Source organism: Saccharothrix xinjiangensis (assembly GCF_039527585.1).
GTDB lineage: Bacteria > Actinomycetota > Actinomycetes > Mycobacteriales > Pseudonocardiaceae > Actinosynnema > Actinosynnema xinjiangensis.
Map to the genome: position 1 here is coordinate 1 of NZ_BAAAKE010000009.1, position 230,686 is coordinate 230,686.

202 protein-coding genes, 1 rRNA gene and 2 pseudogenes are annotated in these 230,686 nt (G+C 73.1%); 126 read left to right on the plus strand and 79 right to left on the minus strand.

Annotated elements, in window-relative coordinates:
- The first annotated feature begins 155 nt into the window (after positions 1–155).
- From rrf to ABD223_RS19945, 3 genes are all read left to right on the plus strand, one after another.
- Positions 156–272 (plus strand): 5S ribosomal RNA (rrf, locus tag ABD223_RS19935).
- Positions 273–422: 150 nt separating this feature from the next.
- On the plus strand, positions 423–1,985 hold the full coding sequence (locus tag ABD223_RS19940; RefSeq protein ID WP_344037815.1) for a deoxyguanosinetriphosphate triphosphohydrolase family protein: 1,563 nt from the start codon (positions 423–425) through the stop codon (positions 1,983–1,985).
- A 145-nt stretch (positions 1,986–2,130) separates the two neighbouring features.
- Complete coding sequence (locus ABD223_RS19945) at positions 2,131–4,926, plus strand: S8 family serine peptidase (protein ID WP_344037816.1); 2,796 nt, start codon at positions 2,131–2,133, stop codon at positions 4,924–4,926.
- 51 nt (positions 4,927–4,977) lie between these two features.
- Here the strand turns inward: ABD223_RS19945 and ABD223_RS19950 are convergent, their stop codons facing one another.
- Complete coding sequence (locus tag ABD223_RS19950; RefSeq protein WP_344037817.1) at positions 4,978–5,955, minus strand: helix-turn-helix transcriptional regulator; 978 nt, start codon at positions 5,953–5,955, stop codon at positions 4,978–4,980.
- 292 nt (positions 5,956–6,247) lie between these two features.
- On the opposite strand from ABD223_RS19950, the gene ABD223_RS19955 reads away from it, so the two are divergent.
- The 5 genes from ABD223_RS19955 (at position 6,248) to ABD223_RS19975 (ending at position 9,131) form a co-directional block, all read left to right on the plus strand.
- Positions 6,248–6,823 (plus strand): hypothetical protein, encoded by a 576-nt coding sequence (locus ABD223_RS19955; RefSeq protein WP_344037818.1) that lies wholly within the window; start codon positions 6,248–6,250, stop codon positions 6,821–6,823.
- Positions 6,820–7,650, plus strand: a complete 831-nt coding sequence (locus ABD223_RS19960; RefSeq protein WP_344037819.1) for an acVLRF1 family peptidyl-tRNA hydrolase — start codon at positions 6,820–6,822, stop codon at positions 7,648–7,650. Before ABD223_RS19955 ends, ABD223_RS19960 begins: the two co-directional genes overlap by 4 nt.
- A gap of 81 nt (positions 7,651–7,731) precedes the next feature.
- Complete coding sequence (locus ABD223_RS19965) at positions 7,732–8,142, plus strand: hypothetical protein (protein ID WP_344037820.1); 411 nt, start codon at positions 7,732–7,734, stop codon at positions 8,140–8,142.
- A gap of 4 nt (positions 8,143–8,146) precedes the next feature.
- A complete protein-coding gene (locus tag ABD223_RS19970; RefSeq protein WP_344037821.1) occupies positions 8,147–8,659 on the plus strand; it encodes a SigE family RNA polymerase sigma factor in 513 nt (170 codons plus the stop codon).
- Positions 8,652–9,131, plus strand: a complete 480-nt coding sequence (locus ABD223_RS19975) for a hypothetical protein (protein ID WP_344037822.1) — start codon at positions 8,652–8,654, stop codon at positions 9,129–9,131. Before ABD223_RS19970 ends, ABD223_RS19975 begins: the two co-directional genes overlap by 8 nt.
- Positions 9,132–9,495: 364 nt before the next feature.
- On the opposite strand, the gene ABD223_RS19980 is transcribed toward ABD223_RS19975, so the two are convergent.
- Positions 9,496–10,269 (minus strand): SDR family oxidoreductase, encoded by a 774-nt coding sequence (locus ABD223_RS19980; protein WP_344037823.1) that lies wholly within the window; start codon positions 10,267–10,269, stop codon positions 9,496–9,498.
- Between the two features lie 143 nt (positions 10,270–10,412).
- Between ABD223_RS19980 and ABD223_RS19985 the strand changes: the two genes are divergently transcribed.
- From ABD223_RS19985 to ABD223_RS20000, 4 genes are all read left to right on the plus strand, one after another.
- The gene (locus ABD223_RS19985; protein WP_344037824.1) at positions 10,413–12,041 is read left to right on the plus strand and encodes an ABC-F family ATP-binding cassette domain-containing protein; all 1,629 of its coding nucleotides are present in this window, start codon (positions 10,413–10,415) and stop codon (positions 12,039–12,041) included.
- Between the two features lie 179 nt (positions 12,042–12,220).
- The gene (locus ABD223_RS19990) at positions 12,221–12,430 is read left to right on the plus strand and encodes a helix-turn-helix domain-containing protein (RefSeq protein WP_015103570.1); all 210 of its coding nucleotides are present in this window, start codon (positions 12,221–12,223) and stop codon (positions 12,428–12,430) included.
- 66 nt (positions 12,431–12,496) lie between these two features.
- Complete coding sequence (locus ABD223_RS19995) at positions 12,497–13,312, plus strand: enoyl-CoA hydratase/isomerase family protein (RefSeq protein ID WP_344037825.1); 816 nt, start codon at positions 12,497–12,499, stop codon at positions 13,310–13,312.
- 524 nt (positions 13,313–13,836) lie between these two features.
- Positions 13,837–15,702 (plus strand): ABC transporter ATP-binding protein, encoded by a 1,866-nt coding sequence (locus ABD223_RS20000; RefSeq protein WP_344037826.1) that lies wholly within the window; start codon positions 13,837–13,839, stop codon positions 15,700–15,702.
- Here ABD223_RS20000 and ABD223_RS20005 read toward each other — a convergent pair.
- Entirely contained in the window at positions 15,699–17,273 is a 1,575-nt protein-coding gene (locus tag ABD223_RS20005) for a penicillin-binding transpeptidase domain-containing protein (protein WP_344037827.1), read from the minus strand. The two genes, ABD223_RS20000 and ABD223_RS20005, sit on opposite strands and share 4 nt — an antisense overlap.
- A gap of 80 nt (positions 17,274–17,353) precedes the next feature.
- A complete protein-coding gene (locus tag ABD223_RS20010) occupies positions 17,354–18,094 on the minus strand; it encodes an SIS domain-containing protein (RefSeq protein WP_344037828.1) in 741 nt (246 codons plus the stop codon).
- 112 nt (positions 18,095–18,206) lie between these two features.
- Between ABD223_RS20010 and ABD223_RS20015 the strand changes: the two genes are divergently transcribed.
- The gene (locus ABD223_RS20015; protein ID WP_344037829.1) at positions 18,207–18,962 is read left to right on the plus strand and encodes a DeoR/GlpR family DNA-binding transcription regulator; all 756 of its coding nucleotides are present in this window, start codon (positions 18,207–18,209) and stop codon (positions 18,960–18,962) included.
- Positions 18,963–19,547: 585 nt separating this feature from the next.
- On the opposite strand, the gene ABD223_RS20020 is transcribed toward ABD223_RS20015, so the two are convergent.
- Positions 19,548–21,680, minus strand: coding sequence for a transglycosylase domain-containing protein (locus ABD223_RS20020; protein WP_344037830.1), 2,133 nt, complete (start codon positions 21,678–21,680; stop codon positions 19,548–19,550).
- A 109-nt stretch (positions 21,681–21,789) separates the two neighbouring features.
- Positions 21,790–22,164 (minus strand): hypothetical protein, encoded by a 375-nt coding sequence (locus ABD223_RS20025; RefSeq protein WP_344037831.1) that lies wholly within the window; start codon positions 22,162–22,164, stop codon positions 21,790–21,792.
- Positions 22,165–22,446: 282 nt separating this feature from the next.
- On the opposite strand from ABD223_RS20025, the gene ABD223_RS20030 reads away from it, so the two are divergent.
- Together ABD223_RS20030 and ABD223_RS20035 are read left to right on the plus strand one after the other, a co-directional pair.
- Positions 22,447–23,298, plus strand: coding sequence for a lysozyme (locus ABD223_RS20030; RefSeq protein WP_344037832.1), 852 nt, complete (start codon positions 22,447–22,449; stop codon positions 23,296–23,298).
- 29 nt (positions 23,299–23,327) lie between these two features.
- A complete protein-coding gene (locus ABD223_RS20035; protein ID WP_344037833.1) occupies positions 23,328–23,891 on the plus strand; it encodes a hypothetical protein in 564 nt (187 codons plus the stop codon).
- Here ABD223_RS20035 and ABD223_RS20040 read toward each other — a convergent pair.
- From ABD223_RS20040 to ABD223_RS20055, 4 genes and pseudogenes are all read right to left on the minus strand, one after another.
- Complete coding sequence (locus ABD223_RS20040; protein WP_344037834.1) at positions 23,885–24,523, minus strand: hypothetical protein; 639 nt, start codon at positions 24,521–24,523, stop codon at positions 23,885–23,887. The two genes, ABD223_RS20035 and ABD223_RS20040, sit on opposite strands and share 7 nt — an antisense overlap.
- Positions 24,524–24,578: 55 nt before the next feature.
- Entirely contained in the window at positions 24,579–25,133 is a 555-nt protein-coding gene (locus tag ABD223_RS20045) for a nucleotidyltransferase family protein (RefSeq protein ID WP_344037835.1), read from the minus strand.
- A gap of 4 nt (positions 25,134–25,137) precedes the next feature.
- A pseudogene (locus ABD223_RS20050) lies at positions 25,138–25,314 on the minus strand (response regulator transcription factor); the annotation flags it as partial.
- 49 nt (positions 25,315–25,363) lie between these two features.
- A complete protein-coding gene (locus ABD223_RS20055) occupies positions 25,364–26,188 on the minus strand; it encodes an alpha/beta fold hydrolase (protein ID WP_344037837.1) in 825 nt (274 codons plus the stop codon).
- A gap of 325 nt (positions 26,189–26,513) precedes the next feature.
- Between ABD223_RS20055 and shbA the strand changes: the two genes are divergently transcribed.
- From shbA to treZ, 11 genes are all read left to right on the plus strand, one after another.
- Positions 26,514–27,200: an RNA polymerase sigma factor ShbA gene (gene shbA, locus ABD223_RS20060; protein WP_344037838.1), complete on the plus strand. Its 687-nt coding sequence runs from the start codon at positions 26,514–26,516 to the stop codon at positions 27,198–27,200.
- 21 nt (positions 27,201–27,221) lie between these two features.
- Entirely contained in the window at positions 27,222–28,262 is a 1,041-nt protein-coding gene (locus ABD223_RS20065; RefSeq protein WP_344037839.1) for a carbohydrate kinase family protein, read from the plus strand.
- A gap of 346 nt (positions 28,263–28,608) precedes the next feature.
- A complete protein-coding gene (locus ABD223_RS20070) occupies positions 28,609–30,678 on the plus strand; it encodes a transglycosylase domain-containing protein (protein WP_344037840.1) in 2,070 nt (689 codons plus the stop codon).
- Positions 30,679–31,737: 1,059 nt separating this feature from the next.
- Positions 31,738–32,445 (plus strand): M23 family metallopeptidase, encoded by a 708-nt coding sequence (locus tag ABD223_RS20075; protein ID WP_344037841.1) that lies wholly within the window; start codon positions 31,738–31,740, stop codon positions 32,443–32,445.
- Between the two features lie 308 nt (positions 32,446–32,753).
- Positions 32,754–33,707: an LLM class F420-dependent oxidoreductase gene (locus ABD223_RS20080; protein ID WP_344037842.1), complete on the plus strand. Its 954-nt coding sequence runs from the start codon at positions 32,754–32,756 to the stop codon at positions 33,705–33,707.
- A 334-nt stretch (positions 33,708–34,041) separates the two neighbouring features.
- Positions 34,042–34,971, plus strand: coding sequence for a LacI family DNA-binding transcriptional regulator (locus ABD223_RS20085; protein ID WP_344037843.1), 930 nt, complete (start codon positions 34,042–34,044; stop codon positions 34,969–34,971).
- 107 nt (positions 34,972–35,078) lie between these two features.
- Positions 35,079–36,947, plus strand: coding sequence for a 4-alpha-glucanotransferase (locus ABD223_RS20090; RefSeq protein ID WP_344037845.1), 1,869 nt, complete (start codon positions 35,079–35,081; stop codon positions 36,945–36,947).
- Between the two features lie 89 nt (positions 36,948–37,036).
- Complete coding sequence (locus tag ABD223_RS20095; protein ID WP_344037847.1) at positions 37,037–37,393, plus strand: hypothetical protein; 357 nt, start codon at positions 37,037–37,039, stop codon at positions 37,391–37,393.
- Positions 37,394–37,446: 53 nt separating this feature from the next.
- On the plus strand, positions 37,447–39,573 hold the full coding sequence (gene glgX, locus ABD223_RS20100) for a glycogen debranching protein GlgX (protein ID WP_344037848.1): 2,127 nt from the start codon (positions 37,447–37,449) through the stop codon (positions 39,571–39,573).
- Positions 39,570–41,726: a malto-oligosyltrehalose synthase gene (treY, locus tag ABD223_RS20105; RefSeq protein WP_344037849.1), complete on the plus strand. Its 2,157-nt coding sequence runs from the start codon at positions 39,570–39,572 to the stop codon at positions 41,724–41,726. Before glgX ends, treY begins: the two co-directional genes overlap by 4 nt.
- Entirely contained in the window at positions 41,723–43,444 is a 1,722-nt protein-coding gene (treZ, locus tag ABD223_RS20110) for a malto-oligosyltrehalose trehalohydrolase (protein ID WP_344037850.1), read from the plus strand. The genes treY and treZ overlap by 4 nt, the downstream gene beginning before the upstream one ends.
- Here the strand turns inward: treZ and ABD223_RS20115 are convergent.
- The gene (locus ABD223_RS20115) at positions 43,413–43,907 is read right to left on the minus strand and encodes an ANTAR domain-containing protein (protein WP_344037851.1); all 495 of its coding nucleotides are present in this window, start codon (positions 43,905–43,907) and stop codon (positions 43,413–43,415) included. The two genes, treZ and ABD223_RS20115, sit on opposite strands and share 32 nt — an antisense overlap.
- A gap of 210 nt (positions 43,908–44,117) precedes the next feature.
- The gene (locus ABD223_RS20120; RefSeq protein WP_344037852.1) at positions 44,118–44,477 is read right to left on the minus strand and encodes a VOC family protein; all 360 of its coding nucleotides are present in this window, start codon (positions 44,475–44,477) and stop codon (positions 44,118–44,120) included.
- Between the two features lie 73 nt (positions 44,478–44,550).
- Here ABD223_RS20120 and ABD223_RS20125 point away from each other — a divergent pair, with 73 nt between their 5' ends.
- The 3 genes from ABD223_RS20125 (at position 44,551) to ABD223_RS20135 (ending at position 46,440) form a co-directional block, all read left to right on the plus strand.
- Positions 44,551–44,730 (plus strand): CsbD family protein, encoded by a 180-nt coding sequence (locus ABD223_RS20125; RefSeq protein WP_344037854.1) that lies wholly within the window; start codon positions 44,551–44,553, stop codon positions 44,728–44,730.
- Positions 44,717–45,352 carry a UdgX family uracil-DNA binding protein gene (locus tag ABD223_RS20130; RefSeq protein ID WP_344037855.1) on the plus strand — a complete coding sequence of 212 codons (636 nt, stop codon included), beginning with the start codon at positions 44,717–44,719 and terminating at the stop codon, positions 45,350–45,352. Before ABD223_RS20125 ends, ABD223_RS20130 begins: the two co-directional genes overlap by 14 nt.
- 359 nt (positions 45,353–45,711) lie before the next feature.
- Positions 45,712–46,440 (plus strand): SDR family oxidoreductase, encoded by a 729-nt coding sequence (locus ABD223_RS20135; RefSeq protein WP_344037857.1) that lies wholly within the window; start codon positions 45,712–45,714, stop codon positions 46,438–46,440.
- Between the two features lie 42 nt (positions 46,441–46,482).
- Here ABD223_RS20135 and ABD223_RS20140 read toward each other — a convergent pair whose 3' ends face one another.
- The 5 genes from ABD223_RS20140 to gabT form a co-directional block, all read right to left on the minus strand.
- Complete coding sequence (locus ABD223_RS20140; RefSeq protein WP_344037858.1) at positions 46,483–46,998, minus strand: lytic polysaccharide monooxygenase auxiliary activity family 9 protein; 516 nt, start codon at positions 46,996–46,998, stop codon at positions 46,483–46,485.
- Between the two features lie 136 nt (positions 46,999–47,134).
- Positions 47,135–48,028 (minus strand): DUF4231 domain-containing protein, encoded by an 894-nt coding sequence (locus tag ABD223_RS20145; protein WP_344037859.1) that lies wholly within the window; start codon positions 48,026–48,028, stop codon positions 47,135–47,137.
- On the minus strand, positions 48,025–48,648 hold the full coding sequence (locus ABD223_RS20150; protein WP_344037860.1) for a hypothetical protein: 624 nt from the start codon (positions 48,646–48,648) through the stop codon (positions 48,025–48,027). The genes ABD223_RS20145 and ABD223_RS20150 overlap by 4 nt, the downstream gene beginning before the upstream one ends.
- Before the next feature lie 225 nt (positions 48,649–48,873).
- Entirely contained in the window at positions 48,874–50,301 is a 1,428-nt protein-coding gene (locus ABD223_RS20155; RefSeq protein ID WP_380645781.1) for an aldehyde dehydrogenase family protein, read from the minus strand.
- Positions 50,302–50,327: 26 nt separating this feature from the next.
- On the minus strand, positions 50,328–51,581 hold the full coding sequence (gabT, locus tag ABD223_RS20160) for a 4-aminobutyrate--2-oxoglutarate transaminase (RefSeq protein ID WP_344037861.1): 1,254 nt from the start codon (positions 51,579–51,581) through the stop codon (positions 50,328–50,330).
- A 71-nt stretch (positions 51,582–51,652) separates the two neighbouring features.
- Here gabT and ABD223_RS20165 point away from each other — a divergent pair, with 71 nt between their 5' ends.
- From ABD223_RS20165 to ABD223_RS20175, 3 genes are all read left to right on the plus strand, one after another.
- Entirely contained in the window at positions 51,653–52,924 is a 1,272-nt protein-coding gene (locus ABD223_RS20165; protein WP_344037862.1) for a PucR family transcriptional regulator, read from the plus strand.
- A 47-nt stretch (positions 52,925–52,971) separates the two neighbouring features.
- Complete coding sequence (locus ABD223_RS20170) at positions 52,972–53,451, plus strand: hypothetical protein (protein ID WP_344037863.1); 480 nt, start codon at positions 52,972–52,974, stop codon at positions 53,449–53,451.
- Positions 53,452–53,636: 185 nt separating this feature from the next.
- The gene (locus ABD223_RS20175; RefSeq protein WP_344037865.1) at positions 53,637–54,989 is read left to right on the plus strand and encodes a serine/threonine-protein kinase; all 1,353 of its coding nucleotides are present in this window, start codon (positions 53,637–53,639) and stop codon (positions 54,987–54,989) included.
- Between the two features lie 49 nt (positions 54,990–55,038).
- On the opposite strand, the gene ABD223_RS20180 is transcribed toward ABD223_RS20175, so the two are convergent.
- Genes ABD223_RS20180 through ABD223_RS20190 form a run of 3 tightly spaced genes read right to left on the minus strand, consistent with a single transcriptional unit; the run spans position 55,039 to position 57,434 of the window.
- Positions 55,039–56,001 (minus strand): LLM class F420-dependent oxidoreductase, encoded by a 963-nt coding sequence (locus ABD223_RS20180; protein WP_344037866.1) that lies wholly within the window; start codon positions 55,999–56,001, stop codon positions 55,039–55,041.
- 10 nt (positions 56,002–56,011) lie between these two features.
- On the minus strand, positions 56,012–56,662 hold the full coding sequence (locus tag ABD223_RS20185) for an HAD family hydrolase (protein WP_344037867.1): 651 nt from the start codon (positions 56,660–56,662) through the stop codon (positions 56,012–56,014).
- A gap of 43 nt (positions 56,663–56,705) precedes the next feature.
- Positions 56,706–57,434, minus strand: coding sequence for an alpha/beta fold hydrolase (locus tag ABD223_RS20190; RefSeq protein WP_344037868.1), 729 nt, complete (start codon positions 57,432–57,434; stop codon positions 56,706–56,708).
- 329 nt (positions 57,435–57,763) lie between these two features.
- Here ABD223_RS20190 and ABD223_RS20195 point away from each other — a divergent pair, with 329 nt between their 5' ends.
- The 4 genes from ABD223_RS20195 to ABD223_RS20210 are packed head-to-tail and all read left to right on the plus strand — an operon-like array spanning position 57,764 to position 61,276.
- The gene (locus ABD223_RS20195) at positions 57,764–58,672 is read left to right on the plus strand and encodes an ABC transporter ATP-binding protein (protein WP_344037869.1); all 909 of its coding nucleotides are present in this window, start codon (positions 57,764–57,766) and stop codon (positions 58,670–58,672) included.
- A 5-nt stretch (positions 58,673–58,677) separates the two neighbouring features.
- The gene (locus tag ABD223_RS20200; protein WP_344037870.1) at positions 58,678–59,403 is read left to right on the plus strand and encodes an ABC transporter permease; all 726 of its coding nucleotides are present in this window, start codon (positions 58,678–58,680) and stop codon (positions 59,401–59,403) included.
- A gap of 2 nt (positions 59,404–59,405) precedes the next feature.
- Complete coding sequence (locus ABD223_RS20205; RefSeq protein WP_344037871.1) at positions 59,406–60,662, plus strand: sensor histidine kinase; 1,257 nt, start codon at positions 59,406–59,408, stop codon at positions 60,660–60,662.
- Complete coding sequence (locus ABD223_RS20210) at positions 60,659–61,276, plus strand: response regulator (RefSeq protein WP_344037872.1); 618 nt, start codon at positions 60,659–60,661, stop codon at positions 61,274–61,276. Before ABD223_RS20205 ends, ABD223_RS20210 begins: the two co-directional genes overlap by 4 nt.
- Here the strand turns inward: ABD223_RS20210 and ABD223_RS20215 are convergent.
- Positions 61,273–61,896, minus strand: a complete 624-nt coding sequence (locus ABD223_RS20215; RefSeq protein ID WP_344037873.1) for a TetR/AcrR family transcriptional regulator — start codon at positions 61,894–61,896, stop codon at positions 61,273–61,275. The genes ABD223_RS20210 and ABD223_RS20215 overlap by 4 nt on opposite strands.
- 44 nt (positions 61,897–61,940) lie before the next feature.
- Between ABD223_RS20215 and ABD223_RS20220 the strand changes: the two genes are divergently transcribed.
- A complete protein-coding gene (locus ABD223_RS20220) occupies positions 61,941–62,741 on the plus strand; it encodes a CPBP family intramembrane glutamic endopeptidase (protein WP_344037874.1) in 801 nt (266 codons plus the stop codon).
- 250 nt (positions 62,742–62,991) lie between these two features.
- Here ABD223_RS20220 and ABD223_RS20225 read toward each other — a convergent pair whose 3' ends face one another.
- The 5 genes from ABD223_RS20225 to ABD223_RS20245 all read right to left on the minus strand — a co-directional run bounded on the left by ABD223_RS20225 (position 62,992) and on the right by ABD223_RS20245 (position 68,901).
- A complete protein-coding gene (locus ABD223_RS20225) occupies positions 62,992–63,474 on the minus strand; it encodes a nucleoside deaminase (protein WP_344037875.1) in 483 nt (160 codons plus the stop codon).
- A 126-nt stretch (positions 63,475–63,600) separates the two neighbouring features.
- Positions 63,601–65,826, minus strand: a complete 2,226-nt coding sequence (locus tag ABD223_RS20230) for a molybdopterin cofactor-binding domain-containing protein (protein WP_380645751.1) — start codon at positions 65,824–65,826, stop codon at positions 63,601–63,603.
- A 350-nt stretch (positions 65,827–66,176) separates the two neighbouring features.
- A complete protein-coding gene (locus ABD223_RS20235) occupies positions 66,177–67,535 on the minus strand; it encodes an 8-oxoguanine deaminase (protein ID WP_344037877.1) in 1,359 nt (452 codons plus the stop codon).
- Positions 67,532–68,026: a (2Fe-2S)-binding protein gene (locus ABD223_RS20240; protein WP_344037878.1), complete on the minus strand. Its 495-nt coding sequence runs from the start codon at positions 68,024–68,026 to the stop codon at positions 67,532–67,534. The genes ABD223_RS20235 and ABD223_RS20240 overlap by 4 nt, the downstream gene beginning before the upstream one ends.
- A 2-nt stretch (positions 68,027–68,028) precedes the next feature.
- Entirely contained in the window at positions 68,029–68,901 is an 873-nt protein-coding gene (locus ABD223_RS20245; RefSeq protein ID WP_344037879.1) for an FAD binding domain-containing protein, read from the minus strand.
- Positions 68,902–69,155: 254 nt separating this feature from the next.
- Here ABD223_RS20245 and ABD223_RS20250 point away from each other — a divergent pair, with 254 nt between their 5' ends.
- A complete protein-coding gene (locus ABD223_RS20250) occupies positions 69,156–70,778 on the plus strand; it encodes a PucR family transcriptional regulator (RefSeq protein ID WP_344037880.1) in 1,623 nt (540 codons plus the stop codon).
- A gap of 13 nt (positions 70,779–70,791) precedes the next feature.
- Here ABD223_RS20250 and ABD223_RS20255 read toward each other — a convergent pair whose 3' ends face one another.
- A complete protein-coding gene (locus ABD223_RS20255) occupies positions 70,792–71,004 on the minus strand; it encodes a hypothetical protein (RefSeq protein ID WP_344037882.1) in 213 nt (70 codons plus the stop codon).
- A gap of 566 nt (positions 71,005–71,570) precedes the next feature.
- Between ABD223_RS20255 and ABD223_RS20260 the strand changes: the two genes are divergently transcribed.
- The 5 genes from ABD223_RS20260 to ABD223_RS20280 all read left to right on the plus strand — a co-directional run bounded on the left by ABD223_RS20260 (position 71,571) and on the right by ABD223_RS20280 (position 76,605).
- Positions 71,571–72,500: an SMP-30/gluconolactonase/LRE family protein gene (locus ABD223_RS20260; RefSeq protein ID WP_344037883.1), complete on the plus strand. Its 930-nt coding sequence runs from the start codon at positions 71,571–71,573 to the stop codon at positions 72,498–72,500.
- 215 nt (positions 72,501–72,715) lie between these two features.
- On the plus strand, positions 72,716–75,178 hold the full coding sequence (locus ABD223_RS20265) for a sensor histidine kinase (protein ID WP_344037884.1): 2,463 nt from the start codon (positions 72,716–72,718) through the stop codon (positions 75,176–75,178).
- Between the two features lie 44 nt (positions 75,179–75,222).
- Positions 75,223–75,660, plus strand: coding sequence for a roadblock/LC7 domain-containing protein (locus ABD223_RS20270; protein ID WP_380645755.1), 438 nt, complete (start codon positions 75,223–75,225; stop codon positions 75,658–75,660).
- Positions 75,660–76,031 (plus strand): DUF742 domain-containing protein, encoded by a 372-nt coding sequence (locus tag ABD223_RS20275; RefSeq protein WP_033431917.1) that lies wholly within the window; start codon positions 75,660–75,662, stop codon positions 76,029–76,031. Before ABD223_RS20270 ends, ABD223_RS20275 begins: the two co-directional genes overlap by 1 nt.
- Positions 76,012–76,605 carry a GTP-binding protein gene (locus ABD223_RS20280; RefSeq protein ID WP_344037885.1) on the plus strand — a complete coding sequence of 198 codons (594 nt, stop codon included), beginning with the start codon at positions 76,012–76,014 and terminating at the stop codon, positions 76,603–76,605. The genes ABD223_RS20275 and ABD223_RS20280 overlap by 20 nt, the downstream gene beginning before the upstream one ends.
- Before the next feature lie 276 nt (positions 76,606–76,881).
- Here the strand turns inward: ABD223_RS20280 and ABD223_RS20285 are convergent, their stop codons facing one another.
- From ABD223_RS20285 to ABD223_RS20295, 3 genes are all read right to left on the minus strand, one after another.
- Positions 76,882–78,240 carry a tryptophanase gene (locus ABD223_RS20285; RefSeq protein WP_344038108.1) on the minus strand — a complete coding sequence of 453 codons (1,359 nt, stop codon included), beginning with the start codon at positions 78,238–78,240 and terminating at the stop codon, positions 76,882–76,884.
- 17 nt (positions 78,241–78,257) lie between these two features.
- Positions 78,258–79,283, minus strand: coding sequence for a tryptophan dimethylallyltransferase family protein (locus tag ABD223_RS20290; protein WP_344037886.1), 1,026 nt, complete (start codon positions 79,281–79,283; stop codon positions 78,258–78,260).
- 489 nt (positions 79,284–79,772) lie between these two features.
- A complete protein-coding gene (locus tag ABD223_RS20295) occupies positions 79,773–80,636 on the minus strand; it encodes a 3-hydroxybutyryl-CoA dehydrogenase (RefSeq protein ID WP_344037887.1) in 864 nt (287 codons plus the stop codon).
- 59 nt (positions 80,637–80,695) lie between these two features.
- On the opposite strand from ABD223_RS20295, the gene ABD223_RS20300 reads away from it, so the two are divergent.
- Entirely contained in the window at positions 80,696–83,848 is a 3,153-nt protein-coding gene (locus ABD223_RS20300) for an NACHT domain-containing protein (RefSeq protein WP_344037888.1), read from the plus strand.
- Positions 83,849–83,891: 43 nt separating this feature from the next.
- Here the strand turns inward: ABD223_RS20300 and ABD223_RS20305 are convergent, their stop codons facing one another.
- Positions 83,892–84,326, minus strand: a complete 435-nt coding sequence (locus tag ABD223_RS20305; protein ID WP_344037889.1) for a CAP domain-containing protein — start codon at positions 84,324–84,326, stop codon at positions 83,892–83,894.
- A gap of 147 nt (positions 84,327–84,473) precedes the next feature.
- Positions 84,474–85,895 (minus strand): ethanolamine permease, encoded by a 1,422-nt coding sequence (gene eat / locus ABD223_RS20310; RefSeq protein WP_344037890.1) that lies wholly within the window; start codon positions 85,893–85,895, stop codon positions 84,474–84,476.
- Positions 85,896–86,077: 182 nt separating this feature from the next.
- Here eat and ABD223_RS20315 point away from each other — a divergent pair, with 182 nt between their 5' ends.
- From ABD223_RS20315 to ABD223_RS20335, 5 genes are read left to right on the plus strand one after another with little or no spacing between them, the layout of a single operon-like run.
- The gene (locus tag ABD223_RS20315; protein WP_344037891.1) at positions 86,078–87,418 is read left to right on the plus strand and encodes a glutamine synthetase family protein; all 1,341 of its coding nucleotides are present in this window, start codon (positions 86,078–86,080) and stop codon (positions 87,416–87,418) included.
- Positions 87,399–88,103: a gamma-glutamyl-gamma-aminobutyrate hydrolase family protein gene (locus ABD223_RS20320; RefSeq protein ID WP_344037893.1), complete on the plus strand. Its 705-nt coding sequence runs from the start codon at positions 87,399–87,401 to the stop codon at positions 88,101–88,103. The genes ABD223_RS20315 and ABD223_RS20320 overlap by 20 nt, the downstream gene beginning before the upstream one ends.
- Positions 88,100–89,458 carry an aldehyde dehydrogenase family protein gene (locus ABD223_RS20325; protein ID WP_344037894.1) on the plus strand — a complete coding sequence of 453 codons (1,359 nt, stop codon included), beginning with the start codon at positions 88,100–88,102 and terminating at the stop codon, positions 89,456–89,458. Before ABD223_RS20320 ends, ABD223_RS20325 begins: the two co-directional genes overlap by 4 nt.
- A gap of 11 nt (positions 89,459–89,469) precedes the next feature.
- A complete protein-coding gene (locus tag ABD223_RS20330; protein WP_344037895.1) occupies positions 89,470–90,237 on the plus strand; it encodes a 3-oxoacyl-ACP reductase in 768 nt (255 codons plus the stop codon).
- On the plus strand, positions 90,234–90,935 hold the full coding sequence (locus tag ABD223_RS20335; RefSeq protein ID WP_344037896.1) for a FadR/GntR family transcriptional regulator: 702 nt from the start codon (positions 90,234–90,236) through the stop codon (positions 90,933–90,935). The genes ABD223_RS20330 and ABD223_RS20335 overlap by 4 nt, the downstream gene beginning before the upstream one ends.
- A gap of 37 nt (positions 90,936–90,972) precedes the next feature.
- On the opposite strand, the gene ABD223_RS20340 is transcribed toward ABD223_RS20335, so the two are convergent.
- Complete coding sequence (locus tag ABD223_RS20340; protein WP_344037897.1) at positions 90,973–91,356, minus strand: hypothetical protein; 384 nt, start codon at positions 91,354–91,356, stop codon at positions 90,973–90,975.
- Between the two features lie 167 nt (positions 91,357–91,523).
- Here ABD223_RS20340 and ABD223_RS20345 point away from each other — a divergent pair, with 167 nt between their 5' ends.
- The 9 genes from ABD223_RS20345 (at position 91,524) to ABD223_RS20385 (ending at position 100,036) form a co-directional block, all read left to right on the plus strand.
- A complete protein-coding gene (locus tag ABD223_RS20345; RefSeq protein WP_344037898.1) occupies positions 91,524–91,736 on the plus strand; it encodes a helix-turn-helix domain-containing protein in 213 nt (70 codons plus the stop codon).
- 4 nt (positions 91,737–91,740) lie between these two features.
- Positions 91,741–92,400 carry a Clp protease N-terminal domain-containing protein gene (locus ABD223_RS20350; RefSeq protein ID WP_344037899.1) on the plus strand — a complete coding sequence of 220 codons (660 nt, stop codon included), beginning with the start codon at positions 91,741–91,743 and terminating at the stop codon, positions 92,398–92,400.
- Between the two features lie 230 nt (positions 92,401–92,630).
- Positions 92,631–94,646, plus strand: coding sequence for a threonine--tRNA ligase (gene thrS / locus ABD223_RS20355; protein WP_344037900.1), 2,016 nt, complete (start codon positions 92,631–92,633; stop codon positions 94,644–94,646).
- A complete protein-coding gene (locus ABD223_RS20360) occupies positions 94,643–95,188 on the plus strand; it encodes an HIT family protein (protein WP_344037901.1) in 546 nt (181 codons plus the stop codon). Before thrS ends, ABD223_RS20360 begins: the two co-directional genes overlap by 4 nt.
- A 315-nt stretch (positions 95,189–95,503) precedes the next feature.
- The gene (locus tag ABD223_RS20365) at positions 95,504–96,343 is read left to right on the plus strand and encodes a helix-turn-helix domain-containing protein (protein ID WP_344037902.1); all 840 of its coding nucleotides are present in this window, start codon (positions 95,504–95,506) and stop codon (positions 96,341–96,343) included.
- Positions 96,344–96,403: 60 nt separating this feature from the next.
- Entirely contained in the window at positions 96,404–97,012 is a 609-nt protein-coding gene (gene pgsA, locus ABD223_RS20370) for a phosphatidylinositol phosphate synthase (RefSeq protein WP_344037903.1), read from the plus strand.
- Positions 97,009–97,941, plus strand: a complete 933-nt coding sequence (locus ABD223_RS20375) for a phosphatidylinositol mannoside acyltransferase (RefSeq protein WP_344037904.1) — start codon at positions 97,009–97,011, stop codon at positions 97,939–97,941. Before pgsA ends, ABD223_RS20375 begins: the two co-directional genes overlap by 4 nt.
- The gene (locus ABD223_RS20380) at positions 97,938–99,059 is read left to right on the plus strand and encodes a glycosyltransferase family 4 protein (RefSeq protein WP_344037905.1); all 1,122 of its coding nucleotides are present in this window, start codon (positions 97,938–97,940) and stop codon (positions 99,057–99,059) included. The genes ABD223_RS20375 and ABD223_RS20380 overlap by 4 nt, the downstream gene beginning before the upstream one ends.
- Positions 99,056–100,036, plus strand: a complete 981-nt coding sequence (locus tag ABD223_RS20385; RefSeq protein ID WP_344037906.1) for an NUDIX hydrolase — start codon at positions 99,056–99,058, stop codon at positions 100,034–100,036. Before ABD223_RS20380 ends, ABD223_RS20385 begins: the two co-directional genes overlap by 4 nt.
- Positions 100,037–100,073: 37 nt before the next feature.
- Here the strand turns inward: ABD223_RS20385 and ABD223_RS20390 are convergent, their stop codons facing one another.
- Complete coding sequence (locus ABD223_RS20390) at positions 100,074–100,649, minus strand: DinB family protein (protein WP_344038109.1); 576 nt, start codon at positions 100,647–100,649, stop codon at positions 100,074–100,076.
- A 711-nt stretch (positions 100,650–101,360) separates the two neighbouring features.
- On the opposite strand from ABD223_RS20390, the gene ABD223_RS20395 reads away from it, so the two are divergent.
- On the plus strand, positions 101,361–101,648 hold the full coding sequence (locus ABD223_RS20395; protein WP_344037907.1) for a hypothetical protein: 288 nt from the start codon (positions 101,361–101,363) through the stop codon (positions 101,646–101,648).
- Positions 101,649–101,691: 43 nt separating this feature from the next.
- Here the strand turns inward: ABD223_RS20395 and ABD223_RS20400 are convergent, their stop codons facing one another.
- The 5 genes from ABD223_RS20400 to ABD223_RS20420 form a co-directional block, all read right to left on the minus strand.
- Positions 101,692–101,826, minus strand: coding sequence for a hypothetical protein (locus tag ABD223_RS20400; RefSeq protein ID WP_344037908.1), 135 nt, complete (start codon positions 101,824–101,826; stop codon positions 101,692–101,694).
- A 438-nt stretch (positions 101,827–102,264) separates the two neighbouring features.
- Positions 102,265–102,504 (minus strand): hypothetical protein, encoded by a 240-nt coding sequence (locus tag ABD223_RS20405; RefSeq protein ID WP_344037909.1) that lies wholly within the window; start codon positions 102,502–102,504, stop codon positions 102,265–102,267.
- Positions 102,505–103,018: 514 nt separating this feature from the next.
- Positions 103,019–103,393: a PH domain-containing protein gene (locus ABD223_RS20410; RefSeq protein WP_344037910.1), complete on the minus strand. Its 375-nt coding sequence runs from the start codon at positions 103,391–103,393 to the stop codon at positions 103,019–103,021.
- Positions 103,390–103,929: a DUF4240 domain-containing protein gene (locus ABD223_RS20415; protein ID WP_344037911.1), complete on the minus strand. Its 540-nt coding sequence runs from the start codon at positions 103,927–103,929 to the stop codon at positions 103,390–103,392. The genes ABD223_RS20410 and ABD223_RS20415 overlap by 4 nt, the downstream gene beginning before the upstream one ends.
- 36 nt (positions 103,930–103,965) lie before the next feature.
- Entirely contained in the window at positions 103,966–104,937 is a 972-nt protein-coding gene (locus ABD223_RS20420; RefSeq protein WP_344037912.1) for an alpha/beta hydrolase family protein, read from the minus strand.
- Between the two features lie 407 nt (positions 104,938–105,344).
- Here ABD223_RS20420 and ABD223_RS20425 point away from each other — a divergent pair, with 407 nt between their 5' ends.
- From ABD223_RS20425 to ABD223_RS20435, 3 genes are all read left to right on the plus strand, one after another.
- Positions 105,345–105,815, plus strand: coding sequence for a hypothetical protein (locus ABD223_RS20425; RefSeq protein ID WP_344037913.1), 471 nt, complete (start codon positions 105,345–105,347; stop codon positions 105,813–105,815).
- Between the two features lie 141 nt (positions 105,816–105,956).
- Positions 105,957–106,814 carry a helix-turn-helix domain-containing protein gene (locus tag ABD223_RS20430; RefSeq protein ID WP_344037914.1) on the plus strand — a complete coding sequence of 286 codons (858 nt, stop codon included), beginning with the start codon at positions 105,957–105,959 and terminating at the stop codon, positions 106,812–106,814.
- Positions 106,786–106,968, plus strand: a complete 183-nt coding sequence (locus ABD223_RS20435) for a DUF397 domain-containing protein (protein WP_344037915.1) — start codon at positions 106,786–106,788, stop codon at positions 106,966–106,968. The genes ABD223_RS20430 and ABD223_RS20435 overlap by 29 nt, the downstream gene beginning before the upstream one ends.
- 44 nt (positions 106,969–107,012) lie before the next feature.
- On the opposite strand, the gene ABD223_RS20440 is transcribed toward ABD223_RS20435, so the two are convergent.
- The 4 genes from ABD223_RS20440 to ABD223_RS20455 are packed head-to-tail and all read right to left on the minus strand — an operon-like array spanning position 107,013 to position 111,739.
- Complete coding sequence (locus tag ABD223_RS20440; RefSeq protein WP_344037916.1) at positions 107,013–108,005, minus strand: TIGR03842 family LLM class F420-dependent oxidoreductase; 993 nt, start codon at positions 108,003–108,005, stop codon at positions 107,013–107,015.
- Between the two features lie 10 nt (positions 108,006–108,015).
- Positions 108,016–109,401: a dihydropyrimidinase gene (gene hydA, locus ABD223_RS20445; protein WP_344037917.1), complete on the minus strand. Its 1,386-nt coding sequence runs from the start codon at positions 109,399–109,401 to the stop codon at positions 108,016–108,018.
- Positions 109,398–110,240: a nitrilase-related carbon-nitrogen hydrolase gene (locus ABD223_RS20450; RefSeq protein WP_344037918.1), complete on the minus strand. Its 843-nt coding sequence runs from the start codon at positions 110,238–110,240 to the stop codon at positions 109,398–109,400. The genes hydA and ABD223_RS20450 overlap by 4 nt, the downstream gene beginning before the upstream one ends.
- Positions 110,237–111,739, minus strand: a complete 1,503-nt coding sequence (locus tag ABD223_RS20455; RefSeq protein WP_344037919.1) for an NCS1 family nucleobase:cation symporter-1 — start codon at positions 111,737–111,739, stop codon at positions 110,237–110,239. Before ABD223_RS20455 ends, ABD223_RS20450 begins: the two co-directional genes overlap by 4 nt.
- A gap of 335 nt (positions 111,740–112,074) precedes the next feature.
- Here ABD223_RS20455 and ABD223_RS20460 point away from each other — a divergent pair, with 335 nt between their 5' ends.
- Positions 112,075–113,049, plus strand: a complete 975-nt coding sequence (locus ABD223_RS20460; protein WP_344037920.1) for a LysR family transcriptional regulator — start codon at positions 112,075–112,077, stop codon at positions 113,047–113,049.
- Positions 113,050–113,169: 120 nt separating this feature from the next.
- Positions 113,170–114,600 carry a S1 family peptidase gene (locus ABD223_RS20465; protein WP_344037921.1) on the plus strand — a complete coding sequence of 477 codons (1,431 nt, stop codon included), beginning with the start codon at positions 113,170–113,172 and terminating at the stop codon, positions 114,598–114,600.
- On the opposite strand, the gene ABD223_RS20470 is transcribed toward ABD223_RS20465, so the two are convergent.
- Complete coding sequence (locus ABD223_RS20470) at positions 114,597–115,619, minus strand: hypothetical protein (protein ID WP_344037922.1); 1,023 nt, start codon at positions 115,617–115,619, stop codon at positions 114,597–114,599. The two genes, ABD223_RS20465 and ABD223_RS20470, sit on opposite strands and share 4 nt — an antisense overlap.
- A gap of 256 nt (positions 115,620–115,875) precedes the next feature.
- On the opposite strand from ABD223_RS20470, the gene ABD223_RS20475 reads away from it, so the two are divergent.
- On the plus strand, positions 115,876–116,298 hold the full coding sequence (locus ABD223_RS20475) for a hypothetical protein (protein WP_344037923.1): 423 nt from the start codon (positions 115,876–115,878) through the stop codon (positions 116,296–116,298).
- Between the two features lie 241 nt (positions 116,299–116,539).
- On the opposite strand, the gene ABD223_RS20480 is transcribed toward ABD223_RS20475, so the two are convergent.
- A complete protein-coding gene (locus ABD223_RS20480) occupies positions 116,540–118,189 on the minus strand; it encodes a PucR family transcriptional regulator (RefSeq protein WP_344037924.1) in 1,650 nt (549 codons plus the stop codon).
- A gap of 104 nt (positions 118,190–118,293) precedes the next feature.
- On the opposite strand from ABD223_RS20480, the gene ABD223_RS20485 reads away from it, so the two are divergent.
- Both ABD223_RS20485 and ABD223_RS20490 read left to right on the plus strand, forming a co-directional pair.
- On the plus strand, positions 118,294–119,568 hold the full coding sequence (locus ABD223_RS20485) for an aspartate aminotransferase family protein (RefSeq protein ID WP_344037925.1): 1,275 nt from the start codon (positions 118,294–118,296) through the stop codon (positions 119,566–119,568).
- Positions 119,565–121,064, plus strand: a complete 1,500-nt coding sequence (locus ABD223_RS20490; protein ID WP_344037926.1) for a CoA-acylating methylmalonate-semialdehyde dehydrogenase — start codon at positions 119,565–119,567, stop codon at positions 121,062–121,064. Before ABD223_RS20485 ends, ABD223_RS20490 begins: the two co-directional genes overlap by 4 nt.
- A gap of 61 nt (positions 121,065–121,125) precedes the next feature.
- Here the strand turns inward: ABD223_RS20490 and ABD223_RS20495 are convergent, their stop codons facing one another.
- Positions 121,126–123,186, minus strand: a complete 2,061-nt coding sequence (locus tag ABD223_RS20495) for an elongation factor G-like protein EF-G2 (protein ID WP_344037928.1) — start codon at positions 123,184–123,186, stop codon at positions 121,126–121,128.
- A 257-nt stretch (positions 123,187–123,443) separates the two neighbouring features.
- On the opposite strand from ABD223_RS20495, the gene pdxS reads away from it, so the two are divergent.
- Positions 123,444–124,352, plus strand: coding sequence for a pyridoxal 5'-phosphate synthase lyase subunit PdxS (gene pdxS, locus ABD223_RS20500; RefSeq protein WP_380645767.1), 909 nt, complete (start codon positions 123,444–123,446; stop codon positions 124,350–124,352).
- Positions 124,353–124,608: 256 nt separating this feature from the next.
- Here pdxS and ABD223_RS20505 read toward each other — a convergent pair whose 3' ends face one another.
- Positions 124,609–125,166 carry a helix-turn-helix domain-containing protein gene (locus ABD223_RS20505; protein ID WP_344037931.1) on the minus strand — a complete coding sequence of 186 codons (558 nt, stop codon included), beginning with the start codon at positions 125,164–125,166 and terminating at the stop codon, positions 124,609–124,611.
- A gap of 56 nt (positions 125,167–125,222) precedes the next feature.
- On the opposite strand from ABD223_RS20505, the gene ABD223_RS20510 reads away from it, so the two are divergent.
- Positions 125,223–125,909: an AzlC family ABC transporter permease gene (locus ABD223_RS20510; protein ID WP_344037932.1), complete on the plus strand. Its 687-nt coding sequence runs from the start codon at positions 125,223–125,225 to the stop codon at positions 125,907–125,909.
- Positions 125,906–126,214 (plus strand): AzlD domain-containing protein, encoded by a 309-nt coding sequence (locus tag ABD223_RS20515; protein ID WP_344037933.1) that lies wholly within the window; start codon positions 125,906–125,908, stop codon positions 126,212–126,214. Before ABD223_RS20510 ends, ABD223_RS20515 begins: the two co-directional genes overlap by 4 nt.
- Positions 126,215–126,322: 108 nt before the next feature.
- Here the strand turns inward: ABD223_RS20515 and ABD223_RS20520 are convergent, their stop codons facing one another.
- The 3 genes from ABD223_RS20520 to ABD223_RS20530 form a co-directional block, all read right to left on the minus strand.
- Positions 126,323–126,712 (minus strand): DUF6292 family protein, encoded by a 390-nt coding sequence (locus tag ABD223_RS20520; RefSeq protein WP_344037934.1) that lies wholly within the window; start codon positions 126,710–126,712, stop codon positions 126,323–126,325.
- A 10-nt stretch (positions 126,713–126,722) separates the two neighbouring features.
- The gene (locus ABD223_RS20525; protein WP_380645782.1) at positions 126,723–128,582 is read right to left on the minus strand and encodes an acyl-CoA dehydrogenase family protein; all 1,860 of its coding nucleotides are present in this window, start codon (positions 128,580–128,582) and stop codon (positions 126,723–126,725) included.
- A gap of 70 nt (positions 128,583–128,652) precedes the next feature.
- Positions 128,653–129,108 (minus strand): Lrp/AsnC family transcriptional regulator, encoded by a 456-nt coding sequence (locus ABD223_RS20530; RefSeq protein ID WP_344038110.1) that lies wholly within the window; start codon positions 129,106–129,108, stop codon positions 128,653–128,655.
- A gap of 77 nt (positions 129,109–129,185) precedes the next feature.
- Here ABD223_RS20530 and ABD223_RS20535 point away from each other — a divergent pair, with 77 nt between their 5' ends.
- The 4 genes from ABD223_RS20535 to ABD223_RS20550 all read left to right on the plus strand — a co-directional run bounded on the left by ABD223_RS20535 (position 129,186) and on the right by ABD223_RS20550 (position 132,584).
- The gene (locus ABD223_RS20535) at positions 129,186–130,409 is read left to right on the plus strand and encodes a trans-sulfuration enzyme family protein (RefSeq protein WP_344037936.1); all 1,224 of its coding nucleotides are present in this window, start codon (positions 129,186–129,188) and stop codon (positions 130,407–130,409) included.
- 176 nt (positions 130,410–130,585) lie between these two features.
- Positions 130,586–131,221 carry a pyridoxal 5'-phosphate synthase glutaminase subunit PdxT gene (gene pdxT, locus ABD223_RS20540; protein ID WP_344037937.1) on the plus strand — a complete coding sequence of 212 codons (636 nt, stop codon included), beginning with the start codon at positions 130,586–130,588 and terminating at the stop codon, positions 131,219–131,221.
- An 18-nt stretch (positions 131,222–131,239) separates the two neighbouring features.
- Complete coding sequence (locus ABD223_RS20545) at positions 131,240–131,989, plus strand: YebC/PmpR family DNA-binding transcriptional regulator (protein ID WP_344037938.1); 750 nt, start codon at positions 131,240–131,242, stop codon at positions 131,987–131,989.
- An 88-nt stretch (positions 131,990–132,077) separates the two neighbouring features.
- Positions 132,078–132,584, plus strand: coding sequence for a DUF4262 domain-containing protein (locus tag ABD223_RS20550; protein ID WP_344037939.1), 507 nt, complete (start codon positions 132,078–132,080; stop codon positions 132,582–132,584).
- Between the two features lie 219 nt (positions 132,585–132,803).
- Here ABD223_RS20550 and ABD223_RS20555 read toward each other — a convergent pair whose 3' ends face one another.
- Positions 132,804–133,337 (minus strand): TIGR03086 family metal-binding protein, encoded by a 534-nt coding sequence (locus ABD223_RS20555; RefSeq protein ID WP_344037940.1) that lies wholly within the window; start codon positions 133,335–133,337, stop codon positions 132,804–132,806.
- Positions 133,338–133,515: 178 nt separating this feature from the next.
- Here ABD223_RS20555 and ABD223_RS20560 point away from each other — a divergent pair, with 178 nt between their 5' ends.
- Positions 133,516–134,991: a peptide MFS transporter gene (locus tag ABD223_RS20560; RefSeq protein WP_344037941.1), complete on the plus strand. Its 1,476-nt coding sequence runs from the start codon at positions 133,516–133,518 to the stop codon at positions 134,989–134,991.
- A gap of 100 nt (positions 134,992–135,091) precedes the next feature.
- Here ABD223_RS20560 and ABD223_RS20565 read toward each other — a convergent pair whose 3' ends face one another.
- Both ABD223_RS20565 and ABD223_RS20570 read right to left on the minus strand, forming a co-directional pair.
- Positions 135,092–136,387, minus strand: a complete 1,296-nt coding sequence (locus tag ABD223_RS20565) for a cytochrome P450 (RefSeq protein ID WP_344037942.1) — start codon at positions 136,385–136,387, stop codon at positions 135,092–135,094.
- 127 nt (positions 136,388–136,514) lie between these two features.
- Positions 136,515–137,684: a cytochrome P450 family protein gene (locus tag ABD223_RS20570; protein WP_344037943.1), complete on the minus strand. Its 1,170-nt coding sequence runs from the start codon at positions 137,682–137,684 to the stop codon at positions 136,515–136,517.
- A gap of 89 nt (positions 137,685–137,773) precedes the next feature.
- On the opposite strand from ABD223_RS20570, the gene ABD223_RS20575 reads away from it, so the two are divergent.
- The gene (locus ABD223_RS20575) at positions 137,774–138,853 is read left to right on the plus strand and encodes a TetR family transcriptional regulator (protein ID WP_344037944.1); all 1,080 of its coding nucleotides are present in this window, start codon (positions 137,774–137,776) and stop codon (positions 138,851–138,853) included.
- 115 nt (positions 138,854–138,968) lie between these two features.
- Here the strand turns inward: ABD223_RS20575 and ABD223_RS20580 are convergent, their stop codons facing one another.
- From ABD223_RS20580 to ABD223_RS20590, 3 genes are read right to left on the minus strand one after another with little or no spacing between them, the layout of a single operon-like run.
- Positions 138,969–139,460 (minus strand): acyl-CoA thioesterase, encoded by a 492-nt coding sequence (locus tag ABD223_RS20580; RefSeq protein ID WP_344037945.1) that lies wholly within the window; start codon positions 139,458–139,460, stop codon positions 138,969–138,971.
- 10 nt (positions 139,461–139,470) lie between these two features.
- Positions 139,471–140,643, minus strand: a complete 1,173-nt coding sequence (locus ABD223_RS20585; RefSeq protein WP_344037946.1) for an MFS transporter — start codon at positions 140,641–140,643, stop codon at positions 139,471–139,473.
- A 6-nt stretch (positions 140,644–140,649) separates the two neighbouring features.
- Positions 140,650–141,246 carry a TetR/AcrR family transcriptional regulator gene (locus ABD223_RS20590; protein WP_344037947.1) on the minus strand — a complete coding sequence of 199 codons (597 nt, stop codon included), beginning with the start codon at positions 141,244–141,246 and terminating at the stop codon, positions 140,650–140,652.
- A 127-nt stretch (positions 141,247–141,373) separates the two neighbouring features.
- Here ABD223_RS20590 and ABD223_RS20595 point away from each other — a divergent pair, with 127 nt between their 5' ends.
- From ABD223_RS20595 to egtD, 5 genes are all read left to right on the plus strand, one after another.
- Positions 141,374–142,054, plus strand: coding sequence for a Scr1 family TA system antitoxin-like transcriptional regulator (locus tag ABD223_RS20595; protein WP_344037948.1), 681 nt, complete (start codon positions 141,374–141,376; stop codon positions 142,052–142,054).
- A 295-nt stretch (positions 142,055–142,349) separates the two neighbouring features.
- Entirely contained in the window at positions 142,350–143,597 is a 1,248-nt protein-coding gene (locus ABD223_RS20600) for a glutamate-cysteine ligase family protein (RefSeq protein ID WP_380645772.1), read from the plus strand.
- Complete coding sequence (egtB, locus tag ABD223_RS20605) at positions 143,594–144,967, plus strand: ergothioneine biosynthesis protein EgtB (RefSeq protein ID WP_344037950.1); 1,374 nt, start codon at positions 143,594–143,596, stop codon at positions 144,965–144,967. The genes ABD223_RS20600 and egtB overlap by 4 nt, the downstream gene beginning before the upstream one ends.
- A gap of 2 nt (positions 144,968–144,969) precedes the next feature.
- Complete coding sequence (gene egtC / locus ABD223_RS20610) at positions 144,970–145,719, plus strand: ergothioneine biosynthesis protein EgtC (protein ID WP_344037952.1); 750 nt, start codon at positions 144,970–144,972, stop codon at positions 145,717–145,719.
- Positions 145,716–146,690: an L-histidine N(alpha)-methyltransferase gene (egtD, locus tag ABD223_RS20615; RefSeq protein ID WP_344037953.1), complete on the plus strand. Its 975-nt coding sequence runs from the start codon at positions 145,716–145,718 to the stop codon at positions 146,688–146,690. Before egtC ends, egtD begins: the two co-directional genes overlap by 4 nt.
- A 57-nt stretch (positions 146,691–146,747) precedes the next feature.
- Here egtD and ABD223_RS20620 read toward each other — a convergent pair whose 3' ends face one another.
- Positions 146,748–147,833 carry a DUF4037 domain-containing protein gene (locus ABD223_RS20620; RefSeq protein ID WP_344037954.1) on the minus strand — a complete coding sequence of 362 codons (1,086 nt, stop codon included), beginning with the start codon at positions 147,831–147,833 and terminating at the stop codon, positions 146,748–146,750.
- A gap of 112 nt (positions 147,834–147,945) precedes the next feature.
- Between ABD223_RS20620 and ABD223_RS20625 the strand changes: the two genes are divergently transcribed.
- Positions 147,946–149,541 carry an alpha/beta hydrolase gene (locus ABD223_RS20625; protein WP_344037956.1) on the plus strand — a complete coding sequence of 532 codons (1,596 nt, stop codon included), beginning with the start codon at positions 147,946–147,948 and terminating at the stop codon, positions 149,539–149,541.
- A 161-nt stretch (positions 149,542–149,702) separates the two neighbouring features.
- Positions 149,703–152,411, plus strand: coding sequence for a TIM-barrel domain-containing protein (locus ABD223_RS20630; RefSeq protein ID WP_344037957.1), 2,709 nt, complete (start codon positions 149,703–149,705; stop codon positions 152,409–152,411).
- 45 nt (positions 152,412–152,456) lie between these two features.
- Here the strand turns inward: ABD223_RS20630 and ABD223_RS20635 are convergent, their stop codons facing one another.
- Together ABD223_RS20635 and ABD223_RS20640 are read right to left on the minus strand one after the other, a co-directional pair.
- Positions 152,457–154,655, minus strand: coding sequence for a pectate lyase family protein (locus tag ABD223_RS20635; protein WP_344037958.1), 2,199 nt, complete (start codon positions 154,653–154,655; stop codon positions 152,457–152,459).
- Positions 154,656–155,023: 368 nt separating this feature from the next.
- Positions 155,024–157,852 carry an aconitate hydratase gene (locus ABD223_RS20640; RefSeq protein WP_344037959.1) on the minus strand — a complete coding sequence of 943 codons (2,829 nt, stop codon included), beginning with the start codon at positions 157,850–157,852 and terminating at the stop codon, positions 155,024–155,026.
- 155 nt (positions 157,853–158,007) lie between these two features.
- Between ABD223_RS20640 and ABD223_RS20645 the strand changes: the two genes are divergently transcribed.
- Both ABD223_RS20645 and ABD223_RS20650 read left to right on the plus strand, forming a co-directional pair.
- Positions 158,008–158,754 (plus strand): ABC transporter ATP-binding protein, encoded by a 747-nt coding sequence (locus ABD223_RS20645; RefSeq protein WP_344037960.1) that lies wholly within the window; start codon positions 158,008–158,010, stop codon positions 158,752–158,754.
- Positions 158,751–159,398: a hypothetical protein gene (locus ABD223_RS20650; RefSeq protein ID WP_344037961.1), complete on the plus strand. Its 648-nt coding sequence runs from the start codon at positions 158,751–158,753 to the stop codon at positions 159,396–159,398. Before ABD223_RS20645 ends, ABD223_RS20650 begins: the two co-directional genes overlap by 4 nt.
- An 81-nt stretch (positions 159,399–159,479) precedes the next feature.
- On the opposite strand, the gene ABD223_RS20655 is transcribed toward ABD223_RS20650, so the two are convergent.
- A complete protein-coding gene (locus ABD223_RS20655) occupies positions 159,480–161,018 on the minus strand; it encodes a proline-rich domain-containing protein (RefSeq protein ID WP_344037962.1) in 1,539 nt (512 codons plus the stop codon).
- Positions 161,015–161,476 carry a hypothetical protein gene (locus ABD223_RS20660; RefSeq protein ID WP_344037963.1) on the minus strand — a complete coding sequence of 154 codons (462 nt, stop codon included), beginning with the start codon at positions 161,474–161,476 and terminating at the stop codon, positions 161,015–161,017. The genes ABD223_RS20655 and ABD223_RS20660 overlap by 4 nt, the downstream gene beginning before the upstream one ends.
- Before the next feature lie 30 nt (positions 161,477–161,506).
- On the opposite strand from ABD223_RS20660, the gene ABD223_RS20665 reads away from it, so the two are divergent.
- The 4 genes from ABD223_RS20665 to ABD223_RS20680 all read left to right on the plus strand — a co-directional run bounded on the left by ABD223_RS20665 (position 161,507) and on the right by ABD223_RS20680 (position 165,921).
- Positions 161,507–162,241 carry an SIR2 family NAD-dependent protein deacylase gene (locus ABD223_RS20665; RefSeq protein WP_344037964.1) on the plus strand — a complete coding sequence of 245 codons (735 nt, stop codon included), beginning with the start codon at positions 161,507–161,509 and terminating at the stop codon, positions 162,239–162,241.
- 61 nt (positions 162,242–162,302) lie between these two features.
- Positions 162,303–162,872, plus strand: a complete 570-nt coding sequence (locus ABD223_RS20670; protein WP_344037965.1) for a carbonic anhydrase family protein — start codon at positions 162,303–162,305, stop codon at positions 162,870–162,872.
- 22 nt (positions 162,873–162,894) lie between these two features.
- Complete coding sequence (locus ABD223_RS20675) at positions 162,895–164,424, plus strand: AMP-binding protein (protein ID WP_344037967.1); 1,530 nt, start codon at positions 162,895–162,897, stop codon at positions 164,422–164,424.
- A 174-nt stretch (positions 164,425–164,598) separates the two neighbouring features.
- On the plus strand, positions 164,599–165,921 hold the full coding sequence (locus ABD223_RS20680; protein ID WP_344037968.1) for an NlpC/P60 family protein: 1,323 nt from the start codon (positions 164,599–164,601) through the stop codon (positions 165,919–165,921).
- Here the strand turns inward: ABD223_RS20680 and ABD223_RS20685 are convergent.
- From ABD223_RS20685 to ABD223_RS20705, 5 genes are all read right to left on the minus strand, one after another.
- Positions 165,905–167,449: an FAD-dependent monooxygenase gene (locus ABD223_RS20685; RefSeq protein WP_344037969.1), complete on the minus strand. Its 1,545-nt coding sequence runs from the start codon at positions 167,447–167,449 to the stop codon at positions 165,905–165,907. The genes ABD223_RS20680 and ABD223_RS20685 overlap by 17 nt on opposite strands.
- A complete protein-coding gene (locus ABD223_RS20690) occupies positions 167,446–168,177 on the minus strand; it encodes a PadR family transcriptional regulator (protein WP_344037970.1) in 732 nt (243 codons plus the stop codon). Before ABD223_RS20690 ends, ABD223_RS20685 begins: the two co-directional genes overlap by 4 nt.
- 124 nt (positions 168,178–168,301) lie before the next feature.
- On the minus strand, positions 168,302–169,078 hold the full coding sequence (locus tag ABD223_RS20695) for an ion transporter (protein ID WP_344037971.1): 777 nt from the start codon (positions 169,076–169,078) through the stop codon (positions 168,302–168,304).
- Between the two features lie 161 nt (positions 169,079–169,239).
- A complete protein-coding gene (locus tag ABD223_RS20700) occupies positions 169,240–169,569 on the minus strand; it encodes a hypothetical protein (RefSeq protein ID WP_344037972.1) in 330 nt (109 codons plus the stop codon).
- A 49-nt stretch (positions 169,570–169,618) separates the two neighbouring features.
- Positions 169,619–170,365, minus strand: a complete 747-nt coding sequence (locus tag ABD223_RS20705; protein ID WP_344037973.1) for an SAM-dependent methyltransferase — start codon at positions 170,363–170,365, stop codon at positions 169,619–169,621.
- Between the two features lie 330 nt (positions 170,366–170,695).
- On the opposite strand from ABD223_RS20705, the gene ABD223_RS20710 reads away from it, so the two are divergent.
- Positions 170,696–172,117: a sensor domain-containing diguanylate cyclase gene (locus ABD223_RS20710; protein WP_344037974.1), complete on the plus strand. Its 1,422-nt coding sequence runs from the start codon at positions 170,696–170,698 to the stop codon at positions 172,115–172,117.
- 326 nt (positions 172,118–172,443) lie between these two features.
- Here the strand turns inward: ABD223_RS20710 and ABD223_RS20715 are convergent, their stop codons facing one another.
- Positions 172,444–173,340 carry a MerR family transcriptional regulator gene (locus ABD223_RS20715; protein WP_344037975.1) on the minus strand — a complete coding sequence of 299 codons (897 nt, stop codon included), beginning with the start codon at positions 173,338–173,340 and terminating at the stop codon, positions 172,444–172,446.
- A gap of 45 nt (positions 173,341–173,385) precedes the next feature.
- On the opposite strand from ABD223_RS20715, the gene ABD223_RS20720 reads away from it, so the two are divergent.
- The 6 genes from ABD223_RS20720 (at position 173,386) to ABD223_RS20745 (ending at position 178,622) form a co-directional block, all read left to right on the plus strand.
- Complete coding sequence (locus tag ABD223_RS20720) at positions 173,386–173,985, plus strand: maleylpyruvate isomerase family mycothiol-dependent enzyme (RefSeq protein ID WP_344037976.1); 600 nt, start codon at positions 173,386–173,388, stop codon at positions 173,983–173,985.
- A gap of 109 nt (positions 173,986–174,094) precedes the next feature.
- The gene (locus tag ABD223_RS20725; RefSeq protein ID WP_344037978.1) at positions 174,095–174,844 is read left to right on the plus strand and encodes an MHYT domain-containing protein; all 750 of its coding nucleotides are present in this window, start codon (positions 174,095–174,097) and stop codon (positions 174,842–174,844) included.
- A gap of 205 nt (positions 174,845–175,049) precedes the next feature.
- The gene (mobA, locus tag ABD223_RS20730) at positions 175,050–175,586 is read left to right on the plus strand and encodes a molybdenum cofactor guanylyltransferase (RefSeq protein WP_344037979.1); all 537 of its coding nucleotides are present in this window, start codon (positions 175,050–175,052) and stop codon (positions 175,584–175,586) included.
- 74 nt (positions 175,587–175,660) lie between these two features.
- Positions 175,661–176,692: an AAA family ATPase gene (locus ABD223_RS20735; protein WP_344037980.1), complete on the plus strand. Its 1,032-nt coding sequence runs from the start codon at positions 175,661–175,663 to the stop codon at positions 176,690–176,692.
- The gene (locus tag ABD223_RS20740) at positions 176,689–177,657 is read left to right on the plus strand and encodes a DUF58 domain-containing protein (protein WP_344037981.1); all 969 of its coding nucleotides are present in this window, start codon (positions 176,689–176,691) and stop codon (positions 177,655–177,657) included. Before ABD223_RS20735 ends, ABD223_RS20740 begins: the two co-directional genes overlap by 4 nt.
- A complete protein-coding gene (locus ABD223_RS20745; protein ID WP_344037982.1) occupies positions 177,657–178,622 on the plus strand; it encodes a VWA domain-containing protein in 966 nt (321 codons plus the stop codon). The genes ABD223_RS20740 and ABD223_RS20745 overlap by 1 nt, the downstream gene beginning before the upstream one ends.
- A 49-nt stretch (positions 178,623–178,671) precedes the next feature.
- Here the strand turns inward: ABD223_RS20745 and ABD223_RS20750 are convergent, their stop codons facing one another.
- The 3 genes from ABD223_RS20750 to ABD223_RS20760 are packed head-to-tail and all read right to left on the minus strand — an operon-like array spanning position 178,672 to position 181,604.
- Positions 178,672–179,583, minus strand: coding sequence for a TAXI family TRAP transporter solute-binding subunit (locus ABD223_RS20750; protein ID WP_344037983.1), 912 nt, complete (start codon positions 179,581–179,583; stop codon positions 178,672–178,674).
- Complete coding sequence (locus ABD223_RS20755; protein WP_344037984.1) at positions 179,580–180,935, minus strand: sensor histidine kinase; 1,356 nt, start codon at positions 180,933–180,935, stop codon at positions 179,580–179,582. The genes ABD223_RS20750 and ABD223_RS20755 overlap by 4 nt, the downstream gene beginning before the upstream one ends.
- The gene (locus ABD223_RS20760; protein ID WP_344038111.1) at positions 180,936–181,604 is read right to left on the minus strand and encodes a response regulator transcription factor; all 669 of its coding nucleotides are present in this window, start codon (positions 181,602–181,604) and stop codon (positions 180,936–180,938) included. It lies immediately after the preceding gene.
- A 51-nt stretch (positions 181,605–181,655) separates the two neighbouring features.
- Between ABD223_RS20760 and ABD223_RS20765 the strand changes: the two genes are divergently transcribed.
- The gene (locus ABD223_RS20765; RefSeq protein WP_344037985.1) at positions 181,656–182,390 is read left to right on the plus strand and encodes an ANTAR domain-containing protein; all 735 of its coding nucleotides are present in this window, start codon (positions 181,656–181,658) and stop codon (positions 182,388–182,390) included.
- Positions 182,391–182,522: 132 nt separating this feature from the next.
- Positions 182,523–183,227: a hypothetical protein gene (locus tag ABD223_RS20770; RefSeq protein ID WP_344037986.1), complete on the plus strand. Its 705-nt coding sequence runs from the start codon at positions 182,523–182,525 to the stop codon at positions 183,225–183,227.
- A gap of 87 nt (positions 183,228–183,314) precedes the next feature.
- On the opposite strand, the gene ABD223_RS20775 is transcribed toward ABD223_RS20770, so the two are convergent.
- Together ABD223_RS20775 and ABD223_RS20780 are read right to left on the minus strand one after the other, a co-directional pair.
- Complete coding sequence (locus tag ABD223_RS20775; RefSeq protein ID WP_344037987.1) at positions 183,315–184,253, minus strand: DUF6801 domain-containing protein; 939 nt, start codon at positions 184,251–184,253, stop codon at positions 183,315–183,317.
- Positions 184,254–185,057: 804 nt separating this feature from the next.
- Positions 185,058–186,395 carry a PucR family transcriptional regulator gene (locus tag ABD223_RS20780; protein WP_344037988.1) on the minus strand — a complete coding sequence of 446 codons (1,338 nt, stop codon included), beginning with the start codon at positions 186,393–186,395 and terminating at the stop codon, positions 185,058–185,060.
- Between the two features lie 254 nt (positions 186,396–186,649).
- Here ABD223_RS20780 and ABD223_RS20785 point away from each other — a divergent pair, with 254 nt between their 5' ends.
- The 6 genes from ABD223_RS20785 to ABD223_RS20810 are packed head-to-tail and all read left to right on the plus strand — an operon-like array spanning position 186,650 to position 192,761.
- The gene (locus tag ABD223_RS20785; RefSeq protein ID WP_344037989.1) at positions 186,650–187,723 is read left to right on the plus strand and encodes an MCE family protein; all 1,074 of its coding nucleotides are present in this window, start codon (positions 186,650–186,652) and stop codon (positions 187,721–187,723) included.
- A complete protein-coding gene (locus ABD223_RS20790; RefSeq protein ID WP_344037990.1) occupies positions 187,720–188,736 on the plus strand; it encodes an MCE family protein in 1,017 nt (338 codons plus the stop codon). Before ABD223_RS20785 ends, ABD223_RS20790 begins: the two co-directional genes overlap by 4 nt.
- Positions 188,733–189,701 (plus strand): MCE family protein, encoded by a 969-nt coding sequence (locus ABD223_RS20795; protein ID WP_344037991.1) that lies wholly within the window; start codon positions 188,733–188,735, stop codon positions 189,699–189,701. The genes ABD223_RS20790 and ABD223_RS20795 overlap by 4 nt, the downstream gene beginning before the upstream one ends.
- Complete coding sequence (locus tag ABD223_RS20800; protein WP_344037992.1) at positions 189,701–190,708, plus strand: MCE family protein; 1,008 nt, start codon at positions 189,701–189,703, stop codon at positions 190,706–190,708. Before ABD223_RS20795 ends, ABD223_RS20800 begins: the two co-directional genes overlap by 1 nt.
- Positions 190,705–191,667 carry an MCE family protein gene (locus tag ABD223_RS20805; protein WP_344037994.1) on the plus strand — a complete coding sequence of 321 codons (963 nt, stop codon included), beginning with the start codon at positions 190,705–190,707 and terminating at the stop codon, positions 191,665–191,667. Before ABD223_RS20800 ends, ABD223_RS20805 begins: the two co-directional genes overlap by 4 nt.
- Positions 191,667–192,761: an MCE family protein gene (locus ABD223_RS20810; RefSeq protein ID WP_344037995.1), complete on the plus strand. Its 1,095-nt coding sequence runs from the start codon at positions 191,667–191,669 to the stop codon at positions 192,759–192,761. The genes ABD223_RS20805 and ABD223_RS20810 overlap by 1 nt, the downstream gene beginning before the upstream one ends.
- Positions 192,762–192,990: 229 nt before the next feature.
- Here the strand turns inward: ABD223_RS20810 and ABD223_RS20815 are convergent, their stop codons facing one another.
- The 3 genes from ABD223_RS20815 to ABD223_RS20825 form a co-directional block, all read right to left on the minus strand.
- Complete coding sequence (locus tag ABD223_RS20815; RefSeq protein ID WP_344037996.1) at positions 192,991–193,431, minus strand: YchJ family protein; 441 nt, start codon at positions 193,429–193,431, stop codon at positions 192,991–192,993.
- Entirely contained in the window at positions 193,428–193,706 is a 279-nt protein-coding gene (locus ABD223_RS20820) for a hypothetical protein (protein ID WP_344037997.1), read from the minus strand. The genes ABD223_RS20815 and ABD223_RS20820 overlap by 4 nt, the downstream gene beginning before the upstream one ends.
- Before the next feature lie 85 nt (positions 193,707–193,791).
- Positions 193,792–195,267, minus strand: coding sequence for a glycoside hydrolase family 6 protein (locus ABD223_RS20825; protein ID WP_344037998.1), 1,476 nt, complete (start codon positions 195,265–195,267; stop codon positions 193,792–193,794).
- A gap of 412 nt (positions 195,268–195,679) precedes the next feature.
- On the opposite strand from ABD223_RS20825, the pseudogene ABD223_RS20830 reads away from it, so the two are divergent.
- The 12 genes and pseudogenes from ABD223_RS20830 to ABD223_RS20885 all read left to right on the plus strand — a co-directional run.
- Positions 195,680–197,503: pseudogene (locus tag ABD223_RS20830) on the plus strand (glycoside hydrolase family 3 protein); the annotation flags it as partial.
- Positions 197,495–197,890, plus strand: a complete 396-nt coding sequence (locus tag ABD223_RS20835) for a cellulose binding domain-containing protein (protein WP_344038112.1) — start codon at positions 197,495–197,497, stop codon at positions 197,888–197,890. The pseudogene ABD223_RS20830 and the gene ABD223_RS20835, both read left to right, overlap by 9 nt.
- A 198-nt stretch (positions 197,891–198,088) precedes the next feature.
- Entirely contained in the window at positions 198,089–200,764 is a 2,676-nt protein-coding gene (locus ABD223_RS20840) for a glycoside hydrolase family 9 protein (RefSeq protein ID WP_344037999.1), read from the plus strand.
- Between the two features lie 237 nt (positions 200,765–201,001).
- On the plus strand, positions 201,002–203,851 hold the full coding sequence (locus ABD223_RS20845) for a glycoside hydrolase family 48 protein (protein ID WP_344038000.1): 2,850 nt from the start codon (positions 201,002–201,004) through the stop codon (positions 203,849–203,851).
- A gap of 265 nt (positions 203,852–204,116) precedes the next feature.
- Positions 204,117–206,642 carry a beta-glucosidase family protein gene (locus ABD223_RS20850; RefSeq protein WP_344038002.1) on the plus strand — a complete coding sequence of 842 codons (2,526 nt, stop codon included), beginning with the start codon at positions 204,117–204,119 and terminating at the stop codon, positions 206,640–206,642.
- A 1-nt stretch (position 206,643) separates the two neighbouring features.
- A complete protein-coding gene (locus ABD223_RS20855) occupies positions 206,644–207,642 on the plus strand; it encodes a LacI family DNA-binding transcriptional regulator (RefSeq protein ID WP_344038003.1) in 999 nt (332 codons plus the stop codon).
- A 72-nt stretch (positions 207,643–207,714) separates the two neighbouring features.
- On the plus strand, positions 207,715–208,215 hold the full coding sequence (locus ABD223_RS20860; RefSeq protein WP_344038004.1) for a hypothetical protein: 501 nt from the start codon (positions 207,715–207,717) through the stop codon (positions 208,213–208,215).
- Complete coding sequence (locus ABD223_RS20865; protein ID WP_344038005.1) at positions 208,212–209,831, plus strand: extracellular solute-binding protein; 1,620 nt, start codon at positions 208,212–208,214, stop codon at positions 209,829–209,831. The genes ABD223_RS20860 and ABD223_RS20865 overlap by 4 nt, the downstream gene beginning before the upstream one ends.
- A complete protein-coding gene (locus ABD223_RS20870; RefSeq protein ID WP_344038006.1) occupies positions 209,818–210,792 on the plus strand; it encodes an ABC transporter permease in 975 nt (324 codons plus the stop codon). Before ABD223_RS20865 ends, ABD223_RS20870 begins: the two co-directional genes overlap by 14 nt.
- A complete protein-coding gene (locus ABD223_RS20875; protein ID WP_344038007.1) occupies positions 210,789–211,724 on the plus strand; it encodes a carbohydrate ABC transporter permease in 936 nt (311 codons plus the stop codon). Before ABD223_RS20870 ends, ABD223_RS20875 begins: the two co-directional genes overlap by 4 nt.
- Positions 211,721–213,694, plus strand: coding sequence for a beta-galactosidase (locus tag ABD223_RS20880; RefSeq protein ID WP_344038008.1), 1,974 nt, complete (start codon positions 211,721–211,723; stop codon positions 213,692–213,694). The genes ABD223_RS20875 and ABD223_RS20880 overlap by 4 nt, the downstream gene beginning before the upstream one ends.
- Entirely contained in the window at positions 213,663–215,597 is a 1,935-nt protein-coding gene (locus ABD223_RS20885) for a glycosyl hydrolase family 95 catalytic domain-containing protein (protein ID WP_344038009.1), read from the plus strand. Before ABD223_RS20880 ends, ABD223_RS20885 begins: the two co-directional genes overlap by 32 nt.
- A gap of 69 nt (positions 215,598–215,666) precedes the next feature.
- Here ABD223_RS20885 and ABD223_RS20890 read toward each other — a convergent pair whose 3' ends face one another.
- Together ABD223_RS20890 and ABD223_RS20895 are read right to left on the minus strand one after the other, a co-directional pair.
- A complete protein-coding gene (locus ABD223_RS20890) occupies positions 215,667–215,975 on the minus strand; it encodes a winged helix-turn-helix domain-containing protein (RefSeq protein ID WP_344038010.1) in 309 nt (102 codons plus the stop codon).
- Complete coding sequence (locus tag ABD223_RS20895) at positions 215,972–216,886, minus strand: hypothetical protein (RefSeq protein ID WP_344038011.1); 915 nt, start codon at positions 216,884–216,886, stop codon at positions 215,972–215,974. Before ABD223_RS20895 ends, ABD223_RS20890 begins: the two co-directional genes overlap by 4 nt.
- 152 nt (positions 216,887–217,038) lie before the next feature.
- Between ABD223_RS20895 and ABD223_RS20900 the strand changes: the two genes are divergently transcribed.
- Positions 217,039–218,547: an amidase gene (locus ABD223_RS20900; protein WP_344038013.1), complete on the plus strand. Its 1,509-nt coding sequence runs from the start codon at positions 217,039–217,041 to the stop codon at positions 218,545–218,547.
- Complete coding sequence (cutA, locus tag ABD223_RS20905) at positions 218,544–218,870, plus strand: divalent-cation tolerance protein CutA (RefSeq protein WP_344038014.1); 327 nt, start codon at positions 218,544–218,546, stop codon at positions 218,868–218,870. The genes ABD223_RS20900 and cutA overlap by 4 nt, the downstream gene beginning before the upstream one ends.
- On the opposite strand, the gene ABD223_RS20910 is transcribed toward cutA, so the two are convergent.
- Complete coding sequence (locus ABD223_RS20910; RefSeq protein ID WP_344038015.1) at positions 218,867–221,515, minus strand: FAD-binding and (Fe-S)-binding domain-containing protein; 2,649 nt, start codon at positions 221,513–221,515, stop codon at positions 218,867–218,869. The genes cutA and ABD223_RS20910 overlap by 4 nt on opposite strands.
- 94 nt (positions 221,516–221,609) lie before the next feature.
- Here ABD223_RS20910 and fabG point away from each other — a divergent pair, with 94 nt between their 5' ends.
- The 8 genes from fabG to ABD223_RS20950 all read left to right on the plus strand — a co-directional run bounded on the left by fabG (position 221,610) and on the right by ABD223_RS20950 (position 229,297).
- Positions 221,610–222,314, plus strand: coding sequence for a 3-oxoacyl-[acyl-carrier-protein] reductase (gene fabG, locus ABD223_RS20915; protein ID WP_344038016.1), 705 nt, complete (start codon positions 221,610–221,612; stop codon positions 222,312–222,314).
- Positions 222,315–222,366: 52 nt separating this feature from the next.
- Positions 222,367–223,134 (plus strand): enoyl-ACP reductase FabI, encoded by a 768-nt coding sequence (fabI, locus tag ABD223_RS20920; RefSeq protein WP_344038017.1) that lies wholly within the window; start codon positions 222,367–222,369, stop codon positions 223,132–223,134.
- 85 nt (positions 223,135–223,219) lie between these two features.
- The gene (locus ABD223_RS20925) at positions 223,220–224,239 is read left to right on the plus strand and encodes a ferrochelatase (protein WP_344038018.1); all 1,020 of its coding nucleotides are present in this window, start codon (positions 223,220–223,222) and stop codon (positions 224,237–224,239) included.
- Positions 224,236–224,709: a YcxB family protein gene (locus ABD223_RS20930; RefSeq protein WP_344038020.1), complete on the plus strand. Its 474-nt coding sequence runs from the start codon at positions 224,236–224,238 to the stop codon at positions 224,707–224,709. The genes ABD223_RS20925 and ABD223_RS20930 overlap by 4 nt, the downstream gene beginning before the upstream one ends.
- A 32-nt stretch (positions 224,710–224,741) precedes the next feature.
- On the plus strand, positions 224,742–225,539 hold the full coding sequence (locus ABD223_RS20935) for a hypothetical protein (RefSeq protein ID WP_344038021.1): 798 nt from the start codon (positions 224,742–224,744) through the stop codon (positions 225,537–225,539).
- A gap of 432 nt (positions 225,540–225,971) precedes the next feature.
- Positions 225,972–227,795, plus strand: coding sequence for a glycoside hydrolase family 6 protein (locus ABD223_RS20940; RefSeq protein ID WP_344038022.1), 1,824 nt, complete (start codon positions 225,972–225,974; stop codon positions 227,793–227,795).
- 115 nt (positions 227,796–227,910) lie between these two features.
- On the plus strand, positions 227,911–228,756 hold the full coding sequence (locus ABD223_RS20945; RefSeq protein WP_344038023.1) for an aminoglycoside phosphotransferase family protein: 846 nt from the start codon (positions 227,911–227,913) through the stop codon (positions 228,754–228,756).
- Between the two features lie 79 nt (positions 228,757–228,835).
- Complete coding sequence (locus ABD223_RS20950) at positions 228,836–229,297, plus strand: hypothetical protein (RefSeq protein ID WP_344038024.1); 462 nt, start codon at positions 228,836–228,838, stop codon at positions 229,295–229,297.
- Positions 229,298–229,414: 117 nt separating this feature from the next.
- Here ABD223_RS20950 and ABD223_RS20955 read toward each other — a convergent pair whose 3' ends face one another.
- Positions 229,415–230,386, minus strand: a complete 972-nt coding sequence (locus ABD223_RS20955; protein ID WP_344038025.1) for a hypothetical protein — start codon at positions 230,384–230,386, stop codon at positions 229,415–229,417.
- Positions 230,387–230,686: the final 300 nt, after the last annotated feature.

A 230,686-nucleotide genomic window follows, 5' to 3' on the forward strand; every position in this document is an offset into this window, starting at 1 on the left:
GAGTTGACCGGTACTAATAGGCCGAGGACTTGCTACGAAGACGCTACGCATCCACTGTGCGGTTCTGAAAGAACCGACCGGACCACCCGTGTCCACCATGCACCCGCGGGGGTGTTGGTGGGTGGGGTGCCTACGGTGCGGTAATTTCATAGTGTTTCGGTGGTCATTGCGGTTGGGGAACACCCGGTCCCATTCCGAACCCGGTAGTTAAGCCTTCCAGCGCCGATGGTACTGCACTCGTGAGGGTGTGGGAGAGTAGGACGCCGCCGAACATTCTTTCCCTCAGGGGCACCCGCGAGCCGGGTGCCCCTGAGGGCTTTTTGCGTTCAAGTGCTTCCGAATCGGGTCCGGACATCCCACCGCGCGGCGGTCACGGCGACGCCGCGCGGGCACCCCGCCGTGGCGGCGACTAGGTTTTCCCCATGCACAGCGAGGACCCCCGCACCCAGCGCCGCGCCGGCGGTGACGCCGCCGTCCAGGCCGACCTCGCCACCAGCCCGTTCCGCGTGGACCGGGACCGGGTGGCCGGCTCGCCGTTCTTCTCGCGACTGGGCGGCGTCACGCAGGTCGTCAGCTCCACGGGCTCCGGTCTGCTGGTGCACAACCGACTGACGCACAGCCTGAAGGTCGCGCAGGCGGCCCGCGCGATCGCCGAGCGGCTCAACACGCGTCCCGAGGTGGCGAACCTGCTGGAGAAGCTGGGCGGCTGCGACCCGGACGTGGTGGAGGCGGCGGCCCTCGGACACGACCTGGGGCACCCACCGTTCGGGCACCTCGGCGAGCAGGTGCTCGACCGCCTGGCGCGGCACCGGTTCGGCCTGGCCGACGGGTTCGAGGGCAACGCCCAGTCGTTCCGCATCGTCACCACCACGGACGTGCGGGGTCCGTCGGCGGTGGGGCTGGACCTGACGGTCGCGGTGCGGGCGGCGATGCTGAAGTACCCGTGGACTCGGCTGTCGCACCCGACGCCGCACCCCCGGGACCTGCCGGAACCGCCGCGCGGCGCGGCCGAGCCGCCTGACGCGCCGGGCACCGGTTCGGCCAAGTTCTCCGCCTACGTCACCGAGCTGGACGACGTGCTCCAGTCCCGCGCCTACTACGGGGGCCGCCTGGAGCCGTGGCAGCAGACGGTCGAGGCGTCGGTGATGGACACGGCGGACGACATCGCCTACGCGATCCACGACGTGGACGACTTCTACCGGGTGGGTGTGCTCCAGCACGCCACGGTGTCGGCGGAGTTGAACGCGTGGCTCGGCCACGCCGTGGAGCTGGCGGGTCTGACCGCCGGCGAGCTGGACGACCAGCGCCGCCGTCCCGGCCGGTCGCTGGAGGCGCTGCGCCGCCGCCTGCACGCCAAGGACTCGTGGGCGGTGGACGACGACGCGTTCGCGCACGCCGTGGCGAAGGTGCGGGCGGAGCTGGTGGACGGCCTGCTGGCGATCCCGTTCGACGGTTCGGTGGAGGCCGAGCAGGCGGTGGCCGGGTTCTCCGCCCGGTGGACTCGCCGCCTGGTGGACGCGGTCGGGGTGGTGGAGGAGCCGACGACGCGGTCGGGGCACGTGGTGCTGGCGGTGCAGCAGTGGCACGAGGTGCAGGTGTTGAAGTTCGTGCACCGCAGGTTCGTGCTGCTCCGCCCGGACCTGGCGCTGCACCAGCGGGGTCAGGCGCGGTTGCTGACCGCGCTGGTGGAGGCGCTGGAGCAGTGGGTGACCGACCGGCACGAGGCGAACCGGCTGCCGCGCCGCCTGCACGACCTGGTCGAACTGGCCGGCGGCGAGTACGCCAGGATCGCCCGGACCGACCCGTCCGTGCTGGTGGGGGCCACCGGTGACGCGCCGTCGGGACCGGATGCGGTGCGGGCGCTGGCGCGTGGCCGGGCGGTGGTCGACTTCGTCGCCTCGCTCACCGACAACCAGGCCGCCGCGCTGCTCGACGGGCTGTCCGGGCGGACCGGGCAGCTGTGGACGGATGCTTTCGTACTGTGAAATGTGATGGTTATTCCACGTCGCGAAGTAGGCCGAACGGTGGCAGACGGTACTTGGGTGAGCGCAATACGTTGACCCCTCGATCGGGGACACCCGATCGATGGTCGCGTGCGTCGGGGGCACGCTCAACGTGGGGGAGACGCCTGTGCGTTCACAGCTACGCCGGTCTCGAAGAACCGCCCTGATCGCAGCCGGCGCCGCGGCGCTGCTGGCACTGGGCGTCGTGTCACCCGCTTCCGCCGATCCGGCCCGGGCGTCCAAGGGCGTCGAGGAGAAGCTCGCCGCGCAGATCGCCGCGCTCCAGGAGATCAAGAAGTCGCTCTCCGGCGCGGAGTCCAAGATGGACAGCGCGCTCGTCGTGGAGCAGCGCCGCCGCGCGAACGCCGGCACGTTGAGCCGGACCCCGTCCGTGCAGACCGGGGTCAAGGTGCAGGGCGGGAACACCGTGCTGGTGGACATCCGCGCCCACGAGGTCACCGACGACCTGGTCAACGCCGTCAGCGCCGCGGGCGGCGGCATCCGCGCGGTCTCGACCGAGGGCAGGACGGTGCGCGCCCAGGTCCCCCTCGGTTCGCTCGCCGCGCTCTCCGCCCGCGGTGACGTCCGGAGGGTCGAGACGGCCGTGGAGGCTAAGACCTTCCGCGAGCAGGACCCCAAGAACGCGACCGCCGCGCCCTCCAAGGAGGCCAAGGCGAAGGACGTCGAGAAGCGCACCCGCGAGGCGCTGGCCTCGGTGCGGGCGGCGGCCACGACCGGTGAGGGCGACCGGGCGCACGCGGCGGACACGGCGCGTGACGAGTTCCGGGTCACCGGCACCGGCGTGAAGCTGTGCGCGCTGTCCGACGGCGTCGACTCCCTGGCGGCCTCGAAGGCGGCGGGCGAGCTGCCCGCGAACGTCGAGGTGCTGCCCGGCCAGGAGGGCGCGGGCGACGAGGGCACCGCGATGCTGGAGATCCTGCACGACATCGCGCCCAACGCCAGCCTGGGCTTCGCCACCGCGTTCAACGGTGACGCGAGCTTCGCCGACAACATCCGCGGCCTGCGCTTCGAGCTGGGCTGCGACATCATCGTCGACGACGTGCTGTACTTCAACGAGTCGCCGTTCCAGGACGGCATCATCGCCCGCGCGGTGGACGCGGTCGCCGCGGACGGCGCCCTGTTCTTCTCCTCCGCCGGCAACGAGGGCAACGTCGTCGACGGCACCTCCGGCCACTGGGAGGGGCAGTTCGTCGACTCCGGCGTCGGCATCGGCAAGTTCGCGGGCACGGCCCACGACTTCGACCCCTCGCCGGGCGCCAAGCAGGTGGTCAACCCGCTGTCGGAGAGCTCCGGCGGCGTGCCGGTGACGCTGTTCTGGTCCGACCCGCTGGGCTCGTCGTCCAACGACTACGACCTGTACCTGGTGAACGCGCAGGGCGGCGTGGTCGCGTTCAGCCAGGGCGTCCAGGACGGCACCCAGGACCCCTACGAGCGGCTCAACACGCCCGCCGGCTCCGCGGGCCTGCGTTTGGCCGTGGTCAAGTTCCGCGGTGACGACCAGTACCTGTCGCTGTCCGCGCTCGGCGGTCGCTTCAAGGACGCCGCGGGCGCCAAGGGCTTCGCCACGCCGGGCGTGACCCGCGGCCACTCGGCGGCCAAGGGCGCGATCAGCGTCGCCGCCGCCCCGGCGGCCGAGCCGCTGCCGTTCGACCTGGAGCCGGGCGACCCGGCCAACCCGCGCGGCCCGTTCCCGGGCGCCTTCGACGGCTCCCAGAAGCCGGAGCGGTTCACCTCGGACGGCCCGCGTCGCGTGTTCTTCGCGCCCAACGGCAGCGCGGCGCCCGAGGTCAGGCAGAAGCCCGACCTGACCGCGGCGGACGGCGTGTCCACCAGCGTGCCCGGGTTCGACCCGTTCTTCGGCACGTCGGCGGCGGCGCCGAACGCGGCGGCCATCGCGGGCCTGATCCTGTCCGGCAACCCCGGCCTGTCCACGGCCGAGGTGAAGGCGGCGCTGACCGCCACCGCGATCGACATCGCCGAGCCCGGGGTGGACAACCGCACCGGCGCCGGCATCGTCCGCGCCGACCTGGCGCTGGCCTACACCGGGGCCTCGCCGCAGCCGCTGGCCAGGGCGCAGCGCCCGACCGTGGTCAACGACTCGGACGGCAGCCAGTACCTCAAGCCGGGCACCACGTCGACGGTCACCGTGCCGGTGGTCAACAACGGCGACGGCACGGCGGCCTCCACGAGCCTGGTGCTCACCTCGCCCACCGCGGGCGTGACGATCGCGCCGCGCTCGAAGTACTACGGCAACATCGAGGTCGGCCAGACGGTGACCAACACCTTCAAGGTGACCGTCCCGCCGTCGGTCGTGGTCGGCACGGGCGTCAAGCTGGAGGCCCGGGTCACCTACGCCGGTTCGACGTCGCCGACGACCGCCTCGTTCACGCTCAACGTGGGCCAGCCGTCGAGCGAGGTGCGGACCTTCTCGTACACCGGTCCGGTGGTGGCGATCCCGGACAACAACCCGCTCGGCGCCACGGTGCCGATCGAGGTCACCGGTGTCGGCCGCGCGTCCAAGGTCGTGCTGTCCATCGACGGCTCCCAGTGCACGCCGAACACGGACGGTTCCACCACGGTGGGCATCGACCACACGTTCGTGGGTGACCTGGTGGGCACGCTGACCGCGCCCAGCGGCACCAGCGCGACGGTGTTCCAGCGCAACGGCTCGACCGGCTCGAACCTGTGCCAGGTCGTGTTCGACGACTCGGCCGAGCGGGCGTTCTCCTCGGTGACCAGCGCGAACGCGCCGTTCACCGGCACCTGGAGGCCGACCTCGCCGCTGAGCGCCCTGCTGGAGCAGCCGGCGGACGGCGTGTGGACGTTCAAGGCCGTGGACACGGCGACGGCCGACCGCGGTTCGATCCGCGCGGTCTCGCTGAAGGTCAACGGTTACGTCTGAGTTGCGAGAAGGGGCCCCGGGACTCGTCCCGGGGCCCCTTCTTTACACCTGTTACTTGGGCCACTCCCAGCGGATGCCGAACACGCCGGGCCCGAAACCGAGCGCCACCGCGTGCACGCCGCCCGCGCCGTCCAGGGCCAGGTTGCGGCGCCGCGACGGGGTGTCGTCACCGGCGGGCACGCTGTACTGCTGGCACCGCGCCGGCAGGTACGACGGGTCGAACCGCACCTCGATCACGTACTCCCGCACCGGCAGCCGGAACTTGCGGGCGAAGGTGTTCTTGCCCGCGGGGTAGTGGCCCTCCGCGAACAGCAGCTCGTACTCCATGATGATCGTCTCGCCGCGGCTCAGCGGCCGGTCGAACATCATCTCCGCGGCCATGATGTTGACCTCGGTGTCCTCGACGACCCGCCCGAGGTGGCAGTTGCGCAGGTTCACCACCTGCGGCAGCACGTCGGACTCCTCGGTCTCGAACACCAGCGCCCAGCGGTCCGGGCCGTCCTGCTCCGCGCGCAGGATCTGCCGCACCCACACCGACCGCTGACCGCCGTCCGCGGCGATCTCGATGCGGTCGTGCTGGCTGATGCGGCCCAGCTTCACGTCCGAGGTGGTGTCCACCTTCGTGAGCAGGTCGGCGACCCGCTCGCGGCGCTCCCACAGGGCGTCGATCGGCATCATCGTGGTCGGCCGCGACCGCCTGCCGCGCGGGCGCGGCGGTCCCAGGAGCGCCGAGAGACCCGCCTGGGGCACGCCCAGCACGGTCTCCAGGTGGCGCAGCGCCTCCAGCGATTCCGGCCGCTCGGGACGGCGACGACCGGACTGCCAGTAGCTCAGCGTGGCGACGCTGATCGTGACCCCGCGCAGGGCGAGCCGGTGCTGGATGCGGTCCAGGCTCAGCCTGCTGGCCTTGATGGCGGCTCTCAACGCCTCCGGGAACGGCCCGGTGGTGAGAAGCTGCGCAAGACTGCCGTGGCCCGTCGGGTCGAGTTCGTCGACGGACAGGTTGGGTCGACCGGCAGCGTTGGTCATTGTGACTCCCCGCTGTCATGAGATCACGCCCCAGTGACCCTACCCGCCAACGCAGTGCGTTGGTGCCTTCCGAGCGGAGTCAATGATTGGGCCGAACGGGTTACGAGTTCACTGGGGTGGACATCGTTCTGTCAAGTGGTGAACGCTACTGCTCCATCCTTTGTAAACCCGTCGGTAACGTTGTGCAACGGGATGCCGCCGATGTGGTGGAAATCCCTTCGGGGCTGGTGGGGGCCGGCGCGGTCCCGGCTGCGTTGGCGGCACGCGATCGGGTGCGCCTACTGTGTTCCCGGTGACCGCCGCCCAGGACCTCGTGCCGCTGCCGGAGGACCCCCTGACGGAGGTCGCCGCCGCCGTGCTCGGCGACGGCCCGCGCTCGGTGCTCGACCTGCTGGACGTGGCCCGCCACCACGGCGGGCCGCCGGTCGACGTGGTGCGCGCGAGCGACGACCTGCTGCCCAGGCTGGCGCACGAGAACGCGCTGTCGCCGGCGTTGCTGCTGGCCAGGCAGGCGCTGCGGCCGGGTGGCCTGTTCGTGGCGGCCGTGCCGGAGCTGGACAAGCTCGGCAGGCTGCGGCCCACCGCGCCGCCGCCGAAGGTGACCGGGCGGGGCGGCGACCGGCAGGTGACCGTCCAGCTGTGGGACTGGTCGCCCGACGGCGAGTCCTACGCCCTGGAGGTCGTGCGGCTGGTGCGCGCCGAGGGCGCGTGGCAGGTGGCGAACACCGTGTCCACGCGGCACCGGGTGCTGTCGTCGGAGCAGGTCTCCGCCGAGCTGGCGGCGGCCGGGTTCGCGGCGGTCCAGCGGCTCACGCCCGCGGAGTGCGGGCACCCGCTGCCCGTGTGGGTCGCGGTCGCGCCGGCATGAGCCGGGTGCGGCCCGTCGCCGGCGGCGGGCGCGCGGTCGAGGTCGAGCCCGAGCGGTTGACCGGGTGGTTCGAGCGGTTCGCGGCCGGGCACGGAGGGGTGGCGACGACCGCGGTCGCCGGGCGCGGGTTCGTGGTGACGGCGGTGGACGGGACGACGGCCTCGGTGTTGGCGGCCTTCGGTGAATTCACCCTGACGGGTGACCCCGATGGAGTGTCATCCGATAGTGGGGTGGCCGATGAGCCGACCTCCGCCGGTCCGGTGTCCGCCGGTCCGGAGTTCGCCGGCTCGACGATCGCCGGTTCGACGTCCGATGACCGGTGGCCGGGCGGCCGAGGGCCCGAGGGGCGGGTGTTCGGGGGTTTGGTGCTCGCCCCGCTGCTGGCCAACGCCCTCACCCCGCGCCGGATCGGGCTGCTGCTGGTCCGGCTCGGCGGGCACAGCACCGGCGTGGCGTTCGACGGCCGGGTCCTGGTGTCGACCACGGACAGTCACCTCGTGCACGGCCGCAACAAAGCGGGCGGCTGGTCGCAGCAGCGGTTCGCGCGCCGGCGGGAGGGGCAGGCGAGGGTCGCCCTCCGCGCCGCGGCCGACGACGCCGCCCGGGTCCTGGCCCCGCGGGTGGGCGAGCTGGACGCGGTGGTCCTCGGCGGCGACCGGCAGGCGTTGGACGCGCTGCGCGCCGACCCCCGGTTGAGCGCCGTGTTCGCCCTGGCGTCGCCGCGGGTGCTGGACGTGTCCGAGCCCCGGCGCGCCGTGCTGGACGAGGCGGCGGCGCGGGCCAGGGCGGTCGAGGTCACCGTCCGGGAACCCTCCCGGAATCCGTGACAACCTCCCGCCCGGCCCACCGCATTCATAGGGGTGGAGAGGGCGCCGACCCCGGCGCTCCCGCTACCCCGAGGAGCAGCTGTGCCGCGCAAACGACTCGTGCTGGCGGTCGGAGCCGTCGTGGTGGGCGGCCTGGCGGTGGCCGTGCCCGCCCTGGCGTTCGGTTCGGACCCCCGGCCGGCGCCGACCACCAGCGCGCCGGCCACCACGGTCCCGGCCACGACAGTTCCGGCCACGACAGTTCCGGGCACCACGGTCCCGGCCACCACCGTCCCGGGCGCCACGACGGGGGCGCCCACCTCGCCGCGCCCCACGACGCTGCCCCCGACCAGCCCGCGCCCGACCACCACCCCGCCGCAGCCGATCGAGACGTCGCCGAGGCCCACCACCGCCCCGCCGGTCACCACCAGGCCGGTGGAGACCTCGCCGCGCCCCACCGCCACCACACGGCCCGTCCCCACCACGACGGAACCGCCGGCCGCGGAGCGCTGAGCACGTGAGCTGGGACGCGGAGTTCACCCGCCACTTCGACCGGTGCGCCGACTCGATGCGCTTCACCGCGTTCTTGTTGTGCGGCAACCACCACGAGGCCGAAGACCTGGTGCAGTCCGCGTTCCTCAAGCTCTACCTGGCGGGGCCGAGGATGGCGCACCGGGACGGTCTGGACGCCTACCTCAGGCAGATCGTGGTGCGCACCTTCCTGGCCGAGCGCCGCCGGGTGCGCTGGAAACGGGAGAAGCTCACCGACACCCCGCCGGAGGCGCCGTCGGCGGGGGTGTTGAGCGAGGACAGGCTGGTGGTGTGGCAGGCACTCGCGGCGGTGCCCGCGAAGCAGCGGGCGGCGCTCGTGCTGCGCTACTGGCACGACCTGGGCGTGGAGGAGACGGCCGCCGCCCTCGGGTGCTCGGTCGGGACGGTGAAGAGCAACACCAACCGGGGGCTCAAGGCGTTGCGGCAGAGACTGGGACCGGAGTTCGGCTCGCTGTGGGAGGTGTCGCGGGGTGCTTGAGGACGAGTTGAAGAAGATGTTCGAGGAGCTGAACGTCGAGTCCCCGCCGCGCACGTTCGGCGCCCTCGACATCGTCCACCTGGGCGTCGGCGTCAAACGCCGCCGCCGCACCGCCGCCGTGGCCGCGACGGGCGCCGGCACCACGGCGCTGGTGGCGGTGGTCGTCGCCTTCGCCCTCAACCAGGGCCCCGACCCGACCGAGAACACCCCGGCCGACCCGCCCGCCTCGAACACCACCTACCCCACCTCGCCGGCCACCTCGTCACCGCAGACGATCGAGACGTCACCGACGACAACGGACGAAGCGCCGAAACCCACCACCGCACCGCCCGCCACCACCGCACCGCCCGCCACCACCGCCCGCCCGACCCGGACGAGCACCACCAACACCACCCGGCCCTCGCCGGGGCGCACGGCCGTCACCACGACAGCACCGGTCCCGATCTCCACGACCGCGCCACCTCCCCGCTAGCGCCACCACCCCCTCAACCCCACCCCCGCACTCGTCCGTCCGCCCCCACCCTGTCCACCTCGCCCCGCGAGGACCGTGAGCCGACCGAGGGCGCTGAGCCGGTGCCCGTCGCCAACCGCGAGCGAGGCCCGGCCGACGACCGCGCCCACCGCCTCGCCGCCCGCCTCGCCCGGTCCTGGCACTCCAGCCGCCGCGGCGCGGAAGGCCTGGACCTGCCGCGCCGCGCGGTCGAGGCGCACCAAGGCGAGCGGATAGCAGCACAGGCGCGGCTGCTGGTCGGCTCGGCCCTGGTCGCGGACACCGCCCCGTCCCGCGCCGAGGACCGCGCCGCCGCGCCCAACCCGCCGTCGCGCCTCCCGAAGGCCTACCCCAGCGTGCCGGTGGCGAGCAGCCCGCCGTCCACGCGCACCGTCTCCCCGGTGATCCACTCGGCCGCGTCCGACGCCAGGAACGCCACCAGCCGCGCCACGTCCTCCGGCGTCCCGAGCCGCTTCATCGGGTAGGCGGCGGCCGCCTCCTCCTCGCGCCCCGTGTAGAGGGCCTCGGCGAACCGCGTCTTCACCACCGCCGGCGCCACCGCGTTCACCCGGACACCCGGCCCCAGCTGCCACGCCAGCTCCTCGGTCAGCCGGATCAGCGCCGCCTTGCTCGCCCCGTACGCGCCGATCGCCCCGGTGGACCGCAGACCGCCCACCGACGCGATGTTCACCACCGCGCCGCCGTGCTCCCGCATCCACGCCCGCCACGCCAGCTGCACGAACCCCAGCGCCGCCACCACGTTCGTGTTGAAGATCTTCTGCACCGCGTCCAGGTCGGCGTCCACCAGGGGACCGAACACGGGGTTGATGCCGGTGTTGTTCACCAGCACGTCCAGCCGCCCGAACCGCTCCACCACCAGCCGCACGGCCTCCGCGCGGTCGTCGGCGTCGCCCGCGTTGCCCGTCACCGCCAGCACGCGGTCCGGTGACGCGCCCGCGGTCTCGGCCAGCCCGGCCGCCGCCTCGGCCAGCGCCTCCGGTTTGCGGCCGGTGATCGCCACCGACGCCCCCCGCGTGAGCAGTTCCAGCGCGATCCCGAGGCCGATGCCCCGGCTCGCGCCCGTGACCAGGGCGACCTTGCCCGCGAAGTCGGAAGTCATGGGCGCAATCTATGCGCCTGCACACACGGCGGAAATGCGGTGGCGCTCACCCAGTAGACTGGGCACGTGGTCATCTTGATCGAGTAGGTCCCGCGCGAGCTGCGCCGTTGACCCCGCACGACCACACACCGGAGTTCTCACCTGTGATCACCGCAACCGACCTGGAGCTGCGCGCCGGCTCGCGCATCCTGCTCTCCGACGCCACCCTGCGCGTCCAAGCCGGCGACCGCATCGGCCTCGTCGGCCGCAACGGCGCCGGCAAGACCACGTCGCTGCGCGTCCTGGCCGGCGAGGGCCAGCCCTACGCGGGCGAGGTGCGCCGCAGCGGCGAGCTGGGCTACCTGCCCCAGGACCCGCGCGAGGGCGACCTGTCCGTGATCGCCAAGGACCGCGTGCTCTCCGCCCGAGGCCTGGACCAGCTGCTCCGCGACATGGAGAAGATGCAGACCGCCATGGCGGAGCTGGCCGACGACACCCAGCTCCAGGACGCCGTGCGCAAGTATGGCCGACTGGAGGAGCGGTTCGCCGCCCTCGGCGGTTACGCCGCCGAGAGCGAGGCCGCCCGCATCTGCTCCAACCTCGGCCTGGCCGACCGCGTGCTCGCCCAGCCGCTGCGCACCCTGTCCGGCGGTCAGCGCCGCCGCGTCGAGCTGGCCCGCATCCTGTTCGCCGCCTCCGAGGGCGGCGTCGGCGGCAAGTCCAGCACCATCCTGCTCATCGACGAGCCCACCAACCACCTCGACGCCGACTCCATCGCGTGGCTGAGAGGGTTCCTCAAGTCCCACGAAGGCGGCCTCGTCGTGATCAGCCACGACGTCGAGCTGCTCGACGACGTGGTCAACAAGGTGTGGTTCCTCGACGCCACCCGCGGCGAGGTCGACATCTACAACATGGGCTGGAAGAAGTACCTCGAAGCCCGCTCCGCCGACGAGAAGCGCCGCCGCCGCGAACGCGCCAACGCCGAGAAGAAGGCCGGCGCGCTGATGGCGCAGGCCGACAAGATGCGCGCCAAGGCCACCAAGGCCGTCGCCGCGCAGAACATGGCCCGCCGCGCCGAGAAGCTGCTGGCCGGCCTGGAGGACACCCGCCAGGCCGACAAGGTCGCCAAGATCCGCTTCCCGCAGCCCTCGCCGTGCGGCAGGACGCCCCTCACCGCCGAGGGCCTGAGCAAGTCCTACGGCTCGCTGGAGGTGTTCACCGGCGTCGACCTCGCCATCGACCGCGGCTCGCGCGTGGTGATCCTGGGCCTCAACGGCGCCGGCAAGACCACGCTGCTGCGGCTGATCGGCTCCATGGAGCGCCCCGACAGCGGCGAGGTGCTGAAGGGGCACGGGCTCAAGCTCGGCTACTTCGCGCAGGAGCACGAGACGCTCGACCACCAGGCCTCCGTGTGGCAGAACATCCGCCACGCCGCGCCCGACGTGCCCGAGCAGCAGCTGCGGTCGCTGCTGGGCACGTTCCTGTTCAGCGGCGAGCAGCTCGACCAGCCTGCGGGCACCCTCTCCGGCGGCGAGAAGACCCGGCTCGCGCTCGCCGGTCTCGTGTCGAGCGCGGCCAACGTGCTGCTGCTCGACGAGCCGACCAACAACCTCGACCCGGCCAGCCGCGAGCAGGTGCTCGACGCGCTGCGCCGCTACGAGGGCGCGGTGGTGCTCGTCACCCACGACCCGGGCGCCGTCGAAGCCCTTGAGCCCGAGCGGGTGATCCTGCTGCCCGACGGGAGCGAGGACCACTGGTCCGAGGAGTACCTCGAACTCGTGCAGTTGGCGTGAGGGCAAGGGTTTCCCCCTCCCAAACCCCTGAAGTGAGTGATGATCGACTCTCCGTGACCGAACGACCGCTCGCCGATCATTTCGCTTGATCACCTGGCGTTCTTGGTCTTCGTGTTCGATCATTGCGACGACAGGGGCTTACGAAGGCCCGACCTGCTGTCTACGGAAGGCGGGACAAGGTGGCTGACCTGAAGAAGGGCGCCCGGATCACCGGCGCCACGCGGGACAAGCTGGCCGCTGACCTGAAGAAGAAGTACGAAAAGGGCGCGAGCATCCGGGCGTTGGCCGAATCGACCGGGCGCTCCTACGGCTTCGTGCACCGGGTGCTCAGCGAATCCGGTGTGCAGCTGCGCGGTCGCGGTGGCGCCACCCGCACGAAGAAGAAGTAAGCTACCCTCCGGTAACCCCGAGGCGCCGAGGAGAGACGGCGCCCACCCGACACCGGAGGTTCAAGCATGTCGGCACCGACCACCATCGACGCCGACCTGCTGGAACGCGGGGGCGTGCGGTTCGAGGTCGACGGGGCGCGCGCCACGATCACCCTCGACCGTCCCGACGTGCTCAACGCACAGACGCCGTCCACCTGGGTGGCGTTGCGGACGATCGGCGAACAGCTGGACCCGGACGTCCGCGTGGTGGTCGTCCGGGGTTCCGGTCGCGCCTTCTCAGCGGGCCTCGACCGGCGCATGTTCACCGGCGAGGGGATCGCGGGCGAAACGGGCTTCGCGGAGATCACCGCGCGGAGCCCCGAAGCCGGCGCCGCGCTGATCGCGGAATTCCAAGAGGGCTTCCGCTGGCTGCGCGACCCGGCGAGGGTGACGATCGCCGCGGTGCGGGGCCACGCGATCGGCGCGGGCTTCCAACTGGCCCTGGCCTGCGACTTCCGCGTCGCCGCCGACGACGCCCGGTTCAGCATGGCCGAAACGTCCCTAGGTCTGGTCCCGGACCTGGGCGGCACCCTGCCGCTGGTGCGCCTGGTCGGCTACTCGCGGGCGGCCGAGATCTGCCTCACCGCCCGGCGGGTCGGCGCGGAGGAGGCGCTGCGCATCGGCCTGGTGACCAGCGTCGTGCCGGGAGCGGAACTGGACGCGGCGGTGGAAGACCTGACCGCCCAAGTCCTCCGCCCGCTGCCGGGCGCGGTGCGCGAAACCCTGTCCCTCCTGTCCTCAGCCGCCGACGGCGCGACGGAGGAGGAGCAGCTGCTGGCCGAGCGCACCGCCCAGCTGCGGAGGCTCGCGGAGCTGGCTACCCTGGTCAACAAGCAGCCCTGACCAGGCCTTCGAGGGAGGTGCCCGCCTTACACGATCGGGTGATCATCGCCCGAAAATGTACGGAAACAGCGTTCTGGATCATCGGTTAAGAAAATTCGGAGCGCCGAAACCACCCGGCACGCCACCACCCGACCAGCCGCCCGCCGACCTCACCAACCCCGCCGATCGGCTACCTGCCGACCAACAGCGGGCAGATCAGCCGCCAGCAGACCAGCCGCCCACTGCACCCGTCGCCCACTGCACCCGTCGCCCACTGCACCCGTCGCCCACTGCACCCGTCGCCCACTGCACCCGTCGCCCACTGCACCCGCCGCCCACTGCACCCGCCGCCCACTGCACCCACCGCCCAGCAGCCCGCTGACCAGCAGCCCGCCGACCAACCGCTCACCAACCCGCCCGCCTCGCCTGTCTACCCGCCTCGCCTGTCTGTCCGCCCCGCCTGCCCCGCTCCATCCACCCGCCTGTGCAGCTACTCGCGACAGGATTCGGGAAGCTCGCGGACCCCACCCGCGTTCCTGTCTGTCGTGGATGGTTCCTGGGCCTTGATGCGCAGCGCGATGCGAACGACGGACGCACCCAGCGGGGTGCGACCCGGCACGTTCCGCCGGGTGCTGGGCTTCGCCCGCCCGCACCGGGCGAAACTGGTGGTGTTCCTGCTGCTCACGGTCGTGTCGGCGGTCCTGGCGGTGAGCACGCCCGTGCTCGCCGGGCAGGTGGTCAACGCGATCGTCGACGACCGCGACGCGTCGATCGTGGTGTGGCTGGCGGTGGTGATCGCCGGCATCGCGATCGTGGAAGCGGGCCTCGGCCTGGTCGAGCGGTGGCAGTCGGCGCGCATCGGGGAAGGGTTGATCTACGACCTGCGGCGCGCGGTGTTCGAGCACGTCCAGCGCATGCCGGTCGCGTTCTTCACCCGCACCCGCACCGGCGCGCTGGTCAGCCGCCTGAACAACGACGTCATCGGCGCGCAGCGGGCGTTCACGTCGACCCTGTCGGGCGTGGTCACCAACGTCATCCAGCTGGGGCTCTCCCTGGGCGTGATGTTCACCCTTTCGTGGCAAGTCACGGCGTTGGCGCTCGTCCTGCTGCCCGTGTTCGTGCTGCCGGCGCGCCGCATGGGCACCCGGATGGCGGACCTCCAGCGCGAGGCCGCGACCCTCAACGCGGGCATGACCACCCAGATGACCGAGCGGTTCTCCGCCCCCGGCGCGACGCTCGTCAAGCTCTTCGGCCACCCCCGCGCCGAGGTCGACGAGTTCGCCGACCAGGCCGCTCGCGTCCGGGACATCGGCGTCCGCACCGCCATGGCCACCCGCTGGTTCCTGACCGGCCTGACCCTGGTGTCCGCGCTCGCCCAGGCCCTCGTCTACGGCCTCGGCGGCTACCTCGCCCTGACCGGCCACCTCGACGCGGGCACCGTGGTGTCGCTGGCGCTGCTCCTGACCCGCCTCTACACGCCGCTGACGGCCCTGGCCAACGCCCGGGTCGACGTGATGACCGCGCTGGTCTCCTTCGAGCGGGTCTTCGAGGTGCTCGACCTGCGGCCGATGATCACCGACAGGGACGACGCCCGCCCGGTCCCGGAGGGGCCCGTCCGCGTCGAGTTCGACGACGTGCGCTTCGCCTACCCCTCGGCCGACAAGGTCTCCCTCGCCTCACTGGAAAACGTGTCCACTTTGGACGCGCGCGGCGGCGAAGAAGTCCTGCACGGCATCACCTTCACCGCGGAGCCGGGTCAATTGATCGCCCTGGTCGGGTCGTCCGGCGCGGGCAAGTCGACCATCGCCTCGCTCCTGCCCCGGCTCTACGACGTCGACGCGGGCGCCATCCGACTGTCCGATGTGGACGTGCGCGACCTGTCCTCGGAATCGATCCGCCGGACCGTCGGCGTCGTCACCCAGGACGGCCACCTCTTCCACGACACCATCCGCGCCAACCTCTCCTACCCGCGCCCCGAGGCCACCGAGGGGGAACTCCTCGACGCCCTGCGCCGCGCCCGCCTCGACCACCTCGTCGAATCCCTGCCCGACGGACTCGACACGATCGTGGGAGAACGCGGCTACCGCCTCTCCGGCGGCGAACGCCAACGCCTCACCATCGCCCGACTGCTGCTCGCCCAACCGCGGGTCGTGATCCTGGACGAGGCCACCGCCCACCTGGACTCCGAATCCGAAGCCGCCGTGCAGGTCGCGCTCACCGAAGCGCTCACCGGCCGCACCGCGCTCGTCATCGCCCACCGCCTGTCCACGATCCGCGCGGCCGACCAGATCCTGGTAGTCGAGGACGGGCGCATCGTCGAACGCGGCAGCCACACCGAACTCCTCAACGCCGAAGGGCGCTACGCCGAGCTCTACCGCACGCAGTTCGACGAAGCGCCCACCCCGGCCTAGAGCCCGCTCAGGAACGACGCGGTCGTCGACACCGCCACCTTCGACGACCCGCCACCCACCACCAGCACGGCGAACGCCAGGTCACCCCGGTAACCGACGAACCACCCGTGGGCCCGCGCGCCATCGCCGAACTGCGCCGTGCCGGTCTTGCCGCGCACACCCCCGAACCCCGCCAACTCTTGCGCCGTGCCGCTGGTCACGACCTCGCCCATCATCGAGCGCAACGCCGACGTGATCCCGCCCGGCAACGCGGCGGGCGCCTGCCCCTCGGTCGGGATCCCGCGGATCAGCTGCGGCACCGGCGTGCGACCGTTCGCCACGGTCGCCGCCACCAGAGCCATGCCGAACGGCGTGGCCAGCACGTCACCCTGCCCGATGCCGGCCTCGACGCGCTCCGCCACCGACTCCGCCGGCACCACCTTGCCCGTGTTCGTCGTGATGCCCGCGACGGTGAAGTCCGACATCAGCCCGAAGTACGCGGCGGCGTTCGGCAGCGCGTCCGCCGGCAGGTCGGCCGCCAACCGGCTGAAGCTCGTGTTGCACGACGCCGCGAACGCCCGGTGCAGCGGCACGGTGCCGAGGTCGAACGAGTCGTCGTTGGTGATCTGCCGCGTGCCGATGGTGGCCTTCCCCGGGCACGCCACCGGCGTGTCCACCCGCGCGGAACCGCCGGCCAGCGCCGCCGCCGCGGTCACCACCTTGAACGTCGAACCGGGCTCGAACCAGTTCTCCAACGCGATCCGCCCGACCCCGTCGGCGGGGGCGTTCTGCGCCACCGCGAGCACCTCGCCGTCCTTCTGGAGCGCCACCACCGCGGCCGCCTGCCCGACCTGGTCGACCGCGGCCTGCGCGGCGGCCTGGACCTTCGGGTCCAGGGTGACCGTCATCGACCGCGCGACCTGCGGTTCCTGCTCCTGGAGCACCGACACCGGCGCACCCGCCGCGTCGACCACGGCGACCCGCCAGCCGGGCGTGCCGGTGAGCGGGCCCACGGCCTGCCGCACGGTGCCCATCACCAGCGGCGCGAAGTCCGCCGCCACGGGCGCGCCGGTGCGGTCGAGCAACGCCCCGTCACCGGACGTGGCCGAGTAGGCCAGGCCCTGCCCCTCGGTGAGCCGCGGGTGGAGCAGCGCCGGCGACCAGTGCACGCGCCACCGGTCGCCCACCAGGCGCACCTCCACCTCCACCGGGTACGCGAACGGCGCGCCACCGGGCAGCGTCCACGTGACGTCCGCGTCGATCGTCGCCGTCGTCGCACCCTCGGCGACGCCCGGCGCGGGACCGAGCCGGGCGTGGTAGGTCGCACCCGGCATGCCCTGCTGCGTCTTGGCGATCGCCGCCCCCGCCACCCCGACCGCGTCGGTCACCGAGGCCGCCTGCCCCGCCTGACCGGCCGCGATCGCGGTCACGAACTGCTGCGCCACGGCGCTCGGCGGAACCCGCCGCTCCGGCTCGGCCCCGACGGGCGCCGCCCCGGTGCCCGACCACAGCACCACCGCGCCCGCCACGACCACCGCGATCGTGGCGGCGCCTCCACCTGCAAGAATCCAGCGTTTCCTGCTCTTGTCCACGTCAAACCCCCCTTACGAGTGGGAGGTTAACGCGGACGTGTGAAGGATTCGTGGACAACGGACCAGCCGTGGACGACGGACTAGCCGAGCTGGGGCACCCGCGTCTGGTACTTGCGCAGCAGGTCGGCGTTGGCCTGGTCGCCGCCCTCGACGTTCGCGCTGCGCCACAGCGGCAGGGCCACGCCGGCTTCGGCCGCCTTGTCGAACAGGCGCACCATCAGCAGGTTCCACAGGAAGGTCGTGGCCAGCGTGGACACCGCGGCGGTCACCGGGTTGCCGACCGGGTAGGTCGCGTCACCCGGCGGGACGAGGTTGTCCAGCACCACGGTCGCGTTCTCCGCCAACGTCGTGCCCGCCCGGCGCGGCGCCGACGCGCTCGCGGCCACCGACGTCACCGCCACGACCGGGCACCCGGCGTCCGCGGCGCGCATCGCCAGCTCGACCGGGTAAGGGTTCACACCAGAGGTGGAGAAGACGAACAACACGTCGTGAGGAGCGAGCCCCGACTCCCGCAGCACCTCGGCGGCCAACCCGGACCGCCGCTCGGCGGCCGTGCTGCTCACCGCGCCGTGCATCGGCAGCAGCTCGGGGTGGTAGATCGGGCGCACGCACGCCAGGCCGCCCGCCCGGTAGAAGGTCTCGGCGACCGCGGCCAACGAGTGACCCGCACCCGCCGCGAGCACCAGGCCGTCCGCGCGGACGCCGGCCAGCACGAGTTCGGCCACGTCGTCCAGCGCGCTCGCGTTCTGCTGCTCCACCCTGGTCAGGTGGTTGCGCACGACGTCACCGTAGTCGGATCCGGTCACGGTCTCGGTCGCCATGCGGTCGCCTCCAATGGTCTACACCAAATACTGCCCGCCAGTCCTACCGGATCGTCCCACCACCCGCCAGAGTGATTGACCACCGAACAACCCCCGTGTTCAATCGAACGCAATGGACGTCATCTGGCGGCAAGAGACGATCCTCGAACGCCTGCGCGGGGGCGAACGGGTGGCCGTCGGCGCGCTGGCGGAGCTGGTCGGGGCCTCCGAGATGACCGTGCGGCGTGACCTTGACGTGCTCGAACGCGACGGGCTGGTGCGTCGCGTGCGCGGCGCGGCGGTCGGCATGCTCACGGGGGAGGAGACGCCCTACGCGGCCCGGTCGCGCCAACGGCTGGACGCCAAGCGCCGCATCGCCGCGGCCGTCGCGAGCCTCCTCGACGACGGCGAGACCGTCGTGCTCGACAGCGGCAGCACCGCGGCCGAGGTGGCGCGCGAGCTCGTGGACCGCCGGATGACCGTGCTCCCGCTGTCCCTGCACGCGGCCGACGTCCTGCGACGCGCCGACCACGTGCGGCTCGTCCTGCCGGGCGGCGACGTGCGACCGGGCGAACTGGCGTTCGTCGGCCCGCTGGCCGAGCACGCCTTCCGCGTGATGCGCTTCGACACCATCGTGCTGGGCAGCTGCGGCCTGAGCGCGCGCAACGGCGTGTCGGCCCACGACCTGGCCGAGGGCGCGGTGAAGCAGGCGGCGATCGAGGCGTCGGCGCGGGTGGTCGCGGCGATCGACAGCTCGAAGTTCGGGCGAACCGCTTTCGGCCGGGTGTGCCCGGCGGAGTCGATCGACGTGCTGGTCACCGACACGAGCGCGCCGGCTGGCGAACTGGGCCGCTTGCGAGACGCCGGGGTGGAAGTGCGCGTCGTCTGACGCGGGGTCCCGAGCTGTTCGAGGTCCGCGCGTGCCACCGAGCCCGCGCCGACCGAGCCCGCGCCGACCGAGCCCGCGCCGACCGAGCCCGCGCCGACCGAGCCCGCGCCGACCGAGCCCGCGCCGACCGAGCCTGCGCGTCAACCGGGCCCGCGTCAACCGGGTCCGCGGGTCAGGCCGGTATTCCTGGGGCCGGTGCTCGCCGGGCTGGGTGGCTCCAGGCTCGCGATACCCCCAGCCCCGACGCCCCCGGCGTGTCAGGCCAGCCGGTCGGCTGGTGGTCGGCAGAGGGCTGGTGGCAGAGCTGGTGGCCGGTGGGTCTGGTGGTCGGGGGCTCGTGGTTCGCCAGGCTGCTGGTCTGCGGGGTGGGCCGTAGGCAAGGCCGTGCCGCGAGTAGGGCCGTGGGTGGGGCCGTGCCCCATGAGTGGAGCCGTGCCGTGAGGCGGGCCGTGTTGCGGGGTGGGCTGTGGTCGCTCGCGGGTTCCTCATGCTCAACCGATGATCGGTGACACTGTTTCCGTACATTTCCCGGCGATGATCACCCGATCGTGTGAGGCACCCCCGAGCAGGGCCCGAGCCTCGTGATCAAGGTAGCCGATACCGCGGCTCCACGGGGGGCAGGGGCTTCTCCGGCAGGTTCTCGTGCGCCTTCGTCATGAACTCGAACCACGTCCGCGCGGGCAGGGTCCCTCCGTAGATGTCACCCTGCCCGCACAACCGCGGCGGCCCGGCGTTGACGCAGATGCCCCTCGGCGTGGTGCCGTCGTTGAAGACCTGCACCGCGCCCGCGTAGTCGAACGTCGCCCCGATGAACGCCGCCGACTTGTACTCCTCCGTCGTCCCCGTCTTGCCCAGCGCGGGCCGCTTCCAGTTGTACTGCTTGGCCGCCGCCGCGGCGGTTCCCCGGTCCTGGTCGTCCTCGCTCAGCCCGACCGCCAGCGCGTTCGCCAGCCCCTCCTCCACCACCTGCTCGCACGGCGGCTCCTTGACCTCCACCTCCTCGCCGTGGCGGTCGAAGATCTTCCGGATCGGCGTGGGGCGGCACCACGTGCCCGCCGACGCGATGGTTGCGGCCACGTTGGCCAGTTCCAGGGTGCTCGTCGGCGCGGGCCCGAGCGTGAACGACGCGTTGCCCGCCGACTTGTAGAAGTCCGCCTGCGACACCTGGAGGTCCTTGCGGTCCGCCGACGGGTCCGGGGCGACGCCCGCGATGTTGGTCGCCATCGTCTCGCGCATCCCCAGCCGGGACGCCATGTCGACCACCGCGTCCAGCCCGACCTTCTCCTCCAGGATCACGAACGCGGTGTTCGGCGACGTCGCCAGCGCCTGCTTCAACGTCATCTGCGGCGGGTAGGAGTCGTCGTGGTTGGACAGGCAGTACCAGTACGTCGCCTGCTCGCCGGTCGACGGGCACGACGGGGCGCCGCCGCGGAACACGCGTGACACGTACGAGTTGGGCGACGCGATCATCGTCTCGATGCCGGTGCCCTTCTCCAGCGCGGCCGCCGCGGTGAACACCTTGTAGATCGACCCGGCGCCGAACTTGTTCTCCACCGCCGACGGCAGGTCGAACTGGGTCTGGAACTCCTCCTTCTTCAACCCGTAGTCGCGGCTGGCGACGAGCGCGACCACCTCGTGCCGCTCGCGGCCCGGCTTGACCACCGCCGCCGTGTTGGCGATGCCCGGCGTCGTCTTCGGCACCTGCGCCTCGGCGGCCCGCTTGGCGTGCTGCGTGAGCGTCCGGTCGAGGGTCGTCTCGATCCGGTAGCCGCCGCTCTTCAGCTCGTTCAGGTCGAACCCGTTGGCGGTCAGGTGGTTGACCACGTAAGAGCAGAAGAACCCGGTCTCCGGGCCCGCGCCGACGCACCCGGTCGGCAGCGGCCGCACCGGGGTGGCCAGGCCCAGCGGCGCCCGCTTCGCCGCCTCGGTCTGCTCGGGGGACAGCTTGTTGTTGGCGGCCATCAGGTCGATCACCATGTTGCGCCGGTCGGTCGCCTTGTCCGGCCGGGCCTCGGGGTCGAGGAACGTGGGGCTGTTGACCATCCCGGCGAGCATCGCGGCCTGCGGCACGGTCAGCTGCTCCGGCGTGGTGTCGAAGTACGCCTGCGACGCCGCGGCGATGCCGAAGATGGTGCCGCCGAACGGCACGACGTCCAGGTAGCGGGTCAGGATCTCGTCCTTGGTCAGCTGCGACTCGACGTGCATCGCGATCCGCGCCTCGCGCAGCTTGCGGGCGATGGTCTGCTCCTGCGCCTTGACCTGCCCGCCCTTGTCGTCGCGCTCCAGCACGTGCACGAGGTGGTTCTTCACGTACTGCTGCGTGATCGTGGACGCGCCCTGGGACACGGAGCCCTCGGACTGGTTGCGCATCGCGGCCCGGATGGTGGCCAGCCAGTCGACGCCGTTGTGCTCGTAGAAGCGCCGGTCCTCGATGGCGATCAGCGCGTCCTTCATGACCTGCGCGACCTCGTCCGGCGGGGTGAGCACCCGGTACTGGTCGTACAGGTAGGCGAACGGTTGGCCGTCCTTGTCGGTGATGGTCGTCATCAGCGGCGGCGGCGTGTCGATCAGCCGGACCGACGTCAGCGCCACCTGGTCGCCCATGCGGTTGGACACCAGGCCCGCCGCGCCGACGACCGGCAGCGCGAGCCCGGCGAGCAGGAGTCCGGCGACCAGGCACAGGCCGGCGAGTTTCGCGACGCAATCAGCCCTACGCATACCGTCGAGGTGGGCCTTGGCGGGGTTCGGAAAACTTCCCAGACCGCAGGTTCACACCATGGCGTTCAGTTTTCCGCCCGGTCGGTGCTCACCCGACAGCGAAATGCGTTCACGCCGCGTCGCGCCGCGTGGTCGCGGCGCTCGCCAGGTCCGCGGCGTGGCGCATCGCGGCGGCGTGCAGCGCGGTCAGCGACAACGCGTCGGCCTGCGCCGCCGGGTCGCCCTCGGTGGGTTCCAGACGGGTGTCCGCGGTTTCGTAGACCACGCACTCCGCGGCCGTGCTCAACCGCCGCGCGAGGAACGCCACCGCCCGCATCAGCCGCTCGGCCTCGTCCCGGGTGATCGGCACGACCCGCGGCGACTCGTCCCCGACCGCGTGGAGCTCCGCCTGCCGGGCCCGGCAGGCCAGGGCGCGGTCCCACAGGCCCGCGGCCTCGTGCAGCGACTCGATGAACGGCTCCCAGTCGACTCCGGTCGTGGTCATGGTTCCTCACCTTCCGTGCGTCACCCAGGTATCGAGTGCCCTCGTCAGTGGCACTTCATACCTTTGCCTCTCCATCGGGTGAAGAAATGAACGACTCTCCGACGTTGACGATCGCATCGGGTGCCAGGAAAGTGCGCTCCTTTCATTCGAAAGAGTGGTACTTGATTTTTCGTGTTGCGAAGACCTCAACTGGTGGTAGCCGATTCCCGCAGATGTCCTCCGACGCCGGGGAACCACGCCGGGGACGCAGGGAGTCGTGCTCAACCAGGGGAGGAATGTTCAATGGCCACGCCATCGCAGACACGGCCCCGGACGTGGACGGCCCGCGTCACCGCGGCCGCCCTCGTGCTGGGGAGCCTGGTGGTACCGCACGCCGAGGTCACCGCGGCCCCGGCGGACGCCCGCGCCGCGGGCAGCCGGGCCGCCGAGGAGGGCGACCACGCCGCCGGGTCGCAGATCGCCCTGCACGAACCCGGACAGCCCGTCGACGCCGCGCAGTTGGGCGTCACCGGGACCACCGTCCCCGGCATGGACGTGAGCAGCCACCAGGGCAACGTGGACTGGGGGCACTGGTGGGCGCAGGGCATGCGGTTCGCCTACGTCAAGGTCACCGAGGGCACCGGCTACACCAACCCCTACTTCAGCGGGCAGTACGGCGGCTCCTACAACATCGGCATGATCCGCGGCGCCTACCACTTCGCGCTGCCCGACCGGTCCGACGGCGTCGAGCAGGCCGACTACTTCGTCGACCACGGCGGCGGCTGGTCCGCCGACGGCCGCACCCTGCCCGGCACCCTGGACATCGAGTACAACCCGTACGGCGGGCAGACCTGCTACGGCCTGGCCCCGGACCAGATGGTCACGTGGGTCCGGCAGTTCAGCGAGACCTACCAGAGCCGCACCGGCCGCTGGCCGATGATCTACACCTCCACGCTGTGGTGGGACGAGTGCACCGGCCGCGCGGGCGACTTCACCGCCACGAACCCCGTGTGGGTCGCCCGGTACGCGGCCGAGATCGGGCCGCTGCCGCACCGCTGGGAGGTGCACTCGATCTGGCAGTACAGCTCCACGCCGATCGACCAGAACGCGTTCAACGGCACCATGGACGACCTCGTGGCGCTCGCCAGGGGCTGAACCCGGTCCGTCTGAGAAGGGCGGCAGCCATGCACATCGACGAGTTCCGCGACGCGTTCCCCATCCGCTGGCGCGGCTACGACCGGCAGGAGGTGCGCGCCGAGCTGACCAGGATGCGGCAGGAGTCCGAGGTGCTCCGGGTGGACCGGGACGCCGCCCTCGCCACCGCCGACGACCTGACCCGCGAACTGGAGGACGCGCGCAGCGAACTCGCCGAGTACCGGGTGCTGCACGCCGGCTACTCCAAGGACAACGCCGTCTCCGGCTGCATCCGCTACCTCATGCACGTGGCACGGCAGAAGGCGGACGCCTTCGAGAGCGACGCGCGGGAGCGCAGCGAGCAGATGCTCCGGCAGGCCGAGGAGGTGGCGCGCAGGCAGTCGGTGCTGCTCGACGAGACCGAGCAGGAGACGCAGCGCCGCCTCGCCGACGCCGAGCAGCGCGCCCGGGAGATCATCGCGGCGGCCGAGGCGGCGGCCGCGGCGACGGTCGCGGGCGCGCCGGCGCTGTGGCCCACGGACCTGCCCGGACCGCGGACCACCTCCGGGCCGCTGCCGATCGTGCGCCCGGAGGCCGAACCGCGGGGTCAGTGAGACGACGGCTCGTGGCAGGTGCCCTCACGGGTGGTGCCGTCGACCCTGATCAGCACCTCGCCGGGCCGCAGGCTGCCGATCACGCACGCCCGGTCGCCCAGGTGGATGCCGTAGACGACGCCGGGCGTGGGTTCGGCGAGCGGCGGGTCGAACGGCCACGCGTACACCTCGTCGGCGGCGCGGCCCGTGCCGGTCAACGCGCTGAGCGTGCTCTCCCGCGCGAAGTCGCCGCTGCCGCACAGCCGCTCCAGCACCGGCCGCAACCGCTCCGCCACGGCCACCGCCGCCGCGTGAGGTCCCAGCGGCAGCGGCGCGCGGTGCTTCCACCGGTTGTTGTCCACGTGGTTGGGCGGCGCGTCGGCCGGGACCCGCACCCTCCCGGAGGTCGGCGGCGCGGGCGTCGCCTCGGCTGCCTCGGCTGCTTCGGCCACCTCGAACCGGGTCTGGCAGGGGCCGTTCGGCGGCACGAAGGTCGGCGGCGGGGTCGTCGGTGTCGTGGTGGGGAAAGCCGTGGTCAGAGGCGCGCGTGGCAACGACGCCCCCGCCTCGTCCACGCGGGCCGCGCAGCCCGTCGCCACAACCCCCGCCAACACCACCGCGCCCGCGAGCGCCCCACCCCTGAGCAGCGTCATGATCCGAGACTGGCACACCGCCCGGCCGCGCGGACCCGTTTGCGCGAACGCGGTTTCAGGGGTCCTCGGGCCGGTCCACGTCCGCGCCGCCGGCGACGTCCTCGCACGGCACCGCCACCGCGCCCCGCGCCCGCAGGTAGTCGCGCGCGCCCGTGTCACCGGTCGCCGCCGCCGACACGCCCGCCCAGTGGTCCGCGCCGATCAGCACGGGGTGCCCCGGCACGCCCGCGTAGGAGGCGCGCGCCAGCGCCGCGGGGGACGCGAGCGCCACGAAGCGCCCGACGGCCGCCGTGGTGACGCCCGGCGTGTCCACCGGCAGCACCACCACCGCGTCCACGCCGGCCAGCGCGGCCAGGCCGACGCGCAGCGAGGAGCCCATGCCGGTCGCCCAGTCGGGGTTGTCCACCACGACGCGGCCCGCCAGCGGCACCTCGGCGCGCACGGTCGCCGCGGCCGCCCCGAGCACCACGACGACGGGCGAGCACCCGGCGTCGCCCAGCACCGCCGCGGCGTGCTCGACCCAGCGCACACCGCCGCGCGACACCAGCGCCTTGGGCCCGCCGAACCTGCGCCCGGCGCCCGCGGCGAGCACCAACCCCGCGACCCGCACGGGGTCAGACTAGGGCGCGGTGTCCTTTCAAGTCGGTCCGGCCGGCCACCGACAGCTTGCGGTAGACCCTGGTCAGGTGCTGTTCGACCGTGCTCACGGTGATGTGCAGGCGCGTCGCGATGGCCCGGTTGCTGTGGCCCAACGCGGCGAGGGTCGCGACCCTGCGCTCCGAGTAGGTCAACTCCGTCATACGCGAGAACACGTGCGGGGGACCGGCAGCGGTTCAACCCTCAGCGCAGATGCTCCACGAGAAGTGAGGTGAGCACCTCCGGCGCCTCCTCCGGCACCCAGTGCGACACGTCCTCCAGCATCTCGAACCGGTACGGGCCGGTGACCCAGTCGCCGGTGGCCAGCGCCGCGGTCGAGCCGAACGCCACGTCCTCGGTGCTCCACACGTACATCGTCGGCGTCGACACCTTCCCGGCCTTCCCGCCCGGCCGGCTCGCGCGGTACCAGTTCAGCGCCGCGGTCAGCGCGCCCGGCTCGGACAGCCGCCGCACGTACTCGTCCACCCGGCTCGGCGGCACCCGCCACTCGAAGAACCGCCGCAGCGCCGCCCCGTCGTCGGCCAGCATCCGCTTCTCGGTGCCGCTGTTGCGCCAGTCGGTCATGTACCCGGAGCGCAGGTTCTGGTCCTCGTCGGCGCGCAGCGCGTCGGCGAACGCGCCGGGGTGCGGCGTGGACACCACGGCGAGCTTGCGCACCCGCTCGGGGTGCTCGGCCGCGGTCCACCACGCGACCGCGCCGCCCCAGTCGTGGCCGACCAGGTCGAACGCCTGCCAGCCGAGCGAGTCCGCCACCGCCAGCACGTCGCCGACCAGCGCCTCGACCCCGTAGTCGGCGGCCCGCTCGGGCCGCACGCCGGGCGAGTAGCCGCGCTGGTCGAACGCCACCGCCCGGAAGCCCGCGCGGCCGAGCACCGCAACCTGGTGCTCCCACGCGATCGCCGCCTCCGGGAAGCCGTGCAGGAACAACACCGGGCGGCCGTCCTCCGGGCCCGCCGCGATCGCGTCGAAGACACCCTCGCCCGTCGGCACGTCGATATGCTCGATCACTGGATCCAGACCCCGTCCCTCACCCGGTCACCCGCTGCGCCGTCATTCTGGCCCGCGCCCCCGACAACGGCGGCGGCCCGGGGGTCTGCTCCGAACCGCCGCCCCGGCTGCGGCGCCCGGACCGGCGGCGGTTGCTCAGGATGAACCAACGCGGGCGCGATTGGGCCGTTCGGCTCATATCCTCCCTCGGGCGGGTGCTCTTCCCTCCGGGCGGTCCCGGATCGTGGTCAGCTTTTCCGGATCCCGTATCAGGAGGCGTGCTGCGCGCTCCTCATCAGTGAACCGGGGTGGGCCGGGAGGCAGAGCAGCGTGAGGAGGTCGCCGGATGGTGCATCACGCATCCGTGCGGGCCGACGTCGAGTTCGGGTCCGGCGCGGGGGCGCCCGGCCGTCCCGGGGTCCGGCTGGTGGCGGGCGGCGCCCAGGACGAGCGCACCGCCCGGTGGCTCGCCGAGGCCGAGCTGTCCGACCTGGTGGACGTGGCGCTGCTGGGCGACCAGCGCGCGGTCGAGCAGTTGCTCAAGCGCATCCAGCCGCTGGTGCTGCGGTACTGCCGGGCGCGCGTCGGCACGCGCGAGCGCACCCTCGTCTCGGCCGACGACATCGCCCAGGAGGTGTGCCTGGCGGTCGTCTCGGCGCTGGGCAAGTACCAGTACGAGCCCGGGTCGTTCCTGGCGTTCGTCTACGGCATCGCCGCGCACAAGGTCGCCGACGCCCGAAGACGCGCCGTGCGCAGCCGGTCCGAGGTCGTGCCCGAGCTGCCCGACACGCCCGCGCTGGAGGACGGGCCCGAGCAGCGCGCCGTGAACGGCGAGATGATCGGCCACGTCACCGAGCTGCTGCGCAAGCTGCCCGACCGGCAGCGGGAGATCCTGGTGCTGCGGGTCGCGGTGGGCCTGTCGGCCGAGGAGACCGCGGCGGCCGTCGGCTCGACGCCGGGCGCGGTCCGCGTCGCCCAGCACCGCGCGCTCGCCCGGATGCGCGAGATGTTCGCCGCCGCTGTCGGCGGTTGATCGGCCTGGCATCGTGGGGGGATGGCACCGCCGTCGCCCACCGAACCACAGTTCGACGTGCTGCTGTCCGGGACGGTGTTCCTGGACATCATCTTCACCGGCCTGCCCCGGCCGCCCGCGCCGGGCACCGAGGTGTGGGCCGAGGGCCTGGGCTCGTGCCCGGGTGGCATCGCCAACCTCGCCGTCGCCCTGAGCCGGCTCGGGCTGCGCACGGCGCTGTCTGCCGCCTTCGGCGAGGACGCCTACGGCGACTTCTGCTGGGAGGTCCTGTCCGACCAGGAGGGCGTCGACCTGTCCCACTGCCGCCGGTTCTACGGCTGGCACTCGCCGGTCACCGTGTCCATGGCCATGGACCACGACCGCTCCATGGTGACCCACGGTCACCGGGCGCCCGTGTCCGGTGACGAGCTGCTGTCGCCGCCGCCGTGCACCAGGGCGTGCTTCGTGCACATCGGGCCGGACGACGAGCGGTGGGTGTCGCTGGCCAAGGAGCGGGGCGCGCTGCTGTTCGCCGACATCGGGTGGGACCGGACCGAGGCGTGGGCTCCCGACCTGCTGCGGCGGCTCGACGGCTACGACGTGTTCCTGCCCAACGAGGTCGAGGCCCGGCACTACACGCGGTGCGACACCGCGCGGGACGCCGCGGTCGCGCTGGCCGAGCACGTGCCCGTGGTGGTGGTGACCAGGGGCGGCGGGGGAGCGGTCGCGGTCGACTCGACCACCGGCGAGGTCGTCGAGGTGCCGGGCCTGAACGTCGCCGCGCTCGACTCCACCGGGGCGGGCGACGTGTTCGGCGCCGGGTTCGTGGCGGGGACGCTGTCCGGGTGGCCGCTGGCGCACCGGGTGCGGTTCGCGAACCTGTGCGCGGCGCTGTCGGTGCAGCACTTCGGCGGGTCGCTGTCGGCGCCGGGGTGGGTGGACATCGCCACCTGGTGGCGGACGGTGTCCCGGCGCCTGGACGACGACCTGGGGCAGTACGGGTTCCTGGAGGACGTGCTGCCGCCGCAGGCTCGCACGGAGGTGCGGCGGGCGAGCGCCACGATCCGGCTGAACACCCGATGATCACCCGATCGTGATCTTGCCTCCGGTCGAACGCCTGTTCGATCATTGAGCCCGTGAACGACAACCGCCCCCGCTTCCGGGCGGGTGAGGTCGATCACCTCGTTGCGCCTGGAGGCCTCGGCCTTCCGGCCCAACGGGGTTTCACCAGGGGCTACAGGGGGCAGGAGTAAGTTCGACAGCTGTCGTCGAGATCGCTCTCGAATTTCCTGCTCGCCGGTGAGCAACCTGCGGCGGTCGTCGTGCGACTTACTCGATGAGGGTTTCCCGCGGGGCTTCGAAAGGGGTTGCAGGTTCAGTGTTCGCCGCGCGCGCGACAGGTCTGGTCAAGTTGGTGGGGTTGTGCCTCATGGCGGGCGTGCTCGTCGCGGCGGTGCTCTTCCCCGTGGTCGGTGGTCTCGGTCTGGCCTCCAACCGCGCCGCCGACACCGTGGACCAGACCTCCGGTGAGCTGACCAAGGCGGAGCTGCCGCTGGTGTCGACCGTGCTGGACATGCACGGCCAGCCCATCGCGTACTTGTACGACCAGTACCGGATCCCGGTGCCGTCCGATCAGATCTCCGACACCATGAAGGCCGCGATCATCGGGATCGAGGACAAGCGGTTCTTCGAGCACAAGGGCGTCGACTGGCAGGGCATCGCCCGCGCCGCCGCCAAGGCGGGCGTGGACGGCGGCGCCTCGCAGGGCGCCTCGACGCTCACCCAGCAGTACGTGAAGAACTACCTGGCGTTCGTCGTCGGCAAGGGCTCGGAGGAGGCGTACGAGAAGGCCACCGAGGTGACCTTGGGCCGCAAGATCAGCGAGGCCCGCATCGCCACCCAGCTCGAACAGAAGATGACCAAGGACGAGATCCTCACCGCCTACCTGAACGTCGTCCCCTTCGGCAACCAGACCTACGGCGTCGGCGCGGCGGCCCGCGCCTACTTCGACACCACGCCCGCCGAGCTGACCGTGCCGCAGGCCGCGATGCTCGCCGGCCTGGTCAACGAGCCGAGCCGGCTCAACCCGGGCGCCGACGTGGACGCCGCGATCAAGCGCCGCAACACCGTGATCGACAAGATGCGCGAGAACGGCGCGTTCGGGGCCGACCCGGCGGTCGCCGAGGAGAAGGCCAACGAGTACAAGGCCGCCGACATCGGCGTGGTGCCTGACCTGAAGCTGCTGCCCAACGGGTGCGTCGGCGCCGGCGACGGCCCGATCTACGGCTTCTTCTGCCGCTACCTGATCGACTACCTGGAGCGCGCCGGCCTGCCGCTGGACGACGTCCTCCGCGGCGGCTACACGATCACCACCACCATGGACCCGGAGGCCACCAGGGCCGCCAAGCAGTCCGCCATGAACCAGGTCCCGAAGACCCAGCCGGGCATCGCCAACGCGATGGCCGTCGTCGAGCCGGGCGCGGACAAGCACCGGGTGCGCGCGCTGGCCGCCAACCGCGACTTCGGCAACAACGCCGACGCCGGGCAGAGCGCCTACTCGATCCCCGCCGAGGTGACCAAGTTCGGCGCGGGCTCCATCTACAAGGTGTTCACCGCCGCGTCGGCGCTGGAGCGCGGGATCACCGGCATCGACCGGCAGATCGACGTCCCCAAGACCTACACCTCGTCGGTCTACAAGGACGGCAACAAGGGCTACACGGTCAAGAACGACGGCGACTACGGCGGCAAGATGACCTTGACCGACGCGCTCGCGAAGTCGCCGAACACCGCGTTCATCATCCTGGAGGAGAAGGCGGGCCTGAACAACGTCGTGGACATGGCCCACCGGCTGGGCCTGCGCGAGTCCATGCAGGGCGTGAACGAGGAGGGCATCCCGCTCAAGGCCGACGGCTCCAACGGCCCGTCGCAGGGCGACGTCTACAAGCGGGACAACAGCGGCTCGTTCACCCTCGGCGCCGGCCCGACCAGCGTCCTGGAGCTGTCCAACGTCGCGGCCACCATCATGAGCGCCGGCAAGTGGTGCCCGCCGACGCCGGTGGAGAAGATCGTCGACCGCAACGGCCGGCCGGTGCAGCTCAACGAGGCGCCGTGCGAGCAGGCGGTCGAGCCCGGCGTGGCGAACGCCCTGGCCAGCGGCATGGGCGCGGACATCAAGAGCGGCGGCACGGCGGCCATAGCGGCGGGCAACGCCGGCTGGAACCGGCCGATGATCGGCAAGACCGGCACCACCGAGCACCACATGTCGGTCGCGTTCATGGGCGCCACCCCGCAGTACGCCGGCGCGGTGATGACCTACGCCGACGGCTCGACCCCGCAGGCCATCTGCCCCGGCAACCCGCCCTACCTGTGCGGCCGGGTCAACTCGGGCGGCGTCTACGGCGGCCAGGTGGCCGCGCCCACGTGGTTCAACGCGATGAACGTCATCCACCAGAACAAGCCCGTGGAGCCCCTGCCGCCGGTGGAACAGCGCTACCGGTAGGGCCTGTCCTCGAAGCGGGCGCGGCTGATCCCGCTCGGCACGCCGCCGACGACCGCCGCACGAGCACGAACCGCCGCACGAGCACGACCGCCGTCCACGTGAGAGGTGGTCGTGCTCGTCCGGCGGACGCGATGAGCCGGGTGATCGCGGACAAGGGCCGCGTCGGCCGCTCCGGCCGCGCCCACCTGCGACAACACCGCATCCCAGCCGCCATCACCGAACGCCGTGACCAGCAGGACGATCGTCTGCGCCGAGGCGGGCCGGTACTCCCGGAGCCGTCGCCCGGTCGGCGACGACCTGCCCGGTCCGGTTCGGGTGCCGGGAGTGCCGGATCCGGTTCCGCGGGTGCCGGGTTGAGGGCTGGGAGCGCCGGGTCGGGGGTTGGGAGCGCCGGGTCGATGACCCGGATCGGCTGTCCGGTGATCGCCCGTGGCGGTCCGGCCGGCCGGGCCCTTGCCATCTTTCCTTGATCGTCATGCATCTCATCGGTGTGGTCCTCGTCACGCCGTCTCGGTGGGTTGACCCCTGTTCGAGGCCTGGATGAGCGGCCTGAGGGGGCTGGTTCGTCACCCGGTCCGCGCCCCGCCGCAGCCCGTGGACCAGCAGGTTTGTAACGAGCCGATGCGGAACTTTCGGGTATCTGAACACGGTGAGTGATAATCGGTGCGTCAACTCACGAAAAACCCGCAGCACTCACCCGAAGGCTTGCCCTTCCTGGCTACGTCGGGTTACTTTTTCGGCCGCACATCACGGTTCGGTCACCAGATGGACACGGCGTCGCTCCCCGAAAGCGGCGGCACCTGGATCCCCCGCCAGGCGTCCCGACCGGGCTCCCCGATGCAGGAAGGCACAACCTTGGCACGGCATTCGATCGCCAGTGGCCGCCGCGCGTTCAGCGCGTCCCCGAGGGTCACCGGCTCGCGTGGTTGCCACCGCGCTGAGTGCGACAAAGCCCCCGTCAGCGGTCGGGTCGCGGCCGTCGTGGTCGCGGCGGGCACGCTCGTCACGAGCGTCGGCGCGGCCAGCGGCCTCGGTTCCGGTGACAGCCGGATCCTCCCCGTGGCAGCGGGCGCGGACTTCGCGGCGGCCCTCGTGGCCAACACGACCACCTCGACCCCGCCGGCCGCCTCGGTGCGCACCGTGCACGCGGTCGAGCCCGGTCTTGAGGCCGCGAAGCTCATGCGGTCCGAGGCGCTCTTCGCCCGCCAGCACGTCGACCAGGCCATCAAGCACGCCTCGGACGGCTACAACGCGCGCCAGGCCGAGCTGAAGCGCCAGCAGGAGGCCGAGCAGGCGCGCATCGCCGCCGAAGAGGCCGAGAAGGCCCGCGTCGCGGCCGAGGAGGCGGCGAAGGCGGCGGCGAAGGCGGCGGCGCAGCGCCCGAAGGCGGCCAAGCCGGCCGAGGGCGCCTTCACCTCGGGCTACGGCGCGCGGTGGGGCACGACGCACTACGGCGTCGACATCGCCAACGCCATCGGCACCCCGATCCTGTCCGCCATGGACGGCGTGGTCGTCGAAGCGGGCCCGGCCTCGGGCTTCGGCCTGTGGGTCCGCGTCCAGCACGGCGACGGCACGATCACCATCTACGGGCACGTCAACGAGATCCTCGTGTCCCAGGGGCAGCAGGTCCAGGCGGGCCAGCAGATCGCCACCATGGGCAACCGCGGTCAGTCCACCGGTCCCCACCTGCACTTCGAGGTCTGGATCGGCGGCTCGCAGAAGATCGACCCGATCGGCTGGCTGGGCGAGCGCGGCATCAACCTCTGACGCGACCCACCCCCCGACGTCCGGCTCTCCCGCCCTGTCACCCCGCTCAGACGCAGGGGTGACAGGGCGGACGGCTGTGTGGAGGTGGGGGGAGTGGTCGGGGCGGCGCTCGACGACGCTGCGGCTCCTCCGCGGCTCCTCCGCGGCTCCTTGTGTCTCTCTTCCACGCCTCCTCTGCCTCTCTCGAACGCCTCTTCTGTATCTCTTCCGTGGCTGCTCGGTGCTCGCCGGCATAGTGAGAGAAGTCGGGCATACCGACTGGTCGGTACCTGCGGTACGGTGGCGGCCGGACGCTCAGGGAGGCGATCGTGGCCCGTTGGGGAATCACCCTGCCGTTGACCGGTGTGCCGGTGCTCGACCACCGCGACCTGGTGGCCGAGCTGGCCGACCTCGGCTACACCGACGTGTGGTCGGCCGAGACCGCGGGCACGGACGCCTTCACCCCGCTCGCCCTGGCCTCGCAGTGGTCGGACCGGGTCCGGCTGGGCACCGCCATCGTCCCCTCCTACACGCGCGGCCCGGCCACTTTGGCCATGTCGGCCGCCACCCTGGCCGAGGTCTCCGGCGGGCGGTTCGTGCTGGGCATCGGGTCGTCCTCGCCGGTGATCGTGCAGCGGTGGAACGGCGTGGAGTTCCGCGAGCCGTTCAAGCGCACGCGCGACACCCTCCGCTTCCTCAAGGCCGCGCTGAGCGGCGAGAAGGTGACCGAGGACTACGAGACGTTCTCGGTGCGCGGGTTCCGGCTGGAGCGGGTGCCCGCCGAAGTGCCGCCGATCATGCTGGCCGCCTTGCGGCCCGGGATGCTCCGGCTGGCCGGTCGCGAGGCGGACGGCGCGATCACCAACTGGCTCGGTGCGGGCGACGTGCCCAAGGTGCGCGCGGAGCTGGGTGACGGGTCCGAGCTGGCCGCCCGCATCTTCGTCTGCCCGACCGAGGACGCGGACGCGGCCCGCGCCCTCGGGCGCATGTTGATCAGCACCTACCTCACCGTGCCCGCTTACGCGGCCTTCCACGAGTGGCTGGGGCGCGGCGAGGACCTGCGGCCGATGCACGAGGCGTGGGCGGCGGGCGACCGGCGCGGCGCGGGCGCGCTGATCCCCGACCGGGTCGTGGACGACCTGATCGTGCACGGCAGCGCGGCCGAGTGCCGCCGCAAGGTGGCCGAGTACGCGGCCAACGGGGTGGACACCCCGGTCATCGCCGTCCTGCCCACCGGCGCCGACCAGCTCGACCTGGTGCGCGCCCTCGCCCCGAACGCCTGACCTCGCGCTGGACCCAGGTCGGCTGCTCCCGCGCCGCCCGGGTCCGCGCTGCCTGGTCCCGCGCTGGCTGACCCTGTGCTGGCTGGGTCCGCGCCGGCTGGTTTCGCGCCGGCTGGTCCTGCGCCTCCGACCCTCGCGCTGGACGGCCCTGCGCTGGACGGCCCTGGGCTGAACAACCCCGCGCCGAGCCGCGCGGAGCCGCGTTCTCGCTGCTCAACGCTATGCCGCACATCCGCTGAACCCCCTCCGGCCACGGCGGCGGCGCTCGCGCAACCAGACCACCACTCGCTTCTGGCTAGGCTCGTACCAGGCCGGGAGGTGGAAGTTGACGAGCATGTCCGACGTCGCGCGGGCGGCCGGGGTGTCCGCGGCGACGGTGTCGCGGGCGCTGCGCGGTGAGCCCGGGGTCTCGGAGGCGACCCGCCGGTACGTCACGGAGGTCGCCAAGCGGATGCGGTACGCGATCGCCCGCGACGCGTCGAGCCTGGCGGGCGGGCGGCGGTACGCGATCGCGGTGCTGACCGCCGACGTGGGGCGGGGCGAGCTGCTGGCGGGGGCCGAGGGCGCCCTGCGGCAGGCGGGCTACGACGTGCTCCTCTACGTGCTCAAGGAGCCGGAGGCGCGGTCCCGGTTCTTCGAGGAGCTGCCGCTGGCGCGCCGGGTCGACGGCGTGCTCGCGCTGTCGGTCGACCTCGGCGAGGCCGAGGGGGTGGCGCTGGCCGGCCTGGGCGTGCCGGTGGTGGAGGTGCGCGACGACGACCCGCGCGAGGCGCTGCGGCTGGCCGTGGGGCACCTGGTCGGGCTGGGTCACCGGGACGTCGCGTTCGTGGTGACCGGCGACGTCGTCGGTGACGTCGACGAGTCCTGTGACGAGCTGCTGGCCGAAGGCGGGCTCCGGGTGCGCCCCGAGTGGACCCTGTGGTCCTCGCCGACCGTCGCGGGCGGTGAGCAGGTGGTGGACGCGCTGCTGGACGCCGAGCGGCTGCCGACGGCGGTCATCAGCTCCAGCGGCGAGGTGGCGCTCGGCGTCTTCCTGCGGCTGCGCCGCGACGGGCGGGCGGTGCCCGGCGACGTGTCGATCATCAGCCTGGAGGGCGCCGACCTGACCCGCGCGGTGGGCATCACCGCGGTCGAGGTCGCCTGGCGGGAGCGCGGCGAGCACGCCGTCGACGCGCTGCTGGCCGGCCTGCGCGGCGAGCCCGCCGACCGCGAGCCGCCCGCCGTGCGACTGGTCGTCAGGGATTCGTCCGGACCGCGGGTTTGAACCCCCGTCGAGCAGGCCATTAACCCGGAAGAACTTCCTGCAACCTTCGGGTGACCAGGCCTGCCCGGCCTGGCTTCGGCCGACCAGAGGAGACGAAGCTGTCCGGCGTGGACGACGAGCTCGCGGCACTGGCCGAGGCCCACGGCGTGGCCACCCACTACGAGGACGCCAACCAACGCCGCGCGGACGTCGACGCCGACGTCGTGGTGGCCGTCCTGGCGCAGTTGGACGTGGACGCCTCCAGCCCGGAGGCGATCCGCCGCGCCCTGGCGGCGCCGAAACCCCCACCGCGCACGATCGTGCTGCGCGAGGGCGACGTGCTCGACGAGACCGGCACCGCCCTCCTGGAGGGTGGTGGCGAGGTGGAGCTGCCCGCGGCGCTGCCGCTGGGCTACCACCGGCTGGGCGACCGCACGGTGATCGTGGCGCCGCGCCACCTGGAACCGGTGCCGCGCGCGTGGGGCTGGATGCTCCAGCTCTACGCGATGCGCTCGGCCGAGTCGTGGGGCATGGGCGACTACGGCGACCTCGCCACCCTGGCCCGGCGCAGCGCCGAGGAGCTGGGCGCGGGCGTGCTGCTGGTCAACCCCGTGCAGGCGATCAGCCCGACCGAGCCGGTGGAGCGGTCGCCGTACTCGCCGTCGAGCCGCCGCTACGCCAACCCCCTCTACCTGCGCGTCACCGACGTCCCGGCGTACCGGCGGGCCGACGAGCGGACCCGCGCCGAGGTCGACGCGCTGCGCCCGCCCGAGGACACCGGGCTGATCGACTACGACGCGGTGTGGCGGGCCAAGTCCCGGGCCCTGGAGCTGCTGTGGCGGCACGAGGAGCACCGCGAGCCGGAGGGCGACCTGCTGGAGTTCGCCAGGTTCTGCGCGCTGGCCGAGGAGCACGGTCCCGATTGGCGTTCCTGGCCACCTGAACAGCGGAATCCGGCGACCGCCACACCCTCACACGAACGAGTGATGTTCCACGCTTGGCTGCAAGAATTGTGCGAGCAGCAACTGGATCGGGCCCGGAGCGCGGCGCACGATTCGGGTATGCCAGTCGGCGTCGTGCACGACCTCCCCGTCGGGGTGCACCCCGGTGGCGCCGACACGTGGGCCTGGCGCGACGCCTTCGCGCCCGCGGTCACCGTGGGCGCGCCGCCGGACGCGTTCAGCCAGCTCGGCCAGGACTGGAACCTGCCGCCGTGGCGGCCCGACCGGCTCGCCGAGCAGGGCTACGAGCCGTTCCGGGCGGTGGTGCGCAGCGTGCTCCGGCACGCCGACGGCATCCGCATCGACCACGTCGCCGGCCTGTGGCGGCTGTGGTGGATCCCGCCGGGCGAGCCGCCCAAGCGCGGCACGTACGTGCACTACGACGCGGACGCGATGCTGGCCGTGCTGACGCTGGAGGCGCGGCGCGCGGGCGCCGTCGTGGTCGGCGAGGACCTCGGCACGGTGGAGCCGAAGGTCACCGAGTCGCTGCACGAGCACGGCATGCTCAGCTCGGCGGTGCTGTGGTTCCAGCGCGACTACGACCTGCCCGGCCACCCGCTGGTGCCGCCGGAGAAGTGGCGCGAGTCGGCCATGGCGAGCATCTCCACCCACGACCTGCCCACCGTGGCCGGGTTCCTGGCCGCGGAACACGTTCGGGTGCGAGCCGAACTGGGGCAGTTTGAAGGACCCCCGGAAGGGGAATACGAGGCAGCCGCGCGCGAGCGGGGAGAGTTGGTCGAACTGCTCGAGCAGGAGGGGGTACCGGCCGATGACCTGGTTACCGCGTTCCACGCCCTGCTGGCGAAAGCCCGTTCCGTGCTGGTGCTGACCTCGCCCCAGGACGCGCTGGGCGAGGTCCGCCAGCCCAACCTGCCCGGCACCACCGACCAGTACCCGAACTGGCGGATACCGCTGCCGGTCGCGCTCGCGGAACTGTTCGACCACCCGCGCGTGCGCGAAGTGGCCGCCGCGCTCGCCGCCGGGCGCGGCCGATGAGCCGCAACACGCACGCAACCGCAGGCCGCCCACCTGCGGAGTATGGTCAAGCCCGTCACCCGCGCCATGGTTGGAGGTGGCATTCACCCGTGAACACCGAGTTGGTCTCCCGCACCGGGTTGTTGCCCGAGCTGCCCGCACAGACCGCCCCCGTCACGACCGCCGTCCCGAGTCCCGCCGACGTCCTCGAAGCGGCCGTCGAACGGGTGCTCACGTCCGTGCGGCCGTCCAACCTCGCCGACCCGCTGTCCGGCGCCCACCACGCCGAGGAGTCCCTGCGGGACGCCCTGCGGCGCGCCGACATCGGGTCGAACCCGGCGCTGGGCCAGGCCGTCGCCTGCGCCGAGGCCGCCGCCGAGCACCTCCGCTACTCGGAGTTGCAGGAAGCACGCCTGCTGTTGGTTGCAGCACGTGGGCAGCTCGCCAGGTCGCACGCGAGCAGGTAGTGATTTAGAACGGTAGGGGTTAGGAACGTCTTAAGCTCGTCGGAGGAAACCCTGTGCGGCCCTGGCCCGGTACTCCCTACCCGCTCGGCGCTAGCTACGACGGCGTCGGCACGAACTTCACCCTCTTCTCGGAGGTCGCCGACTACGTCGAGCTGTGCCTGTTCGACGACGACGGGACCGAGACGCGCGTGAGGCTGCCGGAGGTGGACGGCTTCGTCCACCACGGCTACCTCCTCGGCATCGGTCCCGGCCAGAAGTACGGCTACCGCGTGCACGGTCCCCACGACCCCGGGCGCGGTCTGCGGTGCAACCCCAACAAGCTGCTGATCGACCCGTACGCGAAGGCGATCACCGGCGAGGTGAAGTGGCACGAGTCGCTGTTCGGCTACCCGTTCGGGGCGCCGGACGAGCGCAACGACCAGGACTCGGCCGGCCACGTGCCGCTGTCGGTCGTGGTCAACCCGTTCTTCGACTGGGCCAACGACCGCCCGCCGAAGACGCCCTACAACGAGAGCGTCATCTACGAGGCCCACGTCAAGGGCCTGACCATGCTGCACCCGGAGATCCCGCAGCGCCTGCGGGGCACCTACGCGGGCCTGGCCCACCCGGCGGTGATCGACCACCTGAAGGGCCTGGGCGTGACCGCGATCGAGCTGATGCCGGTGCACCAGTTCATCAGCGACCACGGCCTGGAGCAGAAGGGCCTGAGGAACTACTGGGGCTACAACACGATCGGGTTCTTCGCACCGCACGAGGGCTACGCGGCGCTGCCGGACAACGCGGGCCAGGTGCAGGAGTTCAAGGGCATGGTGCGCGCCCTGCACGAGGCGAACATCGAGGTCATCCTCGACGTGGTCTACAACCACACCGCCGAGGGCAACCACCTGGGCCCCACGCTGTCCATGCGCGGCATCGACAACCAGGCCTACTACCGGCTGGTCGACGACGAGCAGAAGTTCTACATGGACTACACCGGCACCGGGAACTCGCTGAACGTGCGCAGCCCGCACACGCTCCAGCTGATCATGGACTCGCTGCGCTACTGGGTCACCGAGATGCGGGTGGACGGGTTCCGCTTCGACCTCGCCGCCACCCTGGCGCGGGAGTTCTACGACGTGGACCGGCTGTCCACGTTCTTCGACCTGGTCCAGCAGGACCCGGTGGTCAGCCAGGTCAAGCTCATCGCCGAGCCCTGGGACGTCGGCCCCGGCGGCTACCAGGTGGGCAACTTCCCGCCGCTGTGGACCGAGTGGAACGGCAAGTACCGCGACACGGTGCGCGACTTCTGGCGCGGCGAGCCGGCCACGCTCGGCGAGTTCGCCTCCCGCATCACGGGCTCGTCGGACCTCTACAAGGACGACGGCCGGCGGCCGTACGCCTCGATCAACTTCGTCACCGCCCACGACGGCTTCACCCTCAACGACCTGGTCTCCTACAACGACAAGCACAACGCGGCCAACGGCGAGGACGGCCGCGACGGCGCCGACGACAACCGGTCGTGGAACTGCGGCGTCGAGGGCCCCACCGACGACCCCGAGGTCAACGAGCTGCGGGTGCGGCAGCAGCGCAACATGCTGGCCACCCTGCTGCTGTCGCAGGGCGTGCCGATGCTGCTGCACGGCGACGAGCTGGCCCGCACCCAGCAGGGCAACAACAACGCCTACTGCCAGGACACCGAGCTGTCGTGGGTCGACTGGTCGCTGGTGGAGAAGAACCGCGACCTGGTCGAGTTCACCTCGGCGCTCACCGAGTTCCGCAAGCAGCACCCGGTGCTGCGCCGCCGCCGGTTCTTCCAGGGCAAACCCATCCGCAAGGGCGACGAGTTGCGCGACATCGCGTGGTTCACCCCGGCGGGCGAGGAGATGCAGGAGCAGAACTGGGGCGACGGCTTCGGCCGGTGCATCGTCGTGTTCCTCAACGGCGAGGGCATCCCGGACCTCGACCAGCGCGGCATGCGCGTGCTCGACGACTCGTTCCTGCTCGCCTTCAACGCCCACCACGAGGACATCGAGGTCACCCTGCCCGAGCCCGGCTACGGCCCCCAGTGGACCGTGGTCGTCGACACCGCGACCGGCGCCGTGGTCACGCCCGAGCTGGGCGACGACCCCATCCCGGCCGGCGGCACGTTCACCGTCACCAGCCGATCCCTGGTCGTGCTCCAGCGGACGGGCGTGGAATGAGCGGGCCCTCCTCCACCTACCGGCTCCAGTTCACCCCCGACTTCACCTTCGCCGACGCGGAGGCCGTGGTCGACTACCTGGACGCGCTCGGGGCGGGCGCCCTGTACGCGTCGCCGCTGCTGGAGGCCGTGCCCGGCTCCACGCACGGCTACGACGTGACCGACCCGACGAAGGCCCGCGACGAGCTGGGCGGCGAGTCGGGCCGGGTGGCGCTGAGCAAGGCGCTGAGGAACGCGGGCCTCGGGTTCGTGCTCGACATCGTGCCCAACCACATGGCCGTCGACCACGACGACGCCAACCCCTGGTGGTGGGACGTCCTGCACCACGGCCGCGAGTCGCGGTACGCGGAGTACTTCGACGTCGACTGGGACTCCGGCAAGCTCCTGCTGCCCTTCGCCGCCGACGAGGACTCGGAGGAGGAGCACGAGCACTACCGGCTGGCGTTCTGGCGGCGCGGCAACACCGAGCTGAACTACCGGCGGTTCTTCGACATCACCACGCTGGCCGGCGTGCGCGTCGAGGACCCGGCGGTGTTCGAGGCCACGCACGGCGAGGTGCTGCGATGGGTGGCCGCGGGCGAGGTGACGGGCCTGCGCGTGGACCACCCGGACGGCCTGGCCGACCCCGGCGGCTACGTGCGGCGGCTCAAGGAGCGCTCGGGCGCGTGGCTGGTCGTGGAGAAGATCCTCGGCGTGGACGAGGACCTGCCCGCGAGCTGGCCGGTCGAGGGCACCACGGGCTACGACGCGCTGCGCGAGGTGTGCGGGCTGTTCGTCGACCCGGGGGGCGAGGAGGGCATCACCGCGCTGGCCCGCGAGCTGGGCGTGCCCGTCGACTTCGCCGCCGTCGAGCACGAGAGCCGCGAGCTGGTCGCGAACACCATCCTGCGCGCCGAGGTGCGCCGGATCGCCGCGCTGCTGCGGCACCCGGACCGGGAGCAGGCCGAGCGGGCCGTGGCCGAGGTCATGGTCAACTTCCCGGTCTACCGCTCCTACCTGCCCGAGGGGTGGGACGCGTGGGAGGCGGCGGTGGCCAAGGCCGGCTCGCCGGCCGCGCGGGCGCTGGACGAGCAGGTCCGCGCCGACCCGCGCGGCGAGCTGGCCACCCGCCTCCAGCAGACCTCCGGCATGGTGGTCGCCAAGGGCACCGAGGACACCGCGTTCTACCGGTACACCCGGTTCGTCGCGCTCAACGAGGTCGGCGGCGCGCCCGACCGGTTCGGCGTGCCGCCCGCCGAGTTCCACCGGCGGGCGGCCCTGCGCGAGGCGGGCGCGCCGCACACCATGACCGCGCTGTCCACGCACGACACCAAGCGGTCCGAGGACGTGCGGGCCAGGCTCGCGGTGCTGGCCGAGATGCCGGGCGAGTTCGCCGACCACGTGCGCCGGTGGACCGCCGAGCACCCGATCGACGAGCCGTCGCTCAACGCCCTGGCCTGGCAGTCGCTGGTCGGCGCGTGGCCGATCACCGCCGACCGGATGCGCGCCTACCTGGACAAGGCGGCCAAGGAGTCGAAGGTCCGCACCACCTGGACCGACCACGACGAGGAGTTCGAGGCGGCCGTCGCCGCGTGGCCCGACCGGGTGCTCGACGGGCCGGTGGCGGCCGACGTGGCGGAGTTCGTCGACCGGGTCGTGGCGCACGGCTGGTCCAACGCGCTGGGCCAGAAGCTGGTCCAGCTCACCGCGCCCGGCGTGCCCGACGTCTACCAGGGCACCGAGCTGTGGGACCTGTCGCTGGTCGACCCCGACAACCGCCGCCCGGTCGACTACGGCGTGCGGCGCAAGCTGCTGCGGCGCATCGAGGAGGGCTGGCTGCCGGACGTCGACGACTCGGGCGCGGCCAAGCTGCTCGTGGTGCACCGCGCCCTGCGGCTGCGCCGGGAGCGGCCCGAGCTGTTCCGCGGCTACCGGCCGCTGCCCGCCTCCGGTCCGGCCGCACCGCACGCAGTCGCGTTCGAGCGGACCGGTGTGGTTGCGGTCGCCACCCGACTTCCGGTGGGGTTGGCGAACGCGGGCGGGTGGGGCGACACGGTGCTGCCGCTGCCGCCGGGGGAGTGGACCGACGTGCTCACCTCCCGGCCTGCCCCACCCCGCCTGGCCGAACTGCTGGACCGCTACCCGGTGGCGCTGCTGGTGCGAGGAGACCTGTGACTTTCTCGGTGTGGGCCCCGGCGCACGAACGCGTCCTGGTCCGGGTCGACGGGCGCGACCACGACATGGTCGCCGGGCGGGACGGGTGGTGGCACGCCGACGTGCCCCGGGAGGCGGGCGCGGACTACGCGTTCGTGCTCGACGGCGACGCCCTGCCCGACCCGCGGTCGCTGTGGCAGCCGAACGGGGTGCACGCCGCGTCGCGGGTGTACGACCACTCGGCGTTCCGCTGGACCGACTCGGCGTGGACCGGGCGCGGCCTGCCCGGCGCGGTGATCTACGAGCTGCACATCGGCACGTTCACCTCATCCGGCACATTTGATGGCGCGATCGAGCGACTCGACTACCTGGTGTCACTGGGTATCACCCACGTCGAGGTGATGCCGGTCAACTCCTTCGACGGAACCGCCGGGTGGGGTTACGACGGTGTGCTGTGGGGCGCGGTGCACGAGCCCTACGGCGGGCCCGACGGGTTCAAGCGGTTCGTCGACGCCTGCCACGCGCGCGGGCTGGCCGTGCTGCTCGACGTGGTCTACAACCACCTCGGGCCCTCCGGCGCGTACCTCGACCGGTTCGGGCCGTACTTCGCGGGCAGCAACGACTGGGGCCCCGGCCTCAACCTCGACGGCGAGGGCGCGGACGAGGTGCGCCGGTACGTGGTCGACAACGCGCTGGGCTGGCTGCGCGACTTCCACGTCGACGGGCTGCGGCTCGACGCCGTGCACGCGCTGGTGGACCGGAGCGCGGTGCACGTGCTGGAGCAGCTGGCCGTCGAGGTGGACGCGCTGTCCGCGGGGCTGGGCCGGCCGCTGACCCTGGTCGCCGAGTCCGACCTCAACGACGCCCGCCTGGTCACCGCGCGCGAGGCGGGCGGCCACGGCCTGCACGCCCAGTGGGCCGACGACCTGCACCACGCGCTGCACGTGGCGCTCAGCGGCGAGACGTTCGGCTACTACCCGGACTTCGAGGGGCAGCTCGGCAAGACCCTGCGCGAGGTGTTCCTCCACGCGAACACCTGGTCGTCGTTCCGGGGCCGGCGCCACGGCCGCCCGGTCGACCCGGGGCTGCCCGGCTACCGGTTCCTGGCCTACCTCCAGAACCACGACCAGGTCGGCAACCGGGCCACCGGCGACCGGCTGTCGGCGCGGGTGCCGACGCGCCGCCTCGCCGTGGGCGCCGCGATCGTGCTGTGCTCCCCGTACACGCCGATGATCTTCATGGGCGAGGAGTGGGCGGCGAGCACGCCCTGGCAGTTCTTCGCCTCGTTCCCCGACCCCGAGCTGGCCGAGGCGGTGCGCACCGGCCGCCGGCGCGAGTTCGGCAGGCACGGGTGGGACGAGCAGGAGGTGCCCGACCCGGTGGACCCGGAGACGGTGCGCCGCTCGGTGCTCCGCTGGGACGAGGTGGCCGAGGACGGCCACCGGGAGCTGCTGGAGACCTACCGGGCGCTGATCGCGCTGCGCCGGAGCAGGCCCGAGCTGGCCGACCCGCGGCTGGACCGGTTCGACGTGCGCGAGCAGGGCCAGGTCCTGGTGCTGCACCGGGGCGGGTCGCGCGTGGTGTGCAACCTCGGCCCGGACACCGAGGTGCGGCTCGACACCGGGCCGCTCGACGTGCTGCTCGCCTCGCCGGGGGTGGAGGTCGCCGGACAGGTCGTGCACCTGCCCGGCGACTCGTTCGCCGTGCTCAGTCCCCCGGCAGCCAACCCACCTCGGTGAGCTTCTCCGCGAGCAGCTGGCCGGCCAGGGTCACCTGGTCGGCCAGCTGTCTTCGCACCTCGGGCCGCTCGTCCTCGGCGCCTTCCTGCGCCGCGTCGTAGGCCGCGACCAGCCGCCTGGCCGCGTGGACCACGTCGACCCCGGGCCACTCGGACGCGGCGACCCGGCCGTTCGGCTCGGCGGACAGGTGCACGGCCCGCACCGCCTGGCGCGGCCCCAGTTCGGCCGACAGGTCGAGCAGCTTCAGCGCTATTGTGTGCAGCTTCACGTTGTGGTGCTGCGACATGCGCACGAGCAGCTGGAACCCCTCCTGCGGCGTGCAGCCCTGCACCGCCGAGATCAGGCCCGTGGCCTGCCCGATCACGGTGCGCGTCTGCACGGCTTTGCGCAGTCCCATCACCTCGGCCTCGAGGCTGGCGATCCGCGCGGTCAGCGAATCGTCATGGCCGTTGTCCCCGACCACGGTCGGGCTCCTCTCTCGCACTTCGGTACCGGTCAGCCAGGCCAGCAGTGCAAGAGCTCCAAAGGACACGCGGGTATCCGACCCAGGCAAGCCCACAGCTCTCGCTGACCCTGGTGCCCTTTCGGGCGCGGGTGGCTTGCGGCTGGCTTTTCAACCGCGTAGACGATCACCGTAGTCGAGGGTGGGTGGCCGGGTGCAACTGGACCGCCCTCAGCGTGGCGGGAGGACGCAGAACTCGTTGTCCGCCGGGTCGGCGAGCACCACCCACGGCAACCCCTCGTCACCACCCACCCGCCGGGCGCCCAGCCCGACCAGCCGCTCCACCTCGGCGTCCTGGTCCCGCTCGGCCGCGATGTCGAGGTGCAGGCGGTTCTTGGTGGTCTTGGGGTCCTCGACGGGCTGGAGCAGCAGCATCGGCCCGGCACCGCTCAGCTCGGTGTAGGTCAGCCCGCGGGAGTCCTGCCACGTGCGGTGCACCCGGTACCCCAGTGCCGCGCACCAGAACCCGGAGAGGGCGTTGACCTGCGCGGGAGGGCAGTCGACCGCGACGGCGACGATGTGTGACGTCATGCGCGTCGGTTTCCCGGACAGGTGACCGGGTATCCACCTGATGAGATCGCAGTCGTGAGGAAGGAACCGGCTCATGGGTGCCGAGGAGAAGTTCGACAACAAGGCCGAGGAGCTCAAGGGCCGCGCCAAGCGGGCCGTCGGCGACGCCACCGACAACGAGCAGTGGCAGGCCGAGGGCCGCGCCGAGCAGGCCAAGGGTTCCCTCAAGCAGGCCGCGGAGAAGGTGAAGGACGCCTTCGGTGGCAACCGCTAGCCGCACGAAGCCCAGCGCCGCCTCGTTCGTGCCGGAAGGCGCGGACCTGGCGGCGCTTCGCCGTGCGGCAGCCGGTTGCCGGGGGTGCCACCTCTACGAGGACGCCACTCGAACGGTGTTCGGCGAGGGTCCCGAGGACGCCCGCGTGCTCTTGGTGGGCGAGCAGCCCGGCGACGTCGAGGACCGGCGCGGCGAGCCGTTCGTGGGTCCCGCCGGCAGGCTGCTGGACAAGGCGCTGGCAGAGGCCGGCCTGGACCGCGCGGAGGCCTACCTGACCAACGCGGTCAAGCACTTCAAGTTCACCCTGGACGCCCGCGGCAAGCGGCGCATCCACAAGTCGCCGGCGCGCGGCGAGGTCACGGCCTGCCTGCCGTGGCTGCACGCCGAACTGGCGCGGGTCGAACCCGACCTCGTCGTGTGCCTGGGCGCGGTCGCCGCCAAGGCCGTGCTCGGCAACGACTTCAAGGTCACCGAGCGCCGCGGGCGGGTCGAGCGGCACGAGGGCCGCGACGTCATCGCCACGATCCACCCGTCCGCGGTCCTGCGCGCGCCCGACCGCGACGAGGCGTACCAGGGCTTCCTGGCGGACCTCCGCGTCGTGCGCGAGCACCTGGAGCGGTGACCCGGTTAACCCGGAATGGTGAAACGGCCCCCGGACCGCTTCCCGCGCGGGAGCACGGGCCGAGCTGGACTGGGCTCGGGGTCACGGGGGCCGGGTGGCTGCCTGGGATTCGCCCAGACCACACCTGGGAAAGGCCGGTCCTAGCGGACAGCCACCTCACGACGAGTCCTGTAGCTATACAACTTGGGACCACCTCCTTCCTCGTGTACGACCGAACCTATGCGAGGGTCGCGGCACTTCGCAACGGGAATTCCTGCTACCCGCGACACACCCGGGCGGGGCGCCCGGACGAGGGCCGGCGCACCACCCGGTCCGATTCCCGCCGGACGGCGACGCGTTGCCCCGGCAGCATTCCCGGCATGGAATTCGAGGGCAGGGTCGCGCTGGTCACCGGCGGCGGCAGGGGGATCGGGGCCGCGATCGCGGTGCGGCTGGCGGAAGAGGGGGCCGACGTGGCGGTGACGTGCCGCGGTTCGGCGGACGACGTGGTCGAGCGGGTGGAGGCGCTCGGTCGACGGGTGCGGGTGATCAGGGCCGACAGCGGCGACGCGGGCGCGGTGGCCGCGGCCGTCGACGAGGTCGTGGACGTGCTGGGGCGGTTGGACGTGCTGGTCAACAACGCGGGCGAGTTCACCGTGGGGCCGGTGGAGGACCTCGGCGTCGAGGACTTCGACCGGATCTTCGCGGTGAACGTGCGGGCGGTGTTCGCGGCGGTGAAGGCCGCGCTGCCGCACCTCGGCGACGGTGGCCGGGTCATCTGCATCGGCAGCAACGTCGCGGAGCGCGCGGTGTTCCCCGGCCTGTCGCTCTACTCGGCGAGCAAGTCGGCGCTGGAGGGGATGACGAAGGCGTTGGCGCGGGAGCTGGGCCCGCGCGGCATCACGGTGAACCTGGTGCACCCCGGCGCGACCGACACCGACATGAACCCGGCCGACGGGCCGCAGGCCGACGTGATCCGCGGGTTCACCGCGCTCGGCCGGTACGCCGAGCCCGAGGAGATCGCCGCCGCGGTGGCGTTCCTGGCGTCGGACGCGGCCCGGTACGTGACGGGGGCCCGGTTGCACGTCGACGGCGGTTTCACGGCGTAGTGGGGTGGGTGGGGCGCGCCGGGCGGCGCGCCCCACCCGTGATCAGCTCGCGTTCACGTCCACGCAGGAGTAGAACGCGTTCGCGGTGTCGCCGATGTTCCAGATGGCGAGCACCGTCTGCCTGCCGGAGGCGGGCAGGGTCACCGTGTGCGACACGGTGGCCGGCGGCTGCTGGTTGTTGCCGCTGATGTTGGCGATGCGCTGGCCGCCCACGTAGTACTCGTAGTTGGCCGTGCGGTGCCGCGCGGTGAAGACCCAGTTGAACGTGACCGTGCGGCCGGTGCTGCTGACCCGCCAGCCCTTGTTGTTGTCGTTCAACTCGGAGAAGTGCGCGACGCCGCCGTTGCAGCTGCGCAGGCCCTTCGGGCCCTCGACGCTCTGCGGCTCCCACTGGATGGCGCCGCAGGACACCGTCTTGGCGGCGCACTGGGCCTGGCGGCTGGGCGGGGACGAGATGTAGCCGTGCGCGAAGGCGGGTGCCGACGGCAGGGCGACGGAGACGAGCGGCGCGGCGAGAACGCCTGCCGCCACCGCTGCGATCCTACGGCGGAGTGACATGGGGACTCCTCTGTTCGGATGGGCGGAAACGCTTGTGGCGAACGCCAACCCGATAGCGCGTTGGGTGGTGTGCAGGGCGTTCACCCAAACGCGGCGGCCGGTCTAGACCATACTCTGTGTGATTGCCCGGTGACAACTACTGGCTCGAAGGTCGGGTCCGGGAAGCCCGCCACATGGTGTGCTCCCGGCTCACCGCCTCCTCCGCGTCCGCGACCTCGCCCGCCCACCCGGCCTCGTCCTCGACCAGCTCCAACCGGCCGCGCACGATCGCCAGCTCGTTGGCCGCGAACGTGTAGGCGCGCGCCAGCGTCGACAACTGCCTCAAGCTCACCCAGGCCGTGCCGGCCGCGATCACCGCCGCCACCACGCCCGCCAGGTCGAACCGCACCAGGCCCAGAGCCTTGGCCAGCGCCGCGCAGATGCCCGCCACCTCGATGGACAGCAGGCCGGCCCGCCACCACCCGGCGTTCCGCTCGTTGCGCGCCGCCCGCGCCGCGTACCAGCGCTGCTGGTCGGCGATGCGCGACTCCAGGTAGGCGGCCTTGCGGGCGGCCAGCGGCGCCGCCCGCAGCGCCCGCATCGCCTCGGTCACCACCGGCCGCCCCGAGGGGCGGATGCTCGTCTTCGGCGCGTCCTCCAGCAGCTTGTGCATCTGCTCGATGAACCGGCGCTCGGTCGCCTGCTCGTCGCCCGTCCTGGCGAACGGCTTGCCGCCCGCGCTGAACTTCCACGCCAGGCTCTTCGCCGACTCCGCCAACGCGCGCCCGTCGTACCAGCGGTCCTCCGGCCGCGCGGACTTCAGGTTCAGCTCGGTGACGGTCACCGCGGCCAGCGCGACCGCCGTGCCGATCGCGGCCACGTCGAACCGGCCGAAGGGCAGCTGCACCGCCCCCGTCGCCGCGGCCGCCACGGCGAGCAGCAACCGCAGCCGCACCGTCCGGACGTAGTGCCGCTGGCCGTCCAGCGACGCGCCGTCCGCGGCCTCGAACAGGCCGGGCAGGTCCTCGTCCCGTAAACCCCTCGCGGTCATCCGGCGAACACCCCTTCGACGTGCGCGCGCAGGTCACCCGGGTCGATGACGGTGGTCAGCGCCGAACCGGACAGGGCGGAGGCCCGCTCGCCCTCGCCCGCCGCTATCTCGTCGGCCGTGCGCCCGGTGCCGCGCAGCACCACCAGCGGCCGGTCGCGGCGCACGCTGTGCTCGGCGTCCTCCCACGCCACCGCGCCGCCGTTGGCCAGCAAGGTCAGCGACGGCGCGGCGCCCGCGACCACCCCGGCCAGGTCCGCCAACCACGGCGCCTCGTCGCCCCACCGGTTGCCCGGCACCAGCACCAGCCGCGTGTGGTTCGGCTCCGGCGCGGCCGAACCGGCCAGCTCCTCGACGACCACGCCGACCAGCGGGAACCGCCCACCCGCCGCCGCCCGCGCCCGCCCGACGGCCCGCATCACGCCGCTGTCCGTGCCGCCGTCCAGGACGACCGCGCCGCACGCGTCCAGCACCGGCACGAGGTCGCGCAGCACCCGCTCCAGCTCCGCCACGCCCGATCGGCCCATGCGGTCCGCGCCGCCCACCACCACCAGCACCGGCCGCCCCGACGGCAGGCCGACCCCGCCTAGCTCCGACCTCGACGAGACCCGCGTCGTCTCCATGATCGACGACCGTACCGGCGCGCGCCCGGCCGCGAGCCGGTACGGGAACTCCGACTCGGGAACTCCGATTCGGGGAAGCCACCGGGGTGAACCTGTTGGCCGGCACCGGAATGGCAATCCTGCGGACGACGCAGTGAGGTCGGCCGGGGTCGTGCCCACGGCGGCCACCACCACGCCCCCGGCACGGGGGCGCGGTGGCACGTGGTCATCGCCGTGAGGCGGGTCCTAGAACTCCAGGCCGGTCAGCACCAGCACCCGCTGCTCGGTCAGGTCCTCCATCGCCGCGCGCACGCCCTCGCGGCCGGTGCCGGACTCCTTGACCCCTCCGTAGGGCATCTGGTCGGCGCGGAAGCTGGGCACGTCGCCGACGACCACCCCGCCCACCGCCAGGCGGGCCGAGGCCCGGAACGCCAGGCGCACGTCGTGGGTGAACACCCCGGCCTGCAACCCGAAGCGCGAGGCGTTGACCCGGTCGAACGCCTCCTCGGTCGAGTCCACCGGCTCCAGCACCACCACGGGCCCGAAGACCTCCTCGTCCACGACGCGGCACCCCGGCGGCACGTCGGCCAGCACCGTGGGCTCGAACGCGGTCCCGTCGCGGTGGCCGCCGGTCAGCACCCTCGCCCCGGCCGCCACCGCCTCGTCCACCCACTCCTGCACCCGGCGCGCGGCGGCCTCATTGATCAGCGGCCCCACGTCGGTGGCCGGGTCGGCGGGGTCGCCCACGCCGAGCTCGCGCACGCGCGCCACCACGGCCCGCTCCAACGCCGGGTAGACCTCCCGGTGGGCGTACACGCGCTGCACCGAGATGCACGACTGCCCGCCCTGGTACATCGCGAACGTGGCGATCCGCGAGGCGGCGAAGCCCAGGTCGGTCCAGTCCGGGCACACCACGGCCGCCGCGTTGCCGCCCAGCTCCAGCACCACGTGCTTGCGCGGCGCCCGTTCCTGGATCGAGTACCCCACCGGACCCGAACCGGTGAACGACACCACCGGCAGCCGGGGGTCCTCGACCAGCGCGCCCGCCACCTCGTTGGGCACCGGCAGCACCGACCACGACCCGGCCGGCAGGTCGGTCTCCGCCAGCAGCCCGCCGAGCAGCAGCGCCACCAGCGGCGTCGCGGGCGCGGGCTTGACCACGATCGGCGCGCCGACCGCCAACGCCGGCGCGACCTTGTGCGCCACCAGGTTGAGCGGGAAGTTGAACGGCGCGATGCCCAGCACCGGACCGCGCGGCGCCCGCCGCACCAGCGCCAACCTGCCCGAGGCCGCCGGGTCGGTGTCCAGCCGCTGCAACTCGCCCGAGAACCGCCGCGCCTCCTCGGCCGCCCACCGGAACACCGACACCGCCCGCGACGCCTCGACCCGCGCCCACTTCGCCGGCTTGCCCGACTCGGCGGTGATCAGCGCCGCCACCTCGTCGGCCCGCTCGGCCAACCGGCGCGACACGTGGTCCAGCGCCGCGGCGCGGGCGTGCGCGGGCAGCACGGCGAACTCGCCCGCCACCGCGTGCGCGGCGGCCACCGCCCGTTCGACGTCCTGCGCCGAGGCGTTCGTCGTCACCCCGGCCAACCCGTTGTCGTGCGGGGTGCGGACCTCCACCCGGTCCTCGCCCGTCGCGGGCTGCCCCGCGACCCAGTAAGGCACGGTCACTGCGCGGTCGGTCACTGCGCGGTCGTTCACTCCACGGCTCCTTCCAGCACGTCCAGTCCCTCGGCCAACAGCTCGTCCGGGATGGTCAGCGGCGGCAGCAGGCGGATCACGTTCCCGCGCGTGCCGCAGGTCAGCACCACCACGCCGGCCGCGTGGCAGCGCGCCGCGACCCGACCGGCGACCTCGGCCGAGGCCAGCTCGACGGCCAGCATCGCGCCCCGGCCCCGGGCCTGCACGGCCCCGGGCAGCGCGGCCAGCCGGGGCAGCGCCACGGCCTCGACCCGCCGGGCGGCGGCGTTGAGGTCCAGCTCGCGCATGGTGTCGACGGCGCCCAGCGCGGCCGCGCAGGCGACGGGGTTGCCGCCGTAGGTGCCGCCCAACCCGCCCGCGTGCACGGCGTCCATGACCTCGGCGCGCCCGGTGACGGCCGACAGGGGCAGGCCGCCGGCGATGCCCTTCGCCGTGGTCACCAGGTCCGGCACCACGCCCTCGTGGTCGCACGCGAACCACGAGCCGGTGCGGCAGAACCCGGTCTGGACCTCGTCGGCCACCAGCAGCACCCCGTGCGCCCGGCACCACGCCGCCAGCTCCGGCAGGAACCCCGGCGCGGGCACGATGAACCCGCCCTCGCCCTGGACCGGCTCGACCACCACGCACGCCACCTCGTCGGGGCGCCCGACCGCCGCCACCGCGCGCCGCGCCGCCTCCGCACCGCCCAACCCGTCGTGCAGCGGGTAGGAGCCGGGCACCCGCCGCACCTCCGGCGCGAACGGCCCGAAACCCCGCTTGTAAGGCATTTCCTTGGCCGTCAACGCCATCGTCAGGTTCGTGCGCCCGTGATAGGCGTGGTCCAGCGCCACCACCCCCGGCCGGCCGGTCGCGCACCGGGCGATCTTCACGGCGTTCTCGACCGCCTCCGCGCCCGAGTTCAGCAGCACCGAGCGCTTGTCGTGCGAGCCCGGCGTCAACTCCGCCAACCGCTCGCACACCTCCACGTACCCCTCGTACGGGGTGACCATGAAACACGTGTGGGTGAACCGGTCCACCTGCTCATGCACCACCGCCGCCACCCGCGGCGCGGGGTTGCCCACCCCGGTCACCGCGATGCCGGAGGCCAGGTCGATCAACCGGTTGCCGTCCACGTCGACCAGCAGGCCGGGCTCGGCGTGGTCGACGAACACCGGCAGCGTCGAACCCACCCCCGCCGCCACGGCCGCCTCGCGGCGCTCGCCCAGCTCGCGCGAGCGAGGACCGGGGATCTCGGTGCGCAGTCGTGCCATGGCTCCAGGATCGTTCTCCCGGCGCGAGGACAACAGTGGCCCGAGTGGCCAACGCGCTGTACACAGTGTCCATGCCGTTGACGGTGGGGGCGCTGGCCCGCAAGGTCGGCCTGCCGGTCCTGGTCGACGCCGGGCTGGACCGCGTGGTGGCGTGGGTGCACAGCACCGAGCTGACCGACCCGACGCCGTTCCTGGAGGGCGGCGAGCTGCTGCTGACCACCGGCATCGCCCTCGGACCCCACCGGGACTACGTGCGCCGGCTCGTCGCGGCGGGCGTGGCCGGCCTGGGGTTCGGCACCGGGTTGAGCCACGACGAGGCGCCTCCCGACCTGGTCACGGCGGCGGTCGAGGCGGGGCTGGCGCTGCTGGAGGTGCCCAGGGCGACGCCGTTCATCGCGATCACCAAGGCGGTGGCCGCCGACGCGCACGCCGCCCTCACCCGGACCAACGAGGCGCAGCACGCGCTGACCCGCGCCGCCGTCACGGGGGGAGCCGCGGGCGTGGTGCGGCGGCTCGCCCGGCTGCTCGACGGCGCCGCGGTCCTGCTGGACGAGGCGGGCGCGACCGTCCACGCCGCCGGCGACCCCGCCGTGCCCGACCTCGCCGCGCGGGCACGGCTGCTGGGCGCGTCCGGCGGACCGGCGGGCGCGGCGTGGCAGGTGGGGGAGCGGCACGCCGCGATGCAGGTGCTCGGGCGGCGCGGCTTCCTGGCCGTGCTGGCGCCGCGGCCGCTGGAGGCGGCGGTGGTCAACACCGCCGCGTCGCTGCTCACCCTGGCGCTGGCGCGGTCCGACGAGGTGGACCGGGCGCACCGGGAGCTGCGCGCCGAGCGGTTCCGGCTGCTGCTGGCGGGCGAGGAGGTGGCCGGGCTGCCCGAAGCGCCGTTCCGGGTGTTCCTGCCGTCGGCGCGGGTGCCCGACCCGCCCGGGTTCTGGGCCGAGGTCGACGGGCGGCTGGTGGTGCTCGCCCACGACCTCGACGTCCCGGCCGCCGCGTCGAGCCCGGTGGACGCGGCGGGCGTCGCGCGCGGCTACCGGGAGGCGCTGCGGGCGCTGGAGGAGGGCGTGGCCCGGTTCGAGGACGTGGCCGCCGCGAGGCTGCTCGCGCCCGACGCGGCCGAGCACGCCGAAGCGCTGCTGGCCCCGCTGGACGACGCGCAGCGCGAGACGTTGCGGGTGTGGCTGTCGTGCCACGGCCAGTTCGACCCGGCCGCCGCGAGGCTGGGGGTGCACCGGCACACCGTGCGCAACCGCTTGCGGCGCGTCGAGGAACTGCTCGGGCGCTCGCTGGAACCCGCAGGGACGCGTGCGGAACTCTGGTTGGCCCTGCACGCCGGGAACTAGGCTCGGCCGACACCGCCACGACCATCCCTGACGAAGAGGGGGATACATTGGCGCGCTCCCGTCTGCTCGCACACGCGGCCGGTGCCCTGGTCACCACCGCCGTCCTGCTCACCGCCGTGTTCACCGGTCCGGCCGGCGCCTGCAGCTGCGTGCCCAGCACCGAGGGCGAGCGGTTCCATCGCGCGACCCACGTGTTCACCGGCACGGTGGTCGCCTCCGCGGTCGAGGAGAACGACCCGTCCACCGTCGGCGACGACAGGTACCGCTACCGCGTCCAGGTCGGCGTGGAGCACAAGGGCGACGTGCCGCCCATGGTGGACGTGCTGACCTCGATCCACGGCGGCACCTGCGGCATCACCCTGTCCGCGAACGCCGAGTACCTGGTGTTCGCGTCGGGGGACTCCGCCGACGCGCGCGTCGAGACCGGCTATTGCGGCGGCACCCGCCTGGCCTCCGGCGGCCCGCCGGTGACCACCCTCCCGACCGGGTCCACCACCACGACGCCCTGCGCGACACCCGTGCCGTGAGGCGTCCTCACGAGGGGCCGACGTCACTCGATCGGCCCTTCGAAATTCCGAAGAACAGGTGGTTTGTGACAGGAAAATTGCGGGTAGGTGTCGCCGACAATGCACATGAGGTGACCACCGCGGCGTGAGACCGGGTACCTTCCGGCGTCCGGCGGCCACGTCAACGCAGCGGAGGGGCGACCTGGATGTGGGAAGGTGACCTGACCGGAGAGGTCGTCGGCAGCAGGTACGCCCTGGGCGACCTCTACGGCTCGGGCGGCATGGCCGAGGTGTACCGGGCTTTCGACACGCGGCTCGACCGCAAGGTCGCGATCAAGTTCTTCCAGGGCGAGGCCACCCCCGAGGACCGCATCCGGCTCGAACGCGAGGCGGAGGTGCTGGGCGCGCTGCGCTGCCCGGGTCTCGTGGAGGTCTACGACACCGGCGTCCACCAGGGGCGGCCCTACTTCGTGATGCAGCCGGTCGAGGGCGGCACGCTGCGCCGCCGGATGCGCGAGCCGCTGGCGCCCGCGGTGGTGGCCCACCTGGGCGCGCAGGTCGCCGAGGTGCTGGCCCACGTGCACGCCAACGGCGTGGTGCACCGCGACGTCAAGCCCTCCAACATCCTGCTCGACACCGCGGGCAGGCGCGCCTACCTCGCCGACTTCGGCCTGGCCCTCCAGGCGCAGGTCACCCGCGTCACCCGCTCGGGAGTCCTGGTCGGCACCGCCGGCTACCTGTCACCCGAGCAGGTCCGCGGCGCGGACGTGTCGCCCGCCGCCGACGTCTACGCCCTGGGCCTGGTCCTGGTCGAGTGCCTCACCGGCAGGCCCGAGTACCCCGGCGGGGACACCGAGGCCGCCCTCGCCCGCCTGCACCGCGAACCCCGCGTGCCGACCGACCTGCCCGGCGGGTTCACCGCCGCGCTGACCGCCATGACCGCCACCGACCCCGGGCGGCGGCCCTCCGCCGCCGAGTGCGCCCGGCTGCTCACCGCCGCCGAACGCGCCGCGGCCGGCCTGCCGCCACTGGCCGAGGCGGCGGTGGAGGTCGCGCCGCCGCCCGCCCCGGCGCGCCGGCCCGGTGTCGCCGTGCTGCTGGGTGGGGTGGCGGTGGCCGCGGCGTCGCTGGTCCTGCTGACCCTGCTCAACCCGGGCGACCCGCCGACCGGCTCCGACGGGAACCCCGACCGGCCCGCCACCGCGACGCCGTCCGACGCGCCGCCCGCCACCGGCGTCAGGCCGGTCGTCGACGTCACCACCACCGAGGCGCCGCCCGCGGGGCGTGCCACGGTGACGGTGTCGCGGGAGGCCGCGGCCTCGTCGGTGCAGCAGGACCAGCCGCAACAAGACCAACCGCAGCAGGACCAGCCGCAGCAGGACCAGCCCCAGCAGGACCAGTCGCAACAGCAGCCGTCGCCCGCACAGCCGTCGCAGCCCCAGCAGGGACAACCGTCGCCGGCGCAGCCGCAACAGGGCCAGCCCCAGCAGGGACACCCGCAACAGGGGCAGCCGCAGCAGCCCGCCGACCCGACCAGGGGCAGGAGCGGGAACGGCTGACCGGTGGTCGGCGCGGGGTGGTCGGCGCGGGGTGGTCGGCGCGGGGTGCTCAGCGCAGGGCGGGCAGCAGCTCGCCCTTGGCGAAGTCGAGGAACTCCCGCTGGTGGTCGCCGCCGATCTGGACCAGCGCCAGGTCGGTGAACCCGGCGTCGCGGAACTTCGCCACCGCCTCCGCGATCGGCCCCACCTCCGGGCCGCACGGGATCTGCTCGGCCACGTCCTCCGGCCGCACGAACCGCGTGGCGCCCGCGAACCCGGCCGGGCCCGGCAGCTCGGAGTTGACCTTCCAGCCGCCCGCGAACCAGCGGAACTGCTCGTGCGCCCGCTCGACGGCCCGGTCCCGGTCGGTGTCCCAGCACACCGGCAGCTGCCCGATCTTCCGCGACGAGGCGCCGCCGCCCTGGAAGACGTCCCACTCCCGGCACAGCGCCGACTCCGGCTCGGTGGACACCATCGCGTCGGCCAGCGGCGCGAACGTGCGCACCGACTGGTTGCCCGACACCGCCACCGCGATCGGCACCCGCTGCTCGGGCAGGTCCCACAGCTTCGCCGAGTCCACCCGGAAGTGTTCGCCCGAGTAGTTCACGTACCCGCCGTCGAACAGCAGCGAGATGATCTCCACGGCTTCCTTCAGCAGCTCGTGCCGCACGTTCACCGGCGGCCAGCCGCGGCCCACCACGTGCTCGTTGAGGTTCTCGCCCGCGCCCAGCCCCAGCGTGAACCGGCCGCCCGACAGCAGTTGCACGGTCGCGGCCTTCTGCGCCACCACGGCCGGGTGGTAGCGCACGGTCGGGCAGGTCACGTAGGTCATCAGCTCCACCTGCCGGGTGGCCTGGGTGACCGCGCCCAGCACGCTCCACGCGTAAGGCGCGTGCCCCTGCTCGTCCAGCCACGGCGAGTAGTGGTCGCTCATGACCTCGAAGTCGAACCCGGCCTCCTCCGCGAGCGCCGCGTGCTCGACCAGCTCTCGTGGTCCGGCCTGCTCGGTCATCAGGGTGTAGCCGATCCGCACGGTCGTCCTCCTACGCCATCGGCAGGTCGGTGAGGTCCGCCCGCAACTGGTCGAGTTCCTCGTAGACTGCCGACGCGCCGCGTTCCCGCAACTCGACCTCGCCGAAACCGCCCGTGCGGAGGCACACCACCGGCAGCCCCGCGCGCAGGGCGGCGTCGCAGTCCCACACGGAGTCGCCGATCACCACGGCCCGGCCACCGTCGCGGTCCACCTGCTCCAGCGCGACCTCGACGAGGTCCGGCGCGGGCTTGCTCTCCTCCACGTCGTCGGACGACGTGGAGGGCACGTCCACCGCGTCGATGAGCTTCAGGTAGTGGTCCACGTGGTGGCGCTTGCCGGAGCTGGCCAGCACCACCGCGAAGTCCTGCTCCAACGCCGCCGCCACCAGCCGGTGCGCGCCCTCCAGCGGTCGGACCTCGGCGAGCATCGGCTCGAACGCCGCCTCCCACGCGGCGCGCAGGTCGTCGCCGTGGTCGCGCTCGACGTGCTCGCCGGCCACGGCGGCGACCAGCTTGTCGCCGCCCATGCCGATGGCGCGGTGCAGCCGCCAGGTCGGCACGGTGATGTCGAAGCGGCGGAAGGCGCGGAACCAGGCCACGGCGTGGTGGTAGTTGGTGTCCACCAGCGTGCCGTCCACGTCGAGGACGAGCGTGTTGGTCATGGGCCGTGGTTAGCCCGACCGGACGATCGGCAAACCGCTCCGATCAGCCCAGGAACTCCTCGATCAGCCTGGCCCACTCGCGGGGCGCCTCCAGCGCCGGCGCGTGGCCGCTGTCCAGTTCCGCCCACCGCGCGCCGGGGACCAGGTCGGCCAGCGCGCGGGTGGAGCTCGGCGAGATCAGCCGGTCGTGCTTGGTGCCGACGACCAGGGTGGGCACGTGCACGCGCGGCAGCTCGTCGGTCAGGTCGGTGCGCAGCACCAGGTCGACCTGCTCGGGGCTGCCGGGCGGGATGGTCATGGCGACCAGCTCCAGGAACCCGGACTCCTGCTCGGCGGTCATCCGCCGGTGGAACGGCTCGCCGAGCACGGTCGACATGAGGTAGCGGGCCAGCGCGGTGCGGTCGCCCGCGCCCAGGAGCCTGGACCACTCCTGCAGGCGGGCCCGGGTCTCGTCGTCGGCGCGCGCGAACCCGGCGGTGAGCACGAGGGCCGTGACGCGTTCGGGGTACCGCAGCGCGGCGCGCACCGCGACCGCGCACCCCAGGGAGAAGCCGACGATCGCGAACCGCTCGTCGCCCTCGGCGGAGGCCACGAGCTGGTCGGCCAGGTCGTCGAGCTCCAGCGGCCCGGTGGCCCGGGGTGTGCTGCCGGAACCGGGGAAGTCCACCGCGTGCACCTTGTGCTTGCGGGACAGCTGGGGGATGAGCGGGCTGAAGTTCGCGCGGACGGCGCCGCCGGCGCCGTGGGCCAACAGGAGCGAGGGGGGAGTCACGCCCCCGATTCTGCCGGTCGACGCCCACTCGTCGCCGCCGATCCCACCATCCCCGTCTCAACAACCCCGCGTGTCCTCCACTCCGACACCGCGTGTCCTCCATTCCGACACCGCGAGTCGTACGTTCCGGCCGCGCGAGTCGTACGCCCAGAACGCGCGAGTCGAACGCTCAGGACCCCCGAGTTCAACGTTCAGGACCCCTGAGCCCGGCCCCGGGCAACCCCGGGACCGGGCTCAGGGGTGGTCTACGGGGCATCAACCGATCGGTTGACCAGGAGTCCGACCCGCCGTGTGATCCGCCGGGCGGTCCGGTCGACGAGCCTGGGGGCATGGCGATCATCGAGGTGGTCGACCTCGTCAAGAGGTACGACCGGAAAGTCGCGGTGGACGGCGTGTCGTTCACCGTCGACGAGGGGGAGATCTTCGGGATCCTCGGTCCCAACGGGGCCGGGAAGACCACGACCGTCGAGTGCGTCGAGGGGTTGCGCTCGCCGGACGGCGGCACCATCAGGGTGGACGGGCTCGACCCCCGGCGCGACCGGGCCGAGCTGCGCACCAGGCTGGGCGTGCAGCTCCAGCAGAGCGAACTGCCCGACCGCATCCGGGTCGGCGAGGCGCTGGACCTGTACTCGTCGTTCTACCGGGACCCGGCCGACTGGCGGGAGCTGCTGGAACGCCTCGGCCTCGGCGACCGCGCCCGCACCGAGTACCGCCACCTCTCCGGCGGCCAGAAGCAGCGCGTCTCCATCGCGCTCGCGCTGATCGGGAGGCCGCGGGTGGCCGTGCTCGACGAGCTGACCACCGGCCTGGACCCGCAGGCCCGCCGCGACACGTGGAGCCTGGTCGAGCAGGTCCGGGACTCCGGCGTCACGGTCGTGCTGGTCACGCACTTCATGGAGGAGGCCGAGCGGCTCTGCGACCGGCTGGCCCTGATCGACGCGGGCCGGCTCGTCGCCGTGGACAGCCCGGCGGGCCTGGTGTCCCGCGTGAGCGACGAGCAGACGGTCCGGTTCCGGCCGGCCGGCCCGCTGGACCTCGACCTGCTGCGGGAGCTGCCCGAGGTGTCCCACGTCGAGCAGCACGGCCCGCGGGTCGTCGTCACCGGCAAGGGCAACCTGCTGCACGCCGTCACGTCGGTCCTCGCCCGCAACCACGTCGTCGCCGCCGACCTGCGCATCGAGCAGGCGGGCCTGGACGACGCCTTCATCCGCCTCACCGGCCGCGCGCTCACGGAGTGAACGAGATGCTGAAGATCGTCAAGATCGAGTGGAAGCTGTTCCTGCGCGAGCCGGTCTCGGTCGCGTTCGCCATCTTCTTCCCGTCCCTCCTGCTGCTGGTCCTGGGCGCGCTCCCGGCGCTGCGGACCCCCGACCCCCAGTTCGGCGACCTCAGGTTCATCGACGCCTACGTGTCCACGCTGGTGGTGATCGCGCTGGCGTTCCTGGGCCTGAACAAGCTGCCCGCCACCGTCGCCACCTACCGCGAGAAGGGCGTGCTGCGCCGCTTCTCCACCACGCCCGTCAGCCCGGCCCGCCTGCTGCTCGCCCAGCTGGCGGTCAACCTGATCGCGGGCGCGCTGTCGATCACGCTGCTCATGGTCGTGTGCCGGGTCGTGTTCGACATCGACCTGCCGCACCACCCGCTCGGCTTCCTGGTGACGTGCCTGCTCGGCATGCTCTCGCTGTCCGCGCTGGGCCTGCTGGTGGCCGCGTGGTCGCCGACGGCCCGGTCCGCGGGCGGTTGGGCGACCGTGGCGTTCATGCTGGTCATGTTCTTCGGCGGGGCCTACCTGCCGCGGTTCCTCATGCCCGACTTCCTGGCGCGCGTCGGCGAGTACCTGCCGCCCGGCGTCGTCGCGTTGCAGGAGTCGTGGCTGGGCGCCGCGCCGGACCCGGTGCACCTCGGCGTCCTGGCCCTGATCACGGTGGTGGCGGGTACCGTCGCGGCGAAGTCCTTCCGCTGGGAGTAGCGATGACCGACAAGCTCGACGTGTGGGAGCGCCGCCTGCACGCGGCGGACCACGCCATCCCGTACCTCGTGCTTGCGCTGCCGACCCTCGTGTACGTGCTGATCATCCCGGACCCGCCGGCGACGCGGGCGGTGAACATCGGCATCGCGGCCGCCACGGCCCTGTGGATGCTCTGGTGGTACACGCTGCACCCGGGGTGGCGCGGTCGGCGCGGCCTGATGGCGGTGTTCTACATCGGCATCCTGGTGGCCTACGCCGTGCTGGGGCTGCGGCACTCCATCTTCGGGTTCTTCTCGTTCGCCGGCTACATCTACGCGTTCTCCGTCCTGCCGGGCCGCTGGAAGCTCGGGGGCGTGGTGACCACCGGCGTCCTGGCCGCCACCTCGCTGCACGGCGGCCTGCCCGCGCCGGACCCGGTGTCCATCGGCGTGTACCTGGCGATCGTGTTCATCATCGTCACGATCGCGGGCACCTTCACCCTGATCGGGCACTTCACCGACGAGCAGTCCCGGCGCCGCAAGGAGATGGTCGCCGAGATGGCGGCGATGATGGAGGAGAACGCGGGCCTGCACGCCCAGCTGCTCATCCAGGCCCACGAGGCGGGCGTGCTGGACGAGCGGCAGCGGCTGGCGCGGGAGATCCACGACACCCTCGCCCAGGGGTTCGCCGGCATCATCACCCAGCTCCAGGCCGACGAGGACCCGCCCCGGCACGTCGAGACGGCGTTGCGGCTGGCCAGGGAGAACCTGGCCGAGGCGCGCCGTTCCGTGCACGCCCTGCGTCCGCCCGCGCTGGTGGACGCGAGCCTGCCCGACGCGTTGTCGGAGGTCGTGACCGGGTGGACCGACCAGACCGGTGTCGCGGCCTCCGTCGCCACGACGGGGCGGGCGCGGCCCCTGCACCCGGAGGTGGAGGTGACGTTGCTGCGCGCCGCGCAGGAGGCGCTGTCCAACGTCGCCAAGCACGCGGGCGCGTCGCGGGTCGGCCTGACCCTGTCGTACATGGAGGACGTGGTGACGCTGGACGTGCGGGACGACGGAGCCGGGTTCGACCCCGCCGGCGCGACGGACGGCTTCGGCCTGGTCGGGATGCGCCAGCGCGTGTCCCGCCTGGCGGGAGCGCTGGTGGTGGAGTCCGAGCCGGGCGGCGGCACGGCGGTGTCGGCGTCGGTGCCGGCCATCCCGGCGTCGGTGTCCGCGGCCCCGGTTCCGGCCCCGGCACTGGTGCCGGCCTCGGTTCGCGCGGAGGTGGCCCGGTGATCCGCGTGGTGGTGGTGGACGACCACCCGGTGGTGCGGGACGGGCTGCGCGGCATGCTCGCCACCGCCGGGGACGTCGAGGTGGTCGGCGAGGCGGCGGACGGCGCGGAGGCGGTGGCCGTGGTGCGCGCCGTGCGGCCGGACGTGGTCCTGATGGACCTGCGGATGCCCGGCGTGGACGGCGTGACCGCGATAGAACGGCTGCGGGGCTCTTCGGCGCGCGTGCTGGTGCTCACCACCTATGACACGGACAGCGACGTGCTGCCCGCGATCAAGGCGGGCGCGACGGGTTACCTGCTCAAGGACACGCCGCGCGACGAGTTGTTCCGGGCGGTGCGCTCGGCGGCGCGGGGCGAGGCGGTGCTGTCGCCGTCGGTCGCGACCCGGCTGGTGGGCCAGGTGCGGCAGCCCGCGGCGGAGCCGTTGAGCGACCGCGAGGTCGAGGTGCTGGGCCTGATCGCGCGCGGCTGCACCAACCGGGAGGCGGCGGTGAAGCTGTTCATCAGCGAGGCGACCGTGAAGACGCACCTGGTGCACGTCTACGCCAAGCTGGGGGTGAAGGACCGCGCCGCCGCGGTCGCCGTCGCCTACGAGCGGGGTCTGCTGGGCGCTTAGCGGTCGGCGGGATCCGTTGCGGTGCGGTCGAGTTCGGCGCGCAGGACCTCGCGCAGCTCGTCCACCGGGAACCGGTCGGGGAACATCGCGGTCTGCAACGTGAGCCCGTCCACGACGACGTGCAGCCGGCGGGCGTGCCGCTCCAGCCGTTCGTCCAGCTCGTCGCCGATGGCCGTCGGGGGCGCCCCGCCCCGGCAGAGCGCGACCGCGAGGCGGCAGAGGTGGCGTTCGCCCGCCCACGCGGCGTGGCGCAGCTCGTCCATCGCGCCGTCGACGCGAGCCCGCGCCAGGCAGGCCAGCCACACGTCGACCTCCACCCGCCGGTCGGCGTCCAGGGGCAGCAGCTCCTCCAGGACCAGCCGCGCCCGTTCCGGGCCGGGCAGGTCGCCGTCGAGGTGCGCCGCGACGCGCGGACCCACCGCGCTCGCCACCTCCGCGGCCGCGAAGCGCAGAAGTCCCTGGTGGCTGTCGAAGTAGTGGCGCAGCCCGCCGATCGAGACGCCCGCCTCCTCGGCGACGCGCCGGACCGTGGCGCCCTCGATCCCGTGGCGGCCGATGACCCGCCACACCACGCGGGCCAGCTCGGCGCGTCGTCGGTCGTGGTCCACGAGCTTCGGCACATCTTTTTATAGCACACTTGTGCGGTATCGGTTACCGTACAAGTGTGCGAAATAAACTCCTGCTCGTCGCCGGGTTGACGACCATCGCGGGTTCGGCGCTGTTCCTGCTGGTCACCGGCAACACCGGCATCCGGTACTCCGCCGACCACACCGGCACCACCCCGATGTGGCTGCGGTGGATCCCCGCGCTGGTGGGGATCGTGCTGGTCCGCCTGGTGCCATCGCCGTCGCCTGGGTCGGAGCTTGAGCCGGACCGGTCCGGGCGACGGCGCGCGGAGGCCGTGGTCCTCCTGGTGCTCGCCGTGCTCTTCGCCGTGTCGCTGCGGCTGCTCGGCGGCGGCGAACCGGCGCACACCGCCCTCAAGTCGGCGATCCTGCTGGTGGCCCTCGTGGTGTTGCGGCGCAACAGGATCACGGCGCGACCGGGTCTCGCGCCCGTTCCGGCGGTGGTCGCCTGGGTGGTCCTGATCGTGCTCCTCACGCCGGCCAGCGACTACGCGGACACCGTCGGCCCGGTCACGCTGCTCGCCACGATCGTGGTGGTCTTCCTGGTCAACGCCCTGCTGGAGGAGGTGTTCTACCGGCGTTGGCTCCAGACGCGGTGGGAGGCGACCACGGGCCGTTGGGCCGGCATCGTGCTCACGTCACTGGTGTGGGCCGCGTGGCACGTGGGCATCCAGGGCACCGACCGGCTCGCGGTCGACCTCGCTTCGGCGTTCGTCAACCAGGGCGTGCAGGGCCTGTTCCTGGGCTACCTGTGGAGCCGGTACCGCGCGATGTGGCCGCCGCTGGTCGTCCACGGCGCGATGAACGCCGCTCCGGTGCTGGTCGGGGCGGTCACCTGACCGCACGTCTCCGACCTGCCCCGCGCGGTGCCCTGCTCGGCTCCACCTGGGCGCTCTCGAAGTTGTCCACAGCCCCGCCACTCGAACGGGGGACGTTTCGAGCCCTTCACCGGGCACCCCGCCCGACTTGTCCACAGCCCCACCGGAAGTCGTTGCACCACACCGCCACCCGGCCCAGCCTTGCCCCATGGACACCGCTCCCCCCACCACCCGCTTCCCGCACCGCGGCCCCGTCGACGTGCGCCCGCGATCAGTAGTCGACGCGGTCCACCCGGGACAGCCACGCCCTGAACGGCGCGTCGTCCGAGCCCGTGGAGACCTGGCGCACCGGCAGGTCCCAGGAGTCGCGCGGCCTCGCGAACAGCTCGTGGAACTCGCGGTCGTCGAACCCGGCCGCGGCGGCGTCGTGCCGGTCCGCGGCGTAGACGACCCGGTCCACCCGCGCCCACAGGGCGGCCGAGAGGCACAGCGGGCACGGCTCGCACGAGGACACCAGCACGCAGCCCGTGAGCCGGAAGTCGCCGATCGCCCGGCAGGCCGCGCGGATCGCCACCACCTCGGCGTGGGCGGTCGGGTCGAGCGAGGTCGTCACCTGGTTGGTCCCGGTGGCGACCACGGCGCCGCCGCGGACGACCACCGCGCCGAACGGGCCGCCGCCCGCCGCGACGTTGCGGGTGGCCAGCTCGACGGATTCGCGCAGCCAGGCCTGGTCGGGGGAGGTGGTCGTGGTCATGGCGCCTCCCAGCGCGGACGGGTTCGCCGCGGGTCGGTGGGTCGGGTGGTGCGCCCGGCCTGCTGGCGTCGCCTGGGCGACCTGGTCCGGGGCTTGCTCGGGGCGTGCGCGTCGCGGCGCGGGTGGTCAGGTGCCGGTGATGTGCTCCGGTCGCACGGGCACGCGGGGCAGGTCCCGGCCGGTGGCCGCGCGGACGGCGGCGACGATGGCCGGGGTGGAGGAGATCGTGGGCGGCTCGCCGACGCCGCGCACGCCGTAGGGCGCGTGGGGATCGGCCAGCTCCAGCACGTCGATGGTCATCGGCGGCATGTCCAGCACGGTCGGGATGAGGTAGTCGGTGAACGACGGGTTGCGCACCCGGCCGTCCTCGGTCTGGATCTCCTCCATCACCGCCAGCCCGAGGCCCTGCGCCGAGCCGCCCTGGATCTGGCCCAGGACGGCCTGCGGGTTGAGCGCCCGGCCCACGTCCTGGGCGCAGGCCAGCTCGACCACCTTGACCAGGCCCAGCTCGGTGTCGACGTCGACCACGGCCCGGTGGGCCGCGAACCCGTACTGCACGTGCGCGTTGCCCTGCCCGGTCACCGGGTCGATCGGCTCGGTGGCCCGGTGCCGCCACTCCGCGGTCTCCTCGACCACCTCGTCGCCGAGCAGCGCGGCCAGGTCGAGCGCGTCCGGGTCGCGGCCGCCGGCCAGCTGGACCAGCCTCACCCGCACCGCCGCGCAGGCCGCCTTCACCGCGCCGCCGGTCACGTAGGTCTGCCGGGACGCCGAGGTGGAGCCGCCGTTGCCGATGCCGGTGTCCATGGGCAGGATCGTCACCCGCTCCACGCCCAGCTCGGTGCGCACGATCTGCTGCACGATCGTCACCAGGCCCTGACCGACCTCGACCGCGGCGGTGTGCGCCAGCGCGACGGGTTCGCCGTTGATCACCTGGAGCCGGACGCGCGCGGTGGAGTAGTCGTCGAAGCCCTCGGAGAAGCAGATGTTCTTGATGCCGACCGCGTAGCCGACACCGCGCACCACACCCTCGCCGTGCGTGGTGTTGGAGACGCCGCCGGGCATGTCGCGCAGGTCGAGCGCGGCGGACTTCGAGGGCAGCGGCTTGTCCCTGACCAGCTCCAGCAGCCGCGCCACCGGTGCGGCGGAGTCGACCACCTGGCCGGTCGGCATCACCGAGCCCTCGCTCATCGCGTTGGCGATCCGCAGGTCCACCGGGTCCACGCCCAGGGCCGCGGCGAGCTTGTCCATCTGGGACTCGTAGGCGAAACCGGCCTGCACCGCGCCGAACCCGCGCATCGCGCCGCACGGCGGGTTGTTGGTGTAGACGCCCCAGCAGTCCACGGTCACGTTGGGCACCTCGTACGGCCCGATGCCGAGCGTCGCCGCGTTGGCCACCACGGCGCCGGTGCTGGACGCGTACGCGCCGCCGTCGAGGTGGATCCGCGCCTTGACGTACACCAGCTTGCCGGTGCGGTCCGCGCCGTGCTCGTAGTGCAGGACCGCGGGGTGCCGGTGCACGTGCCCGTAGAACGACTCCTCCCGGTTGTAGACCATCTTGGTGGGCTTGCCGGTGTGCAGCGCGAGGAGGCACGCGTGCACCTGCATCGACAGGTCCTCGCGCCCGCCGAACGCGCCGCCGACACCGGAGAGGGTCAGCCGCACCTTCTCCAGCGGCAGGCCGAGCGCGGCGGCGACCTGGGCCTGGTCGACGTGCAGCCACTGGGTGGCGACGTAGAGGTCGACGCCGCCGTCCTCGGCGGGCACCGCCAAGCCCGACTCGGGGCCGAGGAACGCCTGGTCCTGCATGCCGACCTCGTAGCGACCGGTGACCACGACCTCGGCGCGCGCGTCCTGGTCGCCGCGCCGGATCGGCACGTGCCGCACGAGGTTGCCGCCGGGGTGCAGCGGGGTGTCGTCGACCGCGGTCTCCATGTCCACGACGGGCTTCAGGACCTCGTAGTCGACCTCGATGCGCTCCATGGCGCGCCGGGCGGTCTCGGGGTGGTCGGCGCCCACGAGCGCGACCGGCTCACCCTGGTAGCGCACGACGTCCTCGGCCAGCACCGGCTGGTCCTTGTGCTCCAGGCCGCACAGGTTCAGCCCCGGCACGTCCCGGTGCGTGAGCACGGCGTACACGCCGGGCACCCGCAGCGCCTCGGTGAGGTCGACCGACCGGATCCTGGCGTACGGGTGAGGGCTGCGCAGGGTCGCACCCCAGATCATGTCCTCGTGCCACAGGTCCGAGGCGTAGGCGAACTCGCCGCGAACCTTGAGGTTGCCATCGGGCCGCTGAGGGCTGGCCCCGATGCCACCGGCCACGGAAGAGGTCAGTTCGGTGGGCATCAGGCTCATCGCGTCCTACCGTCCTTCCGAGCACGTACCGGCAGCCTCATCCTCGCCCTCCACCACTCCTACCGCTCCACGCGACCCAGCACAGCACCGCGCCCGTCCCACCAACACCCCCGCAGCCGCGGGCGCTCCGAGCACGCCCCCCAAAGCGCCCTCCCACCCACGTGCGACCACCTCACCGGACCGCAGGCGCTGCCGTGTGGCGGGTCGGCGCACAGCGGGTTGGGGCACAGCAGGCTGCCACGTAACCGGTCGCCTCATAGCGGGTTGGCTGCGAGTGCCGAACCGTCGCGTGACCAGCCCCAGCGTGACCAGCCCCAGCGTGACCAGCCCCAGCGTGACCAGCCGCCCCATCACCGGGCAGCCGCCTTCAACCGCCCAGCGGCAGCCCGCAGGTCACGCGCGAGTTCGGTCTCCGAGGCGGTGCGCAGCTCCCCGTCGTCCACGACGGTCCGGCCGCCCACGAGCAGGAGCCTGAGCTTCGGCAACGGCCCCAGGACGAGGGCGGCGACCGGGTCGTCGATGCCCGCGTGGTCGAGGCCGTCGAGCCGCCACACGGCGAGGTCGGCGAGCTTGCCGGGCTCGATCGAGCCGATCTCGTCGTCCCGGCCGAGGCACCGAGCACCGCCCGCGGTGCCCAGCCACAACGCCTCGCGGGCGTCCAGCGCACGCGGGCCGCCGCGCTGGCGGGCTTGCAGGAGCGCCTGGTGCAGTTCCTCGACCATGCCGCAGGACTCGTTGGACGCGGCGCCGTCCACGCCGAGGCCGACCGGCGCGCCGGCGTCGAGCAGGTCGCGGACGGGGGCGATGCCGGCGCCCAGGCGGCCGTTGGAGGTGGGGCAGTGCGCCGAGCCGGTGCCGGTGGCGCCCAGTCGCTTCACCGCGTCGGGCGACAGGTGCACGGTGTGCGCGAGCCACACGTCGTCGCCGAGCCAGCCGAGGCGTTCGGCGTACTCGGTGGGCGTGCAGCCGAACTCGGCCAGGCACTGCTCTTCCTCGTCGGTGGTCTCGGCGAGGTGGGTGTGCAGGCGGACGCCCTTGGCGCGGGCCAGTTCGGCGGCGCCGGTCATCAGCTCCCGGCTGACCGAGAACGGCGAGCACGGGCCGACCGCGACGCGGACCAGCGCGTCGGGTGCGGGGTCGTGGTGGTCGTTGACGGCGCGCTCGGTGGCGATGAGCGCGGCCTCGGTGTCCTCGACCAGGTTGTCCGGCGGCAGGCCGCCCTGAGACCGGCCCCGGTCCATCGAGCCGCGCACGGCGTGCAGGCGGACGCCGACGCGGCGGGCGGCGGTCACCAGCGCCTCGAACTGGTCACCGCCCTCGCGGGGGAAGACGTAGTGGTGGTCGGCGGCGGTCGTGCAGCCGGTGATCGCGAGCTTGGCCAGACCCGCCGCCGCCGCGGCGTGCGTGATGCCGGCGTCCAGGCCGCGCCACACCGGGTACAGCGCGGTCAACCACTCGAACAGCGTGGCGTCCTGGGCGATGCCGCGCGTGGCCCACTGGTAGAGGTGGTGGTGCGTGTTGACCAGACCTGGGGTGACCAGGCAGCCGCTGCCGTCGACCCACGTGTGGGGTCCGGCGGGCTTGGGCGCCTGGCCGGGGCCGACGGCGGTGATCCGGCCGTCCTCGACCACGACGTGGCCGAAGGCGTGCTCGGTGCCGGCGGCGTCCACGGTGGCCACCGCGGCGCCGTCGATGATCGTCGGGGTCATGGGCGCCCACCCTCCCGGGTGGAGGCCGCCAGCCGCACCGCGTCCAGGATCTTCTCGTAGCCGGTGCAGCGGCAGAGGTTCCCGGCCAAGGCCTCGCGGATCTCCGGGTCGCTGGGCCGCGGGACGCGGTTGAGCAGGTCGTGCGTGGCGATGATGAGACCGGGGGTGCAGAAACCGCACTGCACCGCGCCCGTCTCGACGAACGCCTCCTGCACGGGGTCGAGCGCGTCGGCGCGTCCGGCGAGGTCGCCCTTGGCGAGCCCTTCGACCGTGCGCACCTCGCGGTCCTGCGCCTGGCCCGCGGCGACCAGGCACGCGCACACCGGCACGTCGTCCAGGTACACCGTGCACGAGCCGCACTCGCCCTGCTCGCACGCGTTCTTGGAGCCGGGCAGCCCCAGCCGCTCGCGCAGCAGGAACAGCAGGCTCTCGCCCTCCCACACGTCGTCGGCGCGCCGCCGCTCGCCGTTCACCGTCACGTCCACGCGCATGGTCAGGCCGCCTTCCCGGAGTAGTCCTGCCAGGCCCAGCCGAGGGCGCGGCGGGCCAGCACGGACAGGGCGTGCTTGCGGTACGCGGCCGTGCCGCGCACGTCGTCGATGGGGCTCGCGGCCTCGGCGACCAGCTCGCCGAACCGCCGCTTCACCGAGTCGAGCAGCGGTCGGGGCGACTCCCACTGACCAGAGGAGGCGAGTTCACCGGACAGGAAGTCCTCGGCCGCCGGCGCGCGGCGCGGGGTGGGTGCGGCCGAGCCGACGGCGGCGCCCACGCCGCCCCGCGCCGGGTGCAGGGCCAGCGCGAACGAGCACACGGCGATGACCATGGCGTTGCGCGTGCCGACCTTGGCGAACTGCTGGGGCGCCCCCGTGACGGGCACGCGCACCGCGGCGATCAGCTCGTCGGGTTCCAGCGCGTTGCGCTTCACGCCCAGGTAGAACGCGGTGGCCGGGATGAGCCGGGTGCCGCGGGTCGAGGCGACCTCCACGGTCGCGCCCGAGGCCAGCAACACCGGGTGCGCGTCACCCGCCGGGGAGGCCGCGCCGAGGTTGCCGCCGACCGTGCCCCGGTTGCGGATCTGCGGCGAGCCCACCGTGCGGGAGGCCATGGCCAGGCCGGGCAGCCGGTCGCCCAGCTCCTCGATGATCCGCGTGTACGGCACGCCCGCACCGATCCGCACCGACCCGTCGACCTGGTCCCACTCGCTCAGCTCGGCGATCCGGGTCAGGTCGAGCAGGGCGGCGGGCCTGCGGTGGTCGAAGTTCAGCTCGACCATCACGTCCGTGCCGCCCGCGATGGGCACGGCGTCCGGGCGTTGGGCCTTGAGGCTCAGCGCCTCGGCCAGGGTGGCTGGGCGAAGGAAGTCCATCGGCTACCTCGGCGGTCGGCTGGTCGGCTGGGCGGTGCGGTCGGTAGGGGCAGTCCGGGTCGGTGCAGGTCAGTCCAGGTCGATGTGGGTCAGTACACAGACCGGTGCGCATGGTCGGCTACGGCGGCGGTGCATGAACCACAGGCTCCTACAGCGAAGTGTTTTGTGCTTTCCTACAAACACGATCGGACGGCGGCGAAGCGCGGAGATGTCCCCGGTGCAACGATCTGCTCGGCCGAGGCGAGGAGGGCGCGGTGCGGATCCGGGACCTGGTGGGGATGCCTGATCTGCGGCTGCGCCCGGTCGTGGGCGGCGACCTGCTCGACCGGCCGGTGACCAGGCTCTACGGCACCGAGCTGCCGGAACCGGCGCGGTACCTGTCCGGTGGCGAGCTGGTGCTGTCCGGGCTCCTGTGGCACCGCACCGCCGGGGACTGCGAGCGGTTCGTCTCCTCGCTGGCCGGGTGCGGTGTCGCCGCGCTGGCGGCCAGCCCGCCCGAAGCCGAGGAGCTGCCCGCCGCGCTGGTCGAGGCGTGCGAGCGGCACGGGGTGCCGCTGCTGGAGGTGCCGGTCGACCTGTCGTTCGCGACCATCACCGAGCGGGTGGTGCTGGAGCTCGCGGCCGAGCGGGTCGGCGACGCGGGCGCGCAGCTGGGCAGGCACCGGCGGCTGCTGACCGTGGTCGCCGAGGGCGGCGGGCTGTCGGAGCTGGTCGAGGCCGGCGCCGCGGAACTGGGGGCGCCGTGCTGGGTGCTCGCGTGCACCGGGCACGTGGTCGCCGGCCCCGACCTGCCGGGAGCGGCTGACCTGGTGCGGGAGTTCCTGGTGGCGGACCGGCTGCCGCGGGCGGTGCGCGGGGTGACGCTGCTGCCGGTGACCGCGCGCGGCGGCGAGCGGCTGACCGCGTGGATCCTGGTCGTCTCCGGCGACCGCGCCGACGACGAGGCGGCCGTCGAACTGGCCAGCCTGGTCGGGGTGGAGCGGGCGCGGGTCGTGCAGGGGCGTCGGATCGAGAACCGGGCCGCCGGGCCCCTGCTGCGCCAAGTCCTGGCCGGCGGTGACGTGGCGGCCCGGATCGCGGCCGTCGGCTGGGACCCGGGCGCGCCGCTGCGGGTGGTGGCGGCCTCGGCGTCGGACGGGCGGGTCGACCGGGTCGAGGCGCTGCTGGAGGAGTCGCTGGCGGCGGTCGCGCCCGGGTTCCTGCTGACGAGCGTCGAGGACGAGGTGTACGCGCTGGCGCCGGCCGGGCCGTGGGTCGAGGAGGTGCGGTCGGCGCTGCGCGTCGCGGAGCCGGGACTGGGCGCCACGCGGGTGCTGGTGGGCATCTCGTCCCCGGTGGGGCACAACGGCCTGCGCGGCGCGGCCGAGGAGGCCTCCCACGCGCGGCGGCTGGGCGAGCGGCGCTTGGAGGAGCAACGGCTGGGCGAGCGGCGACAGGGCGAGTGGCGACGGGGCGAGCGGCAGCCGGAGGAGCGGCGACTGGCTGATCGGGGACCGGGCGAGCGGCGATTGGGGGAGCGGCTGGGCGATCGGCGATCGGGCGATCGGGACGGGGGCCTGACGTGCGTGGTGGCGGGCGAGGAGATCGCGCTGCACCAACTGCTCCTCGCCGGTGTGCCGGAGGACCTGCGCGGGTCGCTGCGCCGCCGACTGCTGGGCCCGGTGCTGGACTACGACGCCGCGCACGGCTCGAACCTGATCGGCACGCTGAGGGTCTTCCTCGACTGCTCGGGCTCCTGGACCGCGGCCGCCGCCCGCCTGCACGTCCACGTGAACACCCTGCGCTACCGCGTGGGCCGGGCCGAGGAGCTGCTCGGCGCGGACCTGTCGAACTTCACCGAGCGCGTGGACCTCTACCTCGCCCTGCAAGCGGGGTAGAGGTCCACGCGGGTCAACCGCGGCGATCTTCCTCGATGACGTGGGTGGCGCCCCTGCGACTGAACGCGGCCCAGAGGTTGAACCCCACCACCCCGAGGCCCACGGCCATCCACAGGTAGAGGAAACCGCTGTCCTTGGGCATGTTCACGAAGCCGAACACCAGGATCGCCAGACCCACCACGGCACCGAACAACGCCATCGGCTTGGACGGACGGATGCGTGCCACGACAACCTCCCAGGATCGGTTCCCGGGATACCTCATGACCCACTGCGAAAAACCCGTCGAACACCCACTCCCGACACCGACGGCCGGAGTTCCCGCACTGGACCAAGCGGTCCATGCTCTCCCACGGCATGACGGACGGCGTTGCTGACGAAGTCCGGGTCGCCCGCGCCACGGAGCGTTCCGCGGCGTGCAGGTGCTGCGCGCCGTCGCGAACACCCGGCTGGCGCCGGCACCGCGACCTCACCCATTACCGAAAATGTCGGGAAGCCGGTGATCCGGTGACGGGTGGAACACGGGATCGTCCGGCGCCGGTACTCCGCCCGGTGCGGGACGCTCGCGACCAGGCGGTTCAGGCGGGGCGCCGCCGCCACCACGTGCGGCACCAGGACCAGCACCCTCGACCCGTCTGCCCGGTGACCCGGCGGGACGCCCCCGTGCCGATCGGGCCGTTGATCCACTGGCCGTCACCCGTCGGCTCTCTGCCTGTCGGTTCGCTGTGAGGCCTTCTCCCGGCCCTCCGGAGCGCGGAACACTCCCACGACGGACTCGAACCGCAAGGAGCGCTCATGTCTCGCACCCCCGGTGCGCTGGCCGCCGTGGTGTTGGGGGTTTCCCTCGTCACCGCCGCGCCCGCCGCCGCCGCGCACGCGCACCCGTTCCCGACCGGGTTCCCCCTGCCCGACGGCTTCCTGCCCGAGGGCATCGCGATCGGCTCGGCGCCCACCGCCTACTTCGGCTCGCGCGCCGACGGCGACCTGTTCCGCGTCGACCTGCGGACCGGGCGCGGCGAGGTGTTCAGCCAGGGGCCGGGGACCGCGTCGGTCGGGTTGAAGGTCGACCGGCGCAAGAGGTTGTTCGTCGCCGGTGGCGCGGGGGGTGACGGGCGCGTTGTCGATGCGCGAACAGGAAAGATCCTCAAGTCCTATCGGTTCGCGGAAGACGCGGACACGTTCGTCAACGATGTGGTGATCACCGATGGCGCCGCCTACTTCACCGACTCGCGCAAGGCGGTGCTCTACAAGATCCCGTTCGGCCGGCACGGCGACTTGCCGGAGTCGCACACCGCCATTCCGCTGGGCGGTGACTTCGTCCTGACACCCGGTGTCAACAACGCCAACGGCATCGCGGAGACGCCCGACGGCAAAGCGCTGCTGATCGTGCAGAGCAACACCGGTCGGCTCCACCGGGTCGACGGGCGCTCCGGCGTGACCCGCGCGGTCGACCTGGGCGGCGAGGTGCTGACCAACGGTGACGGCCTGCTGGTCGAGGGCCGCACCCTCTACGTGGTGCAGAACCGGCTCAACACGGTGGCCGTCTTCACGCTGGCCAGGGACGGCGCCCGCGGCGAGCTGGTGACCAAGATCACTGACCCGCGGTTCGACGTGCCGACGACGGTGGCCTCGTTCGGTCACCGGTTGTACCTGCCGAACGCCCGCTTCACGACCCCTCCCACGCCCACGACGACGTACGACGCGGTTTCCGTTCCGGAGGCGTGAAAGTCAGGGGGCCGATCAAGGGAAGTTCACATCGGCCCCCTGTTCGGGGTGTCACTCGACTAGGTAACCTCATCGTCGCGTCGCGCGAGTGATCGCTGTCTCTTCGTAATGATGATCTTCTAGTGTTACCGTTCCGTGGCCGGATCGGGTGAACGAAGAGACAGCGCCCCTAGTGCTGCGCCTGACCTGGTACCTGGACGAGGCTGCGGAGTGCTGTGAAGCAGAAGAGCACCACGGAGACGAACTACAAGACGATCCGCTCGCGACTCACCGGTGTCGTCGTCGTCCCCAGCATCGTCCTGCTCATCATGTGGGCCCTGTTCTCCTCTTACACCGTCTTCGACGGCTTCTACCTGCGCGCGGTGGCGCAAGGCGTGCGGGACGCCTCGATCCCGGCCGTCCAGACGTTCGCCGCGATCCAGAAGGAGCGCGAGCTGACCATGACGGCGCTGGCGCTGCCGGACGCCGGCACCAGCGACCTGGAGGCCCAGCAGCGGGACAGCGACCGGGCGGTCGAGGAGATGCGGGCCGCGTTCACCGAGCTGGCCTCGCAGGCGCCGCCGGAGATCGTCGAGCGGATCAACGCGCTCAACGTGCTGCTGGACCAGCTGCCGCAGCGCCGCACCGCGCTGGAGGCCGGCCGCGCGTCGAAGGCCGAGATCTACACGTACTACAACAGCGTGCTCGACGCCGGTGACGCGCTGTTCAGCGTGCAGGCGCGCGTGGTGCCCGACGCCGAGTCGATGAAGGGCGCCATCACCGCCTCCGAGTACTTCAAGGCCTCCGACTGGATGTCCCGGGCCACCTCGCTGGCCTCGGGCGCGCTGGCCGCCGGGCGGTTCACGCCCGAGGAGCACGTCGAGTTCGCCAGCCTGGTCGGCGCCTACCACTCCTCCTTCGAGTCCAACGAGCCCCACGCGCGCCCCGAGGTGCGCGAGCACTACCGGTTCATGGTCGAGGGCGACGAGTGGAAGCGCCTGATCGAGTTCGAGGGCAGGCTGGTCCAGAACGGCGACCGGCCCCTGGAGGCGGGTTCGCTCCAGGAGTGGCAGAACGTCAGCGGCCCGATCTCGGCCGAGCTGACCGCGCTGGTCAGCGAGCAGGCCGCCAGCGCCGTCAGCGTCACCATGTCGCGCGGCGAGAGCAAGTTCCGGACCGTGATCGTCGGCAGCCTCATCGCGCTGCTCGCCGTCATCATCGGCATCCTGATCGCCATCCGCACGTCGAACCGCCTGGTCAACAAGGCCCTGATCACGCGACTGGCGTCGCTGAAGAAGGACTCGCTGACCCTGGCCCACGAGCGCCTGCCCGACATCGTCGACCGGCTGCGCGAGGGCAAGCACGTGGACGTCGAGGTCGAGGTGCCGCCGCTGGACTACGGCAGCGACGAGATCGGCCAGGTGGCCGACGCGTTCAACGCCGCCCAGTACACCGCCGTGGCCGCGGCGGTCAAGGAGAGCCAGGCCCGCGAGGGCGTGAACCGGGTCTTCCTCGACATCGCGCACCGCAACCAGGGCCTGGTGCACCGCCAGCTGAAGATCCTGGACAAGCTGGAGCGCGAGGAGGAGAACCCCGAGCAGCTCGACGCCCTGTTCCAGCTCGACCACCTGGCCACCCGCGCCCGCCGCAACGCCGAGAACCTGATCATCCTGGCGGGCGAGCAGCCGGGCAGGCAGTGGCGCAAGCCGGTGCGGCTGCTCGACGTGCTGCGCGCCGGCGTGGCCGAGACCGAGCAGTACGTCCGGGTCAAGGTCAACCCGGTGCCGGACACCGCGCTGGTGGGCGCGGCCGTCGCCGACACCATCCACCTGATCGCCGAGCTGGTGGACAACGCCACCGCGTTCTCCTCGCCCCGGTCCCAGGTGCAGGTCCACGCCAGCGAGGTGCCGCAGGGCATCGTGGTGGAGATCGAGGACCACGGCCTCGGCATCAACCCGGAGGACCGCGACCAGCACAACGCGATGCTGGCCGACCCGCCGGAGTTCGACGCCATGCGCCTGCGCGGCGAGTCCCGCCTCGGCCTGTTCGTGGTCGCCAGGCTGGCCGCCCGCCGCGGCATCCACGTCGAGCTGCGCGAGTCGCCCTACGGCGGCACGCTGGCGCTCGTGCTCATCCCGTCCGCGATCGTCGCGGGCCCCAGCACGGTGACCGAGCCCGCCGAGACGCGGCAACTGCCCCGCCGCCCCTTCCACGACATCCCGGAGCAGGGCGACGACCCAGTGCGAGACGCCGGCTTTCCCGACACCTCCCGAGACCTCGAAGGCTTCTGGGCCCAGGCGGAGGCCGCGGCCAACGCCGGTGCCACGACCAACAACAACCACGTCAACACCGCGCCGCCCGCCCCGGATCCCCTCCCCGAGGTCGAGCGGATGAGCGGCGGGCTCGACCTGTCGCAGCGCAGTGGCGAGCTGGAGCTGCCGCAGCGCAACCGGGTCGAGGCGTGGCCCGACGCCGAACCGAAGTCGACCGCCGGTGCCGCCGGTCGGCCCGAACTGCCCCGCAGGCGCAGGCAGCAGAACCTCGCGCCGCAGCTGGTGCGCAACGATTTCCACCCTTCGCCCGAACCGCTCGCCGAGGTCGATCCCGAGAAGTCCGCAGACCGGGTCCGCAAGGGCCTGTCGGCGTTCCAACGGGGCACGCGCGACGCCCGTCGCACAGGTGAGGAGCTCGAACCCTGACCAGCAGCAGTGGCCGGACGACTGGAAACCGGAAAGGCATACCGATGAACGACATGGCCAGCCAGCACAACGAACTGAACTGGTTGTTGGAGGACCTGGTCACACGCGTGGTCGGAGCACGGCACGCCGTGGTCCTCTCGGCGGACGGTCTGCTGCTGGGCCGCTCGGCGGGTCTGTCGAAGGACGACTCGGACCACCTGTCGGCCATGGCCTCGGCGTTCCAGAGCCTCGCCCGCGGCACCGGGCGGCACTTCGGCGGCGGCGCGGTGCGTCAGACCATCGTCGAGATGGAGCACGCCTACCTCTTCGTCACCGCGGCGGGGCACGGCGCGTGCCTGGCCGTGCTCGGCGAGGAGGACTCCGACATGGGCATGATCGCCTATGAGATGAACATGCTGGTCAAGCGGGTCGGCACGTACCTGTCGTCCGCGCCGCGCGGCACCGCCGCCGCGAGCCTGCCCGCTGCCCGAAGGTCGTCCTGATGAACGGCCGCGAGGACTGGTGGTACGACGAGGCGGCCGGCCCGCTGGTCCGGCCGTACGCGATGGTGCGCGGCCGAACCCGGCCGCTGCGCCCGGAGCTGCACCTGGTCACCCAGGTGCGGGCGATGCCCTCGCCGTCCGACCCGGACTCGTTGTCGGTCGAGCACCTCGAAATCATGGAGCTGTGCCGGCGGCCGCTGTCCGTGGCGGAGGTCGCCGCCTACCTCGACGTGCCCCTGGTGGTCGTCAAGGTGCTGTTGAGCGACCTCATCCAGCGCGGTGACGTCGTGATCCGAGACCCCTCCCGAGCTCCGGTGGTACCGGACCGGAACCTGTTGCAGGCAGTGCTGGATGGTGTCCGTGGAATCTGAGCGGCCGGGCGGGGAACTGCTGGTCCCCACCCCTGTCAAGATCGTCATCGCCGGTGGTTTCGGCACCGGCAAGACGACGCTGGTCAACTCGGTCAGCGAAATCCCGCCGCTGCACACCGAGGAGCTGCTCACCGAGGCCGGTGTCGGCGTCGACGACGTCGTCGGCCTGGAGAACAAGGAGACCACCACGGTCGCCCTGGACTTCGGGCGCATCACGATCAACCCCGAGGTGGTGCTGTACCTGTTCGGCACGCCGGGCCAGAACCGCTTCTGGTTCATGTGGGACGAGCTGGCCTACGGCGCGATCGGCGCGGTGATCCTCGTGGACACCCGCCGGCTGGACAGCAGCTTCCCGTCGATCGACTTCTTCGAGCGGCGCGGCATCCCGTTCATCATCGCGGTGAACTGCTTCGAGGGCGCGCACCAGTACGGGGCGGAGGAGGTCCGGCGGGCGCTGGACGTCGACGACGCCATCCCGCTGGTGCTGTGCGACGCGCGCGACCGCGAGTCGTCGAAGACCGTGCTGGTCAGCTTGATCCAGCACACGATGGACCGGCTCGACGCGATGGCCTGAGAGGACCGACGGGCGCTCCGGGCCGCACCGCGGCGCCCGTCAGCGGAACTCGTGGACGACCTCGATCGTGCCGACGAGGTGCGCGTTGAACTCGTCCGGCTCCTGGGCACCCCGCCCGGGGGACCCCTGATCTTCACTTCACCGGCGGGGACCGGTGAGCCGGCACCCCGTGAGCGCCGTCTGTGGACAACCGCGGCGGCCGTTCGGGTGGGGGAACGGCGCCCGGTCGGAAGGAGATCGGGCCCGCGACCCCCGAGGGGACCGCGGGCCCGACGCTCACACCACCGGTTCCAGGCGGCAGTTGAAGTGCCGCAACAGCTTCGGCGCGTGGGTCAGCCGGTAGCCGGGCACGCGCTCCGGTTCCTTCGCGATCTCCGCCAGCGTCTCGCCGACGTACTCCAGGTGGCTCTTCGTGTACACCCGGCGCGGGATGGCGAGGCGCACCAGCTCGTACGGGGCGGCCTTGAGCAGCTCACCCGCGTCGTCCAGCTCGCCCAGGTACAGCGAACCCAGTTCGGCGCACCGGATGCCGCCCGCCAGGTACAGCTCGGTGGCCAGCGCGAAGCCCGGGAACAGGCTCGGCGGCAGGTGCGGCAGCAGCCGTCCCGCGTTGAGGTACACCGCGTGCACGCCGGTCGGCCGCACGCTGTCCACACCGGCCGCGGCGGCCAGGTCGGCGACGTGGGCGGTGGCCTCGGCCCGCGCCCGCAGGTACTCGGGCTCGGTCACCTCCACCAGGCCCTGGGCGAGCATTTCCAGGTCGCGGCCCGCCAGCCCGCCGTACGTGCGGAAGCCCTCGGTGGCGATCAGCAGCAGCTCGCACTTCTGCGCCAGCTCGGGGTCGCGGATCGCGAGCAACCCGCCCATGTGGACGATGGCGTCCTTCTTCAGGCTCGCCACGCACCCGTCGGCCAGGCGGAACGCCTCCCGGGCGACCTCGCGGGGCGTGCGGCCCGCGTACTCCGGCTCCCGCTGGGTGACCAGCCACGCGTTCTCGGCGAAGCGCGCGGCGTCCAGGAAGAACGGCACGCCGTGCTTGCGCGCCAGTTCGGCCGCGGCCTTGATGTTGGCCATGGACACCGGTTGCCCGCCACCGCCGTTGTTGGTGATGGTGATCAGCACGATCGCGACGTCCCGCGATCCGGACAGCACCGCTTCCAGCGCGTCCAGGTCGATGTCGCCCTTGAAGGGCGCGTCGTCGTCGAGGTCCTTCGCGGCCTGGCACGGCAGGTCGACCGCCTCGCCGCCGAGGATCTCGACGTTCGCGCGCGTGGTGTCGAAGTGGGTGTTGCTCACGCTCAGCTGACCGGGCTTGAGCAGGGCGGTGAACAGGATCCGCTCGGCCGCGCGCCCCTGGTGGACGGGGAAGGCGTGCGGGTACCCGGTCAGCTCCTCGACCACGTCGCGGAACCGGTAGTAGGAGCGCGCGCCCGCGTAGGACTCGTCGCCGCGCAGGCCGGCCGCCTGCTGCTCGGCGGACAGGGCGTTGGTGCCCGAGTCGCTGAGCAGGTCGATCGTCACGTCGGCGGCGGCGAGGTTGAAGGGGTTGTACCCGGCGGCGGCCAGCGCCCGCTCGCGGTGCGCGCGGGTGGTGATCGGGATGGGCTCCACGACCTTGATGCGGTACGGCTCCATGATCGGCACGGGGACTCCTAGACAGCCAGGCTGACCGAGCGCGGCGCGGACACGTCGTACGCCTCGGACGACAGGTATGCGGTGATGCCGGGACGCGGCCGGCCCATGCGCAGCGACACGTGCGCGATGAGGCCGACGCCCTCGTCGAGCGGCCGCCGGGCGACGGCGTTGAGGGCGCGTTCGAACGGGGTGGGGTCCAGGTCGTACTTCGCCATCACCGCGAGCACCCGGCGCCGGGCTTCCTCGTCGTCGGCCACGTAGTCCCGGATGGGCACGTACAGCGAATAGCCGCTGGGCGCCTGCGCGTCGCCGTCCAGGAACGTGTAGCTGGAAATCAGGGGCCGTTTGTCGAACGTCGCCGTGCCGCCGGTGAGCAGGCAGAAATCGGGGACCCGGTCCACGTCCACCCCCCGCGCGGCCTGCGCGGCGCGGATGACGTCGTGGACTTCAGCGGCGTGGTGGGAGACGTACACCTTGGTGCGCGCGCGGCGTTGTTCGGCCAGGTCGAGCGCGAAGAAGGAATACCGGTCCAAACCGGGACGGGTCAGCGCGCGGTCGCGCAGGACCGGGAAACCGGCGGCGAAACCGGTCCGGCCCAGCGCCTCGCGCACCAACTCCTCCGCGGCGGCCTCGCCGCGCACCTCCGGGTTGAGGTAGACCTTCACCATCGGCCGTTCGCCCGCCCGGAACACCAGGGAATACCAGAAGGTGAAATCCCGTTCGGCGTCGGCGGGCAGGAACAGGTCGCGGACCGCGTCGAAGCTGGTGGTGTCGACGTCGCCCCGCTTCCGCATCCGGTCGAGCGCGGCGAGCGCCGCGGACGTGTTGGCCTGGCGGGAAGGCCTGACGGCGGAGGTTTCGACGATCATCCGAACGACCGGGGACTCGTTCGGGCCGAACGCCGTCGAGAACTCGACCGGGGTGTGGTCGTCGGCCACGTCGGAAGGCCATGCGGGGTTGGTGGAAATCGGCCGCAGACCACCGGGGCCAAGGGCGTCGGCAAGCAGGCCAACTGATCCCGGGACATTTTCGGTAATGCCCACGGAATGCAGCAGGGCGCTCAGCTGGCGACCCGTGAAATCACGTATGGAGATATTTTTGGGTTCCAAGGCGGGGGTCTCCTTGTGGGGTGCGAACCGAAAGTTACGCTACGCGAAGCAAACTTGTCCACCAGGCGGCGGTAGCGTGACGTAGGGCACTCTAGGGCCAGGTCACAGCTCCTGTCGATCAGTGCGCACGCGGTTGAGAACGGTAACCAACACTACTCCGAATGGCCTATTGACTAGACCTCTGTCAGTCTTTCGCACCAATGCGCCGACGATCTTCGATGACGGATCGTGGCATTTTGCCCCCGGCGCGGGCCGGTGTACGGTCGAATGTTCGGCAGGCATTGCCCGTCAACCATTCAAGACAGTTCTGTTAATTGTTCCACAGTGAACTCGCCGTGACTTCCGGCGCGCATCTGTGGTAAGCGCCCCGACATGGCGGAGGGGCCGCCGACCGGTCGGTCGACGGCCCCTCCGGCGTGCGGATCAGGAGGTGTAGTCGTAGAACCCGCGCCCGCTCTTCTTGCCGAACAGGCCCGCGTCGACCATGCGCAGCAGCAGCGGGGGCGGCGAGTAGAGGGGCTCCTTGAACTCCTCGTACATCGACTCGGCGATCGCCTTGGTGGTGTCCAGGCCGATCAGGTCGGTCAGGCGCAGCGGCCCCATCGGGTGCGCGCAGCCGAGCACCATGCCGTTGTCGATGTCCTCGGCGCTGGCGAAGCCGGACTCCATCATCCGGATCGCGGACAGCAGGTAGGGGATGAGCAGGGCGTTCACCACGAACCCGGCCCGGTCCTGCGAGCGGATGACCTCCTTGCCCAGCACTCCGGTGACGAACGCCTCGGCGCGTGACCGGGTCTGCTCGCCGGTCAGCAGCGACGGCACCAGCTCGACCAGCTTCAGCACCGGCACCGGGTTGAAGAAGTGCACGCCGATGACCTGCTCCGGCCGGCCGGTGGCCATGCCGAGCTTCATGATCGGGATGGACGAGGTGTTCGACGCGAAGATCGCGTGCGGGTCCTCCACGACCTTGTCCAGCGCCGTGAACACCTCGGTCTTGACCTGCTCGTTCTCCGCGACCGCCTCCACGACCAGGTTCCGGTCGGCGAGGTCGCCCAGGTCGGTGGTGAACCGGAGGCGCCCCAGTGCGGCGTCCCGGTCCTCGGCGGACAGCTTCCCGCTGCGCACCCCGCGGCCGAGCGACGAGGCGATCCGCCCGCGCGCGACCTCCGCGGCGTCCGGGCTGACCTCGGACACCAGCACGTCCAGGCCCGCGCGTGCGCAGACCTCGGCGATGCCGGAGCCCATCAGGCCCGATCCCACCACTCCAACACGTTGAATGTCACTCACGCCCCGATCCTGCCAGGGCGTTCGGCGGGAGGCACGTCTCGTGCGGCACGATGGGCGGCATGGGCGTCGAAGCCGTGCTGATCCCGCTGGGCGCGTCGGTGGTGCGGAGCGCGCTCAAGCTCTGGCTGGGTGACAAGTCGATCACCGCAGCGGCCGGCGGCACGGGCGTCGACCTGCTCGAACGGCGGCTGACCGACACGATCCACCGGCGCAAGGCGCTGCGGGTGGAGGACCGGTTCGTCGAGGCCGTCGTCGAGCGGGTGCAGCCCATCGTGGAGGTCGAGCACCGCCGATTACCCGAGCACGAGCGCTTGGCCGCCGTCCGAGCGGTGAAGGACACCTTCGACGGCGCGGCGCTGGATGACGACGACCTGTTCGCGGTGGACCTGGACGCGCCCCGGCTCGACCGCCACCTGCGGTCGCGCGTCCCCGACGCCACCGACGGGTTGTCCCAGGACGCCGTCGAGCTGTACGGCCTGCTGCTCCGCGAGAGCGCCGGGTACGTGATCGACATGGCGCGCACCCTGCCGATGTTCGGCCCCACCGCGCTCACCGAGGTGCTGCGACGCGAGAGCGAGATCGTCGACGAGGTCCGCGAGGTGCTGAGCCGGCTGCCGCAGCGCCGCGACCGCAACGACTTCTCGCACGACTACCGCCAGCTCGTCGTCGGCACGCTCGACCACGTCGAGGTGTTCGGCGCGACCCTGTCCGAGGCGAGCCGCCGCTACCCGCTGTCGGTGGCCTACATCAGCCTCACCGCGGACAGCTCCGACCGGTTCACCCCCGGTCGCCGGGTGGAGGACCTGCTGGCCGCGCACAACCGCCTGTTCATCCGCGGCGAGGCGGGTCTGGGCAAGACGACGCTGCTGCGGTGGATCGCGGTGCGCAGCGCCCGGCACGACTTCGCGGAACCCCTGACCGCCTGGAACGGCACGGTGCCGTTCCTCGTCCCGCTGCGCCGCTACGCGGACCGCGAGCTGCCCGCCGCCGGGCAGTTCCTGGACGAGGTGGGTCGGCACATCGCGGACGAGATGCCGGCCGGGTGGGTGCAGCAGCAGCTGCGGTCCGGACTGGCGGTCGTCCTGGTGGACGGCGTCGACGAACTGGCGGTGGAGCGCCGCGGCGAGGCGCGGGCGTGGTTGCGGTCGCTGGTCCTGTCCTTCCCCGAGGCGCGGTTCGTGGTGACCTCGCGGCCGAGCGCGGTCGACCCGGACTGGCTCGCCGCCGACGGGTTCGCCGTGACCTCGCTGCGCCCGATGACCCACACCGACGTCCGGGTCTTCGTGGACCGCTGGCACGCCGCGCTGGCCGCGCAGGTGGCCGACGAGGCCGCGAAGGACGAGCTGGAAGCGCACCGGGAGCGCTTGACCGGGCACTTCGCCGAGCGGCACCACCTGCGCAGGCTCGCCGGGTACCCGCTCCTGTGCGCGCTGCTGTGCGCCCTGCACCGGGACCGGCGCGGCGACCTGCCCGGCAACCGCATGGAGCTGTACGACACCGCGTTGCAGATGTTGCTGGAGCGGAGGGACGCGGAACGGCGCCTGGACCCCGTGGCGGGCCTGAGCCGCACGCGCAAGACGCTCCTGCTGAGCGACCTGGCCTACTGGTTCATCCGCAACGACCTGACCGACGCGCCGGCGGAGCGCGTGGTGGCGCAGATCGACCGCCGGCTGCCCGCGATGCCCGAGGTCGCGGCGTCGGGCGAGGAGGTCTACCGGCACCTGCTGGAGCGCAGCGGCCTGCTGCGCGAGCCGGTGCACGGGCGCGTCGACTTCGTCCACCGCACCTTCCAGGAGTACCTGGCGGCCAAGGCGGCGATCGACGACGGGGACGTGGGCACGCTGGTGTCGAACGCCCACCGGGACCAGTGGCACGAGGTGGTGGTGATGGCCGTCGGCCACGCGTCGCGCGCCCAGCGCGACGCCCTGCTGGGCCGGCTGGTGGAGAACGGCGACCGCGAACCGGGGTCGCGGCCCACGCTGCACCTGCTCGCGGTGGCCTGCCTGGAGACCGCGCCGGAGTTGGAGCCGTCGATCCGCGAGGCGGTCCAGACCCGGGCGGAGCGACTGCTGCCACCCCGTTCGCTGGCGGCGGCGGAGTCCTTCTCCTCCGCAGGTCCGTTCGTGCTCGACCTGCTCGCCGCGGCCGAGCCCCGCGACGAGGTCGAGGCGGCGGCGACCGTCAGGGCGGCCGGCGGGACCGGCCTGGAGGAGGCGTTGCCGCTGTTGGCGGCGTACGGGCGGGACGACCGGGCGGCGGTCCAGCGCGAACTCCTGCTGGCGTGGTGGAACTTCGACCCGGACGACTACGCCGCGACCGTGCTGGCGGACCTCGCGCTTCCCGAGGTGGAGGTCACCGACCCCGCCATGGCTCGCGGCCTGCGACACCTGGGACGGGTCGAGCGCATCACCTGCAACGCGCCACCCGGGCCGCTGGACTTCATCCCCTCCCAGGTGACCGCGCTCACCGTGGTCCTGCCGGGCAGGGCGGACCTGGACACCCTGCGCACCCCGGGGCTCCGCGACCTCGTGCTCACGGCCGCGGGCGACCTGGACGTGACCCGGCTGGGGAAGTTCGCCGACCTGCGTTCGGCGCGGGTTCGGGCATACCGGACCACGGGCCTGGCCGCGCTGCGGAAGCTGCCGGAACTCCGATCACTGGCCCTGCGGGGAGGAGTTCTCCTGGACGACCTGGCGGGCGTCCGGGCGGGGTGGCCGTTGAGGTCGTTGGAGCTGTCGGCCCTCCCGGGCGTCGCCGACCTCGACCCGTTCGGCTGCCTCTCCGGCCCGGAGGAGCTGAGCGTCTCGGATTGCCGGGCCCTGTTCGACATCGGGGTGGTGGAGCGCTGGGCCGGCGCGCTGGAGCGCTTGCGCCTGCGCGATTGCGGCAACCTGGACCTCCGGCCGGTCGCCGCCCTCGACCACCTGCGGGAGCTGGACCTCGCCGGCACCACCGTGATCGACCTCCGACCGCTGGCCCGACTGCCGCGCCTGGAGGCGCTGGTCCTCAGCGGCACCCGGGACGCGCGGTTCCTGGAGCCGATCGCCGAACTGCCCGGCCTCAGGGAGATCCGCTTCACCGGCGAAGCCCCGGTCAACCTCAGCGCCCTGGCCGGCGCGTCGGACCTCCGGGTGCGGGTGCGGGGTGCGTTGCGCAACGTGATCGGTGCGGAATCGCTCGGCGGGGGCGTCCGCGTCGAGCCGATCGGCTGAGGGCGGCGCCGGGCGGGGCGCCGCCCCGCGTCACTGCCCCGCGTCACTGCCTGACGCCGAACTCCTGGGTCCAATAAGCACGTCCGCCCCCGTCCACCGCGTGCGCCACCCCCAGGTCGCGCAGCTCGCAGTTGAGGATGTTGGCCCGGTGCCCCTCGCTGTTCATCCAGTCGCGCACCACCTCGTGCGGCGTGCCCTGCCCGGCGGCGATGTTCTCGGCCGTGACCCGGTACGGGTAGCCCGATTCGGAGACGCGCTGGGCGGCGGTGCTGCCGTCGACACCCGTGTGGCTGAAGTTGCCCGTCCTGGCCATCTCGTCGTTGTGGCGCCTGGCCGCCGCCGCCAGCTGGTCGTTGACCGCCAGTGCCGGGCAGCCGGCCGCGGCGCGGTGCTGGTTGGTCAGGGAGAGCACCGAGTCGTGGTAGGTCGGCGCGGCGGTGGCCGTGCCGGTGGTGACGATCAGTGCAGCAATGGCCATGCTTGCCGCAACCTTCTTGGGTGTCATGGTTCAACCTCCTTCTCGGTGGCACCCGATGAAGGAGGTATTCCCCTCGCAGAGCGGAACTTGATTCCACGATTGGGGGAAACCGGTCCGGGTGATGGGAAACCACCCGGACCGGTGGTGTCAGTCCTTCAGCTCCTCTTCGGCGCGGGCGATCGCGGCGAACTCCTCCTCGGGCGCGGACGCCACGAGGTGGTGCCTGCTGTAGAACCAGAAGTACGCCAGCGCCACCACGACGATGCCCGCCGTGATGCCCGCGGCCAGTTCGTCGACGAAGAACGTCGCCACCACGGCCGCCACCGCGAGCACCAGCGCCACGCCCGTGGTCACCACGCCGCCCGGCGTCCGGTACGGCCGCTCCAGCTCCGGCTCGCGCACGCGCAGCACGATGTGCGACACCATCATCAGCACGTACGACAGCGCCGCGCCGAACACCGCGATGTTGATCAGCTGCGCGCCGTCCCGGGTGATCGACGCCAGCGCGAACCCGATCACGCCCGGCACGGCCAGCGCCAGGTACGGCGTCTTGCGCCGGCCGGTCCGCGACAGCCACCGCGGCAGGTACCCGGCCCGCGACAGCGCGAACAGCTGCCGCGAGTAGGCGAAGATCAGCGAGAAGAAGCTCGCCACGAGCCCGGCCAGGCCGACGTAGTTCACCACCTGCGCCAGCACGCTGCCGTCGCCGTAGGCCGCGCGCGCCGCCGCCGGCAGCGGGTTGTCCGACGTCTTCAGCGCTTCCGAGCCCGCGCCGCCCGGCGCCAGCACCAGGATGGCGCCCGCGAACACCAGCAGCACGAGCATCGCGCCGATGATCCCGCGCGGCATGTCCCGCTGGGGGTCGCGCGCCTCCTCGGCGGCCACCGGCACGCCCTCCACGCCGAGGAAGAACCAGATGGCGTACACCAGCGCGCCCAGCGCGCCCGCCACGCCGAACGGCAGGAACCCGCCCTCGCCGCCCACCACGTCGAACAGCTTGTCCGAGTCGAACGCGGGCACCATGCCGATCACGAACACGACCAGCGCCACCACGGCCACGCCGGTGATCACGAACATCAGCCGCAGGGCCTCGCCGACGCCGTACAGGTGCACGCCGATGAACACCACGAAGCACACCAGGTACACGGGCCAGGAGTTGGTCAGCCCGAACAGGCCCAGCGTCTCCACGTACCCGCCGATGAACACCGCGATGGCCGCGGGCGCCATCGCGTACTCGATCAGGATCGCGATGCCGGTGGCGAACCCGCCGAGCGGGCCGAGCGCGCGCCGGGCGAACCCGTACCCGCCGCCGGCCACCGGCAGGGCGGAGGCCAGCTCCGCCAGCCCGAACACCATGCACGTGTACATGGCGCCCATCAGGACCGTCGCGACGAGCAGCCCGCCCCAGCCGCCCTGCTCCAGCCCGAAGTTCCACCCGGCGAAGTCGCCGGAGATGACGTAGGAGACCCCGAGCCCGGCCAGCAGCACCCACCCCGCCGCGCCGCGCTTGAGCTGCCGGTGCTCCAGGTAGTCGCTGCCCACCTTCTCGTACTCGACGTGCTTGGCCATGTGCGCTCCCTCTAATGGGTCAGTCGCGCTCCATTGCTGCGAGCGTCGAGCGTGGCGCGAGTCGCCTGATGGTGTCAACGGCGTCTTGGGTGGACCGGCCTTCGGTGGTGGCGTGCCGTCACCCCGTGGTGCCAAGATGAGGCGTCCAATGGCTCGCTGTCATACCTTTGGAGGTGGTGCGGATGCTCGCCGTGGAGGAGTTGCGCGTGCTCGTGGACGCGGGGGAAGTGGACACGGTGCTCGTCGCCGTGGTCGACATGCAGGGCCGCCTCCAGGGCAAGCGCTGCGACGCCCGCTACTTCCTCGACGAGGTGCTGGAGCACGCCGCCGAGGGGTGCGACTACCTGCTCGCCGTGGACGTGGAGATGAACACCGTCTCGGGCTACGCCAACTCGTCCTGGGACCAGGGCTACGGCGACCTGGTGATGCGGCCGGACCTGGCCACGCTGCGCCGCGTCCCGTGGCACGAGGGCACCGCCATGGTCCTGTGCGACGTCGTGGACCACCACGGCGAACCGATGCCCGTGTCACCGCGGCAGGTCCTCAAGCGCCAGCTCGACCGCCTCGCCGAGCGCGGCCTGCTCGCGTTCGCGGGCACGGAGCTGGAGTTCATCGTCTTCAACGACACCTACGAGCAGGCGTGGGACCGCGGCTACCGCGACCTCACCCCGGCCAACCAGTACAACGTGGACTACTCGCTGCTCGGCACCGGGCGCGTCGAGCCGCTGCTGCGCGCCATCCGCAACCACATGACGGGCGCGGGCATGGTGGTCGAGTCCGCCAAGGGCGAGTGCAACCCCGGCCAGCACGAGATCGCGTTCCGCTACACCGACGCGCTGGTCACGTGCGACAACCACAGCCTCTACAAGACCGGGGCCAAGGAGATCGCGTCGCAGCACGGCAAGTCCCTGACGTTCATGGCCAAGTACAACGAGCGCGAGGGCAGCTCCTGCCACATCCACCTGAGCCTGCGCTCCGCCGACGGCGGGCTGGTGTTCGCCGAGGGCGACGGCATGTCGAAGCTGATGGAGCACTTCCTGGCGGGCCAGCTGGTCGCGCTGCGCGAGCTGACGTGCTTCCTGGCGCCCAACATCAACTCCTACAAGCGGTTCGCGCCCGGCAGCTTCGCGCCGACCGCGGTGGCGTGGGGCCGCGACAACCGGACGTGCGCGCTGCGCGTGGTCGGGAAGGGCCGGTCGCTGCGGTTCGAGAACCGGGTGCCCGGCGCGGACGTCAACCCGTACCTGGCGGTCGCCGCGCTGATCGCGGCCGGCCTGCACGGCGTGGACAACGAGCTGCCGCTGGAGGAGGAGTTCGTCGGCAACGCCTACGCCTCCGACCGGCCCACGGTGCCCACCACGCTGCGCGACGCCGCGTCCCTGCTGTCGCGCAGCGAGATCGCCCGCGAGGCGTTCGGGCAGGGCGTGGTGGACCACTACCTCAACGCGGCGCGGGTGGAGCTGACCGCGTTCGACTCGGCCGTCACCGACTGGGAGAGGATCCGTGGGTTCGAACGGCTCTAGACCGCTGATCGGCGTCAGCACCTACCTCGAACGCGCGAAGTTCGGGGTGTGGGACGTCGACGCGGCCGTGCTGCACCGCGACTACCTCGACGCGGTGGTGCGCGCGGGCGGCAACCCGGTGCTGCTGCCGCCGGTCGGCACGTGGGACGCCGACGGCATCGCGTTCCTCGACGGCCTGGTGCTCTCCGGCGGCGCGGACGTCGACCCCGCCCGCTACGGCCGCCCGCGCGACCCGCGCACCGGCCCGGCGCGGCCCGAGCGGGACGCCGCCGAGCTGGACCTGGCCCGCGCCGCGTTCGAGCTCGACCTGCCGCTGCTCGCGGTGTGCCGGGGGATGCAGGTGCTCAACGTGGTGCTGGGCGGCACGCTGCTCCAGCACGTGGAGGGCCACAACCCGGCGCCCGCCGTGTTCGGGCACACCGGGATCGCGGTCGCGCCCGGTTCGGTGCTGGCCTCGGTCGTCGGCCTGGCCACCACCGTGCACTGCCACCACCACCAGGCCCTGGACGTCGTCGGCGAGGGACTGCGGGTGGTGGCGAGGGCCCCGGACGGCACCGTCGAGGCGGTCGAGCTGCCGGGCGCGAGGTTCGTGCTCGGCGTGCAGTCGCACCCCGAGGCCGACAGCGAGGACGACCGGCTGTTCGCCGCCCTGGTGGGAGCGGCCCGTGAACGAGGAGTGCGATGACCGCCCACGACGTGATCAACCCGGCCACCGGCGAGGTGGTCCGGTCGGTGACCCCGACCTCGGCCGAGGAGGCCGACGCGGCGATCGACCGCGCGGCCCGCGCGCTGCCCGCGTGGCGCGCGGTGGCCCCCGGCGACCGGGCGCGGCTGCTGCGGCGGTTCGCCGACGCGGTCGACGGCGCGGTGGAGGAGCTGGCCGCGCTGGAGGTGCTCAACGCGGGTCACACCATCGGCAACGCCCGCTGGGAGGCCGGCAACGTCCGCGACGTGCTGCACTACTACGCGGCCGCGCCCGAGCGGCTGTTCGGCAGGCAGATCCCGGTGGCGGGCGGGTGGGACGTCACCTTCCAGGAGCCGGTCGGCGTGGTCGGCGTGATCGTGCCGTGGAACTTCCCCATGCCCATCGCCGGGTGGGGTTTCGCCCCCGCGCTCGCGGCGGGCTGCACGGTGGTGCTCAAGCCCGCCGAGCTGACGCCGCTGACCGCGCTGCGGCTGGCCGAGCTGGCGCTGGAGGCGGGCATCCCGGAGGACGTGTTCCAGGTGCTGCCGGGCGCGGGCGCGGTGGTGGGGCAGCGGTTCGTCACGCACCCGGCCGTGCGCAAGGTCGTGTTCACCGGGTCCACGCGGGTCGGCAAGCAGGTCATGGCCGGGTGCGCGGAGCAGGTCAAGCGGGTCACCCTGGAGCTGGGCGGCAAGTCGGCCAACGTCGTGTTCGCCGACGCGGACCTGGAGCGGGCCGCGGCGACCGCGCCGTACGGGGTGTTCGACAACGCGGGCCAGGACTGCTGCGCCCGCTCGCGCATCCTGGTGCAGGCCTCGGTCTACGACCGGTTCATGGAGCTGCTGGAACCCGCGGTCAAGGGCGTCGTGGTGGGTCCGCCGGGTGACGAGGCGACCGAGATGGGTCCGCTGATCTCCGCCGCGCACCGGGAGAAGGTGGCCTCGTACGTGCCGCCGGGCGCGCCCGTGGCGTTCCGGGGCTCGGCGCCGGACGGGCCGGGCTTCTGGTTCCCGCCCACGGTGCTCGCGCCGGTCGCGCCGACCGACCCGGTGGCCGTGGAGGAGGTCTTCGGGCCGGTGGTGGCCGTGCTGCCGTTCACCGACGAGGAGGACGCCGTGCGGCTGGCCAACGACAGCTCGTTCGGCCTGTCCGGGTCGATCTGGACCCGCGACGTCGGACGCGCGCTGCGCGTGTCGCGGGCCCTGGAGGCCGGGAACCTGTCGGTGAACTCCCACTCGTCGGTGCGGTACTGGACCCCGTTCGGCGGGTTCAAGCAGTCCGGCCTCGGCCGCGAGCTGGGCCCGGACGCGCTCGACGCGTTCACCGAGACCAAGAACGTCTTCATCGCGCACTGATCGGAGTGGCAATGGTTCAGCGACTTGAGGGCCGCGTGGCCGTGGTGACCGGCGGCGGCAGCGGCATCGGCCTGGCGTCGGCCAAGCGGTTGGCGTCGGAGGGCGCGCGGGTCGTCGTGGCCGATGTGGACGGTGACGCGGGCAAGGCCGCCGCCGACGCCGTGGACGGGCTGTTCGTGCAGGTCGACGTGACCGACGAGGAGCAGGTGCGGGCCCTGTTCCAGACCGCCGTGGACACCTACGGCTCGCTGGACGTGGCGTTCAACAACGCGGGCATCTCGCCGCCGGACGACGACTCGATCCTCACCACCGGCATCGAGGCGTGGGACCGGGTGCAGAAGGTGAACCTGACCTCGGTGTACCTGTGCTGCAAGCACGCCATCCCGCACATGCTCTCGCGGGGCAGGGGTTCGGTGATCAACACGGCGTCGTTCGTGGCCACCATGGGCGCGGCGACGTCGCAGATCTCCTACACCGCCTCCAAGGGCGGGGTGCTGGCGATGAGCCGCGAGCTGGGCGTGCAGTTCGCGCGGCAGGGCGTGCGGGTCAACGCGCTGTCACCCGGACCGGTGAACACGCCGCTGCTGCGGGAGCTGTTCGCCAAGGACCCGGAGCGCGCCGCGCGGCGGCTGGTGCACGTGCCGCTGGGCCGGTTCGCCGAGCCGGAGGAGATCGCGGGCGCGGTCGCGTTCCTGGCCAGTGACGACTCCTCGTTCATCACCGCCTCCAACTTCCTGGTGGACGGTGGCATCGCCGGGGCCTACGTGACACCGCTGTGACACCGCTGCGGGACGCGTTGTTCCGCCCCGTGCGGGCGGGCAACGCGTTCGAGGAGACCGTCGAGCGGCTCGTGCGGGCCATCCGGCTCGGCGCGGTCGGGCCGGGCGAGCGGCTGCCCGCCGAGCGCGAGCTGGCCGGTCGCCTCGGGGTGAGCCGGGTGACGCTGCGCGAGGCGATCCGGTCGTTGCAGGACGCGGGGTACGTCGAGTCGCGGCGCGGCCGGTACGGCGGCACGTTCGTCACCTCGCCGCCGCCCGCGCCCGCTCCGGGTGGACGGGTCCCGGCCGAGGACCTGGCGGACGCGCTGACGCTGCGCGCGGCGGTGGAGGCGGGCGCGGCGGAGTGCGCGGCGGACCGGGCGCTGGACCCGGTCGAGCGGCGGAACCTGCTGGCGCGGCTGGCCGAGTGCCGCGACGCCGCGCTGGAGGAGTACCGGCGCAGGGACTCGCGGCTGCACCTGGCGATCGCGGAGGCGACCGGCTCCTCGTCGCTGACCGCGGTCGTGGCCGACGCCCGCGCGCGGGTCAACGAGCTGCTGGACCGGATCCCCCTGCTGCCGCCGAACCTGGCGCACTCGAACGAGCAGCACGAGGGGATCGTCGGCCACATCCTGGCGGGTGACGGCGAGGCCGCGCGGCGGGCGATGGCCGAGCACCTGGACGGCACGGCCGTGCTGCTGCGCGGCTTCCTCGCCTAGGCCCGGCGGGGGACGACCCGGTGGAGCCCCGGCTCGCCTAGCGGTCGCCGCGGTCCTGGCGCTCCCGCGGCTCCTGGCGGTCCCGGCGCTCCCGGCGGTCGAAGTCGCCGCGCCCCGGGCCGCGGTCGTCGAACCGCGAGGCGCCGGGGCGGTCGGCGTTGTCGGTGCGGTGGCGGTCCCGGTCGAGGAGCGCGACGAGGCCGCCGCCGAGGACCGAACCGAGCAGGCCGACGGCGACCAGTTGGGTGGCGCGGTGCCGGACGACCCGGCCGAACCGGCGCTGCGGGGCGACCGGGGGAGGGGGCGGCGCGGGCTGTGCGGCGGTGGGCTGTGCGGCGGTGGGTTGCTCACCGGCGGGTCGCTCGGCAGGGGGTTGCCCGGTGGCGGGGCGGGGTTCGGGTGCGGGTGGTGGCTCGGACATGGTGGCCTCTCCTCTGGTGGCTGACCTGCGGCAAGGGTGCGCGCGGAACCTGAGCGGACGCTGAGCCGGTGGTCACGGCGCGCTGTCGATCTGCTGTGAGTCCGCTGTGAGGAGCGGACCGTCAGCATGTGTTGACGCTCGCTCGATCGTCAGCATAAGCTGACGACATGTCGGCGATCACCGAACTGGACCAGGCCGTGCACGGGACCGACCCGGACGCGGGGCTGCGCGCCGTCGCCCGGCTGCGCCGCCTGGTCGAGCAGCTGGAGGCCAGGCACGTCGCCGACGCGCGCCGCGCCGGCTGGTCGTGGCGCGACATCGCGCTGCGGCTGGGCGTGACCAAGCAGACCGTGCACCGCAAGCACGGCAAGGAGGGGTGACCACGTGTTCCGAGGAGACCACCCGGAGCTGGGGCGCGCGGTGGGGCGGGCCCTGTCGCTGGCCCGCGAGCTGGGCCACCCGAGGACCGGCAGCGAACACCTCCTGCTCGCCCTGGCCGACCTGACCGGGCACGGCGACGCGCTGCGCGCCGCCGTCCGGGAGGCGCCCGTCGACGGCGCGGGCGCGGCGGCCGACCGCGAGACCCTGGCCGTGCTCGGCGTGGACCTCGGGGACCTGCTCGACGTCGTCGACCGGTTGCCGGCCCGGGAACCGCTGCTGCCGCTGGGCGCGCGGGAGGCCCGCGAGCGCTGCGCCCGCGCGGACCCGCCCCTCGGCCTCGACGCCCAGGCCGCGCTCGCGGCGTCGCTGCGGCTGGCGTTGGCGCGCCGCGAGCGCGAGCACCGCCGGGAGCACCTGGCGCTGGCCCTCGTCGCCCTCGACCCCGGCGTGGCCTGGCTGCTCGCGACCGCGCGCGTCGACCGGGCGGCCCTGCTGGCCGACCTGGCCACGCGGTTCCCGCCGCCGCGCCGCAACCCGCTCCTGCGCGCCGAACGCCGCCTCGGGCACGGGGCGCGCCACCGCGACCTGGTGCGGCGCTACGAGCGCACGACCGGTCGTGAGGTGGTGTCCGCCCTGGCTGTGCCCGCCCTCATCCTCGGCTGACGCCGGACCGGGGCGGCGGACGCCCGGGCCTGACCCGACCGGGGGAATTCCGCGACGGGGCCCGCTGCCGGGAGGACGCCGGCCCCGACCGCCCCGCGGTCACTGCCGGTGACGATCGGGCCCGGATGGCGGCCCATTGCCCCGTCGGCCGGGCAGTGCGGAAGAAAACGAGTCGGTGAGCACCGATAACATCTCGGGGGAAGGACCGTTCGCACACCCGAGGAGTCACCGTGTCCCAGCCACGTCCCGCAGCCGCTCAAGCCCCACCGCGCGTGGTGGTGCCGGCGGGGACCACCGCGGGGACGGCGGTGCGCGAGGCGGGCCTGCCGGGCAAGGGCGCCGACGCCGTCGTGGTCGTGCGCGATCCCGAAGGCCACCTGCGCGACCTGTCGTGGGCGCCGTCGGTCGAGGTCGAGGTGGAGGCGGTCGCCGCCGACACCGAGGACGGCCGCGCGGTCATCCGCCACTCCGCCGCCCACGTCCTGGCGCAGGCCGTGCAGCAGCAGTTCCCCGAGGCGAAGCTGGGCATCGGCCCGCCGGTCAAGGACGGCTTCTACTACGACTTCCAGGTCGGCCGGCCGTTCACGCCCGAGGACCTCCAGGCGCTGGAGAAGCGCATGAAGGCGATCGTCAAGGGCGCCCAGCGGTTCCACCGCCGGGTGGTCGAGTCGGTGGACGCGGCGAAGGTCGAGCTGGCCGCGGAGCCGTTCAAGCTGGAGCTGGTCGACCTCAAGAGCGACGTCGACACCTCCGAGGTGATGGAGGTCGGCGCGGGCGAGCTGACCATCTACGACAACCTCGACCCGCGGTCGGGCGAACGGGTGTGGGGCGACCTGTGCCGCGGCCCGCACGTGCCGACGACCAAGCACATCCCGGCGTTCAAGCTGACCCGCCCGGCCGCCGCGTACTGGCGCGGTGACGAGAAGAACCCGCAGCTCCAGCGGATCTACGGCACGGCGTGGGAGTCGCAGGAGGCGCTGGACGCCCACTTGGAGCGCCTCGCCGAGGCCGAGCGGCGCGACCACCGCAAGCTCGGCGTGGAGCTGGACCTGTTCAGCTTCCCGGACGAGCTGGGCTCCGGCCTGGCGGTGTTCCACCCCAAGGGCGGCATCATCCGGCGGGAGCTGGAGGACTACGCGCGCCGCAGGCACGAGGACGCCGACTACGAGTTCGTCAACACCCCGCACATCAGCAAGAGCGGGCTGTTCCACACCTCGGGCCACCTGCCGTACTACGCGGAGACGATGTTCCCGCCCATCGAGTTCGAGGGCGAGGACTACTACCTCAAGGCCATGAACTGCCCGATGCACAACCTGATCTTCAGGTCGCGCGGGCGGTCCTACCGGGAGCTCCCGCTGCGGCTGTTCGAGTTCGGCACGGTCTACCGGTACGAGAAGTCCGGTGTGGTGCACGGCCTGACGCGCGTGCGCGGCCTGACCATGGACGACTCGCACATCTACTGCACGAAGGAGCAGATGCCGGGCGAGCTGCGGTCGCTGCTGAAGTTCGTGCTCGACCTGCTCGCCGACTACGGCCTGAGCGACTTCTACCTGGAGCTGTCCACCCGGGACGACTCGCCGAAGTTCATCGGCGACCCGGCGGAGTGGGAAGAGGCCACGGAGACGTTGCGGCAGGCCGCGATCGACTCCGGCCTGGAGCTGGTGCCGGACCCGGGTGGCGCGGCGTACTACGGGCCGAAGATCTCGGTGCAGGCCAAGGACGCCATCGGCCGGTCGTGGCAGATGTCGACGATCCAGCTGGACTTCAACCAGCCCAAGCGGTTCGAGCTGGAGTACACCGCCCCGGACGGCTCGCGGCAGCGGCCGATCATGATCCACCGGGCGCTGTTCGGGTCGATCGAGCGGTTCTTCGGCGTGCTGACCGAGCACTACGCGGGCGCGTTCCCGGCGTGGCTGGCGCCCGTGCAGGTGGTCGGCATCCCGATCGCCGACGAGCACGTGGAGCACCTGCGCGAGGTCGCGGCGGCGCTGAAGTCGCACGGCGTCCGGGTCGAGGTGGACGCCTCGGACGACCGGATGCAGAAGAAGATCCGCACGCACACCACGCAGAAGGTGCCGTTCATGCTCCTCGCGGGCGGCAAGGACGTGGAGGAGGGCGCGGTGTCGTTCCGGTTCCGCGACGGGTCGCAGGTCAACGGCGTGCCGGTGGCCAAGGCCGTCGAGACGGTCGTCGACTGGGTCGCCCGGCGCGAGAACTCCTCGCCCACCGCGGAACTCGTCCGGTGACGACGGACTACGAGGAGCAGGACGGGGTCGGGGTCCACGACGCGTTCCAGCGGCTGTGGACCCCCCACCGCCTGTCCTACGTGCGCGGCGAGGGCAAGGCGGTCGGCGACGAGCCGGCGGGGTGCCCGTTCTGCCGGGTGACCGGCCTGGACGACGCCGAGGGCCTGATCCTGGCGCGCGGCGAACTGGTGTTCGCGGTCCTCAACCTGTACCCGTACAACCCGGGTCACCTGATGGTGCTGCCGTACCGGCACGTGCCGGACTACACGGACCTGACGCCCGCCGAGACGGTGGAGTTCGCCGAGTTCACGCAGCGGGCCATGCGGGTGATCCGCGCGGTGGCGAGCCCGCACGGGTTCAACATCGGCATGAACCAGGGCGTCGTGGCGGGCGCGGGCATCGCGGCGCACCTGCACCAGCACGTGGTGCCGCGCTGGGGCGGCGACGCCAACTTCATGCCGGTCGTCGGCCACACCAAGGTCCTGCCGCAACTGCTCTCCGAAACCCGAACAATGCTCGCAGATTCCTGGCCGACCGCCTAAAACCGCGCGAGTCGTACGTCCAAGTCAACCGTGTCGTACTTCCAGGACCCCCGAGTTCTACGTTCAGAACACCTCCGAAGGTGCGCGAATGGAGAACTCGGGGGTCCTGAACGTACGACTCGCGCGTTCTGTGCGTACGACTCGCGCGTTCTGGAGGTACGACTCGCGCGGTTGTGGTGCATGGGAGGGTGCACGTGCGTTTGCTCGTGATCGTCATCGGGGTAATGCAGATCACCTGCGAGTTACATGTCAAGGGGCCGCAAGCACCGTGGTGGCCGATCGTCAAGAGGGTTGGCGATCGATACGGTGCGTTGCATGACCGCACCTGAGCGTTCGCGGCTGGCCCGAGAACGGCTCTCGCGCGAGTTACGACGGCTGCGCACCGAGGCCAAGATGACGGGAACGGCCACGGCGCGCGCCACCGGGATGAGCCAGTCCAAGTTGTCGAAGATCGAGAACGGCATGCTCCTCCCGTCCGTGACCGACGTGGAGCGCCTGGTCGCCGAGCTGTCCGCGACCAGGGAGACCAAGGCCGAGCTGGTCGAGCTGGCCCGCCAGCTGCACGCCGAGGCGGAGACCCGCCGCGTGGTGCTGCACCGCGGCGCCCACCGCCACCAGCAGACCGTGGCCCGCATCGAGGCCCGGGCCACCACCAGCCGCTTCTTCCAGAACGCGGGCGTGCCCTCGCTGCTCCAGAGCGAGAACTACCTGCGGGTCGTGCTGAACTCGACCCCGTCGCACGAGCAGGACACCGCGATCGGCACGCTGCGCTCCCGCCGGGCCCGCATGGACGACCTGGGCAAGCGGTTCGTGTTCCTGCTGGCCGAGAGCGCGCTGCGCTGGCGCATGGGGTCCGCCGACCTGATGTGCGAGCAGATCGACCACCTGGTGCAGCTGATGCGGCGGCCGAACGTGCAGCTGGGCGTGGTCCCGTGGTCGGTCGACGCGAACATGGTCGCCCCGCACGGGTTCCAGGTCTACGACGAGCGCGTGGTGACGCTCACGGTGCTGACCGGCAACGCCACCATCACCGACCCGCACGACGTGCGCGAGTACCTGGCGCTGTTCGGCAGGCTGGAGCGGCTGGCGCTGCGCGGTGACGAGCTGGAAGAGCTGCTGGACCAGATCTCCAGGGACCACCGCAAGCTCGGCTGAGCTGGGTCGTTAGGCTGCCGGTGACCACATCGTCCCCGCCGCTAGGTGCCTGGCCGCCCCATGCTGAACATCTTCGCTCGCGCGTCGGTTTCGCGCGTCACCGATCCGATCGGGGCGTGGTTGCTGCGCCGCGGTCTCACCCCGAACGCCGTCACGGTGCTGGGCACCGTCGGCTCCGTAGCCGCGTCCCTGTGGTTCATCCCGCGGGGGCAGCTGTTCGCGGGCGCGGTGCTCGTCGCCGTGTTCGTGCTGTTCGACCTGCTCGACGGCGCCATGGCCCGCGCGGGCGGGGGTGGCACGAGGTTCGGCGCGGTGCTGGACGCCACGTGCGACCGCGTCGCCGACGGCGCGCTGTTCGCCGCCATCGCCTGGTGGGCCTTCGGCGCGGGCGAGCACGGCCTGGCCGCCGCGGTCCTCGTGTCGCTGGTCGGCGCGCAGGTCATCTCGTACGTGAAGGCGCGCGCCGAGGCGACGGGGTTCGTCGCCGGCGACGGCGGCTTGGCCGAACGCGCCGAGCGGTCCATCATCGGTCTCGTCGGCATCGGCCTGCACGGCCTCGGCGTGCCCTACATCCTCCCGGTGGCGCTCTACCTGCTCGCGGCGCTGATCGTGGCCACCGTCGTGCAGCGCTTGCTGGCCGTGAGCCGCGAGGCGAAGGAGCTGACGTGAAGCAGCGGCTGGTCGATCTCGGGTACGCGGCGGGCTGGCGGCTGGTGCGGCTGATGCCCGAGCGGGCCGCCCGCGCGGTGTTCGACGCCGGCGCGGACCGGAGCGCGCGGCGCGGCGGCGACGGCGTGGACCAGCTGCGCCGCAACCTGCGCCGGGTGGTGCCGCAGGCGGGAGAGGCGGAGCTGGACGACCTGGTCCGGCAGTCGCTGCGCTCCTACGCCCGGTACTGGCGGGAGGTGTTCCGGCTGCCGTCGATGGACCGGGAGGCCCTGCTCGCCGAGATGGACCGGTCGGTCAGCGGGGTGGAGAACCTGGACGCGGCGCTGGCCGAGGGCCGCGGCGTGGTGGCGGTCCTGCCGCACAGCGGCAACTGGGACCTGGGCGCGGTGTGGGTGGCCAACCACTGCGGCACGTTCACCACGGTCGCGGAGCGGCTCAAGCCCGAGTCGCTCTACCGGCGGTTCATCGAGTTCCGGGAGGGCCTCGGCCTGGAGGTGGTGCCGCTGACCGGCGGCGACCGCAACCCGGCGGTGGTGCTCACCGAGCGGCTGCGCGAGAACAAGCTGGTCGCGCTGCTGGCGGACCGGGACCTGACCGCGGGCGGGATGCCGGTGACGTTCTTCGGCGAGCGCACGATGATGCCCGCCGGTCCGGCCCACCTGGCGGCCACGACGGGCGCGGCGCTGATGCCGGTGGGCCTGTGGTTCACCGGTGACGGCTGGCACCTCCGGTTCCACCCGCCGGTGCGGGTCGCGGGCGCGGCGGGCGTGGGCGCGGCCACCCAGCAGGTGGCCGACGTGTTCGCCGCCGACATCGCCGCGCACCCCGCCGACTGGCACATGATGCAGCCGCTGTGGTTCGACGACCTGCCGGAGAGCCGGCAGCGGGCGCTGCGCCGGGTGCTGGCCCGCCGAGGGGAGTCGGTGTGAAGGTCGGCATCGTGTGCCCGTACTCCCTGGAGGTGCCCGGAGGGGTGCAGGCGCACGTGGTCGACCTGGCTCGGGCCTTGCAGGGCCTCGGGCACGAGGTGGAGGTGCTGGCGCCCGTCGACGACGACACGCCCGTGCCCGATTTCGTCACGTCCGCCGGCCGCGCGGTCGCCATCCCGTACAACGGGTCGGTGGCGCGGTTGTCGTTCGGGCCGGTGTCGTTCGCCCGGGTCCGGCGGTGGATCGCCGAGCACGAGTTCGACGTGCTGCACCTGCACGAGCCGACGTCGCCGTCGCTGTCGTTCCTGGCGCTGATGGTCGCGGACGGGCCGATCGTGGCGACCTTCCACACCTCGACGCCCCGGTCGAAGATGCTGCTGGCCCTCCAGTCGGTGCTCCAGCCGTTCGTGGAGAAGATCACCGCCCGGATCGCGGTGTCCGCGCTGGCCAGGCGGGTGCAGGTGGAGCACCTGGGCGGGGACGCGGTGGAGGTGCCCAACGGCGTGGACGTGGGCTTCTTCGCCGACGCCGCGCCCCTGGACGGCTACCCGCGCCCCGGCGGCACGGTCGGTTTCGTCGGCCGGTTCACCGAGCCGCGCAAGGGGATGCCGGTGCTGCTGGAGGCGTTCCGGGCGCTGGACCTGCCGGACGTGCGGCTGCTGGTGGTCGGCCGCGGCGACGAGGACGAGCTGCGCGAGCAGGCCGGGCCGGAGCTGGCGTCGCGGATGGTGTTCCTGGGCATGGTGAGCGACGAGGAGAAGGCGCGCGCGCTGCGCAGCGTGGACGTCTACTGCGCGCCCAACACCGGCGGGGAGAGCTTCGGGATCATCCTGACCGAGGCGATGTCGGCGGGCGCGGCGGTGGTGGCCAGCGACCTGGACGCGTTCCGGCGGGTGCTGGACGACGGCAAGGCCGGGGTGCTGACCCCGGTGGGCGACCCGGTCGCGCTGGCGGCGGCGCTGCGCGGCGTGCTGACCGACCCCCGGCGGCGGGCGGACTACGTGGACGTGGCGCGGCAGCGGGTGATGATGTACGACTGGTCCGTCGTGGCGCACCAGGTGCTGAGGGTGTACGAGAGCGCCACGGCCGCCGACCCGCGCCGGGTGCGTGAGGTGTGACCAGTTCGGGCGCCGCGACCGCGTTCCTGGTGCTGCTGGGGCTGGTGCTGCTGGTGGGTCCGTGGATCCTGGGCAGGGCCAACCGGCTGGACCGGTTGCACGTGCGCACGGACTCGGCGTGGGCCGCCCTGGACGCCGCCCTGGCGCGGCGCGCGGTGGTGACGCGGGCGGTCGCGGTGGTGTGCGGCCGGCCCGAGCTGGGCGCGGCGGCCGACGCGGCGGAGGGCGCGCGGCGGCCCGACCGCGAGGCGGCGGAGAACCGGTTGAGCGCGCTGCTGGAGGACTTGGACCGGTCGGTGCTCGCGCCCGCGCTGGCGGCCGAGCTGGCCGACGCGGAGCAGCGGGTGGTGCTGGCGCGGCGGGTGCACAACGACGCCGTGCGCGACACGCTGGCGCTGCGCAGGCGGCGGTCGGTGCGCTGGCTGCGGCTCGCGGGCACCGCGCCGACGCCCGCGTACTTCGAGATCGCCGAACCGGGCGGTGACGGCGAGGCGTCGGGGCTGGTGCAGCGCGTGTCGGCGCGGGTGGTGCTGCTGGACGCGGACGACCGGGTGCTGATGTTCGAGGGCTTCGACCCGACCAAGCCGGACGAGCTGTTCTGGTTCACCACCGGCGGCGGGGTCGAGCCGGGCGAGGAGCTGCGGGACGCGGCGGTGCGGGAGCTGCACGAGGAGACCGGGGTGGTGCTGCCGGCGGCCGAGCTGGTCGGACCGGTGTGGAAGCGGCACGCCGTGTTCTCGTTCGACGGGTTGAGCTACGCGGCGGTCGAGTGGTTCTTCCTCGGTCGCGCGCCGGGCGGGTCCGTGGTGGACACCTCGCGGTTCGACGAGGTCGAGCGGCGGACCATCCGCCGCCACCGGTGGTGGTCGGTGGCGGAGCTGGCCGGCGAGGAGGCGCTGGTGTACCCGGTGCAGCTGGCCGAGGCGCTGCCGGGCGCGCTGTCGGGGTGGGACGGGACGACGCGGTCGATCCGGTGACGGGTCCGGCCGCTTCCCACCGGTGGTGGTCGCGCGGTCAGGCCCCGGTCGGGTCGGCCGCCCTGGCCGCGCGCTCGACCTCGGCGCGCCGGGCTTCCCAGAACGCCGCGTCACGCCCTCGCGGGCCCGACCCCACCGCGCCGTCGAGCTGTTCGCGCAGGACGTCGGCGTGCCCGGCGTGCCGGTTGGTCTCGGTGAGCACGTGCACGAGGACGTTGAACAGCACCACGTCGGGGCGCGGCCACCAGGGCACGTGACCGGGCGCGTCGATCGCCAGCGCGGTGATCGTCGCGTCGGAGTGCGCCCAGGCGCGCCGGTAGCGGCCGGTGACCTCCTCGCGCGCCTCGTGCTCGGTCGCCCACATGTCGGCGCCGCGCAGCTCCAGGTCGTCCCAGCGGGGGACGGGCTCGGGGAACGGCCTGCCGAAGACCTCGCCGAAGTACCGGGCCTCGGACAGCGCCAGGTGCTTGACCAGGCCGAGGAGGTTGGTGCCGGTCCGGGTGAGGGGCCGGCGGACGTCGTACTCCGACAGGCCGTCGAGCTTGCCCAGCAGGTCCTCGCGGACCTCTCGCAGGTCGCTGTGCAGGTAGTCCTTCGCGAAGTCGTCGATCACGGGCAGGAGCCTGCACCACCGGCCTCGCGCTCGGCGCGCGTGGGGGAGCGGGCGCGACGCCCGGCCCCGCGTCGACCACCCGTCGGCGCGGGGCGGTTCGAGTGCCGCGGTGAGCCCGGCGCGCGGTGCGAGCGCCTTCGGGTCGTCGAAACCCTCCAGCGCCGCCAGGGCTTCCCGGCGCACCGGCGAGGGCCGGTCGACGCACCGCGCCGGCTTGTCCAGCGCCGGCGCCAGGTTCCAGCGGTCGCCCGGCTCCCGGAACGCTTCGCCCGCGCCGTCGAGCGCCGGCGCCTCCCCGCGCCGGTCGCCGAGCAGGTCGGCGATCAGCTCGCGCAACGGCACCAGCGGCCTGCTCGACGCGCGTTCGGCGGCAATCCGCAGTGCCGGCGGCAGCCGCGCGCACAGCCGCGCCAGCTCGATCAGGTCCTCCGCGCGGTAGTCCGCCATGACCGAGCGCAGCAGCCCCACGGCCTCCTGCCGGGTGAGCGCGCCACCCGGACACCAGCCCGGACAACCTGCTGCGGCTGGTCACCGGCGTCAGGCAGGACGCGCCGCCGGGCAGCAGCGGGCGCACCTGCCCGGCGGTCGCCGCGTTGTCCGGCACCACCAGCACCCGCCGGTCCGACAACCGCGACCGGTAGGGCGCGGCGCGGTCCTCCAGCTCGTGGGGATGCTCTTCGGCGGCACGCCCCCGCCACGGCCTCGTCGAGCTTGGCCACCTCGGCGGTCCGGTTGGCGAAGTCGGGCACGTCGCCGGGCAGCTGGGCGGGCGGGGTGAACGGCTCACCGGAGCCGTGGAAGTGGACGCCGCCGTGCACCTCGCCCGCCTGCACCACGTCGGCGGCGGGACCGGTCAGCCGCAGCGCCAGGTCCCACTCGCCCCGGTCGAAGGCCCGTCAGCTCTCGCTGCGCGGCTCCCGGAAGGTCCGCCGCCGTTCGAGCTTCCAGAAACCCGGGGTGCTGATCCGCCCGAAGCGCAGCGCGAAGTCGTCCAGGTAACTCCTGCCCGGTCAGGTGTTCCCCGGTGCTCCGGTCGACGAGGTCACGCATCGGGGATGTCCGGCTTCGCCGCGATCATCATCACGCGGGGCACGACCACGAGCCTTTCGTCGTCCCGGATGCTCACCCCCTCCGGGAGCCGGGACCGGTAGGGGCCCGCCAGGTCCCGACCGATCACGGCCCCGTCGCCGTTGTTCAGCTCCCAGATGTCCGGGCACCCGTTGCGCTCGTTGCTCGGCGCCGGTCCCGTGCTGCGGAACCGCTCTTTGGGCGAAATTCCGAGTCGCCGCGAAAAATTTGCTGCGGGATCCGCTTCCCAACTTGTTCCGCCCGTGCTCCGAGGTCAAGGTGAATTGAGGGCGGAATCCGCTTCGGTCACCCGTGCGAATTCGCTCGACAGAGTGGGCAAGTGTCTTTTCGTCACATTTCGCGGATCGCGGAGGTTGAGTTCGCGCCGGCGGGTGGACGGGGTGTGCGCAGTGCGGGGCGCCGGCACCTCGCGGGCGGCGGGCGCGGGTCGGGCTTTTCCTCGTGCGTCGCCCGGTGGGGCGAACCTGCTCCCGCGCGGTGTGCCGACTTCGAGGGCCTGGGCACGTCCGCCCGATGCGGGAGCAGCTCAAGCCGGGAGGACGTAACCCTCGACCCGCAGGAACGTGTAACCGGCGGCGATGGCGTCGCTGACGCCCGTCGAGGACGCGGTGGTGTAGTGGTCCAACCGGCCGGCGTGCCACCAGGTGCTCAGGGCGTGGATGGTGATCGGGGGGTCGGTCGATTCGGCGGTCGCGGACGTCCCGGTGAACGCGACACCACCCAGCAGCAGCAGGGCGACGATCGCCGCCCGCCCGAACTTGAGCATGGTTGATCCTCCTGGACGGACACGCGGTCATTCCATCTTCCAGCGCGTCATGTCGGATTCATTCCGCCGTGCGTTACAGATCCCACACGACGGGGGAATGGCGCCAGGAGATCAGGGATACTCCACCTGTTCGGCTCATGGGACGCTTCGTCGGTGTCGTCGGAATGGGCGCGGTCGTTGGGTCGGCATACCACTCGCCCCGTTGTCGCGACAACGGTCGGCGACAACGATCATTCGTGGTGCCGGGCTCGGGCCGGAAGGCGCCCAGGGCACGCAGGCGCCGATGACGCGGGCCGGCAGCCTCACGTCGGGTGGCCCTCGCCGGGCGGGAACTCGGTCCTCTCGTTCAGCCCTGAGCCCCACGGGTCGGAGGCGGGAATGATCGTGAGCAGGACGGCGCTGCCAACGGAGCACCTGCCCCGTGCGGTCGCGAGGAGTTCGGGCCGTGGTCGCTCGATCCGTTCGGGCGGGATCACGGGCGGGGTCGCGAAGTCGCCGGCGCCCCTCCTCGCGCTCAGAGCACGTAGGTGCCGATGACCTGGGCCAGCAGTCGGACGTCGGCGTGACCCTTGAACTCCAGGCGCACCTGCCCGAGGCCGCTGAACCACAGGTCCAGTTCGGCGTCCATGTCGAACGTGCCGGCGGTCTCGATGGAGAACGCCTGCACGCGGCTGTAGGGCAGGGACGTGAAGTCCTTCTTGCGGCCCGTCATGCCCTGGACGTTCACCGCGATGACCCGCTTGTTGGTGAACACCACGAAGTCGCGCACGGTCTTGAAGCAGGACACGACCTGCTCGCCCTGGATCATGATCGGCGACACCTGCGACGCGATGTCCTCCGGGCGGCACGGCGCCAGCTTGAAGACTGACTGCTTGTCGAAATCGATCACGCGTTCGACGGTACCTCCTGCTCCGACCAGCCGGCCGGGTTCGAGAAGGATTCCCGGGAGATCCCCGACCCCGTCTCCGGGAAATCCCCGAAACGGTGCGCGTGCGCGTGGGCGAACAGGTAGCAGAACGACTCGGCCTCCGCGTCGGGGACGGCGAGGCGGGGGTCGCGGGACACGGCCTCGTAGAACTCGCGGCCCAGCGCCACGACGAAGCCGCGCGCGTAGAGGAAGCCGTCGTCCGAGCCGTCGGTGACCTCGTGCACGTCGCGGCGGTCGATGTCGTGCAGCTTGCGCTCGACCACGCGGTCCAGGGCGGTCAGCTCCTCGGCGGGCAGGCCGGCGGAGGTCTCGCGCAGGACCTCGACGAGGCGGTCCAGGTGCTCTTCGAGCTGCGCGGCCTCCTCGAAGGCCTCCTCGGCGGGGTCGCGCCGGGTCAGGGCCCGGCGCAGCCCGTCGGCCTCGGGGCCGAGGCCGGCCCAGGCGTTGTCCAGCAGGGCCCAGAACCGGGCTTCCTCGGCGGCGGTGGGAAGGATCATGGGCGGACGGTAGCGCGGGGGTACGACAATTCCGGTTCAGGGCTTCGACTCGACCGAGCCGATCGCGTCGGGGCCGGTGGTCAGCGCCTCCCGCGCCCGCTGCCAGGCGTCGTCGCCGGGGCGGAGGTGGGTGCGCAGGTAGGCGGCGGTCAGGTGGGCGACGGCGGCGGCGAGGGCGGGCTTGTCGTCCGACAGCTGCACGGACTCGGCCGCGTCGTACCCCTGGATGCCGCCGAGCAGGTGCCCCGCGCCGAAGAGGGTCAGCAGGGACTTGGGGCCGGGCGCGAGGTGGTACGGGTCGCGGTGCCAGGCCGGGCCCAGGTCGGTGAAGTGGCGGGAGTCGTCCTCGTCGCCGGCGACGACCAGGGCCGGGCCGCTCATCGTGGAGAAGTCGAGAGTGCGGAAGAACGGCGCCTGGTCGGCCATCGGCCCGGTGAGGGCGTCACCGCCCCGGCCGGGCGCGGCCAGCAGCACGCCCTGCTTGATCCTCGGTTCGGGGTAGCTCACCCGCTCCCCGGTGCCCGGGTCGGTGACCGCCGCGCCGAGCAGGAGTTCGACGGTGAACGCGCCCAGGGAGTGCCCGGCGACGGCGACGCTGTCGCGGTCCACGCGCCCGGCGAGCAGCGGCACGGCCCGCTCGATCCCGTCGAGGTGGTCGAGGACGTGGATCACGTCCTCGGCGCGCGAGCGCCAGAAGAAGGGCGCGTCGGGAGCGGTCCCCCACAGGCGGCTGAGCCGCCGGGAGCTGAGGTGCGTGGGTTGGACGACGACGAACCCGGCGGCCGCCCAGCGCTGGGCGATCGGCGCGTAGCCGTCCTGCGAGGCGAGGTCGAGGGCCCCGCCGTGACCGTGGGAGAGCACGACGACCGGCAGGTCGCCGCCGGTCTCGGGAGCGCTCACCCGCAGCGAGAGGGGCGTCGGGCGTCCGGGCACGGGCAGTTCCAGGGGGCTGTAGGACAGGACCGGCGCGGTCACGTCGGCATCGGGCACAGCGGTCGGTTCGACCATGGTGCGTCGTTCCCTTCGGCGGGGTGGGGGCGTCCGGCTGTCACCGGGCGAGTAAGCGGAACCTTGCTCCACCTACGATATGGAGCACTGTTCCGTTTGGCAAGCCGGGGTGCGGGTGTGGCGGGTGGGGTGCGGGCGGGGTGCGGGGGCAGGCGGGCGGGGTGCGGGGCGGGGGCAGGTGGGTTCGCGAGGGGTGCGGGAGGGGGTGGGGCTGGGTGGAGTTGCCCGAAAGGGAAGTGGGCGGACGTCCGGTCATTTCGCCGGAAAATGCCGTTGCGCTGTTCGCCGGAGTTGTCGGCATACGAGTGGCCGTCTGTTTTCATCGCCCCCGTGAAGTTATTCTGGGTGAACACCGCCACAGTGCCGTTGTCGCCCCCTGCCGGAGGTCCTCCATGCTTTTTCGGTTCTTGGCACGTGCGGTCGGTGTGCTGGTGTTGCTCACCGGGATGGTCGCGGCGTCGGCCGGCACGGCCCTCGCCTGCACCTGCCCCCCTCAGGACACCGAGCCGAAGCGCTACGCGCGGTACGGCCACGTGTTCACCGGCGTCGTGCTCGCCGAGGTCGTCGACATGGGGCAGCCGAACAACTCCGCCGACGACAGCTACCTCTACATGGTCAAGGTCGGCACCGAGTACAAGGGCGACGTGCCCGTCTCGGTGGTCACGCTCCAGACCACGATCTACGGCACGGCGTGCGGCACCAGGCTGAGCGTCGGCACCGACTACCTCCTGTTCGCCTACCGGGTCGGCGACTCGTTCAGGACCGACTCCTGCACCGGGAACCGCGCGGCGGCCGGCGGGCCCCCGGTCACGGGCCCGATCGCCGCTGCGGCCGGTGCTGCGGGCGCCGTGACGCCCTGTGCGGCGCAAGCGGCCTAACGCGCCCAAAGCCGCTCCTCACCATTGTTGCGCCCGCGCAACAATGGTGAGGAGTGGCCCGTGGGTACACCGGTAACCTTTTAGGTTGAAAAGGTCCGGTACCACTGGGGCGGCCGGGTGAAACGGTTGTAGCTTCCCCGCATGGATTCGCGTGAGTCGAATGCCCTCAGCCGTGAGCTGGGTGATGCCCTCCGCCAAGCCCGTCGCGGTTCCGAGATCAGGTTCGGTGACCTGGTCGAGGAACTGGGGTGGTCGCCGGGGAAGATATCGAAGCTGGAACGCGGCACGCGCGGCACCAGCCCGATGGACATCGCCCGCTACGTCGGCCACCTCCAGGCCGACCAGGCCACCTACGACCACATCATGTCCCTGGCCCTGGAGGCGAACACGGGCCACCTCGTCCGGCCGCACGAGATCGCGATGCCCGACAACCTGCGCGCGCTCCTTCTGCACGAGCAGACCGCCGGCACCATCTGGGCGTACGAGATCATCAACGTCCCGGGATTGCTCCAGACCGCCGATTACGCCCGCGCGCTGATCGGTTCACCGAACTTCGAGCACGGCGTGATCGGGCGGATGACCCGACAGGGGATCTTCAACCGGCCCCGGCCGCCCCTGGGGTACTTCTTCATCCTCGAAACGGCGCTGCACCACGTGGTCGGCGGTCCGCAGGTGATGTACGAGCAGATGCTGCAACTGCTGTTCCGTGGCGGGGTGCGGGTGGTGACCCTCGCGGACCAACTGCCCCCCTCGCTGTTGTCGGCCTTCACCTTCATGACCTTCCCCGACCACCAGCCCGTGTCGTACGCCGAGTCCGGACCGATGTCGGTGTTCTCCGACGCGCCCGAGACCACGGACCGGTTCCGACAGGCGTGTGGCGATCTCGACCGGGTGGCGCTGAGTGAGGAACAATCGCGGTCGGTGTTCGCCACCTGGGCGGACCGCTACGACCGACTGCGGGAGGAACAGCGTGGCGCTGGAGGCGAAGCAGTGGCGTAAGAGCAGCTACAGCGGTGGCGGGAACACGAACTGCGTTGAAGTGGCGTTCGCGTCGGAGGCCGTGGGCGTGCGGGACTCGAAGAACACCGTTCCGCGCCTGGCGTTCACCCCGTCCGCGTGGCGGGCCTTCCTCGGCGGGCTGCCCGAGCGCTGAGCCGGTGCGCGCCGGTTCCCTCCCCGGGAACCGGCGCACGCCTGTCACACCCGGCCGATCACCTCGTCGCCGTAGGCGGCCAGCGTCTTGTCCTTCTGGTCGTGCATCAGGTACAGCGCGAAGTTGTCCACGCCGATCTCCTTCAGCTCCGCCAACCGCTCCACGTGCGCGGACGCCGGTCCGAGCAGGCAGAACCGGTCCACGATCGAGTCCGGCACGAAGTCGGTCGACCGGTTTCCGGCCTTGCCGTGGTGGGCGTAGTCGTAGCCCTCGCGGTCCCGGATGTAGTCGGTCAGGGCCCTCGGCACCACGCCCGAGTCGCCGTACCGGGCGACCAGGTCGGCCACGTGGTTGCCGACCATCCCGCCGAACCAGCGCAACTGGTCCCGCTGGTGCGGCAGGTCGTCGCCGACGTACGCGGGCGCGGCCACGCACATGGTGATCGACGCCGGGTCCCGGCCCGCCGCCTCGGCCGCCTCGCGCACCGAGCCGATGGTCCACCTCGCGATGTCCGGGTCGGCGGTCTGGAGGATGAACCCGTCGGCCTGCTCGCCGACCAGCTTCAGCGCCTTCGGCCCGTACGCGGCCATCCACACCTCCAGCTTCCCGTCGCGCACCCACGGGATGCGCACGGGCGTGCCGTGGTGCTCGACCTCCCGGCCCTCGGCCAGCTCCTTGATCACCGCCATGGCGCGGCCCAGGGTGTCCAGCGACGCGGGTTTCCGCCCGATCACGCGCCGCGCCGAGTCGCCGCGCCCGATGCCGCACACCGTGCGGTTGCCGAACATGTCGTTCAGCGTGGCGAACAGCGACGCGGTCACCGACCAGTCCCGGGTGCTCGGGTTGGTCACCATCGGGCCGACGACCAGCGACGACGTGGCCGCCAGCACCTGCGAGTAGATGACGAACGGCTCCTGCCACAGCACGCACGAGTCGAACGTCCACCCGTAGCGGAAACCGCTGTCCTCCGCCGCCCTCATGCCCGCCACCACGTCCCGCGCGGGCGGGTCGGTCTGCAACACCACACCGAAGTCCACGGCCAACCCCCTACACCAGGTACTGGTTCAGCTCGCGGGACAGGAACCGCCCGTGGCCGGTCGAGCCCCGGAAGCCGGAGCCGTCCACGACGACCCGGCCGCGCGAGAGCACGGTGTCGACCTTCCCGGTGATCTCCATGCCCTCGTAGGCGGAGTAGTCGACGTTCATGTGGTGCGTGGCCGCCGAGAGGACCTGCCGCGCGGTCGGGTCGTAGACCACGAGGTCGGCGTCCGCGCCGGGCGCGACCACGCCCTTGCGCGGGTGCAGGCCGAACATGCGGGCGGGCGTGGTGGAGCTGATCTCCACCCACCGCTCCAGGCTGATCTCGCCCTTCACCACGCCCTGGTGCAGCAGGTCGATCCGGTGCTCCACGCCCGGGATGCCGTTGGGGATCTTGGAGAAGTCGCCGCGCCCCAGCTCCTTCTGGTCCTTGAAGCAGAACGGGCAGTGGTCGGTCGACACCACGGACAGGTCGTTGGTGCGCAGGCCGCGCCACAGTTCGGACTGGTGCTCCTTGGGCCGCAGCGGGGGAGAGGCCACGTACTTCGAGCCCTCGAAGCCGGGTTTGGCCAGGTCCTCCAGCGACAGGTACAGGTACTGCGGGCACGTCTCGGCGAACACGTTCTGGCCCGTGTCGCGCGCCTCGGTCACCGCGTCCAGGGCCTGCGCGGCGGACAGGTGCACGATGTAGAGCGGCGAGCCGGTGACCTTGGCCAGCGCGATGGCGCGCGAGGTGGCCTCGCCCTCCAGCTCGGGCGGGCGGGTCAGGCCGTGCTCGACGGGCGCGGTGCGGCCCTCCGCAAGCGCTTGCGCCACGAGCTGGTCGATCGCGATGCCGTTCTCCGCGTGCATCATGACCGTCGCGCCGATGTCCCGGGCCTTCTGCATCGCGCGCAGGATCTCGCCGTCGGTGGCGTAGAAGACGCCGGGGTAGGCCATGAACATCTTGAAGGTGTTCACGCCCGCGTCCACGCAGGACTCCATCTCCTTCAACGAGGCGTCGTCGACGTCGGAGACGATCATGTGGAAGCCGTAGTCGATCGCGCACCCACCCTCGGCCTTCTGGTGCCACTTGTCCAGTGTGGACAGCAGCGAGGTGCCCTTGGCCTGCACCGCGAAGTCGATGATGGTGGTGGTGCCGCCCCACGCGGCGGCGGTCGTGCCGGTGGCGAAGGTGTCGGCGGAGAACGTGCCGCCGAACGGCATCTCCATGTGCGTGTGCGCGTCGACGCCGCCGGGGATGACGTACTTGCCGGTGGCGTCGATCGTCTCGTCGGCCCGGAGCGGGAACCCGGGCGCGAGCAGGGCGGCGATCCGCTCGCCGTCCACCAGCACGTCGGCCGGCACCGCGCCGGTCGCGTTGACCACCGTCCCGCCCTTGATCAGGATCGTCACGGGCGCACCAGCCCCTCGTAGGTGTCGGGGCGGCGGTCCCGGTAGAACGCCCACAGGTCCCGGACCTCCGCCAGCAGGTCCATGTCCAGGTCGCGCACCACCACCTCCTCCTCGGTGTCGGAGGCCGCCTCGCCGACCAGCTGCCCGCGCGGGTCCGCGAAGTACGACTGGCCGTAGAAGTCGTTGTCGCCCAGCGGTTCCACGCCGACGCGGTTGATGGTGCCCACGAAGTACTCGTTGGCCACCGCCGCCGACGTCTGCTCCAGCCGCCACAGGTACTCCGACAGGCCGCGGCTCGTCGCGGACGGGTTGAACACGATCCGCGCGCCGTTCAGCCCCAGCATCCGCCAGCCCTCCGGGAAGTGCCGCTCGTAGCAGATGTAGACGCCGACCTTGCCCACCGCGGTGTCGAACACCGGGTAGCCGAGGTTGCCGGGCCGGAAGTAGAACTTCTCCCAGAACCCCTTGACCTGCGGGATGTGGTTCTTGCGGTGCTTGCCGAGGTAGGTGCCGTCCGCGTCGATCACCGCGGCGGTGTTGTAGTACACCCCCGGCTGCTCCTCCTCGTACATCGGCACCACGAGCACCACGCCGTGCTGCTCGGCCACCCGGCACATCAGCTCGGTGGTCGGCCCGTCGGGGATGCCCTCGGTGTAGGAGTAGTAGTCGGCGTCCTGCACCTGGCAGAAGTACGGGCCGTAGAACAACTCCTGGAGGCACACCACCTGCGCGCCCCGCGACGCGGCGGTGCGGATCGCCTCGACCGCGTTCGCGATCATCGACTCCTTGTCGCCGGTCCACCTCTGCTGGACCAGCCCTGCCCGGACGACGTTGCTCACGCGTTCTCCCTCCGCGGCGCCAGCAGGAGGTGGACGGCCATGCCGCCCGCCAGGCCGACGACCCAGTTGTAGTCGTAGAGCGGTTTGAGGAACGGGATCAGGCCGTCCGCCGGGAACGGCCCGCCGTACGCGCCGCCCACCGCCAGCACGGACCCGACGACCGTCGCCGCCACGGCCCGCCAGTTCCAGCCCGCCGAGAACCAGTACGCGCCGCGTCCCGACAGGTACAGGTCGGGCAGCTCCAGGTGGGTCCTGCCCAGCAGCCAGTACCCGGCGATGAAGACGCCGGCCACCGACGCCAGCAGGCCGCCGTAGAAGCCCAGCCAGGCGAAGATGTAGATGGTCGGGTCGGAGATCAGCCGCCACGGCTGGATGACGATGCCGATCACGCCGGTGATCAGGCCGCCGACCGCGAACGAGATCTTCTTCGGGAAGGCGTTGGAGAAGTCGTAGGACGGGCTCACGACGTTCGCCGCGAGGTTCGCCGAGATCGTCGCCAGCACGAGGGCGACCAGGGCGACCAGCACGACGGCCGTCGAGTCGAACCGGCTCGCCAGCTCGGCCGGGTCCCAGATCGCCTCGCCGTACAGGGCGGTCGCGCCCGAGGTCGTCAGGATGGCCACGATCGCGATGAACGACATGGTCGTGGGCAGGCCGAGGAGCTGGCCGATCGCCTGCTTGCGCTGGCTGCCGCCGAACCGGGTGAAGTCCGGCATGTTCAGGGAGAGGGTGGACCAGAACGCGATCATGCCCATCAGGGCGGGGAAGAAGACCTTCCAGAAGTCCGCGCCCCAGCCCAGCCTGGACGGTTCGGACAGGATCGGCCCGAAACCGCCCGCCTTGACCGCCACGTACGCGAGCAGGACCAGGAAGCCGACGCTGACCAGCGGCGCGGTCCAGTTCTCGAAGCGGCGGATCGCCTCCATGCCGCGCCAGATGATCAGCATCTGCACGACCCAGAAGGCCAGGAAGCACAGCCAGAGGGTGGAGGTCTGGCCGAGGACCTCGGGCGCGTTCACCCAGCCGTCCCCGGCCAGCCGGCCGACGATCACGTGGAGCGCCTTGCCGCCGACCCAGGTCTGGATGCCGAACCACGCGCAGGCGATGAACGCGCGCAGCAGGGCGACCAGGTTCGCGCCGCGCACGCCGTAGAACGCGCGGGCGAAGACGGGGAACGGGATGCCGTACTTGGTGCCCGCGTGGCTGTTGAGCAGCATCGGGACCAGGACGATCAAGTTGCCGAGGGTGATGGTCAGGAAGGCCTGGAGCCAGTCCATGCCGAGCGCCACCAGGGACGCGGCGAGGGTGTAGCTGGGGATGTTGTGCGCCATGCCCATCCACAGCGCGAAGAAGTTGTAGGTCGACCAGGTGCGGCGCTCCAGGGGCACCGGGGCCAGCTCGGGGTTGTAGTGCGGGCTGTCCGCGATGGCGGAGTGGTCACGCAGCTCGACGCGGCCGTCGGGAGCGGTTGTGACCTGGGTCGTGGGGTGCGGGGCCATCGGTCACGTCCCTGTTACGCTCGTGGAACATCCCGCGTGCGGGCGGTTCGGCGCGATTCCCATCCCGGCATCCTGCGTTTGGTCCGCGCGGGTTGGGCAGTGTCAGAGTGTCCACGCTTGGCATGATCAGCGCACAGGTTGCCCATTGCCCTTCCCCGTTCGGGCGGACCTCGTGCTCTCCACGGGGTGGACGCCGACGCCTCTGGTGCGGAGTGATCATGTGGCTACTCGGCGTGGCGGTGGCGGTCCGTAGAACTACGACAGTCGGTCCACCGTTCGGGTGAGAAGAAAACGGCTGTCGACCGCACCGCGACCGGTGACTTAACGTCGGGCGGATGAAGCTCGAACTGCGTCACCTGCGCGTGGTCTGCGCCATCGCGGACGCGGGCAGCCTCTCCAAGGCCGCCTCGGTCCTGGGCCTCGCCCAACCCGCCCTGACGGCGCAGCTCCACCGGATCGAGGGACTGCTCGGCGGCAAGCTGTTCGACCGCGACCACCGGGGCGCCCGGCCGACCGCGCTCGGCGAACTGGTGCTGGAGCGGGCCCGGGTGCTGCTGCCCGCGTTCTCCCGGCTCCAGGAGGACGCGCTGCGCCTGGTGGACGACGGCCTCCCCGGCGACCGCTACCGGGTCGGCGCGGTGAACGGGCCGATGCTCGGCGGCCTGGTGCACCGCCTCACCGAGTCGCACCCCGGCGCGCACGTGTCGACCCAGGTGTCGTGGTCCGGCGACGAGCTGGCGGCCATGGTCGCCACCGGCCGGCTCGACTACGTGCTGGTGGGCGTGTGCGGAGACGCGTCGCCGCCGGACGGGCACGGGCTGGCCTGGAGCGTGATCGCGGTCGACCCGGTGTTCGTGCTGGTGCCCGAGGACCACCCGTTCACGCTGCTGGACGAGGTGGAGCTGGCCGCGCTCAAGGACATGCAGTGGGCGGCGGTGCCGGGCGACGGGTGCTTCGGCAACTGCTTCGTCGCCGCGTGCAGCCGCGCCGGGTTCACGCCGCGCCCCATGTACGAGGTCGACATGGCCGGCTGCATCGACCTCGCCGCGGCGGGCGACGCGATCGTCCTGTGCCAGCCGACGTTCCGCCGGACGCCCGGCGTGGTCACCATGCCGCTCGCCGGCGTGCCGCTGCGGTGGCGGCACCTCATCGGCTGGGACCCGGAGAGCCCGGCCGCCGCGCTCGGGCCGCAGGTGCTGCGCTACGCCGCCGAGGCGTACCGGGAGACCGCCGAGCGCAACCCGCGCTACGCGGCCTGGCTCGCCGACCACCCCGAGCACGGCGCCGGTGCCCACCACGTCGCGGTCTGAGCGCGGGGCACGTCTGAGCACAGGGCATCACGCGGCCTTATGACCTGATCGGTATTACCCCTCGGGGTCCGACGTAATTACCTTTCACGGGGAATCCCCGCACTCCTTCGAGGAGACCCCATGTCCCCTGCCCCGAGGCCACTCGCGCTCGTCGCGGCGCTGGTCGCGGCCGGTGCCCTGACCACCACCGCGCAAGCCGCGCCCGCCGACCAGAACAGCCAGATCCTCTCCGCCATCCAGCGCGACCTGGGCCTGGACGCGGACCGGGCGCGCGACCGGCTCGCCGCCGACCAGCGCTCCGGCGACACCGCCCGCACCCTGCGCAAGCGGCTGGACACCCGGTTCGGCGGCGCGTGGATCGACTCGTCCGGCACGCTGACCGTCGGCGTCACCGGGCAGTCCGCCGACGTGGCGCAGGGCGTGCGCACCCGGCTCGTGCAGCGCAGCGAACGCGACCTGGACGCGGTCAAGTCCGCGTTGGACGCCAACGCGGCCAAGGCCCCGAAGTCCGTGCCCGGCTGGTACGTGGACCTGCCCACGAACACCGTCGTGGTCAAGTCGCACCCCGCCCGGCTCACCGCCGCGCGGGCGTTCGTCGCCTCCTCGGGCGTCGGCGCGGCGGCGGTCCGGTACGTCGGCACCGACGAGGCCCCGCGCCCGCTGGTCGACGTGGTCGGCGGCAACGCCTACAACATCGGCAGCGGCTCGCGCTGCTCGGTCGGCTTCTCGGTCAACGGCGGGTTCGTCACCGCCGGGCACTGCGGCTCGACCGGCGCGTCGACGTCCAACCCGAGCGGCACCTTCCGCGGCTCCAGCTTCCCCGGCAACGACTACGCGTGGGTGCAGGTCGCGGCCGGCAACACCCCGCGCGGCCTGGTGAACGACTACTCCGGCGGCACCGTGTCCGTGGCGGGCTCGCAGGACGCCCCGGTCGGCTCCACCGTGTGCCGGTCGGGTTCCACCACCGGCTGGCACTGCGGCACCATCCAGGCCCGCAACTCGTCGGTGAGCTACCCGCAGGGCACCGTGACCGGCCTGATCCAGACGACGGTGTGCGCCGAGCCCGGCGACTCGGGCGGCTCGCTGCTGGCCGGCGCCCAGGCCCAGGGCGTGACCTCGGGCGGTTCGGGCAACTGCCGCACCGGCGGCACCACGTACTTCCAGCCGGTCAACGAGATCCTCCAGGCGTACGGGCTGTCCCTGATCACCGGGGGCGGCGGCAACCCGAACCCGCCGACCGGGTGCCAGAGCTCCGAGGCCACCTACAACGGCTCGCTGGCCGCGGGCGGCCAGGCGATCCAGCCGAACGGCAGCCACTACCAGTCCACGGCGTCCGGCGCGCACGTCGGCTGCCTGGCCGGGCCGAGCGGCGCGGACTTCGACCTGTACCTCCAGAAGTGGAACGGCAGCACCTGGGCCGACGTGGCGAAGGGCGACAGCCCGGCCGCGAGCGAAACGGTGACCTACAACGGCACCGCCGGCTACTACCGGTACCGCGTGCACGCCTACAGCGGGTCCGGCAGCTACACCCTGGGGGTCACGAACCCCTAGTCCCGGGGGAGGCCGTCGCGGGGTGCTCCTCCCCACCCCGCGACGGCCCGCGAACCGCCTGAGGGGGCGGGTGGCCCCGCGGTCGTCCCGGTCGGCGGACTGGACGGCCGCGGGGCGTTTTCACGCGCGGCGGTCGGCTCCGGGGTGGTCGGCTCCGGGGTGGTCGGTCCCGGTCGGTCGGCTTCGGGGTGGCCGATCCTGGTGAGGATCACCGAGGCCGCCCGCCACGCCTCGTGCGCCGCCTCCTGGTCGCCCGCCGCGGCGTAGGCGTCGCCCAACCTGCGCAGCACAGTGGTCCGGGGCCACACGTCGCCCGCCTCGGAGTGCGGCGCCAGCGCGCGCTGGTAGCACTCGACGGCCACGTGCAACTCGCCCGCGACCTGGTGAGCCCGTCCCGAGGCGTCCTCCGCGTCGGCCACGCCCGAGCGGTCACCGAGCGCTTCGACCGACACGTCCAGCGCCTGCCGGTAACGACCGCCGAGCGCGTGCACCAGACCGAGGACCCTCAGGGCCAGGACCTCGGCCGCCCCGTCGCCGAGCCGACGCGCGGCCTCCAGCCCGATGAGCCGGCTGCGTTCCCAGTCGTGCCGGCTCCCGGTGTGCCCCAGGAACGAGGACATCGCCCAGGGCAGCCGCACCGCGTGGTGGTCGAACCCCTGGCGGACCGCCAGGTCGAGCGCCGCCAGGAGGTTGGCCCGCTCGGCGGTGAACCACTCCCAGGCCCCGGCCCGGTCCGCGAACCCGGTTCGCGTCACGCCCGGTCGCGGTGGTTCGACCGCGACCCGGTCGCGCAGCGGGCAAAGGAGGAGTTCGCCCTCGACGCCGGTGTGCAAGTAGTGGTCGAGCAGGCGGTGGACCGCCGCGCGGGTCGCCCCCGGGGTCTCCTCGGTGTCGGCGCGCTCGACCGCGTACTCCCTCAGCAGGTCGTGGAAGCCGTACCGGACGGGTCTGCGCTGCTCGACCAGCGACGCGCCGTCCAGCGCGGCGAGCGCCTCGGCGCGGCCCACGAAGCGGGGCACGGCGGGCGGCAACTGGTGGATCGGTCCCGTGGGGGCGGGTGGAGGTGGACCCCGCCGTGGATGGTGCCCGCCTGCACCACGGACCCGTGCACCCGGCCCACCTCGTTGCGCAAATCGTCCACAACGCCATTCTGACCCCATCAGGTGACGCCAACACGGAGCGTCAATCACCTGATCGTGCAGCTCCAGCCGGGTTTGCCGACGACCGATGCAGAAGAGGTCAGGTCGAAAGGTCCCCGACCAGGTTAGGAACCCAGTGTCTGGAAACCGCACGCGCGGACTCCTGCGTGCCGCTGCCCTGCTCGCCGTCGGCACCTCGCCGCTCCTCACCTCCTCCGCGAACGCCGCCGAAGCGCCCACCGACGTGCTCAACGGCACGGTCGGCCACTCGCCCGAGGCGAGCCCGCAGGTCGTCGAGCCCGCCACCGAACTGCTCGCCGGTCGGCCGGTGCGGCTGCCGGCGCCCGCGCCGGCCGCGGTGCCGGAGGTCAAGGCGCCCCACGTGGCCGCGCCCGCCGGGGTGGGGCTGCCGACCGTGCCGCAGGTGGGCGAGCCCGCCGACCTCACCGGCATGCTGCTGCCGCCCGCCGCACGCGCGCTGACCCCGGCCGAGTCGGCGCCGGGCGTCGAGCTGCCCAGCCTGCCCCGGCTGCCGATCGAGATGCCGCAGCTGCCCTAGCGCCGGTCGAGATGCCGCAGCTGCCCTAGCGCCGGTCGAGCCGGCCGGTCGAGCCGGCCGGTCGAGCCGGCCAGCCGAACTGGCGGAACTGGCGGGCCGAACCGGCCGAGTCGGCCGGTCGAGCTAGCCAGCCGAACCGGCCAATCAAGCCGGCCGAACTGGTCAGCCGAACCGGCCGACCGAGCCAACCAAGCCGGTCAACCAAGCCGGTCAGCCGAGCCGGCCGACTCCGCCGGCCCGCCTAGCCGGCCGACGCGGGCGGGCGGGGTAGCTGGGGGTCCCGTTCGCCCATCTCCTGCACCAGCAGGGCCACGTGGAGCGACAGCACCGACTCCGGGTCCTCCAGGGACACCCCCAGGACCTGTTCGATCCGGTTCAGCTGCTGGTAGTACGCGGTGCGGGAGAGGTGCGCGGCAGCGGCGGCGGCCGATTTGTTGCCGCCCTGCTCGCAGAAGCACCGCAGCAGCTCCACCAGCCGGCTGCCCTGGTGGTCGTCCCGCGCGAGCAGCGGACCCAGCTCCCGGTCCGCGAAGGCGCGCACCCGCTCGTCCTCCCGCAGCAGGTGCAGCAGCCCGCGCAGGCGCACGTCGTCCAAGCGGTGGTACAGCCGGCCACCGGGCGACCGCAGCGCCGCCCCGGCGACGTGCGCCGCCTCGCCCAGCGAGCGGCGCACGTCCGCCACCACCGACACCGTCGTCCCCACCGCCACCACCACCGGCCGCGCGTGCTGCGTCGCCGCCGCCGTCCGGTGCACCTCCCGCGCCAGCCGCCGCAGCACGCCGTCCAGCCCGGCCTGCGGCGGCAGTGAGAGCAGCGCCCGCACGCTGGTGTCGTCCACCACCCCGACCAGCGCGGGCACCGTCGCCCGCCGGGCCGCCAGCGCCGTCGCCTCGGCCAGGTCCCGCAGCGCCTCCTGGGTGGCCAGCGCCTGCGCGGGCGGGGTCGCCGTGCCCGGCCGGATCGCCACGCCGACCAGCTGCCGCCGCTCCAGCGGCACGCCCAGCGCGGCGGCCCGCGTCGGCAGGTCGTGCGGCGGCTGCCCGAGCAGCTGGGTCAGCAGGGTCCGGTGGGTCTGCCGCTCCAGCGACTCGCGGTCGCGCGCCACCAGCCGGTGCACCGCCAGCGCCGACGCCGCCCGCTCGGCCACCACGACGTGCCGGTGCGGCGGCGCCTCGGGCGTGACCAGCACCAGCCGGCCCCAGTCCGCGCCCCGCGCGCCGACCACGGTCACCAGCCAGCCGGACCCCTCGTGGTACGAGGTCCGCTCGGCGGGCGCGACCGCGCGCGACCGCTCCGCCCAGTCCGCGAGCAGCGCGGACGGGTCCTGCCCGGCCGCGTCGTAGGCCAGCACGTCGTGCCCCAGCGTCTCCAGCACCACCGGCAGCCCGGAGGTCCGCGCCACCTCCCGCAGCACCTCGGCGGGCTCCGCCCCGGCCACGGTCAGCGCGGTGAACGCCTCGTGCACCTGCTCGGCCGCCCGCAGCTCGGCCAGCTGGGCGTCCACGATCAGCGCCACCACGGCCTCGGTCACCGACACGAACCGGGTCTCCCGGGACAGCGTGACCAGCGGCAGCCCGTGCCGCTCGGCGGCGGCCACCAGCGCGCCCGGCACGTCGTCGCGCCACCGCCGCACCAACTCGACGACCAGCCCGGCCGCGCCCACCGACGCCAGGTCGGCCACGTACCCGGCCAGCCCCTCGGCGTCCTCGGGCAGCGCGATGCCGGTGGTCAGCACCAGCTCGCCGCCGCGCAGCAGGTCCGCGATGTCGGCCACCTCCGCCGCGTGCACCCAGCGCACCCGCCGCCCCAGCCCGGCCGCGCCCGCGACCACCGCCGGTCCGCCGCGGCGGACCACGGGCAGGGCGAGCGCTTCGGCGACCGTCGGGTACATGGACACAACGTAATGGGGGAGGGCCGAAAGCGGCGCAGGTTGTCCATGGCGGGCCTCGCGGGCGCGCAGCAGACTCCAGGGCAGGACTACGACCGGAGGACGCGATGGGACACGAGGAGCTGCTCGCCCGGCACCGCGCGGTGATGCCCGACTGGATGGCCCTCTACTACGACCGGCCGATCGAGATCGCGAGCGCGTCCGGTCGCCGCGTCACCGACGGCGAGGGCCGCACCTACCTCGACTTCTTCGCCGGCATCCTGACCAACGCGATCGGCTACGACATCGCCGAGGTCTCCGACGCGATCCGGTCCCAGCTGGCCACCGGCGTGGTGCACAGCTCCACGCTCTACCTGATCCGCTCGCAGGTCGAGCTGGCCGAGCGGATCGCCGCGCTGTCCGGCATCCCGGACGCCAAGGTGTTCTTCACCAACTCCGGCACCGAGGCCAACGAGACCGCGCTCATGCTCGCCACCCGCCACCGCCGCAGCGACCAGGTCCTCGCGCTGCGCAACTCCTACCACGGCCGCGCGTTCGCCACCGTCGCCATCACCGGCAACCGGGCCTGGTCGGCGTCCTCGCTCAGCCCCGTCAAGGTGGCCTGGGTGCAGGGCGGCTACCGGTACCGCAGCCCGTTCAAGGACCTCTCCGACGCCGACTACGTCAAGGCGTGCGTGGCCGACCTGCGCGAGGTCATCGCGACCGCCACCGCCGGCGACGTGGCGTGCATGGTCGTGGAGCCCATCCAGGGCGTCGGCGGGTTCTCCTCGCCGCCGGACGGCCTGTTCGGCGCGTTCAAGGAGGTGCTGGACGAGCACGGCATCCTGCTGATCTCCGACGAGGTGCAGACCGGCTGGGGCCGCACCGGCGAGCACTTCTGGGGCATCGGCGCGCACGGCGTCACCCCGGACGCGATGACGTTCGCCAAGGGCCTGGGCAACGGCCTCGCGATCGGCGGCGTGGTCGCGCGCGGCGAGGTCATGGACTGCCTGACCGCGCACTCGCTGTCCACCTTCGGCGGCAACCCGCTCGCCACCACCGGCGCGCTGGCCACCCTGGACTACCTGCTCGACCACGACCTCCAGGCCAACGCGGCGAAGCTCGGCGACCGGCTGATCGACGGGCTGCGGCGCATCGCCGAGGACCGGCCGGCGGTGGGCGACGTGCGCGGCAAGGGCCTGATGGTCGGCGTCGAGCTGGTCGGCCCGGGGGACGAGCCGGACGCCGCGAAGGCCGTCGCGGTGCTGGAGGGCGCGCGGGAACGCGGCCTGCTGGTCGGCAAGGGCGGTCTGCACGGCAACGTCATCCGGCTCGCGCCCCCGATGACGGTGACCGAGGACGAGGTCGAAGAGGCGCTGGACACCCTGGAGGCCGTGCTGTGAGCACCGGGAGGATCTCCCACTGGATCGGCGGCAAGCCGTGGGACCGCGACAGCGCGCGGTCCGGCGACGTGCACGACCCGGCGACCGGGCGGGTGACCGCGCGCGTCGACCTCGCCGACGCCGCCACCGTGGACGAGGCCGTGGCGGCGGCCCGCGAGGCGTTCCCGAGGTGGCGAGACGCGTCGCTGGCGCAGCGGACGACCGTGCTGTTCGCCTTCCGCGAGCTGCTCAACGCGCGCAAGGACGAGCTGGCCGCGATCGTCACCGCCGAGCACGGCAAGGTGCTGTCCGACGCGGCCGGCGAGGTGCAGCGCGCGCTGGAGTCCGTGGAGTTCGCGTGCGGCATCCCCCACCTGCTCAAGGGCGGGTTCAGCGAGAACGCCTCCACCGGCGTGGACGTGTACTCGCTGCGCCAGCCGCTGGGCGTGGTCGGGGTGGTCTCGCCGTTCAACTTCCCGGCCATGGTGCCGCTGTGGTTCGTGCCCAACGCGATCGCGTGCGGCAACGCGGTGGTGCTGAAGCCGTCGGAGAAGGACCCGTCGGCGGCCAACCTCATCGCCGCGCTGTTCGCCGAGGCCGGCCTGCCCGACGGCGTGCTGAACGTGGTGCACGGCGACAAGCCGGCCGTGGACCGGCTGCTGGAGCACCCGGACGTGAAGGCGATCTCCTTCGTCGGGTCCACGCCCGTGGCGCGGCACGTGTACGAGACCGGCACGCGGCACGGCAAGCGCGTGCAGGCGCTGGGCGGGGCCAAGAACCACATGGTGGTGCTGCCCGACGCGGACCTGGACCTGGCGGCGGACGCGGCGGTGTCGGCCGGGTTCGGCTCGGCGGGCGAGCGGTGCATGGCGATCTCGGTCGTCGTCGCCGTCGACCCCGTGGGCGACGAGCTGGTCGCGAAGGTCGCGGAGCGCATCCGGGCGCTGCGCGTCGGCGACGGCCGCCGGCCGGGCTGCGACATGGGGCCGCTGGTGACGGCCGCGCACCGCGACCGCGTGCTGTCCTACGTGGACGCCGGGTTGGCGGAGGGCGCGGCGCTGGCCGTGGACGGCCGGTCGCACCCGGTCGACGGCGAGGCGGACGGGTTCTGGCTCGGGCCGACCCTGTTCGACCACGTGCGGCCGGACATGTCGATCTACCGGGACGAGATCTTCGGGCCGGTGCTGTCGGTGCTGCGGGTGACGTCCTACGATGAGGCGCTGGACGTGGTCAACGCCAACCCCTACGGCAACGGCACCGCGGTCTTCACCAACGACGGCGGCGCGGCGCGGCGGTTCCAGCACGAGGTCGAGGTCGGCATGGTGGGCGTGAACGTGCCCATCCCGGTGCCGGTGGCCTACTACTCGTTCGGCGGGTGGAAGGACTCGCTGTTCGGCGACTCGCACGCCTACGGCCCGGACGGGGTGCACTTCTTCACCCGCACGAAGGTGGTGACCGGCCGCTGGCTCGACCCGTCGCACGGCGGCGTGAACCTCGGCTTCCCGCGCAACACGTGAGGCGGTCGCGCGGGCGGGCGGTGCGGCCCGCCCGCGCGGTCGCGCCCAGCCGACCTGCCGCTCACCTGACCTGCGCGGCCAGGTTCTGCGGCAGCGGGTCGTACCGGCAGAACCGGCGCGTGTAGGCGCCGGCGCCCGAGGTGAGCGAGCGCAGCTCGACGGCGTAGCGCAGCAGCTCCGTGGCCGGCACCTCCGCGCGGACGACCGCGTAGCCGCCCGCGACGGCCTCCGTGCCCAGCACCCGGCCCCGGCGGCCGGACAGGTCGCCCAGCACGGCGCCCAGGTGCTCGTCGGGCAGCCGCACGGTCACCTCGTCCACCGGTTCGAGCAGGCAGGTCCTCCCGTTGCCCGCGGCGTCCTTGAGGGCCAGCGAGCCCGCGGTCTGGAACGCGGCGTCCGAGGAGTCGACCGAGTGCGCCTTGCCGTCGACGAGCGTCACCCGCACGTCGACGACCGGGTGCCCGCCCTGGAGGCCCCGCGCCAACTGCGCCCGCACGCCCTTCTCCACGCTCGGGATGAACTGGTTGGGCACCGCGCCGCCCACGATCCGGTCCACGAACTCGAAGCCCGCGCCGCGCGGCAGCGGTTCCACCTCGATGTCGCACACCGCGTACTGGCCGTGCCCGCCGGACTGCTTCACGTGCCGCCCGTGGCCCTTGGTCGCCGCGGCGAACGTCTCGCGCAGCGCCACCTTCACCGGCTCGGTGTCGACCTCCGCGCCACCCGCGCGCAACCGCGCCAGCACCACGTCCGCGTGGGCCTCGCCCATGCACCACAGCACCAGCTGGTGGGTCTCGGCGTTGCGCTCCAGCCGCAGCGTCGGGTCGCCCGCGACGAGCTTGCCGAGGTTGCGCGCCAGGTTGTCCTCGTCGCTGCGGCTGCGCGGCGCGATCGCGACCGGCAGCAGCGGTTCCGGCATCTCCCACGGCGCCACCAGCAGCGGCTTCTCCGGCGCGGACACCGTGTCGCCGGTCTCGGCGGAACCGAGCTTGGTCAGCGCGCACAGGTCGCCCGCCACGCAGTACGGCACCTCGCGCAGGTTCGAGCCCAGCGGCGAGTAGACGTGCGCCACGCGCTCGTCGGCGTCGTGGTCCTCGTGGCCCCGGTCGGCCATGCCGTGGCCGGACACGTGCACCGGGCGCTCGGGGCGCAGCGTGCCGGAGAACACGCGCACCAGCGACACCCGGCCCACGTACGAGTCGACGGCGGTGCGCACCACCTCGGCGACCAGCGGGCCGTCGGGGTCGGCCTCGATGCGGGGGTGCGGGATGCCGTCCACGCCGGTGACGGCGGGCAGCGGGTGCTCCAGGGGCGAGGGGAAGGCGCGGACGATGCCGTCGAGCAGCTCGGGCAGGCCGGAGCCGGTCATCGAGCACACCGGCAGGACCGGGTGGAACGAGCCGCGCGCCACGGCCGTCTCCAGGTCCGCGACCAGCGTGGCCTGGTCGACCTCCTCGCCGGAGAGGTAGCGGTCCATCAGGGTCTCGTCCTCGCTCTCGGCGATGACGCCCTCGATGAGCGCGTTGCGCTGCTCCTCGTACGCGGGGTCGTCGGTGATGAGCAGGTTGACCAGGCCGCCGTCGCCGCCCGGCAGGTAGAGCGGCACCACGCCCGCGCCGAACGCGGCCCGGCAGGCGGCGATCTCGGACAGCACGTCCGCCCGCTGGTGGTCGCACCGGGCGATCACCACGGCGCGCGGCATCCCGACGGCCGCGCACTCCTCCCACAGGGCGACCGTGGAGGCGTCCACGCCCTCCGCGGCGCTGACCACGAACAGCGCCGCGTCGGCCGCGCGCAGGCCCGCGCGCAGCTCGCCGACGAAATCGGCGTAGCCGGGGGTGTCGATGAGGTTGATCTTGATGTTGCCGTGCCGCACCGGGGCCACCGCGAGGCCGACCGACCGCTGCTGGCGGACGGCCGCCGGGTCGTGGTCGCAGATCGTGTTGCCCTCGGTGACCGAACCCGCCCTGGTCAGGACGCCGGTGCTGGCGAGCAGGGCCTCGGTGAGCGTCGTCTTGCCGGAGCCGGACGGACCGACCAGCGCGACGTTGCGGACCTTGGCCGGGTCGTCCACAGCGACCGCGCCTGCCGAGTGGCCGTTGTCGGAGTGCTTCGAACCCATGGGACCACCCTCCACAAGTGTTTAGTGTTCGATCTCACACCCAGGGGGCGCGCGGGACAACCCCGAGCGGTCACACCCAACCCGGCAGGAGGAATCCGGTCGATTCGCCTTGCCGGGACGTGGCGCACGCCACCACCTGCGCGGGAAGAGGAAGTGGCCTGCCGAGAACGGGTCGGATTGGACTGCTTCGGCGGTCCACGTCCGCCTTACGATGGGTGACATCCAGTCGTAGGCACTCGTAACCCGAAAGGTTGGCCGTGACCACTTCACCCGACGCCGGCACGCAGGTCACCGGCACTTCCCGCGTCAAGCGGGGCATGGCGGAGATGCTCAAGGGCGGCGTGATCATGGACGTGGTCACCCCGGAGCAGGCCAAGATCGCCGAGGACGCGGGCGCCGTGGCCGTCATGGCGCTGGAGCGGGTGCCCGCCGACATCCGCGCGCAGGGCGGCGTGTCCCGGATGAGCGACCCCGACATGGTCGAGGGCATCATCGGCGCGGTCTCGATCCCGGTGATGGCCAAGGCCCGCATCGGCCACTTCGTCGAGGCCCAGGTGCTCCAGTCGCTCGGCGTGGACTACGTCGACGAGTCCGAGGTGCTCACCCCGGCCGACTACGCCAACCACATCGACAAGTGGCAGTTCACCGTGCCCTTCGTGTGCGGCGCGACGAACCTGGGCGAGGCGCTGCGGCGGATCACCGAGGGCGCGGCGATGATCCGGTCCAAGGGCGAGGCCGGCACGGGCGACGTGTCCAACGCGACCACGCACATGCGCAAGATCCGCGCGGAGATCCGGCGGTTGCAGAACCTCCCGGCCGACGAGCTGTACGTCGCGGCGAAGGAGTTGCAGGCGCCGTACGAGCTGGTCCGCGAGGTCGCCGAGGCGGGCAAGCTGCCGGTCGTGCTGTTCACGGCGGGCGGCATCGCGACCCCGGCCGACGCGGCGATGATGATGCAGCTGGGCGCGGAGGGCGTGTTCGTCGGGTCGGGGATCTTCAAGTCCGGCAACCCGGCGCAGCGGGCCGAGGCGATCGTGAAGGCGACGACCTTCCACGACGACCCGGACGTGATCGCGAAGGTGTCGCGCGGGCTGGGCGAGGCGATGGTGGGGATCAACGTGGACGACATCCCGCAGCCGCACCGGTTGGCCGAGCGGGGCTGGTAAGGGTTTTCGGTGGTGGCCCGTCGGGGGGTTCCGGCGGGCCACCGCCGTGTTCGCCGGCGCGCCGGCGAACGGGCGGAAGGGGAAGCGCTCGACGGGGGCCGGTCGGTGGACCGGGGCCGGGTCGGGGGCCTTGCTCGCTCGTGCCGCCGAGCGCGGGCGGGGCCGTTGCGGTGTGCGTGCAAGATCCACCGGTCGCGGCCCCGCCCGGCTGAACCGCTCGAACCGGTGTGCTGAACCCGGTCCGGGACCGCCGGTCCTACACGTGCTCCGAGACCAGCACCACGCTGGTGCCCGGCTCCAGCGCCTGGGCCGTGTGCGGCAGGTCGCCCGGGTACATGAGGTAGTCGCCCGGCCCCAGCTCCACCGGCTCGTCGCGCAACCCGGCCAGCACCCGCCCGCTGCCGACGATCACGTGCTCCACGGTCCCCGCCATGTGCGGCTCGGACTCGCGCGCCGCGCCCGGTTCCAGGTTCAGCACGTAGATGTCCCGCCGCGCGCCCGGCGGGCAGGAGGCCAGCAGGGTGGCGGTGTAGTGCGCCTTCTCCGAGTAGATGGCCGGCCCCTCGCCCGCGCGGATCACCCGGACCCTCGGGGCCGGCGGCTCCACCAGGCGGGAGAACGGGACGCCCAGGGCGACGCCCAGCGCCCACAGCGTCTCCACGCTCGGGTTGCCGCTCGCGGACTCCAGCTGGGACAGCGTCGACTTCGCGATGCCGGCCCGCTTGGCGAGTTCGCTGAGGGACAGGCCCACGCGTTCGCGCTCGCGGCGCAGGGAAGCGGCGATGACCTCCAGCGGCGCGCCTGTGTTCGACATGACGGTCCTATCGTTCGGCTTGACGAACACCCTCCTGGTGTTCATCGTAGAAGACCGTGCGTTCGACATGGCGAACCCTCGACCCCGCGCTGCTGCGCGACGTCTCCGCGGTGGCGGCCGGCGCCGCGGTGAGCGGCGCTTCCTTCGGCGCGATCTCCACCGCCGCCGGCCTGCCGTGGTGGATCCCGGTGGCGATGTCGCTGCTGGTGTTCGCGGGCGGCTCCCAGTTCATGGCCGTCGGCGTGGTCGCGGCGGGCGGCGGGCCCGTGGCGGCCGTGCTGGCGGGCCTCGTGCTCAACGCCCGCCACCTGCCGTTCGGGCTCGCGATCGGGCACGTGTTCGGTGACCGCCTCCTGCACAAGCTCGTCGGCAGCCACCTGCTGATCGACGAGTCGACCGCGTTCGCCCTGGCGAACCGGGACGACCCCGAGAAGGCCCGCGCCGCGTTCTGGGCCTGCGGCATCACGCTCTTCGGCGCCTGGAACTCGGCCGTGCTGGTGGGCGCGCTCGTCGGGCAGGCCATCGGCGACCCGGAGGCGTTCGGGCTCGACGCGGCCTTCCCCGCGGCCCTGGTCGCGCTGCTGCTGCCCGCCCTCAAGGACCGCATGACGCGCGACGCGGCGCTGCTCGGCGCGGCCGTCGCGCTGGCCACCACCCCGGTGCTGCCCGCGGGCGTGCCGGTGCTGCTCGCCCTGGTGGGCCTGCTGGCCACCCTGCGCCGCGGGCGGGAGGCGCGGGCGTGAACCTGACCGCCATCCTGGTGCTGGCCGCGGGCACCTACGCCTTCCGCGTCGCCGGGCCGCTGCTGCGCGACCGCCTCCGGCTGTCCGACCGGGTCCGGGACCTCATGTCGACCGCGGCGACCGTGATGCTGTTCGCCCTGGTCGCGACCTCCACGCTCACCAAGGGCCAGGGGTTCGCGGGCTTCGCCCTGCCCGCCGGCGTGCTGGTGGGCGCGGTCGCCGCGTGGCGCCGGGCGCCGTTCGTGGTGGTCGTCGTGCTGGCCGCCGCGACCACGGCGCTGCTGCGGCTGGCCGGGGTCGACTAGCCGGGCGGTCGGGTGGCGCCGCTCCTCGCCCCGCGGTCCACCACGGCCCGGTCCGGCGTCGCCGCTGCGCCGGACCGGGCGGTGGTGGACCGCGCCGGGCCCGCCCGCCTAATCCCCGATGTAGTCCCGCAGCCGCCGCGCCAGCAGGCGCCGGTCGTCGGCCACGGTCAGCTCCGGCCGCCCCGGCTCGCCCGCCCGCACGTCCGCCACGAACCGCGCCACCACCGGGGGCTCGGGCACCAGGGGCGACCCCAGGTGCGCCACCGTCACCGGCTGCTCACCGGGATCGGTCTCCACCGCCACCGACCAGCCGTGCTCGCTGCTCCACACCAGCATCAGGTCCCGGCCCCGGCCCTCGGCCAGCGCGAGGTAGGCCGTGGCGGTGTCGGAGACCTCGAACTCGGTGCCCTCGTGCGGCACGCCGATCTCCTCGGCCACGGCCTTCACGTACCCGGCCAGGCCTTGGGCCAGCGCCGCTGCTTCGTCCTCGGGCCACATGTCCCACCCCTCACGTCGTGATCGGCGCGGCGAGCCAGGCCTCGGGGATGCCGAAGGCGTCCACCAGGGTCCGCGCGTGCGGCCTCAGTCGACCGCACAGCTCGTTCACCGCCTGCGTCACCGCCTTGGACCGCTGGGGCGTCAGCCTGCCGTGCTCCAGGAACCACGCCCGGTCGGCCTCGACGACGCTCAACGCGTAAAGGTCGCACACCTCCCCCAGCAGCTCCGCCGCCGCCGGGTCGGAGGCGCGCCCCAGCGCGGCCACGAACGCCTCCAGCACCACCCGGTCCACGTGCGCGCGCGCCGCGTGCAGCACGTGGTCCTGCGCCGCGTTGAACACCTCGAACGCGTCGTCCGCCGACGCCCGCCGCAGCCGCCGCGCCAGGCCCTCCAGCACGTGCCGCTCGCGGTCCTCGAACACCCGCACCTGCCAGCCCCGGTCCAGCAGCGAGTCCGAGCTGCCCGACACGAGCCGGTCGATGAGCGCCCGCGCGGCCGTCCGCTCGATCACCACGTTCACCGCCTGGTCGGCCACGAACCGGATCATGCCCCACGGGTCCAGGTCGCCGACGTGGTCGCGGTAGCTGGTCAGCAGGCCCTTCGCGACGAGCTGGAGCAGCACCGTGTTGTCGCCCTCGAACGTGGTGAACACGTCCGTGTCGGCCTTCAGCGCCGGCAGCAGGTTCTCCGACAGGTACCCCGCGCCGCCGCACGCCTCCCGGCACTCCTGGATGGTGCGGGTCGCGTGCCAGGTGGCCACCGCCTTCAGCCCGGCGGCGCGCGACTCCAGCTCCCGCCGCCCCCGGTCGTCGGTCACGTCGTGCAGCGCCGACACCAGCTCCTCCTGCGCGAAGTGCAGCGCGTAGGTGCGCGCCAGCGCGGGCAGCAGCCGCCGCTGGTGGGCCAGGTAGTCGAGCACCACGACCTCCTCGCCGGAGCCCGGCCGGGTGAACTGCCGCCGCCGCTCGCCGTACCGGACCGCGAGGGCCAGGGCCTTCTTCGTCGCGCTGCCCGCGCCGCCCGCCACGCTGATCCGGCCGCGCACCAGCGTGCCCAGCATGGTGAAGAACCGGCGGCCCCGCCCCTCGACCGGGCTGGAGTAGGCGCCGTCCTCGGCCACGTCGCCGTACCGGTTGAGCAGCGCCGAGCGCGGCACCCGCACGTGGTCGAAGGTCAGCCGGCCGTTGTCCACGCCGTTCAGGCCCGCCTTGGGCCCGCAGTCCTCGATCGTCACGCCGGGGGCCGGGCGGCCCTCCGCGTCGCGGATCGGCACCACCAGGGCGTGCACGCCGTGCTCCTCGCCACCGGTGACCAGCTGCGCGAACACCACGGCCACCCGCCCGTCGCGGGCCGCGTTGCCGATGTAGTCCTTGCGCGCCATGTCGTCGGGCGTGTGCACGACGAACTCCCGCGCCCCGGGGTCGTAGGTGGCGGTGGTGCGCAGGTTCTGCACGTCCGACCCGTGCCCGGTCTCGGTCATGGCGAAGCAGCCGGGCAGCTCCATGGACATGATCCCCGGCAGGTACCGGCGGTGGTGCTCCTCGGTGCCCAGCGCCTGCACCGCGCCGCCGAACAGGCCCCACTGCACGCCCGCCTTGACCATCAGCGACAGGTCGCCGAACCCGAGCACCTCGAAGGCCACCACCGAGCCGCCCACGTCGTCGTGCCCGCCCTGCTCGGCCGGGAACCCGGTCAGCGGGTGGCCGCCGTCGGCCAGCACGCGCATCTGCTCCAGCACCCACGCGCGGTGCTCCTCGCGGGGCAGGTCGCGCACCGGCCCGACCTTGCCCAGCAGGTCCAGCGAGTCGCGGCGCAGCCCGGCCCACCTGCCGTCGAGCAGGTCCCGCAACGCCTCGGTCAGCTCCGCCACCACGTACCCCCGTTCCACCGCCTGGGAAGCAGGGGTACCCGCCAGTAGCCCCCGCGACGAGTGGAGTGCGTCACCCGGTCGGGGGGATCGTGTGCTTGCGGACGTGCTGGAACAGCAGGTTCGTCTGCACCTCGCTGACCTCGCGCCGCGTGGTGAACCGGTCCAGCACCAGCCGCTGGAGGTGGGCCGTGTCGGCGACCGCGACGTGCACCAGGAAGTCCTCCGGGCCCGCCACGTGCGACAGCGCCAGCACCTCGGGCAGTGACAGCGCGTACTCCATGAACGGCTCCACGATCGCCCTGGTGTGCGGCCGGACGCGGATCGCGATGACCGCCTGCACCGGCCGCCCGACCGCCGCCAGGTCCACCTCCGCGTGGTAGCCGGTGATCACGCCGCGCTCGCGCAGCGACCGGTGCCGCACCACGCACGTGGAGGGCGCCACGCTCACGCGCTCCGCCAGGTCCTTGTTGGGCAGCCGCGCGTCCTTCTGCAACTCCCGCACGATGGCCGTGTCCACCGAATCCAGCACAACGAACCCCTTCGTCCGCCGAACGACGTGCGGAAGTCTGACCACCGGACCGATGAGAAGTCCACGATCCGACCATGAAGCGGTTGCGAACGACAGCGGTGCACGGTGGGCGCGACGACCTCGCCGACCTCGGCGTGCACGCGCTCCCCATCGACCTGTCCACCACCTACCCGGTGCCCGACCAGGCCGCGGGCGGCCGGGCGCTCCAGGACCTGGCCGAGGGCGCGGCCCACGCCGCCTCCCCGGTCTACGCGCGGCTGCACAACCCCACGGTCGCCCGGTTCGAGCAGGCCCTGGCCGCGCTGGAGGGCACGGCCGCGGCGGTCGCGTTCGGCAGCGGCATGGCCGCGGTGACCGCCGTGGTGCAGGCGGCGTGCGCGCTCGCCGGCAAGCCGCACGTGGTGGCCGTGCGCCCGCTCTACGGCGGCACCGACCACCTCCTGTCCAGCGGCCTGCTCGGCGTGCGCACCACGTACGCGACCGCCGACCGGGTCGCCGACGCGATCACCCCGGACACCGGCCTGGTCGTGGTCGAGACGCCCGCCAACCCCAACCTCGACCTGCTCGACGTCGCGGCCGTGGTGGAGCGGGCCGGTCCGGTGCCGGTGGTCGTGGACAACACCTTCGCCACACCCGTGCTCCAGAACCCGGCGGCGCTCGGCGCGACCTACGTGCTGCACTCGGCCACCAAGTACCTCGGCGGGCACGGCGACGTGCTCGGCGGCGTGGTGGCCTGCGCCGAGGAGCGCGCGGCGGCGCTGCGCCAGGTCCGGATCGTCACCGGCGCGGTGCTGCACCCCCTGGGCGGCTACCTGCTGCACCGCGGGCTGGCCACGCTGCCGCTGCGCGTGGAGGCGGCCCAGCGCACGGCCGTCGAGCTGGCCCGGCGGCTCGCCGGGCACCCGGGCGTCGGCCTCGTGCGGCACCCCGGCCTGCCCGGCGGCGACCCGGCCGGCCTGGTCGGCACGCAGATGAGCGGGCCCGGCGCGGTGCTGGCGCTCACCACGCGGGAGGACCCGGCGGCGGTGGTCGCGCGGCTGCGGCTGATCACGCCCGCGGTCAGCCTCGGGTCGGTGGACACGCTGGTCGAGCACCCGGCCGCGCTGACCCACCGGCTGGTGCCCGGCGCCGACCGCGAGGCCTCGGGCGTGCCGGACTCCCTGCTGCGGCTCAGCGCCGGGCTGGAGGACGTCGAAGACCTGTGGGACGACCTCGACCAGGCGCTGTCCGGTGGTTGTGAGGGCAATTACATCAAGCCTTCCTCAAGCCGGACGGGCGAGCTGGTCCAGACCGGATAGCGTCCCGGCTGCCTCCGAACCCCGCCGTGACCCTTCCGGCGGGCGGACCCCGAGACCGTCCCCCGGCGGCCCACCAGGCCGCAGGGCGGGTCGTGACGCGCGACTGGGCGTCACGGGAAGACCGATCGGGGCGGGCGGGTGTCACGAGCACGCGCCCGTCCCGGTCACCTACGCTGATGGGGTCTCATCTAGGAGGAATACCCATCGTGTCCGTCGTCGGTGTCCTCGCCCTCCAGGGCGACGTCCGTGAGCACCTGGTCGCGCTGGCCGAGGCCGACGCGCTGGCCCGCCCGATCCGCAGGCCCGAGGAGCTGGCCGAGGTCGACGGCGTGGTGCTGCCCGGCGGCGAGTCCACGACCATCAGCCGCCTGCTCGACACGTTCGAGCTGCTGGAGCCGCTGCGCGCCCGGATCAAGGAGGGCATGCCCGCCTACGGCTCGTGCGCGGGCATGATCCTGCTCGCCGACCGGGTGCTCGACGGCCGGCCCGACCAGCACCAGCTCGGCGGCCTCGACATCGTGGTCCGGCGCAACGCCTTCGGCAGGCAGGTCGACTCCTTCGAGGCCGAGCTCGACTTCACCGACGTGGGCGAGGTCCACGCCGTGTTCATCCGCGCGCCGTGGGTCGAGTCGACGGGCGACCAGGTCGAGGTGCTCGCCAGGGTCCCCGAATCCGAGGACGCGGGTGACGCCGCCGGTAGGATCGTCGCGGTTCGGCAGGGGCACGTGCTCGCCACCTCGTTCCACCCGGAACTGACCGGCGACGGGCGCGTGCACCGCCTATTCGTGGACATGGTCCGTGCGGCGGGCTGAAGGACAGACGGAGGAGAAATGAGCGGCCACTCCAAGTGGGCGACCACCAAGCACAAGAAGGCCGCAATCGACGCCAAGCGCGGCAAGCTGTTCGCGCGCCTCATCAAGAACATCGAGGTCGCCGCGCGGACCGGCGGCAGCGACCCGGACGGCAACCCCACGCTGTACGACGCCATCCAGAAGGCGCGCAAGAACTCCGTGCCGCTGGACAACATCGAGCGGGCCCGCAAGCGCGGCGGCGGTGAGGAGGCGGGCGGCGCGGACTGGCAGACCATCATGTACGAGGGCTACGGCACCAACGGCGTGGCGGTGCTGATCGAGTGCCTGACCGACAACCGCAACCGGGCCGCGTCCGAGGTCCGCACCGCGATGACCCGCAACGGCGGCTCGATGGCCGACCCCGGCTCGGTGGCCTACATGTTCAGCCGCAAGGGCGTGGTGATCGTGCCCAAGGGCGAGCTGAGCGAGGACGACGTGCTCATGGCCGTCCTGGACGCGGGCGCCGAGGAGGTCAACGACCTCGGCGAGAGCTACGAGGTGGTGTCCGAGGCCGGCGACCTGGTCGCCGTGCGCAAGGCCCTCCAGGACGCCGGGTACGACTACGAGTCGGCCGAGGCGAACTTCCTGCCGTCCGTGTCGGTGCAGCTGGAGGCCGAGGGCGCGCGGAAGATCTTCAAGCTGATCGACGCGCTGGAGGACTGCGACGACGTGCAGAACGTCTACGCGAACTTCGACGTGTCCGACGAGGTCATGGCCGAGGTCGGCTGACCCGCGAGCGGCGGTCCCGCGCCCCCGTGCCGCTCGCCCGGCGCGGGGGCGCGGTCCTGCGGAGGGCCCGAACGGGCACAATGGCCCGGTGTCCAACCCCACGACCGAAGAGCTGAAGCTGCGCGACTGGCTGCTGGAGCAGGCCGAGCTGCACGGGCACGCGGTGGTCACCGTGCCCGAGGACGACGAGGGCGCGGGGTACGCGTTCTCCGTCGGCGCCTGGCGGCGGTTCGGCGTGGCCGAGGCCGTGGTGATCGGCCTGCCGCCGGAGCAGGCGCAGGTGCTCATCCGGGCCTACGTCGACCGGGCGCGCGCGGGCGAGCGGTTCCTGCCGGGCAAGCTGTACCGGGACTTCTTCGACGGCGTGCCGATCACGTTCGAGCGGGTGTTCAAGGGCTTCTACCCGGAGTTCTTCGGCAGCGCGTTCCTGCTGTACGGCAAGGGCGACTTCGCGGCCGTGCAGATCGTCGTGCCCACCGCCCAGGGCCGCTTCCCGTGGCACCACGACGCGCCCATGGGCTTCGGCGACTGGCAGCTGCTGCTGACCGAGAGCGGGCGGCCCGAGAGCTGGGAGCCGGGCGTCACCGGGCCCTGACGGGCCGACCCGCGTTGTCAGGCAGGTGTTGTCAACCTGCGCGCACCGACCTCGGACAACCTCCGACGGGCTATGACTGTGGGGTGCGCCGGGTCCGTCGGGGGTTGGCGCACGAGCGGTGGGGGAGGCGCGTCCCGTCACGTCCGGGCTGGGGGAGACCGGACGTGACGGGGCGCGTGTGACGGCTCCCGAGGGCCGGTGCGCCGAGGGCCGGCGCGCCTAGGGTCGGCGGCCGAGGAGGGCCAACAGCCTGGTCTGCGCGTCGGCGTCGTCCGGCACGGGCACCGGCGGCGCGAACAGCCCGCTCGCGGCCCAGTCCTCCGCGTTCGGCGTGACGTACTCCAGCACCGCCTCCGCCAACCCGGGGTCGATCCGCTCGTCCGCGCCGACCGCCCGCGCCAGGTCCCACGTGTGCACGGCCAGGTCCGAGGTCATCTGCCAGCCGTACTCCTCGGCCGGGGCCTCGCCCTGGCTCAGGTCCACCGGTTTCTCCAGCGCGTGCGGCGCGATCCACGCCTCGCGCGCCGCGCCCGCCGCCAGGACCCACGAGTGCAGCGGGTCGACGCCGAGGTGGTCGCCGTCGAACCGGTCGCCCACCTGCTCGACCGTGCAGCCGGCCAGCAGCTCCGGCGCCCACAGCTGCTCGTGCACCAGGTGGTTGACCAGGTCGCGCACGGTCCACCCCGGGCACGGCGTCGGCCCGTCCCACTGCTCGGGGCGCACTTCCCGCACCCGCGAGTCGAACTCCCTCATCGCCAGTCCGTGAGCCTCGATCAGATCCACCAGTCGAGTGCACCAAAGGTTCCCGCCCGGCGCACCCCGGGGCTGTGCTTTGGGCCACTCGGGGGTAAGTGAATTTCTCGGGTTACACCCGTTCGGCGTAGTTTGGCTCGACTGCCGATGGTGACGTTGTGACACCAGGAGGACCCCAGTGAGCGCCACGAGCGCCGTCTCCACCCCGCAGAAGGGCTTCTTCGGTCACCCCCGAGGACTGTCCACGCTGTTCTTCACCGAGTTGTGGGAACGCTTCTCCTACTACGGGATGAAAGCGATCCTCGCCTACTACCTGTACCGCTCCACGGCGGAGGGCGCGCTCGGGCTCGACCAGAGCTTCGCGCTGTCGCTGGTCGCCATCTACGGCGCTTCGGTCTACATGTCCGGCGTGGCGGGCGGCTGGCTCGCCGACCGGGTGCTCGGCGGGCAGCGGGCGGTGTTCCACGGCGGTGTGCTGATCATGCTCGGGCACGTCGCGCTGGCGCTGCCGATCGGCCTGGCCGGCGTCTACACCGGCCTGGTGCTGATCGTGCTCGGCACCGGCCTGCTCAAGCCGAACATCTCCACGGTCGTCGGCGGCCTCTACGACCGGCAGGACCCGCGGCGCGACTCCGGCTTCACGATCTTCTACATGGGCATCAACCTCGGCGGCTTCCTGGCGCCGCTGGTGTGCGGCTTCCTGGGCGAGGAGTACGACTGGCACCTCGGCTTCGGCGCGGCGGCCGTCGGCATGGCGCTGGGCCTGGTCGTGTACCGGATCGGGGTGCGCGGCCTCGGCGACTCGGCCGCCGCGCCGCCCAACCCGCTGCCCGTCGAGGAGCGCGGCCGGGTGCTGGGCCGGATCGCGGCCGCGGTGCTGGGCGCGGTCCTGGTGGTCGCGCTGCTGGTGGCGACCGGCGTGCTCGGCGCGGAAGGCGTGATCAACCTGATCAGCCTGCTGTCGGTGCTGCTGCCGATCGGCTACTTCACGGTGATGATCCGCAGCCCGCGCACCACGCCGGTGGAGCGGTCCCGGGTGATCGCCTACATCCCGCTGTTCATCGCGGCGGCCATGTTCTGGCTGCTGTTCGAGCAGAGCGCGACGGTGATCGCGGCGTTCGCGGACACGCGCGTGGACACCTCGTTCCTGGGCCTGTCCTTCCCGCCGTCGTTCATCCAGTCGATCAACCCGGTGATGATCATCGCGGTCGCGCCGCTGTTCGCCCTGCTGTGGGTGGGGCTGGGCAAGCGGCAGCCCGTGACGCCGCGGAAGTTCGGCTACTCGCTGCTGCTGGTGGGCCTGTCGTTCCTGCTGCTGATGGTGGCGAGCCAGGGCGACCCGGCGGTCCGGGTGAGCTTCCTGTGGCTGATCACCATGTACCTGGTGATGACCTGCGGCGAGCTGATGCTGTCGCCGGTGGGCCTGTCCGTGACGACCAAGCTCGCGCCGCGCGCGTTCGCCTCGCAGACCATGGGCCTGTGGTTCCTCGCCACGGCGGCCGGGCAGGGCGTGGGCGCGATCGTGGTGCGCTTCTACAGCGACGAGAACGCCGTGGCGTACTTCGGCGTGCTCGGCGGGCTGGCGATCGCGCTGGGCGTCTCGCTGGTCGCCGGGGCCAAGTCCATCCACGGCTTGATGCGGGGCGTGGACTAGGGGGCCTTCTCCGCATCGTTGCGGAGAAATGCGAACGACCCGCCGCGGCGGCGGTGCGGCGGGTCGTTCGCCCCACCAGCATGCACCACAGTGCGGTGCGTCAGCCGATGGTTTCCACCATCGTGTGTCGTTTTCTCACCCCAGTCGTTACCGGAATGCGCGCGGCGCCCCGAATGGCCCGCGACGGACGTCGGGTCACCGGCCCCGCCGCGCGCAGGTCCGGGAAGCGGCGGAACAGGCCGCGCAGGGCCGCGGCCGCCTCCATCCGGGCCAGTCCCGCGCCGAGGCAGTAGTGGACGCCCGAGGAGAACGAGAGGTGCTCGCGCACGTCCGGCCTGCCGGGGGTGAAGCGGTGCGGGTCGGCGAACACCTCCGGGTCCCGGTTCGCGCCCCCGATCAGCATCATGATCGGCGTGCCCTTCGGCACCCGCGTGCCGGCGACCTCCGTCGACTCGAACGGGACCCGCACCGTGTACTGCACCGGCGGGTCGAAGCGCAGCGCCTCCTCCACCACGGCCTCCGCGTGCGCGGGGTCGGCGAGCAGCCGCTCGCGCACCTCGGGCTCGCCCAGCACGGCCAGCACCGCGTTGCCGATCAGGTTGACCGTCGTCTCGAACCCGGCCACCAGCAGCAGTTCCGTGGTGGCGATCAGGTCCTCGCGGGACAGGTCCTCCCGCGCGACCAGCGCCGACACGACGTCGTCCGGGCCGGGCTCGCGCCGCCGGTGCTCGACCAGGTCGCCGAGGAACTCGTCGAACTCGCGCAGGCTCCGGTGCAGCTCCCGCATCTCGCCCAGGTCGCGCACCCCGTCGATCGCCTTGACCAGCGAGCTGCCCCACCGGGAGAACGCGGCGTGGTCCGCGCCGGGCACGCCGAGCAGGTCCGCGATGACCTGGATCGGCACCCGCATGGCGAAGTCGCGGACCAGGTCGAACGTCGGCCGCTCGGCCACCTCGTCCAGGTACTCCTCCACCACGCGCTCCACGGTCGCCTCCTGGGCCCGCAGCCCGCGCGGCGTGAACCAGGGCGCGACCAGCCGCCGCAGCCGGGTGTGCTCCGGCGGGTTGAGCACCAGGAACGACTCCTCGACCGGGTTCACCAGCCGCCGGCCGCCGATGTGCGCCACCGAGTCCACGGGCGACAGCGCGTTCGGCGCCAGCGTGCCGAAACCCGGGTCGCGCAGCAGCGACGAGCTGAGGGAGTGCGAGGCGGTCAGGTACAACCCCATCCGACTCCGCACCAGCACGCCCCGACCGCGCACCCGCTCGAACTCCGGGTAGGGGTCGCGGGTCGGGTCCGTGCCGAACAACCGGCCGGCCGGGTCGCCGAGGAGGGCTTGCAGGCGGACGACGTTGCGCCCCATGAACAGCAGCGCCGCGTTCTTCACCGTGGACATGGTGACCACACTGGACCGGACGCGAGAAGGTTTCAAGGAAAAACGGCTCCGGCGGAGCGGGCGTCGCGGCTGTCCCGCGGGCCGTGACGAGGGTGCTGCGGCTTCCCTCGTCAGCCCTTCGGCCACGTCAGCGCCGGACCACCAGCGAGGCCAGCCGCCAGGTGCCCCCGTCGGGGATGGGTGCGGGCCGTTCCGCCAGTGCCAGGTCCGGGAACCGGCTCAGCACGGCCGCCAGCGCCACCTCCACCTGCACCCGCGCGAACGCCGCCCCCAGGCAGAAGTGCGGCCCGTGCGAGTACCCGAGGTGGCCGACCGAGGGCGTGCGCGTGACGTCCAGCTCGTCCGGGTCGTCGTACACCCGGGGGTCGCGGTTGGCCGACACGATGGCCACCGTCATCGGCTCGGCCTCGCCGATCACCACACCACCGATCGCCACCTCCTCCGTCGCGTACCGGGGCGTGGTGAGCAGCTGCGGCCCGGCCCAGCGGGTCAGCTCCTCCACCGCGCGCGGCACGAGGTCGGGGTTCGCGCGCAGCACGGCCAGCTGGTCCGGGTGGTCGAGCAGCGCGGCCAGGCCGTTGGTGACGAGGTTCGTCGGGGTCTGGCCGGCCAGCACCAGGTGCCACACCAGGGTCACGAGCTCGACCTCGGAGAGCCGGTCGCCGTCCTCCGCCCTGGTGCTCAGGAGCTGGGAGATCAGGTCGTCGCCCGGTTCGCCCGCGCGCCTCGCCACGGCCGCCCGCGCGTCCGCGATGATCTCCGGGATCGCCGCGAGGAAAGCCTCGCCGTGACCCGCCGCCACGGCCGCGCCGTGCTCGCGCCACCTCGGTCGGTCGGCCGGGTCGATGCCGACCAGCTCGCAGATCACCTCCATCGGCAGGGGGCGGGCGAAGTGCGCGTGCAGGTCCACCGGGTCGTCGTCCGGCAGGGCGCCCAGCAGCGCCTCCACGGTCGACTCGACCCGTGACCGCAGCCCGGCGGCCCGGCGGGCGGTGAACGCGGGCGCGACCAGCCTGCGCAGGCGGGTGTGCCCGGGGCCGTCCATCTCGGACATGGTCCGCATGTACGGCAGGCAGTCCTCCGGGAGGCCGGGGCGCAGGAAGCTGTTGGCGTTCACCTCGAAGCGCGGGTCGTTCAGCACCGCCCGCGCGTCCTCGTGCCGGGTGACGACCCACAGCGCGCCCATGCCGGGCAGCGGCATCCGCGCCACGGGCGACTCCTCGCGGGCCCTGCCGTAGGCGGTGAACGGGTCGAGCAGCACCGCCGGGTCGGCGGGGTTCAACTCGGAAACGGTCATCGGGAACTCCAGATGTTCAGATCAGATGTTCATGTCATCTGAGTTGCACGGTATCTTGATCGCGCGGCGCGTGGCAAACGGGGAGCGTGATGGTGCGGCTGAGCAGGGCGGAGCTCCAGGAGCGCAACCGGGCGCGGGTGCTGGCCTCGGCGCGCGCCGAGTTCGCCGAGCGCGGTTTCCGGGACGCCAAGGTCGACGTGATCGCCCAGCGCGCCGAGCTGACCCGGGGCGCGGTCTACTCGAACTTCCCGGGCAAGCGGGCGCTGTACTTCGCCGTGCTGGCCGACCTGGTGGAGCGCGCGTCCACGCCGTCGGACCCGCAGCGCGGCCCGGACCTCCGCACGGCGCTCGGCGCGCTAGCGCGCGCGTGGGTCACCTCACCGGCGTTCGACCCGCTGCACCGCGACTTCCCCGCCGAGGTGGCCGCCGAGGAGGCGACCCGGCGCCCGTTCACCCAGCTGCTCAAGCTCGACGCGCTGCTGCTCGGCCTGGCGATGGAACGCCTGGAGCCGGTCGACCCGCCGCCGGGCGCGCCGCCGAGGCGGATGGTCCGCGTCGCGGAGACCGTGCTCACCGCCCTGCACGGCGCGAGCGGGCTGGCCGGCGCCGCGCCCGGCTTCGGCGAGCCGTTCGACGTGATCAGCGCCTGCGAGCGGCTGGCGGGCCTGGAGCTGAGCGACTGGTGGCCGCCGCCCGCCCGGCCGCCGGTCCGGGCCGAGGACGCGCCGTGGCGACCGCCGACCGCGGTGGACCTCGTGCGCGCCGAACCCGTTGTGCCGGACGAGGACGGCGTGGTCGTGGTGCTCGGGCTCAACCGCCTGGCCGCGGCGGAGGAGGCGGTGCGGGCGGGCGGGCTCGTCACGGTCGCCGCGGTCACCGGCGCGCCCGGCGAACTGGCGCCGCTGGTCAGGCTGGTGGTGTCGCAGCTGTGCTCCTGCCTGAGGCAGGCGTTCCCGGCGGGGGCGTGGCCGCGCGTCCGGGTGGTGTGCGACGAGGGCGGCGCGCTCGCGGCGGCGGCCGGGGTGCCCTCGGTCAGCGACGAGACCGAGGTCGCGGTGCGGGTGCGGGGTGGTCGGGTGGTGGCCCGCGCCGAGGGTTCGGGCGCCGGTCACGCGGTGGGCGTCGAGGGGCGGGCGAAGGTCGGACGAGAGGCCTGGCGGCGGGTCTGACGGCGGGTCTGGTGAGAGGGGTTGGCCGGAGGTCCGGCGGGAGGGTGCCGGCCGGAGGTCCGGCGGGCGGGGACGGCCGGAGGTCCGGTGAGGGCGGTCGCAGGGCGGCTGTGCGTCAGCCGCGGGTCGCGGGCGCGGAGCTGGTGTCGGCCGACCTGGTCCTGGTGCTCGCGGGTCTGGCGGTCCGGCTCGGCGCGGGCCTGCGCTCCAGCACCCGGCGGAAGTCCTCCGGGATCGGCGTGCTGCGCAGCTCCGGCGTGCCGAAGGAGACGTAGCGGTTCCAGCCGGTGGCGACCGGCGTGCCGTCGACGTCCGCCTCGAACCCCATGGTCAGCGTCGTGGTGCCGAGCGTGCGCACCCGCACGGCGATCCGGATCAGGTCGTCGAACCGGGCCGGGCTCAGGTAGCGGACGGACGTCTCCGCCATCACGAAGTCGACGCCGTGCTTCTCCAGCTCCTTGTAGGAACCCAGCAGCGACCGCAGCGTCTCCACCATCGCGGCCTCGAAGAAGACGGCGTAGCGGGAGGCGTGCACGATCCCCTGGCGGTCGCAGTCGACCGGGCGCACCCGCACCCGGTGCACGTGGGCAGCTCGCGGGTCGGCCATGGCGTAGATCCTATGGTGTCGGCGGGGCGTCCGGACCGGACCTGGCGGCGATTGCCCCGAGTGACGCAGCGAGCAGCTCGCAGGCCGCCACCAGCAAGATCACCGAAACGGGCGCCCACCGCCACACCTCGACCAGCGTGCCGGCCGCCGCCGCGCCGAGCGCGAACGCGCCGATCTTGAGGCTCGCCCCGGTGGTCGACACCTGCCCGAGCAGCGGGCCCGGCGTGTACCGCTGCCGGGCGGTGATGGTGGCGGGCAGCGTCGGACCCTGGACCAGGCCGCTGAGCAGGACCACCGCGAGCAGCGCGGTGAAGCTGCCGGCGACCGGCCACAGCAGCAGCGTGAGCCCGTAGAGCGCGACCGTCGCGAAGACCACGCGCTCGGGCCGCCGCCGCGCCAGCCACCGCCGCGCCACCAGGACGCCCACCACGCAGCCCGTTTCGAGCGCCGCCCACGCGATCCCGACCGAGTCCCGGCCCGGACCCAGGTCCTCCAGGTGGAACGGCAGCGCGATGAACACCAGGCCGGTCGCGCCGTAACCCAGCACCGACGCGATCGTCGCGCCGCGCAGCGGGGGAGTGGTCGCCAGGTGCCGCACCCCGCGCCGCACGGCGGTCCACAGCGACGGGTGCGCGTCCGACGGGTGCGGCGGCACGCGCAGCGCCGTCGTGCACAGCCCGCCCACCAGCGACAGCGCGCTGATCGCGGCCACGGCCGCCCCGGGCGACGCGGCCACGCCCAGCACGCCCGACAGCGCCGGCCCGCCGATCGCGGCGGCGTTGAACAGCAGCGCGTCCCGCGACGTCGCCCGGTCCAGGTCCACCCCGCTCGACGCGGCGATCCTGGGCACGAGGCTGGTGAAACCGCCGCTGGTCATCGGCAGCGTGATGCCCGCGACGAAGGCGAGCACGGGCAGCAGCGGCGCCGGGGCGACGAGCATGGCCAGGGTCATCGCCGCGAGCGTGAACTGGTTGCCCACCAGCAGGACCACGGGCCGGCGGGCGCGGTCGAGCCACGCGCCGAGCAGCGGGCCGGACACCACCGACGGCACGGTGTAGGCGGCGACCACCAGCCCGGAGAGCAGTTCGGAGCCCGTGCGCGACGCGACCAGCATCAGCACCGCCACGCTCACCATCTCGTCCGCGAGGCGCGCGAGGCCGGCCGACAAGAGGTACCGGTTCACCCCGGTTCACCCGGTGCGGCGGTGCCTGCGGACGCTCTCCTCGACCAGGTCGAGCACGGGTTCGAGGTCGTCGGCCGGCAGCCCCATGGCCAGGTGCGACACCAGGCCTTCCAGCACCAGCTCCAGGAACGACGTCAGCACGTCCACGTCCACGTCGTCGCGCAGGTTCCCGGCTTCCCGCTGGCGCTCCAGGCGCTGCCGGGTCGCGTCGGTGAGCTGCCGCGACCGCTCGGCCCAGCGCGCCCGGAACTCGGTGTCGGTGCGCAGCCGCCGCGACACCTCCAGCCTCGTGCCCAGCCAGTCGGCGGGGTGCTCGGCGTCGCCGGTGGGCGCGGGCGCGGACAGCAGGTCGCGCATCACCTGGACGAGGCCCTGCTCGGCGACGACCTCCGCCATGCGCAACGCGTCGTCCTCGGCGAGGGCGAGGAAGAGCGATTCCTTGTCGCGGAAGTGGTGGAAGATGGCGCCCCTGGAAAGGCCGGTAGCCTCTTCCAGGCGGCGCACGGTCGCGCCTTCGTAACCGAAGCGCGCGAAACACGCACGCGCGCCGTCCAGGATCTGGCGGCGGCGGGCGTCGAGGTGGTCCTGGCTCACCCTGGGCACCGGTCGATGTTGCCAGGGCTGATCGGCGAAATCCAATCAGTACGTACGGCTTGGGCGGGTCCACTTTGGGGTGTACTTGTCGGATCGGGCTCGAAAGACCTGGTCAGGGCCACTACGGTGACAGGTTGTGACCGCAGGTGAGGACATCCGGCCACTGTCGCGGACCGCGGCGGCCCTGGGGTGGCCGGCGGGCCGACCGTCCACCCGGGACCGGAGCCGCCGCGGACCGGACCTGATCGACCTCCTCGGCCTCGTGGGCCCGGACCCCGGCGCGCCCGCGGGGGTCGGGCTGGTGGTGTTCGAGACGCTGTGCGTGCCGCGGCAGCTGCGCACGCCCGCTTATGCCGCCGCGCTTGGTGAGGAGGGCGGCGGAGAGGGCGGCGGGAGCAGCGGCGAGGAGTGTGGCGAGGGCCCTGGCGGGGGGAGCGGCGGAGAGGGCGGCTGGGGCTGCGGCGGAGAAGGCCGTGGGGAGGGCGGCTCTGCGCTGTCCACCACGAGGTTCTTCGTGCACGAGGCCGCGCTCCACGCCCGGGTCGGGGACGCCGGGGTGCTGGCCGGGCAGTGGCGGTCGGTGGCGGAGCGGGAGGACGCGGTGGTGCGGCTCGTGCCGTTCGCGGCGGGGTGCGCGGGGTCGCTGCGCGCGCCCTTCGCGCTGCCGGTCGGGGCGCGGCGGGCCGACCTGCTCGACCGGATCGCGCTCGACGTGCCGTCCTCGCGGGCGGAGTTCCGCCGCCGTGCGGAGGTCTACGGGGCGGAGGTCCACGGGGCGGAGGTCGACCGGGCTGAAACCCCCCGCGCGCAGGCCTGATCCACCTCGGCGGGTCTCCGCCCGGACCCTCGGCCTCCCTCGGGCCACCGGGTCCCGCCCGGACCGCCGGTCCTCGCCGGTCCCGTCACCCGGCCGGCGGTTGCGCCCCCTCCCGCCCTCCCCTCCGCCCCCTCGCCGGACGTCCCGCGCCCGGCGAAGAACGACCTGCGCCCGGCTGTCCACGAGGTGAACCCCCTGCTCACAGCGTGGACACCGCGATGGTGAGCACGTTTCGGCGTGCTGTGTTCGTCGGTACCCCCGTGTAGCGTCGTCAGGACGAGGATGATCACTGGGAGTGCGCAAAGTGACTGCTGTCCGTTACGCGTCCGCTGAAGGGCCCGTCCCGGCGGTGTTCCGGGACAGGGCGGAAGCCGAGGCCTACGTGGCGTCGGTCTGCTTCAAGCACGGCCCCCCGAGACTGCTCGGAGTCGAACTGGAATGGACCGTCCACCACGTCGAAGACCCCGCCCGCCCCCTGGACGCAGCGACCCTCGCGGCCGCGCTCGGCGACCACGCGCCGCCGACCCTCGTCCCGGACAGCCCCCGGCGAACGCTCCCGTCCGGCACACCGCTGACGGTGGAGCCCGGCGGCCAGGTGGAGATCTCCACCCCGCCGCGCGAATCGCTGAGCGACCTGATCAAGACCGTCGCCGCTGACGTCGACCACCTCCAGGACCTCCTCGCCCCGACCGGGCTGCGCCTGGGCGGCCGGGGCGCGGACCCGTTCCGCCCGCCGAACCGACTCCTCCGGGTGCCCCGCTACGCGGCCATGGAGCAGGCCTTCGCCCCGCTCGGCCCCGAGGGCATCACCATGATGTGCAGCACCGCCGGCCTCCAGGTCTGCCTGGACTTCGGCCTGCTGGAGGACCTGCCGAAGCGGTGGGCCGCGGTGCACGCGCTCGGACCCGTGCTCAACGCCCTGTTCGCCAACTCGCCCGGTGTCGGCGGCAGGCGCACCGACTGGGCCAGCGCCCGGATGCGGTCCCTCTACGCCACCGACCCCGTGCGCACCCGCCCCGCCGCGGTGTGCGCCGACCCGGCCGCCGCGTGGGCCCGGCGCGTGCTCGACGCGCCGGTCATCGTGGTGCGCCGACCGGGACCGGACTGGACCCCGCCGCACCCGCTGACCTTCGCGGACTGGATCGGGGGCGCGCTGGACCGGCGGCCGACGCGGGACGACCTGGACTACCACCTGAGCCTCCAGTTCCCGCCGGTGCGCCCGCGCGGGTACGTGGAGGTCCGCTACCTCGACACGCCGGCGGACGGCGGCTGGGTGCCGCCCGTGGTCCTGCTGGTCGCGCTGTTCAGCGCGCCGGAGGTGGTGGACGCCGCGCTGGCCGCCACCGAGACCGCCGCGGGCCGCTGGCTCGCCGCCGCCCGCTACGGCCTGCACGACCCGGTGCTCGCCCGCGCCGCGCGCGACGTGGTCGAACTGGGGTGCGCCGCGCTCGCGAACACCGACCTGTCGGCGGGCCAGGCCGACGCGGTCGCCGAGGAACTGCACCGAACGCTCGCTGAGAAGACCGGAGGGGGCCGTTCATGACCAGCACGCAGGACAGGAGCGCGAACGGGAACGGCGCGGGCGGGGCGGCCCCGGACCGCGCCGCCGCCGAGCGCCTGCGCGACCACGTCGCCGCCCAGCTCACCAGGGCCCGCGACCGCAGCAGGCTGCTCACCGAGGCCGTCGACGACCACGACCTGGTGCGCCAGCACTCCAAGCTGATGTCGCCGCTGGTGTGGGACCTCGCGCACATCGGCAACCAGGAGGAGCTGTGGCTCGTCCGCGACGTGGGCGGCCGGGAGCCGGTCCGCGCGGACATCGACGAGCTGTACGACGCGTTCAAGCACGCCCGGTCCACCCGCCCGGAGCTGCCGCTGCTCGGCCCGGACGAGGCGCGCCGGTACGTGACCGAGGTCCGCGACAAGGTGTTCGACGTGCTGGAGCGCACCCCGCTGGAGGGCAGCAGGCTCGTCGACGGCGCGTTCGCGTTCGGCATGATCGTGCAGCACGAGCAGCAGCACGACGAGACCATGCTGGCCACGCACCAGCTGCGCGTCGGCGACCCGGTGCTCGACGCGCCGCCACCGCCGCCCGGCGGCCCCGTCGGGCCCGCCGAGGTGCTGGTGCCCGGGGGCCCGTTCACCATGGGCACCTCCACCGAGGCGTGGGCGCTGGACAACGAGCGCCCCGCGCACCTGGCGTCCACCGACCCGTTCTTCATCGACACCACCCCGGTCACCAACGGCGCCTACCTGGAGTTCGTCGCCGACGGCGGCTACGCCGACCAGCGCTGGTGGAGCGAGGAGGGCTGGGCGCACGCGCGCAAGGCGGGCCTGGTCGCGCCGCGCTTCTGGGAGCGCCACGGCGACCGGTGGCACCGCACCGCGTTCGGCGTCACCGCGCCGCTCGACCCGGACCAGCCGGTGGTGCACGTCTGCTACCACGAGGCCGACGCGTACGCGCGGTGGGCGGGCAAGCGGCTGCCCACCGAGGTCGAGTGGGAGAAGGCGGCCCGGTTCGACCCGGCGACCGGCCGGTCCCGCCGCTACCCGTGGGGCGACGAGGAGCCGACCGGGCGGCACGCGAACCTCGGCCAGCGGCACCTCTCGCCCGCACCGGTCGGCGCGTACCCGGCGGGCGCGTCGCCGCTGGGCGTGCACCAGCTGATCGGTGACGTGTGGGAGTGGACCAGCTCGGACTTCCGCGGCTACACCGGGTTCGAGGTGTTCCCGTACGCCGAGTACTCGCAGGTGTTCTTCGGCCCGGACCACAAGGTGCTGCGCGGCGGCTCGTTCGGCACCGACCCGGCGGCGCTGCGCGCCACGTTCCGGAACTGGGACTACCCGATCCGGCGGCAGATCTTCGCGGGCTTCCGCTGCGCCCGGGACGCGAGCCGGGACGAATCGGCCTGACCGTGTGCCGCCACCTGGGTTACCTGGGCCCCGCCGTGCCGCTCGCCGCGCTGCTGCACGACCCGCCGCACTCGCTGGAGCGGCAGTCGCACGCGCCGGGGGACATGCGCGGCGGCGGCACGGTCAACGCGGACGGCTACGGCGTGGGCTGGTACCCCGCGCCGGGCGGCCCGGCGGTGCGCTACCGCCGGGCCGGCGCCCTCTGGGCGGACGAGAACCTGGCGCGGTTGAGCCGGGTCGTGGTGTCCGGCGCGGTGCTGGCCGCGGTCCGCTCGGCGACGGTGGGGATGCCGGTGGTGGACACCGCGTGCGCGCCGTTCACCGACGGGCGGTGGCTGTTCAGCCACAACGGCCGCGTCGCGGGCTGGCCGGGGTCCGTCGTGGACGTGGCGGGAACACTGCCGACCGAAGCTTTGTTGACCATGGACGCGCCGACGGACTCGGCGCTGCTGTGGGCGTTGGTGCGGTCGAGGCTCGCGGCGGGCGCCGCGCCCGCGGCGGCACTGGCCGACGTGGTGTCCGAAGTGGCCGCCGCCGCACCGGGTTCACGGCTGAACCTGCTGCTCACCGACGGGACCGTGCTCGCCGGCACGACGTGGACCCACTCGCTGTGGGTGCGCGCGGGCGGCGGCGCGGTGACGTTGGCCTCCGAACCGCTCGACGACGACCCGGGCTGGCGCGAGCTGCCCGACGGGCACGTGGTCACGGCCGACGTGTCCGGTGTGGACATCAAGGGGATGGGACGACGATGACCGAGCCTGTGCTGGACGTGCACCTGAGCCCGGAGGACGCGGCGCTGGCGCTGCGCGCCGAGGCGAGGGCGGGCCTGACCGCGCGGCCGAAGTGGGTGTCGCCGAAGTGGTTCTACGACGCGGTCGGCAGCGACCTGTTCGAGGAGATCACCCGGCTGCCCGAGTACTACCCGACCCGGGCCGAGCGCGGGATCCTGGTGGCGCGAGCCGCGGAGATCGCCCGGACGACCGGCGCCCGCGCCCTGGTCGAGCTGGGCTCCGGCTCGTCGGAGAAGACCCGGCTGCTGCTCACCGCGCTGCGCGAGCACGGCACGCTGGAGGAGTTCGTGCCGCTGGACGTGTCGCGGTCGGCGCTGGTCGAGGCGGCGCGGGCGATCCTGGCCGACTACCCGGGCCTGCGCGTGCACGGCGTGGTCGGCGACTTCACCGAGCACCTGGGCCTGCTGCCGGGCGCGCCGCCGCGCCTGGTGGCGTTCCTGGGCGGCACGATCGGCAACCTCATCCCGGAGGAACGGGACAAGTTCCTCACCTCCGTGCGGGAGGTGCTGGGCGCGGGTGAGTGGCTGCTGCTCGGCACGGACCTGGTCAAGGACCCGGACGTGCTGGTCCGCGCCTACGACGACGCGCGCGGGGTGACCGCGGACTTCAACCGCAACGTGCTGCGGGTGGTGAACCGGGAGCTGGGCGCGGCCTTCGACCCCGACGACTTCGCGCACGTCGCGCTGTGGAACGCCGACGAGGAGTGGGTCGAGATGCGGCTGCGGGCGCTGCGGGCGGTCCGGTCGCACGTGCCCGCGCTCGGCCTGGACGTGGAGTTCGCCGAGGGCGAGGAGCTGCGCACGGAGGTGTCGGCGAAGTTCCGGCGCGAGGGCGTGGAGCGCGAGCTGGGCGAGGCGGGCTTCGAGCTGCACCGCTGGTGGACCGACGAGGAGGGGCGGTTCGCGCTGAGCCTGGCCCGCGCGATCGGGTAGCCGGGAGCTTTTCCGGGGCGGGGTGGTCCGTTCGGGTTCCCGAACGGACCACCCCGCTCAGCCCGCCGCCACCGGCCGGAACGCCAGGCCGCGCAGCCGGGCCGGGTGGCTGAGCACGTCCGTGCTGTCCACGAACTGGTCCACCGCGCCCACCAGCGGCAGCGCGGCCACCTCCGGGTCGGTGACGGCGGCGACCAGCGCCCTGGTGAACCGGTCCGCGCGCAGCACCCGGAACGGCCGGTCGTGGAACGGGCGGGTGGTCGGGTCGACCGGCTCGGCCAGCCCCAGCCCGTCGCACACCCGCGCCACGTGCTCGTAGGCCGCCGCCAAGTGCTCTTCCCGCTCGCGCCAGTCCCCGGCGGCCAGCACGGCCCGCAGCACCGGCGCCAGCTCCGCGTACCGGGCGAACGCGCTGCCCAGCCACTTCGAGTACGGCGGGTACCGGCGGTCCAGCAGCAGGCGCAGCCGCATCAGGTCGCGCACCAGCCTGGCCGCCACCACGGCCGACCCCAGCTCGTCGCCGACCTCGCCGCACCGGCCGACGAACGCCTCCTCCTGCGAGATCCGCAGCCACTGGCAGGCCAGCACGTGCCGCCACACGTCGTCGGGGTACCAGCGCAGCGCGGCGCGAGCCGGTTCGAGCTGGCCGAGGCCGTCGTGGAACACCGCGCCCGCGGTCGCCTCCAGCAGCCGCTGGGTGGGCGCGGCGAGCCAGTCCGCCGTCGTCACGCCCGCGCGCGGGTCGAAGCCCAGCTGCCGGTCGAACCAGCTGCCCAGGTCGGTGACCTCGACGCGGTGCGCCACCGGGCCGCCGGTGGGCGCCATGACCGCGCTCGTGCCCTCGTCGTCACCGCCCGCGAAGTGCGTGGACCAGCCGAGGAAGGTCTTGGGCAGGTGCTCCGACAGCGCGGACCGGATGTCGTCGGCCCGCGTGTCCTCGGGGTCCAGGAACAGCTGGAGGCGCGGACCCCACTCGTGGTCCGCCGACCGCTCGGTGTCGAAGCCCAGCACCTCCGAGCCGGACCCGACGCGGGCCGCGCTGTGCGGCACCGGGCCGAAGTGCTCGTGGACCAGCGGTTCGACCGCTTCCCGGTAGAACCGCTCGGCGAGCACCAGGCCGGGCAAGAACCGATCGGCGGCCACGAATCCTCCGTTCTGCGGGTACTGCTCGCCCCGATCGAGTGACAATCTCGCGCGATGGCGTCGCGGTTGTCACTGAGGGGCGACGCCGAGTGAACAGAGGGAGCGCTACCCGATGCAACTCCGAAACAGAGCACTGGCTCTGGCCCTGGCCGCGGGCACCGCGGTGTCGGGCCTGGTCGGAACCGGTGCCGCCGCCGCCCAGGAAGCGCAGGGCGCCACCCCGATCGAGTGGTCGGCCTGCCCGGCCGACGTGCTCGCCGAGATCCCCGAGGCCCAGCGGACCAAGGTCAGCTGCGCCAACCACCCCGTGCCGCTGGACCACCGGAAGCCCCGCGGTCCGAAGATCACCCTGGCGCTGATGAAGCGCCCCGCCGACGACCAGGCGAACAAGGTCGGCTCGCTGTTCCTCAACCCCGGCGGCCCCGGTGGCGCCGGCCTCATCTACTCCGCGTACGGCAGCTCGTTCTTCCAGCCCGAGGTCATGAAGCGGTTCGACCTGATCGGGTTCGACCCGCGCGGGGTGGGCCGCAGCGCGCCGCTGCGCTGCTTCGAGACGCTGGAGGAGGCCGAGGAAATCTTCGGCCGGATGTCCGCGATCCCGCTGACGCGGACCCAGATCCGCGACACCATGGTCGCCACCGAGGACTACACCGACGCGTGCGCGCGCACCGCGGGCCCGCTGCTGGGCCACATGTCGACCGAGGCCGTGGTCCGCGACCTCGACCTGCTCCGGCAGGGCGTCGGCGACCGGCAGCTCAACTTCGTCGGCTTCTCCTACGGCACGCTGATCGGCGCGACCTACGCCAACATGTTCCCGTCGAAGTCGCGGGCCCTGGTGCTGGACGGCAACGTCGACCCGGCGCTGCGCACCACCAACGGCGCGGAGTACGACCGGCAGCGCGCGCAGGGCTTCGAGCTGGCCCTGGACGCCTTCCTGAAGCGCTGCGACGCCGACGGCGACAAGTGCGCCTACAGCGACGGCGACCCGCGGGCCAAGTTCGACGAGGTCCGCGACCACCTGCGCAACCAGTCGATCACGCTGCCGTCCGGTGACGAGGTCACCTACGACGGCTACGTGGGCCGGGTGTCGAGCGACCTGTACGCGCCGACCCGCTTCAAGGCGCTGGCGGCCTGGTTGCAGGCCACCTACGCGGCGCTGCACCCGGAGGCCGCGGGCTTCTCGGCGCAGGAGCAGGTCGAGCAGCTGCCGCCGCTGGCCAACCGGCGCGGCCTGGCCGACGTCCGCCCGCTGCCCGCGGCGGAGACCCCGTACGAGTTCGACGACTCGTACTACGGCGTGAACTGCTCGGACAAGCCGTTCCTGCGCCTGCCGCAGCTGTACCCGCTGGTGGCGGCCGCGTGGGAGCGCGAGTCGCCGACGTTCGGCCGGTCGCAGGCCACCTCCGACCTGCTGACCTGCGCCACGTGGCCGGTGCCGCGGCCCGACCGCTACGCCGGCCCGTGGGGCAAGCGCACCCCGAACCCGGTCGTCGTGGTGGGCAACTACTACGACCCGGCCACGCAGTACAAGTTCTCCGAGCGCATGGCCCGCCAGCTGGGCAACGCGCGGCTGCTCAGCGTGGACGCGTTCGGGCACTGCGTCCTCGGTGACAGCGCGGGCGTGGACACCCTGGTGACCGACTACCTGGTCAACCTCAAGGCCCCGGCCAACGGCCAGGTCTTCCAGCCCAACGCCCAGCCCTTCTAGCGTCACCCGGTGCGGCCGTCGCGACCGCGGCGGCCGCACCGGACCCGACCCCCGGCGCGGGTACTGTCGGCCGCGCCGGTCCCGACCCGCGGGCAACCCCGCGCGGCGCCCCGCGTCTGGACCGGTGGAGAACCGATCGCGCCACCCGGGGGTCTCGTTCCATGTCCAAGCGCGTGCTCGTGCTGCTCGCGGTACTCGCCGTGGCGGTCCTCGTGGCGGTGCTCGTGGTCGTGTTCCGCGGCCGGGACGAGCACCCCGGCGCCGTGGTGGACGGCCACGCCCGGTTCCAGGTGCTGACGCCCACCCTGATCCGCGCCGAGTACGCCGAGGACGGCCGGTTCGAGGACCGGCCCACGTACAACGCGGTCAACCGCGGCCTGACCACCACCGCGTTCACCACCGAGGAGGTCGACGGCTCCCTGGTGATCCGCACGGACCGGGTGGCGCTGCGCTACCGGCGGGGCTCGGGCCGGTTCGGGCCCGACAACCTCCAGGTCGAGCTGACCGCCGGGGACGAGGCGGTCACCGCCCGCCCGGTGTGGTCGCTGCCCGGCGTGTGCCACCTCGGCCAGGTGTGCGAGGCCGAGACCATGCTCGCCCAGGAGGGCGCGCAGGGCGTGCGCGACACCGACGACCACACCGGACCCGGCTACGTCGCGGACCTGACCGCGCCCGGCTCCGGGGTCGGGTGGAGCCAGCGGGGCGTCGCGGCGGCGGGCGAGCACCGGGTCCACCTCCGCTACCGCGCGGACAGCGCCCAGGAACTCGTCGTGACGGCCGGTGACCAGGAGCGGGCGGTGGCGCTGGAGCCGACCGGCGGCGAGTGGGCCGAGGCGAGCGCCGCGCTGACCGTGCCCGCCGGCCGGACGCCGCTGTCCCTCCGCTGCCCCGACGGAGGCTGCGACGCGGCGATCGACCACGTGGCCGTCACCCCGCCCGGCGACGCCTACCCCGAGCACACCGGGGCCGAGCACGCGGCCGCGAACCTCGGCGGCTGGCGGCGCAGCCTCGACTACGTCGACAAGCCCCGCTCGCTGCCGGTGATGATGTACGAGGGGCTGCTCAGCCGCGACGGCTGGTACCTGCTCGACGACAGCGAGACCGCCATCGCGAACCCCGACGGCACGACCACGCCCCGGGCGGAGCGCGACGGCTACCAGGACGGCTACTTCTTCGGTTACGGCCACGACTACCGCCAGGGGCTGCGCGACCTCAAGGAGCTGACCGGCCCGCCGGTGATGCTGCCGCGCCAGGCGTTCGGCAACTGGTACTCGCGGTACGCCGCCCACGACCAGGACTACTACCGCGACGAGCTGCTGCCCGCCTTCGAGGAGGCGGGCGTCCCGCTGGACGTGCTGGTCGTGGACACCGACTTCAAGAGCCCCAACAAGTGGAACGGCTGGAACTGGGACGAGTCGCTGTTCCCCGACCCGGAGGGCTTCTTCCGCTGGGCCGAGGAGCAGGGCCTGCGGGTGGCGCTCAACATCCACCCCAGCATCGACGCGAACGACCCCAAGTACGAGGAGGCCGTGCGCACCGCGGGCAAGGAGCTGGAACCCGGCGAGTGCGGCATGGGCGGCGACATGGACTGCCGCGTGTTCGACCTGAGCGACCCGCGCCAGCGCCAGGCGTACTTCGACCTGCACCGGGAGTTCGAGGAGCTGGAGCCGGACCTGCTGTGGTGGCTCGACTCGTGCTGCGACGGCAGCGGGTTCCGGCCCGAGGGCATCTCGCCGGACAGCGCCTTCAACGCCGAGTACGCGCGCCGCGCCGAGCAGAAGGGGCAGCGCGGCTTCTCCTGGAACCGCAGCGGCGGCGGCTACAACGGCTACGGCGGCAACCAGGTCCACCCGGCCGGGCCGTGGGCCGAGCACCGCTACACCGTCGACACGTCGATGGACACCTCCTCCACCTGGGAGCTGCTCGCGTTCGCCTCGGAGTACACGGCCGGCCGGGGCAACATCGGGATGCCGTACCAGTCGCACGACATCGGCGGCCACAACTACGCGGGCAACGAGGAGAACCGGCTCCCCGACGACCTCTACGCCCGCTGGGTGCAGTTCGGCGCCTTCCAGCCGCTGCTGCGGCTGCACTCCAACCACGGCTACCGGCTGCCCTGGGACTACCCGGGCGTCGAGGAGGCCGCGGTGAAGTTCCTCAAGCTGCGCAAGGCCCTGCTGCCCCACACCTACACGGTGGCGCGGCAGGCGTACGACACGGGCCTGCCGATGAACCGGCCGATGTACCTCGACCACCCGGGGCACCCGGAGGCGTACGAGCACCCCTCGCAGTTCATGTACGGGGACGACGTGCTGGTCGCGCCGGTGACCTCGCCGGGCGTCGAGGACGTGCCCACGGAGCTGTGGGTGCCGCCGGGCACGTGGACGAACCACTTCACCGGCGAGACGGTCACCGGGCCGACCGTCACGACGGTGACCTCGGACATCGACACCATGCCGGTGTTCCTGCGGGCCGGGGGCATCCTGCCGACCAGCGCCGACGACACCTCCAACGCCCGTGAGCAGGTCGGCGACCTGGTCCTCGACGTGGCCGCCGGCGCGTCCGGCTCGTACTCGCTGTACGAGGACGCGGGCGAGGGGCTGGGGTACCGGGGCGGCGAGTTCGCCCGCACCACCGTCCGCTACTCCGAGGACGACGGCTCGGTGACCGTCGAGCCGCGCGCCGGGTCGTTCGCGGGCGCGGTCGCCGAGCGGACCTGGACGGTGCGGCTGCGCGGCGTGCCCGAGCCCTCGCGGTTGGCGGTGAACGGAGCGGACGCGCCGGAGTGGGAGTACGACGCCGACACCCGCACGGTGACCGTCACGGCCACCTCGCCCGCCGACCGGGAGCTGACCTTCACCACGCGGTGAGGCCGGGCCGCCCCGCTGCGGGGCGGCCCGGCCGTCGTCACCGGGTCAGATCTTGCCGGTGCCGGCGCCCTGCGTCACGATGGTCTTGATGTTGGCCGCCGGGTCGGCGGTGTACTGGTAGTAGTTGGCCGGGTTCTCGACCGAGCCGCCCACCACCGGGTCGCCGGACTCACCCGTGTAGTGGTTGTTCCGCTCGACGATGTTGCCCTTCGGGCCGGCGTAGCTGGTGGTCATGGGCTCCTCGACGTCCTCGAAGAAGTTGCCCTCGACCCAGCAGCCGGACTGCTGCTGGCAGGCGACGCCGACGTCGCTGTTGTCGTAGAAGTAGTTGTTGAACACGTGCACCGGGTTGCCGAACCGGACGCGCGGGTTGCGCTGCGGCGTCTTGTCGAACCAGTTGTGGTGGTAGGTGACCTTCAGGTACCCGATGTCCTGCGCGCCGTTGTCGTCGTCGTGGCCCAGCAGCATGTTCTTGGTGTGGTTGTGCGTGTGGTTCCACGAGATCGTCACGTAGCTCGACCCGCGCTTGACGTCGATCAGGCCGTCCTTGCCCGCCGACAGGTCGTTGTGGTCGATCCAGATGTGGTGGGAGAACATCTGGACGTTGATCGAGTCGTCGTTGGCGTTGCGGAACACCATGTTGCGGATGATCACGTTGTGCACGGCGTTCGCCGGGGGCGAGGTGACCTCGCTGACCGGCAGGCCGACGTTGAGGCCGCCGCCGCTGATGCCGGAGTTCGCGCCCACGCCGATGATCGTCTTGTCCGACGACACGTCGTACATGCCGGCCGGCAGGGTGATCAGGCCCTGCACCTTGACCACGCGCGGGCCGTCGGCCTTGATGTTGTTGATGAAGTCGGTGGGCGTGGTGACGGTGACCTCGGGGCCGCCCGCGCCGCCGGTGGTGCCGTTCTGGCCCAGGGCGTTGACCGACGCGAAGCCCACCGGGCCGCCGGTCGGCTGCCCGCCGCCCTGGTCGGACGTCCGCACGGTGATCGCGCCGGACGGCGACGAGGAGTTGCCCGCCGCGTCCCGCGCCACCACGTAGAAGGTGTAGCTGGTGGCCGGGCTCAGGCCGGTGACGGTGAACGAGGTGCCGGTGGCGGAGCCGACCTGCACGTCGGTGCTGCCGGCCTCGCGGTAGACGGTGTAGCCGGCGACGCCGACGTTGTCCGTCGAGGCGCTCCAGGTGAGCGTCGCGCTGTTCGCCGAGGCGCCGCCGGCGCGGAGGTCGCCGGGCGCGGCGGGCGGCGTGGTGTCGGGGGTGGGCGAACCCAGCTTGCCGACGCCCGCGCCCGCGCGGACCCGGGCCGGCACGGTGTTCGGGTCGTCCACGGTGTAGGCGTAGTACGTGCGCGGCTCGGTGACCGTGCCGTCCGACTCCGGCGCGCCGGAGTTGACGTAGACGTTGTTGCGCTCCACCAGCCTGCCGGGGTCGGACTCGAAGATCTGGACCTTCGTCGGCGAGGCGACGTTCTCGAAGTAGTTGCCCTCCACCAGCACGCCCGCGTCCATCGCGGTCGCCGCGCCGTAGGAGTCGGTGCCCTGGACGTTCCGGTAGTAGTTGTTGAACACGTGCACCGGGTCGGCGAACCGGACGCGCGGGTTGCGCTCCGCGGTGCCGTCGAAGAAGTTGTGGTGGTAGGTGACGCGGAGCTTGCCGTCGTCCTGGCCGCCGTTGCCGTCGGAGTGGCCGACCAGCGAGTTCTTGCTCTGGTCGTGGAAGTGGTTCCAGGAGACGGTGACGTAATCGGAGCCGCGCTTGACGTCCAGCGCGCCGTCGTAAGCGCCGGACAGGTCGTTGTGGTCGACCCAGACGTGGTGCGCGCCGTCGGTGATGTTGATGGCGTCGTCGTTGGCGCCGGTGAAGGTCAGGTTGCGGATGATGACGTTGTGCGTGCCGTCGACGTCGAGGCCGCCGCCGGTGATCCGGCCGTTCGTCCCGACGCCGATGATCGTCTTGTCGGACTCGACGTCGAGCATGCCGCTGAGCTGGATGGTGCCGTTGACCTGGATGACCAGCGGCTCGGTGCGTTCGACCGCGTCTTCGAACTGGGTGCGGTTGGTGACCGTGACGGTCTGACCGCCCGCGCCACCGGTGGTGCCGTTCTGGCCCAGGGCGTTGACGGAGGCGAAACCGACCGGGGACGCCTCGGCGGCGGCCGCCGGGGTGGTCGCTGCGACGGCTGACGTGAATCCGCCGATGAGCGTCGCGGATAACGCGAACGCGGTTGTTCTCCTCACGAAGTCCTCCGTTGGACTCGGCCGACACCGGTGTCGGCGGTGCGTGGCGGGAACGGTGGCGACGTTCTCCTCTTCAGCAATAGGGGGTGCTGTTCGGATATGTCAAAAAGATTCACATGGGTGTACTCGTTCGACGATTTCGATAGATTTCGACTGGGTGTTCGACGGGAATTCCCGGGTGGGTGGAATGGTTCACGTACTCGAATTCGCGGGTTTTTCGGGCGGATGGTCGAGCGGGGCGGTCCGATCGGCGGAGCGGCTCCCGTCGGCCTCGTGGATCGCCCTGCGAGGTCGGGGGACCTCACCCGCTGAAAGGAAAAGGGGCCGCCCACCACCCGGTGGACGGCCCCTCGTCGTTCTTCGGCAGATCAGCTGCGGACCATCTTGCGCAGCACGTACTGCATGATGCCGCCGTTGCGGTAGTAGTCGGCCTCACCCGGGGTGTCGATGCGGACGACCGCGTCGAACTCCGTCTTGGAGCCGTCCTCCTTGGTCGCCGCCACGTGCACCGTGCGGGGCGTGTCACCGTTGTTCAGCTCGGTGATGCCCGTGAAGTCGAACGTCTCGGTGCCGTCCAGGCCCAGGGAGGCGGCGTCCTGACCCTCGGGGAACTGGAGCGGCAGGACGCCCATGCCGATGAGGTTCGAGCGGTGGATGCGCTCGAAGGACTCGGCGATCACCGCCCGCACGCCCAGCAGCGAGGTGCCCTTCGCGGCCCAGTCGCGGGACGAGCCGGAGCCGTACTCCTTGCCCGCCAGCACGACCAGGGGGACGCCCGCCTCGGCGTAGGACACCGACGCGTCGTAGATCGTGGTCTGCTCGCCGCCGGACAGGAAGTCGCGGGTGAAGCCGCCCTGGACGCCCTGGCCGTTGTTCTCGTCGGCGAGCAGCAGGTTCCGCAGCCGGATGTTGGCGAACGTGCCCCGGATCATCACCTCGTGGTTGCCGCGCCGCGACCCGTACGAGTTGAAGTCCTTGCGCTCGACGCCGTGCTCGGTGAGGTACCTGCCCGCGGGCGAGTCGGCCTTGATCGCGCCGGCCGGGGAGATGTGGTCGGTGGTCACCGAGTCGCCCAGCAGCGCCAGCACGCGCGCGCCGCTGATGTCGGTCACCGCGGCCGGCTCCATCTCCATGCCCTCGAAGTACGGGGGCTTGCGCACGTAGGTGGAGTCCGCGTCCCACTCGAACGTGTTGCCGGTCGGCGTGGGCAGCTGCTGCCAGCGCTGGTCGCCCGAGAACACGTCCGCGTAGCCCTTGGTGAAGCCCTCCGGCGAGATCGCCGACGCGACGACCTCGGAGATCTCCTGCGGCGACGGCCAGATGTCGGCCAGGTAGACCGGCTCGCCCGCCGCGTCCGTGCCCAGCGGCTCGGTGGTGATGTCCTTGTCCATCGTGCCGGCCAGCGCGTACGCCACCACCAACGGCGGGGACGCCAGGTAGTTCATCTTGATGTCGGGGTTGATCCGGCCCTCGAAGTTCCGGTTGCCCGACAGCACGGACACCGCGGCCAGGTCGCCCTGGTTGATGCCCGCCGAGATCTCGTCCTGCAACGGGCCCGAGTTGCCGATGCAGGTGGTGCAGCCGTAGCCGACCAGGTGGAAGCCCAGCTTCTCCAGGTACGGCATGAGGCCGGCGCGCTCGTAGTAGTCCATGACGACCTTGGAGCCCGGCGCCAGGGTCGTCTTGACCCACGGCTTGCGCTCCAGGCCCTTCTCCACGGCCTTCTTCGCCAGCAGCGCCGCGCCGATCATCACCGACGGGTTCGAGGTGTTGGTGCACGAGGTGATCGCGGCGATCGCGACCGCGCCGTGGTCCAGCTCGAACTCGGCGCCGTCCAGGGACACCTTGACCGGGTTGGACGGCCGGCCCTCGGCGCCGTGGGCGGCCGAGTGGAACACGCGCGGCGCGCCGCCGGTGTCGCCGTCCGCGGGCGAGATCGGGTCGCTGGCGGGGAACGTCTCCTCGACGGCCTCGTCCACGCTGGACGCGGAGGTCTGCTCGGTGTCGGACACGTACGCGCCCAGCGCCTGGCGGAACGCCTCCTTGGCGCTGACCAGCTCGATGCGGTCCTGCGGGCGCTTGGGGCCGGCGATCGACGGCACGACCGTCGACAGGTCCAGCTCCAGGTTCTCGGAGTAGACCGGCTCGGCCTCCGGGTCGTGCCACAGGCCCTGCTCCTTGGCGTAGGCCTCGACCAGCGCCAGCTGCTCGGCCGAGCGGCCGGTCAGCTCCAGGTAGTCGATGGTCTCGCCGTCGATCGGGAAGATCGCGCAGGTCGAGCCGAACTCGGGGCTCATGTTGCCGATGGTGGCGCGGTTGGCCAGCGGCACCGCGCCGACGCCGGAGCCGTAGAACTCGACGAACTTGCCGACCACGCCGTGCTTGCGCAGCATCTCGGTGATGGTCAGCACCAGGTCGGTGGCCGTCGCGCCGGCGGGCAGCTCGCCGTGCAGCTTGAAGCCCACCACGCGCGGGATGAGCATCGACACGGGCTGGCCGAGCATCGCGGCCTCGGCCTCGATGCCGCCGACGCCCCAGCCCAGCACGCCGATGCCGTTGACCATCGTGGTGTGCGAGTCGGTGCCGACCAGGGTGTCCGGGTAGGCCTGGCCGTTGCGGACCATGACCACGCGGGCGAGGTGCTCGATGTTGACCTGGTGGACGATGCCGGTGCCCGGGGGGACGACCTTGAACTCGTCGAACGCGGTCTGGCCCCAGCGCAGGAACTGGTAGCGCTCCCTGTTGCGCTCGTACTCCAGGTCCACGTTCAGCTCGAACGCGTCCGGCCGGCCGAACACGTCGGCGATCACCGAGTGGTCGATGACCAGCTCGGCGGGCGCCAGCGGGTTGACCTTCGCCGGGTCGCCGCCGAGCTGGGTGACGGCCTCGCGCATGGTGGCCAGGTCGACCACGCAGGGCACGCCGGTGAAGTCCTGCATCACCACGCGGGCGGGCGAGAACTGGATCTCGGTGTTCGGCTCTGCCGACGGATCCCAGCCGCCCAGCGCGCGTACGTGGTCGGCGGTGATGTTCGCGCCGTCCTCGGTCCGCAGCAGGTTCTCCAGCAGGATCTTCAAGCTGTACGGCAGGCGCTCGGCGCCCTCGACCGCGCTCAGCCGGAACACCTCGTACGAGGCGTCGCCGACGGTGAGCGTGCCGCGGGCGCCGAAGCTGTCCTTGCTCGCTGGTGCAGTCACGTGAAACTCCATCTGGTGACGCGCAAAGTCGGTTCGGGGAACTTCTGCTGAGTCTTCCGCACCACGGGGTGCGGTGCCTCCCTGCCCTAAACAGTACGCGTGTCCTGTATAAACCTTCAACCGGGTCCCACCTCGGTCAGGGCATCATCACACCCGTGGTGCGTCTTGATCGAATCGGCAAGCGCTACGGCCGCGGCCCGTGGGTGCTGCGGGCCCTCTCGCTCGACGTCGCGCCGGGCGAGGTGGTCGCCCTGCGCGGCGGCAACGGCTGCGGCAAGTCGACCGCGCTGCGGATCGCGGCGGGCATCACCGCGCCCACGACCGGCCGCGTCACCCGCGGCGCGTCGGTCGGGTACGCGCCCGAGCGCTTCCCGACCGACGTCAGGCCGCCCGCCCGCGAGTACCTGCGCCGGCTGGCCGCCGTGCGGGGCGTGCCCCTCAGGTGGGACCTGGTCGAGGCGCTGGGCTTCGCGGGCGACCCGGACGCGCCCGTGGCCACCCTGTCCAAGGGCAACGCGCAGAAGATCGCCTTGGCCCAGGCCCTGCACGCGACCGACCTGCTGGTCCTGGACGAGCCGTGGTCCGGGCTGGACGCGGCGGCCGGCGCCGTGCTGGGCGAGCTGGTGGCCTCCTCGGCGGCGGCCGTGGTGCTGACCGACCACCACGGGCACGACGTGCCGGGGATGCGCGAGGTGTTCCTCGGCGAGGTCGGCGACGGGGTGGTGGTGATCGAACTGGACCGGGTGGGGGAGGCGTTCGCGCTGATCAGCGGCATGACGGGGGTGTCGTCGGCACGTCCGGTCGGCGCCGGCGCGCGGGTGGAGGTGCGGGCCGGGCACAGCGACGGGGTGCTGGCCGAGGCGCTGCGGCTGGGCTGCTCGGTGCGGAGCGTGCGGTCGTGAGGGCGCTCGCGGGGCACCTGCTGGCGGACGTGCTGCGCACCCAGCGCTGGCTGCCGCCGCTGCTGCTGTTCGCGGCCGTGCTGGGGATGCTGTACGCGTCGGACGCGGGGCCGCCCCTGGCCGCCTACGCGGGGACGTGCGTGCTGGTCTACCCCGTGTCGGCGTGGCTGGCGGTCGTCGTCGCGGGCGCCGAGGACCCGGTGCGGCGGGCGGTCACGGTGGTGGCGGCCGGCGGCTGGGCCCGGGTCCAGGTCGCGGCGAGCGCGGTGTCCGCCGCGGGCGCGCTGGGGCTCGCGCTGGTCGCGGCCGTGGTGCCGGTGCTGACCCAGCCGCGCCCGTACCCGCTCGCGGTCGTGGCGCAGGGGTTCGGCGGGCTGGCGGTGTGCGCGCTGGTCGGCGTCGGCGTGGGCGTGCTGTGCGGCCGCCCGGTGGTCGACCGGGTCGGGTGGTCGCTGCTCGCCGTGACCGCCCTGGTGGTGCTGCTGCTCCTGTTCGGCCGCACCCCGCCGGTCGGCAACGTGCTGTGGTCGCTGTCCCACGGCGACGGCGTGCCGGGCGCGCTGGCGCTGTCGGGCGCGATCGGCGTGCTGCTCGTGGCCGGGGCCACCGCGCTGGCGACGGCACTCGGCCCCCGCCGCGGGTGAGCGACGGGGGCCGGGTGGGTCTTCACCTCGACGGGGCCCGGCCGCCGCGGGTGGGCGACGGGGGCCGGGTGGGCGTTCCGGTTACTTGATGCCCTCGATCAGCTCGTCGAGGTCCTTCGGGTCCAGACCGCGCATCAGCGTCAGGAACAGCTCGCTGTAGGTCCGGAACGGGCTGACGTACCACTTGCCGTCCACCTCGGTGGCGACCACGCCGATGCCGTCCTTCAGCACCTGCGCGCCGACCCGGGCGATCACGTCCACGGCCGCGCCCGGGACGTCGCGCCCGCCCTGTTGCTTCACCAGCTGCGCGATCTCGTCCGCGCACAGCCGCTGCTGCTGGCCCTGCGCCTCGGCGGTGTAGCAGTCGCCGTCGCGGGTGATCTCGCCGGTCTCGCCGTCGACCTCCAGCACCAGCCTGCGGATGGTCAGCTGCGTGCCGCCGGTGACCTCCTTCGAGTCGGTCTCCAGCTCGACGAGCTTCGCGTCGGTCGCGGGCACCCGGCCGATCTGGTCCAGGATCACCGGGCCGACGTCCTGGAGCACGCCCATCTCGTCCGGCGGCAGCAGCGCGATGACGCCCTTGACGTCACCGGCCAGCGCCTTCTCCACGATCTGCTCGGCCGCGTCCTCGGGCGAGCCCGCGCCGGCCGGCGCGATGCCCTGCGCCGGCCACTCCAGGCCCTCTTCCTCCAGCGCGGCGTTCGCGACGGTGTAGAAGAGGCTCGGGTACCACTCGTCGCCGACCTTGATGGTGGCGATGCCGATCGGCTTGCCCTTGCGGTCGGCCTTGACCTCGGCGAAGTCCAGCGTCTCGGTCTGCGGCTCCGCCCGCTGCAACTCCGCGCCCAGCGCGTCGACCAGCTTGTCGGTCAGCGGGATCTGCTTGACGTCCGAGGTGATCGTGATCCTGCCCTCGGTCACCTTGTTGATCGTCAGGTGGTCGTTGACCCGGATCGCGGCGGCCTCGTCGAACTTGATGCCCTCGCTGGTGACCTGCACGCCGCTCAGCTTGTTCGGGTCCGCGTCCGGCTTGAGGATCTCCAGCCGCTTCGCCTCGCTGACGGTGGCCTCGGTGTAGTCCTTGCTCAGCGCGGCCTCGGCGGGCGCCAGGCCGTTCATGATGCCCAGGACGTCACCGCTGCCCAGCGCGTTGAGCAGGTTGCCCGCCGCGGCGGACGGGTTCTCCGCGCCCGCGGCCACGTCGTCGGAGCTGCGCAGCGCCCACACCGTGCCGACGGTGCCGGCGGCCAGCACGAGGACGGCGACCACGGCGGTGACCACCAGGCCGGTCCGCTTCTTCTTCGGCGGCTCGGAGCCGACGTAGCCCTGCGGCGGCTGGCCGTACGGGTGCTGCGGGAAACCCTGCTGCGGGAAGCCCTGCTGCGGGAAGCCCTGCTGCGCGAAACCCTCCGGCCCGGTCTGCGGGAAGCCCTGCTGCGGCGCGCCCTGCTGGGGGTAGCCCTGCTGCGGGTGGCCCTGGGGGCCGGTCTGCGGGCCGTTCTGCGGGTAGCCGCCCTGCTGGGGGTACCCGCCTTGCTGCGGGTAACCCTGCGGTGGCTGGCCGTAGGGGTTGTTCTGCTGCGGTTGCCAATCGCCTCCGCCGCCGCCTGGGTAGGTCACGGTGATCCTCCTGTACTGCTGAACGCTGTGCGGGTTTTCGCGGTGAGCACGGTGATCGCCCCCGCGATCGCCAGCACGGCACCACCGAGGGTCACCACCGGTCCGGTCGAGGTGATCCCGACCAGTGCCGCCTCGCTGCCACCTTGGACGGCGGCGAGTGCCGCCACCGTTCCCGAGATCGTGCCGAAGATGAGCCCCCCGCATGAGGCGATTCGCGGAAATCGCAGGGCCCAGAGGATCACCGAGCACGCCGCCAGCGGGGTGAGCCCGACCCAGGTGCCGCGCACCACCTCTCCCGGCACGCCGTCCAACCCGGCGAAACCACGGAGCGCGAGCACCTCGTAACTCGTCCTCGTCACCGATCCGGACCGCAGCCACGGCAGGAAGGTACCCACCACCGCTGTGACCAAGCCGACAACCGAGAGCACCCCGCCAGTCCACGTCCTGCGCACGCGCACATGCTCGCAAACGTGTGGGACGGTGTGGGCATGAGTGCTCGGGACGTGATGGCCGCCGCCCGCCGGATCACCGTGCTCACCGGCGCCGGCGCGTCCGCCGCGTCGGGGGTGGGCAGGTTCGCGTTCCCCGCACCGGACCGGACGGCCTCCGCGGCGGCGCGGCGGGAGCTGTGGCGGTCCTGGCTGGACGATCCGATGTGGACCGCCGAGCCCAACGCCGCGCACCTGGCGCTGGCCGGGCTGGAGCGCGCCGGGCGGGTGCGGGCGCTGCTGACGCAGAACGTGGACGGGCTGCACGGGCGGGCCGGGTCGTCGGCGGTCGAGCTGCACGGCTCGGCGACGAGGGTGGTCTGCCCGGACTGCGGCGCGGGCGCGTCGACGGCGTGGGCGCTGGCCGAGGTGCGCGGCGGCGTGGACGAGCCGCTGTGCCCGCTGTGCGGCGGCGCGGTGCGGCCCGCGGTGGTGGCGTTCGGCGAACCGCTGGCCGACGAGGTGCTCAGGGCGGCGCGCGCGGCCGTGCTGGACTGCGACGCGCTGCTGGTGGCCGGGATGTCCCTGGAGGTGGAGCCCGCCGCCTCGCTGGTGGGCCTCGGCGCGCGCGCCGGCGCGGCCGTGGTGATCTGCAACCTGACGCCCACGCCGTACGACGGGGTGGCCGCCGCGGTGGTGCGCGAACCGGTCGAGCGGTCGCTGCCCGAACTGGTCGCGGTGCCCGTGGCGGCGACCGGCCCGGTCCGGACCTGGGGCGACCCCAGCACCTGGTGATCACCCGTCGGTGCAGCTCCATCACCCTCCCGTGGAGGGCTCCCGGTGCCATCCTGGACCCATGGGGGAACAACAATCACCGATCAACATCGGCCGCACCGTCGCCACGCCCGACCTGCTCGACCAGCTGGAGATCGGCTGGCGGCCCGACCGCTTCACCGTCCAGGAGGGGCCCGAGGGGCTGCGGTTCGCGCCCCGGGGCACGCACACCGCGCACCTGTCCGACCAGGTCTACCGGCTGGTGAACCTCCACTTCCACCGGCCGAGCGAGCACTGGGTGCGCGGTCGCCCGATGCAGGCCGAGATGCACGCGGTGCACCTGCGGGTCGACGACCGGCTCCACGCCTGCGTGGTCGCCGTGTTCCTCGACCTGGGCGACGCGCCCGAGACCGGGGGCGCGGGCGAGCCGCCGACCTGGATCGACCTGCCGGCGCTCCTCCCGGAGGGCGGCTTCCACCGCTACGAGGGCTCGCTGACCACGGGGGAGTTCACCGAGAACGTCAGCTGGGTGGTGATGCGGGAGGCGGTCACCGTGGCGGACGAGGGGCTGCGCGCCTTCGTCCGCTCCCGCGCCGACCACGCCCGCCCGGTCCAGCCGCTGAACCGCAGGTTCGTGCTGACGACGGGCTGAAAGCCCAATAACGTCAGCTCGCATGCACGTACCCCTGACCGTCTCAGACTTCCTGTACCGGGCGGAGCGGGTCTTCGCCGACACGACCGCCGTCGTCGACGAGCCGAACCAGCCCGCGCCGCCCGTGCCGGCCACCACCTACGCCGGGTTCGGCGACCGCGTCCGCGCCTGGCAGGCCGGGTTCGACGCGCTCGGGCTCGGCGAGGGCGAGCGGGTGGCCGTGGTCAGCCACAACTCCGCCCGCCTGCTCGAACTGCTGCACGCCGTGCCCGGCACCGGCCGGATCTGCGTGCCGGTCAACTTCCGGCTGCGGCCCGAGGAGATCGCCTACATCGTCGAGCACAGCGGCGCGTCCACGCTGCTCGTCGACCCGGAGCTGGACCTCGGCGACGTCACCGCGCCCCACCGGTTCACCCTGGGCGAGGAGACCGAGGCGCTGATGCGGTTCGACACCGAACCCCGGCCGTGGCGCGAGCCCGACGAGGACGCCACCGCCACGATCAACTACACCTCCGGCACCACGGCCCGCCCCAAGGGCGTGCGGATGACCCACCGCAACATCTGGCTCAACGCGGTCACCTTCGCCCTGCACGCCCGCGCCTGGGAGCGCGACGTCTACCTGCACGTGCTGCCGATGTTCCACTGCAACGGCTGGGGCATGCCCTTCGGCCTCGCGGGCCTCGGCGTGCCCCAGGTGGTGCTGCGCAAGGTCGACGGCGCGGAGATCCTCACCCGCGTCCGCGACCACGGCGTCACCCTCGTGTGCGGCGCGCCCGCCGTGTGGAACGCGGTGCTCGACGCGGCCCGGTCGTGGGACGGCGAGATCCCCGGCCGCGACCGGGTGCGGGTCATCTGCGCCGGCGCGCCCCCGCCCAGCCGCACCATCGCCCGCGTCGGCGAGGAGCTGGGCTGGGAGTTCCTCCAGCTCTACGGCCTGACCGAGACCTCGCCGATGCTCACCTTCAACCGCACCCGACCGGGTGATGACGGACTTGCGCCGGAGGAGCGGGCGCGGAAGCTGTCGCGGGCCGGCGCGCCGGCGGTGGGCGTGCGCCTGCGGATCTCGGGCACGGGCGAGGTCATGGCCCGCTCCAACGTGGTCATGGACGGCTACTGGGAGGACCCGGGCGCGACCGCCGAAGCCCTGGAGGACGGCTGGTTCCACACCGGCGACGGCGGCTCGCTGGACGACGAGGGGCACCTCACGATCTCCGACCGCAAGAAGGACGTGATCATCACCGGCGGTGAGAACGTGTCGTCCATCGAGGTGGAGGACGCCCTGTTCAGCCACCCCGCGGTGGCCGAGGCGGCGGTCATCGGCGTGCCGCACGACAGGTGGGGCGAGACGATCAAGGCGCTGGTCGTGCCCGCGGACGGGGCCGAGGTGACCGAGGCCGAGCTGATCGCCCACTGCAAGGCGCGGCTCGCCGGGTACAAGGCGCCGACCTCGGTGGAGTTCCGCGACGCCATCCCGCGCACCGCCACCGGCAAGGTGCAGAAGTTCAAGCTCCGCCAGCCGTACTGGGCGGGGCTGGAGCGGGGGGTCAACTGACGGGCGAACCGGCCGGGAGATCGGCCGGCGGGCCAAACCCCTGTTACCCGTGTGGCTGATGTTCGCCCTGGTTCGAGTGGAAAGCCCGTGGCTCCGGTGGCACAGTTCCGCTCGTGAGACGGGTGGGCCGAACGGCGCAACGCCGATGGGCCGAACGGCGGGGAGGCGGGTGTCGTGGCTCGGTGGGCGCTCTCGGTGGTGGTCGCGCTGTCCGCGGTGATCGGCTTGGCGGGTGCGGCGGTCGCCGCCCCCCCGCCCCCACCGAACCCCGGCGACGCGGAGATCGGTGCGGGCCGGCGGGAGGCCGCCGCCAAGGCGGCCCGGGTCGGTGAGCTGACCGGCGAGCTGGCCGACGCCGAGGCCCGCCTCCGGGACCTGACCGGCGGCGTCGCGTTCACGATGGAGCTGGCCAACAAGGCCAGGGTCGACCTGGAGGCGGCCCGGGGCGAGGCCGACGGGGCGCGCCGGGAGGCGGGGGCCGCGCAGGTCGAGGCGAAGGCCGCGGCACGGGCCGTCGAGGACGCGCGGGCCCGGCTCGACGAGTTCGCCGCCGCCAGCTTCCGGCAGGGCAGCGCGGTCGGGTCGCTGTCGGCCTACCTGGGCGCGTCCAGCCCCCGGGACCTGCTGGCCCGCGCGCAGCTGCTGGGCGCGATCGGCGACTCCAGCCTCGACGCCCTGGACGACGTCGAGCGCACCAGGGCCGAGCTGGCCAACAAGGACGCCGCCGCCCGCGCCGCCCGCGCCCTGGCCGACGAGAAGCGGGCCGCGGCCGACCGGGCCGCGCAGGATGCCGACACGGCGCGGGTCGAGGCCCAGCGCGCCCAGCAGGACCAGGCCGCGGCGGCGCGGGCGATCCAGGAGGACAAGGCCCGCGTCGAGGGCGAGCTGGACCGGGCGCGCGACGCCGTCGAGGGCCTGGAGGAGCAGCGCGCCCAGTACGACCGCTGGCTGGAGGAGAAGCGCCGCGAGGAGGAGGCGGCGGCGGCCAAGCCGCCGCCCGCGCCCGCCCTGCCCGCCCTGCCCGCCCTGCCCGCCCTGCCCGTCATCGCGCCGGCGCCGCCCGTCACCGCGCCCGCGGGCAACCGCGTGGAGATCGTCGTCGAACGGGCCATGCGGCAGCTGGGCGTCCGCTACTCGTGGGGCGGCGGCAACTACGACGGCCCGACGGTCGGCATCCGCGACTGGGGCGTCGGCGACTCGCACGGCGACTACTACACCGTCGGCTTCGACTGCTCGGGGCTGATGATGTACGCCTTCGCGGGCGTCGGCGTCCACCTGCCCCACTACAGCGGCTACCAGCACAACGCGGGCCGGAAGGTGCCGCTGTCCCAGGCCCGGCGCGGCGACATGATGTTCTGGGGACCGGGTGGCGGCACGCACGTCGCCCTCTACCTCGGCGGCGGCATGATGGTCGAGGCGCCCTACTCGGGCGCGAACGTCCGCGTCGCCCCGGTCCGCTACGGCGGCATCCTGCCCTACGTCACCCGCGTGCTGTAGCCGGCCCTCGTCGGGTGAACCACGTGGTCAGGGCGGCTTCGAGGGTGTCGTCCGGCTGCGGGTCGGCGGTGGTGGACACCCACGCGGCGTGCCCGTCGGGGCGGATCAGCAGCCCCTCCAGGTCGGGGTGGCCGGGGCAGCGGGCGCGGTGCCGGTCCACCGGGGCGGCCGGGCTCGCGGGCAGCGCGCGGTCTCGGGTTCCCCGCGGCGCGCGGTCGCCGGTTTCCGGTAACACGCGGTCGCCGGTCTCCAGCAGCGCGCGGTCGCCGGTTTCCAGCAGCACCGGGCGACCCGGCCGCAGCAGTTCGGCCACGGTGGTGCGGCGCGGGCCCGCGACCAGCTCCAGGTTCGGGGCGAGCCCGCCCAGCCACGGGTGGTCGCCGGGCACCCGCGGGCCGTACCGGGTGGACACCCCGCTCACCAGCTCGGCCAGGTGCCTGCCGACCGCCGGGAGCGCGGCCAGCTCGCCCAGCAGGTCGCGCACGGGCTCCAGGGCGGGGTCGCGCCGCCCGAGGAGCGCCTGCGCCCGCGTGGTCCGCAGCACGACCGCGCCGACCGGGTGGCGTTCGTCGTGGTAGCTGTCCAGCAGGCCGTCCGGGGCGCGGCCGAGCGCGACCGCCGCCAGCTTCCAACCGAGGTTGACCGCGTCCGCGATGGCCACGTTCACGCCGACCGCACCCGCCGGCGGGTGCACGTGCGCGGCGTCGCCGGCCAGCACGACCCGGCCCGCGACGTAGCGGTCCGCCTGCCGCGCCGCGTCGGAGAACCGGGTGATCCAGCGCGGTTCGCGCAGCGCGACCCGGCGGCCGAGCGCGGAGTCCAGCACCCGCTGGAAGCGGTCGAGCGGCACCGGCTCGTCGCGGTCGGCGGGCGGTTCCGGCTCGTCGAGCACGATCCGCGCGTACCCGGGCCGCGGTATCACGAACACCGAGCCGCCCTCGCCCTCGGTCACGCCGAACGGCAGGGCGTCGGGTTCGACCAGCTCCACGTCCGCGAGCAGGCCGAACCTGCCGGCCGCCACACCGGGGAAGCCGATCCCGGCGAGCTTGCGGACGGCGCTGCGGCTGCCGTCGCAGCCGACGAGGTGGCTCGCGCGCACCCGGTGGAGCCCGTCGCCGACCCGCAGGGTCACGTCGACGCCGTCGTCGTCCTGGTCGAGGCCGACGACCTCGTGCCCCCACCGCACCGGCACGCCCAGCTCGGCCAGCCGCTCTTCGAGCAGCTCCTCGACGCGGGTCTGCGCGATGCCGAGCACGTACGGGTGGTCGGTGTCCATCGCGGTCAGGTCCAGCGGCCGGCTCGGGTCCGCGAACATGGCGTACGGCACCGCGGCGCCCTCCGCGAGGAACCGGTCGACGAGGCCGCGCCGGTCCAGCAGTTCGAGGCTGCGCGCGCCGAGCGTGAAGCCGCGGCAGAACGGCGAGCGCCGCGGCAGCCGGTCCGCGACCAGCACCTCGACGCCGGCGAGCGCCAGTTCGCCGGCCAGCACCAGCCCGGCCGGGCCGGCTCCGGCGACCACGACCGTCATCGGACCTCCCCGGTGGTCTCGGCGCCCTCGGTGTTCCCGGCGGTCTCGGTGTTCCCGGTGGTCTCGGTGTTCTCGGCGGCGGGCCAGGCCAGGCGCCCGGACTCGACGTCGTCGACGATCTCCTCGACCCAACCCAGCTCCGCCTCAAGCACCCGCACGGCGTACTCGACCTCCAGCACGAACAGCCGCGGCACCCGGCCCGAGTCCAGCACGGCGCGGTGCTCGGCCCGAAGCTCGTCCAGCTCCGCGCGCAGCCGCCCGGCCCGCTCCCGCAGCGCCTCCGCCGCGCCCTCGGGTCCCAGGATGCCGAGGTAGGTGACCGCGGCGAGGAACTTGGGGTGCTCGGTGGCGGGGACGCGCACGAGGTCGTCCACCCAGCGCGCGAACTCGGCGCCGCCGGTCCCGGTGTGCCGGTAGACGGTCCGCTCCGGGCGGCCCCCGACCCTGACGGTTTCGACGGCCTCGATCCAGCCGGCGCGCTCCAGCGCCCGGACCACGTCGTACAGGGAGCCGGTGGTCACCTTGAAGGCGCGGTCCAGGCCGCGTTCCCGCAGGGTGGTGGCCAGGGCGTGGGGGTGCGCGGGCGACTCCGCCAGCAGGCCCAGGACGGCCAGGCCCAGCAGGTTCGACACCGCGCGCTGAGTGCTCTTGGTGCTCTTGGTGCTCTTGGTCCGCCGGGTCCGCTGGGCGCTCTCGGCGCGCTGAGTGCTCTCGCTGCTCTCGATCAAGTGCTCGCCTCCTATTGCTCGGATCCGAGTATTAGGGTCCGAGCACGGTGAGGTCAAGCACGGTCGAGGTGGTCGAGCGGCAGGGGTGGCCGAGCGCGGTTGCCGGGTCCGGTCGTGGAGGTGGTCAGCGGCGGTCGCCCACGGGGTCCAGCCGCAGCGCGCGGACCTCCTCGCGCAGTGCCCGGACCTCGTCCAGCAGCACGTGGTCCGGCGCGGGGCGCGGCGCTTCCGACTCCATCGCGCTGCACACGACCGCGATGAACAGGTTGAGCATGGTGAACGTCCCGACCAGCAGGTAGGCCAGGAAGAAGACCCACGCCAGCGGGTGGGTGACCATCAGGTCCCGCATCACGTCCGACCACCCGTCGCCCGTGGTGATCTGGAACAGGGTCAGCACGGTCGCGCCCAGGTCCGCAAACCGCGGGTCGCCGCTCGCCCGGAACAGGTTCACCGCCACCACGCTGCCCACGTACAGCACCAGCACGAGCAGCCCGGTCAGGGACAGCAGGCCCGGGACGGACCTGACCAGGGCCGTGACCACGCGGCGCATGCTGGGCACCACCGAGACCAGGCGCAGGGCGCGCAGCACCCGCAGGGACCGCACCACCGACAGCGGCCCGGCGGCCGGCAGCAGGGAGACGCTCACGACCAGCAGGTCGAACACGTTCCACGGGTCGTGGAAGAAGCGCGCCCGGTGCGCGTACAGCCGCGCGGCCAGCTCCGCGGTGAAGAACGCGAGGGCGGCGCGGTCCAGCCCGGCGAGCAGGTCGCCGTGCGCGGCGGTCAGCGCGGTCGACGTCTCGCAGCCGAGCACGACCGCGTTGACCACGATCACGGCGACCACCAACCGCTGGAAACGCGTGCCGTTCACCGCGGAGTGAACGCGGTCGCGCAGTGTCATCCGGAAAACCCCTCGTGCACCTCGGCGGGCGGTGAGCACCGAGCCCATCGGCGCACCGGGTGGCGGGCTTGAGCCGATTCACCCGGACGAGCGGATGAAGTGGGATTTCGCGCGGGTGCAGTCGTCGTAATCGGCGTCGTGCGCGAGCGCCGCGCGGTCCTTCACGGCCCGTAGGCGTCCCGGAACGCCGGGTCGGCGCGCAGGCGGTCGCGGAGAACCGGGGGCAGGCGCGGGTCGTGCCCGGCGAGCACAGGTGGCGTGCGAGGTGGCGGCTCCAGGCCGGCGAACGGCCCGATGCGCCGCGCCCACACGCCGTCCGGCGCCGCGAGGTCGGCCGCCGCGCCGTCCGCGCGCGGCTCGTCGCCGACCGCGACGACCAGCGCGGTCGGTCCCGGTCGGTCGAGCAGGGTCAGCCGGTGTTCGGCGTCCAGGTCCCGCAGCCGGTCGGCGACGCCGGGGCCGACCGCTTCCACGCGCAACGAGTGGTCCACGACCCCAGGGTGGCGTGGGCCCCGGTCGGACCGGGGCCCATGCCACCTCCTAGCGGTCCATCAGCGCGAACACGCCCCAGCCCAGGTACTCGCGCTGGTAGCGCGCGTGCCTGACCGGTTCGGCGCGCAACTCGGCGCGCAGTCGGTCGGCCAGTTCGTCGTCCGGGTGCTCGTCGAGCCAGCGGCGCGTGGTGAGCCACTGCGCCGCCGCGTAGCGGTCCCAGCCGTCCTGGTCGGCCAGCACCATCTCGACCACGTCGCAGCCCAGCTCGCCGAACTGCTCCAGCAGCCCGGTCAGCGGGTGCAGCGCGTCGCGCCCCTCCATGAGGCAGGCGCGGGCGGTGGCGTCGTCCGGCGGGTCCAGCCGCCAGTACGGGTGGCCGACCAGCAGCAGCCCGCCGGGGCGCAGGCTGCGCCTCAGCAGGTCGACGGTGCCGGGCACGCCGCCCCCGACCCACGTCGCGCCGAGGCACGCCGCGACGTCCACCGGCTCGTCCGCGACGTGGCCGGCCGCGTCACCGTGCTCGAACCGGACGCGGTCGGCCACGCCCAGTTCGACGGCCCGCGCCCGCGCGCCCGCCACGAAGGCGGTGCTCAGGTCGACGCCCGTGCCGGTCAGGTCGTGGTCGCGGGCCCACGTGCACAGCATCTCGCCCGAGCCGCAGGCGAGGTCGAGCACGCGCGCGCCCGGTTCGAGCCGCAGCGCCGCGCCCAGCGCCGCCAACTTGGCGTCGTCGAACGGGTTGTGGATGCGGTGGCCGCTCTCACGGATGGTGAAGATGCGTGGTATGTCCACTTCGGAACGTCCTCTGGTCCGGGGTCTGGTTGGACTCGATCGGCCGCACGGCGGCCGGGACCTGGACGGGCATGCAACGCACCTCTTCACGGGCGTGGTGGACGGGCGCGCGGACGCTAACCGCGTGCCCCGGCGGCCGTCCACCGAATTTGCCAAGGCGCTCGGAATAAATGCGCCAATTGAGTCGCGACAACTCCGATCACCCGGATGCCGACGGTTGAATTCGGTATTTTCTGAGGCCAGGGGAGGAAGACGCGGTACAGGGGGGACCATGAGGACCGAAGGGGAATCGACAGTGGGCGGACGCGGCGCCGGGGTGCGCCGCGTCCCGTGGTGAACGGGGAATTCCACCGGGCGGTGCTCGACCGCGCCGACGCCGCCGTGCTCGTGGTGGACCCGCACGACCTGGGCGTCCGGTGGGCGACCCCGGCCGCCCGGCGGCTGTTCGGCGGCGCGTCCGGTCCGCTGCCGGACCTGGTGGCGCCCGGCGACGCCGCGGCGGTGGGCACGTTCCTCCAGGCGGCGGGCCGCACGGGCGCGTCGCGGTGCGGGTGCGCGGTGCCGGTGGAGGGCTCGGCGCGCAGGCGGGTCGACCTGATCGCCCGGGACCTGGGCGACGACCCGGAGGTGGGCGGGATCGTGGTGGTGGCGCTCGACGTCACGGGGTGGGCCGAGACGGCGGACGAGTTGGGCAGCAGGCTCAACACCGACGCGCTGACCGGCCTGGCCAACCGCACGGGGTTCGTGCCGAGGCTGGAGCAGGCGGTGCGCGGCGCGCCGGGACCGGTGCTGGTGTTCCTCGACATCGACCAGTTCAAGGGGGTCAACGACCTCCACGGGCACGCCGCGGGCGACGAGGTGCTGCGGCTGGTCGCCGCCCGGCTGGCCGCCGTGGTGGCCGGTCGAGGCACGGCGGCCAGGCTCGGCGGCGACGAGTTCGCGGTGCTGCTCGACCGGCTCGACGGGCGGCGGGCGATCGCCGCCGCGCACGAGGTGCTGGACGCGATCGCCGCGCCGCTGGAACCCGCGGCGGGCGTGGTCAGGGTGACGGCGTCGGCGGGCATCACGTTCGTGCGGCCCGGCCATAACGCGGAGGACCTGCTGCACCAGGCGGACCTCGCGATGTACCGGGCGAAGACCGTCGGACCGGTCGCGGTCTACCAGGAGGACCTGGAGGACTGGGCGCTGGCCCGCAAGCACCAGGTGGACCGGCTCGCGGAACGGCTGGAGGAACTGCACGCGGAGAACCGGGCCCTGGCCGAGGCGGCGTCGACGGACCAGCGCACCGGCCTGCCCAACCCGGCGTCGTTCGACGCCGACCACCAGCACCGCAACCGGTTGGGCGAGCCGTACGGGCTGCTGCTCGTCGACATCGACCGCTTCCACAGCTACAACACCCTCTACCGCTACCTGGCCGGGCACGAGGCGTTGCGCGCGGTCGGGCAGGCCATCAGCCGCACCGCCCGCGCGGGCGACCGCGCCTACCGGTACGGCGGCGAGGAGTTCACGGTGCTGCTGCCGAACGCCCGGTTGGACGGCGCGCTCGCGCTGGCCGAGCGGATCAGGCGGGAGGTCGAGCTGCTGGGCCTGGAGCACCGCGGCAACCCCGGCGGGGTGGTGACGGTGTCGATCGGCGCGGTGGAGGTCGCGCCGGGCGCGTCGGTGACCGACGCGGTGGAGGAGGCCAGCGCCGCGCTGCTGGAGGCGAAGGACGCGGGGCGGAACCGGGTGGCGGGGAGGCGGGCGGGGTAGCGGGGCGAGGGCGGAGGGGAGAGGGGTGGAGGGCGGAGGGGAGAGAGGGGGAGAGGGGGCCTGCGGCGGGCGGCTCGCGCCCCGCTTGCGGGCCTCGGGCGGGCGGCAGGCAGGCAGGCGGCCCGTGGGTGGGCGGCCAGCTCGCACCCGGCTGGCAGCGGCAGGCGGCGGGCGGGCTGGCGGCGGGCGGCGGGCGGCGGGCGGGCGGCAGCGGGAGGGTGGCAAGGCCGGTAGCGGGGCGGGGGCCGGGTGGCCGAGACGCGAGACGCGGGGCGGGGGCCGGGTGGCCGAGACGCGCGGCGTTGGGCCGAGGGGTGTGGTGCGCCTCAGGCCGTGGGCAGGGCGTCCAGCAACCAGGAGTACGCGTCGCCCAGCGTGACCCGTTCCCCGGTCACCGCGCCCACCAGCCGCCAGTACCGGCGCAGCCGCGGGTCGCGTTCCACCTCGGTCCGCGCCCGCAGCTCGCGCCGGAACGCCGGTGTGTCCCGCGCTCCCCGCACCGCCGCGTGCGCCGCCACGAACACGTCCAGCGCCTCGCCCGCCCCGGGCGGCCGGCCCGCCGCCACCAGCGGTCGGGCCAGGTCGCACGCCAGGCCGATGCCCTCGTGCAGCGCGCTCTCGTCGCGCACGCGGTCACGTGCGCGCATCCGCCGGCCCAGGGACGCGTCGCTCGCCACCACCACCATGCCCGCGTAGGCGACCACCTGGTCGGGCGTCGGATCGACGGGCGGCGGCGGCGCGATGACGGACAGGAACATCTCCGCGGTCGGCGTGGTCGCCGGGTCCAGGTAGTCGCGCCGCCAGAACGCGATGAGCGAGTCCCGCGCCGCGGGCACGTCCGGCACGGCGGCCAGCAGGTCCAGCCGGTCGGTCCGGTCGGCCGGCGCGGCGTCCGCGACGGCCCTCAGCGCGGCCCGCCGCCACGCCATCTCCGCCATCGCCGCGTCCAGCCCGGCCCGCTCGCCGGCGATCACCTCGGTCAGGGACCGCCTGCCGGCCAGCACGTCCGCGACCGCCGGCAGGCCGAGCCCGATCGCGCGCAGCCGCCGCACCGTCCGAAGCCGCTCCACCGCCGCCTCGTCGAACCGCCGGTGCCCGCCCGCGCTGCGCCCGGCGTCGAGCAGGCCCTCGTCGCAGTAGAACCGGATGGTGCGCACGGGCACCCCGGTGCGCCTCGACAGGTCGCCGATCCCCAGCACACCGCCCCCTGTGATGCCGGTCACCTTCGCTGGAACCTCCAGTCCGGTGCCGTTCCTACCGTACGGGGCATGCGGAACTGGTTGGTGGAACGGACGGACGCCTTCGTCGAGGGCGTCGGCGAGGTCGGGAACAGCGGCGGCGGCTTCGCCTCGGCGGTGCCCACCTGCCCGGGGTGGACCGTCCGGGACCTGGTCACGGCGGTCGACGGGCGCGCCGACCCGGTGTGGACCTACCTGGGCCCGCGGCCCGCCGCGTTCTGGACGCGCCGCACCCTGCACGACACGGTCGTCCACCACGCCGACCTCGTCCTCGCCGCCGGCTCGGAGCCGGACGTGCCGGAGGACGTCGCCGCCGACGCCGTCGACGAGCTGTTCGAGCTGTTCACCGACCCGGCCGGCGTGTCGCTCAAGCCCTCGTTGGCGCACCTGCGCGGCACCGGCGAGACCCTCCTGCTGCGCCCGCGCGGCCGGCCGCCGCTGTTCGTCGTCCGCACGCCCGGGGGCCCGGTCCGGCGGTCGGGTGAGGGGCCCGCGGACGTGGTGCTCACCGCGCCGCCGCCCGACCTGCTGCTGGTGCTGACCCGCCGCCGGTCCGCCGACCACCCGGGCGTGCGGGTCGAGGGCGACCGGGCGCTGCTCGACCACTGGGTCGCCCACACGGCCCTGTGAGAACTCAAGCGACTACTCTGAGTAGAGAAAGAAAGCGAATATGTCTCAAGTAAATGAATCTACCTCGCCCAGTCTGGTGAATCTGGTCACGCCGGGTTACTAAGCGGGGGTGAACCACGACGTCTCGCAGCACTTCTCGGCCGGTCTGTCCACGCTCGCCATCGCCTACGTCATCGCCGTCATCGGCTCGCTCCTCGGCCTCGCCTGCATGGCCAGGGCCAGAACCGAGCGGCACCGGGCCGCCAAGATCCGCTGGACCGTGCTCGGCGCGTTCGCCATCGGCGGCATCGCCATCTGGCTGATGCACTTCGTCGCCATGCTCGGCTTCGAGATCCCCGACGCCACCATCAAGTACTCCGCGCCGTTGACCGCCCTGTCCGCGGTGGTCGCCATCGGCGTGGTGGGCGCGGGCCTGTCCCTGGTCACGCTCGCCCGGTTCACCAAGCCGCGGCTGCTGCTCGCCGGGGGCCTGACCGGGCTCGGCGTGGCGGGGATGCACTACCTGGGCATGTCGGCGATCCGCTTCAAGGGCGAGATCTCCTACGACCCGGCGCTGGTCGCCGCGTCCGGCGCCATCGCGGTCGTGGCGGCCACCGCCGCGTTCTGGTTCACCCTGGTGGTCCGCACGCCCGCGGCGGCCGTCGCGGCCGGGCTGACCATGGGCGTCGCGGTCACCGGCATGCACTACACGGGCATGGCCGCGGTGCGGGTGACGCACCGCGAGGCGATTGTCGCGCCCGACGGCACCACCGTGTTCGACCTGGTGTTCCCGGTGTTCGTGATCAGCGGCCTGGTGGTGGCGGCGCTGCTGTGGGTGCTGTTCACCACCGGCGACGACGCGGTGGGCGAGCCCGCCTAGGCGGTGTCCCCCAGGTCGTTGGCCGGGGTGGTTGGTGGTTCCGGCCCGCCGGTGCTCGCGCCGCCCGCTGCCACGCCCGGACACCGCCCGGCAGCGGCCCCGTCGCCGCCTGCGCCCGATCGGCCGGTCCACCACGGCCCACCACGCACCAGAACCGACAGGCGCCCTGACCGGCGGCTCCAGGGCGCCGCCTAGCCTGGGCGGCGTGGAGCGGACCCCGGACTTCTCGGCCGTCGTGCTCGCGGGCGGCCGGGGCAGCAGGCTGGGCGGCGTGGACAAGGCGCTGCTCGTGGTCGACGGGCGCACCCTGCTCGACCGCGTGCTGGACGCGGTCGGCGGCCCCGGCCGGGCCGTGGTCGTCGGGCCGCCGCGGGACGTGCCGGGCGTGCGCTGGGCCAGGGAGGAACCACCCGGCGGCGGACCGCTCGCCGGCCTCGCCGCGGGCCTGCGCCACGCGGCGGCGGAACTCGTCGTGGTGCTGGCGGTCGACCAGCCGGGCGTCACCCGCTCCACAGTGGACAGGCTGCTGGCCGCCGTCGGCGACGCCGGCGCGGTGCTCGTGGACGCCGGCGGCAGGCCCCAGTGGCTGACCGGCGCGTGGCGCGCGGACCGGCTCCGCGCGGCCATGCCCGCCGACCCGCGCGACGCGTCGGCGCGGTCCGTGCTCGGCGCCCTCGACCCCGTCCACGTGCCCGCGCTGCCGGGCGAGGCGCGCGACGTCGACACGCCCGCGGACCTCTAGGACCCCTTCACAGGGTCCATACCGGCCACGGGGGAGACTCGTCCACGATCGCACAACCTTGTCGAGGAGGACTCTTGTCCGAGCCCGCCGCCGAGGCGCCCAACACGCCGGCTCGTGACGCCCAGTTGCTCGAACGCACCGTGTTCGAGGTCAAGCGGGTGATCGTCGGGCAGGACCGGCTGGTCGAGCGGATGCTCGTCGGTCTGCTCGCGAAGGGCCACCTGCTGCTGGAGGGCGTGCCCGGCGTGGCCAAGACGCTGGCCGTGGAGACGTTCGCGAACGTCGTCGGCGGTTCCTTCTCGCGCGTGCAGTTCACCCCCGACCTGGTGCCCGCCGACATCCTCGGCACCCGCATCTACCGCCAGGCCAGCGAGAGCTTCGACGTGGAGCTCGGCCCCGTGGTGGCCAACTTCGTGCTCGCCGACGAGATCAACCGCGCGCCGGCCAAGGTCCAGTCCGCGATGCTGGAGGTCATGGCCGAGCGGCACGTGTCCATCGGCGGCCGGACGTTCCCGATGCCCACCCCGTTCCTGGTGCTGGCCACCCAGAACCCGATCGAGAACGAGGGCGTCTACCCGCTGCCCGAGGCCCAGCGCGACCGGTTCCTGTTCAAGATCCAGGTCGAGTACCCCACGGCCGAGGAGGAGCGGGAGATCGTCTACCGGATGGGCGTCGAGCCCCCGGTGCCCGGCCAGGTGCTCAGCCCCGAGGAGCTGGTCCGCCTCCAGGGCGTGGCCTCCCGCGTGTTCGTGCACCACGCGCTGGTCGACTACGTGGTGCGGCTGGTCATCGCGACCCGCGCGCCCAAGGAGCACCAGCTCACCGACGTCGCCGGGTGGGTCGCCTACGGCGCCTCGCCGCGCGCCAGCCTCGGCATCATCGCCGCCGCCCGCGCCCTGGCGCTGGTGCGCGGGCGCGACTACGTGCTGCCGCAGGACGTCGTGGACGTGGTGCCGGACGTGCTGCGCCACCGGCTCGTGCTGTCCTACGACGCGCTGGCCGACGGCGTGCCGCTCGACCACATCATCACCCGGGTGCTCCAGACCGTGCCGCTGCCCCAGGTGTCCGCGCGGCCGTCGGCCCCGCAGCCCGCGGGCAGGCCGTGACCGGGGTCGACGAGGTCGGGGGCCCCGCCGAGACCGCGGGCGACCGCCCGAAGTGGGCGCCGCCCGCACTGCACGGCGGTCGCCTGGAGGCGGCGCTGCGCACGCTCGAACTGGAGGTGCGCCGCCGGCTGGACGGCCTGCTCCAGGGCAACCACCTGGGCCTGGTCCCCGGTCCCGGCACCGAGCCCGGCGAGGCGCGGCCCTACCAGCCGGGCGACGACGTGCGGCGGATGGACTGGGCGGTCACCGCGCGCACAACCGTGCCGCACATCCGCGAGACGGTCGCCGACCGCGAGCTGGAGACGTGGCTCGCCATCGACCTGTCGCCCAGCCTGGACTTCGGCACGGCCGCGTGCGAGAAGCGCGACCTGGTGGTCGCCGCGACCGCCGCCGTGGCGCACCTGACGCGCGGCGGCGGCAACCGGGTCGGCGCCCTGGTGTCCACCGGTGAGCAGCTCGTCCGCATCCCCGCCCGCGGCGGCCTGGCGCACTCGCGCGGCCTGATCCGGCGGGTCGCGGAGACGCCGCGCGCCCCCGAGGGCACCAGGGGCTCGCTGGCCGACGTGGTCGAGCAGCTGCGCCGCCCGCCGCGCCGCCGCGGCCTGGTCGTGGTGATCTCGGACTTCCTCGGCGGCACCGAGTGGCAGCGACCGCTGCGGGCGCTGTCCGCCCGGCACGACCTGGTCGCGGTCGAGGTGGTCGACCCGCGCGACCTCGACCTGCCCGAGGTGGGCACGGTCGTGCTGGCCGACCCGGAGAGCGGCCGGCAGCGCGAGGTGGTGGCCTCGCCGCTGCTGCGCCGCGAGTTCGCCGCCGCGGCGGCCGAGCACCGCGCCGACGTGGCCGCCTGCCTGCGGCGCGCGGGCGCCGGGCACCTGGTGCTGCGCACCGACTCGGACTGGATCGCCGACACCGTCCGCTTCGTGGTGGCCCGCAAGCGCCGCTGGTCGGGAGGGGTGGCCTGATGAGCCTGTCGGGTTTCACCGCGCCGTGGTGGTTCCTGCTGCTGGTCGCGGTGGCCGGGCTGACCGCCGCCTACGTCGTCGTGCAGCGCACGCTGCGCAAGCGGACGCTGCGGTTCGCGAACCTGCCGATGCTGGAGAAGGTCGCGCCCAAGAGGCAGGGCTGGTACCGGCACGTGCCCGCGGCGCTGCTGCTGGTGGCGTTCGCCCTGCTGACCGTGGCGCTGGCCGGGCCGACCGCGGAGCAGAAGGTGCCGCGCAACCGGGCCACCGTGATGCTGGTCATCGACACGTCGCTGTCGATGAAGGCCACCGACGTCAAGCCGTCGCGCCTGGACGCCGCGCAGGTGGCGGCCAAGTCGTTCGCCGACGGGCTCACCCCGGGCATCAACCTCGGCCTGATCTCCTTCGCCGGTTCGGCGACCGTGATGGTCGCGCCGACCACCGACCGCGAGGCGGTCAAGTCGGGCATCGACGGGCTCAAGCTCGCCCAGTCCACCGCCACCGGCGACGCGATCGTGGCGGCGCTGGCGGCGATCGACTCGTTCGGCAAGATCGTCGGCGGCGCGGACGGCCCGCCGCCCGCGCGGGTCGTGCTGATGACCGACGGCAAGGAGACCGTGGGCACGCGCAAGGCGTTCGACGCGGCGGACGACGCGAAGAAGGCGGGCGTGCCGATCTCCACGATCTCGTTCGGCACCGAGGACGGCGTGGTCGAGATCGAGGGCCGGTCCCAGGAGGTGCCGGTGGACGACGACTCGATGCGGGAGATCGCCGAGCTGTCCGGCGGCGAGTTCTTCAAGGCGGCCAGCGCCGAGGAGCTGCGGCGCGTGTACGACACGCTTGGCGAGCAGATCGGCTACGAGAAGAAGCAGGCCGACGCCTCGCGACCCTGGGTCGCGATCGGCACGGTGCTCGGCCTGTTCGCGGTGGCGGGCGCACTGCTGTTCGGACAACGCCTCCCCTGATCGGTCGGGTCGCTCGGTGGCGGATCACCGAGCGGCCCGACCCCCCTCCTCACCCGTGCAGGTCGCGGTACGCGGCGGCGGCGCCGGGGTGCAGCGGCAGCCGCGCGGTCCCGATGAGGCTGCGCACGTCGAGGTACTGGGTGCCCAGCGCCTGCTCCGGCACCAGTTCGGCGGCGCGGGCGACCAGCGCGCGGGTGATCGCGCCCGCCACGGCGTCCGGCAGCGCCGCCCGGCACACCAGCAGGTTCGCCACGCCGATCGTGGGCACCTCGCGGTCGGCGCCGTAGACCCCGACCGGCACCTGGACCTGCTCGTAGAGCGAGCCGTGCGCCCGGCGCAGCGCGGGCACCAGCTCGGCCAGCGGCAGCAGGCGGATGCCCGGCAGCTCGTCCAGCTTGGGCGTCGGCACGCCGCCCGACCACAGCACGGCGTCGACCCGCCCCCGCGCCAGCGCCGCCGCCGCGTCCTCCAGCCGGTGGTGCTCGACCCGGACGCCGCGCAGGTCCAGCGCCGCCAGCATCCGCTCGCCGGACAGCGCCGCGCCCGAGCCCCGCGCGCCCAGCGACACCGTGCGCCCGGCCAGGTCGGCGGCCCGCCGCGCCGGGTCGTCCGCCCGCACCACGAGCTGGAGGTAGTTCTCGTAGACGCGGCCCAGGGCGCGCAGCTCCAGCGCCGGGTCGGCCGCGTGCGCCGAGTCCGCCAGCGCCAGCGCGACCTGCGCGCCGCCCGTGCCCAGCAGCTCCAGGTTCTGCCTGCTGCCCTCGGTCTCCAGCGGCCGGGCGCGCAGCTCGCCCAACCGGGCCGCGAGCAGGGTGGCGAAGTCGAAGTAGAACCCGCCGTGCTCGCCGGCGGCGATGACCAGCTCGCCGGGCGGCTCCCCGGCGGTGCAGGCGGTCGTCCACGCGATCGCCGCCCACGCGGCGGGCAGGCCCAGCAGGAACGATCGGCGCTCCACGGTCACAGCAGCGGCTCCAGCGGCAGCTCCACGCGGGCGGTCAGCCCGTCCACCGAGGTCAGCACCAGCGCGCCCTGCCACGCCCGCACCAGCTGGTCGGCGATCGCCAGGCCGAGGCCGGTGCCCGGCTGGTCGGACCGGCCGCGCCAGAACCGCGAGGTGGCCAGCGCCAGCTCCGGCCCGGTCAGCCCCGGCCCGTCGTCGCGCACCTCGACCCAGCCGACCCCCGCCGACCGGTCCGCGCCCAGCCCGACCCGGACCGCGCCGCCGTACTTGACCGCGTTGTCCAGCAGCACGTCCAGCACCTGCGCCACCGCCGACTCGGGGCAGCGGACCAGCACCGCCGGCACGGGCGGGTCGGGCACCGGCACCTGCCAGAACCCCGTGCGGTCCACCACGACCGCGCCCAGGTCGGCCAGGCCGGGTTCGCGCCCGCCCGCCGCCACCTCCGTCGCGGCGCTCTCCGCCGACGCGAGCGCGAGCAGCCCGTCCAGCAGGGACTCCAACCGCTCGATCTCGGCCACGCCCGCCAGGTAGGCGCGCCGACCGCCGGGCCGCACCTGGTCGTGCAGCGTGTCCATGCGCAGCCGCAGCGCCGCCATCGGGTTGCGCAGCTGGTGCGAGGCGTCCGCGACCAGCCGCCGCTGCTGGTCGGCGGCCTCGGTGACCGCGTCGGACATCCGGTTGAACGACTCGGACAGCTCGCGCACCTCCGGCGGCCCGCTGCTGCCCGGCACGTGCGCCCGCCGCTCGCCCGCGGCCACCGCCCGCACCCCGACCGCCAGCTCCGCCAGCGGCTTGAGCAGCCACCGGGCCACGGCCACCACCAGCAGCACCGAGCCCAGGCCCGCGGCCAGCGCGCCGCCCAGCACCCACAGCCACCGGCCGGCCACGTCCGCCGCGGCCCGGTCCACCGACGCCCGCAGCACCACCGCGCCCGCGACCCGCGTGCCCGTGCCGACCGGGCGGGCGAACACCACGTGCCCGGACGACCACGGCAGCACCGTCGGCACCGTCCGGGCCGGCTGGTTGCGCAGCGCGGCGTCCAGGACCGGCGCGAGCACCGGGTCGTCCGCGGTCAGGCCCGCCTGCGCCACCGCCTCCCGGCGGGCGTCCACCACCACGACCGGCTCGCCGTACAGCTCGACGTAGGCGGCGACCTCGTCCTTGAGGGCGGTGCTGTCCCCGGTGCCCTCGGCCTGCTGGGCGAGCGCGGTGAACCGGTCGAGGTCGGCGGTGCGGCTGAGCGCGAACCGCTGCGTGCGCTCGGCGGCCGTGGCCGACAGCAGCGGCACGGCGAACGCCGCCACCGCGGCGGCGGAGAACAGCAGCAGCACCAGCAGCAGTCGGCGGCGCACCTACACCCCGTCGGAGGCCAGCCGGTAGCCGAAGCCCCGGACGGTGGTGATCAGGCCCGGCCGGCCGAGCTTCGCGCGCAGCCCGGCCAGGTGCACGTCCAGGGACCGCGACACCGCGAGGTACGCGTCACCCCACACCTCGTCCATGAGCTGCTGGCGGCTCACCGCCGTGCCCGCCCGGCCCGCCAGCGCGGCGAGCACGTCGAACTCCTTTGCGGTCAGCGCGACCTCGGCGCCCGCCACGGCGACCCTCCTGCCCTCCAGGTCGATCTCCGCGTCGCCCACGCGCACCACGCGCTCCCGGGGACCGGACAGGGCCGCGCTGCGGCGGACCACCGCGTCCATGCGGGCCAGCAGCTCGCCCAGGCGGACCGGCTTGACCAGGTAGTCGTCCGCGCCCAGGCGCAGGCCGCGCACGATCGACCGCTCGTCGCCGCGCGCGGTGAGCACGAGCACCGGCACCGGGGACACCTTGCGGATCTTGCGCAGCACCTCCAGGCCGTCCGCGTCGGGCAGGCCCAGGTCGAGCAGCAGCAGGTCGAACTCCCGGTGGGAGAGCAGCGCGTCCGCGCCGCGCGTCACCCGGCGGGGTCGGTGGTCGTTCGCCTCCAGGGCCTCCACCAGGGCTCCTGCCACGCCGTCGTCGTCCTCGACCAGCAGCACCCGCACAGCGGTCACCCCCCTCAGGTTGAGGCGATTATCGCGCTTGAGGTGTAGACAATGCCTGTGAGCATCGACGAGCACCCGCCCGCCGCCCTCCTGGACGAGGCGAGCGAGGCACTGGAGGAGCTGGCCGGCGTGCTGGTCGACGACCAGTCGCTGGAGGACGTGCTCCAGCAGTTGGCCGAATCGGCGGCGCGGGTCATCCCGGAGGCGGAGAACGTCGGTGTCACGGTGCTGACCCCGGACGGCCCGATCACGGCCGCGGCCACCGACCGCAAGGTGGTCTCGGTCGACGCCGACCAGTACGCCGCGGGCGACGGGCCGTGCCTGGAGGCGACGCGGCTGCGCAAGCCGGTCCGCGTCTCGCTGGAGGAGGGCCGCGAGCGGTGGCCCGACTTCGCGATCGCCGCCGAGCGCGCGGGCGTGCGCGCGTACCTGTCCGCGCCGATCGTCCTGGCGGACGAGGACGTGCTCGGGTCGCTCAACATCTACAGCTCGGAAGAGGACGCGTTCAACCCGTTCGACGAGGCGCTGCTGCGCCTGTTCGTCACCGCCGCCTCGACCGCCATCACCGCGTTCCGCCGGTACGACCGGTCGCGCGAGCTGATCGAGCACCTCCAGCGGGCGCTGGTGTCGCGGGGCGAGATCGACCAGGCCAAGGGCGTGCTCATGGGCGCGTACGGGATCACCGCCGACGAGGCGTTCGCCCGGCTGGTCACCGAGTCGCAGCAGCACAACACGAAGCTGCGCGAGGTGGCGCGGAACCTGCTCGCGTCCGTGCGAAGACCCTGATCCGTCACTTTTCTCATAAAAGCTCTTCCCGAATTGCGAATGTGTGCAACAGCTGTCGCCCGGTCGGTCCGCCACCCCATTTCCGGGGGTACGGTGTCGGGGAATTCCCCCTTTTCCGGTCCGAGGAGGAGCATGCGCACGAAACGTGTTGCCGCCGCCGGCTTGGCCTTGGCCGCGCTGTCCGGGCCCCTGGCCGCGTGCACCGCGGAGCCCGAGCCGGCGATGAGGTCGTTCGACACGCCCCAGGCCCTGGCGGAGGCGAACCTGGTGGCCGCCGAGGCCCGGCGCTCCGTGGTCGTCGACCTGGACCTCGGCGAGCGCGGCCGGGGCACCTGCGGGCTGCGCACCAGCGACTTCGCCGCGTCGTGCCGGTTCGCGCCCGGCGACGCCGAGGAGGTCTCCTACGTGCTGGCCCCCGACGCCGTGTTCGCCCGGATCCCGCCGGGGCGGGCGCCCGACCCGGGCAAGCCGTGGCTGCGGCTCGACCCGGACAACCCGCTGGGGCGCGCCATGGCGGACGTCGCCGTGCGGCTGCGGGACGCCGCCGACCTGCGCGAGGCGCTGCCCGAGGGCGCGCGGATCACGGGGAGGGCCGAGGAGGAGGTGGCCGGCAGGCGGACCGTCCGCTACACCGCGGAGGTGGCGGGGGACGGGCGGCCGTCGGTGGTCAGGCTGTGGGTGGACGCCGACGACCTGCCGGTCCGCCGCGAGGTGCGCACGCCCGCGGACGGTGGTGACGCGGTGGTGGTGGCGGACTACCGGGGCTGGGGCGAGCCGGTGGAGATCACGCCGCCCGCGCCGGAGCAGGTCGGCGAGCTGCCGGCGCTGCCGGGCTAGGACGTGGCGACGGGGGCCGGTCCGCGTGGCGCGGGCCGGCCCCTTTCGCGTGCGGGGCGCGTCATCCACAGCGCGCACCGCGCGTGGTCAGGCGCGGCGGCGTCGGCGCAGGTGGAACAGCGCGGCCCCGCCCACGAGCAGGAGCACGGCCGCCGCGACCAGCAGGCCCCGGACCGAGGCGCCCGTGTGGGCCAGCTTGCTGCCGCCCCCCGGCGCGGGCGGCTGGGTGACCGGGGCGGCGGTCGTGGTGGTGGTCGGATTCGTCGTGGTCGAGGTGGCGTCCGACGTCGTGCTGCCCGAGGTCGTGCTCCCCGTCGTGGTGGTCGAGCCCGTCGTGGTCGTCGTGCCGGTGCCGCTCGTGGTCGTGGTGGTGGTCGTCGTGTCGGTCGACGTGGTCGTGGTGGTCGTGGTGGTGCCGGTGCCCGGCAGGACGTCGACCCGGTGCAACAGGGTGTCCTGGTCCGGTTTGAGGGTGCACGGCATGGCGAAGGTGCCCAGGCCGGTGTCCTCGCCGGTGGCGGTCTTCGGGGTCAGGGTGGCCTCGAACTCGCCGACGTGGATGGTGGTGTCGCCCGGGTTGGGCAGGGTGATCGACGGCGCCTCGCCGGTGGCCACGGTGTCGAACGCGCCCTCGGGCGGCACGGGGGTCTTGGCCACGGTCAGGTCCGGCACGACTTCCAGCCGCGTGCCCGCGTTGTCCAGCACGGTGCTCGCCTTCGCCGTGCCCTCCACGGTGGCCGCGCCCACCAGCACCAGCCCCTGCGTGGCCAGCGGCGGCACGGTGGCCGTCGCGGTCACCCGGACCGGCGGCAGCGGTTCGCCCGCCACCGCCTCGCCGGGGCCGGGCAGGTCCTCGGCCACGATGCGCACGCTCATGTCCTGCGTGCCGATCAGCGGGAACGGGCAGCTGTAGACCAGCGTGAGGGTCGCCGTGGCGGCGCCGCCCACGCCCGCGCCCAGCAGGGCCGAACCGCCGACCACCGCCGCGCAGAGCCCGAGCGCCGCCACCCGGTGTCTGGATCCCATGATCCCTCCCCTAATGCGCAGAACATGACCTACCGGCGGGTAAGGTATCTTTACCGGATAGTTGCGGCAACTATTCGCACCCGGCCGACAAGAGCTGTTGCGGCAGTTGTCACCGGGGTGACAAATAAATGGTCGGCGCTTGTGCCCGCGCGGGCCCGGAAGTAGTTTCGGAGAATGGACGGAGTCGTGCGGTGAAGATCGCGGCGCTCCTGGTCGCGCTCGTCGCGCTGCTGGGCGCGACGCCGGCGTCCGCCCCCGCGCGACAGGCGGCCGGCGCGGCGGCGGGACCGGCGGGCGCACGGGCGCAGCCCGGCACGACCATCACCATCACCTACCGGGTCGACGCGGTGACCCGGCTGGCGAAGCCCGGCTCCGACCTCGCCATCGGCCCCGGCCTCCTGGTCGCCGAGATCGATCTGGTCAACGGCACCATCATCGGCGACCTCCGGCTGCCGCCCGCGCACGGCTACTTCGTCTTCTTCGGCTTCGTGCCCAGCACGGCCCGCACCGACATGACGCCGGTCGGCAAGGTCACCGGCACCATCGAGGCGGGCCAGATCAAGGCGCACGCCCTGATCGACGTCCGGGTGGGCGAGGTCGCCGTGGACCGGCAGCCGCTCGACGTCGGGCCGGGCTGCCGGACCGACAGGCCCGCCGTGCTCGACGTCGAGGGTCCCTTCGACCTGGCGGCGACCGTGCTGGACGGCGTCTACGAGCTGCCCGCGTTCGCCGGCTGCCTGGGCCGGGAGCGGCTGGACCCGCTGATCACCGGCCTGATCTCCGGGCCGGGCAACGGGATCCGGCTCACGCTGACCGCGCTCCCGGAGGCCCCGCAGGTCCCTGAGGTCCCGCAGGGCCAACCGGCCCCGGTCTCGCCTGGCCAGCCGACCCAGCCGACCCTGCCGAACCCGCCGGTCCCGCCGACCCCGTGAGCAGCCGCAGCGCCCGCAGCGCGATGCCCATGTCGAACAGCGCGTCCGGGTCGTGCAGCCTCGTCCCGAACAGCTCCTCCAGCTGCCGCAGGCGGTAGCGCACGGTCTGCGGGTGCACCGCCAGGCTCGACGCGACCTCCGGCGCGCTGCCCCGGGTCTCCACCCACGCGCTCATCGTCTCCAGCATCCGCTGCTGCTGCTTGGGCGTCAGCCCCTCCAGCGGCGCCAGCGCCCGCTTGACCAGCTCGCGCACCAGGTCCTCGTCGCCGAGCAGCAGCAGCGTGGACAGGTGCTCGGTGGTGTCCACCATGGGCCGGTCCCGGATCACCCCGGACTGGATCAGCGTGATCGCCCGGCGCGCCCAGCGCAGCGACTGCCGCGCCGAGGCCAGCGGCACCAGCGGGCCGATCGCCGCGCGCCACCCGCCGAGCTTGTGCTCCAGCGCCACCAGCTGCCGCTCCGGGTCGGTGAGCAGCAGGCACGGCTCGCCGCCCTCCAGGTCCATCAGGATGTCCTCGTGCAGCGCGGGTATCGGCAGCTGGTGCTGGTCGGTGCGCCGCTCCAGGGCCACCACGAGCACCCGGTCCGGCAGCGGCCAGCGCGCCGCCTCCGCCAGCTCGGCCAGCGCGCTCGGGTGGTAGCCCGGCTCACCCAGGATCAGCTCCAGCAACCGCTTGCGCCGGCGCTCCAGCGCGCCCGCGTGCCGGGCCTGCGCCTCGGTGTAGCCCTCCATCGAGCGCAGCGACAGCTCGTCGATGTAGGCGAAGATCGCCTCGGCGATGAGGCACATGGTGGCCAGCGGCACGCGCTCGGTCTGGCCGAACTCCGAGATCCGCCGCCACGCCACCCGCGCGCCGATCCGGTACGCGGTCTGGAGCAGGTCCAGGCTCCGGCCCGCGCTCACCTCCAGCTTGCCGAGCAGCCGGAACAGCTTCGCGCGGTCCGCCCTTGCCGCGGTCGGGTCGACCATCCGGTCGATGAACTGGTGGATCGCCTGCTCCACGCCCTCCACGACCACCTGGCCGAACATTCCCTCCAGCTTTTGCGAGTACTCCGCGATCTGGTGCTGGATCTCCCGCACCATGTCGACCGCGACATCGCCGGCCCGCGCCCGGAACTTCGGCGCGAGTTCGGCGGGCAACCGTTCCCACAGGTCCGTGTCCCCGATTGGCGGTAACTCGGCCGACGGGAGTTCCCGGGTTCCGCTCATGCTGCTCACCCTCACCAGACGACTGGTTTCGCTCCGACGACATTGGTAGCCGCACGGATCGCGGGGGCGCCAGGGCGGGGAGGACTTTTTGTACCACCGTGAGTGTTCCGGAACAGGTTTTTGTCACGGGGTTGACAAAGGATCGCCATTGCTTGTGCGGTTCGGCGCCCGTGCGTAACGTACTGGCCAGTAATGTCGTTCCGGTAAATTCACGTCAACCATCCCGGAGAATACCCGTGGTATTGCGGCGTCGTGTGTTGGGGCTGGTGTTCGCGGCCCTGCTGGTGGCGTTGTGCGGCCTGTCCGTCGCCGCCTACCGGAAGGCGTTCACGCCCCGGGTCGGCGTGCTGCTGCGCACCGACCACGTCGGCAACCAGCTCCAGGCCGAGTCCGACGTGAAGCTGCTCGGCGTGCGGGTCGGCGAGGTCCGCGCGGTCCGCTCCCGCGGCGACGGCGCGGAGGTCGAACTGGGCCTCGACCCCGACCAGGTGAACCGCATCCCGGCGAACGTGTCCGCGCGGCTGCTGCCCAAGACGCTGTTCGGCGAGCGGTTCGTGAGCCTGGAGCCGCCCGCGGACCCGGCGGGCGCGCTCGGCGAGGGCGACGTGATCGAGCAGGACCGCACGTCCACCGCGATCGAGCTGGAGCGCGTGCTGGCCGACCTGATGCCGACCCTCCAGGCCGTGCGCCCGGACAAGCTCGCCTCCGCGCTCACCTCGGTGGCGAGCGCGCTCGACGGTCGCGGCGAGGCCCTGGGGCGGACCCTCACCCGGCTCGACGCCTACCTGCGCGAGCTGAACCCGGAGTTGCCCGTGCTCAAGGAGGACATCACCAAGCTGGCCGACACCGCCGACGTGTACGCGGACGCCGCGCCCGACCTGGTGCGCGCGCTGCGCGACGCGACCGAGGTCAGCCGCACCGTCGCCGAGCAGCGCGCCGACCTCGACGCCGTCTACGCGAACCTGACCACCGCCTCGGCCGACCTGACCGGCTTCCTGACCGACCACGGCGGCACGCTCGTGGACCTGGCCGACCGCTCGCGGCCCTCGCTGGAGCTGCTGGCCACCTACTCGCCCGAGTTCCCGTGCGTGCTCGGCGCCGTCAACGCGCTGCGCCCGCGGGTGGACGAGATGCTCGGCAAGGGCACCGACCAACCCGGCGTGCACGCCCGGGTCACGATCGTGCCGCCGGGGGAGCGGTACGTGCCCGGCCGCGACGAGCCGGTCCTCCGCCGCGGCGGCGCGCCGCACTGCCCGGCCGGCCCCGTCCGGGCGGTCGCGCCCGACCAGGTGCCCGGCTGGGCGGGACTGCTCATGGGGGTCCGATGAGGGGCGTCGCCGCACCGCTGACCAAGTTCCTGGTCTTCGTCGTCGTCACGGTCGCCGCCACCGGCTTCCTGGCCGCCACCATCGCGGGCAGCCGCGTCGGCGACACCAACCGCTACGTGGCGCGCTTCACCGACGTGACCGCCCTGGCCGAGGGCGACGACGTCCGCATGTCCGGCGTGAAGGTCGGCCAGGTCGAGTCCATGGAGCTGGTCGACGACGAGCTGGTGGACGTGGAGTTCTCGGTCGTCGACGACCGCTCCCTGGCCGCGGGCGCCACCGCCGCCATCAAGTACCGCAACCTGGTCGGCCAGCGGTACGTCTCGCTCGACCAGCCCGCCGGGTCGGTCGCGGACGTGCTGCCGCCCGGCGGGCTCATCCCGGTCGAGCGCACCACGCCGGCGCTCGACCTGACCGCCCTGTTCAACGGGTTCAAGCCGCTGTTCCAGGCGTTGAACCCGGACGACGTCAACAGGTTGTCCCACGAGATCGTCCAGGTGCTCCAGGGCGAGGGCGGCACGGTGGAGGACCTGCTCGCCCACACCGCGTCGCTGACCACCGCGCTGGCCGCCAAGGACGACGTGATCGGCCGGGTCGTGACCAACCTGAACGACGTGCTGGAGACGGTCGGCTCCCGCGACGACCGGCTCGACTCGCTGCTGGGCTCGCTGCGGCGGCTCGTGTCCGGGTTCGCCGCCGACCGGCAGCCGATCGGCAACGCCGTCGCGGGCCTCGCCGAGCTGGGCGAGAGCACCGCGTCCCTGCTGGAGCAGGGGCGGCAGCCGCTCAAGGACGACATCGCCCACCTCGGGCTGCTCGCGGGCAACCTCGGGAACGCGCCCGAGCTGGAGCCGTTCGTGCGCAACCTGCCGGTGAAGCTGGAGGCCATCGGCCGCACCGCGTCCTACGGCTCCTGGCTCAACTTCTACCTGTGCTTCGCCTCCTCGCAAGCCGAACCCGCGCCCGGCGGCCCGCCCGTGGGCATCCCCGTGACCGAATCGAGGTGCCGCCGATGACGCGCAGACCGGTGCTGCTGGGCGCGGTCGGGCTCCTGGTCGTCGCCGTGACCGCCGCGCTCACCTTCTTCCTGGAGGACCTGCCGTTCTTCGGCGGCGGCGAGCGGCACACCGCCGACTTCGCCGAGGCCGCCGGCCTGAAGGTGGACGACGAGGTCCGCGTCGCCGGCCTCAAGGTCGGCGCGGTGACCGACGTCGAGCTGCACGAGGGCCGGGTGCGGGTGGGGTTCCGGGTGACCGGCGTGCGGCTGGGCGACCGCAGCCGCGCCGAGATCCGCATCAAGACCCTGCTCGGGCAGAAGTACCTGGCGGTGGACTCCGAGGGTCGCGACCCGCTCACCGGCGCCATCCCGGTGGAGCGCACCACCTCGCCCTACGACGTGGTCGAGGCGTTCAGCGGCCTGGCGGACACGGTCGACCGGATCGACACCGACCAGCTCGCGCTGAGCTTCCAGGTGCTGTCCGACACCTTCCGCGACTCGCCGCGGCACGTGAAGCAGGCCCTGGAAGGCCTGTCCGCGCTGTCGAAGACGATCTCCTCGCGCGACGAGCAGCTCGCGTCGCTGCTGGAGGGCGCGAACCGGGTCAGCGGCGTGCTCGCCGACCGCAACGAGGACTTCGCCGCGCTGATCACCGACGGCAACCTGCTGCTGGAGGAGATCTCCCACCGCCGGGACGCCATCGCCAGGCTCCTCGACGGCACCCGCGCGCTGTCCCGGCAGCTCTCCGGCCTCGTCGCGGACAACCAGGCGCAGCTGGGCCCGGCCCTGGAGCAGCTGGAGCGCGTCACCGACGTGCTGCGGCGCAACCAGGAGGCGTTCGACCGCGGGCTCGCCCTGGCCGGCCCCTACTACCGGCTGCTGAACAACTCGCTGGGCAACGGGCAGTGGGTCGACACCTACGTGTGCGGGCTCGTCACCACCCCCGGCCAGGAACGGCGCGACTGCCCACCGGGAGGCCGCTGATGTTCGCCCGGACCAGGGGCCGGCGGCGGCTCGTCGCCGCGCTCGCCCAGGGGCTCGTGCTGGTGCTCGTCGCGACCGCCGCGGTGTGGTGGGTCTTCCTCCGCCCTGCCGCCACCCGCGTCACCGCCCACTTCACCGCCGCCGTCGGCGTGTACGAGGGCTCGGACGTGCGGGTGCTCGGCGTGCGGGTCGGCGAGGTGGTCGGCGTGACGCCCGAGGGCGGGTCGGTGCGCGTCGAGCTGGAGCTCGACCACGGCGTCGACGTGCCCGCCGACGCCCGCGCGGTCGTCGTCGCGCCCAACATCGTGGCCGACCGGTACGTGCAGCTCACCCCCGTCTACACCGGAGGGGCCAAGCTCGCGCCCGGCGCGGTCGTCACCAGCGGGCGCACCGCCGGGACCGTCGAGCTCGACGAGCTGTACCGGAGCCTGGACGCGCTGCTGACCGCGCTGGGCCCGAACGGCGCGAACCGCGAGGGCGCGCTGTCGGACCTGCTCAGCACCGGCGCGGCCAACCTCGACGACGCGGGCGGCGCGTTCAACGACTCCGTCCGGCAGCTCGCCGACGCCGCCCGCACCCTCGCCGGGTCGCGGGACGACCTGTTCGGCACCGTGGACCACCTCCAGTCGTTCACCTCGCTGCTCGCCGCCAACGACGAGCAGGTGGGGCGGCTGGCCGACCAGCTCGCCGACGTGTCCGGGTTCTTCGCCGCCGAGCGCGACGACCTCGGCGCGGCGCTGGGCGAGCTGGCCGGCGCGCTGGAAGGGGTGCGGGCGTTCGTGCGCGACAACCGCGACCGGGTGCGGTCCGGCGTGGCCGACCTGGCGGTGCTGACCGGCTCGCTGGCGCGGCAGCAGGAGTCGCTGGCCGAGGCGCTGGAGGTGGCGCCGGTGGCGCTGCACAACGTGATCGGGGCCTACGACCCGGAGACCGGGACGCTGAACGCGCGGGCGAACCTCGACGAGTTCGTGGCCGACCTGCTGAGCGTGCCCGGCGGTGCGCGGTGAAGCGGCTCCTCGCGCTCGCGCTGGTGCTGACCGGGTGCTCGGCGGTGCCCAGCGCCTACGACCTGCCGCTGCCCGGCGGCGCGGACCTGGGCGACCGGCCCTACCGGGTGACCGTCGAGTTCGACGACGTGCTCGACCTGGTGCCGCACGCGGCGGTCAAGGTCGACGACGTGGCGGTGGGCCGGGTCGAGGACATCGCGCTGTCACCGGACGGCTCGACCGCGCTGGTGCGGGTGGCGGTGCGCGGCGACGTGCGGCTGCCCTCGGACGCGGTGGGGCGGCTGCGGCAGTCCAGCCTGCTGGGCGAGAAGTACGTGGAGCTGGCGCCGCCCGGCGGCGCGGGCGCGGCCACGCCGCTCGTGGACGGCGCGGTGGTGCCGGTGGCGCGGACCAACCGCAACCCCGAGGTGGAGGAGGTGTTCGGCGCGCTGTCCATGCTGCTCAACGGCGGCGGGATCGGGCAGCTCCAAGACATCTCGCGGGAACTGGGCGCGGCCCTGTCCGGCAACGAGGCGGCGGTGCGGTCCCTGCTGTCCACCCTGGGGTCGTTCACCGGGTCGCTCGACGAGCACAAGGGCGAGATCACCAGGGCGCTGGAGGCGGTGGACCGGCTGGCGGCGAACCTCTCGGCGCGCGGCGGCGAGATCGGCGAGGTGCTGGACGGGCTGGAGCCCGGCCTGGAGGTGCTGCACGAGCAGCGCGGGCAGCTGGTCGGGCTGCTGACCGCGCTGGACGACCTGTCGGGCGTCGCGGTGGACGTGGTGAACCGCGGGCGTGACGACCTGCTGGCCGACCTGCGCGCGCTGGAGCCGACGCTGCGGCGGCTCGCCGAGTCCGGGCAGGACCTGCCGCAGTCGCTGGAGCTGCTGCTGACCTTCCCGTTCAGCGACGCGGTGCTCGACGGGATCAAGGGCGACTACCTCAACACGTACCTGACGCTGGGCACCGGGGGGCGTTGATGATCACGCGGCGGATCCGGGCGCAGGTGGCGCTGTTCACCGTCGTCGCCCTGTCCGGGGTCACCTACGTGGGCGCGGAGTACGCCGGGCTGCTCGTGCTGGACGACGGGTACGCGGTGCGGCTGGAGCTGGCCCGCACCGGCGGCCTGTTCACCGGCGGCGAGGTGACCTACCGGGGCGTGCCGGTGGGGCGCGTCGGCGAGATCCGGCTCGGTGACGGGCGGGTCGAGGCGGAGCTGCGCATCGACGCGGGCGCGCCGCCGATCCCGGTCGACCTGGAGGCGGTGGTCGCCAACCGGTCGGCGGTGGGGGAGCAGTACGTCGACCTGCGGCCGCGCGGCGCGGGCGGGCCGCACCTGACCGACGGCTCCGTGATCCCGGAACGGCTCACCACCCTGCCGCCGCCGGTGGAGAAGGTGCTGACCAGCATGGACGACCTGGCGCGCTCGGTGCCGGTGGACGCGCTGCGCACCGTCGTGGACGAGCTGGACACCGCGCTGCGCGGCACCGGGCCCGACCTCCAGGCGCTGCTCGACGCGACGGCCGAGTTCATCGGGGCCGCCACCGCGCACCTGCCGCAGACCACGCGGCTGCTCGACGAGTCCGCCACCGTGCTCCAGACCCAGCTGGACCACGCCGCCGCGATCAACTCGTTCGCCGACGACGCCGCGCTGGTGGCCGAGCGGCTGCGCGCCTCGGACGGCGACCTGCGGCGGGTGATCGCGGCGGCGCCGGGCGCGGCGGCCGAGGTGAGCGCGGTGCTGCGGGAGTCCGGCCCGGACCTGGGCGTGGTGCTGGCCAACCTGCTGACCACGGCGGACGTGCTGGTGACGCGGCAGGGCCAGCTGGAGCAGGTGCTCGTGAGCGTGCCGGACGCCGTGTCGGTCGGCGCGTCAACGCTGAGCGGCGGCCAGGCGTCGTTCGGCCTGGCCCTGACCTTCTTCGAACCACCACCGTGCGAGGCGGGCTACGAGGGCACCCCGCGCCGCCTGGGCCTGGACACCACCCCGGCCCCCCTCAACACCGGCGCGAGCTGCACCCTGCCGCGTGGCTCGACCACGGGCGTGCGCGGCTCCCAACACGCCCCCCGCTGACCCGAACCCACAACTCACGGGTCCTGAACGTACGACACGGTGGTCCTGAACGTACGACTCGCGGGTCCTGGACGTACGACTCGCGATGCTTGAGTGGACGACTCGCGATGCTTGAGTGGAGGACACGCGCGGGAAAGGGGTTTCCTTGGCGCGTGTCGTCCGGTGGGGTGTCGCGAGTCGTACGTTCAGGTCGACCGTGTCGTACGTTCAGGACCCCCGAGTTCTCCGTTCAGGTGCGGCTGGTTCCGCGGTCGGGGGTGGTGGGGGACACGTAGAGCCAGGTGTTGTGCTCCTTGGTGAAGTGGCTGGTTTCGTGCAGGACGTCGCGTTCGCCGTGCAGGCGGTAGTGGGCGCGGAACTCCACTGTGCCCTCGGTGTGGAAGAGGGAGCCGTTGGTGCGGTTCAGGACTTCCAGGTGCGTCCAGCGCTGGTCCGGGTCCAGGTCCAGTGAGGTGGGGCGCGTGGTGGGGTGCCAGGTGGCCAGCAGGTAGTCCTCGTGGCCCAGGGCGAAGGCGCTGTAGCGGGAGCGCATCAGGGATTCGGCTGTCGGCGGCTTCTTGCGGCCCTCGTGGTACGGGGAGCAGCAGGTCGCGTAGGGCTCGCCTGTGCCGCAAGGGCATACGCCAAGGGGAGGGGGTGAGGCGGGGGAGGCGCCAGGGGGTGGGGTCATGTCGGGCGGTCGCAGGCGGTGTGGGCGGAGCGGGTGTAGCGCAGCCACGCGAGGGCGGTTTCGGCCTCCTGGTTGCCGGCGGCGGCGTCGGCGCGCAGGCCGGCATGCACCTGGTAGCGCAGTTCGGCCGGGGTGTTCGGGTGGGTGAGCAGGTTGGCGCGGATCGCCGGGTTCGGGTCGTCGGCCAGCCGGGCCAGCGACTCGGCGGGGGTGGCCGGGTCGGTGGACAGGGCTTCGCGCGCCGCTTCGCCACCCGGCAGCGTCGGTTCGGTCACCGCCCGAGCATAGAGAGGAGGCGGCTCCCCTCCCGTTGACTGCCAGTCGGGGAGGGGAGCCGCCTCGGGCGGGCCGGTCACGGCATCAGGCGCACACCACGCCGTTCAACGTGGGAGAGGTGAACGGTGGGGTGCTTCCGTTGAAGCTCGCGTTGTAACCGATGGTCGCGGTACCACCGGTCGCGAGCCTGCCGTTCCAGGACGTGTTGGTGACGCGCACGGTGTCGCCCGTGTCGGTCCACGTCCCGTTCCAGCCCTGGGAAACGGTCACACCGGGTGCGGAGAACGCCAGGGTCCAGGATTCGACCGGCGCTCCCCGGTTCTCGATGACGATCTCACCGGTGTAACCGTTCGACCACTGGCTCACCACTCGGTGCGTCACCCGGCAACCGTCCCCTGGAGGCCGGGTTGTCGTCGTCGTGGTGGTCGTGGTCGTGGAAGTCGAGGTGGTGGTGGAGGTCGAGGTGGTGGTGCTGGTGCTGGTCGTGGTGCTGGTGATCGGTCCCGCAGCCATGGCCATGTCGTAGGCCCGCTGCGGCACGAACTGGCCCGCGCCGGCGATGCAGCCGTCCGCCTCGCCGGGCAGCTTGATCCACAGGTAGGCCGCGACCTGGGGGTCGCCGGTCTCGGTGGTGCTCGGCGTGCCGATCGCGCGGCCGGCCGGGTCGCACCACTCGTCGCCGAGCGGGCCGTTGCCGTTGCGGCTGGTGTCGACCACGGCCTTGAGGCGCGAGTCGCCCAGCGCGTTGAGCACCGACTTGCCGAACGCGACCTCGTCGCGGGTGTAGCGGTAGTTCGACACGTTGAGCGAGATGCCGTCGGCGCTGTTGAAGACGTCCGCGCCGCGCAGCCGCTCGTTCGCCTCGGCCGTGGTCAGCCACGCCGAGTGGCCGATGTCGAAGTACACCTTCGCCTGCGACGAGCCCGCCTTGAGCTTCTTGCCCGCGTAGGCCATCGACGCCATCGTCTCGGCCTGCTGGGACTGGCTCTGGCAGTTGCTCATGATCGGCAGCACGTCGGGTTCCAGCACGATCGCCGCCGGGCGGCCCGCGAGGCCCGCCGCGACCTCGTCCACCCAGGCCCGGTACTCCTGGTGCGACCGCGCGCCGCCGCCGCTGGCGCCGCCGCAGTCCCGGTTCGGGATGTTGTAGACGACCATGATCGGGATCTTCCCGGCGGACGCCGCGGCGCCGACGAACGCGTCGACCTGGCCGCGCACCTGGGAGGTGTTGCTCGTGGTGTACCAGCGCGCCTGCGGCACGTTCGCGATCCGGTCGCGGATCACCGATGCCTTGGAGTCGTTGGGGTTCTGGGCCACCCACCTCGCCGCCGAGGTGTCCGGGACCACGTAGAACGCCGAGTCGGCCGCCTGGGCGGTGGTGCCACCGCCGAAGACCAGGGCCACCGCGCCGGCGACCAGCGCGCCGGACATCGCGCTCGCGGCGACCGACCGGGCTCGTCGACCCCGGGCGCTCGCGGCGACCGGCCGGGCTCGTCGGCCCCGGGTCGCGTCCTGCGGACGCCGGCCTCGGCCGGGGTCCTGGGCATTCGGTGAGTGCATCAGAAGGTCCTCGCAGCGTCGGTGCAACGGGGGCTGACTTCGACTGGGAGCGCTCCCAGGTGGCAGGACTGTAGCCACTGGGAAACGTTGAGGAAAAGGGGCTGTTCCCGAGGGGTCCGGTTCGGCCCTCCTCACGGTACGTAAGATTAGGCAGGAAAAAACGACGTCCGAGGTAACTTCTGGCGCGAATCACGACGGTTCAGTGACGTTTTGTGAATGATTCTTCGGCGAACTGGGCCGTTCGGGTGAACGAGATCCGCGTCACTGTTCACCCGGACAAATCGTCGGGGGTTCGGTGGAGTTGGGCTGTTCCGGCTAACGCGGCCTGGTCCGAAAAGTCCACCCCTGGTGCGGGAATGCGGACAATCCTACTGTGGGAACGCTCCCAGACCGTTCACACGGAGGACCCGCAATGACGCGCACTCCCTCCCGGCCCGTCGCGGTCGCCGCGACGACGGCCCTCCTGGCGGCCGCCGCGCTGGCCGCCACCGTGCTGGCGCCCCACCTCAGGCCGGTCGCCGCGGCGCAGGTCGCGCAGGCCGACCCCCGGGTCGAGCAGCTGCTCGCCCGGATGACCCTCGACGACAAGGTCGGCCAGATGACCCAGGTCGACCGCGCCGCCCTGGACCCGGTCTCCGACCTGGCCACCTACCGGATCGGCTCGGTCCTGTCCGGCGGCGGCTCCGCGCCGACCCCCAACACCGCCCAGAGCTGGGCCGACATGTACGACCAGTTCCAGCGCGTGGCCCTGTCCACGCCGCTGGGCATCCCGATGATCTACGGCGTGGACGCCGTGCACGGCCACAACAACGTGCGCGGCGCGACGATCTTCCCGCACAACATCGGCCTCGGCGCCACCCGCGACCCGGAGCTGGTCCGGCGCGTCGGCGCGGCCACCGCGGCCGAGGTCGCGGGCACCGGCGTGGACTGGAACTTCGCGCCCTGCCTGTGCGTGGCCCGCGACGACCGGTGGGGCCGCACCTACGAGTCGTTCGGCGAGGTGCCCGAGATCCCCACCGCGATGACCAGCTACGTCGACGGGCTCCAGGGCGCGACCCTCGGCGGCGACAACCGGTCCGTGCTGGCCACCGCCAAGCACTACATCGGCGACGGCGGCACCGCGGGCGGCGTCGACCAGGGCGACGCCCGGATCTCCGAGCAGGAGCTGCGGGACGTGCACCTGCCGCCGTTCCGGGCCGCGGTGGAGCGCGGCGTCGGCTCGGTGATGATCTCCTACAGCAGCTGGAACGGCGTCAAGGCGCACGGCCACCGCTACCTGATCACCGACCTGCTCAAGGGCGAACTGGGCTTCACCGGCTTCGTGGTCTCCGACTGGGCGGGCGTCGACCAGATCGACGGCGCGACCGGCTTCACCGGCGCGGAGATCACCGCCGCGGTCAACGCGGGCGTCGACATGGTCATGGTCCCGAACGACTACCGGCGGTTCACCGGCCTGCTCAAGGCCGAGGTCCAGGCCGGGCGCATCAGCCAGGCGCGCCTCGACGACGCCAACCGCCGCATCCTGACCAAGAAGTTCGAGCTGGGCCTGTTCGAGCGCCCGTTCACCGACCGCTCGCTGACCCCGGTGGTCGGCTCGGCCGCGCACCGCGACCTGGCCCGCGAGGCCGTCCGGAAGTCCCAGGTGCTGCTGCGCAACGACGGCGTGCTGCCGCTGACCAGGTCCGGCCGGTACTTCGTGGCGGGCAAGTCCGCCGACGACATCGGCTACCAGAGCGGCGGCTGGACGATCTCCTGGCAGGGCGGCAGCGGCAGCACCACGCCGGGCACCACCATCCTCCAGGGCCTGCGCGACGCGGGCGGCAACGTCACCTACGACCGCTACGGCAACGGTGTGAGCAGTTCCTACACCGCGGCGATCGCGGTGGTCGGCGAGACGCCTTACGCCGAGGGCCGGGGCGACCGGCCGAACGGCCTCGGCCTCGACCAGGAGGACCTGACCACGATCAACCGGCTGCGCTCGGCGGGCATCCCGGTCGTGGTCGTGCTGGTCTCCGGCCGCCCGATGGACGTCGCGGGCCAGGTCGGGAACTGGAACGCGCTGCTCGCCTCCTGGCTGCCGGGCACCGAGGGCCGCGGCGTGGCCGACGTGCTGCTCGGCGACCACAACCCGACCGGCAAGCTGCCGGTGACCTGGATGAACAGCTCCTCGCAGCAGCCGATCAACGCCGGCGACGGCAAGGCCGCCCTCTACCCGCTGGGCCACGGCCTGAGCTACGGCCCGACCACCACCAGCACCACGAGCACCGCCACGACCACGTCGACCACCACCACGACGACGACCACCACGACCACCACCACGCCCCCGCCGGGGGAGGGCTGCACCGCGACCACCCGCGTGGCGAGCTCCTGGCAGGGCGGTTTCCAGGCGGAGGTCACCGTGACCAACCGCGCCGCCACCCGGTCGGCCGGCTGGACGGTCTCCTGGAGCACCGGCGGCGCGATCACCAGCCTGTGGAACGGCAGGCTCGCGCAGTCCGGCTCGCAGGTGTCCGTGGACGACGTCGGGTGGAACGGCGCGCTCGCGCCGGGCTCCTCCGCCACGTTCGGCTACACCGCGAACGGCTCACCGTCGACCCCTGACTTGGGCTGCCGGCTGAAGTAACCCTCTGGGAGCGCTCCCCAACCCTGCGTCATCCGGCCCAGCGCCGGCCTGCTTTCGGCCTACGAGAAGAGAGCCGCTGAGCCCAACTTGTCAAGCCTTTGTGGTTCAACCCTCTTTTCACGGTGTTTCGATGCCGTTACAGTCCCGGACTGGGAGCGCTCCCAGAACCTCCACCGCCCTGCACCCCGGAGGAACCGCATGCGACGACGCATGTACAGAGCGCTGTCCGGCACCCTCGCGGTGCTGGTCGGCGCACTGTTGTCCACACCGCTCCAGGCACCGCCCGCGGCGGCCGCGCCGGCGTTCAACTACGGCGAGGCCCTCCAGAAGTCGATCTGGTTCTACGACGCCCAGCGGTCGGGCGACCTGCCCGCCGACAACCGGGTGTCCTGGCGCGGCGACTCGGCGCTCCAGGACGGCCGGGACGCGGGCCTGGACCTGTCCGGCGGCTTCTACGACGCCGGCGACCACGTGAAGTTCGGCTTCCCCTTCGCCGCCACCATGACCATGCTCGCGTGGGGAGCGGTGGAGAACCGGGACGCCTACGAGGGGTCCGGCCAGCTGCGGCACCTGCTGGCCAACCTCAAGTGGGGCACCGACTGGATCATCAAGGCGCACCCGTCGCCCAACGTGGTCTACGGCCAGGTCGGCGCGGGCGACGACGACCACAAGTGGTGGGGCGCCGCCGAGGTCATGAGGATGGGGCGCCCGTCGTACAAAGTGGACGCCTCCTGCCCCGGCTCGGACCTCGCGGGCGAGTACGCCGCGGCGATGGCCGCCTCCTCCCTGGTGTTCCGGCAGAGCGACCCGACCTACGCGGCCACCCTGCTGACCCACGCCCGGCAGCTCTACGCCTTCGCCGACACCTACCGCGGCAAGTACAGCTCCTGCATCACCGACGCGGCGAAGTTCTACAACTCCCACAGCGGCTACCAGGACGAGCTGGTGTGGGGCGCGGTCTGGCTGCACCGCGCCACCGGCGAGCAGTCCTACCTGGACAAGGCGAAGACCGAGTACCAGAAGCTGTCCACCGAGCCGCAGACCACGACCCGCTCCTACCGGTGGACCATCGCGTGGGACGACAAGTCCTACGGCGCCTACGCGCTGATGGCCAAGCTCACCGGCGAGCAGCAGTACGTCGACGACACCAACCGCTGGCTGGACTACTGGACCACCGGCTACAACGGCAACCGGGTGCGGTACTCCCCGGGCGGCCAGGCCCACCTCGACACCTGGGGCTCGCTGCGGTACGCGGCCAACACCGCGTTCGTCGCGCTGGTCCACGGCGACTGGCTGCGCGAGCGCGACCCGGCCCGAGCGGCCACCTACCACGACTTCGGCGTGCGGCAGGTCAACTACGCGCTGGGCGACAACCCGCGCAACGCCAGCTACGTCGTCGGCTTCGGCGCCAACCCGCCGCGCAACCCGCACCACCGCACCGCGCACGGCGCGTGGGCCGACACCATGCAGGAACCCGCGACCAGCAGGCACGTCCTGTACGGCGCGCTCGTCGGCGGCCCCGGCACCAACAACGACGCGTACAAGGACGACCGCACCGACTTCGTCGCCAACGAGGTCGCGATCGACTACAACGCCGGCTTCACCAGCGCGCTCGCCCGCCTCTACAAGGAGTACGGCGGCACGCCCCTGGCGAACTTCCCGGTCGCCGAGACCCCCGACGGCCCCGAGCTGACCGTCCAGGCGTCGGTCAACCAGAGCGCGGCCGGCTTCACCGAGGTCAAGGCGTTCGTCATCAACAAGAGCGCGTGGCCCGCCCGGACGTTCAACGGCTCCCTGCGCTACTACTTCACCCTCGACGGGACCACCACGCCCGAGCAGGTCACCGTCACCACGAACTACAACCAGTGCGGCACGCCCAGCGCGCCCCGGCAGCACAGCGGCCGCGTCTTCTACGTCGACGTCCCCTGCCCGGACGTGTACCCCGGCGGGCAGTCCGCCCACCGGCACGAGGTGCAGTTCCGCATCACCAGCGCGGGCACCTGGGACCCGGCGAACGACTGGTCCCACGAAGGACTGGGCCAGGGCAACACCGTCGCCCTCACCGACCGCCTGACGCTCGTCCAGGACGGCGCGGTGCAGTGGGGCAGGGAGCCCGGTCCGGCCGTCGAGGACCGCGAGGCCCCGTCCACCCCCACCGGGCTGCGGGTCTCGAACGTGGGCGCCACCGGCGCCACGCTGAGCTGGACGGCGTCCACCGACAACGTCGGGGTGGCCGGCTATGACGTGCTCCTGGCGGACGGCACGTCAGCAGGTTCTCCGGTCACCCCGACGTTCCAGCTCACCGGCCTCACGCCGGACGCGTCGCAGACCTTCGCCGTCCGGGCCAGGGACGCCGCCGGCAACACCTCCGCCGCGAGCGCCGTCATCACCTTCCGCACCGCGCGGGAGGACACCGGCGGCGGTGGCGGGACCCTCGCCGTGCAGCAGCGCGGCAGCGGCTCCGCGACCGCCAACCAGATCGGCGCCGCGCTCGCGCTGGTCAACCGGGGCGGCGCCGCGGTCGACCGCGCCGCGGTGACCCTGAGGTACTGGTTCACCGGCGACTCGTCGAACGCCGGCTACCAGGTGTTCTGCGACTGGGCCGCGATGGGCTGCGCCAACGTGCGCGCCACCGTGGTGAAGCTGCCGACCGCGCGGGCCGGGGCCGACGCCTACGTCCAGGTGTCCTTCACCGCGGGCTCCCTCGCGGCCGGCGCGAGCACCGGCGACATCCAGCTGCGGGTGGCCAAGTCCGACTGGTCCACCTTCGACCAGACCAACGACCACAGCTACCGGGTCAGTGCCGCGCTGACCGACTTCGACCGGGTCACCGCCCACGCGGGCGGCGTCCTCTCCTGGGGCACCGAGCCCTAGCCCAGTCTCGGCACGGGGCGTTCTGCGCGCCCAGGCGCCCCGTGCCGACTCCACCACCGAACACCACCGGACACACCGCCGCACCACCGCACCACCGGAAACACCGCCGCTCGAAAGCTCGCGGATCAATGGCTGATCCGTGCAGGAGGAGGACGCATGAGGTACCGAACCAGAGCGGGACGGTTGCGAACCGGACCGCTCGCGTTGATCGCCGCGGCGGCCACAGCCGCGGGAGTCATGCCGTTCGTGGCGCCGGTCGCGAACGCCGCCGTCGCGTGCACGGTCAACTACCAGGTGACCAACCAGTGGCCCGGTGGCTTCGGCGCCAGCGTGAACATCCGCAACCAGGGTGACGCCGTCAACAACTGGCGGCTCACGTGGACCTTCCCCGACGGCCAGCGCGTGCAGCAGGGCTGGAACGGCACGTTCAGCCAGAGCGGCAGCGTGGTCACCGTCACCGGGCCGAGCTGGTCGCCCAACCTGGGCGCCAACGCCCAGGTGTCGGTCGGCTTCAACGGCCAGTGGACCGGGGCCAACAACGCCCCGACCGACTTCGCGATCAACGGCACGCGGTGCACCGGCCCCAACACGGCGCCCAGCGTGACGCTGAACTCGCCGACGGCCGGCCAGACGTTCCAGGTCGGCCAGGCCATCCCGCTGGCGGCCACCGCGAGCGACAGCGACGGCACGATCGCCAAGGTCGACTTCCTGGCCGACGGCGTGGTCGTCGCGACCGACACCTCGTCGCCTTACTCCGGCTCCTGGAGCGGCGCGACCGTCGGCGAGCGCGCCATCACCGCGCGGGCCACCGACGACAAGGGCGGCGTGACCAACTCCAGCATCGCGGGCATCCGGGTGCTGGCCGGTCAGGCCATCCAGGTCAACCCGCCGTCGCTGAGCGTCCGGCAGGGCTCCACCGGCACCTTCGGCGTCTCGCTGGCCACCGCGCCGGCGGGCAACGTCACGGTGGCGGTCGCGCGCTCGGGCGGCAGCACCGACCTGACCGCGGGCCCGGCGTCGCTGACCTTCACGCCGGGCAACTGGGCGACCAAGCAGAACGTCACGGTCACCTCGGCGGACAACGGCGGCGAGCCCGGCACGGCGACGTTCACCGCCAGCTCCACCGGCATCACCCCGGCCACGGTCGAGGTGAAGGAGATCGACGGGTCCGCCTCGAACTTCGAGCAGGCCTTCCTCGACCAGTACGCCAAGATCCACGACCCGGCGAGCGGTTACTTCCGGACCTTCAGCGACGGCCTGAAGGTGCCGTACCACTCGATCGAGACGCTGATGGTCGAGGCGCCGGACCACGGTCACCAGACCACGTCCGAGGCGTTCAGCTACTACCTGTGGCTGGAGGCCAGCTACGCCCGGATCACCGAGGACTGGTCTTCGTTCAAGAAGGCCTGGGCGTCGATGGAGAAGTACATCATCCCGTCGACCGCCGACCAGCCGACGAACAACAAGTACGACCCGTCCAAGCCGGCGACCTACGCGCCGGAGCACCCGCGGATGGACCAGTACCCGTCGCAGCTGGACGCCAACGTCCCGGTGGGTCGTGACCCGATCGCGGCCGAGCTGAAGTCGGCCTACGGCAGCGACGACATCTACGGCATGCACTGGCTGATCGACGTCGACAACACCTACGGCTTCGGCCGGTGCGGCGACGAGTCGGACGCGGCGCCCGCGTACATCAACACCTACCAGCGCGGCTCGTCCGAGTCGGTGTGGGAGACCATCCCGCAGCCGTCCTGCGACACCTTCGCGCACGGTGGCCCCAACGGCTTCCTCGACCTGTTCACCAAGGACGCCCAGTACGCCAAGCAGTGGAAGTACACCAACGCCCCGGACGCCGACGCGCGCGCGGTGCAGGTGGCGCTGCTGGCCCAGGAGTGGGCGACCGAGCAGGGCAAGGCCTCCGAGATCAAGCCGGAGGTCGACAAGGCCGCCAAGATGGGCGACTACCTGCGGTACGCGATGTTCGACAAGTACTTCAAGAAGGTCGGCAACTGCAACAGCACCTCCTGCCCGGGCGGCACCGGCAAGGACAGCGCGCACTACCTGATGTCCTGGTACTACGCGTGGGGCGGCGCGACGGACACGTCGGCCGGCTGGGCGTGGCGCATCGGTGACGGCGCGTCGCACCAGGGCTACCAGAACCCGCTGGCGGCGTACGCGCTGTCGCAGGTCCCGGCCCTGAAGCCGAAGTCGGCCACCGGCCAGCAGGACTGGGCCACGTCGATGACCCGCCAGCTGGAGCTGCTCCAGTGGCTCCAGGCCGCCGACGGCGGCATCGCCGGCGGTGTCACGAACAGCTGGGAGGGCCAGTACGCGGCCCCGCCGGCGGGCACGCCGACGTTCTACGGCATGTACTACGACGCCCACCCCGTGTGGCGCGACCCGCCGTCGAACCGCTGGTTCGGCTTCCAGGCGTGGCAGATGGAGCGCACCGCCGCGCTGTACGAGATGACCGGCAACGCCGCGGCCAAGAAGATCCTCGACAAGTGGGTCCCCTGGGCCATCGCGAACACCACGGTCGGCACCGGCGGGAACTTCCAGATCCCGTCCGACCTGGAGTGGACCGGCGCCCCGGACACCTGGAACGCCTCCAACCCCGGTGCCAACGCGAACCTGCGGGTCCGGGTGCTCAACCACAGCCAGGACGTCGGCATCGCCGCGTCCTACGCGAAGACCCTGCTGAACTACGCGGCCGAGTCGGGCAACGCCCAGGCCCGGACCGTGGGCGAGGGTCTGCTCAACGCGCTGCTGGAGCACCAGGACGACAAGGGCATCGCGGTGCCGGAGACGCGCGCGGACTACAACCGCTTCGACGACGTGTACAACACGTCGAACCGCGAGGGTCCGTACGTGCCGTCGGGCTGGACGGGCACCATGCCCAACGGCGACCAGATCAAGCAGGGCGTCTCGTTCGTCGACATCCGGTCGATGTTCAAGCAGGACGCCGACTGGCCCAAGGTCCAGGCCTACCTGGACGGCGGCCCCGCGCCGACCTTCACCTACCACCGGTTCTGGGCGCAGGCTGAGATCGCCACGGCGTTCCAGCTGCACGTGGAGCTGTTCGGGTAGTTAATCCCGAAGGTCGCCGACACCCCCTTCACGACGAGGTGAAGGGGGTGTTCGGCGTTTCCTTTCATGTCGAACGCGTTCGATTCGAACCCGTCGAACGAAACATTCGCGAAACTTCGGTGTTGACGCGGGTCAGAGACCTGTGCCACATTTTTGGGCATCCCCGTTCGATCTCACGACCTGGGAAGTTCAGGGACGTGAATCGAAACGATTCGATTCAGAGAGCTGGGTATTCGAGGAATTCGACCAGCACGAGAGGTGTGCCGTGGGCCTGCCGTTCCGCGATCCGGCGCTGTCGCTCGAAGCCAGGGTTTCCGACCTGTTGGGGCGGTTGACCGACGAGGAGAAGGTGGCGATGCTGCACCAGCGGCAGCCCGCCGTGCCGCGCCTGGACCTCGCCGAGTTCCGCACGGGCACCGAGGCGCTGCACGGCGTGGCGTGGCTGGGGCCGGCGACGGTGTTCCCGCAGGCGGTCGGGCTGGGCGCGTCGTGGGACGTGGAGCTGGTGCGGCGGGTCGGCGAGGCGACCGGCGTGGAGGCGCGCGGCTTCCACCGGCGCGACCCGGTGGCGCACGGCCTGAACGTGTGGGCCCCGGTGGTGAACCCGTTGCGCGACCCGAGGTGGGGCCGCAACGAGGAGGGGTACGCCGAGGACCCGGTGCTGACCGCGGCGATGGGCACGGCGTACGCGTCCGGCCTGCGCGGCGACCACCCGCGGTACCTGCGCACCGCGCCGACGTTGAAGCACTTCCTGGGCTACAACAACGAGGACGACCGCTGCGTCACCTCGTCGGACCTGCGGCCGCGGGTGTTGCACGAGTACGAGCTGCCGTGCTTCCGCGGGCCGATCGAGGCGGGTGCGGCGGTGGCCGTCATGCCGTCGTACAACCTCGTCAACGGGCGGCCCGCGCACCTGAGCCCGTTGATCGAGGGCGAGCTGCGCGGGTGGGCCCCGGTCGGGGTGGCGGTCGTCAGCGACGCCTACGCGCCGTCGAACGTGGCCGGCGTGCAGGGCTACCTGCCCGACCAGGTCGAGGGGCACGCGGCGTTGCTGCGGGCCGGTGTGGACAGCTTCACCGACCAGGACGCGGACCCGGCGCTGGTCATCGAGAGCGTCACGAAGGCCCTCGCGGAGGGCCTGCTCGACCGGTCGGCCGTGGACCGGGCGGTGGGCAACGTGCTGGCGCTGCGGTTCCGGCTGGGCGAGTTCGACCCGCCGGGGGACAACCCGTACGCGTCGATCGGCCCGGAGGTGGTCGGCACCCACGGCGAGCTGGCGCTGGAGGCGGCGCGGCGGGCGGTGGTGCTGCTGCGCAACGACTCCTTCCTGCCGCTGGAGCGGGGCGCGGAGCTGGCGGTGATCGGCACGCACGCGGACGCGCTGTTCGAGGACTGGTACAGCGGCACCCTGCCCTACCGGGTGACCGTCCGGAGGGGACTGGAGCGGTTCGCCTCCGTCACCCACCACGAGGGCGTCGACCGGATCGCGCTGCGCGCGCCGGACGGCCGGTACCTGGGCGTGCGCGGCGGCGTGGTCGGCCTGGGCGGGCGGGAGCTGTTCGACCGCTTCGACTGGGGCGACGGGGTGTGGGCGCTGCGCGACGTGGCGTCCCGGCGCTACCTGGGGGTGGCCGAGGACGGTTCGCTGGTCGCGACGGCGACCACGCCGGGCGGGTGGGACGTGCGCGAGCTGTTCGAACCCCGCCCCGAGGGCGACGACGTGGTGCTGCGCAACAAGGTCCAGGGCACGGACACCGGGCCGTTCGCGGTCGAGCTGGTGGCCGACGGCGCGGCCGGGGCGGCGGCGCTGGCGGCGCGGGCCGACACCGTCGTGCTGGTGCTGGGCAACGACCCGCACGTCAACGGCCGCGAGACCCAGGACCGCACCACGCTGCGCCTGCCGTCGCTCGACCTGGTCCGGGCGGTGCGGGAGGCCAACCCGAGGACCGCGCTGGTGCTGGTGAGCAGCTACCCGTACGCGCTGGGCGGCGAGGAGGAGCGGCTGCCGGCGATCGTGTGGACCGCGCACGGCGGGCAGGAGCAGGGCCGCGCGGTCGCGGAGGCGCTGTTCGGGGAGTTCTCCCCGTCCGGGCGGCTGCCCCAGACCTGGTACCGGTCCGACGACGACCTGCCCGACATCCTCGACTACGACATCATCCGCGCGGGCGGCACGTACCTGTACTTCGACGGCGAGCCGCTGTTCCCGTTCGGCCACGGCCTGTCCTACACGACCTTCGAGTACTCGGAGCTGGGCCACGCCGACGGCGTGGCGACGGTGTCGGTGACCAACACCGGCGCGGTGGCGGGCGCCGAGGTCGTGCAGCTGTACTCGGCCGCGACGGGTACGCGGGTGCGGCAGCCGCTGCGCCGGCTCCAGTCGTTCCGCCGGGTGTTCCTGGAGCCGGGGGAGACCGCGACCGTCGAGCTGCCGGTGGAGCACCTGTGGCACTGGGACGTCGTCTCCGGGCGGCGCGTGGTGGAGGCCGGTCGGTACGAGCTGCTGGCCGGCTCCTCGTCGCGGGAGGTCCGGGCCCGGCTGGTGGTGGACGTGCCGGGCGAGCGGATCGGGCCGCGCTCGGGCGTGCTGCCCGCGGTGGACTTCGACGACTGCGACGGCGTGCGGCTGGTGGACGACGAGGTGGTGTTCACCCGGGAGGGCGCGTGGATCGCCTTCCACGACGTCGTCCCCGGCGACCGGGCCGCGCCGCCGGGGCTCCGGGTCTCGTTCGACGGCGCGTCGTTGCTGCTCACCGCGCAGGCGGCGGGCGTTCGGGTGCGGGAGGTGCGTTGACGTGGTCACCATCGCCGATGTCGCGCGGCACGCGGGTGTCGCGCCCAGCACGGTGTCGTACGCGCTGACGGGACGGCGCTCGATCTCCTCGGCCACCAAGGCCAGGGTCGAGGCGAGCGTCCGGGCGCTGGGCTACCACCCGCACGCGGGCGCCCGGTCGCTGGCCAGCAACCGCGCCAACGTGCTGGCGCTGGTGCTGCCGGTGCGCGAGGGCATGAACATGCCGGTGATGATGCAGTTCGTGGTCGCGGTGGCCAACGCGGCCCGCCGGCACGAGCACGACGTGCTGCTGGTGACCGCCGACCAGGGCGCGGCGGGCCTGCGCCGGGTCGCGGGCAGCGCCCAGGTCGACGGGCTGCTGGTGATGGACGTGGAGATGCACGACGAGCGCGTGCCGGTGCTGCGGGAGCTGGACCGGCCCTCGGTGCTCATCGGCTTCCCGGCCGACGCGGCGGGCCTGACCTGCGTGGACCTGGACTTCGCCGAGGCGGGCGCGCGGTGCGTCGACCACCTGGCCGACCTGGGTCACTCCTACGTGGCGCTGGTGGGCGCGCCGCGCGCGGTCTACCAGCGCGACACCGGGTTCGCCCACCGCACCATGGCCGGGTTCAGCGCGGCGGCCATGCGCCGGGGCGTCGCCTCGACGACCCTGCCCACCGAGCCGGACCACGAGTCGGTGCGGCAGGCCATCAGGGGCCTGCTCGACCGGCACTCGGCGGTGACGGGCCTGGTCGTGCACAACGAGGCCGCGTTGCCGTCGGTGGTGGAGGTGCTGCGCGAGCTGGGCCGCAAGGTGCCCGAGGACGTGGCCGTGGTCGCGATCTGCCCGGACGACCTGGCCGGGCGGATGAACCCGCCGCTGACCTCGGTGGCGGTGCCCGCCGAGCAGCTGGGCCACCACGCGGTGGCGCTGCTGATGGCCAAGCTCGACCGCGCGCCCACGCCGCCGCTGACGCTGCTCCCGCCCCGGTTGACCGAGCGGGCGAGCACCACGCGCTGATCCCGCGGGCGAGGCCCGCTCATGGGTGGTGGCGCGATTTCGAAGCGCTTCGATGTCAGGGAGGTGTTCCGGATGGGCTCGCGCGAGGTCGGCGGCGGGTTCGGGCGGTGCGACGGCCACCGGGTGGCGCGCGCGGGGGCGTGGGGGCCGGACCCGGTCCGCGTCCGCGTCGGCCTGGCCGGCGTGCGCGACGACGTGCCCGGCGCGCGGTCGTCCACCGCGAACGGCGACGGCTGCCACCGCACCGCCCGGAACTCCCGCGCCTGCGGGTGGCCGTTCGGGTCGGGGCGGCGCCGGCCCGGCCTGGTCCTCGTCACCGAGCTGGGCCCGCCCCTCCCGACGCCCGACCGGTTCCCGTTCGGCCCGGACCTCCTCGTCGCCCCGGTCCACCGGCTCGGCCGGCGATCCCGCGAGGTCCACCTCCCGTCCGGCGCGCGGTGGACCGACACCGCGACCGGCGCGCTCCACGAAGGCGGTCAGACCCTCCCGGTCGACGCACCCCTCGACCGCACCCCCCTCTTCACGCGCGAAGGCGCGCGACTCCCTGGATTCGACGCTAAGGGGCGTTCATGATTCTCAACCGCAGGGGCTTCTTCTCCCTCACGGCGGCCGTCGGCGGCACGGTCGTCGTGGGCTGCGGCTCGTCGGCGCAGCAGCACACCGGTTCGGCGCTCGACGCCGACGCGCTGTCCCGGGTGCTGCCGGCGCACGTGCCGGTCGAGTTCGCCAAGCCGGACCTGCCCGGCGTCGGCGGCTCCGCGCCCGGCTACCTCTCGTTCCCCCGCGAGCTGGTCGCCGCGGTGAAGGACAAGCCGCTCAAGGGCGGCGAGGTCACCGCGATGACGCCCGCGTTCTGGCCCGTGCCGCCGGGCCTGGGCGAGAACTCCTACTACGACGTGGTCAACGAGCGCCTCGGCGGCGTGGTGAAGTTCGACCTGGTGCAGGGCAGCGACTACGCGGCGAAGCTGGCCGCGCTCATGGCGGCCAAGCAGGTGCCCGAGCTGACCGTCATGCCGACGTTCACCATCCCGCCCCGGTTCAGCGAGGGCGTCGGCGAGGTGTTCCGCGACCTGACCGACTTCCTCGCCGGCGACAAGGTCAAGGACTACCCGCTGCTGGCGAACATCCCCACCGACGCGTGGAACGCGTGCGTCTACGGTGGACGCCTGTACGGCGTGCCGTTCCCGGACAAGCTGTTCCCCGAAGCCCTGTTCTACCGCAGCGACCTGTTCGAGCAGCTCGGCGTGGAGCCGCCCAAGAGCGCCGACGAGTTCGCCGCGCTGTGCAAGGAGATCAACGACCCGGCGAACAACCGGTGGGCCGTCGGCGACGTGTTCCGCTCCGTGGTCCGGATGTTCGGCAGCCCGGGCGACTGGAGCCGCGACCCCTCCGGCAAGGTGGTCAACGTCATCGAGACCGAGGCGTACACCGAGGCGGTCAAGTTCACCCGGGGCCTCTACGAGGCGGGCTACGTGCACCCCGACCTGGTCGCGGGCACCACCACCCGGCTCAAGGAGCTGTTCGCGGGCGGCCAGATGCTGATCTACCAGGACGGCCTGGGCGCGTGGCGCGAGGCGCTGGCCCAGCAGCGGCCCACCAACCCCGGCTTCGGCATGGAGGCGATGCCGCTGTTCGCGCACGACGGCGGCAAGCCGGGCTACCCGGTGAGCCCGCCCACCGCCATGGTCACCCTGATCCGCAAGGACGTCCCCGACGACCGGGTGCGCGAGCTGCTGGGGGTGGCGAACTTCGCCGCCGCGCCCATCGGCACCGAGGAGCACTTCCTGCTGCGCTACGGCACCGAGGGGAAGCACAGCGCCCGCGACGCGAGCGGTTCGCCCGACCTCAACGAGCTGGGCCGCAAGGAGATCACCCTCACCTACGGCTTCCTGTCCGGCCCGCCGGACGCCATCGTGGAGACCCAGTACCCGGACTACGTCGAGTCGCTGCACGGCTGGCTCTCCGACGCCTACGAGCACCAAATCAAGCCGCCCACGTTCGGCCTGCGCATCGAGGAGCCCGCCGAGCACTCCAAGCTGCCCAAGCAGTTCGAGGACCGCACCAACGACATCCTGCGCGGCCGCACGCCCGTCGACCAGGTCGGCAAGCTCGCCGAGGACTGGCGCAAGGCCGGTGGTGACGAGCTGCGCGAGTTCTACGACAAGGCGCTGTCCGATGCCGGGCGCTGACCTGTTGGCGCGGCCCGCCCCCGCGGCGGGCCGCCCGGCGCCCCCGAACCGGAGCCCCCGGTGGGTGCGGCGGCTGCGGCGGGACTGGGTGCTGCTGGTGATGGTGGCGCCGGCGATCCTGCTGCTGGCGGTGTTCCACTACGTGCCGCTGCTGGGCAACGTGGTGGCGTTCCAGGACTACTCGCCCTACGTGGGGATCGCGGGCAGCCCGTGGATCGGGTTCACCAACTTCGAGCGCATCCTCACCGACCCGGGTTTCTGGGACGCCACGGTCAACACGCTGACCATCACCGCGTTCCAGCTGGTGTTCTACTTCCCGGTGCCGATCGGGCTGGCGCTGCTGGTGCACAGCCTGCTGAGCCCGCGGCTGCGGATGCTCGTGCAGGGCGTGGTGTACCTGCCGCACTTCTTCTCCTGGGTGCTGGTGATCACGCTGTTCCAGCAGATGATCGGCGGGGCGGGCGTGCTCAACCAGTTCCTGCGCTCGCACGGGTTCTCGCCGGTCGACGTGATGACCGACCCGGACCTGTTCCTGGTGCTGGTCACCGCGCAGTCGGTGTGGAAGGACGCCGGGTGGGGCGCGATCGTGTTCCTGGCCGCCCTGTCGACCGTCGACACCTCGTTGTACGAGGCGGCGGCGGTGGACGGCGCGGGCCGGTGGCGGCGGCTGTGGCACGTGACGCTGCCCGCGCTGATCCCGGTGGTGGTGCTGCTGCTGATCCTGCGCCTCGGCGAGGCGCTGACGGTGGGCTTCGAGCAGTTCCTGCTCCAGCGCGACGCGGTCGGCGCGGCCACGGCCGAGGTGCTGGACACCTACGTGTACTTCACCGGCGTGGTCAACTCCGACTTCGCCTACGCGGCGGCCGCGGGCCTGGTCAAGGGCCTGGTCGGGCTGGCCCTGGTGCTGGCGGCCAACAAGGTCGCGCACCTGGCGGGCGAGCAGGGGGTGTACTCCCGGTGACCACCGTGCGAACCCCTTCCCGCCCGACCCGTCCCACCCGCCCGGCCTGGGAGGAGCAGCCCACGCGCCTCGGCCAGGCGGCCAAGGGCGTGCTGGTCGGCGTGGTGCTGCTGGCCGTGCTGTTCCCGCTGTGGGTCGTGGTGCTCACCAGCGTCTCGACCTCCGCCGCGATCACCAGGGCGGGCGGGCTGGTGGTGGTCCCCGACGGGATCACCCTCGCCGCCTACGCCGAACTGCTCTCCGGCGGCACCGTGACCCGCTCGGTGCTGGTCAGCACCGGCATCACCGTCGTCGGCACCCTGTTCAGCACGATCGTGACGCTGCTGGCGGCCTACGGCCTGTCCCGACCCGGCTCGTTCGCGCACCGGCCCCTGCTGTTCGCGGTGCTGCTGACGTTCCTGTTCGGCCCCGGCCTGATCCCGACCTACCTGCTCGTGCAGTCCCTGGGCCTGCTGGACACCTACGCCGCCCTGGTCCTGCCCGGCGCGGTGGCGGCGTTCAACCTGGTGGTCCTGCGGTCGTTCTTCATGAACATCCCCCAGGACCTGGTGGACAGCGCCCGCATCGACGGCGCCAACGACTTCCGCGTGCTCACCCGGATCGTGCTGCCGCTGTCCAAGGGCGTCACCGCCGTGATCTCGCTGTTCTACGCGGTCGGCTACTGGAACGCCTTCTTCAACGCCTTCCTGTACCTCAACTCCACCGACAAGTGGCCGCTCCAGCTGGTGCTGCGCGCCTACGTGCTCCAGGGCCAGCCGATCCCGGGCGCCAGCCCGGCCGACTCCACCCTGGACGGCACCGGCGGCCTGGTCGCCACGCTCGCGGTGAAGATGGCCGTGGTGGTGATCGCGGTGGTGCCGGTGCTGGCCGTCTACCCGTTCGTGCAGAAGCACTTCACCAAGGGAGTGATCGTGGGGGCGATCAAGGGATGACCGCGCCGCGGACGAGGGCGCTGCGGTACGGCGGCGACTACAACCCGGAGCAGTGGCCGGAGGAGGTGTGGGCCGAGGACGTCGAGCTGATGCGCCGGGCGGGCGTGAACACCGCGACCGTCGGCGTGTTCTCCTGGGCCCGCATCGAGCCGCGGCCGGGCGAGCGGGACTTCGGCTGGCTGGACCGGGTGCTCGACCTGCTGCACGCCGGCGGGATCGAGGTCTTCCTGGCCACGCCCACCGCGTCGCCGCCGCCGTGGCTGGGGCACCGGTTCCCGGAGACGCTGCCGGTGGACTTCGACGGCCACCGGCTCGCCTACGGCTCGCGCAACCAGTTCTGCCCCTCCTCACCGGTGTACCGGGAGCACGCGCTGGCCCTGGTCACCGACCTGGCCCGGCGCTACGCCGACCACCCGGCGCTCAAGCTGTGGCACGTGGGCAACGAGCTGGGCCAGGTGTGCCACTGCGACACCACCGCCGCGCACTTCCGGCGCTGGCTGCGCGCCCGGCACGGCACCCTGGACGAGCTGAACGAGGCCTGGCACACGGTGTTCTGGAGCCAGCGCTACGGCTCGTGGGACGAGGTGATCCCGCCCCGCCGCGCGCCCTACCTGATCAACCCCGGCCAGCGGCTCGACTTCGCCCGGTTCTGCTCCGACACCCTGGTCGAGTCCTTCCTGGCCGAGCGGGACGTGCTGCGCCGCATCACCCCGGACGTGCCCGTGACCACCAACTTCATGGGCCTGCACCCGGTCGTGGACGGCTGGGCGCTGGCCGCGCACGAGGACGTGGTCTCGCACGACTGGTACCCCGACCCGGCCGACCCGGAGTCGCACGTGCTCAGCGCGCTGAGCTTCGACCTGATGCGCTCGCTCAAGCGCGGGCCGTGGCTGCTCATGGAGCAGGCCGCCGGCGCGGTCAACTGGCGGCGGCGCAACCCGCCCAAACCGGCCGGCCAGCTGCGCGCCCAGTCCGTGCAGGCGGTGGCGCGCGGCGCGGACGCGGTGTGCTTCTTCCAGTGGCGCGCCTCGCGCGGCGGCGCGGAGAAGTTCCACTCCGGGATGGTGCCCCACGCGGGCCCGGACAGCCGGGTGTTCCGGGAGGTCGAGGCGCTGGGCGCGGACCTGGCGGCGCTGGCCCCGGTGGCGGGCGCGCCCGTGGTCGCGGACGTGGCCGTGGTGCTGGACTGGGAGAACTGGTGGGCGGTCGAGCTGGACGCGCACCCGTCCGGCGACTTCGCCCTGCTCGACCGGGTCCGCGACTGCTACCGGCCGCTGTTCGAGCTGGGCGCGACCGTCGACTTCGTGCCCGCCACGGCCTCGCCGGCCGACCTGGCGGCCTACCGGCTGGTGGTCGTGCCGAACCTGTACCTGGTGCGCGACCCCGAGCCGCTGCGGTCGTTCGTCGCGGGCGGCGGCACGGTGGTGGTGGGGTTCTTCTCCGGGGTGGTGGACGAGCGCGACCAGGTGTTCCCGGGCGGTTACCCCGGGCCGCTGCGGGAGCTGCTGGGGCTGCGCGTCGAGGAGGTGGTGCCGCTCGGCCCGGACGACGTGCTCGCCTGCTCGTCGGCGGAGCTGGGCGGGTTCACCGCCGACTTCTGGCGCGACGACCTGCTCGTCGAGGGCGCCGAGGTGGTGGCCGCGCTCGACGACGGCACGCCGGTGGTGCTGCGCCACCGGCACGGCGCGGGCGCGGCGTGGTACGTGGCCACCCGGCCCGAGGAGGGCGCGGCGGTGCGGCTGTTCGCGCGCGTGCTGGCGGAGGCCGGTGTCGAGCCCGCGCCCGACCGGCCGCGCGGCGTGGAGGTGGTGCGGCGCGGTGACGTGCTGTTCCTGGTCAACCACGGCGTCGACGAGGTGTCGGTCGACGTGCCGGGCGCCCACGTCGACCTGCTGACCGGCGCCGGGGTGTCCGGTTCGACGACCCTGGGGAGGTTCGGTGTCGCGGCTCTGGTTCCGCAGGCCGGCTGAGCGGTGGGAGGAGGCCCTGCCGCTGGGCAGCGGCCGGTTCGGCGCGATGTGCCGGGGCACCGGCGCGTTCGACCTCAACGACGACCGCGTGTGGCTGGGCGGCCCGGCGCGGCCGGTGGACGGCGTGGCGGAGGTCCTGGCGGCGCGGGAGGCCGTGCTGGCGGGCGACCCGGAGCGGGCCGAGGTGCTGCTGAGGTCGGTGCAGGGCCCGGACACCGGGGTGTACCAGCCGCTGGGCACGTTGCGGCTGCACGGGTTGACGCCCGCCGAGGGCTACTCGCGGTCCCTGGACCTGGGCACGGGCGTCGCCGCCGTGGACTACGGGAACGGCGTGCGGCAGGAGGCGGTGTGCTCCGCCGAGCACCACTCGCTGGCCGTGCGGGTGGAGGGCGCGCCCGGGGTGACCGCGTCGCTGGACGCGCCCGTGCCGCTCGTCCGCGTTGACGAGCCGGGCGCGGTGGTGTTCCACGTCGGCCTGGCCGACCCGCCCGCGTGGGAGGTGTTCCGCGAACGGGCCGCGGCCGACCACCGGGCGCTGTTCGACCGGGTGGCGCTGGACCTCGGCCCCGCGCCGGACGGGCCGACCGACACGTGGCGCGCCGACGACCCGGCGTTCGCCGCGCTGCTGTTCCAGTACGGCCGGTACCTGCTCATCGCCTCGTCCCGGCCGGGCACGCTGCCCGCGAACCTCCAGGGCGTGTGGAACCCGTACCCGGAGCCGCCGTGGCGGTCGAACTACACCGTCAACATCAACACGCAGATGAACTACTGGGCGGCCGAGCCGACCGGGCTGCCCGAGTGCCACGAACCGCTGCTGGAGTTCGTCGAGGGCCTGGCGCGGTCCGGCGCGGAGGTGGCGCGGTCGCTGTACGGCGCGGACGGCTGGTGCGCGCACCACAACACCGACCCGTGGTTCCTGGCCACGCCGGTGCAGGGCGACCCGGCCTGGGCGAACTGGCCGATGGGCGGCGTGTGGCTGGCGCTGCACCTGTGGGAGCACTTCGCCTTCACCGGTGACGTGGCGTGGCTGCGCGAGCGGGCGTGGCCGGTGCTGCTGGGCGCGGCCGAGTTCTGCCGGTCCTGGGTGTTCGAGCACGAGGGCGTGCCCACCACCGCGCCCTCCACGTCGCCGGAGAACCACTACGAGAGCCCGTCGGGCAACGAGGTGGCGGTGGGCGTCGGGTCGACGATGGACCTGACGCTGGTGTGGGAGCTGTTCACGCGGCTGCGCGAGGCGGGCGGGGTGCTGGGCCTGCCGGTGGACACCTCCCTGCTGGACCGCCTGCCGCCGCTGCCGGTCGGGTCGCGCGGGCGGCTGCTGGAGTGGGCGCGGGAGGTCCCGGAGACCGAGCCGCGGCACCGCCACGTGTCGCACCTGGTCGGCCTGTACCCGGGCACGCGGATCCGGCGGGGCTCCCCCGAGGCGGAGGCGGCCCGGCGGTCGCTGGAGGACCGGGGCGACGAGGGGCCGGGCTGGTCGTACGCGTGGAAGGCGGCGCTGTGGGCCAGGTTGGGCGAGGGCGGGCGGGCGGCGGCGCTGATCGCGGCCATGCCGCGCTGCCCCAACCTGGTCGCGGCGAACCCGTTCCAGGTGGACGGTTCGCTCGGCGTGCCCGCCGCGGTGGCCGAGATGCTGGTCCAGGGGCACACCGGGGAGGTGGAGCTGCTGCCCGCGCTGCCCCCGTCGTGGCCGGCCGGGAGCGTGACCGGGCTGCGGGTGCGCGGGGGGCTGGTGGTCGACCTGCGCTGGAGCGGCGGCTCGCCGACGTCCGTGGCGGTGAGCAGGTCGGCCACGGCGGTGAGCGGCCCGGCCGTGCGCGAGGTGGTGCTCCGGCACGGTGGGCGGCGTGAGGTGGTGCGGGTGCGGCCGGGTGAGCGGGTCGAGTCGGCGTGGGCCGGGTGAGGGGCGCCCGACCCCGTTCGCCGCCCGGTCCGGGGCGGGCGTCGCGACGCCCGCCCCGGACGGCCCCGGTCACCGCTCGTCGTGGCGCTCCAGCAGGGCGCGCAGGGCGTCCATCTCGCGGGCCAGCGCCTTGCGGCCGGCCGCGGTGATGGTCACCCAGGTGCGCGGGCGCTTGCCCTCGTAGCCCTTCTCCACCTCCAGCAGGCCGGCGTCCTCCAGCACGCTGATGTGCCGGGACAGGTTGCCCGCGGTCAGCTCCAGGGTGGTCCTGAGGTACCCGAACTCGACCCGCTTCGCCTCGCTCGCGATGGTGAGGACGCCCAGCCGGTGTCGCTGGTGGACCACGTCGTCCAGGGCCGCGGTGGGGTGTTCGCTCACCGGCGCACCCTACTGAGTGCCAGGGCGACGAGCCCGCCGACGACCGCGACGCAGCCGGGGAACAGGACGTCCTTGGCGGAGAACAGCACGTCCACCCGGCTGTCCGGCCGCCAGCCCAGGTCCCAGAACACCTGCCCCATGGTGGACGCGTTGGCCAGCAGCGTGAACCCGGCGTACCCGAGGGCGACCAGCGCGCACCACGGGCTGCGCTCCAGCCACGCCAGCACGAGCAGCCCCGCGGCGAACAGCATCAGCCCGCCGGTCTTGGTCACCGCCACGGCGCCGAGCACCGAGGTCGCCACGAAGCCGGCGACCACCGCGGCCCGGTACCAGCGGGTGCGCGCGAAGTCCCGCTCGGACAGGATCGCGAGCACCACCGGCAGGGCCAGGAAGACCGCCGCCTCGACCATCTCCACCTTGATGTCGTGGCGCAGGTGCCGGCGCACCTCCGCCGGCAGCAGCCCGCCGACGAGCGCGATGCCGAGCACGACCGCGAAACCGCCGAGCGTGACCCGGACGTAGGCGCTGGTCGAGGTCTCCAGCCCGGCGACCTCCGCGCGCCGGCGGTACCACCACACCGTGACCACCAGGCCGGTCAGCAGGGCCAGCACCCAGTAGGCGCCGAGCGCCAGGGGATTGGCGAGCTGGAAGAAGTTCCCGGCGTTGAAGACGCCCAGCGGGTCGACGCGGCCCAGGCCGGGCACGGTGAAGGACGTGCCGTGGTCGAGGACCGCGCAGCTCCGCTCCCCGGGCGGGCACTGCTGCTCGACCGGTCGGTAGAACGGAACGGCCCCCAGGGTCAGCAGGCCGATGACGACCACCGGCAGCCAGTGCCCGCGCCGGGCGATCCTGGCCCGCTTCCGGAGCCTGCTCAGCTCGTCCAGCAACCCCGCGGCGCTCGGCTCCGCCATCGGTCCCCCTCGGTGTGGTGTGCAATCGAGTTTGTGATGCAAACCAGTTTTGCGGAACAAGCGGACCGGGGTCAAGCCACCCCGGGCTCGGCGCCCACCGGACGGCGGGTGACCATGTCCGGACCACGCGGCCCGGGACGAGGAGACGACGGTTGGACGAGCGCGACTACCTGGAGCACGACGGGCTGGGGCTGGGCGGCCTGGTCGCCGCCGGCGAGGTGACCGCGGCGGAGCTGCTCGCGGCCGCCCGGGACCGGGCGCGTGCGGTGAACCCGCGCGTCAACGCCCTCGTCACCTGGCTCGACGACCACGCCGACCACCAGGTCGACCACCGGGCCGGGCAGGAGCCGACCGGTCCCTTCGCGGGCGTCCCGTTCCTGCTCAAGGACCTCCACCAGGACCTGGCGGGCACCCCGACGTCGGCCGGTTCCCGCGCCCTCGCCGGCCGGACCGCCACGCGCACGAGCACGGTCGTGCGGCGCTGGCTCGACGCCGGCGTCGTCGTCTTCGGCAAGACGAACACCCCCGAGTTCGGCTCCAAGGGCGTCACCGAGCCGGAGCTGTTCGGCGCGGCGCGCAACCCCTGGGACCCCGACCGCACCCCCGGCGGCTCGTCCGGCGGGGCGGCGGCGGCCGTGGCCGCGGGCATCGTCCCGGTGGCCGCGGCGAGCGACGGCGGCGGCTCCATCCGCATCCCGGCCGCCTGCACCGGCCTGGTCGGGCTCAAACCCGGCCGGGGCCTGGTGCCGCACGGCCCGGAGGAGAGCGAACCGCTCAACGGCCTGGCCACCCACGGCGTCGTCTCCCGCACGGTCCGCGACACCGCCGCCATGCTCGACGCGCTCGCCGGCCCCGACGCGATGAGCCCGTTCGCCCCGGCCCTGCCGGACCGCTCGTTCCTCGCCCGGCTCGACGAGGCCCCGGGGCCGCTGCGCGTCGGCTTCACCACCCGCTGCGCCCTGCGCGAGCACCCCCACCCCGAGGCCGTCCGCGCGGTCGAGCGCGCCGCCGCCCTGCTCACCGACATGGGGCACCACGTCGAGGAGGTCGACCCGCCGCACGACGACCGGCAGCTCGGCCGGGACTTCCTGGTCATCTGGTTCGTGCACCAGGCGCTGGAGGTCGCCCGGGTCAAGCGGCTGACCGGCGCGGGCGACGGCGGCTTCGAGCAGGACACCCTGCTCATGGCCGCGCTCGGCAGGTCCCTCGGCGCGGTCGAGCTCCAGGCCGCCGACGAGCGCCGCCGCGACCACGTCGCCGCCCTCGCCGCCTTCCACGAGCGCCACGACCTGCTGCTGACGCCCACCCTGGGCGAACCGCCGATCCGGGTCGGCTCCCTGGCCACGCCCGCACCGCTGCGCGCCCTGGCCGCGGCCCTGCTGCGCAGCAGGGCCACCGGCCTGCTCCGGCACGTCGGCATGGTGGACCAGGTCGTGGAGCGGAACCTGCGGTGGGTGCCGTACACGCAGCTGGCGAACCTCACCGGCCGCCCGGCGATCAGCCTGCCGCTGCACCGCACCGCCGCCGGCCTGCCCATGGGCGTGCAGTTCGTCGGTCGCCTGGGGGGCGAGGAGCTGCTGCTGCGCCTCGCCCGGCAGTTCGAGCTGGCCGCGCCGTGGGCCGCCGACCTGCCGTTCGCGCGGCTGGGCTCCGACCGGTGAACGACAACCACGTCGTGGTCATCACCACCACCGGCAGCGCCGAGGCGGCCGACGTGCTGGCGCGGGCCGTCGTGGAGGCGCGCCTCGCGGCGTGCGCCCAGGTCGGCGGCCCGGTCCGGAGCGTCTACCGGTGGGACGGCGAGGTCCGGGACGACCGGGAGTGGCAGGTCTGGATCAAGACCGCCTACGACCGGGTCGACGAGCTGACCGAGTTCGTCAAGGCCAACCACCCCTACGACGTGCCCGAGGTGGTGGCGCTGCCCGTGCTCGGCGGCAACACCGACTACCTGGCCTGGATCACGGAGGAGACCCGGCGGCCCTAGAGGCCCAGCCGCCGCCGCAGCAGGGTCGCCGTGTGCACCGGTTCGGCGCCCGTCCCGTGCCGGACCTGGGTGCGGCAGCTGAAGCCGTCCGCCACGACCGGCGCGTCCCCGGCCGCCCGCACGGCCGGGAACAGCGCCAGCTCGCCGACCGCCATCGACACCTCGTGGTGGCCGCGCTCGAAGCCGAAGTTGCCGGCCAGGCCGCAGCAGCCCTCCAGCACCGACGCGCCCACCCCGGCCTTGGCCAGCAGCTCCCGGTCCGCGTCCAGGCCCGCCTCGGCGTACTGGTGGCAGTGCGGCTGCACCACCGCGCGCCCCGCCGCGCCGCCCGCGCCCGGCTGCCGCTCCAGCAGCGGCGCGACGTGCTCGGCGAACGTCCGCACGGCGCCGGCCAGCCGCGCCACGTCCGGGTCGTCGCCGGCCAGCTCCAGCGCGTCCGCGCGCAGGAACGCCGTGCAGCTCGGCTCCAGCCCGACCACCGGCACGCCCGCCGACGTCCACGGCCGCAGCACCCGCGCGGTGCGCCGCAGCACCCGCCGCGCCACGCCGAGCTGACCGGTGGAGAACCAGGTCAGCCCGCAGCAGACCGCCGCGCGGGGCACCTCGACCGCCTGGCCCGCGTGCCGCAGCACGGCCGCCGCGTCGAGGCCGACGCCCGGCTCGAAGTGGTTGGTGAACGTGTCCGGGAACAGCAGCACCGGCTCGCCGTCGCCCGACGAGGCGAACCGCGACTGGAACGACCGCACCGGCACGGGCAGCGGCCGCTCCGGCGCGACCCCGGCGAACCGGGCGAACCGCGCGGAGACCCGGTTCACCAGGCGCAGCCGCAGCCACAGCGGCAGCCAGCCCATCGAGTAGTGCGCCGCGGGCCGCACCCGCCGCCGGTAGTGGTGGTGCAGGAACTCCGCCTTGTACGCGGCCATGTCCACGTCCACCGGGCAGTCCCGCTTGCACCCCTTGCAGCCCAGGCACAGGTCCAGCGCGTCCCGCACCTCCGCCGAGCGCCACCCGTCGCGCACCACCTGACCGCCCAGCAGCTCGAACAGCAGCCGCGCCCGGCCGCGCGTGGAGTGCTTCTCCTCCCGCGTCACCCGGTAGCTCGGGCACATCACCCCGCCGCTCGTGTTCAGGCACTTGCCCACGCCGACGCACCGCCGCGACGCCGCCGCCAGGTCGCCGCCGTCGGCGCGCAGCGCCAGCTCCGCCCGGGTCGGGATGACCGGCGGCGCGACCACCACGCGCAGGTCGTCGTCCACCTTGAGCGGGTCGACGACCCGACCGGGGTTCATCAGCCCGCCCGGGTCGAACGCCGCCTTGAACCGCCGGAACGCGGCGATGGCCGCCGGCGGGTACATCCGGGGCAGCAGCTCCGACCGCGCCTGCCCGTCGCCGTGCTCGCCGGACAGCGACCCGCCGTGCGCCACCACCAGGTCGGCCGCGTCCTCCAGGAACGACCGGTGCCCGCGCGCCAGGTCGAAGTCGATCCGCACGTGCAGGCAGCCCTCCCCGTAGTGGCCGTAGGTGACGCCCCGCCTGCCGTGCCTGCCCAGCAGCGCGTCGAAGTCCCGCAGGTAGGCGCCGAGCCGCTCGGGCGGCACGGCCGCGTCCTCCCACCCCGACCACGCCTCGCCGCCGTCGGCCATCCGGGTGGCCAGCCCGGCGCCGTCCTCCCGCACCCGCCACAGGGCGCGCTGCCGCGCCGGGTCGGTCACCACCGCGGAGTGCGGCGCGAGCGCGGCGGCCCGGTGCGCCACCGCCTCGTCGGCGGTCTCCACGAACAGCCAGCTCTCGCCGCGCGGCAGCAGCGGCAGCGCGTTCCCGGCCGACCGCGCCAGCTCCGCGTTCAGGCCCTCGACGGTCAGCACGTCCAGCTCGCGCAGCCCCGGCGCGAGGTCGGCGGCGTCGTACGGGCCGTCGAACCCGAGCACCGCCAGCACCCGCCGCTCCGGCGCGCCCACCAGCCCGACCACCGCGCCCAGCACCGTCGCGCAGGTGCCCTCCGTGCCGACCAGCGCCCTGGTCAGGTCCGGCAGCGCGTCCAGCCGGTAGCCCGACACGCGCCGGTCCAGCGCCGGGAACCAGGCCGGGTCGACCTCCGGCAGGTCCAGCGGCGGCGGGGTGCGCGTGTCGAACCGCCGGCCGTCGGCCAGCAGCACGTCGAGCGCCCGCACGTTGTCGCTGGTCTTGCCCCAGGCCACCGAGTGCGCGCCGCACGCGTCGTTGCCGATCATGCCGCCGAGCGTGCAGCGCGAGCGGGTCGACGGGTCCGGGCCGAACACCAGGCCGTGCGGCCGTGCGGCGTCGTTGAGGCGGTCCAGCACCACGCCGGGCTGCACCACCGCCAGTCGCTCGACCGGGTCAACCGAGATCACCCGGTCGAGATGGCGGGAGAAGTCGAGCACCACGCCCTCGCCCGCGGCGTTGCCCGCGACCGAGGTGCCCGCGCCCCGGTTGGTGACCGGCACGCCGTGCTCGGCCGCCACGCCCACCGCGGCCACCACCGCGTCCACCGAGCGCGGCCGCACCACGACCAGCGGCACGTGGCGGTAGTTCGAGGCGTCGGTGGAGTACAGCGCGCGGCTCGCGGCGTCGGCGAGCACGTCGCCGTCCACCTCGGCCCGCAGGCGTTCGACGAAACCGGTCACGTGGCGAATTGTGATCCCCCTCCGGCCGGTGATGGCGTACCCGGGGGTAGCAGATAGCCTCGCGGCGCACCAACCTGCGGCGATGGGAGCAAGCGTGTCGAGGTCCGTACTGGTCACCGGCGGCAACCGGGGCATCGGCCTGGCGATCGCCAGGGCGTTCGCCGCCCAGGGCGACAAGGTCGCGGTGACCCACCGCGGCTCCGGCGCGCCCGAGGGGCTGTTCGGCGTCAAGTGCGACGTGACCGTCGCCGACGAGGTCGACGCCGCGTTCACCGAGGTGGAGGCCGCGCACGGCCCGGTCGAGGTGGTCGTGGCCAACGCCGGCATCACCGACGACACCCTGCTGCTGCGGATGAGCGACGAGCAGTTCACCCGCGTCCTCGACGCCAACCTCACCGGCGCGTTCCGGGTGGCCAAGCGCGCGTCCAGGGGCATGTTGCGCAAGCGCTACGGCCGGATCGTGTTCATCTCCTCCGTGGTCGGCCTCATGGGCGGCGCGGGCCAGGTCAACTACGCGGCCAGCAAGGCGGGCCTGGTCGGCGTGGCCCGCTCGATCGCGCGCGAGCTGGGCTCCCGCAACATCACCGCGAACGTCGTCGCGCCCGGTTTCGTCGCCACGGACATGACCGACGCCCTGCCCGACGACCGCAAGCAGCAGATCCTCGCCCAGGTGCCCGCGGGCCGGTACGGCACGACCGAGGAGATCGCGGCCGCCGTCACGTTCCTGGCCTCCGACGCCGCCGCCTACATCACCGGCGCGGTGCTGCCGGTCGACGGCGGCATCGGCATGGGCCACTGAACCCCCCGCACCCCTCTCGTCCCCAGCACAACACTTTTCGGAGGAAGAACCCGTGACGGGACTGCTCGAAGGCAAGCGGCTGCTGGTCACCGGGGTGATCACCGACGCGTCGATCGCCTTCCACGTGGCCAGGGCCGCCCAGGAGCAGGGCGCCCAGGTCGTGCTCACCGGCTTCGGCCGGCTGAGCCTGGTGGAGCGGATCGCCAAGCGCCTGCCCGCGCCCGCGCCGGTGATCGAGCTCGACGTCCAGGACCAGGGGCACCTGGACTCGCTCGCCGACCGCGTCCGCGAGCACGTCGACGGCCTCGACGGCGTGGTGCACGCCATCGGCTACGCCCCGCCGTCGTGCCTGGGCGCGCCGTTCATGGACGCGCCGTGGGAGGACGTGGCCAAGGCCGTGCACGTCTCGGCGTACTCCTACAAGGCGCTGGCGCAGGCCACCCTGCCGCTGCTGGGCCGCGGCTCGTCGATCGTCGGCCTCGACTTCGACGCCCGCCAGGTGTGGCCCGCCTACAACTGGATGGGCCCGGCCAAGGCGGCGTTCGAGTCGATCAACCGCTACCTGGCGCGCGACCTGGGCCCGCGGGGCATCCGGGTCAACCTCGTCTCGGCGGGCCCGGTGCGCACCATGGCCGCCAAGTCGATCCCCGGCTTCGCCGACCTGGAGTCGATGTGGGCCGACCGGGCCCCGCTGGGCTGGGACGTCGACGACCCGACGCCGGTCGCGAAGTCGGTGTGCGGCCTGCTGTCCGACTGGCTGCCCGCCACCACCGGCTCCATGGTGTTCGTCGACGGCGGCGTGCACTTCCTCGGGCTGTAACCGGGTTCACCCGGCCGGGTCGGCGTGCGAACGGTCACGCCGACCCGGTTGTGCGCCCTCCCGGGCTCGGCGCGAGGATGTCCGGGTGAGTTACGACGCGCTGCTCTGGCTGTCCTTCGGCGGACCGGAAGGGCCCGACGACGTCCGCCCCTTCCTGGAGAACGTGACCCGCGGCCGCGGCGTCCCGCCCGAGCGGTTGGACGAGGTCGAGGAGCACTACCAGCACTTCGGCGGCGTGTCGCCGATCAACGCGCTCAACCGCTCGGCCATCGAGCGCGTGCGCGCGCTGGTGGACCTGCCGGTGTACTTCGGCAACCGCAACTGGCACCCGATGGTCGAGGACACCCTCGCCGAGATGAAGGCCGCCGGCGTCCGGCGCGCGCTGGTGTTCCCGACCAGCGCCTACGGCGGCTACTCCGCGTGCCGCCAGTACGACGAGGACGTCCTGCGCGCCCGCGCGGCCGTCGAGGACGCGCCCGAGCTGGTCAAGATCCGCCAGTTCTTCGACCACCCGCTGTTCGTCGAGTCCTTCGCGGAGTCCGTGCGCGCCGCGGCGGCGGGGTTCGGCGACGACTACCGCCTGGTGTTCACCGCGCACTCGGTGCCGGTGTCGGCGGACGAGGCCGCCGGGCCGCCCGAGGAGGGCGGGCGCCGCTACTCGCGGCAGGTCGCGGAGGCGTCCCGGCTGGTCGCCTCGGCGCTGGGCGTCGCCGACTACGACGTGGTGTGGCAGTCGCGCTCCGGCCCGCCGCAGGTCCCCTGGTTGGAGCCCGACGTCGTCGACCACGTCGAGGCGCTGCACGCCGGGGGAGCGGCCAACGTGGTGCTGTGCCCGATCGGGTTCGTCAGCGACCACCTGGAGGTCGTGTGGGACCTCGACACCGAGGCCCGCGACCGCGCCGTCGAGCTGGGCCTGGGCTTCGCCCGCGCGGCGACCCCGAACGAGGACCCGCGCTTCGCGCGCCTGGTGGCCGAGCTGGTCGCCGAGCACCTGGAGGGCGCGCCCGCGCGCAAGCTGTCGGCCTTCCCGGCGGCCGGCTGCACGGTCAACGGCGCGCCGTGCGCCCCGCTGTGCTGCGAGCCCGCGAAGAGGCCCCGGCGGTGACGGTGGACTTCGGCTGGTCGCCCAGGGCGGGCGACTGGAGCGACGCCCTGAAGACCTCCGTGCCGCTCTACCGCTGGGCGCCGTGGTTCGCCGCGGCGCTGGGCGCGCTCGGCGTCGTCGTGCTGGTGCTGGGCATGACGTGGGCGGGCGTGTTCGGGCTGGTCCTGGCCGCGGTCATCGGCGGGCTGGTGCCGGTGGGCGCGGCGGTGAACTTCCACAACCACCCGCTGGCGGCCAGGGCGGTGACCGGCACCGCGGACGACCACTCGCTGCGGATGTCGGTCGGCGAGGCCGCGCGCAGTGAGCTGGACTGGGCCGAGCTGCCCGGCTGGGTGGAGACCTCGCGCGGTTTCGTGCTGCGGACCGGGACGGCCGCGGTGTACGCGGTGCCGCGCCGGGCGTTCGCCGACGCGGACGCGGTGGCGAGGTTCCGCTCCCTGCTGGTGGAACACGTGGGACCGGCGGCCTGATCCGCGCCGACTCGCGCGTACCCTTGTCCGGCGTGTCTACTGCGAGTGCGACGCTGGTCGTCTGGACGTCCGCCTGGCTGCACGGTTCCGCCGCGGCGGACGACGTCCTCGACGCCCTGGGCTCCTGGGCCGGGCTGCACGAGGTGGTCGCCGACGACGACGGCACCGCGACCGCGCTCGACCTGCCCGGCCCCGACGAGGCCCCGGTCGGCCCCGCCCTGCTGCTGGCGTCGCTGCGCCGCGCCGCGACGACCACCGCCCGCCTGGTGCTGCCGGTGCCGGGCGACGTGCGCGGCCTGGGCAACGAGGGACCGCTGGGCAAGTACGCGCTGCGGGCCGGCCAGGCCGTGGTGCTGCCCGAGGTGGGTGTCGGCCTGGTGCCCCGGCTGGTGGCCGACGGCGTGCTGCGGTGGACGGTGTTCGACCTGCCGACCGCCTCCGCGTTCGAGCACGTGCCGATCGGGGAGGCCGAGCACGGCCTGGCGTCGGCCATGCGCGAGGCGGCCACCGCGCTGGTGACCCTGGACGTGGCCCGGCACCGGCCCAACGTGCGCGCCGAGATCGCCGCGCTGGCCGCCGAGCACCAGAAGCTCGCCTGGCCCACCGGGATGCCGCCGAGGTCCCTGCGCGTGCTCCAGCGCGCCGCCGAGGTCGCCGCGATCCTGGAGGTGGCCGCCTCGGACGCGCCGGGCGGCGCGGTGTCGGCGACCGCGACGCGGGCCCGGGACGAGGCGCTGCGGCCGCTGGGCGACGCGGTGCGGCGGGCCCGGCTGGCGGCCGTGGACGAGGCGGTGCGAGTCCTTTCGGACCAGGGCGCCGGCCGCCACTAGTCGGCGCGATCGTCGAATGTTCGACAAGATCATTCGTAGTTCGACGATTTTTCTGAAGCGCTACAGTTCCCAGGTCCGTTCGAATGAATTCGTTTTTGCCGCTCCCGGATCACCGAGGGCATTCGGCTGAACAGGTGACAGTGCGGGGCTCCGTTTGCCCCCGAAGGGGTCCGCGAAGCTCTTGCGCAAGGAAGTTGCATAGCGGATGGATCCGGGAAAACCGCTGGTCAGGGGCTTTCGGGTCGGCTTCGCGCACGGGTATAAGCCCGGATTATCTCCAGGTCAACCCCTCGTCAACAGGACATGTCATGCGTTACCGTTCTTCTGGGAGCGCTCCCAGTCACCAGTCCTCGGTCTCGCGTCGAATCCCGGGTGGCGGAAGATGCGCTGGGAGCGCTCCCAGATGGCGAGTTGCTCGCAAGGAGGCGATGCATGAGTCTGCGTACTTTCGTACGCTCCCGCAAAGTGGCGGGCGCGTTGGCAGTGACCTCGGTGGCGGCCCTGTCCGCGGCCGGGGTGGTGGCGAGCACCGCCACCGCCAACGCGGCACCCGGTTGCCGGGTGGCGTATTCAGTCACGAACCAGTGGCCCGGCGGATTCGGCGCCAGCGTCACGGTCACCAACCTCGGGGACGCGATCTCCGGCGGTTGGAACCTCGAATGGGACTTCGCTGCCGGGCAGACCGTCCAGCAGGGCTGGAACGGCCAGTTCTCGCAGTCCGGGAGCCGGGTGACGGTCCGGAACTCGTCGTGGTCCCCGAACCTGGGCACCGGCCAGACCGTGACCCCCGGCTTCAACGGGTCGTGGAACGGCTCGAACCCGGCGCCCACCCAGTTCCGCCTCAACGGGACGGTGTGCACGGGCTCGGTCGGCGGTCCCACGAGCACGACGACGACGACCACCACCACGACGACGACCACCACGACCACGACGACCACGAGCGGTCAGAACCCGGGTCCGGGTGCGCGCGTGGACAACCCGTACGTGGGCGCCGGCGTGTACGTCAACCCGCAGTGGTCGACCCGCGCCGCCGCCGAGCCGGGTGGCTCGCGGATCGCGAACCAGCCCACCGGTGTGTGGATGGACCGGACCAGCGCGATCGAGGGCAACGACTCGCCCACGACCGGCTCGATGGGCCTGGCCGACCACCTGGACGAGGCGGAGAAGCAGCGCGCCGCCCGCTCCGACGGCCAGCTGGTGTTCCAGTTCGTCGTCTACAACCTGCCCGGCCGCGACTGCGCCGCGCTGGCGTCCAACGGTGAGCTGAAGGCCGACGAGATCGGCAAGTACAAGACCGACTACATCGACAAGATCGCGAGCATCGTCGGCGACGCGAAGTACTCCAAGCTCCGCATCGTCGCGGTCATCGAGATCGACTCGCTGCCGAACCTGGTCACCAACGTCTCGCCCCGCGCGACGGCCACGCCCAACTGCGACATCATGAAGCAGAACGGCAACTACCAGGAGGGCGTCTCGTACGCCATCGGCAAGCTGGGCGCGATCGGCAACGTGTACAACTACATCGACTCCGGCCACCACGGCTGGATCGGGTGGGGCGACACCGTTCCCGAGTACGACAACTTCTACTCCTCGGCGAAGATGTTCGCGTCGCTCCTGGGCAAGAACGGCGCCACCAAGGACAAGATCCACGGCTTCATCACCAACACGGCGAACTACTCCGCGCTGGAGGAGCCGTACTGGAAGGTCGAGGACGTCGTCGGCGGCCAGATCGTCAAGGAAAGGGCCAAGTGGGTCGACTGGAACGACTTCAACGGTGAGCTCGGCTTCGCCACGGCGATGCGCGAGGAGCTCGTCAAGCAGGGCTTCGACAGCGGCATCGGCATGCTGATCGACACCTCGCGCAACGGCTGGGGCGGCGCCAACCGGCCCACCGGCAAGTCGACCTCCACGAACGTGGACGACTACGTCAACCAGTCGCGCATCGACCGCCGCGCCCAGAAGGGCAACTGGTGCAACCAGGCCGGCGCCGGTCTGGGTGAGCGGCCGAAGGCCGCGCCGAAGCCGAGCATCGACGCCTACGTCTGGATCAAGCCGCCGGGTGAGTCCGACGGTTCCAGCACGGAGATCCCGAACAACGAGGGCAAGGGCTTCGACCGCATGTGCGACCCGACCTACGGTGGCAACGTGCGCAACGGCAACAACCCCTCGGGCGCCCTGGCCGGTGCCCCGGTGTCCGGCCACTGGTTCTCCGCGCAGTTCCAGCAGCTCATGCAGAACGCGTACCCGGCGCTCTGATCACGAGCTGACGCCAGGCCACAACTGAAGATCGCCGCACGACCCGCGGGCGGTGTCCTCTCCGGACACCGCCCGCGGGCTTTTTCCGCTTGCCGGGTCCCCTAACGTCGTGCCCGTGGACGTCGAGGAGATCACCGGGCGCCTGTCCCTCCGCTTCGGACCGGAGGTGGCCGGGTGGGCGGCGCGCGTGCCGGACCGGGTGGCCGACCTGGCGCGCCGGTGGGACCTGACCCCCGTGGGGCCCCTGTCGCAGGGCGCGTCGTCCGTGGTCGCGGAGTTCCGCGCCGGCGACGTGCCGGCGGTGCTCAAGCTGAGCCCGGACGAGCCGTTCCTGGCCGAGCAGACCGCGGTGCTGCGGCTGCTCGGGCCGTCGGGCCGGGTGCCCGCGGTGCTCGCCGAGGAGGCGGGCGCGGTCCTGATGGCGGCGGTGCGACCCGGCACCGAGGTGGCCGACCTGCCCGAACCGCCCACCGCCCCCGAGTGGGCGGACCTGGTCACGCCCCTGCACGCGGTGGCGCCGCCGCCCGGCGCGCGCGACCTCGCCGACCGGTGCGCGGAGTCCTTCGCCCGCATCGGCCGCCGCGTGACCGCGTCCACCCCGGTCACCCCGGCGACGTGGGAGCGGGCGCAGGACCGCTGCCGCGCCCTCCTGGGCGCCGGACCGCGCGTGCTGCTGCACGGCGACCTGCACCCCGGCAACGTGCTGGTCGGCCCGCGCGGCCTGGTGGCGATCGACCCGCGGCCGTGCGTGGGCGACCCGTGCTTCGACGTGGTCGACTTCGCCCTGGAGGCGGCCGGTCGCGAGGGCGTGGCGGACCGGTCGGCGCGGCTGGCCGAGGCGTGCGGGCTCGACCCGGACCGCCTGCTCGGGTGGTGCCGGGTGCTGGCGCCGGTCATCGCGATGTCGCGCTCCGACGACCGGCCGGCGCTGGAGGAGCTGCTGGGCCTGGCGGCCCCGTGACCACGGGTGACCACGGGTTCACCACCGGGAGCGCGACAACCGCCCGTTCGTGAACGCCCCGAAATGCGTCAATGGACCGATGCGCCGACTCCTGCTCGTCCTCGCCGCCCTGCTCCTCCTCGCCCCCACCGCGCAGGCCGGGCCCAACCCGGTGATCCACGTCAAGAGGGCCGGCAGCCCCTCCCTGGAACTCTCCACGACCGCCGACGGCGTCGTGACGCTCCGCCCCGGCGCCGGCGGGACCGACCAGCGGTGGCGGATGTACTTCGTGGGCTCCGACCGGGTGGTGCTGGTCAGCCTGTCGGCGTCCGGCTGCCTGACGGCGGTCGCACCGCGGGACGTCCGCCTGCTCGACCCCTGCTCCGGCGAGCCCGACCAGGTCTGGGCGCGGCACGCGCTGCCGGACGAGTCCTTCGCGCTGGAGAACACCGGTCACGCGGGGCAGTGCCTGTCGGCGCGCCCCTTCACCCGCGTGGAGCTGGCGGCCTGCGACAACGGCCGCGACCGGCTCTGGACCGCCGTGATCGAGCCCAACCCCTGAGCGGGGGGCTCGCACGGGGCCTCGGGCGGGGCCTCACCGCGGGGTCTTCACCGCAGGATCTTCACCGCAGGATCTTCACCGCAGGATCTTCACAGCGGGGCTCCTCAGCGGGGCTCCTCACAGCGGGTCCCGCATCATCGGCTTGCAGTTCTCGCACAGCTCACGGTCCTCGCGGACGAGGAACATGTCCCTCCCGCACCCCCGGCACGCGGGCCAGGACCGGCCGGCGGACCGGACGCGCCGCTCCACCGGCGCGGGCGCCGCGTCGGGCAGGTAGGCGCCGAGCCCCCCGGTCAGCTGCTGGTAGTGGGCCAGGCCGAAGCGCGGCACGACGTAGACCCACCGTTCGGGCGTCCGGAGCGGGACCGCCTCGCCGGCGGGCACCATCTCGGCGACGTCGTCGACCGTGACGCCCCGCCAGGGCCGCAGCAGCGGGTGGTACCCGCCGCACGGCCGGCGCTTCCGGTCGAAGCACCGCGGGAAGTTCTCCGTCGTGCACCGGGCGGCGTGCACCAGGCGCAGACCGGTCGCGGTCGCGGCGCGCCGGGGCGGCAGGTCGTCCCAGGGGATCCGGTTGCAGCCCACCGAGGGGATGCGGTGGAACCACTTCGGCGTGCGGTCGGCGTCGGAGAACCACAGCGGCAGCCACCCGGCGCGGTGCGCCCCGCTGGTGTTCAGCGCCGCGGCGCGCGCGGTGACGTCGGAGCGCCGCAGCTCCACCCCGGTCCGGACCGGGCCGTGGATGGCCACGTCCAGCACCGTGCCGGTGCCCGTGCCGAGCCCGGTGTCCGACCGGTAGCCGGCGTCCTCGGCGGCCCGGTGCCAGTACTCCTTCTGCCGCTTGTGCTCGTCGCTCTCCAACGCGACCACGTGCTGCCCGCCCTCGAAGTGGACCGCGTAGTACCTGCCGTGCCGCTCCTCGACGTACAGCTCGTCGCGCTCGGCGTCGTCGGGTTCCAGGCAGATCAGCACCCGATCGCCCGGCCCGATCCGACCGACCAGCGACCTGACCAGGCCGTGGTCGGTCGTGGACAGGCTCGACAGGTCCAGCTCGCGGTCCTCGGGCTGGTAGAGCGCATGTGCCGTCATGGCCACCTCGCACTTCGGTCGACCGACCGCGCCACCCCGGGGTCCGACCAGCCCCGGGACCGGCATTCGCTTCGCACAGGTCCCCGCCCGGGGGACCCCTTGCTTTCATGGTGCCGGCGGGGTACGACAATTTCGGCGCTCCAGCGGCGTGACCTGCGCCGGAACGCTGTCGAGCTGCCTGCCGAACCGACCGCCTAACCGACTGCCCAGCCGACTGCCCAGCCGCCGACGAGCTGCCTGCCGAACCGTTGGCCGCTGCTGCCCGTCGCCGCGCCGCCCACCGAGCCGCCGCCTCCGCCC

Coding starts and splice junctions, on each gene's coding strand:
- ABD223_RS19940 (WP_344037815.1), top strand. CDS start 423: ATGCACAGCGAGGACCCCCGCACCCAGCGCCGCGCCGGCGGTGACGCC.
- ABD223_RS19950 (WP_344037817.1), bottom strand. CDS start 5,955: ATGACCAACGCTGCCGGTCGACCCAACCTGTCCGTCGACGAACTCGAC.
- ABD223_RS19960 (WP_344037819.1), top strand. CDS start 6,820: ATGAGCCGGGTGCGGCCCGTCGCCGGCGGCGGGCGCGCGGTCGAGGTC.
- ABD223_RS19980 (WP_344037823.1), bottom strand. CDS start 10,269: ATGACTTCCGACTTCGCGGGCAAGGTCGCCCTGGTCACGGGCGCGAGC.
- ABD223_RS19995 (WP_344037825.1), top strand. CDS start 12,497: ATGTCGGCACCGACCACCATCGACGCCGACCTGCTGGAACGCGGGGGC.
- ABD223_RS20010 (WP_344037828.1), bottom strand. CDS start 18,094: ATGGCGACCGAGACCGTGACCGGATCCGACTACGGTGACGTCGTGCGC.
- ABD223_RS20015 (WP_344037829.1), top strand. CDS start 18,207: ATGGACGTCATCTGGCGGCAAGAGACGATCCTCGAACGCCTGCGCGGG.
- ABD223_RS20020 (WP_344037830.1), bottom strand. CDS start 21,680: ATGCGTAGGGCTGATTGCGTCGCGAAACTCGCCGGCCTGTGCCTGGTC.
- ABD223_RS20025 (WP_344037831.1), bottom strand. CDS start 22,164: ATGACCACGACCGGAGTCGACTGGGAGCCGTTCATCGAGTCGCTGCAC.
- ABD223_RS20030 (WP_344037832.1), top strand. CDS start 22,447: ATGGCCACGCCATCGCAGACACGGCCCCGGACGTGGACGGCCCGCGTC.
- ABD223_RS20035 (WP_344037833.1), top strand. CDS start 23,328: ATGCACATCGACGAGTTCCGCGACGCGTTCCCCATCCGCTGGCGCGGC.
- ABD223_RS20040 (WP_344037834.1), bottom strand. CDS start 24,523: ATGACGCTGCTCAGGGGTGGGGCGCTCGCGGGCGCGGTGGTGTTGGCG.
- shbA (WP_344037838.1), top strand. CDS start 26,514: ATGGTGCATCACGCATCCGTGCGGGCCGACGTCGAGTTCGGGTCCGGC.
- ABD223_RS20065 (WP_344037839.1), top strand. CDS start 27,222: ATGGCACCGCCGTCGCCCACCGAACCACAGTTCGACGTGCTGCTGTCC.
- ABD223_RS20070 (WP_344037840.1), top strand. CDS start 28,609: ATGGCGGGCGTGCTCGTCGCGGCGGTGCTCTTCCCCGTGGTCGGTGGT.
- ABD223_RS20085 (WP_344037843.1), top strand. CDS start 34,042: ATGTCCGACGTCGCGCGGGCGGCCGGGGTGTCCGCGGCGACGGTGTCG.
- treY (WP_344037849.1), top strand. CDS start 39,570: ATGAGCGGGCCCTCCTCCACCTACCGGCTCCAGTTCACCCCCGACTTC.
- ABD223_RS20120 (WP_344037852.1), bottom strand. CDS start 44,477: ATGACGTCACACATCGTCGCCGTCGCGGTCGACTGCCCTCCCGCGCAG.
- ABD223_RS20125 (WP_344037854.1), top strand. CDS start 44,551: ATGGGTGCCGAGGAGAAGTTCGACAACAAGGCCGAGGAGCTCAAGGGC.
- ABD223_RS20135 (WP_344037857.1), top strand. CDS start 45,712: ATGGAATTCGAGGGCAGGGTCGCGCTGGTCACCGGCGGCGGCAGGGGG.
- ABD223_RS20140 (WP_344037858.1), bottom strand. CDS start 46,998: ATGTCACTCCGCCGTAGGATCGCAGCGGTGGCGGCAGGCGTTCTCGCC.
- ABD223_RS20145 (WP_344037859.1), bottom strand. CDS start 48,028: ATGACCGCGAGGGGTTTACGGGACGAGGACCTGCCCGGCCTGTTCGAG.
- ABD223_RS20150 (WP_344037860.1), bottom strand. CDS start 48,648: ATGGAGACGACGCGGGTCTCGTCGAGGTCGGAGCTAGGCGGGGTCGGC.
- gabT (WP_344037861.1), bottom strand. CDS start 51,581: ATGGCACGACTGCGCACCGAGATCCCCGGTCCTCGCTCGCGCGAGCTG.
- ABD223_RS20165 (WP_344037862.1), top strand. CDS start 51,653: ATGCCGTTGACGGTGGGGGCGCTGGCCCGCAAGGTCGGCCTGCCGGTC.
- ABD223_RS20175 (WP_344037865.1), top strand. CDS start 53,637: ATGTGGGAAGGTGACCTGACCGGAGAGGTCGTCGGCAGCAGGTACGCC.
- ABD223_RS20185 (WP_344037867.1), bottom strand. CDS start 56,662: ATGACCAACACGCTCGTCCTCGACGTGGACGGCACGCTGGTGGACACC.
- ABD223_RS20195 (WP_344037869.1), top strand. CDS start 57,764: ATGGCGATCATCGAGGTGGTCGACCTCGTCAAGAGGTACGACCGGAAA.
- ABD223_RS20200 (WP_344037870.1), top strand. CDS start 58,678: ATGCTGAAGATCGTCAAGATCGAGTGGAAGCTGTTCCTGCGCGAGCCG.
- ABD223_RS20205 (WP_344037871.1), top strand. CDS start 59,406: ATGACCGACAAGCTCGACGTGTGGGAGCGCCGCCTGCACGCGGCGGAC.
- ABD223_RS20225 (WP_344037875.1), bottom strand. CDS start 63,474: ATGACCACGACCACCTCCCCCGACCAGGCCTGGCTGCGCGAATCCGTC.
- ABD223_RS20230 (WP_380645751.1), bottom strand. CDS start 65,826: ATGAGCCTGATGCCCACCGAACTGACCTCTTCCGTGGCCGGTGGCATC.
- ABD223_RS20235 (WP_344037877.1), bottom strand. CDS start 67,535: ATGACCCCGACGATCATCGACGGCGCCGCGGTGGCCACCGTGGACGCC.
- ABD223_RS20240 (WP_344037878.1), bottom strand. CDS start 68,026: ATGCGCGTGGACGTGACGGTGAACGGCGAGCGGCGGCGCGCCGACGAC.
- ABD223_RS20245 (WP_344037879.1), bottom strand. CDS start 68,901: ATGGACTTCCTTCGCCCAGCCACCCTGGCCGAGGCGCTGAGCCTCAAG.
- ABD223_RS20260 (WP_344037883.1), top strand. CDS start 71,571: ATGTCTCGCACCCCCGGTGCGCTGGCCGCCGTGGTGTTGGGGGTTTCC.
- ABD223_RS20270 (WP_380645755.1), top strand. CDS start 75,223: ATGAACGACATGGCCAGCCAGCACAACGAACTGAACTGGTTGTTGGAG.
- ABD223_RS20275 (WP_033431917.1), top strand. CDS start 75,660: ATGAACGGCCGCGAGGACTGGTGGTACGACGAGGCGGCCGGCCCGCTG.
- ABD223_RS20280 (WP_344037885.1), top strand. CDS start 76,012: ATGGTGTCCGTGGAATCTGAGCGGCCGGGCGGGGAACTGCTGGTCCCC.
- ABD223_RS20285 (WP_344038108.1), bottom strand. CDS start 78,240: ATGGAGCCGTACCGCATCAAGGTCGTGGAGCCCATCCCGATCACCACC.
- ABD223_RS20300 (WP_344037888.1), top strand. CDS start 80,696: ATGGGCGTCGAAGCCGTGCTGATCCCGCTGGGCGCGTCGGTGGTGCGG.
- ABD223_RS20305 (WP_344037889.1), bottom strand. CDS start 84,326: ATGGCCATTGCTGCACTGATCGTCACCACCGGCACGGCCACCGCCGCG.
- eat (WP_344037890.1), bottom strand. CDS start 85,895: ATGGCCAAGCACGTCGAGTACGAGAAGGTGGGCAGCGACTACCTGGAG.
- ABD223_RS20315 (WP_344037891.1), top strand. CDS start 86,078: ATGCTCGCCGTGGAGGAGTTGCGCGTGCTCGTGGACGCGGGGGAAGTG.
- ABD223_RS20325 (WP_344037894.1), top strand. CDS start 88,100: ATGACCGCCCACGACGTGATCAACCCGGCCACCGGCGAGGTGGTCCGG.
- ABD223_RS20330 (WP_344037895.1), top strand. CDS start 89,470: ATGGTTCAGCGACTTGAGGGCCGCGTGGCCGTGGTGACCGGCGGCGGC.
- ABD223_RS20340 (WP_344037897.1), bottom strand. CDS start 91,356: ATGTCCGAGCCACCACCCGCACCCGAACCCCGCCCCGCCACCGGGCAA.
- ABD223_RS20345 (WP_344037898.1), top strand. CDS start 91,524: ATGTCGGCGATCACCGAACTGGACCAGGCCGTGCACGGGACCGACCCG.
- ABD223_RS20365 (WP_344037902.1), top strand. CDS start 95,504: ATGACCGCACCTGAGCGTTCGCGGCTGGCCCGAGAACGGCTCTCGCGC.
- pgsA (WP_344037903.1), top strand. CDS start 96,404: ATGCTGAACATCTTCGCTCGCGCGTCGGTTTCGCGCGTCACCGATCCG.
- ABD223_RS20405 (WP_344037909.1), bottom strand. CDS start 102,504: ATGCTCAAGTTCGGGCGGGCGGCGATCGTCGCCCTGCTGCTGCTGGGT.
- ABD223_RS20415 (WP_344037911.1), bottom strand. CDS start 103,929: ATGATCCTTCCCACCGCCGCCGAGGAAGCCCGGTTCTGGGCCCTGCTG.
- ABD223_RS20420 (WP_344037912.1), bottom strand. CDS start 104,937: ATGGTCGAACCGACCGCTGTGCCCGATGCCGACGTGACCGCGCCGGTC.
- ABD223_RS20430 (WP_344037914.1), top strand. CDS start 105,957: ATGGATTCGCGTGAGTCGAATGCCCTCAGCCGTGAGCTGGGTGATGCC.
- ABD223_RS20455 (WP_344037919.1), bottom strand. CDS start 111,739: ATGGCCCCGCACCCCACGACCCAGGTCACAACCGCTCCCGACGGCCGC.
- ABD223_RS20460 (WP_344037920.1), top strand. CDS start 112,075: ATGAAGCTCGAACTGCGTCACCTGCGCGTGGTCTGCGCCATCGCGGAC.
- ABD223_RS20465 (WP_344037921.1), top strand. CDS start 113,170: ATGTCCCCTGCCCCGAGGCCACTCGCGCTCGTCGCGGCGCTGGTCGCG.
- ABD223_RS20480 (WP_344037924.1), bottom strand. CDS start 118,189: ATGTACCCGACGGTCGCCGAAGCGCTCGCCCTGCCCGTGGTCCGCCGC.
- ABD223_RS20485 (WP_344037925.1), top strand. CDS start 118,294: ATGGGACACGAGGAGCTGCTCGCCCGGCACCGCGCGGTGATGCCCGAC.
- ABD223_RS20495 (WP_344037928.1), bottom strand. CDS start 123,186: ATGGGTTCGAAGCACTCCGACAACGGCCACTCGGCAGGCGCGGTCGCT.
- ABD223_RS20505 (WP_344037931.1), bottom strand. CDS start 125,166: ATGTCGAACACAGGCGCGCCGCTGGAGGTCATCGCCGCTTCCCTGCGC.
- ABD223_RS20520 (WP_344037934.1), bottom strand. CDS start 126,712: ATGTGGCCCGAGGACGAAGCAGCGGCGCTGGCCCAAGGCCTGGCCGGG.
- ABD223_RS20535 (WP_344037936.1), top strand. CDS start 129,186: ATGAAGCGGTTGCGAACGACAGCGGTGCACGGTGGGCGCGACGACCTC.
- pdxT (WP_344037937.1), top strand. CDS start 130,586: ATGGGGTCTCATCTAGGAGGAATACCCATCGTGTCCGTCGTCGGTGTC.
- ABD223_RS20545 (WP_344037938.1), top strand. CDS start 131,240: ATGAGCGGCCACTCCAAGTGGGCGACCACCAAGCACAAGAAGGCCGCA.
- ABD223_RS20555 (WP_344037940.1), bottom strand. CDS start 133,337: ATGAGGGAGTTCGACTCGCGGGTGCGGGAAGTGCGCCCCGAGCAGTGG.
- ABD223_RS20565 (WP_344037942.1), bottom strand. CDS start 136,387: ATGTCCACGGTGAAGAACGCGGCGCTGCTGTTCATGGGGCGCAACGTC.
- ABD223_RS20570 (WP_344037943.1), bottom strand. CDS start 137,684: ATGACCGTTTCCGAGTTGAACCCCGCCGACCCGGCGGTGCTGCTCGAC.
- ABD223_RS20575 (WP_344037944.1), top strand. CDS start 137,774: ATGGTGCGGCTGAGCAGGGCGGAGCTCCAGGAGCGCAACCGGGCGCGG.
- ABD223_RS20580 (WP_344037945.1), bottom strand. CDS start 139,460: ATGGCCGACCCGCGAGCTGCCCACGTGCACCGGGTGCGGGTGCGCCCG.
- egtB (WP_344037950.1), top strand. CDS start 143,594: ATGACCAGCACGCAGGACAGGAGCGCGAACGGGAACGGCGCGGGCGGG.
- egtD (WP_344037953.1), top strand. CDS start 145,716: ATGACCGAGCCTGTGCTGGACGTGCACCTGAGCCCGGAGGACGCGGCG.
- ABD223_RS20625 (WP_344037956.1), top strand. CDS start 147,946: ATGCAACTCCGAAACAGAGCACTGGCTCTGGCCCTGGCCGCGGGCACC.
- ABD223_RS20630 (WP_344037957.1), top strand. CDS start 149,703: ATGTCCAAGCGCGTGCTCGTGCTGCTCGCGGTACTCGCCGTGGCGGTC.
- ABD223_RS20665 (WP_344037964.1), top strand. CDS start 161,507: ATGAGTGCTCGGGACGTGATGGCCGCCGCCCGCCGGATCACCGTGCTC.
- ABD223_RS20670 (WP_344037965.1), top strand. CDS start 162,303: ATGGGGGAACAACAATCACCGATCAACATCGGCCGCACCGTCGCCACG.
- ABD223_RS20675 (WP_344037967.1), top strand. CDS start 162,895: ATGCACGTACCCCTGACCGTCTCAGACTTCCTGTACCGGGCGGAGCGG.
- ABD223_RS20685 (WP_344037969.1), bottom strand. CDS start 167,449: ATGACGGTCGTGGTCGCCGGAGCCGGCCCGGCCGGGCTGGTGCTGGCC.
- ABD223_RS20695 (WP_344037971.1), bottom strand. CDS start 169,078: ATGACACTGCGCGACCGCGTTCACTCCGCGGTGAACGGCACGCGTTTC.
- ABD223_RS20720 (WP_344037976.1), top strand. CDS start 173,386: ATGCGGAACTGGTTGGTGGAACGGACGGACGCCTTCGTCGAGGGCGTC.
- ABD223_RS20745 (WP_344037982.1), top strand. CDS start 177,657: ATGAGCCTGTCGGGTTTCACCGCGCCGTGGTGGTTCCTGCTGCTGGTC.
- ABD223_RS20765 (WP_344037985.1), top strand. CDS start 181,656: ATGCCTGTGAGCATCGACGAGCACCCGCCCGCCGCCCTCCTGGACGAG.
- ABD223_RS20770 (WP_344037986.1), top strand. CDS start 182,523: ATGCGCACGAAACGTGTTGCCGCCGCCGGCTTGGCCTTGGCCGCGCTG.
- ABD223_RS20775 (WP_344037987.1), bottom strand. CDS start 184,253: ATGGGATCCAGACACCGGGTGGCGGCGCTCGGGCTCTGCGCGGCGGTG.
- ABD223_RS20780 (WP_344037988.1), bottom strand. CDS start 186,395: ATGAGCGGAACCCGGGAACTCCCGTCGGCCGAGTTACCGCCAATCGGG.
- ABD223_RS20790 (WP_344037990.1), top strand. CDS start 187,720: ATGAGGGGCGTCGCCGCACCGCTGACCAAGTTCCTGGTCTTCGTCGTC.
- ABD223_RS20795 (WP_344037991.1), top strand. CDS start 188,733: ATGACGCGCAGACCGGTGCTGCTGGGCGCGGTCGGGCTCCTGGTCGTC.
- ABD223_RS20800 (WP_344037992.1), top strand. CDS start 189,701: ATGTTCGCCCGGACCAGGGGCCGGCGGCGGCTCGTCGCCGCGCTCGCC.
- ABD223_RS20810 (WP_344037995.1), top strand. CDS start 191,667: ATGATCACGCGGCGGATCCGGGCGCAGGTGGCGCTGTTCACCGTCGTC.
- ABD223_RS20815 (WP_344037996.1), bottom strand. CDS start 193,431: ATGACCCCACCCCCTGGCGCCTCCCCCGCCTCACCCCCTCCCCTTGGC.
- ABD223_RS20825 (WP_344037998.1), bottom strand. CDS start 195,267: ATGCACTCACCGAATGCCCAGGACCCCGGCCGAGGCCGGCGTCCGCAG.
- ABD223_RS20840 (WP_344037999.1), top strand. CDS start 198,089: ATGCGACGACGCATGTACAGAGCGCTGTCCGGCACCCTCGCGGTGCTG.
- ABD223_RS20845 (WP_344038000.1), top strand. CDS start 201,002: ATGCCGTTCGTGGCGCCGGTCGCGAACGCCGCCGTCGCGTGCACGGTC.
- ABD223_RS20860 (WP_344038004.1), top strand. CDS start 207,715: ATGGGCTCGCGCGAGGTCGGCGGCGGGTTCGGGCGGTGCGACGGCCAC.
- ABD223_RS20865 (WP_344038005.1), top strand. CDS start 208,212: ATGATTCTCAACCGCAGGGGCTTCTTCTCCCTCACGGCGGCCGTCGGC.
- ABD223_RS20870 (WP_344038006.1), top strand. CDS start 209,818: ATGCCGGGCGCTGACCTGTTGGCGCGGCCCGCCCCCGCGGCGGGCCGC.
- ABD223_RS20880 (WP_344038008.1), top strand. CDS start 211,721: ATGACCGCGCCGCGGACGAGGGCGCTGCGGTACGGCGGCGACTACAAC.
- ABD223_RS20895 (WP_344038011.1), bottom strand. CDS start 216,886: ATGGCGGAGCCGAGCGCCGCGGGGTTGCTGGACGAGCTGAGCAGGCTC.
- ABD223_RS20940 (WP_344038022.1), top strand. CDS start 225,972: ATGAGTCTGCGTACTTTCGTACGCTCCCGCAAAGTGGCGGGCGCGTTG.
- ABD223_RS20950 (WP_344038024.1), top strand. CDS start 228,836: ATGCGCCGACTCCTGCTCGTCCTCGCCGCCCTGCTCCTCCTCGCCCCC.
- ABD223_RS20955 (WP_344038025.1), bottom strand. CDS start 230,386: ATGACGGCACATGCGCTCTACCAGCCCGAGGACCGCGAGCTGGACCTG.